The sequence below is a fragment of the Mesobacillus harenae genome (genome assembly GCF_013343715.1).
Taxonomy (GTDB): domain Bacteria; phylum Bacillota; class Bacilli; order Bacillales; family Cytobacillaceae; genus Mesobacillus_A; species Mesobacillus_A harenae.
This window is the reverse complement of record NZ_JABUNR010000009.1, coordinates 1-225,813: the sequence shown is the minus strand read 5'-3', so window position 1 is coordinate 225,813 and position 225,813 is coordinate 1. Positions and strand designations below refer to the sequence as shown.

At 38.1% G+C, this 225,813-nt stretch carries 224 protein-coding genes, 6 pseudogenes, 1 riboswitch and 1 other annotated feature; of the genes and pseudogenes, 180 read left to right on the top strand and 50 right to left on the bottom strand.

What is annotated here, in order from left to right; translation table 11 throughout:
• Positions 1-358: 358 nt before the first annotated feature.
• Genes HRJ06_RS13045 through HRJ06_RS13035 form a run of 3 tightly spaced genes read left to right on the top strand, consistent with a single transcriptional unit; the run spans position 359 to position 2,916 of the window.
• The gene (locus tag HRJ06_RS13045) at positions 359-1,144 is read left to right on the top strand and encodes an ABC transporter ATP-binding protein (protein ID WP_174733363.1); all 786 of its coding nucleotides are present in this window, start codon (positions 359-361) and stop codon (positions 1,142-1,144) included.
• Between the two features lie 28 nt (positions 1,145-1,172).
• Positions 1,173-2,147: an ABC transporter substrate-binding protein gene (locus HRJ06_RS13040; protein WP_174733362.1), complete on the top strand. Its 975-nt coding sequence runs from the start codon at positions 1,173-1,175 to the stop codon at positions 2,145-2,147.
• 4 nt (positions 2,148-2,151) lie between these two features.
• Positions 2,152-2,916 (top strand): ABC transporter permease, encoded by a 765-nt coding sequence (locus HRJ06_RS13035; protein WP_174733361.1) that lies wholly within the window; start codon positions 2,152-2,154, stop codon positions 2,914-2,916.
• A gap of 221 nt (positions 2,917-3,137) precedes the next feature.
• Here HRJ06_RS13035 and HRJ06_RS13030 read toward each other — a convergent pair whose 3' ends face one another.
• Positions 3,138-3,593 carry a winged helix-turn-helix transcriptional regulator gene (locus HRJ06_RS13030; RefSeq protein WP_174733360.1) on the bottom strand — a complete coding sequence of 152 codons (456 nt, stop codon included), beginning with the start codon at positions 3,591-3,593 and terminating at the stop codon, positions 3,138-3,140.
• Positions 3,594-3,747: 154 nt separating this feature from the next.
• On the opposite strand from HRJ06_RS13030, the gene HRJ06_RS13025 reads away from it, so the two are divergent.
• From HRJ06_RS13025 to HRJ06_RS13010, 4 genes are all read left to right on the top strand, one after another.
• Positions 3,748-4,281, top strand: coding sequence for a DUF4242 domain-containing protein (locus tag HRJ06_RS13025; RefSeq protein WP_174733359.1), 534 nt, complete (start codon positions 3,748-3,750; stop codon positions 4,279-4,281).
• 69 nt (positions 4,282-4,350) lie between these two features.
• Positions 4,351-5,397, top strand: coding sequence for an acyl-CoA dehydrogenase family protein (locus tag HRJ06_RS13020; protein WP_174733358.1), 1,047 nt, complete (start codon positions 4,351-4,353; stop codon positions 5,395-5,397).
• Positions 5,398-5,680: 283 nt separating this feature from the next.
• On the top strand, positions 5,681-5,920 hold the full coding sequence (locus HRJ06_RS13015) for a hypothetical protein (protein WP_174733357.1): 240 nt from the start codon (positions 5,681-5,683) through the stop codon (positions 5,918-5,920).
• Complete coding sequence (locus HRJ06_RS13010) at positions 5,871-6,758, top strand: MBL fold metallo-hydrolase (RefSeq protein WP_174733356.1); 888 nt, start codon at positions 5,871-5,873, stop codon at positions 6,756-6,758. The genes HRJ06_RS13015 and HRJ06_RS13010 overlap by 50 nt, the downstream gene beginning before the upstream one ends.
• Before the next feature lie 245 nt (positions 6,759-7,003).
• Here HRJ06_RS13010 and HRJ06_RS13005 read toward each other — a convergent pair whose 3' ends face one another.
• Both HRJ06_RS13005 and HRJ06_RS13000 read right to left on the bottom strand, forming a co-directional pair.
• On the bottom strand, positions 7,004-8,260 hold the full coding sequence (locus HRJ06_RS13005) for an ATP-binding protein (protein ID WP_174733355.1): 1,257 nt from the start codon (positions 8,258-8,260) through the stop codon (positions 7,004-7,006).
• A 185-nt stretch (positions 8,261-8,445) separates the two neighbouring features.
• Positions 8,446-8,829, bottom strand: coding sequence for an SET domain-containing protein (locus HRJ06_RS13000; protein WP_174733354.1), 384 nt, complete (start codon positions 8,827-8,829; stop codon positions 8,446-8,448).
• Positions 8,830-9,045: 216 nt separating this feature from the next.
• On the opposite strand from HRJ06_RS13000, the gene HRJ06_RS12995 reads away from it, so the two are divergent.
• The 42 genes from HRJ06_RS12995 (at position 9,046) to HRJ06_RS12785 (ending at position 56,012) form a co-directional block, all read left to right on the top strand.
• Complete coding sequence (locus tag HRJ06_RS12995; protein ID WP_174733353.1) at positions 9,046-9,681, top strand: HD domain-containing protein; 636 nt, start codon at positions 9,046-9,048, stop codon at positions 9,679-9,681.
• 301 nt (positions 9,682-9,982) lie between these two features.
• Complete coding sequence (gene trpB, locus HRJ06_RS12990) at positions 9,983-11,152, top strand: tryptophan synthase subunit beta (RefSeq protein ID WP_174733352.1); 1,170 nt, start codon at positions 9,983-9,985, stop codon at positions 11,150-11,152.
• A 720-nt stretch (positions 11,153-11,872) separates the two neighbouring features.
• Positions 11,873-13,066 (top strand): acyl-CoA dehydrogenase family protein, encoded by a 1,194-nt coding sequence (locus tag HRJ06_RS12985; protein WP_174733351.1) that lies wholly within the window; start codon positions 11,873-11,875, stop codon positions 13,064-13,066.
• Between the two features lie 44 nt (positions 13,067-13,110).
• Positions 13,111-14,250, top strand: coding sequence for an acyl-CoA dehydrogenase family protein (locus tag HRJ06_RS12980; protein ID WP_174733350.1), 1,140 nt, complete (start codon positions 13,111-13,113; stop codon positions 14,248-14,250).
• A gap of 53 nt (positions 14,251-14,303) precedes the next feature.
• On the top strand, positions 14,304-15,311 hold the full coding sequence (locus HRJ06_RS12975) for a quinone oxidoreductase family protein (RefSeq protein WP_174733349.1): 1,008 nt from the start codon (positions 14,304-14,306) through the stop codon (positions 15,309-15,311).
• Between the two features lie 176 nt (positions 15,312-15,487).
• A complete protein-coding gene (locus HRJ06_RS12970; RefSeq protein WP_174733348.1) occupies positions 15,488-16,426 on the top strand; it encodes an MBL fold metallo-hydrolase in 939 nt (312 codons plus the stop codon).
• 46 nt (positions 16,427-16,472) lie between these two features.
• Positions 16,473-18,071 (top strand): class I adenylate-forming enzyme family protein, encoded by a 1,599-nt coding sequence (locus tag HRJ06_RS12965; protein ID WP_174733347.1) that lies wholly within the window; start codon positions 16,473-16,475, stop codon positions 18,069-18,071.
• A gap of 113 nt (positions 18,072-18,184) precedes the next feature.
• Positions 18,185-19,270, top strand: a complete 1,086-nt coding sequence (locus HRJ06_RS12960; protein ID WP_174733346.1) for a phosphotransferase family protein — start codon at positions 18,185-18,187, stop codon at positions 19,268-19,270.
• A 311-nt stretch (positions 19,271-19,581) separates the two neighbouring features.
• Positions 19,582-20,715: a TRAP transporter substrate-binding protein gene (locus tag HRJ06_RS12955; protein ID WP_174733345.1), complete on the top strand. Its 1,134-nt coding sequence runs from the start codon at positions 19,582-19,584 to the stop codon at positions 20,713-20,715.
• A gap of 121 nt (positions 20,716-20,836) precedes the next feature.
• On the top strand, positions 20,837-21,370 hold the full coding sequence (locus HRJ06_RS12950; RefSeq protein ID WP_174733344.1) for a TRAP transporter small permease subunit: 534 nt from the start codon (positions 20,837-20,839) through the stop codon (positions 21,368-21,370).
• Positions 21,371-22,678, top strand: a complete 1,308-nt coding sequence (locus HRJ06_RS12945) for a TRAP transporter large permease (RefSeq protein ID WP_174733343.1) — start codon at positions 21,371-21,373, stop codon at positions 22,676-22,678.
• Between the two features lie 103 nt (positions 22,679-22,781).
• Positions 22,782-24,383, top strand: a complete 1,602-nt coding sequence (locus HRJ06_RS12940; RefSeq protein WP_174733342.1) for a long-chain-fatty-acid--CoA ligase — start codon at positions 22,782-22,784, stop codon at positions 24,381-24,383.
• A 287-nt stretch (positions 24,384-24,670) separates the two neighbouring features.
• Positions 24,671-25,825 carry an acyl-CoA dehydrogenase family protein gene (locus tag HRJ06_RS12935; protein WP_174733341.1) on the top strand — a complete coding sequence of 385 codons (1,155 nt, stop codon included), beginning with the start codon at positions 24,671-24,673 and terminating at the stop codon, positions 25,823-25,825.
• Positions 25,822-26,916, top strand: coding sequence for an acyl-CoA dehydrogenase family protein (locus HRJ06_RS12930; RefSeq protein WP_174733340.1), 1,095 nt, complete (start codon positions 25,822-25,824; stop codon positions 26,914-26,916). The genes HRJ06_RS12935 and HRJ06_RS12930 overlap by 4 nt, the downstream gene beginning before the upstream one ends.
• Complete coding sequence (locus HRJ06_RS12925) at positions 26,913-27,725, top strand: enoyl-CoA hydratase/isomerase family protein (protein ID WP_174733339.1); 813 nt, start codon at positions 26,913-26,915, stop codon at positions 27,723-27,725. Before HRJ06_RS12930 ends, HRJ06_RS12925 begins: the two co-directional genes overlap by 4 nt.
• A gap of 182 nt (positions 27,726-27,907) precedes the next feature.
• Positions 27,908-29,092 carry a CaiB/BaiF CoA transferase family protein gene (locus HRJ06_RS12920; RefSeq protein ID WP_174733338.1) on the top strand — a complete coding sequence of 395 codons (1,185 nt, stop codon included), beginning with the start codon at positions 27,908-27,910 and terminating at the stop codon, positions 29,090-29,092.
• A 79-nt stretch (positions 29,093-29,171) separates the two neighbouring features.
• Positions 29,172-29,954 carry an SDR family oxidoreductase gene (locus HRJ06_RS12915; RefSeq protein WP_174733337.1) on the top strand — a complete coding sequence of 261 codons (783 nt, stop codon included), beginning with the start codon at positions 29,172-29,174 and terminating at the stop codon, positions 29,952-29,954.
• A 71-nt stretch (positions 29,955-30,025) separates the two neighbouring features.
• On the top strand, positions 30,026-30,802 hold the full coding sequence (locus HRJ06_RS12910; protein WP_174733336.1) for an IclR family transcriptional regulator: 777 nt from the start codon (positions 30,026-30,028) through the stop codon (positions 30,800-30,802).
• A 186-nt stretch (positions 30,803-30,988) separates the two neighbouring features.
• Positions 30,989-31,402 carry a PaaI family thioesterase gene (locus HRJ06_RS12905; protein WP_174733335.1) on the top strand — a complete coding sequence of 138 codons (414 nt, stop codon included), beginning with the start codon at positions 30,989-30,991 and terminating at the stop codon, positions 31,400-31,402.
• A gap of 81 nt (positions 31,403-31,483) precedes the next feature.
• Positions 31,484-32,473: an MBL fold metallo-hydrolase gene (locus HRJ06_RS12900; RefSeq protein ID WP_174733334.1), complete on the top strand. Its 990-nt coding sequence runs from the start codon at positions 31,484-31,486 to the stop codon at positions 32,471-32,473.
• 44 nt (positions 32,474-32,517) lie between these two features.
• Positions 32,518-33,279 (top strand): SDR family oxidoreductase, encoded by a 762-nt coding sequence (locus tag HRJ06_RS12895; RefSeq protein ID WP_174733333.1) that lies wholly within the window; start codon positions 32,518-32,520, stop codon positions 33,277-33,279.
• A 35-nt stretch (positions 33,280-33,314) separates the two neighbouring features.
• Positions 33,315-34,514 (top strand): CaiB/BaiF CoA transferase family protein, encoded by a 1,200-nt coding sequence (locus HRJ06_RS12890; RefSeq protein WP_174733332.1) that lies wholly within the window; start codon positions 33,315-33,317, stop codon positions 34,512-34,514.
• A 29-nt stretch (positions 34,515-34,543) separates the two neighbouring features.
• Positions 34,544-35,335, top strand: coding sequence for an enoyl-CoA hydratase/isomerase family protein (locus tag HRJ06_RS12885; protein ID WP_242035233.1), 792 nt, complete (start codon positions 34,544-34,546; stop codon positions 35,333-35,335).
• Positions 35,336-35,394: 59 nt separating this feature from the next.
• Complete coding sequence (locus HRJ06_RS12880) at positions 35,395-36,564, top strand: acyl-CoA dehydrogenase family protein (protein WP_174733331.1); 1,170 nt, start codon at positions 35,395-35,397, stop codon at positions 36,562-36,564.
• A 74-nt stretch (positions 36,565-36,638) separates the two neighbouring features.
• Complete coding sequence (locus tag HRJ06_RS12875) at positions 36,639-37,928, top strand: acetyl-CoA hydrolase/transferase family protein (RefSeq protein WP_174733330.1); 1,290 nt, start codon at positions 36,639-36,641, stop codon at positions 37,926-37,928.
• Between the two features lie 82 nt (positions 37,929-38,010).
• Positions 38,011-39,189, top strand: coding sequence for an acyl-CoA dehydrogenase family protein (locus HRJ06_RS12870; RefSeq protein WP_174733329.1), 1,179 nt, complete (start codon positions 38,011-38,013; stop codon positions 39,187-39,189).
• A gap of 108 nt (positions 39,190-39,297) precedes the next feature.
• Entirely contained in the window at positions 39,298-40,212 is a 915-nt protein-coding gene (locus HRJ06_RS12865) for an SDR family NAD(P)-dependent oxidoreductase (RefSeq protein WP_174733328.1), read from the top strand.
• Between the two features lie 149 nt (positions 40,213-40,361).
• Positions 40,362-41,912 (top strand): long-chain-fatty-acid--CoA ligase, encoded by a 1,551-nt coding sequence (locus tag HRJ06_RS12860; protein WP_174733327.1) that lies wholly within the window; start codon positions 40,362-40,364, stop codon positions 41,910-41,912.
• An 88-nt stretch (positions 41,913-42,000) separates the two neighbouring features.
• Entirely contained in the window at positions 42,001-43,173 is a 1,173-nt protein-coding gene (locus HRJ06_RS12855; RefSeq protein WP_174733326.1) for an acyl-CoA dehydrogenase family protein, read from the top strand.
• Between the two features lie 46 nt (positions 43,174-43,219).
• Entirely contained in the window at positions 43,220-44,632 is a 1,413-nt protein-coding gene (locus HRJ06_RS12850) for an OB-fold domain-containing protein (RefSeq protein WP_174733325.1), read from the top strand.
• On the top strand, positions 44,633-45,817 hold the full coding sequence (locus HRJ06_RS12845) for an acetyl-CoA acetyltransferase (protein ID WP_174733324.1): 1,185 nt from the start codon (positions 44,633-44,635) through the stop codon (positions 45,815-45,817). It abuts the gene before it with no gap.
• Positions 45,818-45,850: 33 nt separating this feature from the next.
• Positions 45,851-46,258, top strand: coding sequence for an FAS1-like dehydratase domain-containing protein (locus tag HRJ06_RS12840; RefSeq protein ID WP_174733323.1), 408 nt, complete (start codon positions 45,851-45,853; stop codon positions 46,256-46,258).
• Between the two features lie 8 nt (positions 46,259-46,266).
• Positions 46,267-46,650: a MaoC/PaaZ C-terminal domain-containing protein gene (locus HRJ06_RS12835; protein WP_338421092.1), complete on the top strand. Its 384-nt coding sequence runs from the start codon at positions 46,267-46,269 to the stop codon at positions 46,648-46,650.
• 103 nt (positions 46,651-46,753) lie between these two features.
• Positions 46,754-47,527 (top strand): 2,4-dienoyl-CoA reductase, encoded by a 774-nt coding sequence (gene fadH / locus HRJ06_RS12830; protein ID WP_174733322.1) that lies wholly within the window; start codon positions 46,754-46,756, stop codon positions 47,525-47,527.
• 96 nt (positions 47,528-47,623) lie between these two features.
• Positions 47,624-48,400 (top strand): SDR family NAD(P)-dependent oxidoreductase, encoded by a 777-nt coding sequence (locus tag HRJ06_RS12825; RefSeq protein ID WP_174733321.1) that lies wholly within the window; start codon positions 47,624-47,626, stop codon positions 48,398-48,400.
• A gap of 247 nt (positions 48,401-48,647) precedes the next feature.
• Complete coding sequence (locus HRJ06_RS12820; protein ID WP_174733320.1) at positions 48,648-50,045, top strand: aldehyde dehydrogenase; 1,398 nt, start codon at positions 48,648-48,650, stop codon at positions 50,043-50,045.
• A 738-nt stretch (positions 50,046-50,783) separates the two neighbouring features.
• Positions 50,784-51,734 carry a mannose-6-phosphate isomerase, class I gene (gene manA, locus HRJ06_RS12815; RefSeq protein ID WP_174733319.1) on the top strand — a complete coding sequence of 317 codons (951 nt, stop codon included), beginning with the start codon at positions 50,784-50,786 and terminating at the stop codon, positions 51,732-51,734.
• Between the two features lie 463 nt (positions 51,735-52,197).
• Complete coding sequence (locus tag HRJ06_RS12810) at positions 52,198-52,629, top strand: hypothetical protein (protein ID WP_174733318.1); 432 nt, start codon at positions 52,198-52,200, stop codon at positions 52,627-52,629.
• 212 nt (positions 52,630-52,841) lie between these two features.
• Positions 52,842-53,303, top strand: coding sequence for a redoxin domain-containing protein (locus tag HRJ06_RS12800; RefSeq protein ID WP_338421091.1), 462 nt, complete (start codon positions 52,842-52,844; stop codon positions 53,301-53,303).
• Positions 53,304-53,469: 166 nt separating this feature from the next.
• Entirely contained in the window at positions 53,470-54,117 is a 648-nt protein-coding gene (locus HRJ06_RS12795) for a DsbA family protein (RefSeq protein ID WP_174733317.1), read from the top strand.
• Between the two features lie 51 nt (positions 54,118-54,168).
• Positions 54,169-55,302, top strand: a complete 1,134-nt coding sequence (locus HRJ06_RS12790; RefSeq protein WP_174733316.1) for an NADH:flavin oxidoreductase — start codon at positions 54,169-54,171, stop codon at positions 55,300-55,302.
• A gap of 509 nt (positions 55,303-55,811) precedes the next feature.
• Positions 55,812-56,012, top strand: a complete 201-nt coding sequence (locus HRJ06_RS12785) for a cold-shock protein (RefSeq protein WP_174733306.1) — start codon at positions 55,812-55,814, stop codon at positions 56,010-56,012.
• A 121-nt stretch (positions 56,013-56,133) separates the two neighbouring features.
• On the opposite strand, the gene HRJ06_RS12780 is transcribed toward HRJ06_RS12785, so the two are convergent.
• The 3 genes from HRJ06_RS12780 to HRJ06_RS12770 all read right to left on the bottom strand — a co-directional run bounded on the left by HRJ06_RS12780 (position 56,134) and on the right by HRJ06_RS12770 (position 59,961).
• Complete coding sequence (locus tag HRJ06_RS12780; protein ID WP_174733315.1) at positions 56,134-57,048, bottom strand: alpha/beta hydrolase; 915 nt, start codon at positions 57,046-57,048, stop codon at positions 56,134-56,136.
• A gap of 105 nt (positions 57,049-57,153) precedes the next feature.
• Complete coding sequence (locus HRJ06_RS12775) at positions 57,154-58,482, bottom strand: aspartate aminotransferase family protein (protein WP_174733314.1); 1,329 nt, start codon at positions 58,480-58,482, stop codon at positions 57,154-57,156.
• Between the two features lie 12 nt (positions 58,483-58,494).
• Positions 58,495-59,961: a sigma-54 interaction domain-containing protein gene (locus tag HRJ06_RS12770; protein WP_242035232.1), complete on the bottom strand. Its 1,467-nt coding sequence runs from the start codon at positions 59,959-59,961 to the stop codon at positions 58,495-58,497.
• 598 nt (positions 59,962-60,559) lie between these two features.
• Between HRJ06_RS12770 and HRJ06_RS12765 the strand changes: the two genes are divergently transcribed.
• The 5 genes from HRJ06_RS12765 to HRJ06_RS12745 are packed head-to-tail and all read left to right on the top strand — an operon-like array spanning position 60,560 to position 66,410.
• Positions 60,560-61,714, top strand: a complete 1,155-nt coding sequence (locus HRJ06_RS12765; protein ID WP_174733312.1) for an amidohydrolase family protein — start codon at positions 60,560-60,562, stop codon at positions 61,712-61,714.
• A 13-nt stretch (positions 61,715-61,727) separates the two neighbouring features.
• Positions 61,728-63,092: an APC family permease gene (locus HRJ06_RS12760; RefSeq protein WP_174733311.1), complete on the top strand. Its 1,365-nt coding sequence runs from the start codon at positions 61,728-61,730 to the stop codon at positions 63,090-63,092.
• Positions 63,093-63,127: 35 nt separating this feature from the next.
• Positions 63,128-64,342: a M20 metallopeptidase family protein gene (locus HRJ06_RS12755; protein WP_174733310.1), complete on the top strand. Its 1,215-nt coding sequence runs from the start codon at positions 63,128-63,130 to the stop codon at positions 64,340-64,342.
• Positions 64,326-65,672 (top strand): glutamine synthetase family protein, encoded by a 1,347-nt coding sequence (locus tag HRJ06_RS12750; protein ID WP_174733309.1) that lies wholly within the window; start codon positions 64,326-64,328, stop codon positions 65,670-65,672. Before HRJ06_RS12755 ends, HRJ06_RS12750 begins: the two co-directional genes overlap by 17 nt.
• Before the next feature lie 45 nt (positions 65,673-65,717).
• Positions 65,718-66,410 carry a type 1 glutamine amidotransferase gene (locus HRJ06_RS12745; protein ID WP_174733308.1) on the top strand — a complete coding sequence of 231 codons (693 nt, stop codon included), beginning with the start codon at positions 65,718-65,720 and terminating at the stop codon, positions 66,408-66,410.
• Between the two features lie 134 nt (positions 66,411-66,544).
• Here the strand turns inward: HRJ06_RS12745 and HRJ06_RS12740 are convergent, their stop codons facing one another.
• On the bottom strand, positions 66,545-67,543 hold the full coding sequence (locus HRJ06_RS12740) for a DUF3231 family protein (protein ID WP_174733307.1): 999 nt from the start codon (positions 67,541-67,543) through the stop codon (positions 66,545-66,547).
• 260 nt (positions 67,544-67,803) lie between these two features.
• Here HRJ06_RS12740 and HRJ06_RS12735 point away from each other — a divergent pair, with 260 nt between their 5' ends.
• Positions 67,804-68,004, top strand: a complete 201-nt coding sequence (locus tag HRJ06_RS12735; RefSeq protein WP_174733306.1) for a cold-shock protein — start codon at positions 67,804-67,806, stop codon at positions 68,002-68,004.
• A 283-nt stretch (positions 68,005-68,287) separates the two neighbouring features.
• Here HRJ06_RS12735 and HRJ06_RS12730 read toward each other — a convergent pair whose 3' ends face one another.
• Positions 68,288-69,361 carry a hypothetical protein gene (locus tag HRJ06_RS12730; RefSeq protein ID WP_174733305.1) on the bottom strand — a complete coding sequence of 358 codons (1,074 nt, stop codon included), beginning with the start codon at positions 69,359-69,361 and terminating at the stop codon, positions 68,288-68,290.
• A gap of 245 nt (positions 69,362-69,606) precedes the next feature.
• Here HRJ06_RS12730 and HRJ06_RS12725 point away from each other — a divergent pair, with 245 nt between their 5' ends.
• Positions 69,607-70,395 (top strand): PAS domain S-box protein, encoded by a 789-nt coding sequence (locus tag HRJ06_RS12725; RefSeq protein ID WP_338421090.1) that lies wholly within the window; start codon positions 69,607-69,609, stop codon positions 70,393-70,395.
• A 192-nt stretch (positions 70,396-70,587) separates the two neighbouring features.
• Here the strand turns inward: HRJ06_RS12725 and HRJ06_RS12720 are convergent, their stop codons facing one another.
• The gene (locus HRJ06_RS12720; RefSeq protein ID WP_242035238.1) at positions 70,588-71,310 is read right to left on the bottom strand and encodes a serine/threonine protein kinase; all 723 of its coding nucleotides are present in this window, start codon (positions 71,308-71,310) and stop codon (positions 70,588-70,590) included.
• Between the two features lie 592 nt (positions 71,311-71,902).
• Here HRJ06_RS12720 and HRJ06_RS12715 point away from each other — a divergent pair.
• The gene (locus HRJ06_RS12715) at positions 71,903-72,715 is read left to right on the top strand and encodes an alpha/beta fold hydrolase (protein ID WP_174733303.1); all 813 of its coding nucleotides are present in this window, start codon (positions 71,903-71,905) and stop codon (positions 72,713-72,715) included.
• Between the two features lie 53 nt (positions 72,716-72,768).
• Here the strand turns inward: HRJ06_RS12715 and HRJ06_RS12710 are convergent, their stop codons facing one another.
• Together HRJ06_RS12710 and yfkAB are read right to left on the bottom strand one after the other, a co-directional pair.
• On the bottom strand, positions 72,769-73,206 hold the full coding sequence (locus HRJ06_RS12710; RefSeq protein WP_174733302.1) for a S1 domain-containing RNA-binding protein: 438 nt from the start codon (positions 73,204-73,206) through the stop codon (positions 72,769-72,771).
• Positions 73,207-73,425: 219 nt separating this feature from the next.
• Positions 73,426-74,544: a radical SAM/CxCxxxxC motif protein YfkAB gene (gene yfkAB / locus HRJ06_RS12705; RefSeq protein ID WP_197969948.1), complete on the bottom strand. Its 1,119-nt coding sequence runs from the start codon at positions 74,542-74,544 to the stop codon at positions 73,426-73,428.
• Between the two features lie 377 nt (positions 74,545-74,921).
• On the opposite strand from yfkAB, the gene HRJ06_RS12700 reads away from it, so the two are divergent.
• Together HRJ06_RS12700 and HRJ06_RS12695 are read left to right on the top strand one after the other, a co-directional pair.
• Positions 74,922-75,278 (top strand): cupin domain-containing protein, encoded by a 357-nt coding sequence (locus HRJ06_RS12700; RefSeq protein ID WP_174733301.1) that lies wholly within the window; start codon positions 74,922-74,924, stop codon positions 75,276-75,278.
• Positions 75,279-75,370: 92 nt separating this feature from the next.
• Entirely contained in the window at positions 75,371-76,099 is a 729-nt protein-coding gene (locus tag HRJ06_RS12695; RefSeq protein ID WP_174733300.1) for a sulfite exporter TauE/SafE family protein, read from the top strand.
• A gap of 50 nt (positions 76,100-76,149) precedes the next feature.
• Here HRJ06_RS12695 and HRJ06_RS12690 read toward each other — a convergent pair whose 3' ends face one another.
• Both HRJ06_RS12690 and HRJ06_RS12685 read right to left on the bottom strand, forming a co-directional pair.
• Positions 76,150-76,413 (bottom strand): DUF3006 domain-containing protein, encoded by a 264-nt coding sequence (locus HRJ06_RS12690; protein WP_174733299.1) that lies wholly within the window; start codon positions 76,411-76,413, stop codon positions 76,150-76,152.
• Positions 76,414-76,417: 4 nt separating this feature from the next.
• Positions 76,418-77,674, bottom strand: coding sequence for an MBL fold metallo-hydrolase (locus tag HRJ06_RS12685; RefSeq protein WP_174733298.1), 1,257 nt, complete (start codon positions 77,672-77,674; stop codon positions 76,418-76,420).
• Positions 77,675-77,934: 260 nt separating this feature from the next.
• On the opposite strand from HRJ06_RS12685, the gene HRJ06_RS12680 reads away from it, so the two are divergent.
• From HRJ06_RS12680 to HRJ06_RS12660, 5 genes are all read left to right on the top strand, one after another.
• Positions 77,935-78,291: a nuclear transport factor 2 family protein gene (locus tag HRJ06_RS12680; RefSeq protein ID WP_242035231.1), complete on the top strand. Its 357-nt coding sequence runs from the start codon at positions 77,935-77,937 to the stop codon at positions 78,289-78,291.
• Positions 78,292-78,688: 397 nt separating this feature from the next.
• On the top strand, positions 78,689-79,798 hold the full coding sequence (locus HRJ06_RS12675) for an FtsZ/tubulin family protein (RefSeq protein WP_174733296.1): 1,110 nt from the start codon (positions 78,689-78,691) through the stop codon (positions 79,796-79,798).
• Between the two features lie 157 nt (positions 79,799-79,955).
• A complete protein-coding gene (locus HRJ06_RS12670) occupies positions 79,956-80,180 on the top strand; it encodes a hypothetical protein (RefSeq protein ID WP_174733295.1) in 225 nt (74 codons plus the stop codon).
• A gap of 195 nt (positions 80,181-80,375) precedes the next feature.
• A complete protein-coding gene (locus HRJ06_RS12665; RefSeq protein WP_174733294.1) occupies positions 80,376-80,579 on the top strand; it encodes a hypothetical protein in 204 nt (67 codons plus the stop codon).
• A gap of 142 nt (positions 80,580-80,721) precedes the next feature.
• The gene (locus tag HRJ06_RS12660; protein ID WP_174733293.1) at positions 80,722-81,069 is read left to right on the top strand and encodes a hypothetical protein; all 348 of its coding nucleotides are present in this window, start codon (positions 80,722-80,724) and stop codon (positions 81,067-81,069) included.
• A gap of 141 nt (positions 81,070-81,210) precedes the next feature.
• On the opposite strand, the gene HRJ06_RS12655 is transcribed toward HRJ06_RS12660, so the two are convergent.
• The 4 genes from HRJ06_RS12655 to HRJ06_RS12640 form a co-directional block, all read right to left on the bottom strand.
• Positions 81,211-81,366, bottom strand: a complete 156-nt coding sequence (locus tag HRJ06_RS12655; protein ID WP_174733292.1) for a YjcZ family sporulation protein — start codon at positions 81,364-81,366, stop codon at positions 81,211-81,213.
• A 38-nt stretch (positions 81,367-81,404) separates the two neighbouring features.
• Positions 81,405-81,500, bottom strand: a complete 96-nt coding sequence (locus HRJ06_RS12650) for a YjcZ family sporulation protein (protein WP_174733291.1) — start codon at positions 81,498-81,500, stop codon at positions 81,405-81,407.
• Positions 81,501-81,779: 279 nt separating this feature from the next.
• On the bottom strand, positions 81,780-82,016 hold the full coding sequence (locus HRJ06_RS12645; protein ID WP_174733290.1) for a hypothetical protein: 237 nt from the start codon (positions 82,014-82,016) through the stop codon (positions 81,780-81,782).
• Positions 82,017-82,099: 83 nt separating this feature from the next.
• Positions 82,100-82,639, bottom strand: a complete 540-nt coding sequence (locus tag HRJ06_RS12640) for a DUF2179 domain-containing protein (RefSeq protein WP_174733289.1) — start codon at positions 82,637-82,639, stop codon at positions 82,100-82,102.
• Positions 82,640-82,969: 330 nt separating this feature from the next.
• Here HRJ06_RS12640 and HRJ06_RS12635 point away from each other — a divergent pair, with 330 nt between their 5' ends.
• Positions 82,970-83,266, top strand: coding sequence for an antibiotic biosynthesis monooxygenase family protein (locus HRJ06_RS12635; protein ID WP_174733288.1), 297 nt, complete (start codon positions 82,970-82,972; stop codon positions 83,264-83,266).
• 109 nt (positions 83,267-83,375) lie between these two features.
• Here HRJ06_RS12635 and HRJ06_RS12630 read toward each other — a convergent pair whose 3' ends face one another.
• Positions 83,376-83,831 carry a hypothetical protein gene (locus HRJ06_RS12630; RefSeq protein ID WP_174733287.1) on the bottom strand — a complete coding sequence of 152 codons (456 nt, stop codon included), beginning with the start codon at positions 83,829-83,831 and terminating at the stop codon, positions 83,376-83,378.
• Positions 83,832-84,336: 505 nt separating this feature from the next.
• On the opposite strand from HRJ06_RS12630, the gene HRJ06_RS12625 reads away from it, so the two are divergent.
• The 5 genes from HRJ06_RS12625 to HRJ06_RS12605 all read left to right on the top strand — a co-directional run bounded on the left by HRJ06_RS12625 (position 84,337) and on the right by HRJ06_RS12605 (position 86,721).
• Positions 84,337-84,843, top strand: coding sequence for a GNAT family N-acetyltransferase (locus HRJ06_RS12625; protein WP_174733286.1), 507 nt, complete (start codon positions 84,337-84,339; stop codon positions 84,841-84,843).
• A 45-nt stretch (positions 84,844-84,888) separates the two neighbouring features.
• Positions 84,889-85,278, top strand: a complete 390-nt coding sequence (locus HRJ06_RS12620) for a group-specific protein (RefSeq protein ID WP_174733285.1) — start codon at positions 84,889-84,891, stop codon at positions 85,276-85,278.
• Between the two features lie 13 nt (positions 85,279-85,291).
• Positions 85,292-85,561 carry a hypothetical protein gene (locus tag HRJ06_RS12615; protein WP_174733284.1) on the top strand — a complete coding sequence of 90 codons (270 nt, stop codon included), beginning with the start codon at positions 85,292-85,294 and terminating at the stop codon, positions 85,559-85,561.
• Positions 85,562-85,692: 131 nt separating this feature from the next.
• Positions 85,693-86,145, top strand: a complete 453-nt coding sequence (locus HRJ06_RS12610; protein ID WP_174733283.1) for a hypothetical protein — start codon at positions 85,693-85,695, stop codon at positions 86,143-86,145.
• A 39-nt stretch (positions 86,146-86,184) separates the two neighbouring features.
• On the top strand, positions 86,185-86,721 hold the full coding sequence (locus HRJ06_RS12605) for a GNAT family N-acetyltransferase (RefSeq protein WP_174733282.1): 537 nt from the start codon (positions 86,185-86,187) through the stop codon (positions 86,719-86,721).
• A gap of 55 nt (positions 86,722-86,776) precedes the next feature.
• Here HRJ06_RS12605 and HRJ06_RS12600 read toward each other — a convergent pair whose 3' ends face one another.
• Together HRJ06_RS12600 and HRJ06_RS12595 are read right to left on the bottom strand one after the other, a co-directional pair.
• The gene (locus tag HRJ06_RS12600) at positions 86,777-86,962 is read right to left on the bottom strand and encodes an aspartyl-phosphate phosphatase Spo0E family protein (protein ID WP_174733281.1); all 186 of its coding nucleotides are present in this window, start codon (positions 86,960-86,962) and stop codon (positions 86,777-86,779) included.
• A gap of 253 nt (positions 86,963-87,215) precedes the next feature.
• On the bottom strand, positions 87,216-87,383 hold the full coding sequence (locus HRJ06_RS12595; RefSeq protein WP_174733280.1) for a hypothetical protein: 168 nt from the start codon (positions 87,381-87,383) through the stop codon (positions 87,216-87,218).
• A 710-nt stretch (positions 87,384-88,093) separates the two neighbouring features.
• Here HRJ06_RS12595 and HRJ06_RS23745 point away from each other — a divergent pair.
• Positions 88,094-88,201, top strand: a pseudogene (locus tag HRJ06_RS23745) (transposase); the annotation flags it as partial.
• Between the two features lie 263 nt (positions 88,202-88,464).
• Here HRJ06_RS23745 and HRJ06_RS12590 read toward each other — a convergent pair.
• On the bottom strand, positions 88,465-88,647 hold the full coding sequence (locus HRJ06_RS12590; protein WP_174733279.1) for a helix-turn-helix domain-containing protein: 183 nt from the start codon (positions 88,645-88,647) through the stop codon (positions 88,465-88,467).
• A 305-nt stretch (positions 88,648-88,952) separates the two neighbouring features.
• Between HRJ06_RS12590 and HRJ06_RS12585 the strand changes: the two genes are divergently transcribed.
• From HRJ06_RS12585 to HRJ06_RS12565, 5 genes are all read left to right on the top strand, one after another.
• Entirely contained in the window at positions 88,953-90,413 is a 1,461-nt protein-coding gene (locus HRJ06_RS12585) for a SulP family inorganic anion transporter (protein WP_174733278.1), read from the top strand.
• 57 nt (positions 90,414-90,470) lie between these two features.
• Positions 90,471-90,887, top strand: coding sequence for a universal stress protein (locus HRJ06_RS12580; RefSeq protein WP_174733277.1), 417 nt, complete (start codon positions 90,471-90,473; stop codon positions 90,885-90,887).
• A gap of 396 nt (positions 90,888-91,283) precedes the next feature.
• Entirely contained in the window at positions 91,284-91,622 is a 339-nt protein-coding gene (locus HRJ06_RS12575) for a LytS/YhcK type 5TM receptor domain-containing protein (RefSeq protein WP_174733276.1), read from the top strand.
• A gap of 10 nt (positions 91,623-91,632) precedes the next feature.
• Positions 91,633-92,532, top strand: a complete 900-nt coding sequence (locus tag HRJ06_RS12570) for a sensor histidine kinase (RefSeq protein WP_174733275.1) — start codon at positions 91,633-91,635, stop codon at positions 92,530-92,532.
• Between the two features lie 102 nt (positions 92,533-92,634).
• Complete coding sequence (locus HRJ06_RS12565; RefSeq protein WP_174733274.1) at positions 92,635-93,021, top strand: hypothetical protein; 387 nt, start codon at positions 92,635-92,637, stop codon at positions 93,019-93,021.
• Between the two features lie 153 nt (positions 93,022-93,174).
• Here the strand turns inward: HRJ06_RS12565 and HRJ06_RS12560 are convergent.
• Both HRJ06_RS12560 and HRJ06_RS12555 read right to left on the bottom strand, forming a co-directional pair.
• Positions 93,175-94,005 (bottom strand): annotated as a pseudogene (locus tag HRJ06_RS12560) (MBL fold metallo-hydrolase).
• 68 nt (positions 94,006-94,073) lie between these two features.
• Positions 94,074-94,613 (bottom strand): DUF4865 family protein, encoded by a 540-nt coding sequence (locus HRJ06_RS12555; protein ID WP_174733273.1) that lies wholly within the window; start codon positions 94,611-94,613, stop codon positions 94,074-94,076.
• Between the two features lie 266 nt (positions 94,614-94,879).
• Between HRJ06_RS12555 and HRJ06_RS12550 the strand changes: the two genes are divergently transcribed.
• Complete coding sequence (locus tag HRJ06_RS12550; RefSeq protein WP_174733272.1) at positions 94,880-95,326, top strand: hypothetical protein; 447 nt, start codon at positions 94,880-94,882, stop codon at positions 95,324-95,326.
• A 574-nt stretch (positions 95,327-95,900) separates the two neighbouring features.
• Here HRJ06_RS12550 and mscL read toward each other — a convergent pair.
• A pseudogene (mscL, locus tag HRJ06_RS12545) lies at positions 95,901-96,344 on the bottom strand (large conductance mechanosensitive channel protein MscL); the annotation flags it as partial.
• A 334-nt stretch (positions 96,345-96,678) separates the two neighbouring features.
• Between mscL and HRJ06_RS12540 the strand changes: the two are divergent.
• The 12 genes from HRJ06_RS12540 to HRJ06_RS12485 all read left to right on the top strand — a co-directional run bounded on the left by HRJ06_RS12540 (position 96,679) and on the right by HRJ06_RS12485 (position 107,177).
• Entirely contained in the window at positions 96,679-97,398 is a 720-nt protein-coding gene (locus HRJ06_RS12540; protein WP_174733270.1) for a GntR family transcriptional regulator, read from the top strand.
• Between the two features lie 209 nt (positions 97,399-97,607).
• Entirely contained in the window at positions 97,608-98,693 is a 1,086-nt protein-coding gene (locus tag HRJ06_RS12535; protein ID WP_174733269.1) for an ABC transporter substrate-binding protein, read from the top strand.
• Between the two features lie 15 nt (positions 98,694-98,708).
• The gene (locus HRJ06_RS12530; RefSeq protein WP_174733268.1) at positions 98,709-99,785 is read left to right on the top strand and encodes an ABC transporter ATP-binding protein; all 1,077 of its coding nucleotides are present in this window, start codon (positions 98,709-98,711) and stop codon (positions 99,783-99,785) included.
• A gap of 8 nt (positions 99,786-99,793) precedes the next feature.
• Entirely contained in the window at positions 99,794-100,711 is a 918-nt protein-coding gene (locus tag HRJ06_RS12525; RefSeq protein ID WP_174733267.1) for an ABC transporter permease, read from the top strand.
• The gene (locus HRJ06_RS12520; protein WP_174733266.1) at positions 100,708-101,508 is read left to right on the top strand and encodes an ABC transporter permease; all 801 of its coding nucleotides are present in this window, start codon (positions 100,708-100,710) and stop codon (positions 101,506-101,508) included. Before HRJ06_RS12525 ends, HRJ06_RS12520 begins: the two co-directional genes overlap by 4 nt.
• 15 nt (positions 101,509-101,523) lie before the next feature.
• Positions 101,524-101,847, top strand: a complete 324-nt coding sequence (locus tag HRJ06_RS12515) for a (2Fe-2S)-binding protein (protein WP_174733265.1) — start codon at positions 101,524-101,526, stop codon at positions 101,845-101,847.
• On the top strand, positions 101,837-102,916 hold the full coding sequence (locus tag HRJ06_RS12510; RefSeq protein WP_174733264.1) for an NAD(P)/FAD-dependent oxidoreductase: 1,080 nt from the start codon (positions 101,837-101,839) through the stop codon (positions 102,914-102,916). Before HRJ06_RS12515 ends, HRJ06_RS12510 begins: the two co-directional genes overlap by 11 nt.
• A gap of 33 nt (positions 102,917-102,949) precedes the next feature.
• Positions 102,950-103,279, top strand: coding sequence for a (2Fe-2S)-binding protein (locus HRJ06_RS12505; protein WP_174733375.1), 330 nt, complete (start codon positions 102,950-102,952; stop codon positions 103,277-103,279).
• A complete protein-coding gene (locus tag HRJ06_RS12500) occupies positions 103,280-104,353 on the top strand; it encodes an FAD-dependent oxidoreductase (protein WP_174733263.1) in 1,074 nt (357 codons plus the stop codon).
• 174 nt (positions 104,354-104,527) lie between these two features.
• Positions 104,528-104,863: a DUF1904 family protein gene (locus HRJ06_RS12495; RefSeq protein WP_174733262.1), complete on the top strand. Its 336-nt coding sequence runs from the start codon at positions 104,528-104,530 to the stop codon at positions 104,861-104,863.
• A gap of 594 nt (positions 104,864-105,457) precedes the next feature.
• Entirely contained in the window at positions 105,458-106,555 is a 1,098-nt protein-coding gene (locus HRJ06_RS12490; protein WP_174733374.1) for a threonine aldolase family protein, read from the top strand.
• Positions 106,556-106,613: 58 nt separating this feature from the next.
• Positions 106,614-107,177: a flavoprotein gene (locus HRJ06_RS12485; RefSeq protein ID WP_338421089.1), complete on the top strand. Its 564-nt coding sequence runs from the start codon at positions 106,614-106,616 to the stop codon at positions 107,175-107,177.
• 93 nt (positions 107,178-107,270) lie between these two features.
• On the opposite strand, the gene HRJ06_RS12480 is transcribed toward HRJ06_RS12485, so the two are convergent.
• Positions 107,271-107,963: a hypothetical protein gene (locus tag HRJ06_RS12480; protein WP_174733260.1), complete on the bottom strand. Its 693-nt coding sequence runs from the start codon at positions 107,961-107,963 to the stop codon at positions 107,271-107,273.
• A 105-nt stretch (positions 107,964-108,068) separates the two neighbouring features.
• Here HRJ06_RS12480 and HRJ06_RS12475 point away from each other — a divergent pair, with 105 nt between their 5' ends.
• A complete protein-coding gene (locus tag HRJ06_RS12475; RefSeq protein WP_174733259.1) occupies positions 108,069-108,839 on the top strand; it encodes a GNAT family N-acetyltransferase in 771 nt (256 codons plus the stop codon).
• Positions 108,840-108,859: 20 nt separating this feature from the next.
• A complete protein-coding gene (locus tag HRJ06_RS12470) occupies positions 108,860-109,408 on the top strand; it encodes a GNAT family N-acetyltransferase (protein ID WP_174733258.1) in 549 nt (182 codons plus the stop codon).
• A gap of 461 nt (positions 109,409-109,869) precedes the next feature.
• Here HRJ06_RS12470 and HRJ06_RS12465 read toward each other — a convergent pair whose 3' ends face one another.
• The 4 genes from HRJ06_RS12465 to HRJ06_RS12450 are packed head-to-tail and all read right to left on the bottom strand — an operon-like array spanning position 109,870 to position 113,219.
• The gene (locus tag HRJ06_RS12465; RefSeq protein WP_174733257.1) at positions 109,870-110,643 is read right to left on the bottom strand and encodes a HipA family kinase; all 774 of its coding nucleotides are present in this window, start codon (positions 110,641-110,643) and stop codon (positions 109,870-109,872) included.
• A gap of 16 nt (positions 110,644-110,659) precedes the next feature.
• Complete coding sequence (locus HRJ06_RS12460) at positions 110,660-111,487, bottom strand: HipA family kinase (RefSeq protein WP_174733256.1); 828 nt, start codon at positions 111,485-111,487, stop codon at positions 110,660-110,662.
• Between the two features lie 30 nt (positions 111,488-111,517).
• Complete coding sequence (locus tag HRJ06_RS12455) at positions 111,518-112,291, bottom strand: GT-D fold domain-containing glycosyltransferase (protein ID WP_174733255.1); 774 nt, start codon at positions 112,289-112,291, stop codon at positions 111,518-111,520.
• Complete coding sequence (locus tag HRJ06_RS12450; RefSeq protein ID WP_174733254.1) at positions 112,260-113,219, bottom strand: NAD-dependent epimerase/dehydratase family protein; 960 nt, start codon at positions 113,217-113,219, stop codon at positions 112,260-112,262. The genes HRJ06_RS12455 and HRJ06_RS12450 overlap by 32 nt, the downstream gene beginning before the upstream one ends.
• A gap of 801 nt (positions 113,220-114,020) precedes the next feature.
• Here HRJ06_RS12450 and HRJ06_RS12445 point away from each other — a divergent pair.
• The 4 genes from HRJ06_RS12445 (at position 114,021) to HRJ06_RS12430 (ending at position 116,484) form a co-directional block, all read left to right on the top strand.
• On the top strand, positions 114,021-114,266 hold the full coding sequence (locus HRJ06_RS12445; protein WP_174733253.1) for a YuzB family protein: 246 nt from the start codon (positions 114,021-114,023) through the stop codon (positions 114,264-114,266).
• A gap of 313 nt (positions 114,267-114,579) precedes the next feature.
• A complete protein-coding gene (locus tag HRJ06_RS12440) occupies positions 114,580-115,446 on the top strand; it encodes a pirin family protein (protein ID WP_174733252.1) in 867 nt (288 codons plus the stop codon).
• A gap of 33 nt (positions 115,447-115,479) precedes the next feature.
• Positions 115,480-116,034, top strand: a complete 555-nt coding sequence (locus HRJ06_RS12435) for a nitroreductase family protein (protein WP_174733251.1) — start codon at positions 115,480-115,482, stop codon at positions 116,032-116,034.
• Positions 116,035-116,139: 105 nt separating this feature from the next.
• On the top strand, positions 116,140-116,484 hold the full coding sequence (locus HRJ06_RS12430; RefSeq protein ID WP_174733250.1) for a hypothetical protein: 345 nt from the start codon (positions 116,140-116,142) through the stop codon (positions 116,482-116,484).
• A 42-nt stretch (positions 116,485-116,526) separates the two neighbouring features.
• Here the strand turns inward: HRJ06_RS12430 and HRJ06_RS12425 are convergent, their stop codons facing one another.
• Positions 116,527-117,159: a helix-turn-helix transcriptional regulator gene (locus HRJ06_RS12425; protein ID WP_174733249.1), complete on the bottom strand. Its 633-nt coding sequence runs from the start codon at positions 117,157-117,159 to the stop codon at positions 116,527-116,529.
• Between the two features lie 179 nt (positions 117,160-117,338).
• On the opposite strand from HRJ06_RS12425, the gene HRJ06_RS12420 reads away from it, so the two are divergent.
• On the top strand, positions 117,339-117,956 hold the full coding sequence (locus tag HRJ06_RS12420) for a superoxide dismutase (RefSeq protein ID WP_197969946.1): 618 nt from the start codon (positions 117,339-117,341) through the stop codon (positions 117,954-117,956).
• 59 nt (positions 117,957-118,015) lie between these two features.
• Complete coding sequence (locus HRJ06_RS12415) at positions 118,016-118,558, top strand: NADPH-dependent FMN reductase (RefSeq protein WP_174733248.1); 543 nt, start codon at positions 118,016-118,018, stop codon at positions 118,556-118,558.
• A gap of 298 nt (positions 118,559-118,856) precedes the next feature.
• Here the strand turns inward: HRJ06_RS12415 and HRJ06_RS12410 are convergent, their stop codons facing one another.
• The gene (locus tag HRJ06_RS12410) at positions 118,857-119,288 is read right to left on the bottom strand and encodes a MarR family winged helix-turn-helix transcriptional regulator (RefSeq protein ID WP_174733247.1); all 432 of its coding nucleotides are present in this window, start codon (positions 119,286-119,288) and stop codon (positions 118,857-118,859) included.
• 601 nt (positions 119,289-119,889) lie between these two features.
• On the opposite strand from HRJ06_RS12410, the gene HRJ06_RS12405 reads away from it, so the two are divergent.
• From HRJ06_RS12405 to HRJ06_RS12395, 3 genes are all read left to right on the top strand, one after another.
• Entirely contained in the window at positions 119,890-120,747 is an 858-nt protein-coding gene (locus HRJ06_RS12405) for a cupin domain-containing protein (protein WP_242035236.1), read from the top strand.
• 157 nt (positions 120,748-120,904) lie between these two features.
• Complete coding sequence (locus HRJ06_RS12400) at positions 120,905-121,174, top strand: hypothetical protein (RefSeq protein WP_174733246.1); 270 nt, start codon at positions 120,905-120,907, stop codon at positions 121,172-121,174.
• A 114-nt stretch (positions 121,175-121,288) separates the two neighbouring features.
• A complete protein-coding gene (locus HRJ06_RS12395; protein WP_174733245.1) occupies positions 121,289-121,579 on the top strand; it encodes a hypothetical protein in 291 nt (96 codons plus the stop codon).
• Between the two features lie 318 nt (positions 121,580-121,897).
• Here the strand turns inward: HRJ06_RS12395 and HRJ06_RS12390 are convergent, their stop codons facing one another.
• Both HRJ06_RS12390 and HRJ06_RS12385 read right to left on the bottom strand, forming a co-directional pair.
• Positions 121,898-122,071 (bottom strand): hypothetical protein, encoded by a 174-nt coding sequence (locus tag HRJ06_RS12390; RefSeq protein ID WP_174733244.1) that lies wholly within the window; start codon positions 122,069-122,071, stop codon positions 121,898-121,900.
• The gene (locus tag HRJ06_RS12385) at positions 122,059-122,319 is read right to left on the bottom strand and encodes an alanine:cation symporter family protein (protein ID WP_174733243.1); all 261 of its coding nucleotides are present in this window, start codon (positions 122,317-122,319) and stop codon (positions 122,059-122,061) included. The genes HRJ06_RS12390 and HRJ06_RS12385 overlap by 13 nt, the downstream gene beginning before the upstream one ends.
• Positions 122,320-122,425: 106 nt before the next feature.
• Between HRJ06_RS12385 and HRJ06_RS23085 the strand changes: the two genes are divergently transcribed.
• The 5 genes from HRJ06_RS23085 to HRJ06_RS12360 are packed head-to-tail and all read left to right on the top strand — an operon-like array spanning position 122,426 to position 131,351.
• The gene (locus HRJ06_RS23085; RefSeq protein WP_197969945.1) at positions 122,426-126,673 is read left to right on the top strand and encodes a sigma factor-like helix-turn-helix DNA-binding protein; all 4,248 of its coding nucleotides are present in this window, start codon (positions 122,426-122,428) and stop codon (positions 126,671-126,673) included.
• Positions 126,674-128,698 carry a DEAD/DEAH box helicase family protein gene (locus HRJ06_RS12375; protein ID WP_174733242.1) on the top strand — a complete coding sequence of 675 codons (2,025 nt, stop codon included), beginning with the start codon at positions 126,674-126,676 and terminating at the stop codon, positions 128,696-128,698.
• Positions 128,698-128,871 (top strand): hypothetical protein, encoded by a 174-nt coding sequence (locus HRJ06_RS12370; protein WP_174733241.1) that lies wholly within the window; start codon positions 128,698-128,700, stop codon positions 128,869-128,871. The genes HRJ06_RS12375 and HRJ06_RS12370 overlap by 1 nt, the downstream gene beginning before the upstream one ends.
• Entirely contained in the window at positions 128,868-130,895 is a 2,028-nt protein-coding gene (locus tag HRJ06_RS12365) for an AAA family ATPase (RefSeq protein ID WP_174733240.1), read from the top strand. The genes HRJ06_RS12370 and HRJ06_RS12365 overlap by 4 nt, the downstream gene beginning before the upstream one ends.
• Positions 130,896-130,898: 3 nt before the next feature.
• The gene (locus HRJ06_RS12360; protein WP_174733239.1) at positions 130,899-131,351 is read left to right on the top strand and encodes a hypothetical protein; all 453 of its coding nucleotides are present in this window, start codon (positions 130,899-130,901) and stop codon (positions 131,349-131,351) included.
• Between the two features lie 416 nt (positions 131,352-131,767).
• Here the strand turns inward: HRJ06_RS12360 and HRJ06_RS12355 are convergent, their stop codons facing one another.
• A complete protein-coding gene (locus HRJ06_RS12355) occupies positions 131,768-131,920 on the bottom strand; it encodes a hypothetical protein (protein WP_174733238.1) in 153 nt (50 codons plus the stop codon).
• 1,139 nt (positions 131,921-133,059) lie between these two features.
• Between HRJ06_RS12355 and HRJ06_RS12350 the strand changes: the two genes are divergently transcribed.
• The 9 genes from HRJ06_RS12350 (at position 133,060) to HRJ06_RS12315 (ending at position 140,503) form a co-directional block, all read left to right on the top strand.
• Positions 133,060-133,794 (top strand): urease accessory protein UreH domain-containing protein, encoded by a 735-nt coding sequence (locus tag HRJ06_RS12350; RefSeq protein WP_174733237.1) that lies wholly within the window; start codon positions 133,060-133,062, stop codon positions 133,792-133,794.
• A 37-nt stretch (positions 133,795-133,831) separates the two neighbouring features.
• Complete coding sequence (locus HRJ06_RS23500; RefSeq protein ID WP_277874678.1) at positions 133,832-133,966, top strand: hypothetical protein; 135 nt, start codon at positions 133,832-133,834, stop codon at positions 133,964-133,966.
• Between the two features lie 85 nt (positions 133,967-134,051).
• Complete coding sequence (locus HRJ06_RS12345) at positions 134,052-134,753, top strand: response regulator transcription factor (RefSeq protein ID WP_174733236.1); 702 nt, start codon at positions 134,052-134,054, stop codon at positions 134,751-134,753.
• Positions 134,750-136,165 carry a sensor histidine kinase gene (locus tag HRJ06_RS12340; RefSeq protein WP_174733235.1) on the top strand — a complete coding sequence of 472 codons (1,416 nt, stop codon included), beginning with the start codon at positions 134,750-134,752 and terminating at the stop codon, positions 136,163-136,165. Before HRJ06_RS12345 ends, HRJ06_RS12340 begins: the two co-directional genes overlap by 4 nt.
• Positions 136,152-136,349 (top strand): hypothetical protein, encoded by a 198-nt coding sequence (locus HRJ06_RS12335; RefSeq protein WP_174733234.1) that lies wholly within the window; start codon positions 136,152-136,154, stop codon positions 136,347-136,349. Before HRJ06_RS12340 ends, HRJ06_RS12335 begins: the two co-directional genes overlap by 14 nt.
• Positions 136,350-136,353: 4 nt before the next feature.
• A complete protein-coding gene (locus HRJ06_RS12330) occupies positions 136,354-137,574 on the top strand; it encodes a F510_1955 family glycosylhydrolase (protein WP_174733233.1) in 1,221 nt (406 codons plus the stop codon).
• Between the two features lie 44 nt (positions 137,575-137,618).
• Positions 137,619-137,819, top strand: a complete 201-nt coding sequence (locus tag HRJ06_RS12325) for an SHOCT domain-containing protein (protein ID WP_174733232.1) — start codon at positions 137,619-137,621, stop codon at positions 137,817-137,819.
• Positions 137,820-137,970: 151 nt separating this feature from the next.
• Positions 137,971-138,180, top strand: a complete 210-nt coding sequence (locus HRJ06_RS12320) for a hypothetical protein (RefSeq protein ID WP_174733231.1) — start codon at positions 137,971-137,973, stop codon at positions 138,178-138,180.
• Between the two features lie 430 nt (positions 138,181-138,610).
• Positions 138,611-140,503 carry a copper resistance CopC/CopD family protein gene (locus HRJ06_RS12315; RefSeq protein ID WP_174733230.1) on the top strand — a complete coding sequence of 631 codons (1,893 nt, stop codon included), beginning with the start codon at positions 138,611-138,613 and terminating at the stop codon, positions 140,501-140,503.
• Between the two features lie 300 nt (positions 140,504-140,803).
• Here the strand turns inward: HRJ06_RS12315 and HRJ06_RS12310 are convergent, their stop codons facing one another.
• Entirely contained in the window at positions 140,804-141,238 is a 435-nt protein-coding gene (locus tag HRJ06_RS12310; protein ID WP_174733229.1) for a hypothetical protein, read from the bottom strand.
• Positions 141,239-141,788: 550 nt separating this feature from the next.
• On the opposite strand from HRJ06_RS12310, the gene HRJ06_RS12305 reads away from it, so the two are divergent.
• The 15 genes from HRJ06_RS12305 (at position 141,789) to HRJ06_RS12235 (ending at position 156,085) form a co-directional block, all read left to right on the top strand.
• Complete coding sequence (locus HRJ06_RS12305) at positions 141,789-142,520, top strand: GntR family transcriptional regulator (RefSeq protein ID WP_174733228.1); 732 nt, start codon at positions 141,789-141,791, stop codon at positions 142,518-142,520.
• 51 nt (positions 142,521-142,571) lie between these two features.
• Positions 142,572-144,014 carry an FAD-binding oxidoreductase gene (locus tag HRJ06_RS12300; protein ID WP_174733227.1) on the top strand — a complete coding sequence of 481 codons (1,443 nt, stop codon included), beginning with the start codon at positions 142,572-142,574 and terminating at the stop codon, positions 144,012-144,014.
• 43 nt (positions 144,015-144,057) lie between these two features.
• Entirely contained in the window at positions 144,058-145,089 is a 1,032-nt protein-coding gene (locus HRJ06_RS12295; RefSeq protein ID WP_174733226.1) for a zinc-dependent alcohol dehydrogenase, read from the top strand.
• Positions 145,086-146,603, top strand: a complete 1,518-nt coding sequence (gene xylB, locus HRJ06_RS12290; RefSeq protein ID WP_174733225.1) for a xylulokinase — start codon at positions 145,086-145,088, stop codon at positions 146,601-146,603. The genes HRJ06_RS12295 and xylB overlap by 4 nt, the downstream gene beginning before the upstream one ends.
• A gap of 68 nt (positions 146,604-146,671) precedes the next feature.
• Positions 146,672-148,027, top strand: coding sequence for an ABC transporter substrate-binding protein (locus HRJ06_RS12285; RefSeq protein WP_174733224.1), 1,356 nt, complete (start codon positions 146,672-146,674; stop codon positions 148,025-148,027).
• A gap of 99 nt (positions 148,028-148,126) precedes the next feature.
• Entirely contained in the window at positions 148,127-148,978 is an 852-nt protein-coding gene (locus tag HRJ06_RS12280) for a carbohydrate ABC transporter permease (RefSeq protein WP_338421088.1), read from the top strand.
• Positions 148,979-149,018: 40 nt separating this feature from the next.
• Entirely contained in the window at positions 149,019-149,852 is an 834-nt protein-coding gene (locus tag HRJ06_RS12275; protein WP_242035229.1) for a carbohydrate ABC transporter permease, read from the top strand.
• A 68-nt stretch (positions 149,853-149,920) separates the two neighbouring features.
• Positions 149,921-150,715, top strand: a complete 795-nt coding sequence (locus tag HRJ06_RS12270) for an SDR family NAD(P)-dependent oxidoreductase (RefSeq protein WP_338421094.1) — start codon at positions 149,921-149,923, stop codon at positions 150,713-150,715.
• 949 nt (positions 150,716-151,664) lie between these two features.
• Positions 151,665-152,513 (top strand): VOC family protein, encoded by an 849-nt coding sequence (locus HRJ06_RS12265; RefSeq protein ID WP_174733222.1) that lies wholly within the window; start codon positions 151,665-151,667, stop codon positions 152,511-152,513.
• Between the two features lie 30 nt (positions 152,514-152,543).
• Entirely contained in the window at positions 152,544-152,732 is a 189-nt protein-coding gene (locus HRJ06_RS12260; protein ID WP_174733221.1) for a hypothetical protein, read from the top strand.
• A 55-nt stretch (positions 152,733-152,787) separates the two neighbouring features.
• Positions 152,788-153,387 (top strand): NADPH-dependent FMN reductase, encoded by a 600-nt coding sequence (locus HRJ06_RS12255; RefSeq protein WP_174733220.1) that lies wholly within the window; start codon positions 152,788-152,790, stop codon positions 153,385-153,387.
• Positions 153,388-153,436: 49 nt separating this feature from the next.
• Positions 153,437-153,865 (top strand): DoxX family protein, encoded by a 429-nt coding sequence (locus HRJ06_RS12250; RefSeq protein ID WP_174733368.1) that lies wholly within the window; start codon positions 153,437-153,439, stop codon positions 153,863-153,865.
• Positions 153,866-153,949: 84 nt separating this feature from the next.
• On the top strand, positions 153,950-154,813 hold the full coding sequence (locus HRJ06_RS12245) for an SDR family oxidoreductase (protein WP_174733219.1): 864 nt from the start codon (positions 153,950-153,952) through the stop codon (positions 154,811-154,813).
• Between the two features lie 319 nt (positions 154,814-155,132).
• A complete protein-coding gene (locus HRJ06_RS12240) occupies positions 155,133-155,621 on the top strand; it encodes a CBO0543 family protein (protein WP_174733218.1) in 489 nt (162 codons plus the stop codon).
• Positions 155,618-156,085: a CBO0543 family protein gene (locus HRJ06_RS12235; RefSeq protein WP_174733217.1), complete on the top strand. Its 468-nt coding sequence runs from the start codon at positions 155,618-155,620 to the stop codon at positions 156,083-156,085. The genes HRJ06_RS12240 and HRJ06_RS12235 overlap by 4 nt, the downstream gene beginning before the upstream one ends.
• Positions 156,086-156,661: 576 nt before the next feature.
• On the opposite strand, the gene HRJ06_RS12230 is transcribed toward HRJ06_RS12235, so the two are convergent.
• The 3 genes from HRJ06_RS12230 to HRJ06_RS12220 form a co-directional block, all read right to left on the bottom strand.
• Positions 156,662-157,255, bottom strand: coding sequence for an STAS domain-containing protein (locus HRJ06_RS12230; RefSeq protein ID WP_338421093.1), 594 nt, complete (start codon positions 157,253-157,255; stop codon positions 156,662-156,664).
• Positions 157,256-157,288: 33 nt separating this feature from the next.
• On the bottom strand, positions 157,289-157,492 hold the full coding sequence (locus tag HRJ06_RS12225; RefSeq protein WP_174733215.1) for a hypothetical protein: 204 nt from the start codon (positions 157,490-157,492) through the stop codon (positions 157,289-157,291).
• A 703-nt stretch (positions 157,493-158,195) separates the two neighbouring features.
• A complete protein-coding gene (locus HRJ06_RS12220) occupies positions 158,196-158,408 on the bottom strand; it encodes a hypothetical protein (protein WP_174733214.1) in 213 nt (70 codons plus the stop codon).
• Positions 158,409-158,573: 165 nt separating this feature from the next.
• Here HRJ06_RS12220 and HRJ06_RS12215 point away from each other — a divergent pair, with 165 nt between their 5' ends.
• The 4 genes from HRJ06_RS12215 to HRJ06_RS12200 all read left to right on the top strand — a co-directional run bounded on the left by HRJ06_RS12215 (position 158,574) and on the right by HRJ06_RS12200 (position 160,808).
• Entirely contained in the window at positions 158,574-158,807 is a 234-nt protein-coding gene (locus tag HRJ06_RS12215; protein WP_174733213.1) for a DUF3953 domain-containing protein, read from the top strand.
• A 507-nt stretch (positions 158,808-159,314) separates the two neighbouring features.
• Positions 159,315-159,710: a VOC family protein gene (locus HRJ06_RS12210; protein ID WP_174733212.1), complete on the top strand. Its 396-nt coding sequence runs from the start codon at positions 159,315-159,317 to the stop codon at positions 159,708-159,710.
• A gap of 104 nt (positions 159,711-159,814) precedes the next feature.
• Complete coding sequence (locus tag HRJ06_RS12205) at positions 159,815-160,363, top strand: GNAT family N-acetyltransferase (RefSeq protein WP_174733211.1); 549 nt, start codon at positions 159,815-159,817, stop codon at positions 160,361-160,363.
• Positions 160,364-160,463: 100 nt separating this feature from the next.
• Complete coding sequence (locus HRJ06_RS12200) at positions 160,464-160,808, top strand: hypothetical protein (protein ID WP_174733210.1); 345 nt, start codon at positions 160,464-160,466, stop codon at positions 160,806-160,808.
• Between the two features lie 68 nt (positions 160,809-160,876).
• Here the strand turns inward: HRJ06_RS12200 and HRJ06_RS12195 are convergent, their stop codons facing one another.
• Positions 160,877-161,317, bottom strand: a complete 441-nt coding sequence (locus HRJ06_RS12195; protein ID WP_174733209.1) for a cell wall hydrolase — start codon at positions 161,315-161,317, stop codon at positions 160,877-160,879.
• 398 nt (positions 161,318-161,715) lie between these two features.
• Between HRJ06_RS12195 and HRJ06_RS12190 the strand changes: the two genes are divergently transcribed.
• The 9 genes from HRJ06_RS12190 to tyrS all read left to right on the top strand — a co-directional run bounded on the left by HRJ06_RS12190 (position 161,716) and on the right by tyrS (position 169,039).
• Positions 161,716-162,504: an enoyl-CoA hydratase/isomerase family protein gene (locus HRJ06_RS12190; protein ID WP_197969944.1), complete on the top strand. Its 789-nt coding sequence runs from the start codon at positions 161,716-161,718 to the stop codon at positions 162,502-162,504.
• A gap of 360 nt (positions 162,505-162,864) precedes the next feature.
• The gene (locus tag HRJ06_RS12185; RefSeq protein ID WP_174733208.1) at positions 162,865-163,356 is read left to right on the top strand and encodes a DUF2975 domain-containing protein; all 492 of its coding nucleotides are present in this window, start codon (positions 162,865-162,867) and stop codon (positions 163,354-163,356) included.
• A 15-nt stretch (positions 163,357-163,371) separates the two neighbouring features.
• Entirely contained in the window at positions 163,372-163,596 is a 225-nt protein-coding gene (locus HRJ06_RS12180; protein WP_174733207.1) for a helix-turn-helix domain-containing protein, read from the top strand.
• Positions 163,597-163,776: 180 nt separating this feature from the next.
• A complete protein-coding gene (locus HRJ06_RS12175) occupies positions 163,777-164,358 on the top strand; it encodes a TetR/AcrR family transcriptional regulator (protein WP_174733206.1) in 582 nt (193 codons plus the stop codon).
• A gap of 20 nt (positions 164,359-164,378) precedes the next feature.
• On the top strand, positions 164,379-164,720 hold the full coding sequence (locus tag HRJ06_RS12170; RefSeq protein ID WP_174733205.1) for a DMT family transporter: 342 nt from the start codon (positions 164,379-164,381) through the stop codon (positions 164,718-164,720).
• Positions 164,721-165,035 (top strand): DMT family transporter, encoded by a 315-nt coding sequence (locus HRJ06_RS12165; RefSeq protein ID WP_174733204.1) that lies wholly within the window; start codon positions 164,721-164,723, stop codon positions 165,033-165,035.
• A 406-nt stretch (positions 165,036-165,441) separates the two neighbouring features.
• Positions 165,442-166,773 (top strand): MATE family efflux transporter, encoded by a 1,332-nt coding sequence (locus tag HRJ06_RS12160; RefSeq protein WP_174733203.1) that lies wholly within the window; start codon positions 165,442-165,444, stop codon positions 166,771-166,773.
• A 214-nt stretch (positions 166,774-166,987) separates the two neighbouring features.
• A complete protein-coding gene (locus HRJ06_RS12155; protein ID WP_174733366.1) occupies positions 166,988-167,500 on the top strand; it encodes a MarR family transcriptional regulator in 513 nt (170 codons plus the stop codon).
• A 16-nt stretch (positions 167,501-167,516) separates the two neighbouring features.
• Positions 167,517-167,738, top strand: a binding site (T-box leader).
• A 44-nt stretch (positions 167,739-167,782) separates the two neighbouring features.
• Positions 167,783-169,039 carry a tyrosine--tRNA ligase gene (gene tyrS / locus HRJ06_RS12150; RefSeq protein WP_174733202.1) on the top strand — a complete coding sequence of 419 codons (1,257 nt, stop codon included), beginning with the start codon at positions 167,783-167,785 and terminating at the stop codon, positions 169,037-169,039.
• 643 nt (positions 169,040-169,682) lie between these two features.
• On the opposite strand, the gene HRJ06_RS12145 is transcribed toward tyrS, so the two are convergent.
• Positions 169,683-169,865 (bottom strand): helix-turn-helix domain-containing protein, encoded by a 183-nt coding sequence (locus HRJ06_RS12145; RefSeq protein WP_174733201.1) that lies wholly within the window; start codon positions 169,863-169,865, stop codon positions 169,683-169,685.
• 628 nt (positions 169,866-170,493) lie between these two features.
• On the bottom strand, positions 170,494-171,045 hold the full coding sequence (locus HRJ06_RS12135) for a GbsR/MarR family transcriptional regulator (RefSeq protein ID WP_338421087.1): 552 nt from the start codon (positions 171,043-171,045) through the stop codon (positions 170,494-170,496).
• Between the two features lie 245 nt (positions 171,046-171,290).
• Between HRJ06_RS12135 and HRJ06_RS12130 the strand changes: the two genes are divergently transcribed.
• From HRJ06_RS12130 to HRJ06_RS12115, 4 genes are all read left to right on the top strand, one after another.
• Positions 171,291-172,532, top strand: coding sequence for a quaternary amine ABC transporter ATP-binding protein (locus HRJ06_RS12130; protein ID WP_174733200.1), 1,242 nt, complete (start codon positions 171,291-171,293; stop codon positions 172,530-172,532).
• A 1-nt stretch (position 172,533) separates the two neighbouring features.
• On the top strand, positions 172,534-173,382 hold the full coding sequence (locus HRJ06_RS12125) for an ABC transporter permease (RefSeq protein WP_174733199.1): 849 nt from the start codon (positions 172,534-172,536) through the stop codon (positions 173,380-173,382).
• Complete coding sequence (locus HRJ06_RS12120; protein WP_174733198.1) at positions 173,382-174,269, top strand: glycine betaine ABC transporter substrate-binding protein; 888 nt, start codon at positions 173,382-173,384, stop codon at positions 174,267-174,269. Before HRJ06_RS12125 ends, HRJ06_RS12120 begins: the two co-directional genes overlap by 1 nt.
• A 355-nt stretch (positions 174,270-174,624) precedes the next feature.
• Entirely contained in the window at positions 174,625-175,419 is a 795-nt protein-coding gene (locus tag HRJ06_RS12115; RefSeq protein ID WP_174733197.1) for a DUF2935 domain-containing protein, read from the top strand.
• A gap of 618 nt (positions 175,420-176,037) precedes the next feature.
• On the opposite strand, the gene HRJ06_RS12110 is transcribed toward HRJ06_RS12115, so the two are convergent.
• The gene (locus tag HRJ06_RS12110; protein WP_174733196.1) at positions 176,038-176,583 is read right to left on the bottom strand and encodes a CBO0543 family protein; all 546 of its coding nucleotides are present in this window, start codon (positions 176,581-176,583) and stop codon (positions 176,038-176,040) included.
• A 286-nt stretch (positions 176,584-176,869) separates the two neighbouring features.
• Here HRJ06_RS12110 and HRJ06_RS12105 point away from each other — a divergent pair, with 286 nt between their 5' ends.
• On the top strand, positions 176,870-177,595 hold the full coding sequence (locus HRJ06_RS12105) for an alpha/beta fold hydrolase (RefSeq protein WP_174733195.1): 726 nt from the start codon (positions 176,870-176,872) through the stop codon (positions 177,593-177,595).
• A 243-nt stretch (positions 177,596-177,838) separates the two neighbouring features.
• Here HRJ06_RS12105 and HRJ06_RS12100 read toward each other — a convergent pair whose 3' ends face one another.
• Complete coding sequence (locus HRJ06_RS12100; RefSeq protein ID WP_174733194.1) at positions 177,839-178,600, bottom strand: MBL fold metallo-hydrolase; 762 nt, start codon at positions 178,598-178,600, stop codon at positions 177,839-177,841.
• Between the two features lie 129 nt (positions 178,601-178,729).
• Between HRJ06_RS12100 and HRJ06_RS12095 the strand changes: the two genes are divergently transcribed.
• Positions 178,730-179,140: an Lrp/AsnC family transcriptional regulator gene (locus tag HRJ06_RS12095; protein ID WP_174733193.1), complete on the top strand. Its 411-nt coding sequence runs from the start codon at positions 178,730-178,732 to the stop codon at positions 179,138-179,140.
• A 166-nt stretch (positions 179,141-179,306) separates the two neighbouring features.
• On the opposite strand, the gene HRJ06_RS12090 is transcribed toward HRJ06_RS12095, so the two are convergent.
• Positions 179,307-179,504, bottom strand: coding sequence for a ChaB family protein (locus HRJ06_RS12090; protein ID WP_174733192.1), 198 nt, complete (start codon positions 179,502-179,504; stop codon positions 179,307-179,309).
• A 350-nt stretch (positions 179,505-179,854) separates the two neighbouring features.
• Positions 179,855-180,601, bottom strand: a complete 747-nt coding sequence (locus HRJ06_RS12085; protein ID WP_174733191.1) for an NADPH-dependent F420 reductase — start codon at positions 180,599-180,601, stop codon at positions 179,855-179,857.
• A gap of 222 nt (positions 180,602-180,823) precedes the next feature.
• Here HRJ06_RS12085 and HRJ06_RS12080 point away from each other — a divergent pair, with 222 nt between their 5' ends.
• The 4 genes from HRJ06_RS12080 (at position 180,824) to HRJ06_RS12065 (ending at position 185,055) form a co-directional block, all read left to right on the top strand.
• Positions 180,824-181,183 (top strand): winged helix-turn-helix transcriptional regulator, encoded by a 360-nt coding sequence (locus tag HRJ06_RS12080; RefSeq protein WP_174733190.1) that lies wholly within the window; start codon positions 180,824-180,826, stop codon positions 181,181-181,183.
• A 680-nt stretch (positions 181,184-181,863) separates the two neighbouring features.
• Complete coding sequence (locus tag HRJ06_RS23265) at positions 181,864-182,019, top strand: helix-turn-helix domain-containing protein (RefSeq protein WP_242035227.1); 156 nt, start codon at positions 181,864-181,866, stop codon at positions 182,017-182,019.
• A 196-nt stretch (positions 182,020-182,215) separates the two neighbouring features.
• Positions 182,216-183,529, top strand: coding sequence for an NtaA/DmoA family FMN-dependent monooxygenase (locus tag HRJ06_RS12070; protein WP_242035226.1), 1,314 nt, complete (start codon positions 182,216-182,218; stop codon positions 183,527-183,529).
• Positions 183,530-183,621: 92 nt separating this feature from the next.
• A complete protein-coding gene (locus HRJ06_RS12065; RefSeq protein WP_174733188.1) occupies positions 183,622-185,055 on the top strand; it encodes a DHA2 family efflux MFS transporter permease subunit in 1,434 nt (477 codons plus the stop codon).
• Positions 185,056-185,437: 382 nt separating this feature from the next.
• Here HRJ06_RS12065 and HRJ06_RS12060 read toward each other — a convergent pair whose 3' ends face one another.
• The 3 genes from HRJ06_RS12060 to HRJ06_RS12050 form a co-directional block, all read right to left on the bottom strand.
• Positions 185,438-185,902 carry a DMT family transporter gene (locus HRJ06_RS12060; RefSeq protein WP_174733187.1) on the bottom strand — a complete coding sequence of 155 codons (465 nt, stop codon included), beginning with the start codon at positions 185,900-185,902 and terminating at the stop codon, positions 185,438-185,440.
• 11 nt (positions 185,903-185,913) lie between these two features.
• Positions 185,914-186,342 carry a DMT family transporter gene (locus tag HRJ06_RS12055; RefSeq protein ID WP_174733186.1) on the bottom strand — a complete coding sequence of 143 codons (429 nt, stop codon included), beginning with the start codon at positions 186,340-186,342 and terminating at the stop codon, positions 185,914-185,916.
• Between the two features lie 88 nt (positions 186,343-186,430).
• Entirely contained in the window at positions 186,431-186,745 is a 315-nt protein-coding gene (locus HRJ06_RS12050; protein ID WP_174733185.1) for an ArsR/SmtB family transcription factor, read from the bottom strand.
• A gap of 260 nt (positions 186,746-187,005) precedes the next feature.
• Here HRJ06_RS12050 and HRJ06_RS12045 point away from each other — a divergent pair, with 260 nt between their 5' ends.
• The 16 genes and pseudogenes from HRJ06_RS12045 to HRJ06_RS11970 all read left to right on the top strand — a co-directional run.
• Positions 187,006-187,431: a MarR family winged helix-turn-helix transcriptional regulator gene (locus HRJ06_RS12045; protein WP_174733184.1), complete on the top strand. Its 426-nt coding sequence runs from the start codon at positions 187,006-187,008 to the stop codon at positions 187,429-187,431.
• Positions 187,432-187,743: 312 nt separating this feature from the next.
• Positions 187,744-188,037, top strand: coding sequence for an LLM class flavin-dependent oxidoreductase (locus HRJ06_RS12040; RefSeq protein ID WP_242035225.1), 294 nt, complete (start codon positions 187,744-187,746; stop codon positions 188,035-188,037).
• Between the two features lie 515 nt (positions 188,038-188,552).
• On the top strand, positions 188,553-189,680 hold the full coding sequence (locus tag HRJ06_RS12035; protein WP_174733183.1) for an NtaA/DmoA family FMN-dependent monooxygenase: 1,128 nt from the start codon (positions 188,553-188,555) through the stop codon (positions 189,678-189,680).
• A gap of 66 nt (positions 189,681-189,746) precedes the next feature.
• Entirely contained in the window at positions 189,747-189,968 is a 222-nt protein-coding gene (locus tag HRJ06_RS12030) for a hypothetical protein (protein ID WP_174733182.1), read from the top strand.
• 314 nt (positions 189,969-190,282) lie between these two features.
• Positions 190,283-191,293: an LLM class flavin-dependent oxidoreductase gene (locus HRJ06_RS12025; RefSeq protein WP_174733181.1), complete on the top strand. Its 1,011-nt coding sequence runs from the start codon at positions 190,283-190,285 to the stop codon at positions 191,291-191,293.
• 1,156 nt (positions 191,294-192,449) lie between these two features.
• Positions 192,450-193,400, top strand: coding sequence for a putative phage abortive infection protein (locus HRJ06_RS23490; protein ID WP_174733180.1), 951 nt, complete (start codon positions 192,450-192,452; stop codon positions 193,398-193,400).
• A gap of 447 nt (positions 193,401-193,847) precedes the next feature.
• A riboswitch (SAM riboswitch) is annotated at positions 193,848-193,950 on the top strand.
• 86 nt (positions 193,951-194,036) lie between these two features.
• A complete protein-coding gene (locus tag HRJ06_RS12015) occupies positions 194,037-194,789 on the top strand; it encodes a cyclase family protein (RefSeq protein ID WP_174733179.1) in 753 nt (250 codons plus the stop codon).
• A 56-nt stretch (positions 194,790-194,845) separates the two neighbouring features.
• On the top strand, positions 194,846-195,949 hold the full coding sequence (locus HRJ06_RS12010) for a 5-methyltetrahydropteroyltriglutamate--homocysteine S-methyltransferase (RefSeq protein ID WP_174733178.1): 1,104 nt from the start codon (positions 194,846-194,848) through the stop codon (positions 195,947-195,949).
• A 225-nt stretch (positions 195,950-196,174) separates the two neighbouring features.
• A complete protein-coding gene (locus tag HRJ06_RS12005) occupies positions 196,175-196,363 on the top strand; it encodes a hypothetical protein (RefSeq protein WP_174733177.1) in 189 nt (62 codons plus the stop codon).
• 308 nt (positions 196,364-196,671) lie between these two features.
• Positions 196,672-196,860: pseudogene (locus tag HRJ06_RS12000) on the top strand (helix-turn-helix domain-containing protein); the annotation flags it as partial.
• A gap of 248 nt (positions 196,861-197,108) precedes the next feature.
• Positions 197,109-197,345, top strand: coding sequence for a hypothetical protein (locus HRJ06_RS11995; protein ID WP_174733175.1), 237 nt, complete (start codon positions 197,109-197,111; stop codon positions 197,343-197,345).
• 417 nt (positions 197,346-197,762) lie between these two features.
• On the top strand, positions 197,763-199,619 hold the full coding sequence (locus HRJ06_RS11990; RefSeq protein WP_174733174.1) for an NERD domain-containing protein: 1,857 nt from the start codon (positions 197,763-197,765) through the stop codon (positions 199,617-199,619).
• 139 nt (positions 199,620-199,758) lie between these two features.
• Positions 199,759-200,919 (top strand): endonuclease NucS domain-containing protein, encoded by a 1,161-nt coding sequence (locus HRJ06_RS11985; RefSeq protein WP_174733173.1) that lies wholly within the window; start codon positions 199,759-199,761, stop codon positions 200,917-200,919.
• Between the two features lie 52 nt (positions 200,920-200,971).
• Positions 200,972-201,415 carry a hypothetical protein gene (locus tag HRJ06_RS11980; protein WP_174733172.1) on the top strand — a complete coding sequence of 148 codons (444 nt, stop codon included), beginning with the start codon at positions 200,972-200,974 and terminating at the stop codon, positions 201,413-201,415.
• Positions 201,416-202,127: 712 nt separating this feature from the next.
• Entirely contained in the window at positions 202,128-202,349 is a 222-nt protein-coding gene (locus HRJ06_RS11975; protein WP_174733171.1) for a hypothetical protein, read from the top strand.
• Positions 202,350-202,613: 264 nt separating this feature from the next.
• Positions 202,614-202,892 (top strand): annotated as a pseudogene (locus HRJ06_RS11970) (helix-turn-helix domain-containing protein); the annotation flags it as partial.
• 16 nt (positions 202,893-202,908) lie between these two features.
• Here HRJ06_RS11970 and HRJ06_RS23255 read toward each other — a convergent pair.
• Positions 202,909-203,091, bottom strand: coding sequence for a DUF6431 domain-containing protein (locus HRJ06_RS23255; protein ID WP_242035224.1), 183 nt, complete (start codon positions 203,089-203,091; stop codon positions 202,909-202,911).
• Between the two features lie 631 nt (positions 203,092-203,722).
• Between HRJ06_RS23255 and HRJ06_RS11960 the strand changes: the two genes are divergently transcribed.
• From HRJ06_RS11960 to HRJ06_RS23740, 12 genes and pseudogenes are all read left to right on the top strand, one after another.
• A complete protein-coding gene (locus HRJ06_RS11960; RefSeq protein ID WP_174733168.1) occupies positions 203,723-204,094 on the top strand; it encodes a hypothetical protein in 372 nt (123 codons plus the stop codon).
• A 160-nt stretch (positions 204,095-204,254) separates the two neighbouring features.
• On the top strand, positions 204,255-204,413 hold the full coding sequence (locus tag HRJ06_RS11955; protein ID WP_174733167.1) for a hypothetical protein: 159 nt from the start codon (positions 204,255-204,257) through the stop codon (positions 204,411-204,413).
• Positions 204,414-204,662: 249 nt separating this feature from the next.
• Complete coding sequence (locus HRJ06_RS11950; RefSeq protein ID WP_174733166.1) at positions 204,663-206,420, top strand: hypothetical protein; 1,758 nt, start codon at positions 204,663-204,665, stop codon at positions 206,418-206,420.
• Positions 206,421-206,433: 13 nt separating this feature from the next.
• A complete protein-coding gene (locus HRJ06_RS11945; RefSeq protein WP_174733165.1) occupies positions 206,434-207,936 on the top strand; it encodes a hypothetical protein in 1,503 nt (500 codons plus the stop codon).
• Between the two features lie 4 nt (positions 207,937-207,940).
• Complete coding sequence (locus tag HRJ06_RS11940; RefSeq protein WP_174733164.1) at positions 207,941-213,157, top strand: ATP-binding protein; 5,217 nt, start codon at positions 207,941-207,943, stop codon at positions 213,155-213,157.
• Positions 213,154-213,990, top strand: a complete 837-nt coding sequence (locus tag HRJ06_RS11935) for a DUF4007 family protein (RefSeq protein ID WP_174733163.1) — start codon at positions 213,154-213,156, stop codon at positions 213,988-213,990. The genes HRJ06_RS11940 and HRJ06_RS11935 overlap by 4 nt, the downstream gene beginning before the upstream one ends.
• Before the next feature lie 53 nt (positions 213,991-214,043).
• Positions 214,044-218,273 carry a hypothetical protein gene (locus tag HRJ06_RS11930; RefSeq protein WP_174733162.1) on the top strand — a complete coding sequence of 1,410 codons (4,230 nt, stop codon included), beginning with the start codon at positions 214,044-214,046 and terminating at the stop codon, positions 218,271-218,273.
• 174 nt (positions 218,274-218,447) lie between these two features.
• Positions 218,448-219,335 (top strand): DUF4007 family protein, encoded by an 888-nt coding sequence (locus HRJ06_RS11925; protein ID WP_174733161.1) that lies wholly within the window; start codon positions 218,448-218,450, stop codon positions 219,333-219,335.
• Positions 219,325-222,780 (top strand): DUF6079 family protein, encoded by a 3,456-nt coding sequence (locus HRJ06_RS11920; RefSeq protein WP_174733160.1) that lies wholly within the window; start codon positions 219,325-219,327, stop codon positions 222,778-222,780. Before HRJ06_RS11925 ends, HRJ06_RS11920 begins: the two co-directional genes overlap by 11 nt.
• Before the next feature lie 12 nt (positions 222,781-222,792).
• Entirely contained in the window at positions 222,793-224,268 is a 1,476-nt protein-coding gene (locus HRJ06_RS23250) for a hypothetical protein (RefSeq protein ID WP_242035223.1), read from the top strand.
• 240 nt (positions 224,269-224,508) lie between these two features.
• Complete coding sequence (locus HRJ06_RS11910) at positions 224,509-224,685, top strand: hypothetical protein (RefSeq protein WP_174733159.1); 177 nt, start codon at positions 224,509-224,511, stop codon at positions 224,683-224,685.
• Between the two features lie 232 nt (positions 224,686-224,917).
• Positions 224,918-225,584 (top strand): annotated as a pseudogene (locus HRJ06_RS23740) (ATP-binding protein).
• A gap of 132 nt (positions 225,585-225,716) precedes the next feature.
• Here the strand turns inward: HRJ06_RS23740 and HRJ06_RS11900 are convergent.
• Positions 225,717-225,806, bottom strand: a complete 90-nt coding sequence (locus HRJ06_RS11900) for an IS3 family transposase (RefSeq protein ID WP_338421047.1) — start codon at positions 225,804-225,806, stop codon at positions 225,717-225,719.
• Positions 225,807-225,813: the final 7 nt, after the last annotated feature.

Here is a 225,813-nt window from a genome sequence, read left to right as displayed (position 1 = left end):
GATGGCCAACTGGACGTGGAGAAGTCCAGTAATGGCCTAAAAGTATAGATAAGAGAGTCTATTTTCCATGAAAAATCCGCTAAAATCTAAAAAGGGGTTCGGAATGAGAACATTCCGAACCCCTTTTGTCGACAAACTGAGGCACCATCCAGTTTTCTGGATGGTGCCTGTCACCTTTTTAAGTCACCTTTTTCAAATTTTGCAAAATATTAAGTTGAAAATTTGAAGGAACTATAATAAAATAACTAACATTACAGTTAAAACATAGTATTTTTATAGGAATTAATGAATTAATGCAAATCCTGGCTGTGAACAGACATTGTTCAAATGTGAGGCATGGAAGGTGGGGCAGCTAGTCTTGAATAAAAGTAATATTGTTAAAGTAGAAAAGGTAAGTAAAAGTTTTTCTAATAAGAAACAGGAGATACCTGTGCTAAAGGATATCTCTCTCGAAATTAGCCGCGGAGAGATCATCTCAATCCTCGGAGAAAGCGGATGTGGGAAGAGTACACTTTTAAACATTATCGGAGGCTTTGAAAAAGCAGACGAAGGCAAGATCCTTTTAGAGGATAAAATCGTAAAGGAGCCGACTCGCAAATGTATTATGCTTTTTCAAAACTATGGGCTTTTTCCATGGAGGTCAGCTCTTAAGAATATCGAGCTTGGTCTTGAAGGGTTAAATCTAAATGTGAAGGATCGAAGGGACCGCGCCGTGCACTATTTAGAGTTAGTCGGACTTGGCGACAAGGGTGACTTGTTTCCACATGAAGTCTCAGGAGGGATGCAGCAAAGGATCGCGATCGCTAGGGCACTGGCGCTGCAGCCAGAAATGATTTTAATGGATGAACCTTTTGCAGCATTGGATACGTTTAATCGTTATTATTTACAGGATGAGCTATTGCGCATCCAATCTCAAGAAAAAACAACAATCGCCCTGGTTACCCACGATATTGACGAGGCGATTTACTTGTCTGACCGTGTTTTTATCATGCATGCAAACCCCGGCAAGATTCATAAGGAAATAAAAATTCAGCTTTCCAAACCTCGTGACCGCACTCATAGTGACTTTCAGTACTATCGTAAGCTGATCTTTGAGGAATTCCGGTTCAATCGTACAGCGACACCTATCGAGTTTAATATATAAAAAGAATCTTTTAAAAGGGAGAATTCAAATGAAAAATTCATTCAAGTCAGCTCTTTTGCTGATGATTACAGCAATGCTAATATTGGCTCTGGCAGCCTGCGGCACAGGCAATAGCGATAGCGGCCAATCATCAGGTGATGGGGAAAAGAAAACCGTCAAAATCGGCTATTTGCCAATTACTCACGCAGTTCCTTTATACATTGAAAAAGAAATGGAAGAATACGAGAATTTCAATCTTGAATTGATTAAATTCGGCTCATGGCCTGAGCTTATGGACGCACTTAACACGGGCCGCATAGACGGAGCGTCTGTCCTAGTAACCCTCGCAATGAAAGCAAAAGAACAGGGCATTGACTTGAAAGCAGTTGCATTAGGCCATAGAGATGGAAATGTTCTTGTAACAGCAAACGATATAAACAACGCTGAGGACTTAAAAGGGAAAACATTTGCGATACCACATAAATTTTCAACTCATAATATCCTTTTATATCAAATGCTTAAACAAAACGGCATGGAATATGAAGATGTAAAAGCAGTAGAAATGCCGCCAGCAGAGATGCCAGCAGCCCTTTCAGAAGGACGCGTTGCAGGATATGTAGTCGCTGAGCCATTCGGTGCTATCTCTGTAGCTATTGATAATGGAAAGGTTCTGTATCAGGACCAGGACATTTGGGCAGATTCGATCGACTGTACATTAGTTCTCAGGAACGACTTTATCCAAGAAAATAATGAAGTTGCCCAGGAGTTTGTCAATGAGTATGTTAAAGCAGGCGAAATGGCTGAGCTAAAAAATGAACACACACACGAAATGTCATCAAAGTATATGAAGGTCGAAAAGGATGTCCTTGACCTATCGTTTCAATGGATTTCGTATGATAATCTAAGAATCAAGGAAGAAGAATATGAAGAATTAAAAAATAATCTAACCGAGATGGGCTTAATGGAAAACCCGCCGGCCTACGATGAATTCGTTGATAATTCCTTGATGGATAAGGCGAAGTGAGCATATGTCGAGATTTAAACCGTTTATAAATGCCATCATTGGGTTTTCCATTCTAGTTGCAGTCTGGCAAACAATCATCATTTTCGGAGATTATGATACCGTACTATTCCCAACGCCATTAATGGTTGGGGAAGGCATTGTATCACTCATTCAGGATGGAACGCTATTTGTTCATTTCCAGGTGAGTATCTTGCGGTTTCTGGCTGGCTATTTATCGGCAGTTGTGGCAGCGATTATACTCGGGCTCATATTTGGCCGGCTTCCGCTGCTATGGGGGGTACTTGATCCAGTCGCACAGGTATTAAGGCCCGTTTCGCCGATAGCCTGGTCGCCGTTTATTGTCCTTTGGTTTGGAATCGGAGATATCCCTGCGATTGTGATCATTTTTATTGCAGCCTTTTTTCCTGTGCTGCTTTCCACAGTCTCAGCTGTACGGAAAGTTGATAAAAATTATTTAAAAATTGCCCAAAACCTTGAAATTAAGAAGTTTGAACTATTATGGAAAATCATTTTTCCGGCCGCCTTCCCATATATTGCGAATGGCCTTCATATCGCTGTCGGAACAGCCTGGATCTTCCTTGTCGCTGGGGAAATGGTTGGAGCGCAGTCAGGACTTGGTTACCTCATAGTAGATGCGAGGAACTCAATGAGACTAGACTTCGTAATGGCCGGTATCCTATTTATCGGAATATCAGGATTACTCCTAGACAAGGCCGTTGGCTTATTTGAAGCATGGATAAACCGTCAATGGGGAAGAACGAACGGATAGAAAGTTGTTCTTTGTAGCCAACAATAGAACACTTACATTTTTTATAGAAAGAACAAAGGAAATGAAGGAAACGGACTAAGTTACACGAAAAGCGGAAGCGACCCAGAGGGGCTAGGCCTCGGATGTAGACAACGGATTCGATTTCCGTAACTTGAAACTTTTATAGTTTCGCAACCAATTAAAAAACAGAGGGCTTTTCAGCTCTCTGTCTTTGAAAATAGTTATCTGTTAACTGGCTCGTCATCTGTGCTGCTCAATTCAATCACTTCGAGTTCATCAACATTTTTTTGGCAGTGATGACAATAATAGGCAAGCTCAATTTCATTCTGACAGGCCTTATGGATAATTTTCTTGTAGCATTTCTCTAGGTTGTTGCGGCCCCATAATATGATCGCATTGAATACTCCGTCAAGCTCTTTTCCGCTTTCTGTCAACTTGTACTCATATCTTGGCGGATGGCTGGAGTATAGGGATGAATGGATGAGACCTGTTTGTTCCAAGTGCTTAAGTCGGTCTGAGAGCAGATTGGAAGAAATACCATCAAGTCCTTTCTTCATTTCATTAAAAGTAGTCCGGCCCACCATGATTTCGTGGACAATCAGCAGGGTCCAGCGATCCCCGATAATATTAAGGGTTTGCGCAATATTACATGGTAAATTATATTTTGATTCTCTCATAGTCGAGTCCTCCCGTAATCATTGATATAAATATATCATAATTTTTTATGCTACTGAGTTGTTTTTTTGAAGTTAGTATAATAAAATAAGTAACAAGTAATATCTGAGTATTCTTATCGGATAATTTCATTATACCTGAAGGAGGAACATATAAATGTCACTATATTTAGTGGAGTCCATTTTTAATGGAGCGATAAAAGAAAAAGCGGTTTTTGAAAAAAAGGTTGTAGAAATTGGTGAAGAACTAGGCAAAAAAGAATCAAGTGTTATTGAAGTTCAGGTTGCGAAGGATTTATCTAGAGCGTTCTTCATTATTGAAGCTTCTGACCGCAATGCAATTAATGAGAGTTTAAGAGAATTAGGAATCCCGGTTACTTTGATCAAGCCTGTCCGTCTAGTCGGCAAGGATTTAGATGAGGTGAAAAAAGAAGCCAATACGGTTAATTACCTTGTTGAATGGAATCTTCCTGAAAATTTGACAATGGATGCTTACCTTGAAAGAAAAACAAAGAACTCTGTTCACTATGCAGAAGTTCCAGAGGTAACATTTTCAAGAACATATGTGTGTGAAGACATGACAAAATGCTTGTGCTTCTATGATTCTCCTGATGAATCAACCGTCAAAAAAGCACGTGAAGCAGTTAAGGCTCCAATTGACACAATTACAGAATTGTCATCAGATAAATAAATAGGACGGAACCTCCTTTATCGGGGGTTTTCTTTTTAGAGTAGACAGCTAAGAAAGGGGGGCCTATTGATGAAAATGAATCGGTTAGAGGAATTAATTCACCAAGACTTAAAACCATATGTTCGAAAAATTGATGCTGAAGCATTTTATGCTGAAGATTATTTAAAAGGCATCGGCGAAGCCGGTTATCTTCATTCTAGAAACGGTTTAGACGAAAGCATACTCCTTGCCCAGGAAGTTCGTGTTGTAGAAGAAACGGCAAAGGTATGCATGACGACTGCCTTTAATCTATGGTGTCACCTTGCATCCTTGACCTATATACGGCGGAGCGACAATGCCTATCTAAAAAATGAAATCTTACCGCTTCTTGAAGAGGGTAAAATCCTGGGCGGTACGGGCTTATCAAATCCAATGAAGTATTATGCTGGTCTTGAAGTTCTCCATTTGAAAGCGAAGAAAGTTGATGGCGGTTATGTAGTCAACGGTCAGCTGCCTTCTGTTTCCAATCTTGGGCCTGACCATTGGTTTGGCATCATTGCAGAGGTTGATGAGGATCAGCGTGTAATGGCCGTTGTACCTTGCAATGCTGAGGGACTTACCTTAAAAGCGAAACTCGAGTACATGGCGGTAAATGGTAGTGCGACATTTTCATGTGCGTTTAACGAAGTCAGAATTCCTGAAAAATGGATTGTTTCTCATGATGTTGATCGGTTTATCCAAAAAATCCGTCCTGCCTTTGTGTTGTATCAAATCCCACTAGGGCTAGGTGTGACCGAGGCTTCGATTACATCCGTACGGCAGGTTTGTAACAAGCAGGGCGGCTGCAACCAGTATCTTCCGATTCAGCCCGACGAATTGGAGGCGGAATTGCGGGCAATCAGAGAAGAAGTATATAAGATCGCCAAGGATCCAGCTCTTCCTGAACGCGTTCAGGAACTGCTAAAGCTAAGGCTGCGTATCGTTTACCTAACTTCAAAAGCGAGCCATGCCGCAATGCTTCACCAAGGCGGAGCCGGATACCTGCAAAACAGCGCACCATCCAGAAGACTAAGAGAATCCTATTTTCTCGTCAACCTCACACCAACCGTAAAACATCTAGAAAAAATGTTAAATTAAGAAAGGTGACAGGCACCATCCAGTAAACTGGATGGTGCCTGTCACCTTTTCGAATTAGCCTGTCGCGATAAATTGTGCGTTGTCTGCATCTTGTTCATGCTCCCAGCGACTATGTACTCCTCTAACCCACCAATGATAAGTCAGCATCGTTGGTTCAAATTTTCGTGTTTCCTACCTCAGTCCTTTCTCCCCAGTCTATAAGTCGCTAAACGGGGATGCCGTTATTGTACTTTCTTGTTTAAGATAATTGTTGTTAAAGTACACACTACACTAGGGGTCATTTTTGCCAGAAGCAATAATAGGTGTAATAAATTTAGATAAGCTTAGATCTTTTCCTTTTATAAGTTCAGGAATAAAGATGGAAAAATCAGGTCTGCTTTTTCCTTTTTTAAAAGAAAAATATGATATAATGAGTGAATATTCATTCATTTATAGAGATGAATCAGGGATAAATTTTATAAGAGGTGATGAAAGTGAATCGCATAGGTCCCCTAGTTATCGTCGAAGGCCCGAACAACAGTAAGGTACCTTTCTCAAGGAGTTTGTATATTGACTGTTCGGATAAAGTGTTAATTGACTCTGGAGCAGATCCAAAGTCTTTAATGGAGCTTAAAAAACAATATGGTGTGGAGTTAATTGTTAATACCCATTATCATCCAGACCATACTCAGCATAACCATCTGTTTCCTGATGCCGAAAAATTGATTAACCCGATTGAATATGAAACAGCCCGAACGATTGAAGGAATCGCAAAGGCAAATGGAATCTACCAAGAGTGGGGTGAAGCTGGAGTTGCTATGTGGAAGGAAAAGCTCCCTCACGAATGGGTAAAGAATTTAGGGGAAATATCCGGAAGGTATGAGTATGAGACTGAATATTCCTTCGGAGGTGTGAAGGTCATCTTTTTGCATACGCCAGGACATACAAGTGGTCATGCATCTCCTTATTTTCCAGAGCTTGGAGCTGTCTATGTCGGCGATTATGATATGACCTCATTTGGTCCTTGGTATCATGGTACAGACGGATCCATTGAGGATTTTATTAATTCAGGAAAGCGCCTGCTGAGCCTTAATGCTGATACCTTTATAACCGGACATCAAAAAGGAGTATTCAAAAGGCCAGAATTTGAGCAAGAGATGGAAAAGTATCTGGAAATTATTAATAAACGTGATGAGACGATTGAGGCATATGTTCGCCAGGGGCTTAATTTTGAAGAGCTAACAAACATAGGAATTTTTTATCCGAAAAATACGCTTGTTGTCCCTATTTTCAAAACATGGGAGCGGAGCGGGATGCGTAAGCACTTAAGCCGTTTGGGGCTTACAGTACCTAATACTGAAGAGGTATTTTTGACTGTATAATAGCTGAATGGAATTGATTCGGTCTATATACAAAGCTAAAAAGCCAGGAGCCTGCACAAAGGGCTCCTGGCTTTCTAAGTTTTGGATAAAATTAATAAGATACTGGCCGTTTTTATTGTCTGAATGTTCGGCGTTTAAGAATTAACTTAGAATTCCTTGGAATTATCTTTAAACCTGACGGAATTAAGTTAAGATTTCTTTGAATTCCTCTTAACTTCTCCTGAATTAATTTTAAAATCGAATACCTATATGCCAGTTTCTTTTATATGTTCAGGGAAGGTGAAAATAAATTCTGTGCCCTTGCCAAGCTCGCTGTTCACTTTTATCGAACCCTTTAGGTTACGGATAATGCTATAAGCAACCATGAGGCCCAGTCCAGTGCCATTCTTTCCTTTAGTAGAATAATAAGGTTCACCAAGACGCTTGAGCTGGGCTGCTGACATTCCAAAACCCGTATCTTGGACCGATACTTTGACAAATTGATGTGTATCCACTGTTTTAATCGTAAGGGTACCACCGTTCGGCATAGACTCAATACTATTCTTCAGGATATTGAGAAAAGATTGACGAAAATGGCCCTTGTCTCCAATAATGCAGTTTATGCTCGTATTTTCGGTTATGAACTTAACAGAATTCATGTTAGCTAATGGCTGAAGAGTTTGGATGACGCGGTTGAGCTCCTGGTCGACCCAAATTCTTTCTATATCCTTAACCTCAGGTTTGGCAAACGTCAAATAATCCTGAATGACTTGTTCTGCTGCTTTAAGTTCAGTGGAGGCTATTCCAATATATTGCTTTGTTTTATCCGTGAGGGTTACATCCTCAGAGACGAGTTTGAGAAAGCCTTGTGCTGCAGTCATCGGGTTTCTTACTTCATGAGATATTGCTGCACTCATATGGCTGGCCATTTCCATTTTCTGTGCTTTGACTATTTGTTCCCGCAAAAAATCATTTTGCATCAAGGCCTCGAGCAGATAAACAATCATGCCCAAGCCAATAACCTGCACAAGAAATACGATTAGCCAAATTGGTATTCCATTAAAAGGATGACCCATTAAAAATAAGCCCGAAATTGAGATCAAACTTGTAAAGGTAATGGTTCCCATCGAAAAATGGAATCGTTTTTTGGCAGACTGCCGTAGGAACCAAGGGTGAGTGAACCACAAAAAGACAGCCAAACTTATGTATATGGGCAAGCCTGTCCACCATCCGGTATCGAATCCGAAAAATAAACCTCGGATCAACATTGCCGAAACAGCCAGCCATGGCCCGAATCCAAAATATAATCCGCCTATCACGATCGGAATCTGTCTTAAGTCAACCATAATCCCTTGTTCGGGTATGGAAAACCAAATGCAGATCATGAGAGAAAGGAATAGCCCTGAAAAATTTAGAATCCGGGGAAATTGAGCGGGAAAATAACGATCGGCCCATAGTTTGAAAACAAAGAGAATAACTAAAAGGATTGATAGATTGAAAAGTAAATGTTTGATTAATTCCAATTAAAACACCATCCAAAGGCGATTTACTATATTTACAGTGTAATCCCAAAAGGAGAGTTTTCACAATCTTTTTTTAAATGGACTATTCTGAAACCTCTTAAAGAACTTTTTTATAAAAAAAGCAGCGGCTTCACTTGGAAGCCGACTGCTCTTTAGGGAATAAATGGATGGTGCATGTACCTTTGCTATTCTTCGTCTTTGTTAAACCATAGTGGATCATTGTCGTCAACGTCTCCGTTGTAGTTGATGAGAATTTCTTCGCCGGCTTTTATATCTGTGTAGGCATAAAAGTCGAAGGTATGTTCATCAAAGTTAATATCGTAGGTAGCGTTAGGAGTATAGGAGTGGTTAAAAAGCATACCGTATCCCAAAAGGATGGCTGAATGGTTTTTACCATATTCAAAAGCATAATCGTCCAGTGCTGTTTTTTCGATATGAACATGCTGCTCGTTTGGGTAAGACAGGACTGGTGCTTTATGGATCAGGTCACCTTTTTTGATATTCTCTGTTGCAAATACTCCTCTATTAAATTCCCCATCACTGAGAGTAGAAGTTTTTATTTCAATCATAACTATCACCTGCGCATTTCTTTTCATTTAGACTCATCTAACAAGCTTGCCATTCCTGAAGCATGAATGCAACCCTTTTGTTTAATTGGTAAATACCTGGGTGGTGCCTGTCACCTGGTAATAAATTAGGTGGTGCCTGTCACCTGGTAGTCTCTGGAATAAACTAGGGTGAAGGTGTAAAATGGGGGGCAGAGGTTATGAAATGGGGGAATGGTGATGAATGTTGTTGATATGGCGCTTGAGGTTGCCAGCGTAGCTCATGATAAGCAGTATCGGAAGCAGACGAATATACCTTATATTTCTCATCCTGCTGCGGTCGGAATGATGTTGATAAAAGCTGGCTACGGAGAGGATCTTGTGGCTGCGGGTATTTTACATGATACGGTTGAAGATACGGATCTTACATTGGAAGAAGTAGAAAAGGTATTTGGTCCCAAAATAGCAGGGATCGTAGAAGGCTGCTCCGAGCCGGATAAATCATTATCGTGGGAAGATCGCAAGGAACATACCATTCAGTTCATAAAAACGGCCTCAGAGGAAATTCGTGTTGTCTCCTGTGCAGATAAACTACATAACGTCAGATCCATTCTTATTGAGTTTGAACAAAATGGCGATCTGGTTTGGACGAGATTTAAACGGGGTCGGGAACAGCAGCAATGGTATTACGAAAATATTATTGAAAGTTTAGGCTATCAATCTGAATTCCCATTGCTTAACGAGTTTAAGTCAGCAGTGGAGAAATTATTCTCGAAACACATATCTGAGTCAGATTTCTCGATAACAGAGGATGCCGGGCTTGATAAGGATGATATCATTGACCGAATCCACCCTAACAAAAACAAGACGAATTAAAAAAACTTCTTTCTGTAGGCATAATAAATTGAATTAATGACTAAGGCTCTTTTCTACAAGATTGTTGTTGTCGTTGCGTGAGTTGTGAAAACTTAAGTTGATGGAGCAGGCATTGAAGCGGAAATCCACGACTGTATTTTTATTTGCAACAAAGTTTACGAAAACAGACTAAATGAAAGAGGGAAGAACTAACGGCATTTATAAAATCAAAATGTTTGGAAAATAGATGATATTTTCAGTATAATAGTTTCTAATCCTAAAGAGGGTTAAAATTTTTTAGTTAGAAGGAGTCGAGCTGAGTATGGCAAGTGTGAGCACAGAGAAAAAAGGTTATTTTGGTGAATTTGGCGGGAGCTTTGTACCTGAGGATCTTCAGAAAGCTATGGACTATTTAGAGGAACAGTTTATAAAGTACAAGGGCGACCCAGAATTTGAAGAGGAATTTAAATTTTACCTAAAAGAATATGTGGGCCGTGAAAATCCGCTTACGTTTGCTGCTAACTTAACAGAACAAGTAGGCGGGGCAAAAATCTATCTGAAAAGGGAAGACCTGAACCACACAGGCGCCCATAAAATCAATAATGTAATGGGTCAGATTTTATTAGCAAAACGAATGGGTGCTAAGCGTGTAATCGCCGAAACCGGAGCTGGACAGCACGGTGTTGCTACTGCCACGGTTTGTGCCATGTTCGGGATGGAATGTATCATTTATATGGGGAAACTCGATACGGAACGCCAGGCCCTAAATGTCTTTAGAATGGAGCTTCTGGGCGCTAAAGTTGTTCCAGTCGAGGCAGGCCAGGGACGATTAAAGGATGCTGTAGACGCAGCCTTAGGCGACCTCGTCGAAAACTATGAAAATACGTTTTATCTATTAGGTTCCGCAGTAGGACCTCATCCATTTCCAACGATGGTAAAACATTTTCAGTCGGTTATCAGTGAAGAGTCCAAGCGCCAAATCCTTGAAAAAGAAGGCAAGCTGCCAACTGCTGTTATCGCCTGTGCCGGGGGCGGAAGCAATGCTATCGGGGCATTCGCTCACTATATTAAAGAACTCGATGTTCGCTTAATTGGAGTTGAACCGAGTGAAGCGCCAACGCTTTCAGAAGGGGTTCCAGCCATTATTCATGGCTTTCGGTGCTTGACTCTGCTAGATGAGAATGGCCAGCCAAAACCAACGTACTCAATTGCAGCTGGGTTGGATTACCCAGGTGTTGGTCCAGAGCATAGCCATTTAAAAGTGAGTGGAAGAGCAGAATATGTGACGGCAACTGGCCAAGATGCCCTAGAGGCGTTCCAGCTCCTGTCAAAAACGGAAGGAATTATCCCAGCTCTCGAAAGTTCCCACGCTGTCGCCCATGCTGTAAAACTAGCGAAAGAACTGTCAAAGGATGATATTTTAATCGTCAACCTGTCAGGCCGTGGTGATAAGGATGTTGAGCAGGTTTTCAAAATGCTTAATGACAACTAAATAATAAACGTCAACTAGAAACAGTCTGGCTCCTGCCAGGCTGTTTTTTGGTCTGGTAAATATTAAGTAGATCAATGCTGAATGCGTGATAGACATTATTTAAAACATGGCTGCGTTAAGAAACAGGGCTCTCGGACTCGTACGGGGAAAACGGCATTTGCAGTGAAATCAGAGTTCAAATTGAACATAAAGATCCATTTGAAAGCTTACTAACCAAATATTTAATATTTTACTTTGTGTTTAATTAATAAATACGTTGTAAAATTTTTTAAATATTGTTATTATTTATTTATGAAAACGCTATCATGAATTGTCATTGCTCTCAGTGATTAAACTAGAGGAGGAATAAAGTTGACAATCATAAACTGAAAATCTATTTTTACAACCCTCAATATTACAATCGCAGCTAAGCCTCTTCCCATTGGTTTGCATGTTTCTACAAGTTAACGGCTTGTAGTTTATGCATTTTCGGCTCACTTAAATCCACTCCAGGAAATTTCTCCACACAACCAACCAGAGATCATTCTACTGTATAAGCAAACATAGATAAGATAAATATTTTATCGGTTTACAAAGAATTGAGAAGAAACATATCTTCGGAAAAGTAGACTGAATCTTATGAATGTTTACCGCTTTTATGACTGTTAGCATGCCATAATAATAAAATTCATAGATTAATAAAGTTAAACGGCGGAAATAACGAAATGGAGGATGAACAGGATGGACTTTTCATATACGGAAACAGAATTAGCCTTTCAGACAGAACTGAGAACATGGTTAGAAGAAAATTTACCTGAGGGATGGATAGATGGAAATCGTTATATCCCTGAGGATAACCAGCAAAAAGGGGAATTTTTAAGAGAATGGCAGCGGAAGTTGTCTGAAGGTGGATGGGCAGGTATTTCTTGGCCAAAACAATATGGCGGAAGAGGAGCCTCATTAATTGAAGAGGTTATCTATGAACAGGAAATGGCCAGAGTCAAGGCACCACCTGTTTTGAATATTATTGGTACCGCAATGGTAGGACCAACGATCTTGCAAATTGGAACCGAGCAACAAAAGGAACGGTATATTCCCAAAATTTTAAATGGCGAAGAAATTTGGTCTCAAGGATATTCAGAACCAAATGCTGGCTCTGATCTAGCAGCTGTTCAGACTAAGGCAGTTAAAAAGGGAGATAAATGGAGTATCAACGGCCAAAAGATCTGGACTAGTTATGCACATTTGTCCGATCGCTGTTTCTTACTTGTTCGAACTGATAATACAGGGAAAAAACATGAAGGAATGACAGCTTTTCTGATTGACATGCATCAGGAAGGAGTAGAAACGAGAACGATTCGTTCGATAAATGACCGCCGCGATTTTAATGAAGTGTTCTTTAATGATGCAGTCGCATATGATGCCGACGTTGTGGGCGAAGTTAATAATGGTTGGAAAGTGTCGTTAACTTTACTTAGCCATGAGCGGGTAGGGGTAGCCAGACAGACGTTCAGGCTTCAAAAACAATTTGATGAACTCGTTGACTTGGCGAAAACATTGACAAGTAATGGAAATTCACTAATTGAAGACCCGATTGTCCGTCAAGAACTTGCTAGTTTTCGCGCTAAAACAAAGGCATTGTTATTTAGTTACTATCGTCATTTAACCACAGCTATTCGGACTGGCCGCCCAGGACCTGAAGGGTCGATGGATAAGCTTGCCTCAAGTGAATTAGGGCAGAAAATGCTCGCATACGCCATGTCTCTCCACGGTTCATCCAATACGCTCTGGAAGGATGATGCATTGGTTGATCCAAGTTGGCAGCATGATTACCTCCGTTCTTTTGCCTACACAATTGAAGGCGGTACATCCGAAATTCAGAAAAACATTGTGGCTGAACGTATTCTTGGTTTGCCAAAGGATATAAAATATTAATCTTTGAGTTTAGTAAGGTGAAAATACAATTCAGGGGTGAGCTTATGGACTTTGCATTAAATGAAGAACAAATTATGTTTCAAGAGACAACTCGTCAATTTTTGGAATCAAAGGGGGATTTAGCAATTTCCCGCAGTTATATGGAGGGAAATGAACAAGTTTCTGAAGAACTTTGGGATGGATTAGGAAAATTGGGCTTCATGGGAATTAATGTACCAGAAAGTTACGGAGGTATCAGTCTAGGTGCTTTATCTCTGGTTCCTATTTTTGAGGAAATGGGGCGCGCAGTTGTTCCAGGTCCTTACCCAGAAACCCTCGCCTTTGCTGTCCCTTTATTAGAAACTTATGGCAGTGAAGCTCAGAAGAATGCTTATTTACCTCAGATTTCGCAAGGGAAACGCAAATTTACACTCGCAATGGAAGAAAGTGGAGATAAAAATTCTTCACCAGCAAATATTCAAACGAGGGCTGAGCGAAGAGGGGAAGAGTATTTAGTACAAGGCAGTAAAATCCTCGTTCCTCATGCAGACATTGCAGATACCCTGATAGTTCCTGTGCGTACAGGAGGTTCGCACAGTGAATATGGTATCTCTTTACTGCTAATCGACACAGATCAAGTGAGCTTGGAGCTAAAAACAACACAAAGTATGGATGAAACAAGGAAAATGTTTTCGGTAACCTTTCAAGAGGTGAAAGTGCCTAAGACACAATTGTTAGGACCTGAAAACGCAGGGTGGCCGATCCTGCAATTTGGTTTATATCATTTAAATGCGGCTCTCTGTTCGACAATGGTAGGGGGAATGGACCGAACCGTGGATATGGCAACTGAATATGCGAAAACTCGTGAACAATTCGGGCAGCCAATAGGCCGTTTCCAAGCCGTAAAGCATAAAATTGTTGATATGAAACTAGCTTTGGAAAACGCCAGGTCATTATCCTATTACGCTGCCTGGGCTGTAGAAAACAATTCTGAGGATATGGCAGAGGCAGTGTCAATGGCTCGTTCCTACACCAGTGAAGCCTATATTGACTCAGCGGGTTCCAATATACAAATCCATGGGGGAATGGGCTTTACCTGGGAATATAATTGCCACTTATTCCTAAAACGTGCTCGATTTTTAGAGAATTACCTTGGAAGCCCAAGGTACCACCGAGAAACTGTTGCCAGCGAACTAGGGTGGTAAATTCAATACAGAAAATTATATTTAACTATTTTACAAAATGAGGAGTAATAAAGATGAAAGCAATTGTGCTAAGAGAAGTGGGAGGCCCTGAAAGTCTCCGTTATGAAGAAGTTGAGACTCCAAAGCCTCAAGCAGGTGAAGTGTTGGTAAAGCTAAAGTATGCTGCTCTAAATCGCAGAGATGTTTTCATTTCTAAAGGGATGTACCCTGGAATGAAACTCCCTTCAATCTTGGGAGCAGATGGTGCAGGAGATATTGCTGCTATAGGAGAAAACGTTCAAGATATTCAAGTTGGCAGTGAAGTAGTAATCGATTCTGGTATCGGCTGGGGAGAGGATCAGCGAATATCCAACCCAAACTTTTATATTTTAGGCATGCCAGTTGATGGAACATATGCCCAATATATTAGCGTGCCTGCTATTAATATCTACCCAAAACCAAAGCATCTTACTTGGGAGGAGACCGCATCACTTCCTTTAGCAGGTGTGACAGCTTACCGGGCCCTTGTAGTAAGAGGTCAGTTGCAGGCAGGTGAAACCGTGCTGATTCCCGGCATCGGGAGTGGAGTTGCCCTCTTTGTCCTGCAAATGGCCGTAGCAAAGGGAGCAAAGGTTTTCGTCACATCTAGCAGTGAGGAAAAAATTGAACGAGCAAAAAGCATGGGTGCTGTTGGCGGAGTAAACTACAGGCTGCCGGACTGGTCCAAGCAGCTACGTAAATTAATGGGTGCTGCCGATTTGGTAGTAGACGGTGTTGGAGGCCCTGGATTTAACCAACTTTTAAACCTGACTAAGGAAGGCGGCCGGATTGTAAGTTACGGCGCAACGAATGGAGCGGTCCCAGAGTTCATGCTTCAATGGATATTTTTGAAAAACATTGATCTTCGAGGAACGAAAATGGGAAGTCCGCAGCAATTTGCAGAAATGCTTGATTTCATGTCACAGCAAAAGATCCGTCCAGTAATAGATTGCTCTTTCCCGCTGGAAAAGGCAGCAGAAGCTCAATTATATATGGATCAAGGGAAAAACTTCGGTAAAATCACCTTAGAAATCCCTCAGTAAAGACTAGTTTTGGTTAGATTTTCCTTTGCAGAGAGTCTGTGGGTGGTGTGAACAGTCAGGAAAATTAATAAGACTATTAGTTAAATAAGAAAGTAGGTTTCGCGGCTTGAACGAGCAATGTTTATGACTCGTTTATTAGCTTCAACAGATCCATTTATTAAAGGGGATGCAAATAAATGTTAGAAAGTTTAGGAGTTACATCATTAACAATAAAACTGCCCTTTAGGTTAAACCATGTTAATTGTTTTTTTGCAGAAGGAGAAGAAGGCTGGACTATCCTAGATACAGGTCTTCATGACGCTGAGGCATATAAAAGTTGGAAAGCCATTATCGAAGAAAAAGAAATAACAAACATCATTATATCCCATTATCATCCTGACCACTACGGATTTGCCGGAAGTCTTCAGGAACTGACTGGTGCAAAGGTTCTTATGACGAAAACAGATCATAATACTGCTTTAGAGTTCGCAAAAGAACAAAAGAAAGGAAAATTAATACAGAACTATTTAAATTGCGGTATACCAGACAAAATTGTAGAAGAAATGACTCAAAACGAATCTGGTTTTAACCACTTAGTTAGCCCGCATCCGCAAGTAACTGGTTATTTAAAAGCTGGCGATAAAATTCAGTTTGGTAAATTACAATATGAGGTTATGAATGCCCCTGGACATTCTGATGGACTGATTTGTTTTTATAATAAGGAAAACAGTGTATTATTTTCAACCGACCATATCCTCCCTAAAATCACACCTAATATTTCCTATCATTTTTATGGTGAACCAAATCCACTGGAAAACTATATGCAATCTCTTCAAAGCTATAAAAAGCTAGAAGCCGAACATGTCATACCTTCACATGGAAACCCCTTTACGAATGCAAATAAAAGGATTGACGAGATATTAAATCATCACGAAGAAAGATTCATGAAAATATTGGACATCGCTAAAGCCCCTTCAAGTATTTTTGATATATGCCTGAAATTGTTTGGAAGTAAGTTGACTTCCCATGAAATGAGATTTGCAATTGGCGAGACTATTTCACACCTGCAATATTTAAAACATAAAGGGGAACTTTCACAAGACACGTATAAAGGAATTTACCAATATCAACGATAACAGTCGATTCAGAAGTATATTAACGGAACAAAAGGGGGTGAAAGTGTTGATAAAAACAGACATTAATAAGATCTCACTTTTTGGTAGAAGTGAGATTAAGGTTTTTACAAATCGGCCATCAACGATAAAGGATTTTTTCAATGATACAGTTTCGAAATATGGGAATAGAACGGCCCTAATTTTAGATGATGAGGAAATGACCTATATCGAATTGGATAAGCAGTCCAATCAACTAGCGGCTTCGCTTGAAAGAATATATCGAGTGAAGAAAGGGGATCGGCTGGCTGTGCTTGTCAGTAATAGTTTTGAATTTGCTATTATTGTCCTCGCCTGTATAAAAACCGGGATTATTATGGTTCCAGTGAACACTAAATTAAAACCTCCTGAAATTGCGTTTATACTTGGCCACTCAAAGCCAAAGATTATCTTCTGTGACAATAGTCTAATTTCTCTGGTTGAAGAATGTAAAAATCAGTTTAATGAGATACAACTGTATTCAAAACATTTCGTTGCCATTAGTGAAGAAGCGGCTGATTATGTAAATTTCCCTAGCTTGCTGTCAGGGAGCGACAAATTAACAGAGGTAGACAATAAGGAAACAGATCCTGCTTTTATCCTGTATACTTCCGGAACAACGGGCCGTCCGAAGGGAGCTGTGTTAAGCCATATTAATGTGATTCATTCCGTCATGCACTATCAGCTGGTCTTTAAAGGGAACTCTGAAGTGAGAAGCACACTTGCCGTTCCCTTCTTCCATGTGACAGGTCTGGTCGCTCGTTTCCTCCATTCGGTTTTTATCGGCGGGTCTTTGCTTATTTTTAAAAAATATCAAAACGAACAATATATTAAACAATGCTACGAAAAGAAAGTAAATGTACATAGTAATGTACCGACGATTTATGCAATGATGGCAACTAGTCCGCTATTAAAGAAGTTTTCCTTTGATTTTGTCAAAAGGGTGAGCTTTGGAGGAGGCCCTATTTATCAGCATACATTAGAAATGTTGAGGGAGATCTTTCCTAATGCCACATACCACAATGTATATGGAGCGACAGAGACAACATCACCCTCAACTATTATGCCCGGCAGTTATCCCATGTCAAAAGCCAGTTCAGTTGGTAAACCCGTTGAAACAGCCGACATAAAAGTGATTGATTCTAATGAAAATGAACTCGGACCAAACAAAGTTGGAGAGTTGTTAATTAAGGGTCCAATGGTAATAGGGCAATATTGGGATGATCCTGTTGCAAATGAAAACTCATTTGTGGACGGATACTGGCGTTCAGGTGATCTTGCAAAGGTCGATGAAGACGGATACGTTTACATTCTTGACCGAAAGAAAGACATGATTAACAGAGGTGGAGAAAAAGTTTTTTCATTAGAAGTGGAAGATGTTTTAAAGAAACACCCTGATATTGATGAAGTTGCAGTTATTGCTGTCCCAGACAAAATCTTTGGAGAAAGGGTTAAAACCTTTATTATATCCGATACCTTAAATGAAAAAGCCATTCCAGAAATAAAATTATACTGTTCGCAATTTTTAGCTAACTTTAAGATACCCGAGATTTATGAATTTATCGAAGAGCTGCCTAAAACAGCATCTGGAAAAACATTAAAACACCAGCTTAGGAAACGAGATTCTTGAATAGGTAAAATTTTATTTGCTCTATTGGCAAGTAATATAGGTTTATTAGTCTGAATATTGAATTTTTATTTAGACACGCTGTTGAGTTAATTTCTGAGGGGGACATAATGTCAATGGATAAAAAAATAATTACAGATACAATTCCGATTCGCAAAGGCGAGGAATTAAATGAACGGTTGCTTGAAGAGCTTCTCAGAAGAAAACTTCCAGACTTAAGCAACGAGCAAATGATTATGGAACAATTTAGCGCAGGCAGCTCGAATCTGACTTACCTCATAAGAATCGGCAAATGGGAGGGAGTTCTAAGGAGAGCGCCACTCGGCCCAGTGAACACTAAGGCCCACGATATGAATCGTGAGTTCAGAGTTCTAAGAGCGATCAGCCCTGTTTTTAAGCTTGCACCAAAGCCATATTTCTTTGTTGAAGATGAAAAAGTTATTGGAGCTCCTTTTTATCTGATGGAACGTCTAAATGGAGTTTTACTGGAAGCAGCACTTCCTGATAAAAAAGATGGGACCGAAACCGTTTATAGAAAAATTTCAAATACAATGGTCGATACACTCGTTAAGCTTCACAAAATAGATTACAAGAATACCGAGCTTGTTAAGATTACTCGTCCGGAAGGATTTCTAGAAAGACAGGTAAAGGGATGGATTGGCCGGTATAAAAATGTCGAGACGAACCATGTACCTGGTATGGAACAATTAATAAAATGGATCACCATGAACATGCCAGTTTCCCAGGAGCCGACGTTCATTCATTACGATTTTCATTTAAAAAATATCTTGTTTTCTAATCAAGATATAAGTCGTATTTCAGCTGTATTGGACTGGGAGATGAGTACCGTCGGCGATCCGCTGACAGATTTAGCGTCAGCCTTGGTTTTATGGCATGAAAATGGCGACCCAGACTTTTTTAAATTTCAAAAGGGAACTAGCCCTATAACAACTAGAACTGGATTTATATCCAGACAGGAATTTATTGAAGCCTATTCTGTAAAGAGCGGCAGAGATGTATCAAAGATGAATTATTATATCGTTTTCGGCTACTTCAAACATATCGTTATTATGCAGCAAATGTACTACCGTTGGAAGAAGGGGCAAACAAAAGATATACGGTTTGAAAAACTTGATGTTTTTGTAAAAAACTTAACGGACTGGGCACTCGAGAATACAGTTTCTCATACTAGGGAGTCTTAATCAGCCAGAGAGTATGGTTGCGGAATTTTATTAAACAATAATGTCATTTTAAATTTGGTACTCTTTGCTTGTCTTAGTTCATCAATATTAAATCTTGTTAAGCAGAGTTGTTTTTAATGATGGCGTTATTTTTGCAATATATAGTAGGAATATCTTTTATAAAGGAGGGGGGAAATAGGTCCAGTCAGCTTTCATTAGGTTTATCTATAGTGCTTATCTGAAACATAAAATATTTGCGTTATCTTATTTCTGAATATTTAAAATTATTAAGAAGTTATTTGAAAATAAAAAATTAACTCAGGAGGAAATCAATGAAAATAAAAAGTGGGTTTTTAAAGTTACCATTCCTAACAATCATTGCATTTACAATTATATTTATTACAGCTTGCGGATCGGATTCGACCAAAACGAATTCCTCAAGCACAGGAGGAAATGAAGACGGTGAAGAGATTTTCACGTTAAGATACAACACCACCTATCCTCCATCAGTATGGGATTGGGAGCCGAAATATAAATCAACAGAAGAGCTGGCCAAATTGATAGAAGAGCGGACTGAAGGCCGTGTGAAAATTGAAATCTTTTACAGTAACCAGCTTGCAGGGCAAGCGGAATCACTTGATGCACTTTCCAGAGGTACGATTGATATTCAAAACATCACTCCTTCTGCCTGGAGCGATAAGGTTCCAGAGGGAAGTTTTTCATCCTTGCCATTTGGATGGATGGGTGAAGAGCATGCTTCCCATCTTCTCCGTGAAACAGATGTTGGAAAGCTGTATGAAGAGGCCCTTGATGAATATGGGGTTAAAGTATTGTCCTATTGGTATAGCGGAACGAGCGGCTATTTGTCTAAGAAGCCAATTACCGGACCTGATGATTTTAAGGGCTTGGTTATGAACCAAGTAGGAAGCAACTTAACAGCTGAGTTTTATTCTGAGATGGGAGCTGGCGTAGCGAATATCCCATTTGCTGAACAATATGAAGGGTTGCTGCGAGGAACGATAGATACAATCCTATTTCCTTATTATGCTTTAGAAACTTATAAATTAAGTGAAGTAGTAGAGAGTATCACAGTACCGGGACCTGTAGCCCCTTCTTATGGTTTAGTTGCGATTAGTAACAAAGCTTGGGATAAATTGCCTTCCGATCTTCAAAAGATTGTTATGGATACAGCGTTAGAGATGGAAGAGGCGGGGATAGAAGGTTCTAAAAAGCTCACCCAAATGGGGATTGATTATGCGGAAAAAGAAGGACTTGAAATTAACCGTATGACCGAAGAAAGCTATAACGAATTTTTTAATTTAAGTGAAAAATTGGTTTGGGATAAATATGCCGCTATTAACGACAGAACAAAGAAAATTGCAGAAACAATTAGCACGGAAAGGGAGAAATGGATCAAAGATAATCCTGAAGCTCAAGCATATTTTGATGAGTACTTAGCTAAATAAGCTAGGTAAGGCTGCCAGAACAAAAAGGATCTAGAGTTCGTGCTTATGTATGCTCTTGGCAATCTAGATCCTTTTCTGTACTGAAAATAATAATTTTGATCTTCAGGGAGGGTTTTCTAAGATGAAGGAAATTTTAATTCGAGTGATGGATGTGATCACAAAAATAAATAAATCAATGGTCTGGATTATTGGAACATTAGTATTTTTGATGTGTGTTATGTTGACGGTCGATGTTTTACTGAGATACCTCTTTAATTCACCCACAGCATGGGCTTTTGAATTGGCAACGTGGGGAACAGGCATCATTGGTTTTATGCTTGGAGGCTATGCACTTGCGATTGGACAGCATGTACGGGTTGATGTTTTTTTTGAAAGATTAACGATTAGGCAACAAAGTATGGTGGAAATGATAAGTTCCTTTTTTCTTTTCTTAATGGCTATTAGCCTGATTTGGTTGGGTTTTGATTATGTTACTCACTACTATAATATCGGAGCAATCGCTACTGGCGGAATGGAAATGCCATTATGGATAAAGTGGCTGATCGTTCCTCTTGGAGGACTGTTAATTGCCTTGCAAGGGATTGTTAAGCTGATAAATGATCTATATATCATTTTTACTGGAGAAAAAATCTATGAAACCGAGGAGGAGATGTAATTGGAGGTCGGATTGATTGGACTTATCCTTTTTGGTTCATTATTGGTGTTTCTTTTCCTCGGCGTTCCCGTTGGTTTTACGATGGGCGGTATCTCGATCATTCTAGGGTTTATTTTTTGGGATGGTTTGCCAAGCGTTGATGGATTTGTATTAGGTTCTTTCAGTAAAATCACTGAATCCGTTTTGACAGCTCTTCCCTTATATATCTTTATGGCAGCTGTTCTCATGTATAGTGATTTGGCGGATGATTTGTATGAAGTGGTATACCGGTGGTTCGGCGGAATTCGAGGAGGTTTGGCAGCAGGCACAACGCTTATTGCAGCAATTTTTGCAGCGATGGTGGGAATCACTTCTGTTGCAACTGCCACCCTGGGTATGGTTGCCCGGCCATCCATGTTAAAGCGGGATTATGACGATAAATTAACAATTGGTGTCATTATGGCAGGAGGAACACTGGGGATTCTAATTCCTCCAAGTATCGTTATGATTGTTTTCGCAGCTGAATCGGGGGTCTCTGCAGGCGCCTTATTTATGGCTGGGATCATGCCAGGGTTATTAGCAGCATTACTTTTCATAGCCTATTGCATGATTTTATGTTTTATAAAACCAGAAAAAGGTCCGAGCATTGATATTGGAGAACGATTTACATGGTCTGAGAAATTCAAATCATTAAAAAGCATTGTCATCCCTTTATTGGTGATATTAGTTGTTCTTGGGTCAATTTATATGGGAATTGCCACTCCAACAGAGGCGGGTGCAGTTGGTTCGGTTGGATCCATCATTGCAGCAGCAGTTCGGAGAAAAATCACTGTTGAAAATATTAGAAAAGTGTTTATGATGACTGTCCGTTTAAATGGAATGATTTTCTGGATTTTAATTGGTGCTGTCGCCTATGCCAGAATCGTATCCGTTACTGGAGTGGGCCAGCATTTTGCCAGCATTATAACAGAAGCAAATGTTAATCGTTGGCTTATTTTAATTATGATGTTAGTCCTATTTTTAATAGCTGGAATGTTCATTGATACGGTTGCAGCGCTTTTAATTACAGCTCCGTTATTTATCCCGGCTTTAACTGCCATGAGCTTCGACTTAACTTGGTTTGGAGTCATCTTTGTTATATGCTGCTGTATCGGCAGTTTAACACCGCCTTTCGGAATGAGTATATTTGTCCTTCGGGGAGTAGCCAAAGACTTAAGCATAAAAAAAATATACTCCGCTGTTTGGCCATTTGTTTTCCTGCTTTTCGCTACATTAATATTAGTAATGATTTTTCCAGATATCGCTCTCTGGTTGCCAAATCTAGAGTGATTCACAAATTGATAAACTATAGGACAGAAAAATCAACCCCGATTTCGTCAAAGAGCATGCCAATAAAGAAACTTGCTTTCTTTATGGAAGGAGAGGGATAGTTATGAAAAAACCATGGTTAGCTTTTTATCCGGAGGGAGTACCCTATGAGGTTACAGCCCCTTCTAGTTCAGTTTTTGACTTGTTAAAGGATTCCGCAGACCTCCACCCTAATAAAGTTGCAGTGTTAGAAGGAAACAATCCTACAACCTACCTGGAATTAAAATGTATGGCAGAAGGCTTAGCTGCTTCCTTATATGAAAATGGTTTTAGAAAGGGAGACTTGCTTGCTATTATGCTGCCAAATTGTTTTGAGTATATTCTTTCTTTCTATGCCGTTCAACGGTTAGGTGGAACAGTCGTACAGGTGAATCCAATGTATCAGCCCAGAGAGCTGGAAAATCTGCTAGAAGATTCAGGGGCAAAATGGTTCATAAGCCATCAGGCTCAGGTGCAAAAGATTGAAAAGATTGGTTATAAAGAGAAATTACATATCCTTATTGCCGATGGTGATAGAGGAGAAGACAGCAGCCTATATTTTTGGGTAGATAACGGCAAAAACGAGCCTCCCATCATCGGAATGGATGTTGATAACGATATAGCGATCCTTCAATACACTGGCGGGACAACAGGCAAGCCGAAGGGGGTTATGATTTCACATTATAATGTTGTGTGTAACTTGTACCAAAACAAAGTATCAAGTCCAGAAGAGGCGAACGGTAATGTTTGGGAACGTGTGATAGGAATGGCACCCATGTTCCACGCAATGGGTTTGACGATCATGATTACAACTATATTTAGGGGCGGAACCTATTACCCAATTCTAAAGTTCGATTTAAATATTGTCGTTGACACGATCAAGAAAATTCAGCCAACGGTTTTTAGCGGCTCACCTACCATGTATATTGCTTTGCTAAATCACCCTGGTTTAAAAGCGGAAGACTTATCAGCAATAAAATCATTCGGCAGCGGTTCGGCACCTCTGTCGGTTGAAGTAATGAAAGCGTTTGAAGAGAAAACATCTGTACCCATTACTGAATCATATGGTTTATCAGAGGCTACCACAATGACTCATAAGAATCCTAGTAATGGAGTAAGAAAGCCAGGCAGCATTGGCATCCCTGTTCCAAGCACCGATTGCCGTATCGTAGACATTGAAACAGGAACAAAAGACGTGCTGTTAGGCGAAAAAGGAGAACTTCTTATAAAAGGTCCTCAAATTATGAAAGGTTATTGGAAGAATAAAACCGAAACGGAAAAAACGTTAAAAAATGGCTGGCTATATACAGGTGATTTAGCGGTAATGGACCAAGATGGATATTTTTATATCGTAGGCAGGAAAAAGGACATGATTATTGCCGGGGGATATAATATTTATCCTCTTGAAATTGAGGAAGTCCTTTATAAACTTCCAGAGGTAAAAGAGGTATGCGTCTACGGAATACCAGATAAATACAGGGTAGAAACTGTTAAGGCTGCCATTGTGTTAAAAGAAAATACAACCATAACAGAAAAAGAAGTTGAAGAATGGTGCAATGAACATTTAGCGAGATATAAAGTTCCACGTTATATTGAATTTAGGGAAGAACTCCCTAAAACAGCAGTAGGAAAGATTCTTCGTACAAAACTAATTGAAATCGAGAAAGATAGATTGGTAAATAACTAGGTTTTAAGGAGAGAGAGCTAAGGATCTGATAACAAAAAATAAGACACCGGAAACAACGCTGGGATTTTGAATTCTCAGTGTTGTTTATACTTTGGTTCTGTTCCCTTTGTGTTAATTTCCACGAAAGCAAGCGGGTTGATGCCTACTTTTACACAAAGCCAGTTTAAAGAGTTAAGCATATTTATCTGATTATTTAGAATTGACTAAAAGGTTTATTTCCTTTAAAATTTTAATTATAGGTATGTCGTACCGTTTAACGGTAACAGAACGTAAAAAGGGGTGAAATTATGAAGGCGCTTCAAATTCCTGTTGTTGAGCTTCCTAGAGAAACTGAGAATTTAAGAAGAGAAATTAGATTGTTTATTCAACAGAAAATAGACAGTGGCTTAATTGAACCGAAATGTGATTCTTGGTTAAGCGGATATTCCGCTGAATTTTCAAAAGATATGGGCAGGCGTGGCTGGATTGGAATGACCTGGCCAAAAAAATATGGCGGTGGGGAACGTCCGTCGATAGAAAGATATGTTGTAACAGAAGAAATGCTGGCAGCAGGAGCTCCAGTTGCGGGGCACTGGATTGCAGACAGACAAACTGGGCCGCTTTTACTTAAATATGGAACAGAAAAGCAGAAGCATTTTTTCCTGCCGAGAATTGCAAAGGGTGAATGTTTCTTTGCTATAGGTTTAAGTGAACCAAATGCAGGTTCTGATTTAGCAAACATACAAACACGCGCAATGAAAGTTGATAAGGGCTGGATCCTGAATGGGAGTAAAACATGGACGAGTGGGGCTCATTTTTCGCATTATTCTATTGTTCTTTGCCGGACCTCTCCCCAAGACCCAGACAATCGCCATTCGGGAATGAGTCAATTGATTTTGGATTTAAAAGCTCCTGGGGTAACGATCAGGCCTATACATCTAATGACTGGTGAACACCATTTTAATGAAATCTTTTTTGATGATGTTTTTGTCCCGGATGATTTGGCTGTTGGTGAAATTGGGAACGGCTGGGCGCAGGGAATGGCTGAACTGGCTTATGAAAGAAGTGGTCCTGAACGGATTTTAAGTACATATCCTCTACTGAATGAACTTACCAACATTCTCATTGAGCAGGGAAATACAGAATCGTTAAATAAAGTGAGCAGACTGATTTCAAGATTGTGGACATTACGCAATATGTCATTGGGAATTGCCCAATTGCTCGAGGAAGGCGTACCTTCTAATATGATCGCTTCATTAGTAAAAGATATGGGGACAAAGTTCGAACAAGAAATTCCTGAAATAACTAGATTATTAGTTTCAGTTACTCCATCAGTCAACTCTGAATCTCTCATTGAAAAATATTTGGCACAGTCCATTTTACAGTCACCAGGATTCACGTTACGAGGGGGAACGAGTGAGATCCTTAGGGGAATCATTGCAAAGGGGGTTATCCAGCAATGAGCGAGATGAGTGAATTGATTATTGAATCAACCAGTAAGGTATTTGCAGCCTATTCAACAAAGGAAGTTGTAAATGAAGCTGAGAAAGGGATCTGGGCGAATGAACTCTGGAATAAACTGGCTCAGTATGGAATCGTAACGGTTGCTGTTCCTGAAGAGTTAGGAGGAAGCGGAGGGGATTATGAAGATGCTTTAAGTATCGTCCGCCTTGCAAGCAGGTTCTCAGCACCTGTTCCTTTAGCTGAAACCTTTATCGCAAATTGGTTGTTGGCTGAACATGGAGTAGCAGTGACTAATGAGGTACTTACCATTGCCACGGAAACTGATGGGCAGCCATTCAAGTTTTATCAAGAAGGTAACGGCTGGATTGTGACTGGCAGGGCAAAAAACGTTCCTTGGGGTAGATTTGCAAAGAAATTAGTTGTACTAGGTGAGGCATCAGAAGGAGGTGCCCTCTCTGTTCTGAACTTAGAAAAGGCTGAAATTATTCAAGGGAACAATATAGCTGGAGAGGCACGGGATCAAGTGGTTTTTAATCAAGTCTTTATACCAGAGTGTACAATCATCCCCGTAGACAAGATCAAGTACGAAGAGAGGATTCTTTATAGCTGCGCATTAACTAAAAGTGTCATGATGGCAGGTGCCTTAGATAATATCTTGGAGATTGCCATTAATTATTCAAAGGAAAGATCACAATTTGGAAGGCCAATACACCGTTTCCAAGCAATTCAGCACCACCTGGCATTACTTGCAGGAGAAGCGGCTGCAGCAGGAATTGCGGCCAGTTATGCTATTCATTCCTTTCAAAAGAATCCTGTTTCAAAAGAAATTGCTCTTGCTAAACTTCGTATAAATGAAGCGGCTGGAAAGGCAGCGCCGATTGCCCACCAAGTATTAGCAGCAATCGGTTTTACCTATGAACATATTTTACATCACAATACACGGAGACTGTGGGCATGGCGTGATGAATTTGGAAAAGAATCCGATTGGGAAAAAGTAATAACTAAACAACTGCAAAAGTTAGAAAAAAATGAACTTTGGCCACTGATTACTGGCGTAAAAAATAATCAAAAAAAGGTGGAAACGAGATGAGAGATTTAATTTTTACTGTTGAAAATAATGTGGCGAAAATTGTTCTGAATCGTCCTGACAGCTTGAACGCTTTTAGCCTTGAAATGATTGATCTTTGGATTGAAGCCCTGGAGACAGTCCGGGACTCTGATGATATCCGGGTCCTCGTTTTATCTGGAAATGGCCGGGGTTTCTGTTCGGGCGGTGACATCAAGTCAATGGCAAAGGGCGATGGATTTCTTCAAACGAACGGAACGGAAGACCTTTCATCAACAGCATTGGCAAGGAAAAACTCTTTGTGGAAAAAAGTTCAGCGAATCCCGCTTCTTGTCCAGGAAATTGATATCCCAGTTATAGCGGTTTTACATGGAGTTGCGTTTGGAGCTGGATTTGACATGACATTAGCTTGTGATATCCGTATTGCTTCAGAAAACACGAAAATATCGGAAAGTTATTTGAATGTAGGAATCGTTCCTGGAGACGGTGCCGCATGGTTTTTACCAAGATTAGTAGGGACTGATAAAGCTTTGGAGCTGCTTTGGAACAGAACCGTTCTCTCAGCCCACGAAGCAAAGGATATGGGATTAGTTACACATGTGGTCAAAGATGAGGAATTACAAGAGTTTGTTGACCAATACATAAATAAATTGGCCTCAGGGCCTCAGGCAGCTATGCGTTTTACTAAGAGAGCAGTATACCAGGGACTAACCATGGATTTGCGGACTTCCTATGATATGATCTCTTCCGCAATGGGAATCGTAACGGAACTTGAAGATTATCAAGAAGGTGTAAATGCAGTTGTTGAAAAGAGAAAACCAAACTTTAAATAAGCCCCATTTTTACAAGATTGTTGTTATTGCATGAATTGTAAAACTAAAAAGTTGATTGGAGCGGAAGGTGCCGGACTCCGGCGGGATCACCGTACGCTCCGCAGAAACCAAGCGGCTCAAGCGGAAATCAACAACTACGATCTTTACAAAACTGAGCCGAAAATTAAAGAGGTGAGCAGAATTTGCAGGCATTAGAGGGAATTAAAGTATTAGATTTATCTAGAACGTTAGCTGGTCCGTTTTCCACAATGATGCTTGGGGATATGGGTGCAGACATAATAAAAGTCGAACAGCCAGGCACAGGGGATGAAACGCGGCGTTTTACACCACCAACCTGGAATGATGAAAGTTGCTATTATCTCTCTTCAAATCGCAATAAACGGAGTATAACGATCGATATTAAATCAAGTGAGGGCCAAGAGATTATTTATAAATTAGCGAAAGAATCTGATATTTTCATTGAAAATTTCAGAACAGGCACAATGGAAAAACTGGGGTATGGATATGAAAAATTGAAAGAAATCAACCCAAGACTAATCTATGTTTCTGTTTCCGGCTTCGGTCGCACAGGTCCTGAAAAAGATCGGGCCGGTTATGATTTATTGCTGCAGGGCTACAGCGGCTTAATGAGTATAACAGGCGAGTCTGATGGACCTCCAGTAAAAACCGGGACCTCTATTGTTGACCTTACAACAGGAATGTTTGCTGCTTTTTCTATGGTTACGGCGCTATTGGCCAGAGAAAAAACGGGAAGAGGGCAGTTTATCGATGTCAGTTTACTAGATAGCCAAGTTGCCTTGCTGAATTACCATGGAACTAATTTTTTCGCAACTGGAAAACCCGCAAATCGATTCGGTTCCGGTCATCCAACGATTTGTCCTTATCAAGCATTTCAGGCTAAAGATATGGAAGTTATTTTAGCTGTAGCCAATGATGGATTATGGAGGAAATGCTGTACTGCTTTTGGGTGGAACGATTTAATGGAAGATGAAAGATTTATGATAAATGATGACAGAGTTGCTTATCGTGACATCCTGGTTGAAATCATCTCAGACCGTCTTTCCAAAATGGAAAGCCAAGAAATCTTTCGTTTAATGGATGAAGCGGGTGTACCATGTGGGCCTATCCATTCTGTTGAACAAGTATTAACTCACCCTCATGTTTTAGCAAGAGATATGATCCTTGAAATCGACCATCCTAATGTGAAGGATCTAAAGGTTCCCAATTTTCCTGTAAAGTTCTCTGAAACACCCGCAAAGCTGAGACAGCACCCTCCATTATTAGGAGAGCATACAGACCAAATCTTGTTAGAGCTTGGATATTCAGAACAAAAGATCAGTACAATGAAGGAGCAAAAAGTCCTTTGAACAACAATTGGCTGAATCATTTTGCCAATTTACTTTTAAAAGATAAAAATCTAATCAAAGGCCATAAGGAGGAAAGCAAGTGGATTTAAATTTACAAGATAAAGTTGCACTTATAACAGGTGGCAGTAAGGGAATCGGATTTGCGACTGCTCTTTTTTTAGCAAAAGAAGGTGCAAACGTAGCAATTTGCGGCAGGAGTCTCAATAAATTGACAGAAGCAGCTGCTGCAATTAAAGAGAAGACAGGTAAAGAGGTTTATTTCACATCCAAAGACGTTACTTTAAGACAGGATTGTGAAGATTTTGTTCGTGAAACAGCTGAACATTTTGGCGGAGTTGATATTTTAATTAATAATGCTGGACAATCAGCCGCAAAACCTTTCGAATCAATTAATGAAGAGGCATGGAGAAAGGATCTGGATTTGAAACTATTTGCTGCCATCCATTGTTCTAATGCTGCCCTTCCCTATATGAAGGAAAAAGGAAAGGGATCAATTATTAATGTCACAGCAACAATCGCTAAAACTGCACCTGCTTCGTCTATGCCAACCTCTGTAAGCAGAGCAGCAGGCATGACTCTTACAAATGCGATGAGCAAAGACCTTGGGAAATACAATATAAGGGTTAATACGGTTTGTATTGGCCTCATTAAAAGTGAACAAATTGAACGGCAATGGCAGGAGAATTATAGTCAATTAACTTGGGATGAGTTTTCACAGTCACCAGCTCACAAAGTTCCATTAGGCAGAATCGGAGAGGCAGAAGAAGCAGCTAATGTTATTGGTTTTTTAGTGTCTGATGCAGCGTCCTATATAACAGGGACATCCGTTAATATTGACGGTGGAAAAGGAGAGGCATTGTAATTAATCCGCTGAATAGAAAGTTTAACGATATTAACTGCAAATAGGAACCGATGGAAAGGAGGTACTTGTTGATGAGTGAAGATAATTCCATGCAGACGATTAATCGAACAATTCAAGTCTTAAAATCATTTACCAGTGAAGTCAGGGAACAATCATTATCTAGCCTTCATAAGGATTTGGGGCTGTCTAAGTCTAGTTTACAAAGAATATTAAACACATTAGTTCTTCATGGACTCCTAGAAAAGGATAATAATAGGAAAACCTACAAGCTAGGGATGGAGCTATATTATTTAGGAAAGTTAGTAGAAGAACATTCGCATTTAATATCTACTGTTAAACCACATTTGAAAAGTTTGCGAGATCGATTAGGTGAAAATGTTTATTTAAATGTTATTGAAAACAATCAACGAAAGTGTATTGCTTTTGAAGAGGCAAAACAGCTGCTTATGACCATTTCTCATGTTGGCCAAACTTCGCCTCTCCACGCAGGCGCCTCTGCCAAACTGCTGTTGGCATATCTAAGTCAGACAGAAATAGAAGAGTATATCATTGAAAAAAATTTAGAGGTAATTACAGAAAAAACCATTGCTGATAAATCAAAGTTACGAGATGAACTTAAAGAAATAAGAGCAAATGGCTATGCATCCAGTTTTGGAGAACGTGTACCAGGCGTATTTGCGGCGAGTGCACCGATCCTTAGTCGTGATGGTCAACTAATAGCAGGCATCGCGGTCTCAGCACCAATGGTTAGGGTTGATGATGAAGTAATAAATACTTTTATTATTGCTATAAAAGAAGTGGCAGCTCAAATCTCTAATGAAATAAGATTTCAAGATGCCTTAGTTTAATAGATAAAAAGCAATTTCAAAACGGACGAGATGTATCTTCCAATTTCATTTTTATAAGTTGTATCGCGTCACATTTTGAAAAATCCTTTAAATATAGTCTCCTACATATAAATTAGCTATTAAAATTTCTATTGATCAATAACTAAACCGGTTCACATATATGTTAAAACAAAAGAGGTGAATTTTATGTCTTTGGAATCGATTGATGATATGAGAAAAATTTATGAGAGCAGTCCCTTTAACAATTTTGTCGGGATAAAGTTAAAAAAGTTTGAAGAAGGTGCCGTCGTTTATTCCATAAAGATAAAACCTAACCATCTCAATGTAAATCAGGCAGTCCATGGAGGAGTTTACTTTACTATATTAGATTCTGTCATGGGTGCAACAATCCGCTCGGTAACGAAAGAGCCAATAACCACAATTAATACTACAATTAATTATTTTGCCTCTTTAAAGGACGGGGATGAAATGATCGCCTCTGCGAAAGTAGTACAAAGAGGAAGAAGTATTGTTACTGCAGAAGCTGAGGTAACCGACCGGAATGGGACTGTATTAGCTAAAACAGTGGGAACCTTTAAGATTTTAAAACAAAGGTATTAGAGAAATTCAGCAAAATTAACAATTAACCTAATCTGGCTAGAACATCATTAAACAGGTCATTTAAGGAAAGAAGGGGTAACCATGAGCATCATAAAAGTCGGTCCAGTTGAAATAATCATGGGGGAAAATGATAGCCGTGCTCCATTCTCTACATGTATGGTTATCAAGGGCAAGGACAATTCTGCACTTATAGAGTGTGGGGCAGGGATGGAAGCCTTATTATCCATCCGAAAACAACACAATATAAAAAGAATATACTTATCCCACCATCATTTTGATCATACATGGGGAGTATCCTTATTTCCAGATGCTGAGAAATTCATTAATCCGCTTGATTTAAACAAAGCCTTAAATACCGAAGAACTCGTGAAGGCTCAAGGGTTTCCAGCCGTTTTAGAAGAAGCTGAATTAAAAAGCCTGCTTGATGAACAGCACCATTTTTCCCCTCCTGGTTCTGATAGGGTGTTCGAGCGAAACTTGGATATAAGGGATAGTTATGCATATGATCAGGAATTTGAAGTGTCTGGTACAAGTGTGATGATGATTCATTCTCCTGGGCACACGGAAGGGTACTGCTGTCCATATCTGCCCGAACATGGAATTTTGTATGTGGGGGATTTTGATTTAACCTCTTTTGGCCCGTTCTATTGTGATGCAGACGGTAATATTGATTTGTTTATAAGGTCGGCACAAAAGACCCTCGAAATAGATGCGGAATATATTGTGACTGCCCATCAAAAGGGTGTAATGCGAAAGGCTGAATATAAAAGAAAACTTATAGATTACTTGGCGATTATCGAAAAGCGGGAACAAGTCATTAAAAGATTTATTAAGAATGGAAGACCTCCTCAGGAACTGACAAAACAAAGCATCTTCTACTACGAGGAACAAACGAAAAGAAATCCTTTTTACTTAAAGAGTGAAAAGTTAGGCATTGTTAAACATTTACAAAGGCTTATTCATCAAGGCGAACCATTTGACGAATTTTATCAGGAATTTCTTTTGGTCCAAAACATAAAAGAAAAGTACACGACCTATCAAAGCGGGTTGGGAAAAGTGAATAATCAGTAGAATTATAGTACAGCGAGGATCACAGAAAACAGGAGGGAAGTAATATGTCAAAAGGGTTGTTTGATTTAAGCGGGCGCACCGCGCTTATCACCGGAGGAGGAGTTGGTCTTGGACTAATCATTGCAGAAGCATTTGCTGAGTATGGGGCAAATGTTGCTATTTGTTCCAGAAAACTAGAGAACTGCAAAGAAAGTGCAGTGTATTTAAGAGAAACTTTTGGTGTCCGAACAGGAGCATATGCATGCAATGTAGCGAATGAAGAAGAAGTGTTAAAAACGGTAGAGGACATCCTAGATGATTTTGGCCAAATTGATATCCTAGTTAATAACAGTGGAACAACATGGGGGGAACATGTTGAAAATATGCCACTTGAAGCATGGAAAAAGGTAATCGATGTAAATCTGACAGGAACATTTTTAATGTCTAAGACAGTAGGAAGACATATGATTAGCCGATCCTATGGGAAAATCATTAATATCGGTTCGATCGCTGGATTGAGAGCAAAGCCAATAGAAGAGCTAAATGCAATTGGGTATAGTACGAGCAAAGCAGCTGTCCATCATTTTACCAAAGATCTTGCTCGCAAATGGGTAGAACATGGTATTTACGTAAATGGGATTGCTCCAGGGATTTTTGAAACGAATATGTCTAAGCATATGGATGAAGAAATGTTAACTAGCAGAAATCCAATGAAACGGACAGGAGATCCGGATTCATTGAAAGGGGCAGCCCTTTTACTCGCCAGTGGTGCAAGTAACTTTATTACAGGTCAAATTCTTACAGTTGACGGTGGGGGCTCATTATAGTTGCAAAAATATCACTCTATTAAAAGGAGTTTATTATGGGAGCTTTAAGTGGTGTGAAAGTTTTAGATTTATCCAGATTACTTCCAGGCCCTTATTGTACATTAATGATGGCTGATTATGGAGCTGAAGTCATTAAAATCGAGGAACCAGGAAAAGGTGATTACATTAGGTGGAGAAAGCCAGCAATTGAGGGGATCGGAGCTAGACACCTAACCATCAATCGTAACAAGAAAAGCGTTGAGCTAAATCTAAAAACAGAGGAAGGGAAAAGAATTTTTAAAAAAATGGCAGAGAGCGCGGATGTCATTTTAGAAAGTTTTCGTCCTGGTGTTATGGATCGATTAGGGCTCGGTTATGAAGAAATTTCAAAAGTGAATAAAGGCATTGTCTATTGCTCGCTGACGGGGTATGGACAAACGGGACCGTATCGCAACTTGCCTGGTCACGATATCAATTACATAGGATATAGCGGAATATTGGGCCTGATCGGAGAGAAGGATGGAAAACCGGTTGTTCCAGGGGTCCAAATAGCTGATATCGGAGGAGGGGCGCTAATGGCCTTATCAGGGATTTGTATGGCGCTTTTCCATAGAGTACGTTCAGGACAAGGGCAGTATATTGATGTTTCGATGATGGATGGGGCCGTATCTTGGCTATATGCTTCAGCATCAGACTATTTTGCTTCTGGCAAAACACCTGAGAGGGGAAACACTCGTTTGGATGGTCACTTTGCTTATTATCATGTCTACCAAACTAAGGATAAAAAATATCTGTCAGTTGGCGCTTCAGAATTTAAATTCTGGAAAAGAATATGTGAACTTATTGGAAAACCTGAATGGACCGAACTTCATGAAGGATCCGGTGAAGTCCAGAAACAGTTAAAACTCGACCTGTCAGAGTTATTCAGGCAAAAGAATCAACAGGAATGGCTGGACTTACTGGCAAACGAAGATACTTGTGTTGGCCCCGTAAACGATATCGATCAAATCTTTGAAGATCCACAAATCATTGATCGTGAGTTATTTTTAGAAATGAATCACCCTACTGCTGGCACCGTTAAGCAGATTGGATTCCCGATTAAGTTTTCAAAGACAAAAGGAAAAATCCTCTCTCACTCTCCACTCCTTGGGGAGCATACAGAGGAAGTCCTCGCTCAGCTGGATTATACGAATGAAGATATTGAAGAACTCAGAAAAAGTGGTGTAATAGGAGCAAGTCTGTCTGTTGAAAACTGAAAATTTAGAAAAAACAAAGTGAGGAAGGAATGAAACGGATGGCTTATGTAGAGTGGAAAAGAGTTGGGAGAGAAGCTGCCATCGCTGAAATCATTTTAAACCGGCCAGAAGCAAGAAATGCTTTCACGTCGGAAATGGCTGAACAAATTATAAGTATCTGCCAGGAAATAAGCAACAGTGATATTAGAGCAGTACTCATTACTTCATCAAATGAAAAGTCCTTTTGCTCAGGTGCTGATCTTAAAGAGCGCAACAATATGAAAGAAACAGAATGGAAAAACCAACATTTACTTTTTCAAAAAATGTTTAATACGATTCAGGAAATGAAGCAGCCTGTTATTTCGGTAGTAAATGGGTATGCCCTCGCAGGCGGTTTCGAAATTGTTTTAAATTGCGACATGATTGTTGCAGGTGAAACGGCAAAATTCGGGCTCCCTGAAGTCACAAGAGGGATTATGCCAGGAGGAGGCGGGACTAGGCTGCTTTCTAAACGAATTGGTGTCCACCGGGCAAAAGAATGGGTGTGTACCGGTAAGATTTATTCAGGCGAAGAGGCGGAACGAGTTGGCCTTTTGAATGTGCTGGCAAAATCCGCCGAAATTAACAAGGTTGCACTTGAAATGGCTGAACAAATAGCAAAAAACGCTCCTTTAGCTGTTCAAAACTGTAAAAAATCAGTTGACCAACTATTCAGCATGGGAAATGAAGATGCAAAAGAATTAGAAATATTGTTTTATAATCGCTGTCTTAACACTGAAGACCGATTAGAAGGGGTTCGTGCCTTTGTCGAAAAGCGAGAGCCTCATTTTGTCGGTAAATAATTAAGACAATAAAGGTTATCTGCGAACAGATATAAAGTAATTTTGAGGAGGATATACATATGAATGCGTCTGTTAAGGAAACCCAGTTTCATGAAGAGTTAAGGCAGAGTGTCCGTGCGGTTTGCAGTAAATATCCGGATGCTTACTGGAGAGAATTGGATGCGAATCTTACCTATCCAGAAGAATTTGTGAATGAGATTACCAGTAGTGGCTTTCTAGCTGCTCTTATTCCTGAAGAATATGGCGGATCAGGTCTTGGAATTACAGAAGCTTCTATCATATTAGAAGAAATAAACCGCTCTGGCGGAAATGCAGGAGCCTGTCACGCCCAAATGTATACAATGGGGACACTGCTGCGCCATGGAAGTCCTGAACAAAAAGAAAAATATTTACCTAAAATTGCAGAAGGTTCTTTAAGATTACAAGCGTTTGGCGTAACAGAGCCAAACACAGGATCTGATACAACTAAGTTGAGAACATTCGCAGAGCGCCGGGGCAATAAGTATATCGTAAACGGCCAAAAAGTGTTTATTTCACGAGCGGAGCATTCTGATTTAATGGTCCTACTAGTACGAACAACTCCGTTGGAACAAGTGAAAAAAAAGTCAGAAGGTCTCTCTGTGTTACTCGTTGACCTCCAAGCTGCCATTGGAAATGGATTAACCGTTAAACCGATTCGGACGATGATGAACCATGCGAGCACTGAGCTGTTTATAGAAGATTTAGAGGTGCCAGCTGAAAACCTCATTGGCGAAGAAGGAAAGGGATTTAAGTATATTTTGGACGGAATGAATGCAGAACGTATTCTTATAGCCGCAGAATGTATTGGTGATGGCCGCTGGTTTATTGAACGGGCATCCAATTATGCCAAAGACAGGGTTGTTTTCGGCCGGCCAATCGGGCAAAACCAAGGGGTTCAATTCCCGATCGCTCGGGCTCACATTAATATTGAAGCGGCTGATCTGATGCGTTTCAAGGCTGCATCCCTTTTTGATGCAGGCGAAAAGTGTGGGGCAGAAGCGAATATGGCGAAGCTTCTTGCCGCTGATTCATCCTGGGAGGCAGCAAATGCAGCAGTACAAACTCATGGCGGTTATGGTTTTGCCGAAGAATATGATGTTGAACGAAAATTCAAGGAAACCCGTTTATATCAGGTAGCTCCGATTTCAACAAATTTAATTTTATCCTTTGTGGCTGAACACGTGCTCGGATTGCCTAGATCCTACTAGTTATTCACGGGAGATTCAGCTGATATGTAAAATCAAGTAACTGTACTGGATCCATAAGACGGAGGTGAAGTCGCATGGTAAGAAAAGATTGGGAAAGCCTTTATAATTCTCGATTGAAAAGTGTAACAGAAGCCATTTCTACAATTAAGTCATCGCAAAAAATATTTCTTGCTCCATTTTGCAATGAACCGCAAACACTTGTTGAAGAGCTGGTCCAGCAAAAAGACCGTCTCGAGAATATTTACTTATATAACGCTGTGATTGGGAGTCCATGTTTATATGCGGACCCGGTATGTCACACTCATTTTAAAATCAGGACTTTTTTAGCTGCGGCTCCGCTAAAAAGTGCCTTTATAAATAACGTTTGTGATTATTTACCTGTTAACCTATCAGATATTCCGCGCTGGATAGAACAAGAAAAGGTAGATGCAGCACTCATTCAAGTATCACCGCCAAATAATCAAGGGTATTGCAATCTCGGTATTTCTGTCGATACCGTTCAGACCCTAATAAAAAACGCCAAGAATGTAATTGCACAAGTCAATAATGAGCTTCCATCCACTTCAGGAGATACCCTCGTACACGTATCAGAAATTGACCACTTCGTTGTTTCCGACCGTCCCTTGTTAACGCTTGCTAGCGGACTGCCCTCTGAGCTGGAAATGATGGTAGGGAGGAATGTTGCAAAACTTATCCCTGATTACGCTACTATTCAAATGGGTCTTGGCAAAATTGCGGATAGTGTCTTATTGGCTCTTAAAACAAAGAAGGGCTTAGGAGTCCATTCGGGATCGATTACCGATACAGTTGCCGAACTAATGGAGCTCGGAGTCATTACGAATGAGAAGAAAGAGATTAATCGTTATAAAACCGTATGTACTACTTTAACAGGCACTGATGAATTATATAAATATGCTGATCAGAATCAAGCTATCGAACTATACCCAACGACATACACACATAATGCTGTGGTGATCTCCCAAATAAGTAATTTTCATTCAATTAATTCAGCTCTAGAGGTCGATCTGACAGGACAAATCAATGCTGAACAAGTCGGCGCCTATCCGGTAGCTGGTGTCGGCGGCCAAATGGACTTTATTCATGCAGCCAGCCTTTCAAAAGGAGGGAAATCCATCATTGCACTGCCATCAACAGCGAAAAAAGGAACAGAATCGCGAATTAAGTTGAACGTACCTTTTGTGACATCCGTTAAGTCGGCAGTTGATTATGTTGTAACAGAATACGGAGTGGCTTCATTGTTTGGTAAATCTCTTCGAGAGCGGGCAGAAGCACTAATTTCCATTGCCCATCCCCATTTCCGAGAAGACCTTTCAGCAGGGTTGAAAACCAGCTTGAAAGTATGAACAAAAAGTATTTTTTCCGGACTTGAAATTAAAAGGTGAGAGCCTTCAAGTTCTTAAAAAAAAGTTGAAGGGAGGGAGAAGGATGGATAAGTCAATGATTGGTAAGAAACCAGATAGCAGTAATACATTTTATACAGATGAACACCAAATGTTCCGTCAATCATTACGCAGATTTTTGGATAAGGAGGCTGTCCCTTTTTTTGAAAAATGGGAAGAAGAACACATCATTCCTCGCTCATTTTGGACGAAACTAGGAGGGAAAGGCTTCATTTGTCCATGGGTTAATGAAGAATATGGCGGGATGAACACAGATTTTGGGTTTGCAGCGATTTTAAATGAAGAGTTAGCAAGAGTCGGTGCAGGCTTAAGTGGTATTGGCACCCATAGTAATATTATCGTCCCTTATATCGCTTCCTTTGGAACAGAAGAACAAAAAAAGAAGTATCTGCCTGGCTGTGTTACTGGCAACATGATCACGGCAATTGCCATGACAGAACCTGGAGCTGGTTCAGATTTAGCAAACATACGGACAACAGCCCTAAAAAATGGAGATTCTTACATGATTAATGGGCAAAAGACATTTATTACAAATGGAATTCATTCCGATTTAGTTATCGTTGCTTGTAAAACTGACCCGCATGTGACTCCAGCCCATCGAGGAATTAGTCTATTTCTCGTCGAACGGGACACCCCTGGATTTTCAAGAGGCCGAAAATTAAAGAAGGTGGGAATGCACAGCCAGGACACAGCCGAGCTAATATTCGAGGAGGTAAAAGTACCAGCCTCCAACCTTCTTGGAGAAGAAGGCAAAGGTTTCTATTATTTAATGACTAAGCTGCAACAGGAACGATTAGTAGCTGCTATTAATTCATTGGTTGCAGCTGAGGATATGCTTCAATTGACGCTAAGTTATGTGAAAGAACGCAACGCATTTGGAAAGCCAATCAGTAAATTTCAGAACACACAATTTAAACTAGCCGAAATGGCTACGGAAATTAAAATAGGGCGTACTTTTGTGGACCATTTAATTGGTAAGCATATCAACGGTGTAGATATTGTCACCGAAGTATCTATGGCAAAATGGTGGATAACCGATATGGCGAAAAGAGTTTCGGCCGAATGCATCCAGTTGCATGGCGGTTATGGCTATATGGAAGAATACAAGATTGCCAGACGGTACAGAGATATACCGATTACCTCCATATTTGCAGGTACAAATGAAATTATGAAAACCATCATCGCAAAGAAGTTAGGATTATAAAGAGCTGGCTTAAAGAGTTGTTCTCTGTAAACAGACGTTTTGACGGCGATTTATAAATAAAATGCTATAGAAGGAATCCTTAAAAAATAATACTTGGAAGGTTGGATGATGATGAAAAATTTAGAAAACAAAATTGCTATTGTTACAGGATCAGGGCGTGGAATTGGAAGGGAGATTGCTCTATTGTTAGCGAGAGAAGGAGCAAAAGTAGTAGTAAATGACCTGGGCGGCAGTCCAGATGGCCAGGGAAATGATACAAAGGTTGCTGATGAAGTAGTTCAGGAGATAAAAGAGTTCGGCGGAGAAGCGGTAGCAGACTATCATTCCGTTTCAGAATATGAAAGCGCTGACAAAATCGTGCGAACTGGCCTAGATACATATGGAAGGATCGATATTGTCGTTAATAATGCGGGTATTTTAAGGGACCGAATGGTGTTTAAAATGAGTGAGCAAGAATGGGATGCTGTGATTGCCGTTCATTTAAAAGGATCCTTTAATATGACTCGATCAGCAGCACCTTATTTTAAGGAACAAAAGAGTGGTCGTTTTATTAACTTCACCTCAACTTCTGGGTTAATAGGAAATGTCGGTCAAGCTAACTATGCTGCAGCTAAATTAGGAATTGCTGGCTTAACAAAGGTTACTGCACTAGACATGGAACGGTATAATGTAACCGCTAACACGATAGCGCCTTTTGCATGGAGCAGATTGATCGGGACGATCCCAACTGAAACGGATAGCGAGAAAGCCAGAGTTGACAAATTAAAACAAATGTCACCTGCTCATATTGCTCCACTTGTTGCTTACTTAAGTTCTGATCAAGCAAGCGATGTGACAGGACAAATTTTCGGGGTGAGAGGAAAGGAAATCATGGTATTCTCCCAGCCTCGTCCTGTTCGGTCTGTTTATAACGCAGAAGGGTGGTCAATTGAGAGTATTGATGCAATCAAAGGCTCATTACAATCAGCCTTTACACCGCTTGAAGTTAGTAAGGATGTTTTCCCTTACGAACCTTTAGTTTAATAGTTTACTGCTTTTCAGGAAAGTATTAAGAGCAAAAATCAAAGGCTGCTTATGGTGAAATGGATGTGCTTCCTGTTAGATTCTTCAAATTTTTCAAGGCTTCAAAAGAAATGATTAGAAAAAAAGTGTGCTCGACAGGAGGGGAAGGATTGGTCGACTTCGAACATCTATCCCGGTTTTCTATTTATCAAATGTTTGAACAAACTGCTAAAGAGTATCCAAATCATCTTGCGGTGATTGATGGGTCAATTCAATTGACCTATTCTCAACTTAAAGACTCAGTAGACGCTTTTGCAGCCTTTTTATTTCAACAAGGGTTTCAAAAGGGTGACCGTATTGGGTTAATGCTCCCAAATGGGATTCATTATGTAATCGCCTATTACGCAACACAGCGTTTAGGAGGTACAGTCGTCCAGGTTAATCCTTTATATCAAGCTGCCGAACTAGAGTATATCATTGAAGATTCAACTCCCACGTGGTTTGTTTGTAAACTAGAGCAAACTGAAAAACTTAAAAAAATAGAAAAATGTGAAAGCATAAAGATCATCAGTACGGTAAATAAATTAGGCAATGATCAATTACTGTTAAAAGCAAGTAGTTCCGAACTTCCTCCGCTACACATTCATTCTAAAGAAGATATAGCAGTCATACAGTATACAGGCGGAACTACAGGCAAGTCTAAAGGAGCCATGCTTACTCACTTCAATATTCTCGCTAATATACAGCAAGCTGGGTTAGTTTTTAAAGATGTAATCAATAAAGGGTCAGAACGGATTTTGGGTGTCGCACCACTGACTCACGCAATGGCCATGACCAATATGAATTATACCTTTATGAATGCAGCAACCTATATCATCCTTGAGAAATTCGATGCTGCAAAAGTGTTAGAGTTAGTTGAAATGTACAGACCCACCTATTTTTTGGGGTCACCGACTATGTATATTGCTATCTTGAATGATCCTGAACTAGGTAAATACGATTTATCTTGTTTTAAGATTTGCTTATCGGGTTCCTCACCGCTCCCTATTAAAGTTATCAAAGATCTTGAGGAAAAAACCGGAGCTCATATTTTCGAAGGCTATGGTTTATCTGAGGCAACAACATCTACTCATCGGACACCTTTGAATGGAAAAAGAAAAATTGGCAGTGTAGGCCTGCCTATTCCTTATACAGAATCAAAAATCGTCGATACAGACAACGGGATTGATGAGATGCCTGCCGGTGTAAGCGGAGAATTGATTTTAAAAGGCCCTCAAGTTATGAAAGGCTACTGGGGTAAACCTCAGGAAACTGCGGAAGCGATTCGGAATGGCTGGCTGTACACCGGAGACATCGCTACATGTGATGAAGATGGGTTTTATTATATTGTCGGCAGGAAAAAAGACATGGTTATTGCTGGAGGACTAAATATATATCCTGTTGAAGTGGAGGAAGTTCTCTACCAGCATCCGGCAATAGCTGAGACATGTGTTTTTGGAGTACCTGACGCCTATCTTGGAGAAAAACTTCTAGCGATTGTTGTGCTTAAACAAGGAGCATTTGTTAGTGAAAAAGAATTGCTTAGCTGGTGCGAAAATAGAATAGCTAGATACAAAGTGCCCCGAGGGATTGAATTTCGGACCGAGCTTCCTAAGACAATTGTTGGGAAGGTGTTGAGACGCAAGCTTGTCGAAGAGTATACAAACATGGAAAAGAGTTAATTTTTATACAAAATCAGCTATGGCCAGTTATATGTGATGATTTTCAAAAAACAAGTTTAATAGCACCATAAATAAAGGAGAGATAAAAATGGATTTTAATTTATCACCAGAACTACTAGAAATGAAAAAATCGATTAGGGACTTTGTTGACAACACTGTGGATCCTCTTGCTGATCAAATTGAAAAAGAGGATAAAATACCCGACCATATTATGCAAATGAGCAAAGATATTGGCTTATTTGGGTTAAGTATTCCAGAGGAGTATGGCGGTTTGGGTATTGATATGGTTGCAAAATGTGCAATATACGAAGAAATCGGCCGTACTTCTAACGGATATACAACTGTTATTGGGGGACATACGGGCATTGGCTCTGTTGGCATAGTAGAAATGGGAAATGAGCAGCAAAAAAGAAAGTATTTGCCTGGGATGGCAACTGGAGAATTACTAGGTGCATTCGCTTTAACGGAACCAAGTGCTGGTTCAAATGCAGTGGCGATTAAGACGAAGGCAGTCCGTAAAGGAGATAAGTACATTCTAAATGGTTCAAAACACTATATTACCAATGGGCCGAGTGCAGCTGTTTTTACAGTTATGGCCGTCACGGATCCTAGTAAAGGAGCTAAAGGGATTACTTCATTTATCGTAGAGAGTGATTTTAAAGGCTTCATAGTCGGAAAAACGGAAGAAAAGATGGGACTTCGCGGTTCACATTCTTCAGAAATCTTCTTTGATGATTGTGAAGTCCCAGCAGAAAATGTTTTAGGTGAAGAAGGATTAGGATATGTTAATGCTTTGAAAATCCTGGCCAATGGCCGCGCAGGTCTTGCAGCACGCAACCTTGGTTCCTGTCAGAAATTATTGGAATTATCAGTCAAATATGCACACGAAAGAGAACAATTTGGAAAACCGATTTTTGAACAGCAGATTATTCAGCACTATTTAGCAGAGATAGCGCTGGATGTGGAAACGCTGCGTTCTGTAACTTACCGTGTTGCATGGATGGTTGATCAAGGGATGAATGTAATCAAAGAGGCAGCAATGGCCAAACTGCTCGGATCAGAGATCTACAATCGAATAGCAGACAAAGCTGTGCAAATTCATGGGGGGATAGGCTATATTAAAGATTTCCCAATTGAAAGATATTACCGTGATGCTAGAATCACCAAAATTTATGAGGGTACATCTGAAATTCAAAAAAATATCATTGCTGGGCAGCTTCATAAAGAATATTTAAAAAGTAACCCGACAGTAAATGTCTAATAACCGTTTAAAAGTCTTTTAAAAAGGTGAAGAGAGGAGCAGGAATATGAAAGGAATTATTTCTTATGGGGCCTATGTTCCCTATAATCGTCTTCAAAGAAAGAAAATCAGTGAATTTTTTGGGAAGCTGGGGCCAGCCGGGGAAAAAGCAGTTGCTGGTTATGATGAAGATAGCATTTCTATGGGTGTGGAGGCAGCACTTGATTGTTTAAATGGAATCAATCCACATGATGTCGATGCAGTTTACTTTGCTACAGTCAGCTCACCTTACAAAGAAAAAGGGTCGGTTGGGACAATAGCTACAGCTTTAAGCCTAAAAGAAACTGTCCGCGGAATTGAAACCGCTTCCTCTTTGAGAAGCGGAACTTCGTCGATGTTATCGGCACAGCCCGATGAAAAGACATTGGTGATTGCATCGGACTGCAGGACTGGTGCACCAACTGGACAAAACGAGCTTTGGTTTGGTGACGGTGCTGTCTCCTTTCTAATGGGCAGCGGGGATAATGTTATTGCAAGTATGGTCGACCAAGGAAGTCTCCAGGGAGAAATCATTAGTCAATGGCGCAGCCAAGAGGACAGGTTTACTCAAACCTGGGAAGAACGGCTCGGCTCCACTGTGTTTTTGAAACAAGTAAAAGAGACAATTACACCATTTTTAGAAAGAAATAGCCGTTCTGCAGATTCACTTTCAAAGGTCATCATTTCTGGTCCAGGGATACGGGCACATTCACAGGCAGCCAGTGCTCTTGGATTTAAAAAAGAGCAACTAGAAAATCCCTTGTTTGATTCAGTGGGAGACACTGGGAACGCCCATGCTCCAATGATGCTGGTATCTGCTTTGGAAACTGCCAAACCCGGTGATCAGCTGCTTGTTATTGCCTTTGCAGAAGGCCTGGACTATATGCTGTTTGAAGTAACAGATGCCATTAAAGAGCTAAAGGATCGTAAAGGCGTAAATGGCTGTTTAGCTTTTAAAAATGATCAAATTTTATACAGTGACTATCTTAAGTGGAGAGACCTCATTGAAACCGAGCCGGCGAGAAGGCCGGCGACGGATCGGCCCTCTGCACCTGCTTTATATAGAAAGCATCGGCAAAATCTATCGTTTACGGGATCAAAATGTCGAAGGTGTGGTACCGCACGATTCCCGCACCAGCGTGTTTGTATACAATGCCAGGCAAAGGATGAGATGGAGGATTATTGTTTTGTTGGGCAATCTGCAAAAGTAATGACGTATACACTCGATCATCTGGCAGCATCGCCTGCACCGCCGATGATAGTGGCTGTGATCGATTTTGTTCATGGCGGCCGGATTATTTGTGAGGTGACGGACTGCAGCCCTGCAGAAATTGAAATAGGCATGAATATGGAGATGACGTTCAGGCGTTTGTATGAAGCAGGAGGAATCAGTAACTATTTCTGGAAAGCAAGGCCGATTAGGCAAAAGGAGAGTGTCTAGATGAGCAGAAAGGGAATTAGCGACAAGGTAGCCGTTATTGGAATGGGCTGTACAAGGTTTGCAGAACATTGGGATAAAAGTGTTGAGGATTTGTTAGTAGAGGCAGCTTATGAAGCTTTTAATGATGCTGGAATTGAACCAAAGGACATTGAAGCAGCTTGGTTGGGGACAATGATTTCCGGATATGCAGGAATAACCCTTTCTGGAGCTTTAAAGACTCAATATATTCCTGTTACAAGAGTGGAAAATATGTGTGCGACAGGTTCGGAAGCATTTCGTAATGCCTGTTATGCCGTTGCTTCTGGAGCTTATGATATGGTTCTTGCAATTGGAGTAGAAAAATTAAAGGATTCCGGTTTGAGTGGCCTTAACACGCCTAAACCGCCGAGTGACGGAACGGCGCCAAATTTTTCAGCACCGGCCTCCTTCTCATTCCTTGCACCGGCTTATTTTAAAAAGTATGGCCTGACAAAAGAACAAGGAAGAGAAGTATTATCACGAATTGCTTATAAAAATCACTACAATGGCTCCCTCAATCCTAAAGCTCAATACCGCAGTGAAGTTCCTATGGATAAAATATCCAACTCACCCTTGGTTGCCGCACCACTCGGAATAATGGATTGTTCGGGTGTAGCTGATGGAGCTGCCGCAGCCATTATTGTTCGGTCAGAAGATGCCCATAAATATAGTAAAGAGCCGATGTATGTAAAAGCGCTTTCGATCGCTGCAGGCCCTGGGGATGGGCGCCTGCGTCAGGATTTTGATTTTACATCGATAAAAGAAAATGTTGTAGCCTCTCAGGCAGCCTATCGGGAAGCGGGAATTAAAGATCCCAGGAAAGAAATTAGCATGGCTGAAGTTCATGATTGCTTTACCCCGACAGAGCTGGTGATCTATGAAGATTTGGGATTAAGTGAACGAGGCCAAGGCTGGAAAGATGTCTTAAATGGGGTGTTTGAGCTAGACGGAGAATTGCCTGTTAATCCAGACGGCGGATTAAAATCATTTGGACACCCAATTGGTGCGAGCGGGCTAAGGATGCTCTACGAAATGTATTTGCAATTCCAGGGAAAAGCAGGAAAGCGTCAGCTGGATAATCCTAAACTCGGTCTGACCCATAATCTCGGCGGTTCGCCGATGCAATGTGTGTCGTTTGTTTCTGTAGTAGGCAAAGAATTATCTTAATATACAGAATTTCAAAAAAGGAGAGTGCTAGAAATGAACACAGCCTTGCAAGAGAAAATTGGCGCAAAATTAGAATCCTATACTTTTAAAGTTGAAGCAGGAAAAGTTAAGGAGCTCGCATTGGCGATCGGTGACTTGAAAGAAGAATATTTAATTGGGGAAAAACTCTTGCCAACCTTCCCTACGGTTATTGATTTTTGGGGTGGTGGGCAATCCATAGGAGAGTTGCTGGGCTTAAATGGAAAAAAGGTTCTACATGGAGAGCAGGAATATGAATATTTCGGTGAAATGAAGGTCGGGGACATTTTGACGGTTAAGGGTGTAGTCGAAAATATATATACGAAAGCTGCCATGAACTTTGTGGTTATTAAAAAAGAATATTTTAATGAACAGGATGAACTTGTCCTAATCTCACGTTCAACCGTGATTGAAAGGCATTAGGAGGGAAAATGATGAATGATGGATATCAATTGAAACCAATTCAAAAAGAAGAAATTACCCATACTCAGCTTGTTAAATACGCTGGCGCATCTGGAGATTTTAATCCGATCCATACGGTTGTCCCGTTTGCTGAAGAAGCCGGGCTTGGGGGAGTGATCGCACACGGCATGATGATTATGGGTTTTATCGGCCAAGCAATAGGCGAATGGTTTTCAGCAGAGGATTTAGTTAAATTTTCTGTCCGATTCAAGGCAATGACAAAGCCAGGTGAAAAAATAACAGTTAGAGGCAACATTGTCGATGAAAAAGACGATCGCTGGATTTGTGAGGCCGAGGCAGTCAATGAGGCTGGGGAAGTAAAAGTTAAAGGTTTTTTTGAAATAAAGAGATAACAGGACTTGTCCTGCTGCTCAGCTTTGGATTCGGTTAAATTTCGATAACATTCTATTTGGGATGCATTTCAGCTTAGATAGAAGGATTAAGGAGGGGAAGAGCATGGAAGGTAAAACTATCATAATCACAGGCGGAGGCAGCGGCATAGGGAAAGCAATGGCTAAGAAATTTGCTTCTAAAGGTGCCAATGTTGTGATCACGGGAAGAACGGCTGATAAATTAAAAACCGCCAAAAGTGAAATTGAAACCTTTGAAGGTCAGATTTTGGATTTTCAAATGGATGTCAGAATTCCTGAAAATGTCAATGAAATGGTCCGGGTTACTAAGCAAACATTTGGAAAGATAGATGGACTTGTCAATAATGCAGCCGGAAACTTTGTCTGTGCAGCCGAGGACCTTTCAATCAACGGTTGGAACGCGGTTATTAATATTGATTTAAACGGCACCTGGTATTGTTCTCAAGCGGTAGGCAAGGAATGGATAGCAAACAAGCAGCAAGGGAGCATTCTCAATATCATAGCGACAATGGCCTGGGCAGGAGCTGCAGGGAATGTGCACGCTGCAAGTGCCAAGGCAGGAATTCTGGCTATGACAAGAACGCTTGCGGTAGAGTGGGGAAGCAAATATGGAATTAGAGCCAACTGTATAGCTCCAGGTCCTATTGAAGATACAGAGGGGGTTGCGAGACTAATAGACTCTAGCGATGGTTACAAAGAAGCGATGAATGGGATCCCCCTCAAAAGATTTGGCAGAGCAGAAGAAATTGCGAATCTCGCTTACTTTTTATTAGCACCTGAATCGGAATATATCAATGGAGAATGTGTAACAATGGACGGCGGAAGTTGGCTGAATAATCAAGGATTTAAAAAAGGATAAAGGTGCAGCCCTGGTAAAGCATGGAGTTAATAACTAATCAATAGATTGCAGTCTAGGAGAGCTCGCGAGCGATTAAAATTTAAGGGGAGGGTTAACATGCGTTTTATCGACAATATATCATTAATTACAGGAGCAGGAAGCGGAATCGGAAGGGCAACGGCGATCCGTCTTGCAAACGAAGGTGCAAAGGTTATCCTAGTAGGCCGAACTAAAGCTAAATTGGAAGCTGTTGCAAACGAAATAAACAAAACAAAGAGAATTCCAATGGCAGAAATTTTTCAGGCAGATGTCACAGATTCCGATGATGTCCAGGAGCTGGCCGATTATGTTAAAGAACAATTTGGCGATCTGCATGTCCTAATTAATAATGCTGGAGGCTCTGCAAATGGGAAAGTGTTGGAAGCAAGTGAAGAAACTTGGGATTATGCTCAAAATTTAAATTTAAAAAGTGTATTTATTCTTTCTCAAAAACTGGGACGCATTATGGCAAAAGGAGCCGAACGTGATCTGGTTCCTGAGAATCGATCGATTGTTAATGTTGCTTCCCTTTCAGGGCATAAGGCAGGTGCCCAATTCGTTCCTTACAGCACAGCTAAGGCAGGTGTCATTAGTTTTACAAAAGCGCTGGCTCTAGAGCTTGCTCCACTTGGAATCAGGGCCAATTCCGTCTCACCTGGGTTTGTTGAAACACCTCTTACAGAAGGTGGACTTCAAAATGAAAAATTTTTAAATAGTGTTAAGAGAAAGACAGCCTTAGGACGGATTGCGGCACCAGAGGAAATCGCAAATGTTATCGCTTTTCTAGCCTCTAAAGAAGCCTCTTATATGACTGGAACCGATTCACTCGTAGATGGAGGCTGGTTAATTAAATAAGAAGGGTATCTCCATAAAATGGATGGTGCCTGTCACCTTTTAAGGAGAGAGACCTTTACAAACGGGTCTCTCTCTTATTTTTTGTTTATTAGGTACACTTAAGTCTATAATACATATGAAGTTTGGCAGATAACCTTTTGGCTGCGGCATATAGTTTGCTGGAGTTATCCTAATGTAAAGCTAAAATCTGCAAATATCTTATGAATACAATGTTTGATATACACTAAAAGGGAGGACTAGATATCTGATGGAAAGCGAAGAACTGCAGCCTCAAGATGTAAAAAATATCCTGCATCAGCATAATCAATATTTCAAGTCCAAAAAAACATTGGATTTGGATTTTCGTTTAGGACAGCTAGAAAAACTCAGAGCAGGCATCATTGCCTACGAATCTAAAATCAATGAGGCGCTTCATAAAGATCTTGGGAAACATCCGTTTGAAACTTATACTTCCGAAATTGGCTTTGTATTAAATAGCATTACCCATACCAAGAAACGTCTAAAAAAATGGGCAAAGCCAAAAAAAGTGAAGACACCTCTAGTGCTTTTTCCTTCGAAAAGCACAATTATGTATGAACCGTATGGGACGGCCTTAATTATTGGACCTTTCAATTATCCGTTCCAGCTTTTGATAGAACCTTTAATAGGGGCAATTGCAGCCGGTAACTGTGTTGTTCTTAAGCCATCAGAAGTGGTGCCAAACGTGTCTGCTGTGATAACGGAAATGATAGGGTCTACATTTGACCAATCCTATATACGTTCTGTTGAAGGTGGGATCGAAACAAACACTTCTTTAATCAATGCCCAATTTGACTATATTTTTTTTACAGGGAGTGTACCAGTCGGAAAAATCGTTATGGAGGCAGCCGCAAAGAACCTTGTGCCGGTGACGCTTGAATTGGGAGGCAAAAGTCCTGTAATTGTCGATGAAAGCGCAAATATTAAGGTCGCTGCACACCGAATCATTTGGGGGAAAACCCTGAATTCTGGGCAAACCTGTGTGGCACCTGATTATCTTTTGGTACATGAATCTGTAAAAGATAATCTAGTTGCTGAAATGAAAAGGACGCTAAAAACTTTCTATGGCGAAGAAACTGAACACAGCAAGGATTTTGGCCGGATTGTAAACGACCGGCATTTTGACCGTTTAAGAACTATCATCGAGAAAGATAAAAACCGGGTCATTTTTGGCGGTGCGACCAACCCTGAATCCCGTTTTATCGAACCAACTTTAATAGAAGCCACCTGGGATTCAGCCTCAATGGGAGACGAGATATTTGGTCCGATTCTTCCAATTTTGACCTATCAGGATTTGGATGTTGCGCTCGATTCGATTAAAAAATTGCCGAAGCCGTTAGCACTTTACTTGTTCTCCTCAAAAAAAGACGTCGAAGAAAAGGTGCTGACTGAAACCTCTTCTGGAGGAGTAAGCCTGAATGATACCCTCACCCATTTAGCTAACCCAGAATTGCCATTTGGCGGCGTAGGCAATTCTGGAATTGGAGCTTATCATGGCCATTACAGCTTCACCACTTTTTCACACGCAAAAAGCATCCTTAAAAAGAGCAGCAGAATTAATCTTACAACATTATTCCCGCCGTATAATGATAAAAAACTGAGCCTTGTACGCAAATTGTTAAAATAACCACAGAAAAGCTGTCCAAATGGGCAGCTTTATCTGATGGATAGTTGGGGATAGTGTCTTCTGTGCTGCTATAGTGCTGATTTTAAGTGTATACCTGACCTCAGATTTCTTTTTTCCTATCATATGGAATGAAAGTAGTCATATTACTAGCTTAATGCTTCAGGAGGATCACTCTTTTGTTTTTGCTTGGTCTTACTGCATTGGCACACCTTGGATTTCTGTTTTTTTATCTCTCCTAGCATACGACTCATATTTAAATGATGAAATATAGTCAAACCAATCACTGCTAAGCTAAACAAACTGGAAAGTACCGTACTCCCTAACAATAAGCGAAAAATTCTGCGGTTAACCATTATAGCCACCCTTTTTATCCTTATCTTTGCTTATATTGCGAGATATTATTTATGACTCGAAAAGTTGGTGCTCAAAAAACGGCAAGAAAACTTCTAAGACGCAGGCTAGAACACTCATAAAACTCCTGTGAGCGAAGATAAAGTGAGTATGAACACAAGTGAAGTACCATCGAACCTACGTAGAAATGCTGTGGGATTTTTAATCTGGGCCTTTTTTCTATTTGGCGGGTGCAGAGGACCTAATAATGCACTTTTAGAAGCAGCCGTAAAAGGGTATTTGAATCTGAGACTAGCTTATCTTCGTTCATCCGAATCTTGCAGGTTACAGTGATGATATAGGAGTGCTATGTAAAAATAATGATTTTTTAAGGAGTGATTTGTTGGTATGGTAAAAGAACCGTTATTTTTCGAACCAGTCTTTAAAGAAAGAATTTGGGGAGGGGAGTCCCTAAAGCAATTCGGGTATGAGCTGCCCTCAAGTCAGACAGGAGAATGCTGGGCGTTCGCAGACCATCATGATGGACAAAGCGTTGTGAAAAATGGGGAGCTAAAAGGAAAAACTTTAGGAGAGCTTTGGGAAACAAATCGAGAACTGTTCGGCTCCATTGAAAGCGATCGCTTTCCGCTGCTAACGAAGATTCTCGACGTAGAAACAGATCTATCTGTACAAGTTCACCCTGATGATGAGTACGCTAAAAACCATGAAAATGGCGAATTAGGCAAAACAGAGTGCTGGTATATTGTCGAAGCAGAAGAAGGTGCAGAAATCGTTTATGGGCACCATGCGAAAACAAAGGAAGAGCTTGAGAGTATGATCAATGATGGAAACTGGGACGAACTGCTGCGCAAAGTACCAGTCCGGGCCGGTGATTTCTTTTATGTGCCAAGCGGAACTGTTCATTCAATCGGAAAAGGTACTGTCACTTTAGTAACCCAGCAAAACTCTGATACAGCTTACCGTTTTTTTGACTATGGCCGTCGGAATAAAGAAGGAAATCTTAGCGAGCTTCATATTAAAAGATCCCTTGATGTGATAACTGTCCCAACAGAAGAATTCCCGGTCGATGAGATCACAATTCAACATGGAGATATGGACATTACTACATTTGTAAAAGCAGCCCATTTCTCTGTTTTTAAATGGGATCTTAAGGGAAAATCAGGAGAGATTAACGAGGATGTGCCGTTCCAGCTCATTAGTGTCATCGACGGGGAGGGGACTCTTTTCAAAGGGGAAGAAAGTTTTTCTTTTAAAAAAGGGGATCATTTCCTCCTGCCAGCTGAATTTGGGAAATTTTCATTGGAAGGCAACGCATCAATCATTGCCTCACATGTTTAAAAGGAAGCAGTCCCTATGAATCGGGGCTGTTTTTTAAAAGACAAGAAGTTCTAAGATTGATTACTGTCAAGCTCCAGGCCTAGCCCTTGGAGTCGCTTCGGTCCAGCTGATGAAATATAGTGTTTAATAATATAATTATGTAAACTAATTTCTAATAGTATGTTTTATATTAACCTGAGGGGGTTTCTTTTTGCATTTTATGGTTAGGATCGGACGCGGAGTATAGTATTAAAAGAATTAAAAGCCACCTTCTAAGGGAGTGGGATTCCTTATTGAGAGGCTAGTGAATAAAATATCATTAAAAATGACGCGCTAGTAAAAAAACGCGTCATTTTTTTTATTTACAAGATTGTCTTCAACTTTCGCAAGCATTGTTTGGTAAAGCCTAATGCTTTTACATAGTTTGCTTATACCTGTTACAGTAAGTTAGAGTTTGTTAAAATACGTCAAAAAGGTGGATCAGATGAGAAAATTATCACTCGTATTATTAGTTTACTTTTCATCAATAATAGTTCTTAATTTGTTATCATACTTTGCTGATGCTCACCCATATGGTTTTAACTTTGAAGAGACCAAAAGCGGGCTGGAAGTTAAAATTGGAATCTTTGATCAGGAAAGCTATTTGATTTCATCCGAGGAAAGTGACCTCCAATCAGAACTGCTGAAATGGTACATAAATGATCATATTAATATGTGGATTGCTTATATTAATGTCCTCTCAATCTTCGTCGCTGGTTTGCTTGGATTTTTTAAAGAAGAGTTTCGAGCCAAAATAAATTTAAAACTATATGCAGTCGGATATTTAGTCTTATTGGCTGCCGTCATTCTGGTAGGCATCAGAATCTTCACAAACCAAGGAGCAGAAATCACAAAACTGATAAATGCACTTACATAAGATTAGGTGACAGGCACCATCCATTTTTTAGGGTATTATCCCAAAGGAAACACAAACTATATTAGAATCTCTTGCTGAAACCCATTGAATGTATTGGGGTTATGCCTCTTAAAATGATAAATGGAAATTAAATGGAGGGTGCCTGTCACCGGATTAAATTCTTGGTTTTGTGGAAAGAAGAGGGTATACGAGTTTGAAAGGAGTTGAGATTTGTGGGTCTTGTGATTGGAGAAAGGGTTCCTGATTTTTCTTTGCCTTCTACTAATCGGAGGGATGTTAGTCTTTCTGATTACGAGGGAGAGAAGAACGTTTTGCTGGTTTTTTTTCCACTAGCCTTCACACCTGGCTGAATTAAAGAATTAACCTCTTGGAAAGAGGAATATGAAACTTTTAAGAAAAATGATACAGAGGTATTAGCGATAAGTGTGGACCACATATTTGCCCAAAATGTGTTTGAAACTTCACTTGGTACGCTTCCATATCCTCTTATATCCGACTGGCATAAAAAAACAGTGAAAAAGTATCATGTTTTTAAAGAAAAAGACGAGGTAGCCCAGCGTTCTTGTTTTTTAATCAATAAAAAAGGAGAACTAGTTTATAAGAACGAAGAATTTGAGGCAGGTAATCAAGAGCATTATGATCGTGTATATGAAGAATGCAACCTATTAGGCTAACACAACAATACGGCTGTTGGAGCAAGTTCTCCAATGGCCTTTTTTAATAAAGGTTGACCAGCTATTTAAAAAAATTTTTTATAAAATTCGATTGTAAAAGCAAGCTAATAATAGTTTTTGAATGAGAAAAATCTGAACGTGAAGTTTGGATCAGGAGGGAATACTAGTGACAGTAAAGATAAAGGTATATTCAGACTATGTATGCCCATTTTGTTTCTTAGCGGAAAAACCTCTTAAGGAAGCAATGGAAGGGAAGGATGCAGAGGTTGAATGGATGCCATACGAACTCCGCCCTTATCCAAATGAAACACTGAAACCAGAAGGAGATTACCTGCAAAATACGTGGAAGCAAGCAGTTTATCCGATGGCTAATCAAATGGGAATTGAAATAGTTCTGCCAAAGGTATCACCTCAGCCATACACTCATTTAGCCTTTGAAGGGTATCAATTTGCAAAGGAATATGGAAAAGCTAACGAATACAATGATCGGATATTACGTGCCTTTTTTCAAGAGGAGCAGGACATTGGCAGCATCAAAGTGTTAACTAAATTGGCAGAGGAAGTAGGTCTTGAGCCAGAAGGCTACCGGGAAGCACTTGAAACTAGAAAATACAAAGAAGCCCATCAAAAAGCATTAAACCATTCCTATTCAGAAGCCAATATAACGGCCGTTCCTACCTTTGTAATAGGAGAAACTGTGGTAGCAGGAGCTCGTTCGAAGGAAACTCTTGAAAAAATTATTGAAGAGGAGGCCAATAAACAAGTATCCGTTATTTCGATAGATGGGATGTCCTGTGGGATTAATGGCTGTTAAAGAATTGTTCGTATGTTTATTTTAAATAATATTTGAGAGAAGGTCTTAAAAATGGCTAATAAGAATTTGCTATTCGAAAAAGTAAAATTAGGAAATACCTTATTAGAAAATAGGGTAGGGGTTGCCCCAATGACAAGGACAAGCGCTACGCCAGAAGGGTTAGCAACAGATCGAATGGTGTCTTATTATAATTCATTTGCAAAAGGCGGTTTCGGGCTCATAATTACAGAAGGAGTTTATCCTGATAAGGCGTATAGCCAAGGGTATTTTGATCAGCCTGGCATTGTTTTTGATGACCAAATAGTAGCATGGAGAAAAGTAGTTGATGCTGTTCATCAACATGGCGCTAAAATATTTGCACAACTCATGCATGCTGGTGCATTGTCACAAGGGAATCGGTTTGTGGAAGACACCATTGGCCCTTCTTCTGTTCAGCCAAAGGGTGAGCAAATGGAGTTCTACGGAGGCAAGGGACCTTTTTCAAGGCCTAAAGAAGCCACTCTAGATGAAATAACAGAGGTGGTAAAAGGGTTTGTTGAAGCCGCTAATAATGCTAAAAAGGCTGGATTCGACGGAATCGAAATCCATGGAGCCAATGGATATATAATTGACCAGTTTTTAACAAGTTATACAAACAAGCGTTCTGATAATTATGGCGGCTCCATCCAAAATAGAGTTCGTTTGCTTGTGGAAGTAACAAAGGCGGTCCGTGAAGCAGTAGGGAATGACTTTACCGTGGGAATAAGAATATCCCAAGGTAAAGTAAATGATTATACACATAAATGGGAAGGAAAAGAGAAAGATGCCGAAGTAATCTTTAGTCAGGCAGTTTCAGCTGGTGTTGATTATATTCATGTAACGGAATATGAAGCATGGCAGCCTGCATTCCCTCAAGGAGAAGGCACTGCAGCAACGGATTCTGCTTTTGGCGATGGCGGTCTTTCACTAGCTGCCTTAGCAAGAAAATACGGCAAGGTTCCAGTAATAGCGAATGGGCATCTCGAAAATCCGATCGAGGCTAGCAAAATAATTGAAAAAGGGGAAGCCGATATCGTCACAATAGGTAAAGGAGCTCTTGCTAATCATGATTGGGTTAATAAAATAAAGAATGGCGAAGCGCTTGAAGATTTTAATCCAGAAAAAATATTAAGTCCAACTGCAAAAATTAAAGAGTTCGAAGCATAAAATATCAGAGGATTCTGCTGACTAAAGAATTTAAAAATGAACGCCAATGAACTATGATATTTTGGTTCCTAACTTTTAAATGATTAGAACCCTACCTGGTTACAAAGGAGGGTTCTTTAACTCGATAAATGAAAGAAGTATTATTTAAATATAAAATATTCTGTTGATCTCAAAGTCATGACGTTGAAATTATAAAATTTGCTGAAAAAATAGGCTGAAGCCAGCATAGACTTTTTCTGTTGAATACGTGAGCATTTAAGTAACCTGTTAAAACATAGACATTAAGGCATTTTATTATTTAATAATAGGCAGAAAATTAAATGGATGGTGGCTTATTGTTCATATAGGACAAAAGACCTATTGCGTTAATGAATTTGTTCTGTTATTCTAAAGAAGAATTATTTTTGTTTGTTCGGCAAGGTTGTAAAAGTGGTTAAAACTTTCTGACTTGAAGATGTAAGCAAGGATAGTAACACAATGTGTGCATAGCACACGAGGAGGAAACACACATGGAACAAGGTAAAGTAAAATGGTTTAACGCAGAAAAAGGATTCGGATTCATCGAGCGCGAAGGCGGAGACGACGTATTCGTTCACTTCTCAGCTATCCAAAGCGAAGGCTTCAAGTCATTAGACGAAGGTCAAGAAGTAACTTTTGAAGTAGAACAAGGCCAACGTGGACCCCAAGCTACTAACGTTCAAAAAGCATAATTAAACCTAAACTTACAAAAAGGCTCTCTCTGAGAGCCTTTTTTTTGTGTTCTAAAAATAAAACCCTGTTCCAGATTTAGGATCAGGGCTTAAACGTTTTAACGATTACAGGTAATCTTTATTATTTTGCCGGTGAAGCAGAATTTGCAGCAAGTCTTTGCTGAACAAATTGGCCAATTTCCTCAAGTGAATTGGCTGATTCAGGTGTTCCGAATTGTTGGAATACATGCCACATGCCTTCCCAAACTTTTAAAGTTGCATCAACACCAGCATCTCTGGCCCTAGTCACAAGGCGAACTGAATCATCTAATAGAATTTCATCATTGCCAACATGGACAATCATCGGTGGTAGGCCCGATAAGTCTGCGTGAATGGGAGAGACCAAAGCATTGCGAGGGTCAGTTTCTCCTAAATAGAGTACAGGTGCTCCGCGGGTTTCTAATGGGTTGAGCCAAGGATCAGCGGCTGCACGTGATTCCATTGATTCTCCCGTTCCTTCCATGTCTGTCCATGGTGAAAGCAGAACTGTTAAGGCAGGTAAACTTTCACCAGCTTCCCTTAAGGATTGAAGCAAAGCAAGAGTTAGACCTCCGCCAGCTGAGTCTCCGCCTACAATAATTTTCTCGGCTGAGACACCCGCAGAAATTAACCAGCGATAAGCAGTAACGGCATCTTCTATTCCAGCAGGGAAGGGATGCTCTGGAGCGAGGCGATATTCAACTACTAATACATGAGAAGCTGTCGCACGGGATAGTTTCGAAGCCAAGTCCCTGTGTGTATTGCAATTCCCCATAATGTAGGCGCCTCCGTGAAGATAAAGAAATACTCGATCTTCAACAGCATTCGGAGCAACAACCCACTCAGCAGGCATTCCCTCAACTAAAAGATTTTCCACTTTAATGTCTTGCGCAACAGGAAAAGTGCTCATTAGTGTCTCGAGACCCTGTCGTGCATCTTCTAGAGTCCCACCAGGTTTCTGTGAAGCAACATGTTCTATCAAACGTTTCCGAGCTATCAAACTCTCTTCACTAGCCAATCTGCATTACCTCCTAATATATAGTGAAAGCGATTACATTATATATTCAAGAAGGAAGGCAAACATACCTGCTTTCTATGAAAAAATAGGAATTGTATAGTTCTGTTACCACCCAGCATATTTATCAACGAGGTCCATATTTATCTTTTTATCTTGAAGATCTGAAAAAGCTTGGTCAAGGATCGAAATTGCCAAATCAATTTCTTGTTTAGTAATAATAAGCGGGGGTGTAATCTCTATAACGTTGCTGTGAATACCAACATAAAAGACCAGCAGGCCCAGCTCAAAACAGCGATAACAGACAGCCGCAGTCTGTCTGGCAGCAGGGGTTTTAGAAATCCTATCTGTTACAAGTTCTACTCCTATAGCTAAACCTTTGCCCCTTACGTCACCAATCAGCTCATATTTTTTTTGCAGTTCCTTTAAAAGAGAAATGAAATAATCTCCATTTACTTTTGAATTCTCTATTAGATTTTCTTCTTCAATAATATTAAGAGTTTCCAACGATGCTGAAGCGCTAACTGGATTTCCACTTGCAGTAAACATATGAATACCTGTTCCAACATCAAGAATCTCTTGTCTGGCTACAACAGCACTTATCGGTAATCCGCCTCCAAGTGACTTACTTAATACAACCGCGTCAGGCACAACATTATAGTGGTCAAACGAAAACCATTCACCAGTCCTTCCCAAGCCAACTTTAACTTCATCGAATATTAGGCTAATATTATTTTGTTTGCATGTTTTTTGAAGACGTGGAAAAAAATCATCAGGGGGAACAATGAGCCCCCCATCACTTTGTATTCCCTCGACCAAAATGCCTGCAGTATCCTCCGCTGGGCATATAGTTTTAAAAACTTCTTGTTCTAAAAATTGAATGACCTGATCAGTTAGATTTGTTGTTTCTCCAAAAGGGGGACGATATGGATTAGGATAAGGAATTTTGATCACGTTACCACTGCCAATAAATTTGGATTGGGCAGGGTGACCTGATAAAGAAAGCGATCCCATTGTCTGACCATGATAGGAACCCATAAAAGAAATCATTCTGGCCCGATTCTTTTCAAGTGGAACTAGTTTAGCAATACAGTCATTTGCATCCGAACCTGAATGACCGAACCATACCTTTTTCTGAAATTGACCAGGGGTTACCTCAATAAGTTTCTTCGCAAGGGACACTAATGTTGGCTCAGGGGCAGATAACTGTGAAGTAAATGATAAAGAATCATACTGCTCCTTAATCCTATTACTAACCTTTGGATGGCCATAACCAATTCCCGCCACAGCCCATCCTGCTGTTAAATCTAGATAATCCTTTCCATTCTCATCCTTAATTTGTGTTCCATAAGCAGATTTAACTGAAATAGGATAAAACCGAATCTTTAAAGCATTGGCAATTACTTCATCTTCTGTTTGCAGAAATTTTGATGACAAATCATTTCCCCCTTAATAGATTTGGAGTTTTTTGATTTTATAATTGAGATTCTGTCTAGAGATCCCAAGCTCCTCACCGGCTTTAGTAATATTACCAAAAGTATTCTTTAATGTTTGGGTGATCATCTTGCGCTCGAGTTTCTCTAATTCCTCGGGTAAGGTACCTGTTTGCTTCGTTGATCGTAAGTCATCCGCTATCAATTCCTGTTGTACTATATTATTTTTCAGCATTGAAGGGAGGTGATCATAGCTAATCTCTTCTTCCTCATAAACAAGGTTTAAGCATCCTTCTATAATATGTTCCAGTTGACGGACATTTCCAGGCCAATGATAGTTCATAAAAAATTGATAAACATCCTTTTCTAGTCCGTGTACATTTACATCCAAGGCTTTAGCATGTTTGGCAATAAAATGGTCGACCAATACGCGAATATCATCTTTACGATATCTAAGTGGAGGGATCACCAAGTTTACGACGCCTAAGCGATAAAATAAATCTTCCCGAAGTCGACCATTGGAAATTGCGTTAAGAGGTTCCTCGTTTGTTGTAGCAATTACTCTGACATCATTCTCTATTAGTTTTGATGAACCAAGTCTTTGAATAGTCCTTTCTTGCAGTACACGTAATAATTTTGCCTGAAGGTTTGTGCTCATTGAATTAATTTCATCGAGCAAAAGCGTTCCCCCATGTGCCTGCTCAAACAGCCCCGGTCGATCAACGGCCCCTGTGAAGCTCCCCGAAGTAGTTCCAAATAGGAGACTTTCCAGTAATGATTCAGGAAGAGCAGCACAATTTTGGGCGATAAACGGTTTATTTTTTCTAGGACTTTCATTATGAATGCTTTGAGCAAATAACTCCTTACCTGTTCCAGTCTCACCTGAAATTAAAATGTTCGAACTAGACCTCGCTGAACGGCGGGCTTGTTCAACGGTATGGCCCATTTCTCTGCTAGAAAAAATGATATTTTCAAACCGGAACCTCGTATTATTTTTTACCGAGGAAATGGCAGAGGTAGGAAGGGAGTCGTTTTTACTTTGCTTTTGAAGATCCATAATGGTTTCTGTCAGCTTCTTTTCCTTGCTGATATTCCTAGAAATTTCTATAGCGCCAGCTTTATGTCCCCCTAGGAATAAAGGAGTGGTTCGAGCCAAAACAGTAATAGCCTGACCATTTGATGAGAAGTGGGTTTCCCGGTGATTAAGTGTGCGCCCTGTTTTTAAGGAGGTCAGCAGTGTACTAGTATTCTCTTCTAAGTTCCAAATGTCTTGTGCTCTCTTGTTTTTAACAGCATCTGGTTCCAATGTGTCTAATTCACCGGCGGTCCGATTATAAAAAAGGATAAATCCATGTTCATCGATAACACATATTCCATCATTAACCTGATCAAGGATTACGTCATATAATTGCCTAGTTTTATTCATTTCTTGAATTTGTAGATTCAGCTGCTGGGTTTGTGTGATGTCTTTAAGTATGAGCAAGTAATATCCCTTAAAGTTTTCGGTTTCAAAAAAAGAAATATTTCCGATAAGCTGCTTTGTTCCTATTGAAATGGATATCCCTGTTATATCCTTTTTCTGAAGGCTTTTATTAAAGTCCTCCGAAGGAATGAATTCATAAATGGGGGAACCTATTAGTCCTTGAGGGCTTCCTAAAAATAGTCGAGTGGCAGGGCGGTTAAGCGAGAGAATAGCTCCTCCCTCATCTATAAGAATCATAGAGTCAAAGGAGTAGTTCCATATTTTTATTAAGGGAAGTTCTGATAGCGTTTGAATAACAATCACCGCCTAAAATTAATTTATATGAAGCAAATATTTTTTCAGTACCGATTCATAATATTCAAAAAGTTTTATTTATATTAAGAATAATAGTTTTTCTTTTCCAAAACTACAAGTAATATGACAAATTTAATACGAAAAAAAATTTGCTAGCGAAAAATTTTTGTCTAAGATGTGATGTTCACAACCATATTTTCATCCCTAAATTGTTAGAAATGAAGGGTTTTTTTAACAGTGGGCAAATTCTGAATACTTGGCACGTTTTTTGCATCTTGTAAAAAAAACAAAAAGGAGGGGTAAAATGAAGGTTTCATTACAAGACTGCCAAGCTATTGATGTCCATGCTCATCCATACGTAGCTAATCCTGAACCATACACCCAGGAAGAGTTCGTGAAAAAACTATCTCTCGCAGTGATTCCAAATAAAATTCCCGCCAACTACAGGCTGGTAAACAACCAACCCTATCCAGGGAGCAATATGTGGGTCCAAATCCTAATTCAGCGTTTAGCAAAGTATTTATCATGCAAACCAAGCCTTGAAGCTGTAGTTGAACATCGAAACGAGAGAGCTAAGGATTTTCAAAAGTACACAAAAAACCTTTTTCAGGATGCAAATTTAACAGGAGTAGTGGCTGATTTTGGTTATCCAACACCCATGCTGAAAAAACAGGAATATGCGGAATTATGTGGTGCGAGGATTTGGGAGATTTATCGTATCGAGCCAGTAATGATTCGTTTGGCCAAAGAATCCGAAAACTTTGGTGAGTTCATAGATCAATACCGATTAGATCTCAAGCTTGCTCTAAAAAGAGAAGGAGTGGTAGGGCTAAAATCCATTATTGCCTATCGAAGCGGGCTGGATATTATGCCAATGGATAACCAAGGTGCTTCTATGCAGTACGAGGAATTTAAAGTGGATGATAGATCAAAAGTGAAGATGCTGAGAGATTATTGTCTGCATATAGCGATGGAGGAATGCACAACAGCAAACAAAGTGATGCATATTCATACTGGTATTGGAGATGGGGAAGTGGTCCTTCCGAAAGCTAGTCCTAGTTTCTTGTTGGATATGCTTCGGGATAAAAAATACCAAGACACTAAGGTTCACCTTGTACATGGAGGATATCCGTGGGTGGAAGAAGCAGCCTTCATAGTCAGCATACTGCCAAATGTATATATGGATATTTCATTACAAAACCCTTTTAGTGGGCATGGGGTCAAGCGAATCTTGTCTCAAGTCTACGAATTTGCGCCATTTGATAAGGTAATGTATGGATCAGATGCTTTTACTATGCCAGAAATGAACTGGCTTGGTGTGCACTTATTCAAGGAATGTTTTGAAGATGTTCTAAGTTCCTGGGTTAAATCAGAATATATGGATTTAGAGATGGCACGTGCTATTGGAGAAATGGCACTTTATCGCAATTTTGAAAATGTTTATCAGGAACATTTATAGAGGGGGAGAAGGTATGAGTAAAGTTAACCAGTTAGGGCTTGAGCCTCAGAGAAAGCTAGGTTATTGGCACATTTGGGCATTAGGAGTTGGAGCTGTTATTGGAGATGGGATCTTCCTGCTAATGGGACAGGGAATTGCTATCGCTGGACCTGGTGCGATTTTGGCCTATGGAGTAGCAGGGCTTTCTCAGTTATTTTTAATGGTTGCACTCGCGGAGTTAGCCGTAGGTATGCCTAGTGCTGGGGCAATGTCTTTATGGGTGGAACGTTTCATGGGTAGATGGTGGGGCTTCTTGGCCGGTTTCACTTTTGCTGCAGGATGGGTAATCGCAGGCGGGAGTGTTGGTCTTGCATTGGGATCAATAACGATGTGGTTCTTTCCAGGTCTAGAGGGAGATTTTTGGCCAGTATTGTTTGCAGTAATCTTCATTTCTATTTTTGCCTTATTAAATATACTTGGAGCAGAAATAACAGCTAAAACTCAGCTATTATTGGTTGTTATCATGACTCTTGTGATGGCACTTTTCTCAATAATCGGATTTAAAGATATTGACTTTAATAATTTTACACCTTTTTTACCACACGGGATTGATGGGTTTTGGGCTGCTGTCCCACTGGGCACTTATGCTTATTTAGGAGCAGTTACATTAGCAACTGCCGGAGGTGAAGTTAAAAATCCAAAGGACTTGCCAAAGGCGTTGATTTGGTCAAGTGTAACATTTTTAATTTTATATTCAGCTGCACAAATTGTTTTGCAAGGTCTCATTCCATGGGATCAAATTACGATGGATAGTTCACCTTTCACTGAGGCAGCTGGAATAATCTTTGGAATTGCTGGAGCTTATGTAATGAATATGACAGCTTGGATAGCGGCCGCTACTTGTATTCTAATGGGAACATTATATGCTGCTTCCCGTATTCTTTATGCTCAAGCCAGAAGTGGTTATTTGCCTGCCTTCTTGGGATATATCCATCCTAAAACTGGTACTCCAGTGTACGGAATTATCACTGTTTGGGCTATCTCAGTTGGATTAGTGATCTTGGGATCAGTAAATCCTGATTTCTTATATGTAGAGCTTTCTACACAACTTGTGCTTGCTTGGCTAGTATCCTGGACTTTAGCATTGATTGCTGGGATTCTCTATCGAAAAAACAATCTTCAGGAAGTCCTAAGCCTGCCATGGAATCAGCCTCTTTATCCGCTTTTTCCAATATTAGGATTAATTGGTATTGGAATAGTATTCTATGGTACTTTTGTAGGCTCTCCAATGACTCTTGTTAGAGGTGCAATATGGATGATCGGTCTTTACGTTCTATTCAGAATATTTAATAGGAATAAGGAAATTTCGCAGTCATCCGGTAAAGATACACAACTGTAATATAATTCATTACTTTAAAAAGGAGGCATTGTTCTTTGAGTTTAATCAACCCAATAGAAATCCAAGTAAAGAGTGAGCTGAAAGCAAAACTCCTTGAGATACGAAAACATCTTCATAAATATCCTGAACTTTCTTTTGAGGAATTCAAAACGTCAGAATATATTGGTAAATGTTTGAGTGAATGGGGGATTCCTTTTAATCGAATTTGTGAGACAGGAATTGTCGTAGATATTATAGGAGAAATGGGGAGTGGACCTCATATAGGGATTAGAGCAGACATCGATGCACTGCCGATCCAAGAAAAAACTGGGCTCCCATTTGCTTCTTGCCATCCAGGAATTATGCATGGGTGCGGCCATGATGGACATACGGCAATATTACTCGGAACAGTGTACCAGCTTTATAATCAAAGAAAAAATTTGAATGGGCGAGTGCGGTGTATTTTCCAGCCGGGGGAAGAAGCAGACGGTGCAGCTGCGAAACTGATCGAGCAAGGAGTTTTAGATAATCCCAATTTAGACGCGATGTTGGCCCTTCATTTATGGCCCCATCTGCCACACGGAACAATCGGGATTAGATACGGGGCCATAACTGCCTCCTGTGATGATTTTATAATTGAAATTGAGGGAATGGGTGGGCATAGTGCCAGACCGCATCAGGCAATTGACGCTATTGCAATAAGTGCTCAAGTTCTTCAAGCGATTCCAGCGATAGTAACGAAATTTAACAACCCTGTTGAACCTGTCGTTATTCATATAGGGAAGATAGCTGGGGGAACAGCCAACAATGTTGTGGCAGAACGTGTAACGCTTGAGGGAACAACCCGGGCTGTTACATATGAAACTAGAGAACGGATTAAGGCTCAATTGATAAATATCGTTCAAAATATAACACAGTCATTCGGAGGGAAAGCGCAAGTCCATTATAAAGAGAGTCATTCGCCTGTAATTAATTCTGAGTGGGTAACCAAGGCTATTGAAAAGAGTTCAGTGGAGCTTTTCGGAAGGGAATCTGTTGTTCAGCTAAAGGAACCTTCTATGGGAGCAGATGATTTCGGTGCCTTTGCAGAAAAAGTTCCAAGCACCTATTTCAGGCTTGGAACTGCCCAGGGAGAGCAAACAACGTATGACCTACACCACCCACAATTTAATTTTGATGACTCTATTATTCCCATAGGGGTTAACTTACTAACTTATACTGTTTTAAACCGACTGCAGAAGGAGTGTCACAACCATGTTTACAAAATCTAGTGTGCTTAAAACTGTGGATGAAGAGAAAGTGGAATTTATTAGGATGGAATTTCTCGATTATGCAGGCGTTACACGTGGAAGGACAATTCGTCCTTCACAATTACCAGCCGCTATGGAAAAAGGGATTAATTTCAGTACAGCTATTATGAGTTTTGATGTTTTTGACGAATATATACCAAATCCATCATATGGACCGAACGACGGTGATTTTTTCGCTGTTCCTGACCCAGCAACATTTGCCATCCTCCCGTATAGGAAAAATACCGCTAGAATGTTATGTGACTTAGTAGACATTAATGGAGAACCATGGCATGGATGTCCGCGAAATGCTCTTAAACGGCTACTCGAGGAAGTAGAAAGCCTTCTTGGAGGCAAAATGAATATGGCATTTGAGCAGGAGGCGTACTTACTTAAGGATGTAGATGGAAATTTAGTTCCTGCTGATAAAAGCCATTGCTTTTCAATTGATGGCACAGATATTCAAGAAGATTTTGTTCAAGAATTTGTTTATTCATTAGAGGCAATGGGCGTCAGTACTGAGCAAATATCCAGTGAATATGGACCAGGACAGCTTGAAATCAATTTGAAATATACCAATGCCCTTAAGGCAGCAGATGATCAGGTAACTTTTATGCATTTATTTAAGCAGATCTCTCGGGATAAAGGTCTGGTAGGTACACTTATGCCGAAACCTTTTCAAAACCTTTCAGGAAGTGGCCTCCATGTTCATATAAGTTTGTACGATGAGGCTGGAGAGAATTTATTTGAGGATACCACTGATCAACGAGGGCTTGATATGTCAGAGAAGGCTTACCATTTTATCGGAGGGCTTTTAAAGCATGGATCTTCACTCATTGCAATTGGAGCTCCAAGTATAAACTCATATAAAAGACTTCAACCGGGGTCTTGGGCTCCTGCTCACGTCTGTTACGGTTCTGGAAATCGGTCCGTTTTAATAAGAATTCCTGAGAAAAGAAGGGCAAGGAGATTTGAGTACAGGGGGGCGGATGGTACATGTAACCCATATTTACTTGCAGCATGCTTGGTAGCAGCGGGTCTTAGGGGTATTCAGAACCATATTGAACCAGGTGAGCCTGTCGATTTTGACGTTAGCACTGCAAGTGAGTTAAAACTTAACGAACGTTCTATTAGTTTAATTCCAAGAAGTTTAGATGAAGCAATTGATTGTCTTTCAACAGATTCGGTTCTTGCACAAACGATTGGCAGGAGTATCTGGGAAGAATTCATTAAAATTAAAAGGAACGAATGGGATAAGTATTCACGTTATGTAAGCGAATGGGAGAGAAATCTCTTTTCATCCAGGTTTTAGTCAATATCCAAAACGAAAGCAGTTTATCGGTGGGAGATAGGACGAATGAAAATACACTATATTCAAAATGATCCACTTGCAGAGTTAGGTTTAATCGGAAAATGGGCCTCTAAAAAGAGTCACTCGATTTCACTGACCCGGGCCTATGGAAACGAAATGTTTCCTCATCTAAATGAATTTGATCTTTTAATAATATTAGGCGGAAGAATGGGATCTTATGAGGAAAATGAATTCTCGTGGCTGGTTGCTGAGAAGAAATTTGTAAAAGAGGCAATAGACCATAATAAATGGGTGTTAGGAATTTGTTTAGGAGCACAGCTATTAGCGGATGTATTAGGAAGTAAGGTGTACCCCCACAGTCACCAGGAAATTGGCTGGTGGCCGATAGAATTGACGAAGGAGGCCAGAAATTCACCTTTTTTTAATGGTATTCCTAACACTTTTTTTTCTTTTATTTTCCACGGAGACACCTTTGATCTGCCTAAAGGTGCTCTCCGACTAGCTTCAACAAAAGGATGCCTAAACCAAGCGTTTTCTTTTGGAGAACGAGTTATTGGAGTTCAATTCCATCCGGAGTTTACTGAAGATAGCATAAATAAGCTTTCAGAAATGTTTGGACCTGAAATTGCCCCGGGCAGCTATGTTCAAAATCCAAATGATTGGGTTAACCAAAATAAAAATATTAAAGAAATAGAATCTGTCCTCTTTAAACTACTTAATAACCTTAGCAACAGGTGACAGGCACCATCCTTTTCCTGGAAAACAGGCCGTGAATACAGAGAATCCTACTGCGGCTTGATTGGCTAAAAGCCCGTGAATACAATCACGGGCTTTAAAAAAAACGCTAATGGAAATTAAATGGAACGTGCCTGTCACCTTTTTGTTAGGTATTCTCGGTCGATGGCTTGGGGCGGGCGTTCGAACCAGTTGTTTTTTATTAGCAGATTGGCTCCGTCTTCGGCGTAGAGTCCGATGTCTTTTATCATTTTGATGTATTTAGCTGATAGATCACGCCTCATGCTTAACGCGAGTGAGCCTCCTATATTGCCTATGCCAATCGCATTTAACTCAACAGTGTAAAAGAGCATCAGCTTATCTGAAAAAGGAGCTGTTGTCGACTCACTGATCCCAGCATCCCATGACTCTGGAGAAGGAAGTGAACATTCTTCCAAAATGCGGTGAAAGGAGTCCATGATAGTACGTGATAGTTCAATTCCTCTTACAAAATAGTTCCGCAGTTCTTCTGACTTTGCTGTCTGAGCAAACCCAGTCAATAAGGCCTTCCCAAAGGAATTATTAGTAAAATTCAAGAAGATATGAGTAATCTCAGCAGCAGTTAGAGGCCTTCTTTCCCCAAACCATCCCCTCAAGAACCCTGCATTCTCCACAATATCTGCATGATAAGAATCCATATAAGGCGGACGGATGTAAACACCCTTTGAAAGCATGATCTCCGTGGTTTCATTTTCGATTCTTACAGATTCATTTAAAAAATGGTTATATAAATCTTTAATATCTTTTCTTGCTGACATGGATAAGGCCATCCCGTTGGCAGAGATTCCGTTTTTACCTAAGTTTCGCAGGAAATAGAGCATATAAGTATCGGAGTATAGCCTAGGTGCTTTTATATCAACATCTTCATCAGAAAAACCGATCGGTGTATCAAATTTTTCATCTGAAAAAACACCGGAAAGTGTTGTTAAGTGTTCAGCAGATTTATCTAATGCGTATTCTACTATAGATTTAATTTCAAGATCTTTGACAATACGGTTAAAATATTTGAGGAGCGGAAGCGCGGCACTTTCGGCCATATAGGATGCCCATAAACTTCCCAATTCTGCTGATGTTAATTTTATATTGTGTTCCTTCATTAGGTCTACCTCCTGAACAATTAATACTATGATTAGTATTTACCTTTCTAAAAAAAATATTTGAAATATAAGGGAATGAAGAAATTCTGTCACCAATTTCCATTTACGGCTTGCATTTATTTAATTTGTCTGTTATTCTTAAAAAGAATTATTTTTGTTTGTTCGGCAAGGATTGGTAAAGTGATCAAAAACTTTCGACTTGAAGATTTAACAAGGATAGTACCAAAATGTGTGCATAGCACACGAGGAGGATAACACAAATGGAACAAGGTAAAGTGAAATGGTTTAACGCAGAAAAAGGATTCGGATTCATCGAGCGCGAAGGCGGAGACGATGTATTCGTTCACTTCTCAGCTATCCAAAGCGAAGGCTTCAAGTCATTAGACGAAGGTCAAGAAGTAACGTTTGAAGTAGAACAAGGTCAACGCGGACCCCAAGCTACTAACGTTCAAAAAGCATAATTAACCTAAACACACCAAAAAAGACTCTCTTGCAGAGTCTTTTTTTTTATGACTTTTTTCGGCTCTATAAGAAGGCAATAAAAAACCCCGCTCTGCGTAAGAACGGGGAAAATGAATCAATAAAGAAAATGGTAACCACAGTATAGCACACCTTTATCATTATCCCTAATTTTTTAAAAGTTCTGCATATGAAGGTGACAGGCACCAACCAATAAATTACCAATTTCTGTTCCTCCTACCAAAGCCAGCACCTAGCAACCGCCTATCTCAACATGTTCTTAACCTATAAGCCATGTCTCTCCGTAAGTTTTTCTTGCAGACCTGAAGCGAATCTCTGTGGATCATCCGGCCGGAGTTGTACCTTCATCACTTGTTTTTTAAATCCATAAATCAAATTAGCCTGCTGGGGTCTAAAAAACTCTATTTCAATAGCCGGCTTTTCTTTTACAAAATCAGCAAGGACTGCATCAAGGACATGTTTTTGTTCTTCCTTAGATAAAGTTTCGGGACCTTGATATGAATGGACAGTTTTTATTACGTTAAGAGGAACGACCAGCCTTTTTGTAATACCTATCTGCAAGTATAAGTGTTTGTCGGTGATGATAAAAGGACAAAGACGTATCGCTTGTATTTCAGCTAACAAAAAGAGAAGGGAGTAAATATTTAAAAACAGGGCGATAAAGGCAGCAACAGGGTTCCAGGAATGCAGCAGAAAGTGAAATCCGATGGACTCCAATACGAGCGCGTGAACAATCATCACGTAAAAAGCGATTGCTCCCGATCTTTTATGAAAACTATATACCTGAGAGCCATTCAACGAAGTGAAAGGTTTCTTTCTCCAAGAGAATAAACTGTAGTGAAACATCGTGATATCTGATGAAAGTATCTCCAATAAACGTGAAGGTTTTAAGAAATTAGAAAAAGCATTTTCTAAACGGTAGGGAAAGGCTTGGATATCCGTTACGCTTGTGTGGAAGGTTTTTATTATGGCGGGTAGCTTTGTAACCAGTTTATAAACGATAAACAGCTCAAGCAATAAAAACGCACCCTCGCCGGCAAACAGGATGTATTTTAAGTAGGAATAGGAAGAAAGCAAGCCTTCAGGAATAATCAGTATAGCCGCTCCATAACCTGCAATCATGACAGCTAGTAAATATTTCACTGAATAGCGATTTTTAATAATGAAAAAGTAGGTAATAAGGGGAATGACGATAATAAAATCAAACAGGGAGCCAAAAACCATTTCCTTTGGATAAGGCTGAACGATGTCTAGATGGTAAACGAGATAATTAGAAAAAATCACTAAAGTAACAAATAAACTAAACCACGTCCATTTGGGTTTAATGCAGGATTGCATAAAAGTTCCTCCTTAATTAAGAATAACTTTATAGTTAAATTTTACCATGAGAGACCGTTTTCTTCTATATTAATTGTGAATAACATATTAACTCTCATAGAGTTTATCGGATCGTAAAGTCCTCTTAGGAATTTCATGAAGTTAAGTAAACAGCAACTATCCTCTGATACCAATAACTGTATCGTTTGATATTGTTTATTCATAGGAGTAACATAGGGTTTATCAAGAAAAGGGGGAGAGCGAAAGTGGAACATAGGCCTGGTGACTCATTAACTGAATTTGAAAAAGAGAACATGTATCGGCAAATTGTGGAATACTCATTCCAGACTACTGTCATTCACTCCGACCATAAGGTTTTATATATAAATCAAGCAGGGGCAGATTTTTTAAAAGGATCCAAAAGTGAAATTATCGGTGCTAATATTGTAGAGGTTTTTACTGAAGAATACAGAGAATACATTATAGAAAGAATCCGTAGAGGAACAGAAGAAAATTTGGCTGGAGAGATGGTTGAAACGATTGTCCATAGGCTCGACGGTACCGTTTGTGATGTAGAGTTATACTGTCATCCAGTAATCTATGGAAATAAAAAGGCGATACAGTCAATCCTATTGGATATAACTGCACAGAAAACTGCCGAAAGAGAACTGAAAAGGGTCATGAATGAAGTAGGGACTCCCGTGGTACCTGTTAGTGAGGGCGTAGCTGTTTTACCCTTGATTGGAGAAATTGATGAAGATCGGGCAAGGCAGCTGTTAGAGGTGATGCCGCAAAAAGTAATTGGAAAGAATCTTAACTACTTAATCGTGGATTTCTCCGGAATTTACAATATTGATGAGGTTGTTATTGAATTTCTCTTTAAAATTAATTCGGTAATGAAACTGCTCGGCATTTCTCCTATTTGTACTGGAATTAGACCTGAGATGGCGCAGAAAGCAGTAGAGACACATAAGGATTTAACTTCAATCGTAACCATCAGCGATGTGCAGCAAGCTTTAACGAAGCTCGCGGACTTAAATAAAACCCAGTTATAAGCTTAGAAGGAAGCAGCTCTGAGCAGTCGTGTAGGCGCTTTATGTTATATGCCTTGGTCCTACTAGTTTGGTATAGCTTGTGAATATAGTAAAACCATAAGAAGCACTTTCTTAGCAGAAGGTGTTTTTTATTTTATACGAGAATAGTTCCGGTGGTCAGTTATTCGTTTTTTGATGTTCAGATTAGCTGGACTAGACAGTCACCCTCATAAAATCCTTTTGTATATCTCTCCAGTCATCATACGGTTCATCTATTTGGAGGAGTTTTCTAATGATTCTCCGGGCATCTAATGTAAGAGTCAGCTCCTCCTCCCAGGTTTGTTCTTGGTCGGTTTCGGGCTCATAGGAAGAGTAAAGCAAAAACAAAAGAAAATGACCGAGTCCATAAAAATCACTTCGGACAGACTGTTCTCTAAATGGATTCTTAACTTTCTTATTAGATTTATTGCTGCCAAGCCTTCTGGCCAGTCCAAAATCAATCAGCTTTAATTCAGGTCCTTCAACCATGACGTTCGGAATTCTAATATCTCTATGGACGAGATTTTTGCTGTGAAGATAGCCAATAATATCGTTTAACTTGATTGCGGTTTTAAAAGCTGTTTTCTCAGAGAAAACCATTCCCTCCTCAAAGATAAGCTGCTCAAAGGTTTTTCCATTTACATATTCCATCGTAAAAAAGGGTGCTTTTTTAAAAGTTCCTCTTTCATAAAAGCAGGGAAGGGCGGGGTGATCCAATTCGGTCAGCCAGTAAGATTCCTGCCTGAAATGCTCGGTGCTCTTCCTTGATAGACGCTTATGAAGCCGCAGCATTTTAAGAACAGCCCTGCGACCTTTAACTTGATCAAAAACGAGGTAGCTTCTCCCATAACTGCCGCAGCCAAGATACTCTTCGATCAGGTAACGACCATCTATCATATCTGCTTTAGTTAACTTCAGATCAAAAGCATCAGAAACGCCAAGCATTAACGATTTCATTATTGAATCCCCTCCCTTCCGCACAAGAATGGATTTAGCTGCTGAAAAAGCTGCTTCTGCTGCGGCGTTTTCCTTTATAGTGTTTATGGCCATATCCTTTGTGTTTACTGGAATAGCGTCTGTCGCTTGAGCTGTAGCGTCTTTTTTTTGTCGTTTCATTTAAAAGCTTCTTAATGATCTTTTTGAACATCTCATTTCCTCCTAATAAGTAATAGTTTATATACGTACTGACAACCTAAGAGTTTCACTGTGCAGGTTTATATTAAAAATAATACTTGGGAAGTGGGAACTTCAGTGTGGTGTTTGTCACCTGGCAATGAATTATATGAATCGATAAATATGGACCTCATAAAAATAATTGGAATTCGTTTTTGCAACAATGAATGTTAAGAAAGGAAGAATTAAGGCAGTAGTTCGGTTTAATAGTTGGAATGTTCAGACTATTATTTGACTTACGATCAATTTAGTTTTTATAATGAGTATTGAATAGAAAACGTTTCCAAAATAAGAATCTAGTAAAGGAGGTAATTTTTTGCCAACGATTGAGGTAAACGGTACCCAGATTTATTATGAGGATTACGGTCCCAAGGACGCTCCAGCTATTGTGTTCAGTCATTCGCTCTTTTTTACTTCTCGGATGTTCTTTAATCAGATAAAACATTTTGCAGGAGAATTTAGAGTCATTTGTTATGACCAGAGAGGCCAAGGTCAGAGTGCTAGAGACTCTCTTGAAAACTTGGATATGGATACGTTAACTGAGGATGCTGCAGCTTTAATTGAAGCCCTTGAGTTAGGCCGCTGTCACTTCGCTGGTAATTCAATGGGCGGTTTTATAGCTTTGCGGCTTGCAGCACGGCGTCCAGACTTGCTGATTTCCTGCACAGTTTTAGGTAGCTCGGCGGAAGAAGAGTACAAAAAAGCAGAATTTCAGCCAGTTGTCGAACAGCTGCAGCAGTACGGTGGTAAACCTATTCTTGATACTATGATGTATATCATGTTTGGTGATACGTCACTTACTGATCCTAATTTTGCAGAAGAGAGAACCTTCTGGCAGGAACACATGGCAGGACTGGATCAGACGATTGGCGATGCTGCCTACCAAGTGGTACATCGAAAAAGTGTACTTGAAGAACTAAATGGTGTGGAAATTCCGGTTATGGCAATTGCCGGAGCTGAGGATCACGCTTATACAATTCAGCAATCTGAAAACATTGCAAAGACGGTAAAAAACGGTGTTTGCGAAGTAGTTAACGGAGCAGGCCACTCTGTAGCCTTAGAAAAGCCATCAGAAGTGAACAGGCTGTTAGCTGAGCATTTAACAAAGGCAGCTAACATTCACTCATAAAAATGTAATAAAAAAAGGCAAGTCCATTTTTATGGACTTGCCTTTTTGGGATATTATCCGCGTCTTCCGCCTCTTCCGCCCCGTTTTGTTTCGGTGTTGCGTTTAAGGGAAGTTAAGTTCTCTTCACTGGATTTTAAAAACTTCAGCATTTTATCTTCGAAGTTTTCCTTCGGTTTGAAATTACCGCCTTTTGAACGGAAGTCATCTCGTCCTTGGCGTGGCGGGCGTTTAGTATATGTCGAGGTTTGCCCTTCAGGTTTATCGATAGCTTTCTTGATGGACAATGCAATCTTTCCATCTTTTTCGTTGATTACTTTTACTTCTATTTCGTCGCCTACTTTAAGATGGTCATTAACATCTTTGACGTAGCTATCCGCTACCTCACTAATATGCACAAGCCCAGTTGCTCCACCGGGTAATTGTACGAACGCTCCGAAATTTGTGATGCCTGTTACTTTACCTTGTACTTTGCTGCCTACTTCGATTGACAAAAAAAGTTCCCCCTCGATATTGTTGAAAACGACTTATTATAACAAATTATATAGGATAACGCAATTTAACTCAATAGCTGATTTCTTCCAAACGCAATAAATATAAACTTTCTTAAGCAACTGGTATTCCATATTATGGATGGTGCCTGTCACCTGGTATAATTTAGGTGTTTATGTGCTTTATTCTATATAATATTGTAAGCGGGATTTCCTGCTGTTTTAATATTTGCTAATATTGTTTTTGCGTTTACTAAAATCAATATTTTGATAATAACTGTCTTTAACTAAAATATTGGGGCCTAGGCAAGAAACTGCTGGGCAATGACAGTTTAATTCTTTGGCTATCTCTGAAGCTTGCCACTTTTGGTAGGCATCTTGCAGATTTGAAGTTTGAATATTCCCAAGCGGCGGGGTATCCCCAAAATCGGTCACAATTATTTCGCCGTTAAATATATTAACATTTAACCGGGAACGGCCATCAGGATCATTTCGAACAGTTACATTTTTGCTATTATAAATGCGTTTTAAAAGATCTAACTCCTCAGGGGAACTACTGCATGCATAGAAAGGCAGGGTACCAAATAACATCCAGACATTTTCATTGCGAATAGTAAGTAAATAGTTAATGGCTTGCCTGATTTCTTCGAGGGATAATACCTCAAGATTGCTTGCGAAGTCACTTGGATACATAGGATGGATCTCATGCCGCTGACAAAGCATTTCATTTATAATCTGCTTATGAATTTTATCTAAGTAAGGCAACGTCCGTTTGTTAAGCATGGTTTCCGCAGATACCATTACTCCGGACTTAACTAGTTCACGGCTGTTTTCTATCATTTTGTCAAAATACTTCGCCCGCTGCTTATAATCTGGCTTTTTGTCCATACGGGCAAATCCGCCCTCAACAAAGTCATCAATTGTTCCCCAGTTGTGTGAGATATGCAAGACATCTAAGTAAGGCATTATCATCTCATAACGACCAAGATCGAGTGTTAAATTCGAATTAATTTGAGTTCGGACACCGCGTTCATGAGCATACCTTAAAATCGGGACCAAATAATTTTTTACAGATGATAGAGAAAGCATTGGTTCTCCGCCGGTGATGCTTAGTGAACGAAGCGTCGGAATTTCTTCAAGCCTATGTAACAGCAACTCTAGTGGAAGTGCTTCAGGATCCTTTGGTCGAAGAGTGTATCCTACTGCACAATGCTCACAGCGCATATTACAAAGCGTGGTGGTGGTTAATTCGATATTCGTAAGCTGAGGCTTATTATATTGTTCAATATCGAGATAGGCTTCCCATGGGTCATATTGGGTGGTAATTTGTTTTAAAGACAAGATGTATTACTCCTTAAGATCATTTTAAAAAAACATACTTAATTATAGCTGAGTTCAGCATGATAAGTGAATTTATTTTAAAGATCAATGTTGGTTCTACATTGTTCTCTTTAGAGCGTAAGGGTGAGAGACTCCTCAAAAATTTTTCTCGTGCGTGCGTTACTTGAGGTTGGCAAATCAATGTCCTGTTGTGAAAGTGATTGAAGGGAGAGACCATGGAGGAGCAAGCGACGAAGGGAACTCGAACCGCTCGCTTGAAAGTCGGTCTACTTTAATGAATATCAACAACCAAGTCCAACAGTGCAAGGATAAATAATAAAGGAAAATTCATGATTCTATAGAAACATAATATAGATCAAAATGCTTTGGAGGTAGTAATGGAGTTATATCAATTCAATGAAAAACTTGGGAAAAAGATTACAAGATATAATTCGAATTTTAGCATGTCTCGGATTATGCAAACGGAAAAGAAAACACATATAGGGTACATGTATTTAGAAGAAAGCAGTTTGATCGGATACCACCAGGCTCCGATACCTCAACTTCTATTAATAACTACTGGAGAAGGGTATGATCGAGGTGAAGGGGAAGAGTGCTTTAAGGTTAAGGCAGGTGATGCGGTATTCTGGGGAAAAGACCAATGGCATGAAACGAAAACAGACTCAGGCTTAACGGCTCTTGTGATCGAAAGTGAAGAATTAAATCCAGAATCATTCATGCCATTAAAGAAATAATGTTTCAAAGGAGAGAACTATTGGAAGGTGTTTCAGCTGGCGATTGGGATCTCATAGAGAGAATACCAGTTTTATAAAAAGGAGATTCCGTATTGGAGACTGAGTTAATTTTTATAGGCATTATATTAGTGGCTTCGGTCCTGCAAACTAGTACTGGATTTGGATTTTCAATTATGGCAACACCTTTTCTGCTGCTGTTATTTGAGGCGTATGATGCTATTCAAATAAATATCATTTTATCTCTAGTGATCTCAGCATCACTCATTTTAAAGATAAAAAAGGATATTGATTTTATATTGTTAAAAAGATTTACTATCGGAAGTTTAGTTGGTGTGCCTTTTGGCATTTTAATCTTTATTACTATTAATATTGACATGTTTAAATTTGCTGTAAGTATTCTTCTGTTATTGTTAACGGGTTTGCTGCTATTCAATGTAAAGTTAAAGCCGACACCTTTCAGGGACATTACAGCTGGAGGAATTTCCGGACTTTTAACCACAAGCATTGGCATGCCAGGACCTCCGTTACTGCTCTATTTTACAGGGACAGATACGGAGAAAGGACGACTGCGAGCAACCACTTTAGCATTTTATTTGTTTATTTATTTTATTAGTTTATTAACTCAAATCATTTTTACTGGAACAAACAAATTAGTGTGGGAATCAAGTTTTTATGCTATTCCCACTTTATTTCTCGGATTATTCATTGGTCAAATTTTGTTTAAACAGCTTAATCAGAAAATCTTTAAAATTATGATATATATCCTTTTGAGTTTCACAGGAATCTATCTTCTTCTTGAGAGTTTAGGATGGCTAGAGTGAAAAAAGGCAGTTGTATTCGTCGAGAGAATCCAACTGCTTTTTTTCAGGATTTATTTCTTCTTAAATTTGCTTCCATTGCTCTTAGAACGAAGCTTTGACATCAACTTATCTGTTTTGTTCTGTTCAGTACCAGTCGCGTGTTCATCTAATTTAATAAAGGTAATCTGATCATTCTGGATAGTGAGGTTAAAGTATGACTTTTCGGCACTTCCTTCAGGCAATTCTTCTTTTGGTATTATAAACTCTTTTTTTATGTCTTCGACTAGTATCACTGCAAATTTATTATCTTCAATTCTGTCTAGATAACCTTTCATGTGTTTAGCCTCCAATGCAAGCGAGTCCTTGCGATTTAATATCTTCAATTCTTGCTGGACCAATTCCGTTTATTTTTGACAGATCATCAACTGAATTATAAGGTCTTAAGTTTATTAAATCTTCAGCTCGTGCCGGACCAATATGGACGATTTCTTGCACTTGCTTGAAGGTGGAAGAATTAACGTCAATGCAGTTTCCGGTAGGCATGACGGGTGGGCTGCTTGTAGCTTCCTTACTGGCAGTTGGTTCATTGCTGCTAGAAGGAGAGATGGTCCCGTCCTTATTAGTTAGTAAGGTATAGTCTTTGCCATTTGTTGAAACGATCACAGTGCCATGTACATCGGTTCCGTAAAGCTGAACACCAGCTGCTTGAACAAGATCGACAACTTCCTCATGAGGGTGGCCATAACTGTTTTCTGAACCAGCACTGTAAATCGCAGTGGATGGATTTACTTCACTTAGAAATCTTGTATGAGTTGATGTAGAGGAGCCGTGATGTCCCAGTTGAAGGATGTCCGCCTGTATATCAATTCCGTTCTGGAGCATGTTCAGTTCGTCAGTCTTGCTTGCATCACCAGTAAATAGGAATCTTGTATCTCCATAGGTTAATTTTAAAGAAATTGACTCTCCATTATCATTTTCCGATATAGTTTGTGGGTACAAAATTTCAATTGCCAGTGGGCCAACTTCGAACTCATCTCCCATTCTAGGTTCATAATAATCTGCTCCACTAGAATCGATTGCAGCTAAAAGTCTTTGAAATGTTTGCGAGTTGCTCGTATTACCTGACAGCCACACTTCACCAACGTCAAATGTGTTTAGCACTTTATCAAGCTGCCCAATGTGGTCTGCATCAGGGTGGGTGCCTATGACAATATCAATTTGTGAAACATTTTGCGCGTTAAGATAATTCACAACATCGTTTCTGTTCCAGTTACCTGCATCGATAAGAATGGTAAAGTCATCACCATCATGAGAATATTGGAGGAGGGTGGAATCGGCTTGCCCGACATCGATGAAATGTACGTTAAGTTCAGATAAGCTGCCAGAAACTTCATTAGAAGCACTAGCTTGATCCTCGTCTTTATTGGCTGGAGAATCGGCTTTTTTTGGTTCTTCAGATTTGGAGATGGTGTTTGCCTCTTCTATTTCAGTTGATTCAATTTTTTTATTTGTAGGTTCGGCAGACTCCTGTGCACATCCTGCCAAAAGGAAAAGCGTCAGGATCGTAAAAAGAGCTACAAAGTTACGTTTATTCATCAAATTCCCCATTTCTATTATAATTTTATCACAAACAACATTAGAAACATGGCAAAATTGTTATTCTTGTGTAGGGAATTGCCAATTTCCTGGGTGGTGCCTGTCACCTGGAATTGTCACCTGGAATTAACTGGAAGTAACTGAAAGTAACCTGGCAGATAGCTTTATGATAATGGAAGTTTCAGATAGGTGTGGGAAGAAGGATACCAGCGAGTTTTGAAGAATAAGGTGATAGAGGATATATGGGGGGAGAGAGTCTGTTGGAGCATTCAGCACTTGAGGCACATATTTTTAATCTTGAAATGAGATTGATGAGATACGTATACGAGGAAATGGAAGAGCTGCTTACGGAGGATTTCTTAGAATTCGGAAGCTCTGGCAGATCCTTCGATAAACAAATGGAGCTTAATGCAGTCAAAGCAATGAAGTCTGCTAATCATTCCATACAATACACGGTAACGGATTTTAAGATAAAAGTGTTATCAGCAGATATTGTTTTAGCAACTTATCAAACACTAAGACATATTGATGGGAACCGGTCGCTGCGAAGTTCGATATGGAAATTAAACCATGGCAGCTGGCAAATGACCTTCCATCAAGGAACTCCGAAAACATAAGGAGGTTAAGCTGGCTAACAAAAAGAGTTCACTGGAATATATAAGAATTAAAATGTGAAAAAATCAAACTAATTTGAGATTTGCTTTAACAAGGCATATTACAAGGATAAACGGGCCGAATTGATTATCCCAAGTGTAGGTTTGGAAAAGATTAGTTATGTGAGCGATGAGGGGATCTACTTCCAATCAGGCCGAATCCGAGTTCTATTTAGATCCAAACTTCCCACCAGAAATGACAAATAGCGTATAAATAACACTCGTCCATAGGACGGGTGTTTATTTGGTAATTCTCTGGGTGGTGCCTGTCACCTGGAGTGTCACCCTTGTCCTTTTTAGGGGGATTACGTCTAATTCTGGATTTGGTGAGTATTATTTAATAAGATAAGGAGGGATTTAGGTGAAACCGATCGGAATCTTGGGCGTGGGTCAGGCAGGTGGCAATATAGCGGAGATTGCGTCAACGCTGGGCTTTCAAACTGCACTTATCAATACGAACCAGCGTGATGGATTAGTCAATACAAAGGTGGATAAAAGATATTTTGTTCCTGGATACAATGGGGCGGGCCAGGACCGGAAAATAGGATTAAGAGCGGTACATGAAAATTACCGTGAAATTGTCGACTTTGTAAAGCAGTCCTTTAAAAATATTAGGCTGCTGTTGGTGGCTTTCTCAACGGATGGAGGAACTGGGTCAGGCATGAGCCCATTATTAATTGAGATTTTAATCGATCAGCTTCCTGGGCTGAATATAGGAGCCATTGCAATTGTACCAGAGCGGAATGTATTGGCAGGTAACAGGATTAACACGGCAGAGTGCGTTGAAGAGATATCTAAAATAGAGGCTATTTCTTCTGTTTTTTTAGTGGACAATGATCAGATGCGCAAGCTTAACCCTCAATCCAGCAAACAGCAGATCTATCTGGCGTCAAATCACAAAGTTATGGAAGCGATTAACAAAGTTTTGCAAGTAACACAAAAAAGCTCTTTGTATGGTAACTTTGATGAGATGGATCTTATGAATATCCTTAACACCCGAGGAGTCACAATTATTTCATCTGCAACAGTCACAGATGCAAAAACGACAGCAGATGTCTCAGCGAAAATCCATCAGTCATGGTCCAACTCGATCTTTTGTCCTGTTGAATCAACTGGAGTAATCCGAGCCGGCCAAATTTATCAAGGACCAGAAAATGTGACAAAGCTGATTAATGTACCATCCATTTTTGAACGTGTTGGAGAGCCTGTAGAATTATTTGAAGGAACTTACATCACAGAATCTGATCCTACTATAACCACGATCCTTGCTGGCCTATCTTTTCCATCCAGACGGCTGCAAACTCTTGAAGACACTCTTATTAAAAACAGAGACCGTTTACAAATGCTAGTCAACAAGGAACATACTCAAAAGTACGAGTCAAAAGTTTCCTGGGCATCCAGCCTAAAAGCCAAAGGACCCGTGAAGCAGACCCAATCAGTTGCATCGAAACTGTCCAAATATCAGAAATGAATGAGGGCTATTTCTGCAAACAGATCTATTAGATGGGCCGAACGAGGCCTTTTTTTTATGTAATTAATCCAGAACTTTAGCATTTTCCTTTGAAAATGTTCAATCTTCAAGCTAATCAATTTAATTTTCTGCTAAAATTGATATAAGAGGTGATCAGATGAAAATGATAATTGGAACAACAGTGGGCTTCTATATCCTTAACTTTTGGATTTTACCAGTAGTTTACCAAATTTTATTCCCGTGGGGTGGAGCAGCTGAAACTCACTTACATCCGATTTATATGGGCATGATTTTACTTAGTGGACTCATGGTTTACTGCACCAAGCTTATTCTGGCTGAAGTAAAAGAATTAAAGGAACAGAAGGAAACAAAGGATAGTTAATCCTGAAGGTGTGTTATAGGTTAATTCTTGTATTTATCAAGTAAAAGAATAGTTTACTAGACACATGTCAGATTTCCTATATAGAATGGGTACTTCTATAAACAAGAAAACTTGAACTCGCCCCCACTGAAATTAGCAATTGGACGTGCTTTTTAACAATTTTCTAAGGAGTTAACTAAAAAAAGGGGAATAGACATGATTATACAATCAAATATGTCACCAGAAGGTATTGTTAAAGTTTGGAAAGCTACGGCATATATTTTCATAAAGTTTAAAATCCCAATAAATAAACAATCATTAGAAAAATTGGTTAAAGACCAAACTCTTTTAAGTTTACTTTTAATTGAATTAAACTCTAGGGTTGGCAGTTCAGCAAAAACCTGTATAGACGGCGGATGACAATGGTCAAATAAACAGGGGTAGGTTACTCCTGCAAAAATAATCTTAAATAAATAGCTGTCATCAGTTTAAATAGTGGCTGTTTATAATGAGTAAAAATAAAATTATTTGCAAAACGAATGAATGACCAAGGGGACCATAAATGAAAAAGATAATGTGTATTACGTTTCTAGCGATTTCGTTATTTCTTATCGGGTGCTCAGCTGAGGACGATTCAGAGAGCGAACCTGCTCAGGAAGAGATTGAAACGAAAATAGTGGGATACGGTGACGAAGAATATGAGCAAATGAAGGTCGGCATGTCGATCGAAGAAATCGATCAAATTATTGGATTTGAAGGAGATCTTCTTGGAGAAACAACAGAGAACGGAGTCACATATGAGACCTATCAATGGAAACTTAATAAAGATGCAACCATTGGCGCTGATTTTGAAAATGGAAAATTGGTACTGAAAGGGGGCTGGAACCCAAGAGATAAGTGGAGGCAATAAGGGGGCAGAGACTGATACAACAAATTTTATAAGATATTTTAAAAGAAACAATATCTTTGTATTAGCAGTTTAAAATTCATGGCAATAATCTTTGAAAAGATATGCCCCAAAAGAATTGGGACATATCTATTTTTTTATCCTTTAGCAAATTGCTGCTCCAACGATGATGAGAAGGATAAATAAAACGACGATTAGCACAAAAGGGCTTACTCCTACTGGTGCAGCTGCAACTGGTGCTGTATATCCACAGCCGCCGCCGCATATGCCGCCACCGAATCCACCGAATCCGTAACCCATAATAACACCTCCTTCTTACTAATCGTTTCAAAAGGTGTTTAGTATCCTGGTGTTGCAAATCCTCCAGCACCAGCTACGATGAGAAGGATAAATAACACGACAATCAAGGCAAAGCCTCCGGCAAATCCACCCATTACACAAACACCTCCAATAAAACGATGTAATGTAGTATATGAGTGCAGGAATAATGTGTAAGGGACAATTGCACATTTCTTTTTTGAGAAAGTTCTGTGCACGCATCCCATCAGGTGCATTTTTATTAGTAAAGGGTACCAATTAGAAGTTGGAAAAATTAAAAGGAGGGGAGTACTTAACAAATCAAGGAAACCCTAAGTGATAGTGACAGGGGTTTCAAAGTAAGTGGAAATTCACTCTGCAAGGGGATAAATGGGGTTGGGGTACCATTGTGTTTGTCATGTGTATCTTTTTTTAGCAATAGTATAAATAAGCGCCGAAAAGATCCCGATAGCAGTTAGAATCAATAGTGTCAGTAATGTATTGTTTGCAATTTTTATTGAAACCTCCTGACCTCTGTTGAGTGTTCGCCACACAATTTTGTTATCATCATTTCTATTTACTTGCATGCCAACAAGCAATCCAATTAAAAGATCAGGTATAAAAATTATGTAAATTAAAGTTGTACTTTCCATAAAACACCTCCGTTAATTATTTTGTTAAAGAATAATCATTTATATACCAAGATTCAGAACAAAAAAGAGTGTCCCATAGATTACTAGACCTTTGGGACACTCTTTTTATTTTTCTTCATAGCTTTCGTAATGTATCCGCCTTTAAAGTTACGAGGTTCATAGGATACGATAAAAGCACTAGGTTCATAGTTACTAACAATTTGAATAAATTCAGGTTCACGATCACGTCTAGCCGTACAGTCTAGGCGATACCTGCGTGCGTTATTCATTCCTTCGACTTCGGATGTGGAAACACTGAACCCTTCATTCCTCAAGTGAGTAATCAATTCTTCGTTCTTATTCATAATATTTACTTCGATCGACACAAAGCCAATTGCCAGCTTTTGTTCAATAATTTGACCTATATATACCCCTACACCAAAACCAAGCGCATAGGCAGCCATATTTAAGTAATTCGATAAATCACTAAAGACAATCCCAAGGGCTACAACGTAAATGACTCCTTCGAGCATTCCCATAGCAGCAGCTTTTTCCTTCATTCCCTTGACCATCATTATTGTCCTCATAGTTAAAACTGGAACAAATAAAAGTTGGGCAATGAAAATGATAAGTGCTTGTAGCATCTTCTCACCTTCTTCCTAAAATGTTTAACTTATCAAGTGTAACAGGATTTTAATTTGCATGCCAGTTATTTATTGTTTTCAACCTATTCCATGGTTCCAGATGATATTTGTATGGAGAAACAATTGAATCTATTGAAAAAAAGAAACGACGGTAAATTGGTCTATATGCTCCAATAAACCAATGGTAAAATTACAGAAGTATTTAAAAGAAGGAATCTGTTTCAAGAAGGAGAATAATGAAGGTATTATAGGTAGAGGTGAGTAATGAGAAACAGACGTACCAACAAGAAGATCGGGATGAATAAACATTAAAAGAAGGGGGGAGATCCGATGATTTTGGAGGCGGTTATGCTTCAGGTAAAGCAAGGTAAAGAAAAGGACTATGAGGAAGCATTTAGAGGGGCTTCCTATATTATTGCTTCAAGGAAAGGGTACATCTCGCATGAACTTCAACGATGTATGGAAGTGGAGGGAAAATACCTTTTATTGGTGAGGTGGGAAACGTTACAAGATCATACAGTTGGTTTTAGGCAATCAAAAGAGTATCAAGAATGGAAAAAGCTTTTACATCACTTTTATGATCCATTCCCAATTGTTGAGCATTTTGAGAGTATTAATTTTTCATAATTATTAAGACTTTAAAACTAAGATTCATTGTTAAGCAGAAAGCCAAAAGGATGCGATTTGAAAGGCTTTAGAAGTTTAAGCTCATTATTTACAGTCAGACAGTCGTGTTTTAATACTGTCTGCCTTTTTCTTGCCTTGCAGCGGAGGTTGGTTCATTTCTAGTTTTGAAAATATCTTGAATAATTTCGATATGAACTGCTGCCCACGCTTTTTCTCGAAAATGAATTATGACACTAATGAAAAGGGTGAGTATATATAAAATACTAAAGAAAATCCAAAGTGAACGTCCTTCCTGAAAAAGAAATTCTTGCAATTGTTTTGAAAATAGAAAGAAAAACCAAGGTACCGTGGTAACGAAAATTGGTACGATTCCTGAACCGTTTTTTTCCTTTACCATTCGATAATAAATTAACCTTAATGTGTTTGTTTCAATGGATTTGTAAAAGGATTGAATTTTTGCTATCTCGCTCAATTCCTTAGTCTGTTTTAATGAATCGTCCTTGTTTTCCATACGTTTAAGTTTGAGATAGAACTTATGGGCATCCCCGCGAAACGACACTAACATCACCTGTTCTTTAAAATTTTCAACGAAACATTTTAGCGTCTACTAAAAAGTAGTACAGCCAGCATATTATTCCCAGTAACCAGGATCTAATTCTAATTAACTAACATATAAACGTCATCAATAAAAAAAGGCTGGTACGGAGACCAACCTCATTAAATAATTCACTGCTCTGCTGTTGATCTGAACCAGAAAGCGAAATTCCCATGGTGCGTAAAGATTTTTTTACTAAATTTAAATAGGATTCTGTCTGTGTTTGTCATTGGATTTTCGCTATAATAAACCGTTTCAGCTCGGCACTTGCGTTTCGTACCCCTACAATGGATTGACATTGCTCACTACTTACAGTCTCTGGGCTGACCATACTGCTGTTACGCGATGATCAAACAGTTAGTTCTTTTAAGCTGGCCTGTTAGGGTAGTTCCTTTAATGAGGAAAAATATGTTAATATGGTCAAGAAATCTAAATATTTGTTAATTTAATGAGTCTAAATTTGGGGTGACATTTGATGGATGCTGTAAAAATTGAACAGATATTTTCTATTGAGGAAAAGCTTGATGGACTCTCGGAACTTTTAAAGCTGGTAGTCGAAGAAGGTGCGTCAGTCGGATTTTTGCCGCCCATTTCACAAGCAGATGCAGCAGACTATTGGCAAACCGTACTTACTCCTGAAGTGGTTTTATTAGTGGCTAATATAAATAACCAAATAACTGGAACAGTACAGTTACAGCTATCTGGCAAACAGAATGGAAGCCATAGAGCTGAGATTGCAAAATTAATGACACATCAAAATTACCGCCGTAATGGAATCGGCCGTTTACTTATTCAAAAGGCTGAGGAAATAGCAAAACAAAAGAATCGGACATTAATCGTTTTGGATACAAGAGAAGGGGACCCATCTAATAAGCTGTATACCTCATTAGGATATATACAAGCAGGGCTAATTCCTAACTATGCAAAGTCAGCGGATGGCGAATTGGCTGCAACGATCTTTTATTATAAAAAGTTGGATTAGAGCGATCCAACTCTTGAAGTCTACAAAAATAGCAGGAGTGGTAAAATGAAGTTTTATATAGCTTCGAGCTTTCAAAACAAAGAAGAAGTTAGATATGTAAGTGGAAAGCTAGTGAATAAAGGCTTTATTCATACATACGATTGGACCCAAAACGACAGAGCATCGACAATGGAAGAATTAGAAACCACAGGGCTTGAAGAAAAAAACGCTGTAATGGAAGCTGACTTTATCATCATTCTCCTGCCAGCAGGGAAGGGCAGTCACATAGAGCTAGGAATTGCACTCGGTCAAAGCAAAAAGGTCTTTCTGTATTCACCAAACGAGGAAGTGTATAATTTCAAAACCACAAGCACTTTTTATCATTTACCTGAAGTTGAAATATCCATCGGTTCACTTGATGAGTTAGTAGAAGTTATAACTAAAAATTGTTTGTGAGGAGGTTACTACAGTGAAAGAGAAAACGGCCAAATTATCATTAACAGGCGCGATGATTATTTTGAGCTTAGCGATCCTTTTTTCCGCCTTTCAGATTTCTAATGCAATAAGGGACACCGCACCTAACAGATCTGATGGCGAGCAGAACAGGTATGAATTTATCTCACCGAACGATAGTAATATAATTATCTTTGACAAACAAACCGGAGAGATTTGGAGAAAGTTTGTTGAGACGAATGAAGGGCCCACAGACTGGGAGAAACAACCGAGTCCTATCAATTAAGCTGGATTTGAAGTTTGGCTGCTTTTTTGGCAGCTTTTTACAGTTGCATCGCTAGTCGAGTTAAATCCAAATAATTTAGATTTGAAACTTATTCCGTTTAAAACCGTCTAGTCTAAAAAGGAGGAGATTATATGATAAAGCTTATACGCACGGCTTTAATCTTATTTGTTTTTGGACTTATCGCGTTTGGGGTATTTGGCCTTTTTAATTCGTCCAAACCACCTTCTCCGACTATAACGGTTGGGGCAACACATATACCTTCAGCTCAGGGTACCTACTGTTGGAGTGGTTTTATCAACTCAATATGTGAAGATATGATTTCTCCGCCTGGGATTATTGCTCATCATGATCTTAAGCCTGTTGTCGTTTCTCCTGAAGCACAATTAAAAATTGATTATAAGAACAAACCTAAAAAAGACACATTGGGAGCAAATATTTGGTTGAGTAATGAGAAAGCAGAGCCCGTAAAGCTATCCGGAAATACGTTGGCAGCCCCCCGCAAAAAAGGTGTTTATATATACGATATTCATGCCATTTGGGAAAAAGGGGATTCAAGTCACGCCTTTATAATCGAAGTTAGGTAGGGACTTAAAATGTCGAACTTCAACATAAAGGAGAAAAACATGATTGAATTAAGAAATTTTGAACAAGCAGATTTCCAGCAACTAATCAATTGGGTTGATTCTCCAGAATTCCTGCTTCAATGGGCAGGGCCTAGTTTTCGTTTCCCTTTGAATGAGCAGCAATTAGAGAAATACCTGCTAGAGGCAAATCAGGAACACTCTAGAACTCTAGCTTTCAGCGTAATTCTTGAAGCAACTGGGGAATTAATCGGGCATATCTCATTAGGCAGTATTGAAAGAGAAAACAAATCGGCAAGAGTCGGACGTGTACTAATCGGCGATAAAAATGTCAGGGGAAAAGGAATAGGTCAACAAATGATGACAGAAATACTCAAAATTGCATTTAATGATCTCAAGCTACATAGAGTCAGTCTTGGTGTATTTGATTTTAACCATTCAGCAATTGCCTGCTATGAAAAAATAGGATTCAAAAAAGAAGGATTACTCAGGGAATCCCGAAAAATCGGCGACCAATATTGGAGCTTATGGGAAATGAGTATTTTAGACTATGAATGGGAAGCAATTCATAATAAATAGTTGCCTTAATCAATTCATTTACTAGCCAGCCTGTTCCATGACCATTCATAAGTACTTAGAGTTGAATACAAAAGGTATTTTCTGTTTTTTGAAGTTTGAAAATTAACTTATCGAGTTCCTCGCTATATCTAATTGTTTCTGGATGACATAACCCCTTCTGTTTACCTGTATAAATCATTTTCTTTCTTAATTTATCAATTTTTAGAGTTAATTCACTAGTATGATTAGAATTTGGTTTCATATCTGTAACGACTCCTGTTCTGGACTTAATTAGTAAAAATTACTTTTCTTATTTACCAAAAGCTGAGAGGTAATAAACCGATTCGACAATAGTTCTGAAAACTAGATCGAATTCGACAATGAAAGAAAAGTTTAAGAAGACTCTGCTTACCAGGAGTGGGGGACAGGCAAAAGCTAAACACAAAAACACCCAACAAAAAAGCGTCAGGTGTTTTTTGCGGATTATTAGCATTTTCTGGTGTAAGTTTAAAGTATTATTTATCCCATAACCTCTGGGGATTAAGCGGAACAATATCAAGTCCATTTATTTGTTTATGAATGATTGGGTTTTGGAAGGGATCGTCATTTCTAATATCGTCATTATAATAGCGTGCTCGGACATCAACGCCTAAAATACTTTTAATTTTGTTGGGGTAGCTCATAATTACCATCTCCTTTATTAATTACTTTAGATTATTATCTTTCTCAGACATTAAAAAAATTCAATAAAATTTTGTTGAGAAGCGTATCGGTGATCAGGAGGTAGAAGAAGTACCGCTATGGCTGTTTTTAGAGGTGTTTTTAGATTGGAAGTATTATATTTCTACTCTTTTTATAAAAAACGATAAGTTCCGCGTTAAACGTGCATACCAACTATTCAGACTAGCTTTAATAATGATAAACAAAAAGCCTTATGGTGATTCATAAGGCTTCAGACTGCAGACAAACTCAAAGTATTTGAAGTTGCCTACGGTCTTTTTTATTTTAAAATTGGCTAGATAACCAGTGTGGTTAGATTTCCACTCCGGGTGGACGCTTTCCGCGGGCGGGGCCGAGCCGCTTCCCTCGCTACGCTCAGTCCAGGGTCTCGACTTTCCCGTTTTTCCCGCAGGAGTCGCCCCCCTCCGCTCCAAACCACTTTATTAGACTTAATCACTAATAACTTCCTAGAGATGACCAAAAATCAGCTTAATGAACATGAACAATTAGAAATGCTCGCTGTTGATCAATACTTCCACACGAGCACTTAGTTTGTAAGTGAGTCCAGTGTGTTCTAAGACATCTTCTACCATATTGATCGAATTATGGATAAGGGTTTGTTGGCTGCTGACCCATGTAAATGTAAGTGCATATGAAAATTGATGGTATGTGATGGACAACCTTACGAGGTCTTAAAAAATTTGTCCATGCAGACGATGCTTACTTTTTTGCTGCAATGAATTTGAAGAAACTAGCAACTTGTACATGGCAAGGTGCTTGACGGGCACTCTAAATAGCTTATAGCACAGGTGTGGAGTCAAAACATTAAGAGCAAACCTGCTTTTTGGAGCAAAGCGTGCTTGACTCCTGGGCACTCACCGCTCCCCGGAAAGCAAGCGCCAAGAGCGGAAAGCGGTCTTTTTTCCACCATTCCAACAAAAAATGACAAAGGCAGCGAGAAGCTTTTTCTCGCTGCCTTTGTCGACAATTTTAAAGCATTATGGTGATTCATAAGGCTTCTTGATCGTCTAATTCCGAGGTAATTTAAATTCTTTCTCCTTTTTTTAACTTTTCAATGAATTCACTTAAATCCTCTTTTTTCACACGCCAGTGCCGTCCTATTTTAAAAGCAGGAATTTTCCCTTCCTGAACCAATTTATATGTGCTCATCTCACTTAGCTGGAGATATTCAGCAACCTGGGAAACGGTCATTATTTCTTTTTCCATTTTCAGCCCTCCAAAAGCAAAGTTTAACATACCTTTTATCATACTATAACTAGGACATAAATACTCGGTTATTATAAATAGATATACTCAGTTATGAATGGTTATATTGAAATTTAAAGTATTTATAAAAAGTAGAAAACGGAAGCATGAGATAGAAATCTGGAGATTTGGTATAGTTGTTTGCGTTTTCATTGGGTTTTCGTGATCAGACGATCTATGGTATGATTCGTCTTGTTAAATATCGGACCTGGCTTTCGTGAGAGTCGAAAGTCGATATAAAAAATGAAGGATAAAGAGGTGCTACATTGAATTTACAATCAATTAAGCAAGAGTGGTTTGGAAATGTGAGGGGGGATGTCCTAGCAGGAATAGTTGTAGCACTTGCTCTTATTCCTGAGGCCATTGCGTTCTCTATTATTGCAGGGGTGGACCCTATGGTAGGGCTATATGCCTCTTTTTGTATGTCAGTCGTAATCGCATTTGTTGGGGGGCGGCCTGGTATGATCTCGGCTGCAACTGGTGCGATGGCTTTATTAATGATCACGCTAATTGCGGATCACGGCTTGCAATATTTATTGGCAGCAACCGTGTTAACAGGGATTTTACAAATATTATTTGGTGTATTTAAATTAGCTAGAGTAATGAAGTTTATTCCTAGGTCAGTAATGGTAGGTTTCGTTAATGCGTTAGCGATTCTGATTTTCACGTCACAGTTTCAGCATTTTGTTGGAGCAACGTGGGTGATGTATGCTTTAGTGGCATTAACGTTAGCGATCATTTACTTGCTTCCAAAAGTGTCAACGGCCGTTCCATCGACGCTGGTTGCGATTATAGTCGTTACTGCAATTGTTATATTCGGGAAAATAGGTGTAAACACAGTTGGAGATCTTGGTTCTCTTACCCAAAGTCTGCCCGTATTCTTAATCCCATCAATTCCATTAACCTTTGAAACGTTAATGATCATTTTTCCTTATTCCTTGGCACTAGCGATTGTCGGTTTGTTGGAATCACTACTTACAGCCAACATTGTAGATGATATGACAGATACAGAGAGTGACAAGAACAAGGAGAGCCGTGGACAAGGATATGCGAATGTTGTAACAGGTTTCTTCGGCGGAATGGCTGGCTGTGCCATGATTGGTCAATCAGTAATTAACGTAAAATCAGGCGGCTCTGGGCGTTTATCATCTCTGGTAGCCGGTACATTCCTTATGTTTTTAATTATCGTGTTAGGCGGGATTGTTGTCCAAATTCCAATGGCAGCTTTAGCAGGTGTCATGATCATGGTATCCATTGGTACATTTGATTGGGGATCGATTAAAACCATTCACTTGATCCCAAGAACAGATGCAATTGTTATGGTTGTTACAGTTGCGACAGTGGTATTTACCCATGACTTATCAAAAGGCGTATTAGCTGGTGTTACATTAAGTGCCATTTTCTTTGCATCGAAAATCTCGAAGATCCATGTTGAAGAAAGTTTGGCTAAAAATGGACTCCAGAAGATTTATAAACTACAAGGTCAAATTTTCTTTGCTTCAGTTAGTGATCTTCCGCAGAAATTTAACTTTAAAGAAGATATTCGTGAAGTAGTGATTGACCTAACAGATGCACATTTGTGGGATGATTCAGCAGTTGGCGCTTTAGATAAAATAGAAACAAAATTTGAACAGAACAATATAGAGGTCTCATATAGAGGCTTAAACAATGCCAGTCAGCAGCTAAAAAAACGAATTGGCGGTTTATCGAAGGCTTCAGGACATTAACGCCGACTCTTTTATAAAATTATTTTAGAATTAAATATGATTATTAGGGGTGTTGGGTTGTATAAAAAGGTTCTTCTAGCAGCAGACGGTTCTGAGCATTCATTGCGTGCAGCAGAACAAGCAAAAACACTTATAAGCGGAAATAAAGGATTCATAGATATCATTTTTGTTGTCAGTGGCGCGGCATCAAAAGAGGATGTTCTTCATCATGCGAGTAAGGAAGAAATTAACGCAAGCAGAAAAGAAAGTTTGAAAGAGATTGAAATGAACTTTCAAAACAGTGATACGGATTATCAGATTCATATTTTACACGGTGAGCCAGGGCCAACCATCGTTGATTTTGCTAATAAAAATGACTACGATTGCGTTGTACTTGGAAGTCGCGGGCTTAATCAAGTTCAGAGCCTCGTACTTGGAAGTGTAAGTCATAAAGTGGCAAAACGAGTTGAATCTCCTGTGATGATCGTAAAGTAAAGTCTATTAATATAACAGTAGAGTTAATCTCAAGAAGTGGTCTAATTCACTAATGAATTGGGCTGCTTCTTTTTTTATGGCGGAATCTCTTGTTCTATCTTTTACAAAAGCTCTTTGCTAAAGATTGTTGTTTTTACATGAGTTATGAAAACTAAATTTGATTGGAGCGGAAGATGCGAGACTCCTCAAAATTCCAAATTAAGCTATAGCATAATTTCGTGCGATGTGAATTTACGGTTGCTTTCCTTGTGCTTAAATGTTTTATTTACTGGTACTACACTAACGCGATTTCCTAGTTTTTCATTTACTTGCAGGAATGCTAAAGATTTTTGTCGAATTACATTAGGCGGTAAAGAGATCCTTTAATGAATCATGATGACAAGGAGGGAAGAGAGGATGCATGATTATATAGAAACATTATTATTGAATATGCTTTTTCTGGTTATTTTTTTATTATTTATTCCACATTTAACAGAGATCCATTTAAAGAACTTACCCAGCAGCCGAAAAGTGATAATCAAATTTACTTCTGTATTAGCCGGAATGGTAGCTTGCATGTCTTTTCCTTTCGCACTTGGTGATGAGATCATTATGGATTTACGAACAGTTGCAATAATGGTTGGCGGGTTGTATCTTGGCAGAAAAGCTAGTGTGCTCCTAATTGCTATTTTTATAATCATTCGTATAAATTTAGGGGGAAATAGGAAGTGGGGCGTATGCCTCAGTTATCGCTAGTGGAGTTATTTTGATTGTATTACTTTCGCTTGCAGACATTTTTGATAAGGCGACGAAACAAAACAGAATTATCATAGCGTGTAGCTTTTCATTGTTTATAAGTACGCTAGTTTTTTTAATTCGAGCTATTCTTTTTGATCATCTTATCGGTTCTGATTTTATGGTGGTAACAGCTTTTTTCTTAATTCATTTCCTCAGTACTTTTTTCATTGTTTATTTTTATGAAATGTTAAACGAAGCCCTTACTATTAATAAGCAAATCATAAAAGCTGAAAAATTAGAGGTAGTTTGTCATCTTGCCTCAAGTATTTCCCATGAAGTAAGGAACCCTTTGACTGTTGTAAAAGGTTTTTTACAAATGTTAAATGAAAAGGAATTTGAAGAGGATAAGAGAAAGAAATTTATCGATTTATCTCTTCAGGAAATAGATAGAGCAAATGATATTATTGGGAGTTATTTAACATTTGCAAAGCCAGTCCAACAAGAACCTGCAATAATAGATTTAAAACAAGAATTAGATCGGTCTATTACTGTTATAACCCCGTTGGCCAACATGAACAGCGTCGAAATTCAAACTAGAATAGAACATTGTTACATAAAAGGAGACCCCCTGCTTTTACAGCAATGTTTCCTGAATATTATCAAGAACTCTATAGAGGCAATGCCTAATGGCGGAACCCTTTGCATTAATACAGAGAATATAAATGGTCAAGTATTAATTGAAATAACTGATGATGGGGAGGGAATGATGGATGAACAGCTGAGACGGTTAGGAGAACCTTTTTTTACTACTAAAGGACGAGAAGGAACGGGCCTTGGTATGATGGCAGTTATAAAAATCATTGATATGATGAACGGAAAGCTCGATGTTAGCAGTAATAAAAAGGAAGGTACACAGTTCCGTATCTAGCTTCCCTGTTCAAAAGAGCATCATATCCTTCAACCAGAAGAATTGCTCTTAAAGTAAAGAGAGAATTCACAGATTTCCTTATCAAATTAAGGTGGAGAAGTTTTGAAAAAATTAAATCTTTTACTTTTATGTGGGATTCTTTTGGTACTAGTAGCTGGCTGTGTTGCAGATGGAGATAAAATGACTGCCACAGACGTCTTGAAACAAAATAAAGATGCAGACATTATACAGTATGATGGCTTTATTTTTAGCAATGTGACAAGCTTAAAATGGTTTGAGGATAGCAAGGAGAACGATTTATTTTCTAAAAAGTACTTTTTAGGTAATATAAAAAAACAGACAACTAACAGCTGGCTGTTTAGTGACCTGAGCGCAAGCAAGTTACCAGAAGGAACTAAGGTTTATGCTGCAGATGACAAAGGCAGAGGGATGTTATTTGTGGAATACGAAGGGGAGGAATTATATTATCTGCAGCTTCTTGAAGGTTAGCATAGCTGAATTCCTTCATATGCACGAATTAAAGTAAGCTTGAATAGAAGAAGGGTGATAGCCGAGTTTGAATAATAAAAGTCGATATAGTTTAAACCATTGTTAAAATACCATCTTAGTCAGCAAATCGGCAGTTTAGATTAATTTATTGTTTTAAACCGACAATGATTTTTTTATATGTTCTTGAATAATCGACTTTATAATGTGCAAAGAGTCCCATTCGCCTGATGAAAAAAAGGTGATGGGATATTTTTTGGGGAAAAGGGTGTTACTAATTTGACTTGGTTGCAATCCATCATCGTAGAGCCTGATAACTTTCCCTTGGAGTTCTAGCAAATTATCTAGCTTTCTTAGTAAAGCAGCACGCCCGTCCTCTATTTAGCCAGCATGGCAGCAAAACACATCCTCAAAATCATAGGTTAATACCTTCTTTAAGGATTCAATAATGGTTGGAATACTCTCTTCACGTAAAACGACCTTTATCCTTTCCTGGCAATACAAATCACCTGTGAAAAGTTGACCGGTTTCGCGATTTAAAAATGACAAATGATCGATAGCATGACCAGGTGTTTCAATAACATCCCATGTTGCATGGCGGGATGAAAAAGTCGTCCCAATTGGCTCCGCATGAAAAGGGCTGCGTTTCCCCCAAAATAATTTTCGATACAACGGATAATCTGGCTTCTTTTTACAATAATCAAGCATAATATCATTCATATAAATAGGTAGCTGAAGCTCTTTATGTACAAAGCTTGCACAGCCTGTATGATCTTCGTGATAATGCGTAATGACCACTTGATCGATATCATGGTATTTAAAAAATGATTTAAATTCCTTTTCTAATGATTTTGCCCCCGTATCAATTAAAACGCCATCCACGACGAAACAATGAACATTTAATTTTACCCCTTGAAATGCTACTGTACCTTTTCCCATTTGAACTGAATTTATTGTCTTCTCTTTGAAACTCTTCTTTAATAACATAAAATGAAACCTCCTTATAACCTTCCCTATGTAAAATTTTAGCACAAAGTGAATGGCTATTCATTCTTTTAATGTGATACATGTAATATGGTATAGATGCTTCCATTCATATCGTTTAGATTGCTTAAATCGTTTAGAAAGTAAAATACATCGTACACCCATTTGTCTGGGTTATAAATAAGTATATATTCTGTGTTTTCAATAGTTGGAATAACTTCTTTTAGTTGATCTCTCAAGTTATTTAGACTTTGTTGTGGTTGAATTTCTCCTGTCATTTGATATAGATATTTACTCTTTATAATTTGAGATGTAGTTGTATCAATAAGTGGAATTCCTACATTTACTCGCTGCCATCCAAATGAGTGGATTATATTGTCGTAAAACCCATTAAATAAAAACTCATTAAGACCGTTGCTATCTTTCCACAAATATAGCGGGCAATAAGAATTTTGGAAATTGTAGTCTATTCCCTTTTCTGTTACTAAATAGAATTTAAACTTTAGATCTTCAAATCCATCTGTTTTATAACCATTCTCTCTTACTCTTTCTTTGATTATATTCATATCATAATCGCCTGGTAAGATAATCTTATATTGAGCAGCTATCATATAATTTTGCCCTCCTTAACATGAATGTGGAAAATTAAGCATTTACCTAATTAATACACTGATAGGGATTAATCGAAAGGTCATATAGAAATAGGTAAGCTATCAAGAAATTAAAGATTTTATATAAAAAGAAGGATAACTCAAGATCCTGTGTATAAATGGACCGGACAAGGTTATTTTAAACATAATAACCCAAATAGGTTTTTGTCGAATTTTTTTCATCCTTTAAAGTTTGAAGAAAAATTCGGAAAGGGAGTATATCCTTTATGTGGTTTCCATATGCAAGTATAGGGATTTCCCTATTGATATTGTTTTTTATGCCAAAAAAACTGTCATTTAAAGAGATGTATTTTAGTGCCGGGATTATTGGTTTTGGTACCTGGTATGGCGATACGTTAGTTGGAGATGTTTTTAAAGCGTTTCAAATCGGGCCAACTCCTCATACTACATTGATTGACCATATTTTTGTTACAATAGTACCTCTAGCAATTGGACTAATATACCTCAATTTTTTGACTGGAAATAAGTCTTTTCTATACAAGTATTTATGGGTTGTAGCTGCTTTTATATGTGAATGGGGAGCTGTCGCATCGGGTTACATGACAAACAAGGGTTGGAAAACGTGGTATTCGATACCTGTATTTATTTCCGTATTTATTTTCTTTTTACCTTGGCATCTTAAACTTATGAGAAAAGAACATGGGAAAACTTAGCGAGTTTTCAAAACAATTATTTTACAAAGAAAAAGGCAGTTTCTGATAAAAATAATATTACAATTATTTATTTTCTTTCAGGTAGAGTATTTACTTGCCTCAAGTCAAAGGGAAAGACAATGGTTGACTTGGGAAGTCCTTTATCTCTTAGGTTCGCTCCTAAAGAGTAGGACAGAGCTTGAGGGCATTGTTAATCATTGGTTTATACAGCGTCGCAAAGTACAGCAGCCTTACCACGAACCATTTTTATGAGGCACATCCTGTGGTCGGCTTCTTTTGTCAGTTTACTTATTACCCATATGATTAGAAAGCACATACAATCCAACAATATTGGTGGGTACAGGAATCAGGATCTCATCATCAGTATGGGCAAAGATAGGCATGATATGAGTCTTCTTCTTCTGGAAACAAATGGATGGTGCCTGTCACCATCTAAGTATTCCCTTTCCTATTTGAAGTTGATTCTTACTCCCGAAACATGTTTATTTTCCAGCAAGGCTGGCTTTTCGGGCGTTTCTTCGACTGGTTCTTTTTGTTTTTTCATTTTTTCTTCCTCAGTTCCTTCTTCTTTAGATTCGGTAACTAGGACGGAGGTGCATTTTGGACATCTTAAAGCTCTCGTAGGGATACTAATAAAGCAATAAGGGCATTCTTTCGATGAAATAGCTTCTACTGGAGCCTTTTTAATCCGGTTAATTTGCAAAATGGTAAAATACGCAGCAAACGTCACGATCGCAAAATGAATAATCGAATCGATGAACATTCCATAGTTAACCGTTACTGCACCTGCTTCTTTCGCTTCAATCAAGGAGCGATAGTGAGTCCCGGATAAAGTAATATATAAATTCGAAAAATCAACCCTTCCGAGGACTAGTCCAACTGGTGGCATGACAATATCCGTTACGAGAGATTCCACTACTTTGAGAAAAGCAGTACCAACAATTACCCCGATAGCCATGTCAACAACCGTACCGCGGACAGCAAACTCCCTAAAGTTCTTCAGGAAAAACTTAAACATCTTCCTCACCTCTTAGACAACCTATATACCTTAGCCTATTACAAGCTCTATTAAAATATTAATAAAATAATTCAATCACAATACCGTTAGTGAGACTTTCATTTGGCTAGTTGGGTTCGAGGGGAAAATGATGTGTGACAAATAAGAAGAATTGGAAACCGCTGTCTGTCTAACTCTAGTAAATTACTTCTCCTTTCAGAGACTAAAAAGAAATGATAAGTTATTTTATATGTCTCTTTAAATATTATAAATTTTCTAAACATATTGACAATTCGGATTTATAAAGTTAAATTATTAATTATAAAGTTATAACATTACATTGAGGGAGATACAAATGTATATAGATAAAAGATTAGATATTCCTCTTTATCGACAAGTAGAAAAGACTTTGGAAGAAAAAATTATTTCCGGCCTTTGGGAAGTGGGTAGCCAGCTGCCAACCGAACAAGAATTATCCGATCTATTTGGAGTAAGCACCATAACAGTAAAAAGAGCTGTGATTGAACTAGTAAATAAAGGATATTTATTTCGCCAAAGAGGAAAGGGAACGTTTGTTTCGGGGGCGGCAAAAGAGCATGATATCAATTCTGTTATTTCTTTAACAACTGACTCGGATGAAATGCACCCTCACAAATTGATTCACTTTTCATATGCGGTGGCTGGAAGAGATATTGCAGAAAAGATGAGGATCCAGCCTGAAGCTGAGATAATTAGGCTAGAACGGCTAAAAATAGAAAATAATGAACCTCTAGCGCTTGAATATACATATCTGCCTGCCGAAAAATGTCCAGGGCTTGTACCAAACGATATCAATAATGAACTTATCTATAATATTCTTAAAAACAAATTTCTTATTTCTTTAGGGAGAGCAAAAGCATTTATTAAACCGTATATTGTCTTAGATGAACAAGCAGAATTGCTTCAAATTGCAAAAGGAACCCCTGTTTTTGAATGGGAAAGATTTACTTATACAAAACAAGAAGACATCATAGAATATTCTAAGTTTTATATTCGGCAAGATAAAGAGACTTATTATACCGAAGTCCATTTTTAAATCCAATATTCGAAAACGGACTCTTAATTTTTATTAATATTATAAAGTTATAATATTATATTTTATAAATAATTAACTGAATATTGTTAATTATTTAATAAAAATAGATAAATCTTAAATGAAGGGGGGGGGTATGACTGCTATTCTTTCACCTAGACTTGCTTTTTATGGCCAGGTTTGAAACTTAAATTGACGAGGGGGAAAAGAGAATGAAAAGAAAATTATCTCTTATTGCATTAATCTGTTTATTACTTGGAATAGCGTCAGGATGCAGCAGTCAGAGTGGAAGTTCCGCAGATGAAGGATCAGATAAAGAAAATGGAAAAACCTTAGTATTAGCGGCTTATGGTGGTAGTTATGAACAAAAAATGAAGGATGTACTAATACCAAAATTTGAGAAAGAACACGGGGTTAAGGTTAAGTATATTACTGGAAGTTCAGTGGATACTTTGTCAAAACTTCAAGCACAAAAAGACAATCCTCAAATTGATGTTGCCTTTTTAGATGATGGGCCACAAGCACAGGCAAAAGCCTTTGGGTTACTTGCACCATTAGATGAGAATATTGTTACGAACTTGGACAATGTTTATGATATCGCTAAGGATAAAGATAATATCGGAGTTGGCTTCGGTATCATATCAACAGGATTAGCCTATAACAAAGAGACTTTCGAACAAAATGGTTGGGATCCTATCAATTCTTGGAACGACTTAGCAGACCCTAAATTTAAAGGAAAACTTGTATTACCTTCAATTGCAAATACGTATGGAGTACACTTGTTACTTATGACAGCAATTGCCAACGGAGGAAGTGAAGAAAATATTGAACCTGGTTTTGAGAAATTAAAGGAAATCGCGCAAAATGCGGTTACGTTTGATAAAACAGCAGACGTTTCCAACTATTTTCTTCAAGGCCAAACTGTAGCGAGCGCGTGGGGCAGCAGCAGAGTATTTACGCTGCAGGATACAGGTTTTCCAATTGAGTATGTAATACCTAAAGAAGGTGTTCCAGCACTAATGCCAACTGTGAGTGTAATAAAAGATGCACCCAATGCGGAACTTGCACAGGAATTTGTTAATTTTGTACTAGATGAAGAAGCGCAGAACCTATTTGCGAATTCCTTGTTTGACGGACCGGTAAATAAAAATGTCGAACTAGAAGGAGATATTGTAAATAAGGTCGTTTACGGTGAAGAAGAGATCGCTAAGCTTATAAAAGTAGATTGGGAAGTTGTTAACGCAAAAAGAGCTGAGTGGACAGAACGGGCAAATAAAGAAATTGAAGTAGCCCATTAAAGAAGAGGTGATAGGATGAGTTATTTAAGCCTTGAAAATGTGGTTAAGACATTTAACAAAACAGAAGTCGTAAAAAAACTAAGCCTTGAAATTCATAAGGGTGAGCTTGTTTCTTTCTTAGGCCCATCCGGCTGTGGAAAGACAACAACTTTAAATATGATTGCGGGATTTTTAGAAGTAGATGGCGGAAAAATCGAGGTGGACGGCAAACCCGTCCACCTGCTTCCTCCAAATAAAAGAGAAATGGGAATGGTCTTCCAGAACTATGCATTGTTTCCACATATGACGGTTTATGAAAATGTTGCATACGGGCTTAAATTGCGTAAAGTCGCCAAAAGCGAAATAAAGATTCGGGTGCAGGAAGCACTGGAAATGGTTAGATTATCTGGATATGAAAAACGTTATCCAAAAGAACTTTCAGGGGGGCAGCAACAGCGTGTTTCTTTGGCGAGAGCATTAGTTATTAAACCGAAGGTGCTTCTCCTTGATGAACCCTTAAGTAACCTGGACGCAAAACTACGACAAGAAATGCGTGAAGAAATCGTGGATATCCAGAAAAAAGTTGGGATTACAACGATTTTTGTTACTCATGACCAAGAGGAGGCACTTGCGATATCAGACCGGATTGCAGTTATGTACGAGGGCCGGATAGAACAGGTAGATACTCCAGCTGCAATATATAACTATCCCAAGACAGATTTTGTATCCCAATTTATCGGTGAGGTCAATCATATTCAAGGGAAGGTGCTTGAAGCCTATAGTGATAAAAGATGTAAAATGCACTTTTTTGGGAATGAACAAATAGTAGCAATCCAGTCAGTGAAGGATTCTGAAGTACACTTTTTTATAAGACCTGAAAAAGTTCAAATCTCCTTGGGTAAATCAAACGAAAGCAAGGAGGCCTTTCTATCAAAAGTTGAAAGGAAAATGTTTCTTGGGGCAAAGACAAGGTATATCCTAAGAGCTAATGATCAACATCTTGTCGCTGATATATCAAATACTGTGTTGAACCCTAATCAAATACAAGAGGGAAACAATGTTTACACATTTTGGAATCCAGAGGATTTATTGCCTTCTAGAATGGTGAGGTGAATGTAAGAATGCAAGTCGGAATCGGAACAGAAAATGATTTATTACTTAAACAGAAGAAAAAGAATTTAAAGAGGAAACGGATTGATACTTGGCTATTATTACTTCCAACTCTTGCTATCTTTATTTTTTTCTTCTTGCTTCCTTTGTTTTTCCTTTTTATTACAAGTTTTAAGACGTTTGATCCAAGCAGTGGTATTGGAAACGAGTGGACCCTTCAGAATTACATTAAGTTCATGTCAGATCCTTTTTACCTTGGAGTTGTTTGGAGAACAGTTAAGATCGCTCTCATAACCACATTAATAACTATCTTTATTTCTTATCCGGTTGCTTTTCAAATTTCAAAATCACGTGGAAGAGCGAGGAATTATTTCACCTTGCTTGTATTATCCCCTTTGCTAATAAGTATGGTTATCCGCTGTTATGGATGGGTTATCTTACTGTCAAATAACGGTGTTGTAAATAACACGCTCTTAAGCCTAGGTTGGATAGACGAGCCATTGACTTTACTTTATACAGAATTAAGTGTAGTCATTGGTATGGTACATGTTCTTTTTCCATACATGGTATTAAGCATTATGGGATCCCTAGAGAAGATTGATCCTTCTGTTATCAGAGCTTCACAAAATCTTGGAGCAAGCTCTTTTAGAACCTTTTTTTCTATCATGCTGCCGTTAACGTTACCTGGAGTCTTTGCTGGGTCTGTAATGGTATTTAGCTTAAGTGTAAGTTCTTTTGTTACACCAGCAATACTTGGCGGGCCACAAGTAAAAGTAATGTCCTATTTAACATATGAACAGGTGGCTGTAATGCTAAACTGGCCTTATGGAGGAGCAATTGGGTTCCTGTTAATCCTGATTGCAAGTATAACTATCATCGCATATAGCAAAATTCTTGCTAGGTCAGAAAAGGGGGTGGCAATTCAATGAAAAAGAAGCTGCCCAAATTATTATTTAATTCTGTTTGTCTATTAGTCTATACCTTTTTGTTGGCACCTATTGTTGTTGTATTGCTATCTTCGTTAACAACTACTGAATACATCGTTTTTCCGCCCAAAGGGCTGACACTTAGATGGTATACAGAGCTTGTTGATCATCCGGAATTTATGCAATCTTTCACTCTCAGCATTCTTGTAGCTTTTGGAACTGCATTTATTGCAACAGCAATCGGAACGTTGGCTTCCCTTGCAGTAGTTAGGCGTGAATTCAGAGGGAAAACAGCAATAGTCCAATTGGTCGGTTCACCATTATTAATACCTTCTGTTGTATTCGGAGTAGCTCTTTTACAGTTCTATTCATGGATAGGTTTAGCTGCTAGTCCTCTTGCTTTAGTACTGGGACATATTATTTTAACAGTGCCTTTTGTAATGCGCCTAGTGGTTGCCAGTTTAGTAGGATTTGATCGTTCAATAGAGCAAGCTGCCATGAATTTAGGGGCAGGGTCATGGAAGGTATTCTTTCAAATTACCCTTCCTATTATCAAATCAGGGGTTATAGCTGGTGCGATTTTTGCATTTATTACGTCATTCGATGACTTAACAGTGGCGTTATTTATTGTAAGCACCGACGTTGTCACACTTCCAGTAAGAATCTATACCTACATGCAGTACCAATACGATCCTATTATTACTTCGGTGTCAAGTATCATGATCCTCTTTACGGTTGCTCTTATGCTTGTCATCGAAAGAGTATTAGGTGTAGGAAAAGTGTTTTCTTCGAAAAACTAATAAGAGGTGTTTTTGATGCATATAGAGGACCACCCTGTTCTGGGAAAACAGCTCCAGGCACCTGTGAAATTTTACTTCAACGGTCAGGAATATAAAGCATATAAGCAGCAAACGGTTGCAGCAGCGTTAATTGCTAATGGTATAAAAAAATTTGGACTTAGCAGAAAGTTAGTCCAATCAAGAGGGCTTTTCTGCTCCCGTGGAAGGTGTTGCAGCTGCTATATGACTGTAAATGGAGAAGATCATGTACGCACCTGTATGACAAGGATAGATGAAGGAATGATCGTCTCTCCAAATTTAGAAGATCCAGTAATAAGGAGTGACCGGGATGGAGACTGAGGTTCTTATTATTGGAGGAGGACCGGCAGGGCTTACAGCCGCATTTGAAATGGCATCGAGAGGCTTAGAGGTAACGATTATCGATGAATCCTTTTCCCTGGGCGGCCAGCTTTGCCAGCAAACGCAGTTAATCAGAGCACTGCCTTCTGCTTATCAGCCTATGGCAGGATTTAAGTTGGCAAATAAATTAACAGAGCAGTTAAAAGACTTTTCCGTAAGATATTTGCTTGGCCACCGAGTCATTGGCTTATATGCAGATGGAAGTATTGGTGTTACTGATGAAAAAGATGTCTTTCCGGTAAAAGCAAAAAAAATTCTCGTTGCAACCGGTGCAGCTGAAAATGCAATTTCCTTTCCAAAATGGACGCTTCCAGGTGTCATAACAATTGGCGCAGCTCAAACACTAGTAAACCGTGATTTTGTGATGCCCGGTAAGGAAGCACTAATTGTGGGTTCAAGTGATTTTGCGTTGGATGTTGCTTACCAGCTTATGGAAGTTGGCGTGAATATTAAAGGGATAATTGAGAAAAGTGCTGTGGTTAATGCTAGGGATAAAGAAAAAGTGAACCAAGTAGAAAAAAAAGGCATACCTTTTTATTTTAATTCCTATGTAAAAGAAGCCAAAGGAAATGGCGAGGTGGAGGCTATTGATATTCAACTTCAGAATGGCATCCTAACGGAAACAGTTGATCTCGTCTGTATAGATGGAAGCAGGTCACCAATACTAGACTCGTTCTATCAGTTAGGGTGTTCCTTTGGTTATCAGGAAGTGCTTGGAGGCTGGATCCCACAATATAATAAGCATTTTCAAACAGACCAGAAGAATGTTTTTTTAGCCGGAAATGCTGCAGGGATAAGTAATCACGCTGCTTTGCTTTTGACAGGTATGATTTCAGGAATAAGTATATGTGAAGAATTAAAGGTGCTCAACAGGGATGCCTTTAAGGAATTAACACTTTCTTATTGGAGAGAACTAGAGAATTTAGAAAATAAGGATGCATGGCAAGCAAGAATTAGACATATAGAAAAATTTTCAGCTCCTTTGCTAAAAGATCAATTTATCTCTTAGGCTAAATAGATTAAAGACTAGAAGGTGAATATGTTGGATAAAACAACAATCATTTGTCGTTGTGAAGAAATCAGCTATGAGGAAATTGAAGAAGTCATCGATCAGGGGGCCAGAACCTTCGATGACGTGAAAAGATTGACACGCTGCGGGATGGGCCCATGCCAGGCGAAAATTTGCACGAATCTTGTGGCAAATATTATCCATGAACAAACTGGCAGACCCCTTCATAAGATACCCCTACCCCGGATGAGAATGCCATTATCCCCTATAAAGCTTGAAACGCTTACAACCGACAGCACATCTTTTTCTGCGGTGAAATCTGTTTTGGATGAGGTGGAATTAGAAGATGGGAAGGTGAGATAAGTGGAAACAAGCTATGAAACAATTGTAATCGGAGGGGGCGTAGTGGGTAACGGGATTGCCTATCACCTATCCGAAAGATACAAAGAAGGCGTGCTAGTGCTAGATAAAAAATATCCAATGTCGGGAACTTCCGGATCTACTCAGGCATGGGTGTGGGTACATAATAAAACTCCTTCCTGGTATGCTGAATTCAATATGTATAGTGCTGAACTTTATCCTTATTTATCAAAAAAGATCGGGGATGTTGAATACAAGCGGACTGGGGGGCTATCTCCTTTTTTTAATGAGAGTGATCGTGAGAAAGCAAAACAGCTTGCTGAATCATACCGAAAAATCGGTATAAAGATAAAGGTTTTATCAAGGGATGAAGTATTGAAAAAGGAACCATCCATCAACCCTGAAGTAGCAGGGGCAACCTATAGTTCTATCGATGGAAATGTTAATCCTTTCCGATTAATCGATATGTATATGAGAGCTGCGAAAAAAAACAGTGTACATTATTCTACCTACAATAAAGTCACAGCGATCCAAAAATATGAAGGAAAATATATTGTTGTTTCAGACATGGAAACATATGTGTGTAAGAACCTTATACTAGCTGGTGGAACCTGGACAAGAGAATTAGGGGGAATGTTGGGGATTAATATTCCGGTAAACCAATTAAGAGGGCAAATTCTTGTTTCGGAGCCATTAAAGCCATTCTTAAATTATACGATTAGCGGGCTAAGGCAGGCTAATAATGGCGAGGTTTTAATGGGATATTCGATGGAAAAAGCGGGTTTTAACCGCGCCACAACCCTCGATGTCATTCAGGAAACAGCCAACATGGCTGTCCACTATGTACCTTCATTAAGGAAGGCTAAAGTTGTCCGCGCTTTCTCAGGTATTCGCGCAATGCCTGAAGACGGATTTCCGATTCTTGGGAAGATACCGGGTTTTGAAAACCTCTTTGTTGCAGCTACACATAGTGGTGTAACCCTGTCTCCCCTAATTGGCACACTTATGACAGAACTTTTGGTAGATGGTGAAACGTCAATTCCAATAGACCGGTACTCTATTAGCAGATTCAATTAAATGGAACATTAACTTAGATTAAAATCTAATTAAAACCTACTTAGTTGGGTGTGACTAATTTAATACAGTATGTATGTTAGAGGACAAAAGTTACATTTTTTATAATCTGCTAAAGAAATTACATGTTTAGTTAATAGAACCGTGTAGAATTTTTAATTTTTCGGGGGTATTTGAATGCCGCATCTAGTTATCAGAGGTATTTCGGTTGAGCAGACCAAAACAATTTCTAATGCTTTAGTACAAAAACTATCTGACCTATGTGACTGTGAATTGGATAATTTCACTCTAGAGGTATTACAATCTACTTTTGTTTTTGACCAAAAGGAAGTCCCTGGATATCCATTTATAGAAGTAAAATGGTTTGATCGAGGTAAGGCTATTCAGGATCGATTTGCACAAATAATAACAATGCAAGTTCATTTACTGGGAATACCAGAAGTGGAAGTCGCTTTTACTGCCTATTCAGAGTCGAAATATTATTTAAATGAAAAGAGTTTTGCAGACTTTTAACAAACATTCAATAAATTCTTACCTACTAGCCTTTTTACGGGCTAGTTTTTTTATAAGTTCTCTCATGGGAATTATCGAATTCCAAATTAAAACTCTTATTTTCTAATATATTAAGTATTATTCTTAATTTACTGCTGAAACGATGCATGATTTGGTGGTTTGGGTATGAACGCATAACCACCAGAGGGGTCATTATTTATATCCGCATTTTTCTCAAGACTTACTCGATAGCTATACAGGTATAAGTTACAGATTAACAGGATTAAAAGGCTACTGGAGTGAGGGAAGATAGTCCTTTAGGAACTCAATGACATTGGAAAGTTCATCTGTGGTGTCTCTGGTACGAGAGACTTAAGCAGAAGTAATTGTGAATATAAGTTAGGTTGAGCTATTTCAAAATGTGCGGATGAAATAAAAGTGGTAATATTGATAGTGAACGAAGAAAATCTAGTACCTGAGAGCATCTATTTGTTTAAATAGCTTCAAGACTGAAGCAATATACGTAATTCCCGTAACGTAAAATTAGGTTGGTTAGATAAACAAGTAATAGAGTTTCACAATTACAAAGAAATTTGTGATAGGAGCCTGCGTGTGATGACCGAATCCAGTACATTAAGCAATACATATAACGAAACGAAATACCAATTGACTACCCATGGCAAGCGAAATATCCAAGTATTAAAAGAAGCCTTTCGGAAAATGGAAGGTGATTTAGATAGTGATATTTATGGAAAAGGGAAGGTTATTGAAGAATTCCAAGAAAAAATGGCTGCGTTGCTTGGAAAAGACCAAGCTGTATTTTTTCCTAGTGGGACGATGGCTGAACAGATTGCTTTGCGGATTTGGTGCGATGACAAAGGACTGCAAAAAGTTGCTTACCACCCGTTAAGCCATCTGGAGATTCATGAAGAAGACGGTCTGAAAGAATTACATAAGATTGAAACCGTATTGCTTGCTGACAAAAGCCGTGTAATAGAATTGGAAGATGTCGAGGGGATGGGAGAAGATATCGCTTGTCTTTTACTGGAATTGCCTCAGCGGGAAATAGGAGGGCAATTGCCAAGCTATGAAACGCTTGAACGGATTTCAAAATACTGCTCCGATAAAGGAATTAAGCTGCACCTTGAGGGAGCGCGGCTATTAGAGGTACTGCCTTATTACCAGAAGTCAGCTGCAGAAATATGCACGCTTTTTGATAGTGTCTATATCTCGTTATATAAAGGAATTGGCGGAATTGCTGGAGCGATCCTTGCCGGAGACCGACATTTCACCGAGAAATCTAAAGTTTGGAAAAGGCGGTACGGTGGAGACTTGATAAGTTTGTATCCATATATCCTCTCGGCGGATTATTATTATGAAATGAGATCTCACAAAATGCAACAGTATTACGAAGACGCACAAGAGCTCGCGAGCCACTTTAATGCGGTTCATACTATCACAACCGTACCATCGATTCCGGTATCTAATATGTTTCATGTCCATTTCCCTTATTCTTTAGTTCAAATGGAAAAGGTTCTAATTGAAGTCCATCTACAAACAGGAATAGGCATAACAGGAAATTTAAAAGAAATCGATTCAAACAGTTGTTACTTTGAAGCAAGCTTGGGCGATCTTTATAGAAAGATACCCAAAGATTCTTTAGCAAACGCTTTTGAATATCTTGATGATCGGATGAAAAGCCTTCTAAATTAATTAATAAAATTTTCAGCTTGGTTATTATCGTTAAATTAGCTGCTTTTAAAAACATGAGGTGAATGAATTGTCACGTCCTAAGAATATATTACTCGGTTTAACTGGTTCGATAAACTTGTTAAATATAAGTCCGTATATAACTTCCATACAGAACCATTTTGGATGTCGCATGCATATCATGATGACACCTTCTGCACAAACCTTTATTCCTGCTAGTACATTAATACATAGTATAGATGGTAGTGTATTTGTTGATCTAACTGAAAAATCGGGCTTTAAGATGCCACATGTTGAACTGACTCATTGGGCGGACGCTATTGTGATTTTACCTGCTTCCGCTAATACTATTGCGAAAACCGCACAAGGATTTGCCCAAGATATTGTTTCAGCGACATTGCTCGCGGCGGATACACCTACGATCTTTTTCCCAAGTATGTATGCAGGTATGTGGAGAAAGCCTAGTGTACAGCGAAATGTAGAAATGCTTCGAAAAGATGGAATCATGGTATATCCTTCTCAAAATCCATCACCAGAAATAATCCGAAGTGAGGCCTCAATCATCCAGGGAGGTTCTTTGCCGTCTCCCAATGAAGCATGTCGCTTTATAGCTGGTTATGTTTGATTTTTTAACCCGTAAAATTAGTTCTGGTAAGAGAAGATTTGTAGATGTTAAGGATTGTCTTTTCAGGATAATCCTTAATAGATTTACTTACAATTAATGAAGTTTACCTTTATTCTGAGGATCTTCGAACATACCGGCCACTTTTTCAATAGCATGTTCTGCCATTTCATTTGTTATCATAACGATGTCCGTATCATACTTTGCTTCTGTTGAAACCTCAAATTGAAGTTTCTCTGCGTAAGGAGCAGACTGATTCATCATAAAAGCAGAGGTGACTTCACAATAAACATCTCTAGCTTTTTCGGCTGTTAGTTTCCCTTTGACAATGTCATTCATTAAGTTTAGAGCAAGGATATTTGCTGCTTCCATATCACATCGTGAGGAGACTTCAGCTCTTGTCCTTTCAACGATTACACTTCCATCAAATTTTGCAAGTTCACTGAACATGTCTAGTGGTACGGAATAGTTAATAAAGTTCTCAATCACATCGGTATGTGGTTGTGGAAAATCATGTGGAATTTCGTCACGATAAACAATTGTTCTTTTCCACGGCCCATTGTTATACCAGATTAACCTGCTTTGAGTGGCTTCGTTTGGAGGGCCGTATTGTTCGATTGTATGCTTCGCTGCCTTTTTAGACATAGCATTCCAATCGTCAATAAAAGTCTGAGCTGTATTAATATTAACAACAGTTTTCGTCGTTTTTTCAGCTCCTCCAAAAGTCTGTGCCTTTAAATCACTCGCCATTGCAGTTACAGCAGTTTTTAATTTTTCTTCTTGTTCCATATTTGTCACACCTTTTGTTTTTTTCTTTTTAATGTTTGTAAAACTCTTCTAAACAATACAGTTGGACAAAAAAGAAGTGAGTGAATGAGAGGAGGTGATGAAAAAATGAAGCGTTTTTCCAAAGCAACCAGCCTGGTGGAAGAGGCCGAAAGTGAAACTTATCCCACTTTTACATACTCAGTCCTAGACGGTTATATCCCAGGCCGGGTTTATATGGATGAGTCTAAGCGGTCAGCTTTAATTGGAACTGAGACCGGAATTTTTGTTGTGGCTGGAGAACAAAACAACAGGGATTTTCATCATTCAGTTTTAGAAATTTATAAGGATAGGAAAAGGGAGAACAAGCGGTTTACTTTGTTCTCGCCATCTAAAGAATGGGATAAAATGATCCATAAAGTATTTGGTAACGAATTAAAGCAATTAAATCGTTTTCGTTTTCGTTTTAACCAGCTGAAATTTTCAGCACAAATAGGAGGAGGAGCCTCAAGCGAATCTAAAATACAACCTATAGATGAAAAGGTAATTTCTCAAAGCCAGGAATTTAACGAGCTTTATCTTAATGAGTATTGGGGTTCTGTATCCAATTTTATCGAGAATGGTTTTGGATTTTGTTTGCTTCATAATGAAACTATTGCTAGTGAGTGTATATCAATCTTTTCTTCAACTGAGTATGCAGAAATTGATATTGCAACTCTAACTAGATTCAGAGGTATGGGTTTCGGCCATATTGTAGCCAGAAAGTTCATTGAACATTGTATCGTCCGAAATGTAACACCTAAATGGGATTGTGATGTTAACAATTTTTCCTCGATAAAACTAGGTGAAGGATTAGGGTTTGAAAACCCAGTTAAATACTCAGTTTTTGTGATGAGCTAAAGGATTGAGAGGGTGTCCCTGTGAAAGTGAATGAAAAAGAATTTTACATAAATGATTTAAGGTATTGGATTCGGTCGGCAACCGAGCTAGATGCTAAAAACCTATCAGAGGTAAGATTGGAAATAGATGGAGAAACAGAAAATCTTGACCGGGAAAAGAGCGAGGCTTATATAGATGAAACCGGTTTTAAACAAATTATAAAAACTGACACACAAAGTAAGAATAACCTGTTTCTAGTTGCCGTAATAATTAATGGAAGAATTGTCGGGTTTTCTAGGTGTGAAGGGAATAACTTGAAAAGAACCTCTCATAGAGTAGAATTTGGAGTCTGCGTACTTAAAGACTTTTGGGGGTTCAGTATCGGAAAAAACCTTTTAAAAGAATCAATCGAATGGGCTGATGCTAACAACATTAAGAAAATAACCCTGAGTGTCCTCGAAACCAACCATAACGCAAAGAAACTCTATGAAAAATATGGCTTTCAAGTAGAAGGCATCTTAAAAAATGACAAAGTTCTATCTGATGGAAATTACTATAATACGATTTTAATGGGAAGGTTTAATGAATAAGATTTAACAATGTGCTTATAAAGATACAGCTGTGTATAAAATAAAAAAAATCATCCTCTACGGGATGACAGGTGGAGTTAAATTAAAAGCTCTTTCATTAAGAACCTTACTTGGATTTTCGGTAATTCAACTTTACAGTGTTTTGTTGTTCTTGCTGTTTTTTGCGCTCAGCATCTTTCTCGAACGCTTCCATAGCCTTACTGTATAGCCAAGTCATCGTGTTCACCTCCCTTTAACCTGTAGTTATTCATGTTATTCCCGCTGTGTTATTAGTAAAACCTGAATTATAAAACTTAATTATTTTCAGGGTAGATTTTTGAAAGCTAGGAAGGGAAGATTAATAGCTTATATAATAGTCTTGTTGGTCATTATTCAGTAATAGCCTGGAAGATTATCCAATTAATTAAGAAATTAAAAAAACAGGGAAACTCTATTCCCTGTTTGTGTGAGGGGGTATATAGCTATATCCCCCAATGGTTACTTAGCAGCTTTTTAATTGGCTCTTTCAAGTTGTTTTTTCGTTCAATTAAATAGGCTGCCAACCCGTCCAATTCTGTTGTATCACTTTCCCATTCAGGAGGGGTGGAGAGGACAATTCTTTCGATTTCATCATCAGGAAACTGCTCAATGGCGCTTATATAACGGTAAAATAGTTTCTTATCTGATAAAAAGGGTTGAAATTCTTTGTACAAATCTCCCCAAAATACATCCATATAATAGGCGGTTGCCTTTAACCTTTTGCTGCTTCTGATTGAACTGTGGAAACAGCCTGCATGGTCAATCATATAAAGTTTATTGTGTACTGCACCCTCATCAATAATCAAATTGAAATAATTGGAGCAGCGATCCCGATTGCGAACCCAGTGGTCAAAGACGATGACACCCGCCATTTGGTGAAGGTTTTGGCATTTAATGATTCGTTTCTCAGTTGTGGGGCGTACTGCATTTTTGTAGTAAAGGCAGCCAAAGTGGGGACCGGGCTCCATGTTGAACTTTTGGATTTCTGGTGTTCGATCGATTAAGTCTCTGGAAAGGTAAATCACTTTTCCTTCCGCAACTGGAAGACCAAGGTATTTGGCCAGGCCATTTGCAATATGTTCGTGAACAAGAATCATTTTTCCTACAGGATTGGACATGAGCTTGACGACATATAAATTTCCATCCTCACACTCAAACAAATGAGGCTTTGTTTCCCCACGCTTTAATGCTCCCATATATTTAACAGCTTTTATCATTGATTTCACCTCCAATCTAAGGGAACAGGTCCTTAAGAAAGTTCTTAAGGAAAGTTGAACTGCGGATTTTAAGTTTATCTTCCATTAGTTTCTCAGTGATTTCTCTTATAAATGATTTACGAGTAGTTAAATATTCATAGATGCCCTCAAGTTCATTGGGATCAGGCTCCCATTCGGTAGGGGTTGAAAAGACAATTTCTCTGATTTCTGAATCCGCTAGCTGTTCAATTTTCTTCACATACTTCATGAACGGCAGTTTATCCGTTAAAAATGGCCTAAATTGATCATAATTTTTGCCCCAGTGGATACGAATAGAATCGGCCCCGCTCCTAAGTTTTTTTCTGCTTCTTCTCGTACTGTAAAAGCAGCCCGCATGGTCGATCATATAAAGCTTATTTTCGTGTTCTCCTTCGTCAATGATTAAATTCCAAAGATTATTCGATCGGTCTCGATTGTGTACCCAATGATCAAATACCATCACACCGGCCATTTCTTGAAGGTTACTGCATTTTTTTATACGCTCTTTCTTGGTAGGCCGAGTTTTATTTTTATAAAAAATGGTTCCGAAATGGGGGCCTGGCTTGACCTGAAATTCATTTATCTCTGGTGTGTTTTCAATAATTTCTTTCGAGAAATAAATGATTTGACCTTTAGCAGCGGGAAGGCCAAGAAGCTGAGCGAGGCGGTTAGCGATGATTTCATGGACGAGGTGCTTGTCAGCATTGGGACTAATCGGATTTGACATAAATTTCACAACATACTGATTTCCATCATCACATTCAAACAGCTGTGGTCTGGTTTTTCCCTTGCTCATTGCTCCAATATATTTAATAGCTTTCAGCATATTTTCACCTCCAATATGGAATCTTTTTTATCACATTTCCATCAGCCGGTCGAGCCCTATGATGTCAGTCAGCCATTCGTCGGTTACAACTTCTCCTGTATACAGGCTGTTCATTCCAGAGCCAATATCAATTGCCACTTTGCCATGTTTTTCAGCAATATGGGTGGCTAATATTAAGGCATTTGTCCCAGCGGCAATAAGGCATAGGTCAAAATCGTAATTAGCAATTTCTTCTTTTACCCGTGGAATCTCTTCATATTCAAAGATACTGATGGTTCCTACAATGTCAAAATCCAATTTATCTTTTAAGGTGGTTTCCATTCCCTCCTTAGCTTTATCAGCGATAGAGCTGATCAGCAGGATTTTCTTGTCTTTCAGCATCTTTTCAAATTTCTCCTTTTGAGAGAACATGAGTACACGGCGGAGGTTAGCTTCAAAGATATACCTTGGCTTGATTTTATACGCCTCAAAAACCTTTTCAGTTAATTGGCCTCCATTCATCGTTTGGACGATCGTATTATAGCCAATGATATCTGCCTTCTGGACAGCTTCTACTACTTCATCGCGAGTTTGTATATTAGGAAATCGAATTCCCCTGTGCTCAAACCCACTTTTCATCCCTTGGTTAGCGATATAGGCTTCCGGATGATTCATAAATTCTTCTTCTGACATGACCGTATATTGTGCCATGACAAATGATTCAGTCGCACCAACAGAAATGACAGAAAGCGGTTTTTTATGTTTTAAAGCTCGTAAAATCTTATCCATCAGTTTACGGCTGTTGATCATTTTGGTTCTTGCCATCCTTATTCCCTCCTAATTCTAATTGATAGAATCTGAAAGTCTCCGCCAATCCTTGTTGCAAACTCCATGCGGGCTTCCAATTCAATTCGTGTATTGTTTCCTTGATATCAAGGCAGCTAAAACGGATGTCACCATCTTTGGCTGGAGCATATTCAGCTGGAAAGTTGTCAGGAGCCAGCTCGTTTAAAAATTCTGCAAGTTCCTTGATCGACGTTTTCTGATTCGTGCCGATATTAAGAACCTGGTTCGTTCCATTCTCTAGAGAAGCCACATTTGCTAGAGCCACATCTTTTACATAAATGAAATCTCTGGTCTGTCCGCCATCACCAAAAATAAAGGGTCTCTTTCCAGCAAGCAAGCTTTTGCAGAAGATAGAGACAACTCCGCCTTCACCTTGAGAGCTTTGCCTCGGACCATAAACATTTGCATACCTTAAAATAGTGTATGGAAGCTGGTGGAAATTGCAGTAAAGCTGAATATACAGTTCAGATGCAAATTTACTAGCTCCATAGAAGGACAGGGGCTCTACCTTGTAGTCTCTGGGGATACTAATGTCTCCAGTTTCGCCGTATACTGCACACGTAGAAGAAAAAATGATTTTCTTTATGCTGTATTTTTTTGCATAATCTAGTAGTCTCAGCGTGCCGATAATATTGATATTCGCATCGTTTAATGGTGAGTCTATTGAATTGGCTACACTGACTTGTGCTGCAGCATGGATTAAATAATCCGGCTTTTCTGTTCTTATGATATTCTCAGTTTCTGAAGAATTAATGTCTGCTTGGTGGAAGGTAACTTTTCCTGGAATGTTATTCAAGCTGCCTGAAGTTAAATTATCGATGACCACTACATCATATCCTTGTTCAAGAAGGAGTTCTGTAATGTGGGAACCGATAAATCCTGCACCGCCTGTGACTAAAACTTTCACTCTTTTGTTCCCCCCTTTGTAATAGGACTTGTACATAATATGTCTTAAATAACTTAAGGTCACGGCGTATATAAGAGAAGAGTAAAAGTTGACAAAGGAGCACAACTTGGAAAATGCATGTACCAAGTTAATGACTTTATACATGGCAGGTTGGAGCTTGTTACCTTCAAGGATGAATTGGGATATAAGCATGTCATAAATATCAAGCTTTTGGGGATGAACTAGATGTTGGATATTCAACATAACACCAACATTCATCTCTCGATTGGTTGTCAATTAGTTGATAGCCAAATCATATTCATTTTTTTATTAGATCTAGCACCAAACTTCTAAGATTGCATTTCTTCTGTGAATATGGTCTAATATAGACATGTTTTTATACTTTTTAGTATAAAAACTAAAATGGTTGCTATGACAACATATTTTAACAAAAGGAAGGCTTATGTTAAAAACTGTTCAGAAAAACAGGCTCAGAAGACCTATTAATTAACGGGGAACCGTTTGCAAGGATTTTAAGCATGATGAATGGAAGCTGCGTAGCTTTTCAGATTGATAGTAACAATGGGGTTTCCTAGACATTCAAAGGAGAGGCTGAGGTATTTTACTTGGAAGGAAAACAGAAACACCACGCGGGAATTAAATATGTAAATGGATTTTTTAGCGATATAGATATAATTGAACTTCTTGAAGATACCATGGAGAGATACTTTGCTTGAGGCTTCAATGCCTGATTAATTTTTGTTCATTTTTTACACCACTTAGTTTGGAAAGCAATAATACACAAGGATAGGAGGAAAGTACATGGGTATAGTTGTAGTGGAAATTTGTGATGGCAGTTTGATTACGGAAATTCAGCTGGAAGAGATTTTGGAATCAGAATACCCAGAAGTTGCTGTGATCGAAAGCAGCTGCCTTTCATTCTGTGGGATGTGTGCCAAAAGGCCGTATGCGATTGTGAATGGCAAGCGAATTTTTGCAAAAACAAACGAAGAATGCCTTGAGCTGATTAAACAGCAGGTTGAAGCTGAACTGGCTGTATTTGCTTAAATAAAGGTCGATGAGATGAACCCTATTGCGTATTTAAAGTTGGTTAATTTTCCCGAATAAAGCAGCCGTACTAAGGCTTTAAATATGAAAGGTACAATTCTTTATTTTGCATATTACTAACCATGTTGCTGTTACCAGTTGAACTGGATATGCTTTTTCAGATAAATGAAGTGCCGGAAGAAGAAGTTTGATTCGTTAATAAGCAAGAGACTATTTCAAGTCCTGCCCACTACGTCTAGTTCCTACTACAAGATGTGGCTTAATTTAGGCATAAAAGTAAATAAAAAGCATTAATAAAAAGGAGTGACGGTATATGAAGCAACAGTTTTTCGTAAGAAATGTTAAAGATCATTGGTATGTGAAATATGAGGAGGCCGGCTTCCCATCCATCCAAAAGGGGTGGATCCTCCCTGTTAATCGATGGAAGGATTTTGACCCGTTTATCTTAATGGCCGAGGATTGGTTCAAGCGCGGAACGTTTTCCGATCACCCGCACAGGGGCTTCCAAACGGTAACATATGTGGTGGATGGAAGGCTTGAGCACATTGACAATGCAGGGGGGAGAGACATTCTTGAACCTGGTGATATTCAGTATATGAATGCTGGATGGGCGGCAAGGCATGCAGAAGAGGGAGTTGATCAGGATATCGCTCACACACTGCAATTATGGCTGAACTTGCCGAAGCACCTGAAGAATACAGAAACGAAGTACCAGAATATTTATAGTGAGGATGCTCCTTCTGTTCAATTTGAAGGGGGATCTGTAAAAGTATTTTCTGGAGACGTCGCCGGTGTGAAAGGGCCGCTTGATTCCCTTGTCCCAATCACACTATCCGAAATCACCATGAATGAAGGTTCCAAATATATCCATAAACTTCCTGAAAACCACAATGCCTTCGTTTATGTGCTATCTGGAGATATGGATTTTGGGGCGGATAAGGTAAATTTGAAAAAACATGGGGTCGGCACGTTAACCTTTAATGATGGAGGGAATGAGAATATTACGAGTGAGCTTGTCATAAAGGCGAACAGCCGTCGATCAAAGGTACTAGTTTATTCTGGTGTTCCGATTAAGGAAGAGATTGTTCCCTACGGACCATTTGTGATGAATACAATGGGGGAAATACAGCAGGCCTACCGTGATTTCCAACTTGGAAAGTTTGGACCTCCGGCAGTATAACCCACTAATTTATATTCTTAGGAGGTGTTTTAGATGGATGTATTGACAGCTATTAAAACACGGCGAAGCTTTGGACTTGTGAAGGATGAATTGGTCCCTGAAGAGGTGATTGAGCAGATCTTGGAAGTTGGAACATGGGCGCCCAGTCACTTCCAAACAGAACCCTGGAGGTTTGCTGTTCTAACTGGGGATGGGAGGAAAAAGCTGGGGAATGTTCTGTACAGGATTGCTATAAAGAACGGTGAAAATGACCAGAAAAAGCTCGAAAAGATCCTCGAAAAACCATTCCGGGCTCCGGTAATTATTACTGTTGCTGTCGAACCAAGTACAAATCCTAAGGCGATTGAAATTGAAGAGTATGGTGCAGTATACGCTTGTATTCAAAATATGCTGCTGGCAGCTCACAGCATGGGGCTTGCATCGTTTTGGAGAACTGGAAAACCGATGTATGACCCGTTAATGAAGGAATTTTTCGGTATCTCTGAAAAAGGAGAAGTGCTAGGTTTCCTTTATATCGGCTACCCGAAAAGGGAGCTGCCCGATGGTAAGCGGAAACCGTTCGGGCCAGTAACGAAGTGGATTAAATAGTCTATCTTTGACGGCAATTCTATTAAACTTTTACGGGCGGTATTCCCATCTCAGCTTTTTTAAGCGATTCAACAGTGATATTAAACATAAAGGAGGAGCCGCCCGATGGTTGACGTGGTTATTCTGTCAGAAAACCAGCATGTTCAAAAAAGCTTAACCATTTTGCTTGAGACTGAAGAAAAAATCAGGATTTTCAGCAGGGACATGGATCATGATGGGGCACTAAAAGCGTTGGAACACCTCGACAGAATGGTAGTGCTTTTAGATACTGGGCTTGTAACAAGCGAGAAACTGCTGGACGAATTTTCGGACAAGCACAAGTTTATCCTCTACAGCCGCTCTAAGGAAGAGCAGGATATTAACAACTGGATCAGTAGATATAGGGTAAACTATTTTAACGTGTATACAAACCCAGAATGTATTATAGATTTAATTAAAAAGGACAGGTAGTTGACAAGCCCATAAAAAAGGGGAGCATACCCGGTATGCTCCTCATTTTATTTTAAATAAAAACTTGCAGTGGGTATCTCCATCGGTTTGGCAGAAGGTTCTATTGATTTGCTCGGTGCCAAGGATGTTTTTAAAAAGCTCCGTCTCACAATGACAGGCAACTTTGAAATCCTTAGCAACTGAGAAGATCGGGCAGTTATACTCCGTCAATTCGTAGGTGTTTTCATCCACCTGTGACAACTCTGCCATATAACCTTTTTCGTTCTGGATATTTGTCAGCTCGGAAAGCTTTTCAGCTTGGGTAGACTTTTTAGCCAACCTGGTGCTGTATTCATGAGTGAGGCGTTCTTCTCTGTTTTTAAATAGAACTTCCACCGACTTTTCTCCGTGGAGCTCCTTTATATCATGGAGAAATTCTACAGAGATTGCTTCATAATTTTTAGGGAAATGCTCTTGTGCTTTCCCCGCAAGCGAGTATCTTTGAAGAGGCCTTCCCATTGGCTGTTTGATGGACTTTGACAGAATTAGGCCATCTTTTTCAAGACGGATCAAGTGTTTCCTAACCGCCATATGGGTAATTTCGAGACGATCGGTTAAATCATTGACTGTCAGGGATCCTTCTTTTTTTAAAAGCTTCATAATCCGGTCTTTAGTGTTCTTTTGAAGTGCCTTCATATTAAAACCTCCAATCTGGTGGAGAAAATCTTAAAAATAATATATTAATTATACCATAAAGTATAAATTCTTAACATGGCAAGCAAATCATTTGATTTTAGAGAAAGGAACTTATATTATTTACTTATACTTATTATACCAAAAAGTATAAAAAGATAAAATTTTAGGGGGATTACATAATGACTTATTCACTTCCAACTTTAAAGTATGGTTTTAACGCACTAGAGCCACACATTGACCAAACAACAATGGAGATCCATCACGGCAAGCACCATCAAACATACGTAAACAACCTGAATGCAGCACTTGAAGGCAAGGCTGATCTTCAGGAAAAAACTCTTGAAGAACTGCTTGGAAACCTGGACGCTGTTCCTGAAGCAATCAGAACTGCTGTCAGAAATAATGGCGGCGGCCACTTAAATCACAGCTTGTTCTGGGAAGTCATCGCTCCTGGTAAAGAAAACAATGCGCCTGCAGGCAAACTAGAAGCAGCAATCAATGATGCATTTGGCAGCTTTGACAGCTTTAAAAAAGAATTCTCAGCAGCTGCAACCACTCGTTTTGGTTCTGGCTGGGCCTGGCTGATTGCAGGTGAAGACGGCAAGGTTGAAATTACAAGTACGCCAAACCAGGATAACCCAATCATGGAAGGCAAGACTGCCATCCTGGGACTGGATGTTTGGGAGCACGCTTACTACCTGAACTACCAAAACAGACGTCCTGATTATATTGCAAGCTTCTTCAATATCATTAACTGGGATTCTGTAGCAGAAAAATTCGAAAACGCACAAAAATAAATTGTTGTGAATGAATAAGGTGCCCTTTGTGGCACCTTATTTAATGAGGAGGAAGTAAAATGAAACTTGTAGGTGTTGCAGGATCGCTGCTTGGCGCCAAAACTGCCAATGCGGTCGAGGAAGTATTAAATGCGGCCAAATCTGTGGATCCGGAAATTGAGACAGAGCTGGTTGATTTACGTAATTACGAGGTGGAATTCGTAAAAGGGAAGCCATTAAGCGAGTACAATGAAGATACAGTAAAAGTGATCTCAACAATCTTGTCGGCAGATTTACTTTTATTTGGAACTCCTGTTTATCAGGCTTCAATTCCGGGCCCCCTAAAAAATCTTTTTGACCACATTCCGATGGGCTCGTTTAAATCAAAGGTAACAGGCATGATTACTACCGCTGGGAGTGAAAAACACTATCTTGTTCCTGAATATGCACTAAAGCCAATCCTTACCTATCTTAAAGGTACAGTGCCGCTTGGAAACGTCTTTATCCATAACTCCGATTTTGATGAGCAAAATGAAATCGCCACTCCAGTAGTTAAAACGCGGATCGGAAACCTTGCCGAGGAAATGATTTTACTGCAAAAAAGCCTTTCCAGCAGATACTAGGGTAGTGAGCTCGTTTTGTATAGAGAAGCACATAACTGGCACACGACGGAGTATGGATAAATAACCAGTAAAAAGACCAAATCAAATATGATTTGGTCTTAAAGTTTTATGTTTTGTATAAGTAAGGTGTTGGAAAAGTAGTGGGGCTTCCAGCTAGAGCTAACTAAGGTAAGCTTTAGATTTGGACACCTGAGGGAACTCCCGAGCTAAAGGTGAGTCGGACTCGCATTCGGACACCAAGGAAGCAAAACCCGCTCGAGCTGTCCGAATAGCTATTAGATCTAGAAAAAAGCGACTGTTACCTTTTTGTTAGATTATTTTTCATCTTGATTAGGATCCTTTTGACCTCAGCCATTTCTTTTTCCGAAATATCCTCCAGAATCAGGCTGTTAAATTCCTCGGATATAGGAATAATCTTATCACCCAGTGCTCTTCCTTCAACGGTAAGATATAAATGAAGCGCACGCCGGTCCTGCTCGTTTACAACTCTTCTAATAAAACCTTTTCTTTCAAGGCTGGAAACCATTCGTGCAATATTTGTTTTATCTTTCATAAGCTTTTCGGATAGTTCATTCTGGGTAATTCCATCCTTCTCAAAAAGGATCATCATTACTAGATTCTGCTCCGGAGCCAAATTGTACGGAGCAAGCTTGTTTTTTACATAATTGGTAAAAGTTAAATCAGTCTGATGAATAAATACACCAATATAGTCCGCCAGAGATAATTTCATTCATATCCCCCTATCATGCTAATGTTCGAATTATATTGAAAATATCCCAGATTTGTCAATTTGGAAAGATATACGCAAATCATAGGTGTATAAATGGATTGTTTGGTTTGTACCTGACTTACCGTTCATTCAATAGTGTTGCGCCAAAATTTCCGGGTGCATGATTCACAAACATTCATCGGTGAGAATATATACGATTTTTAATAGAAGACTTATCTAATAACGAACAGGGATGTTTAATTAACCATGGTTGGCGTCTGTCACTGGTAATTAATTGGATGGTGCCTGTCACCTGGAAGTGTAGAATCACACATAGGCAGGAAAAAGGGAGGCTATTATTTCTCAAAGAACCTGTTAACAAATTTTTTCGAATTATAAAAATGAAGGTCCCTCTTTAAACCAATTAATAGCAGATATGATAATAGGCTATGAGCTCTAGGGGTATTATTTTAACCAACCTAGGTGGTTTTCAAAAATCCGAAGTACATTCCCTGATACAAAGGCATATGATGTTTTTGTAAATTAGATGAGGGGAATGACCTAATTGAACGATTTTTCAACGATGTATCCATATCCTTATTATGCCAATGTTAGTACACCAATGTATCACCCAGGCTACATGGCCAATTACCGTCAAGAAAGCAATCCGGAAGTAACTGAAGCTGTCCTATCCGGAGTAAAAAGAGAAGCTTCTGCAATTGATCTTTATAATCGCTTAGCACGTTTAGCACCAAATCACCAGCATAAAAACGCCATACTTCAAGGCCTGGAAAATAAAAAAGTTCAGGTAAATCAATTGACGAACTTATATTCTTTACTTACAGGGCAACAGCCTGTATACCATATCAGTAAAACTCCTATCAACAGTTATAGAGGCGGCTTACAAAAAGCATATGAAGCTGAAATAGAGGGTTATCAAGAATACCAAAAGAGCTATTTGCTTACACAGCTTCCACAGGTTCGAAATGCTTTTTTGTGGGCTTTGACAGGCGAACAAGAAAATGCAGCACGTTTTAGTTATTTAAAAGAAGATTATTCGAGTCGAATAACAGATTATGGCGCTGAGCCATTTGTGGTTGATATTGAGAAGGTTACCACGCAAAACAATACGTTCCGAACAGCATTATGGACCGGGGATCATTTGCAATTGACCCTCATGAGTATCGGTGTTGGAGAAAGCATCGGTTTGGAAATCCACCCAGACCTGGATCAATTCTTGCGTATTGAAGAAGGAGAAGGACTTGTTCAAATGGGGGACAGCAAAGATCGATTAGATTTTCAGCAAAAAGCCTTTGCTGACTATGCAATTGTGATACCTGCTGGCAAGTGGCATAACTTAATCAATACCGGCAACAAGCCAATAAAGCTTTATTCAATCTATGCGCCTCCGCAGCACCCATATGGAACTATTCATGAAACGAAAGCAATTGCTATGGCGGCTGAAGAAAACCATCATTGATATAAGGTGCTGCCATTTAAGGCAGCATTTTTTGACCTTAAAAACAAGAAATTTTAACAACAATAAAGGAAATTATGTTAAATTATGTTAAAGAGGAGAAGAAAAACAGTATTTTCTTGCTTCAAAAAAATTATAAGACCGTAAAGAGGTTATTTTTATGTCGATTAGTTTCTCACAAACTGTCATTCTGCTTATTATTTTAATCGGGCCACTGCTTTATCCGTTACTCAGCAAGAAACGGACGTGGTTAACGACTATCACCATTGGATACGGCGCTTATATCCTGTGGGGAATCTATCTATACGTTACTTCGGATATAACCGACTTCGGTACAGGTTATGGATTATTCTGTGTTCCTTACATAATTGGACTATCAATACTAGGTGCTATCTTGGAACGAAACCAAATCAAAGCCCAAAAAGCTTGATAAACATGATGGGTATTTAGCCTGGCATCTGGCTGTGTCTCTAATAGAAAGATAGCAACACCACGTGAATTTAATAGCCGATTCCAGCAAGAGCCTTTTCTCATGGAGGATGGATTGGTAAAAGAATGGAGGGATTTAGTGACAAAAGATAAATTAATGGGATTAATTGCTCTAGGTTCTGTATTAAGTGCTGTTGGATTTATTTTACTATTTTTCAGTGTGAATTTCGGGACATCTCTTGCTGAGAGTTGGTTAGTCAAACAAGGTGGGGCAGATACTTCAATATACCTAAAAGTAATAGAAGGTTATACCAATAATTTCTTGTTTGCCGGTAGCATCCTTTTCGGGATTGGCCTATTTGCCCTTTTATTATCTTACTATAAGCTACTTTCTATCGAAGAGTAAAAGCATCCAATAGTGTGATTGGCTAGAGTAACTTTGCATAAAAGTAAATGTATCCTAGTAAATACAAAGAGAGGGTGCTTTTTTGAAAAGAAGTACCTCAGTAGATAATTTAATTAGTTATGATTAGCTAGATCAGCTAGTTCATAAATAAATGACCTTTACTAAAAGGTTGTTGTTTTTGCGTGAGATAGGAATTCAACGAGATCAGTATTAACATGAAAAGGCCGAAACGTTTACTGTTGGTAACGTTTCGGCCTTTTAATTTGTAGAGTTTTCAGTGATCGGCAACAGCCGGTTTTTTTTACTTGAACAGTCACTTTAGAATGATGTGGCTTTTCTTTCCTTTTTAAGGTCATGATTCTTAGTCACTTTATAGTGTTCCTTCCAAAAATCAGCCCCTTCAATGCCTAATTTCTGCTGTACATAGTCTTTTAAAGTACGTAGTGCCGGCTTGGTAAGAAGAAAAATAAAAGTAAGGTTTACCCATGCCATTGTTCCCATCCTAAATCACCCAATGCCCAAACAGCAGTTGCTGATCTAACACATCCATAAAACACAGCAACTAATAAGACCACCTTTAATAGGTGAATTGGCCAATTATACTTCATTTTCTGGTGTCCTGTAAGAAAAGCTAGATTTGTCTCTGCTTTATAATAATAGGACAAAAGAGTTGTGAAACAGAAAAAGTATAAGGAAATAGACAAAAACGAACATCCGATTTTATTAAAAAAAACGACCATCCAAATGTCTTCCAATTTGTCAGACTGTGTCGACTCACGAAGGTTTTTTGTAGTATGATAGAGATAGATAATAAAAGTTCAGTGTTGCTTCTTGGGGGTCAGCAAATTGAAGGATTACATACTTTTACCGATTATTTTAAATTCAATTGATGGATTGATGGAAGGGCGTCTGAAAAGCTTTCTTTCTCAATGTAAAAAAGTAGACAGCCACAGGTACGCTTTGGATAGCTTAAGAGAGATGTATCTTAAAAATAAAACTGAGTTTATCCTTATGGTGGATGAGCTTTCTTTACGTGGCTTTTCGTTTTACACAGAGAAGCCAAACAATATCCTGCCGTCTGGGACAGTGTCTGTTGCCAGGCATATTTGGGCTGCAGAAGATCAAGGGCGTTTCCGAAAGCTTGATTATCAGTATCTCGGAATGTCTGGGTTTATCCAGCGTTTCCACGTTGAGTCGGATCATTTTTTCCATAACGTTCCGCTGCCAGGCTTTAAACGGATTAATAGTCACCTTGATACCAATCTGCTTGAAGCAGAATTGCTTAAGGCAGGCTTTGCTATTAAGGATTTGGAGACTGGACAAATAATAGAAGCAAAATCAGCTTATATAAGCAAACCGAACAATGATACCGGCCAAACGGAACGACATGATCCAGAAATCGGTCAGACAGTTCTTGTACATCCTGATGGCAAAGATCCAGTAAGAGGTACAGCCCAGCTGAAGGAAACTGGTAAACCCAGCCATTCAACTGAATTTAATCAACAAAAGACTGAAACAGGCACCACCTCTATCTCTCTTAAGGAAAACAAGAAAGAGCCTTCTGGGCAAAGCACAACCAATTCCCTTCCTGCTGGGAACAGTACATCCTCCGACCAGGTTGGACACAGCAGCCAAAACCACGTTAGCCCGCCATCTGAAAGCGAGTATGAGCCGGTAAAGATCTCTATTAAAGAGGCTTTTCCTGAAGGTTCATTCTGGCAATTTCACGCGTTTTGCAGCCGGAAGGGAATTAAGGATATTTCTGAACTGACAACCGAGCTGCTTGAGGAGCACAGCATGCGAAGAGGCGTAAGCCCGGCAAAAGTAAAGGTCATAAAGCTACGGTTCCATAAGCTTCTTAACCCTAACGAAGAAAACCAGATAGAGCCTGAAGACTACAAGGAAACAGTATTATCTGGTGATTCAATTGAGGTTGTATTTGCTGACAATATTTTCAGAACGTTTCGTGAGTTCTGTAAGGAGCATGAAATCCAATCAATCTATCAGGTGAACGAAAAGCTAATCGAAAAATATTCCTATTTACCCGGCGTAGGTGTGGGGAAAATTTTAACAGTTAAAAGAAAGGTCGATGATGTGCTTCTAGCAAAGAGTCCATCCGAAGCCGTAGAGCATGAAGAACGACCAGCGTCGGATACAGATGTTCAGAACTTGGTAGATGATGTTTTCCATGAGTTCAGGTTTTGGACTTTCCGCAATTATTGTGAAAAGAAAGGAATCAAAACCATTCAAGAACTGAATGCGAGGCACTTTCACGAATATAGTGCGGAAAAAGGTGTAGGGGTAGGAAAGGTTAGAGCAGTAAAAGAACTGGCTAATCAGTATATCCGGATTGGACGAGTTTCAGTTTCCGAAACTAAGGCTCAATCACTAAAGGTTACAATTGATGAGGTATTCTCGGATAACCTGTTCCGATCATTTCGGAGATTTTGTGAGCTTAATAGCATCGTAACCGTCTATGATGTTACCGGTGAGCATTTAGCCGAGTATGGGAAGGGCAGAGGAGTCGGCGTTGGCAGGGTTGAGATGGTCCAAAAGCGCTTAAATCATATTCGAACTCTTCAGGAAAAGCCTCCAGTATCCTTGCAGGCTGGGGGAGAACAGCTTGCTGTCAGTTTAAATGCTGCACACCTTGAAATTAAAACCCTTTTTGCAGAAGGAAAGTATCAGTTATTTAGAAGTTTCTGCGAGAAAAAAGGGATTGAAACCATTGGCGATATAAAAACGCTTGACCTTGATGAATTTGCCAAACAGCCGATGGTTGGCAGGAAAAAGGTTGAAGAGGTTCGGCATACTCTTAGCTTTTACTCTGATTCAGTAGAATCTGCTCCGCAGGTATTTGAATCAGGTGAAGTCTTTGATTCTATTAAAGAACTCGAAGTCCAGGCATTGCTTTATCTATACAGCTTCCAAAGCCATTCACAAAGCAAGCTTAAAGTTATGGACATCGAGGGCAAGGACTTGGCCAGTTTGAAGGATGAATTTGAGCCCCACCTGCTGCAAAGCCTATCAGGTCTTTTAATTAAGCAAAAATCACCTAAAGGAATTGCTGACAGCCTGAAAACTGTTGTTTCAGAACGAGATTACGAAATTCTATTTCATCGGTTCGGCAAGGGTGAAACACTTGAAGAGGTCGGCTCGCAATTTGGCGTAACTAGGGAAAGAATCAGGCAAGTGGCCAAAAAGACTGTTAAAAAGGTCGCCGGCCATATACGGAGGCAGCACTTTTCCAAAATTGTCAGGGTCTTGTCTTCAAGTGAAGCATTCATTAGCGGTGAGGAACTTCTTAAGCTTCTAGGCGAAGAGAATCAATTTCTTATTTCTCTATTAAAGCAAGAAAACCTTATTTTTAACTATTATAAAAATCTTGATCTGTTTTTCTTCGATGAAGCCGGCAAGGTGAATTTAAAGCCTGTCGAAGAGTTGATCGAGGACCTGCCTGAGGTATTTAATTTTAATGAATATCAGCAGTCCTTGGAGGAAGCATTTGAGTCAGTTGGAATCGAGAATCCGGCAACAGAATTTATTCAGCAGATTATTGAGAACAAACGCTATATCAAGTATGGCGAGGTTTATTCCCGCTACCGGCTTCCAATCAATGAGGTTTTGACCTATTTATTTAAACAGTACGTTGATAAACCGCTTCGTATTGATGAGGATGGGGTTGCCTATTTACAAAAACTGGCGAAAGAGCACCTTGAGTATGACCTTGGGAGCACGGTTCGTTCTGTCGATGCCCGGATCAGGGATGCGGAGAACATCCTCCTTGTCGACAGGTCAACGTTTGCCCACTTTGATAGTGAATCTTTTGATAGCACGATTATTTCCGAAATTGAAATGTATATCAATGAACAATTTCTTATTAAAGATGTCATCAATGTAGAGGATGTATTTTCCCAGTTCCGAAATAAACTGGAATCTATGAATATCCATAATAAGCTCCATCTCTACTCGCTAATCAGGTACTATCTCGATGAAAAGTATACGATTGGCCAAGGCAACACCTTGAATATCTTTAAAAATGAAACATCCAAGCTAAGCCTGGAAGATCGGCTGGTAGCTTATATGAAGAGTAAGGGCGGCCTATGTTCAAAGGAGCAGCTGCTTGATGTGATCAGGCCTCAGTATAAGGTGGATCTTGCGATATCTCATTCAGACAAAATTATTCCATGGGGGAACAACCATGCGATCCTCATCGATAATTTAAAGCTACAGTCAGCAGAAAAATCGCAGCTGATCGGTTACTTCAAGCAAGCTTTTAAAAACGGCTTTTCAACGGCACAGTTTATGTTTAAAGAAATGATGTTTGACCGCAAGCTATCAAGCTTACTGCGGAATAAAGGCATTGATGAGGCGACGAAGCTCCCAGCCCTCGTCAAATTATTCCTTCCGAATATAAAAGGGCATACCAACTTTCTTTACTTAGAAGATGGAGAAATTGACTCGTTCGAGCAAGTCATCGAGGCTCAATTCCCTGGTGAAACCTCCCGCCAGGAAATTAAGGACTTCACCCTAGAGTATGGTTACAAAGAAATGATGGCCGCTACGTTCCTGAAAAGGCTGCTCGATCAGGCAACATATGTCGAGGTTGATGTGGATCAGCTTTACCCGGGCAAACGACTGAAGATCAGTGATGATTCACTCACACAGATAAAGGCTTTTGCAGAAGAGGCACAGGGAGATCAGGCGTTCCTGTCTGTCAGCAGTTTGAAGGGCTACCGCCGCAAGCTGCCGCCAATTGGCTTTCGCTGGAATCCATATTTGCTCAACAGTATCCTGCATCGCTGCGGCTACCGCCAGATCAAAAAGTTTGTGAACGACTATCGCTACGATATGATTATCGTCGTCAAAGAAAACAGCCCGATTCAAACCTTTGAGGATTTAGTGGTTCATTTACTTGAGACTGAGTATGAAGGGAACATGCATGAATACGGAATCTATGATTTTCTGACAGAAAAGGGAATTCTCAGGGAGCAGGAATATATCTACAAAAAGATTCTGCCGAAAGAACTGAAAACGTCAGAGAAACTTAGCTTTGACGAACTTGGCTATGCAGCCTTAAGGCAGGGGACGTAAATGTCATTTACCGAGCTTGAACTAAAATTTAAATACAGGTCAGACAATGATCAAATTCATTCAGACTTTTACAGTAAAGTGATCGAAAAATCGATCCAATATGACCGGGCTGTCGGTTACTTTACGAGCGGCAGCCTGAGTGTCATTGCCAGAGGGCTTGAGACCTTCCTTCATGAAGACGGCCAGATCCGTTTAATTGCCAACCCTCATCTGACGGCGGAGGACATTGACGCGATTCGGCTCGGCTACCGGGCAAAGAGTGATGTGATTGCCAGCAGCCTGCTCAGACAAATCGAACCAAATGAAGAAAATATTCGCGATGATACGCTCAACATATTAGCCTGGCTCATTTATGAGGATAAGCTCGATGTTAAGATCGCATTTACAGATAACAACAGTCTTTATCATGAAAAGTTTGGCATCTTTTATGATAAAGAGGGGCATCGCATTGCATTTTCTGGCTCAGCTAATGAAACGCTTGGCGGGATGCGAGATAACTTTGAAAAAATTGATGTATTTTGGAAAGAGCATGATCGAAACCGGATTGACGACATGGCACAAGATTTTGATAATCTCTGGAGCAATACAACCAACGGACTGACGGTCATCGAGATGCCGGACATTTTAAAAGAAAAAATTGCAGGCTATAAAAAGGAGAGGAAGCCAATCAAACGTCCAGATATTAAGCCGCGTCCATACCAGCAGGAAGCGATTGATGCGGTAAAAAACAACAACTGGAACGGGATATTGGAAATGGCAACTGGGACAGGAAAAACGATTACGAGCCTAATAATCGCCAATGAGTTTTTAAAAGAAAAAGGGCGAATCTTCCTGACAGTCATTGTCCCTTTTACCCATCTGGTTGAGCAGTGGGAGGAAAATTGCCGGCAGCTTGGCTTTACAAGCTTTACGACCTGCTTTGGCAGCAAAAAGTCTTGGACCGGAAAGCTGCAGACAGATGTGCGAGACTTTAATCTAGGCATCATCCGAAAGCATGTTGCGATTACAACTTACCGTAGCGCAGCATCAGAGGAATTTAACAGTCTAATAGAAAAAATCAAAGGCAAAAGCTTTTTGATTGCAGATGAATGCCACTATTTTGGCGTCAGCAGCCTAAGAAACAATAGACTCGGCGGTATGGAAGCAAAGCTCGGATTGTCCGCAACCCCTGATCGCTGGTGGGATGAGGACGGTACAAGCTATATAAATGACTTTTTTGGCGATACCGTTTATGAATATGATATGAAAACCGCGATTGATAACGGTGCGCTGACAGAATATACGTATAAACCTTTTATAATTGACTTGACAGAGGATGAGCTTGAAAGGTATGAGAGATATACAAGGCGATTGATTACCTTATATGGCCAGGACAGACCAGACCCTGAAGAAATTAGCGACTTAAACCGGAAACGGGCACTCATCTTAAGCAAGGCCGAAAACAAAAAGGATAAGCTGTTTTCGATTTTTCGTGAAAAGAACCGGGATGAAGTTTCACATACGCTTGTTTACTGTGCACCCGGCGAGGTTGAAATCATTACAGGTGAACTATCAAGGCTTGGCTATCGGGTACACCGGTTTGATTCAAAGGTTAATAATCAAGACCGTATGAGAATTTTAAAATCATTTGATGATGGTTCGATTCAGATACTCGTCGCGATTAAATGCCTAGATGAAGGTGTGGACGTGCCTAGCACAAGGACTGCTTATTTTATGGCAAGTACCTCCAATCCTCGGGAATTTGTGCAGCGGCGCGGCCGGATTTTACGGACCTATCCTGGTAAAAACATCGCGGAGATTTTTGATTTCATTGTCTTGCCATCTGATGCTAGCGACCAGCTCTACAAGTCAGTCGCATCGAAGGAAATCCCGCGGTTTGCTGAGTTTTCCCAGTATGCCATCAACAGCTACAATGCAAGGGAAATCGTCGGCAGACAGCTGCAGGCTTATTCACTCGAATATTTAATGGATAAGCTGCCATGGGAAGTATATAGAGAATTTAAAACAACAATGGGGGCCATTTAATGAAAATCAATAAAGATTTAGATAAAAAAATCAGCGACTTTCCGGGAGAGCTGTCTTATATAGCCAAGCTTCTTTTGCAGGAGCTTGAGGCAGGCCGGAAATCTAATGCCAGCATTGAAGAGATGATCAGAGAAGAAATCAGGGAGCTGGTCCTCGAGGAGGAAGGCAAATGAAGTTAATCGAAATTTCACTCAATAACTTCCGTCAATTTTACGGGAAGCAGAAAATTGAATTTGCTGGCGGAGACGAAAACATTACGATCGTATTCGGGGAAAACGGAAAAGGGAAAACCGGAATTTTCCGTGCATTAATGTTTGGCTTATACGGCAGCACACACATCCAGCAGGATAACCCAAAAGAAAAAATTCACCTTGTCAACTTTCTGGCGATGGATCGTAACCCAAACATGCCGATTGATACGACCGTCAAGCTCGTTTTTGAACACAAAGGCCGTAAATATGAGATTAACCGACTTGCCCGAGGCTATAAAACTGGTTCGGAAATTACCGAAAAAATCATGGATGCTGAGCTGAACATTACCGACGAACAAGGCAACTATTCAGCAGAGCCAATTACAGATGAAAATGAAATTAAAAACATTCTAAATGGCATCCTTGATGAAAGCATCAAAGACTTCTTCCTATTTGATGCCGAAAAAATTGAAACACTCGCCAAAACGGATGCTCAAGTAAAAGCAGAAGTTAAAAACGGGATTGTTAAGCTGCTGCAGATCGATAAGCTTGAAGGTGCAATCAATCTATTAAAAAGGCTGCATTCTTCCGAGAAACGCAGAATTACATCTTCTTCCCATAACCTTGATCTAACACGTAAGCAAAATGATATCGATACTTTAACTGAAGATATCGCAAATATCCAAGAAAAAATGAGCCTTAAGGAAGAGAATAAGGTTTCCTGCGCACTTGAAATCGAACGGATTGAAGCGCAGCTCGCCGAAAATGAAGACGTGAAGCGAATTCAGGAAAAACTGAATGCTGAAAAGGATAAGAAAAACCTCCATGTCAGGCTCGCAAAAGACAAGAAAAATGAGATTAAGGGAGAACTGATCGCGAACGGTCCCCATTTGATCATGAAGGATACCTATTATTCTGTTAAAAATTATCTCGATCAAATTCTCGTTGACCAGAAGGATTTAATTCCGATTGAAGTGATCGAAAAGTCACTGAAGGATCTAGTGTGTGCCTGCTGTGGAAATGATCTGCATGAAAACAAAGATCATTTAAACCATATTGAGTTGTTGAAGAATAACTTTAAACGATCAGAGCTAACACCGTTAATCACGCAAATCACTTCAAGTATCCATGATTATGGGCTGGAGGAAGACGAGATTCTTTCTTCAATTGATTCAAAGCTTCGTGAATTTCGGGAAATTAAAGACGGAATTGAAGAAATCGAACGCGAGATTGATCGATACAGCGTCGATGTTCAGCAAAAGGCACAGGAGCAAGAAAACCTGAAGAACCTAGAAGTCACACTGAATGATAAAAAAGCTTATCTCCGGGAACTTGAGGTTGAAGTGGAAACACTCAAAATCCAGATGAGTGAAAAAGAGAAAAGTCTCGATGCGCTTGAGAAGGAATTCACCCGCTTGCTTCGTGACAATGAAAGCTTGCGGATCGACAGTAAAATTCTGCAATACATCGAAACTTTAAAGGAACGCTTTGAAGCAGTGTTCAAGGAATACAGCGATGAAATGCGCTCGAAGCTAACAGCAGAAACAACCGAGATCTTTAAGACACTAATCGACCGCAAGGATAAAGATCTCGTTAAACGTATTGATATCAATGAAAAGTACGAGATTGATATTATGGGCTGGGATAATATCAACATTACCCAGGATATTTCACAGGGACAGCGCCAGGTTGTCGCATTATCATTTATCACATCGCTTGCTAAAGTCGCGGCAGGCGGATCAGAGGATATCAACTTCCCATTGTTCATGGATACGCCATTCGGCCGGATATCAGGAAACAACCGCGATCATCTGATCGACAACATTCCAAACCTGACCTCACAGTGGGTGCTGCTGTTAACCGATACCGAGTTGTCCAGAACCGAAGAAATGCGCTTTAAGAGCACAGGCAAGCTCGGCAAATGGTATAAGCTCGACCAAATCGAACCAGGCCACTCCGATATCGTCGAGATCCAAGTCAATGAAACCATGTCAACCAGGGGGTAAACAATGGACTTTTTAGCAGATCAAGCACTGCTCTACACGAGCAAACAATACGAAGAAATCTACTTCCATTTTAATATCAAATTCGAAGTCAAATACCAAGACCTGTTCCTGCTATGCGCGAGCCTTGGCTTTAAGAAAGACCGTAAAAAACCAATCGGAGAACGCGGCCGTGAATTCCGGACCAACTATTTAAACACAAGGCAAAAATCTACCGCGTACTCGATCATATTAAGTGATGGAGAACTGGGGAAAAACATTGAAGCCTTCGGAGAAAACGAATTTCCTAGAAAATCCAGAAAACGTCTCGAAGAATACGCCCAGGGCGGCATGGAAATCTTAATAGAAGATGTCTTTGGCAGACGCTGGGACGGAAATCAGCTAGATAAAAGCTATAGCGAGTACGAAGTAGACTTACTAAGCTATCTTTACAGCGACTCACAGGAAGTGCCGTTTTAGCAGAATACCCGAATTTACTGAACCCTAAAAGTTAGACGAACCAATTCTAACTTTTGGGGTGTTTAAACGAACAAAAACGCTAGCTCCCGTTTAGCGACGTACTGAGTGGAGCCAAAACGAAGAGTAGAAGCAATTCGATATTGACTTATTGCAGAGAGATCGGCGAACTAGTCGCTGGCCATAGAACTGGATAAGAAACAGCTTGCGATTATCTATACTTGGAAATTTAATAGTTTTCAAACAAAAAAAGCGTTAATCCAAAAGGTTTAACGCCTTTTTGATTTCTTCTAGGCTAAAAAATGCTCCTTTGGTTACCTCATTTTGTTAAGAGGAGTTAAACCAACTTTTTTATGAAATTTTACTGCTCAGAAACCCGAAACACTTCCCAAGTTTAAAAGTCCGCTTTTTTGTTAGTGTTATTGATTATTTTCCCTATTTGTCTGCTGGATAGATACATGTTCTGGACGGTTCGGATGGGATCGCTTTTCTGCATCTTCAGGACCAGTGAGATCATTTCTTCTATCCACGTTTTTCCCAGTAAACTTAACAGGATTATTATCTGCCATCATTTTCACCTCCCAAATAAAAACATTGACTTAACCGTTAATTCTCTCGTCTCCAAGTGATCGAGTTCCTGAACAAAAGGCCTCTAAGAGCTAATGGGTTGAGAAAGAACAGTTTAGTATATCACTCCAGGAAATTAACTATACAGTTTGAAGTTTAGCTATAAATTATCAGAATTTGTACTTCTGTTTTTAAAAAATGCCTATTAATGAACATTGTGAATTTTTAGTAATGGTGATTGGAGTAAAGGCGATTTTATATGACTTTTTCCAGCTGACAAGAGAGATTAGTTGAACAATTTTAGTGGATTTTAGTGTAAGGAATGATAGCTGATATTTGAGTGATGAACATTGGCAACTAATATTTCAAAATTGTAATTGATAGGTTAAAAACGTAAAATGTCTCGGAGACACATACTGAGGTTTTCATATCTCCAAAAAAGTACCTTAAGTGAAAAGGGTTATAAAAACTATTTTTATTAAGAATTGATGACATAAATAAGCCCCTCTCTATTGAGAGGGGTTTACTTTTTAGGGGGGGAGGAGCCTGGTTAACAGGTTTGTAAAGGGTTGGTTAAAAGTAATAACCATGCTCTTACGCCAATGATACCCAAATCTAAAAAGTTGTAAACACACCTTTCATTATTGGCGGATGGGCTTTTTAACATGGTTAATATAAAGAAAGACTTGTTAGGCTGTCTCAAACCTTCCCTTTCCGTAAATTTATTCAACATTTCTTTACCTTGGCAAGTCGTTAAGGGAAAATAAAAAACTCTATGTTTTTTTAGAAAAAAGATGGACTCCAAAGCTTAGAAAAACAAACCTGACCATATTTTAAAGCTCTTCCTAAAAAAAGATTGAGGTTTATGCATGAGTTGTGTAAACGGAGATGAAGGTGTGCGAGGCTCCAACGGTATCGCTGCCCTTCCCCGGGGAAAGCGAGCATCTGAAGCGTAAATCAACGATTGATTCTAAAATAGCAACAAATTTTTACAAAAAGTCTATTTTAATAAACAAGATCCCTTTTCTTAAGATATAGAGGGGAATAATCTCTTCTATTTCAAAAAACTTATCATATCTCCATATTTTCTACAAAGTTATCCATTACAATATGTAAATGTATTTGGATAGAAAAGGGGATTGGTATGTATACGTTCTTTAATCAAATTAGTAACATATTAATGCAGCCAATTATAAGTATCGCTCGTACCTTTGAAACCATACCAATGCTATTTGCTTTGTTACTCGGTATAGTAGGTGCAATGGCTCCCTGCCAGTTTACCGGAAATATTGGAGCAATTACCTTTTATGGAAATAAGTCTTTGCAAAAAGGGATCGCGTGGACCGAGGTCATCTTTTTTACTGTGGGGAAAATTGCCGTTTTTTCTGGACTTGGGCTTTTGGTATGGTTTTTAGGAAAGGAGTTTCAGAGGGAACTGGTTTTGTTCTTTCCCTGGTTTAGAAAAGTTATCGGACCAATGTTTATCCTTGTGGGTATCTTTATGCTAGGGTTTATTAAATTAAAAGGTACATGGACCATAATGGCCATTCCCGAAAGGTTTTTTAAAAATGGGAAACTAGGTTCCTTTTTGATGGGAGTTAGTTTTTCTTTAGGGTTTTGCCCTACAATGTTCGTACTGTTTTTTATATCTTTAATGCCTGTTGTTCTATCCACTTCTTATGGTGCCGTTCTCCCAAGTCTATTTGCAGTTGGAACATCCCTGCCACTTTTCATTGCCATCTTTTTAATTTGGTATTATGGTGCCGGAGGATCAGTTCTAAAAAAGGGGAGAAAAATTGGGTCGTTTACGCAAAAAACTGCTGGAGCTATCATGGTTCTTATAGGTTTATTTGATACATTGACATATTGGACTATTTAAAAAATTTATTTCGGGGTAACAAGATGGAGAAACTAATATGAACTGTTTATATATAGTGACCACTTTAATCCCAGCAGAAAGAGCAGCTGCCCATAATGACGTGGCAGACCAAATGAGTGTTAACTTTTATCAACAATGGAACATGCCTCTAGCAGCGTATATGGTTCCATGATCGGATACATCTTTCTGAGTTGATAAAAAAGGAAATAGTGATGGACACTTACACTAAAGTACTAATACCTAGGGGTGAAACCTTGATGGATAAAGACACAGTATTAATTGTTGATGATGAAAGGAATATGAGGCAGTTGCTGAAAATCCACTTATCTTCCTACTTTCATATTAAACAGGCAGGAAGCGGGAAAGAGGCTCTATCTTGTTTGGAAAAGGAAAAAGTCGATTTAGTCATTCTTGATATCATGATGCCTGACATGAATGGCTGGGAAGTGTGTAAAAAAGTAAGAGAAACAAGCCAGGTTCCAATCCTGATGTTAACGGCACGGGGTGATGTAAAAGATAAGGTCCAAGGCTTTGACATTGGAGCAGATGATTACCTAGTTAAACCATATATTCGGGAGGAACTGGTAGCGAGGTCAAAAGCCTTAATAAGACGTTCTTCTCCGCCGTCCGTTAACATAGGAGAGGAGACAATTGAAATATCTGACCTTAAAATAAATCGAAGTGAAAGACAAATCTTTGTGTGCAATATGGAGGTTGAAGTAACACCAAAAGAGTTCGATTTATTGGAGCTCCTCGCGTTAAATCCCAGAACGATATTTACACGAGATATTTTACTGGACCAAATTTGGGGAATCAACGGAATTCGGGATATTCGCACAATTGATACCCATGTAAAAAACCTCAGGGAAAAATTGCGGAAACAAGGACTTTCCTATAATCCCATTAGAACAGTTTGGGGAAGGGGCTATAAGTTCCAGGCTCCTAGCGAAATTAAATGAAATGGAATAGCATCGTTGTCAAACTAGGGTTTAGCATTTTACTTATTGTATTAGCGGTACTCCTGCCATTAAGTTTTATCATGAATCAAATATTTACAGGGTTTTACTTCAATAACACACAAGAACGTATAAATAACTTGTCCGAAAGATATGCAACGTCAATTTCGTCATTAGATAAGGAAGAATTTCTAGGTATGTTTGAAACTTTAGGGATTTTGACTGGCCAACAAATATTGATTGTGGATGACCAGGGGACAATTGTAGCAAATTCAGGCCTGCCCAGCCTTCCAGAAGGACAAAGGATCGCCGAACCATCTGTTGCCCTTTTGAAAAAGGGTTCCACAGTACAGGAGATGTACACTGATAGTAAAATAGATAAACGGTTTCTTAGTGTCGGTAAGCCGATTTTTTCAGGGGAAGAATTTATTGGCGGAATCTTTGTGCTTGAACCGGTCGAGGAAATGTATCAATCGGTTGATATGATTGAAAAAGCAATGATATTGGCTGGAATCGGTGCTCTATTTCTTGCCATTGGTTTTATTTTTATTGTTTCTAGGAAATTGTCCAACCCTTTGCTGGAAATGGAAAAAGCAACCAGGAAAATCGGTAAAGGAGATTTACAGATTCGGGTAGAGGCTTCATCAAAGGACGAAATTGGTTCCTTGGCTGCAGCCATTAACGATCTGGCAATAGAGCTAGATCGGTTCCGGTCGAACCGGAGAGAATTTTTTGCCGATATTTCACATGAACTTCGTACTCCGATTACGTATTTAGAGGGGTACGCAAATGTTCTTGAAAATGAACTCTACCAAAACGAAGAAGAGAAAAAGCAGTACCTTAAGATTATCCAACAAGAGGCAAACCGGATGTCTAAACTTGTAGAAGATTTATTTGAACTGTCAAAGTTGGAAGAAGGAAGGCTGCCACTAAATTTTGAAGAAGTGGATGTATTAGAGGTCACAGAGAACGTTGTATTTAAAATGAAAATCAAAGCAGAGGAAAAAGGAATAAAATTAGAGCTTGATAGGACGATTGAACTGCCAAACATTTATGCTGACGGTTTCAGAATGGAACAAATTTTAATAAATTTGGTTGACAATGCAATCCGATATACTGAAACCGGAAAAATCAGAGTCCATTTAACTAAGGAGCATAAAGCAATTAGGATATCTGTTACCGATACAGGCGGAGGAATTCCTGTAGAGGACCTCCAATATGTATTTGATCGTTTTTACCGTGTGGAAAAGTCTAGATCCAGGGAGCTGGGAGGAACAGGTCTTGGTCTAGCCATTGTTAAACAGTTGGTTGAATTGCAAAACGGAAGTATAGAAGTAAATAGTAAGGTTGGAGAGGGAACTGCCTTCCACCTTACTTTCCCGGTAGAAAAGAGGGACGAAAATGAAAAAGGTTGAAGTCATATTATCTGTTCTATTAATCATTATTGGTCTTATCTGCCTGACAATGTCAGGAACGATGATGATTCAGCAGGATTTTACGGCGATTTTCAAAACATTTGTAACCATCTGTGCCTGGATGGGAGTTCCCATTATTCTGGCGGGAATTGTTTATTTGATTATAGTTAAGAAAAGGGGATAACAAGGTGAAACAAAAAGGTTTATTGGCATTTTTAATGTACTTTTATTTAAGTCCGATCGGGGTTTTGGCTCACGGATCGGAAGAAGAACATCAGCAGGAGGTGGCATCCAATACATTTGCTACTTATGGATTCGTAATATCCGCAGCTATCTTTTTGGCGGGAATTATTATGATTTTTGTAATTAGAAGGCGGATGAAAACCCTTAATGTTAAAAAGCACGAAGGGAGAAAACAACGGGACAACCTCCAAAAGGGAGTCAAAATAGGTCAATGGATCTCTATTTTATCTTTGGTTGCGGTCATCTCATTTGGAATTTTATCTTTTTTAAATCCTATAGCCAACGATGAGAATAGCTCCATCAATGATAGCTCTGTTGAATTTATGCATGTTCATGGCCTGGGCATCACGAATGATGGCGAAGAAATCTACGTTCCTGCGCACGATGGTTTGAAAGTTTTCCAAGGTGGAACGTGGACGAATGCAACGGGGGACAAACACGACTATATGGGATTCTCTATGGTCGATAATGGTTTTTACAGCAGTGGGCATCCAGGGACTGGTTCTTCAATGAAAAACCCATTTGGAGTGATTAGAAGCAACGATATGGGAGAAAATTTAGAGATATTAGACTTGTATGGGGAAATTGATTTTCATGGGATGTCAGTCGGCTATTATTCCTATGCAATATACGTTTACAACCCCCAAGCAAATTCACGTATGAGTGAAGCAGGACTGCACTACTCTGTTGATGATACGAAAACATGGGTAAAAGCTGAACTAACAGGGCTTTCTGGCAAACTTTCTGGGATTGCTGCTCATCCTACTGAGAAAAAAACGGTAGCTTTGGGAACAACAGAAGGAGCATTTGTATCCTATGATGGCGGAGAAACAGTAGAACAGGTTTCTGCCGCACCTGTCACCGGACTAGCCTTTTCCCCGCAGGGAGACTTATTTGCAGGGTCTGCCTCAGGTGAAATAACTTTAACGAAAATTAATTTGGAGACAAAGGAAGAAACATCGTATGAAATACCGTCCTTTGAGAAAGAAAATGCCATTAGCTATATAGCAGTTAATCCACAGGATGAAAATGAGATTACCTTTGCGACCTTTGAAAAGGATATTTATCTATCCTTCAATAATGGTGAACACTGGGAGAAAATTGCAGACAATGGAACGGGAAAAACAATCCCATCTTCAGCAGACGAACATGAGGAATCACACTGAATGACGGTAAAGAATTTGATTGAACAAAGGAAAGGGTGGGTACGATGATGGGACTTGGGATGATGTTAAATATGCTTTTCTGGATTATTGTTATCGGATTTGCGATTTATGGGTTCATTATGCTTGTTATGAAGCCCTTCGAAAATAGGACAACTAAACCGGAATCAATATTGAAAGAACGTTTTGCTCGCGGGGAAATAACGGAAGTAGAATACAAGGAAAAAAGAGATTTATTAAGGGTATAGACATTATAAAAGAAGTGTTTTTGAGTGAGAAGCCCTTTTTGTTTTTTATGAAAAAATTTTGGTAATTTGAAACAGGAAGATGTATAAAGTCCATATTTCCTTCAAATTTAAGCTTTATAATTAGATTAAGAAAAGAAGGAGGGATAAGGAAATGAAAAAGAAAATTTTGGTGGTTTCATCTTTTGCTCTTTCATCTTTACTGGTTGTCGGACAATTCGCCTTTGCAGATAAGCCTGATAGTATCATGAATGGGACCGGAATGATGGAAATGATGGAAGCCATGAATTCTCCTGAAGGCCAAAAAATGATGAAGGCTTGCGGGGATTTTATGGATTCTAACGAAGAAAAGGATCTTAAATAAGTCTTCAATGATACTTATTTAAGTAGGGGATTTCGTTTTGGAATGGTTTTTATACCTGCGTCCACTTTATGATGCTGTTTTGCATAAAATGGATGTTTTCAGAGGGAAAACAGATGTGCCATACAAAGGATTCAACTGAACTTGTTGATGCGAAATCCTAACAACTTCAAATCCAAGCGTTACAGAAACAAAACGAAAAGCTTATGGAGGACATGTATCAGGACAAAACACTGAGTTATCCGTTGTACCTTTTCCAAACGTTCCGAAAAAAAAAGTTTCCACTTGAAGGACAGCCTTTAATGGTTGTCTTTTTTGTGGATTGTAGGAATTTTATTGTAGATTGGACAAAATCTAAAAAGTGGACTAGAATGAATTTTTTGTTCAATGTTGATTGTTACTTAAAAATACCTTAAAACGGGGGGGCATTCGTTTGTTACGCCGCTATATATTTTCCATTTTATTTTTTATTATTGCTCTGCAATTTATGATTTTAGGCAGTGTAACTTTTGCTCATTCTAATTTGGAACAAACTTATCCCAAACAAGGGGAGAAGATACCACAAAGTCCAAAAACCTTTGAGATTTGGTTTCAAGATCCTGTGGTAACTCATCCTGATTCTATCCGTATTTTCAATGAGTCTGGAGAGGTTCAGGAGACGGATGAAGTCTCTGTTGACCCAAATAGTAAAAACCATATCCTGACGACGATTAAAAATCCGTTGCCCAATGGAAATTATTTGGCGAAAATTAAGGTCATTGCTTTAGATGGGGATGTTTTGAATGAGGAAGTACGATTTACTGTTAGCCATCAAGAGACTGCCATAACGAATAATGCTTTAGAAATCATAGACTTTTCCCCAGCAGATGGGGAAATTATAGATGGCTCTCCTCAAAGAATCGAATTATGGTTTAACCAGCCGGTTGAAATTACCGCAATTGGATTATTTGATGATCGTCAACATGCCGTTGAATTAAAGAAACCTTATACTGACCCAAGTGACCCTGAGCATATTATTGTGGAGCTGGAAGAGAAGCTGTCATCTGGCACGTATCAGGTGACATGGTATGCACGTCAATTGGAAGCAAGATCACAGCCTGACCGATTGGATGTCTTTTATTTTGCTGTAGATAAGTTTACCCCGATTACACAGGAGGATGTTGGAAACCCAACTACTTTTTCATGGTTCACCAATTTGGGGTTAAAACAAGTGGGATATTGGCTATTATTTATCGGGATTACCACCCTGTTTGGAGGGGCTTTCTTTCACACGTTCATATTGAAAAGAGCGAGTGATAACAGATGGAACAGGATATCTCTCTTCCTGCTAATGTTGGTCCTGGTTGGTTGGGCATTTGTAATCACCAATCAGCAAAAAGAATTACAAACTCTTAATATAGAGCAATTTCTCTCAATAAAATTCGTGTGGATACCAATAGTTCAGGTGATTTTGCTTGTTACAGGATTTTTCTTCCACAAAATAAAACTTCTTTTCTATTTTACTGCACTTATCCTGTCTATCTTTATTATCGGACATGCACCGTATCCTAGGTATGGCGGTTATATAACAATGGCGATTAATGCGATTCACTTGACGGCTGCTTCCGTGTGGATCGGCGGGTTGCTCGCGCTCATTATGATTCCTCAAAAAGAAAGAATCAAAGAATGGCTTAAAGAGATTCTCCCGGAGTTTTCTAAATGGGCTTTGATTAGTTTGATCGCGATTATCACTACTGGTTTGGTGATGGTAACACAATACGTTCCTTCATTTACATTGGAGAGCTTCATGAGAAGTGAATGGGGAAAATCTATTTTATTTAAAATTGGATTAACATTTATCGTGCTGCTTATTGGCATTTTTCAGTGGAATACCATTAAACAAATAGCAACAAAGTCTGTTAATGTGGTGATGAGTAGGGCGAAAGTAGAAGTCATCTATGGTGTCCTGATTATGTTGTTTGCGTCTCTTCTTGTAGTTTCTACACCCAGCTCAGCTGAACAGGGGATTTATCCAACTTCAATAGAAAAAAAGGATGTTGGACTAAGAGTTGATCTTACCCCTTTGTATCCAGGGTTAAATGAACTTTCTTTAAATTTTGATAACGAAAATATTAAAAAGGTAGAAGTAACGCTAAGTATGCCGCCAAATTATGAGGTCACATACAATGCATTTAACATAGGAAATGGCGAATTTAAGTTAACCGGAAATTTACTTCATGCCGCTGGCACTATGACGATGAAGGTAAAGGCAACTACGGAAAAAGGAGAGCTAGTTGAGTTTCCTTTTAAAATTGTTGTGCCTGGGGAAATGAGATTCAACGAATAAGTTTTAATGAGGCGGATAAAGGACTTTCATCATAATGGAGGTCCTTTTGTCATTAGGAGCGGTCCGGATGATAAACATGACTTGTTAAAGTAGAGGAAATATAAAACTAGAAATAAAGGTTAGTCTAAGATTAAAAAAGATATTTATCTAGGCTAGGAATATAGTTTATTATTTTTTTCTATATTTTCAATACCCCTCACACCGTCCCCAAGCCATTTTATTAACCCTCTAATTACACCCTCTGATGGATCTTTAGGGTATAGGAACCTCCACAAATAAATGTTCAGATAGTTTTATTAATTATAATTTTTTAACCACCTTTTTGAAAAACCAATGTAATACAAAATAGGCTGCAAAATAAACAGGAATCGAATACCATATCTTCCATTCATCATGTTTCATGTATCCGACTTTTGATAATATGAATTCAAGTAAAAAAGACAAAGCCGTCCAAATAATTATATACAGTAAGTACTTATTTTCTCTTTCAAAATTTAAGTATAAAACTGCCAACAGTGACGGAACTAATGAAACAAGAGCCCAATCAGTATATTCTACTTGCTTAGTAGGACCAAAGTCTAAAAAGTCTAACTTTATTCCAATTAAGATATGTGAAATCCAAGCAAAATAACCTACAGTTGGAACAATAATTATATTTTCTCTAATAGTTAATGTTTTTGGCATAAAAACAATCATGATTATTAGTAAAACGATAATGCCCCATACAAAGTACATTTTATTACCCCCCTTTAAAGTGTATTTTTTAATATATTTTCTTCATAATATCTAAAGTTATCCTGAATTTATTAAATAAAACCAATGAAATACTGAGTTGCGATGTATTCGTTAATTTTTTAACAAACAACCAATTCTTTCAAATTAGAAGCATCTTCGTCAAGTTTTACTCCTTTTAAAGCGGATTCATTAACTTTTAATTGCCTTTTATGAATTGTGTTCTCTAAAATCTTTTAATTAGAAAGAACACCCAGCTATTAGTTTTAAAAATATTCAACTTTTACTTCGTTCGCTAACGAAATTGCCCCATTAGCTATCTATCACAAGCCCTTTAATAAATTATTTGCAACAATCCTTTATAAACAAGCTTATTCTTTAAAAAATCACTTTAAATGTAGACATAAAATATCACTTTGCATGATAAGTATAGTTGTATAGATAACTATATGAAAGGAGCAGGTGACGCTGCCACGCTATAACTGAATTGCACCAATTGCTATCTGGGGTCTGATCCGCAGAATTGATTAAGAAAATGAAAGGGCTTATAAAAATGGAGAAAATCAATACCACTAGTAAAACTCAGCCACCAATCTATATTCAAATATCTCAGGATTTACGTAATTTAATTATTAAAGGCCACTTTCAGCAAGGGGATCAAATCCCAACTGAAGACGAGCTTGTTATGAAATATGGAGTTTCACGGATGACAGCTAGAAATGCTGTTACCGAATTGGTCAATGAAGGGCTGGTTTTCAGGGTTCATGGAAAAGGAGCATTTGTTGCAAGGGCGAAACTCCAGCGAAGTTTAAATAAAATAACCGGTTTTCATCAGGATATGCTCGAGATGGGGTTAAATCCAAAGGCAAGAGTCCTTGATTTTGAAAAGCGACTTCCCACCGAAAAAGAATGCCACAGACTGAACCTCCGTAAATATAACAAAGTTTTTTCGATAAAAAGGATACGGTATATAGATGAGATTCCCTTTGGTTATCAAGAATTAATCGTACCCGAATTCCAGGCTCCTAAATTAGACTCTCTTAATCTTGAAACAGAGTCTTTATATTCATATCTGAAGGATATAGACAAACCGATTAAAAACGCGGAACAAAGAATGGAAGCTGTAATGGATGCACATATAGCAGAAGTGCTTGGCACGCCCGTGGAGATTCCTTTCTTCTTTTTTGACCGGACATCCTATTTGGTGGATGGAACACCAGTTGAACTTTTACATTCATATTTCCGGGGGGACAAATTTTCTTATACAGTCAGCCTGTCCAATTAGAAAAATCGCAACTATAGCTTTAAAAGAATAACAACAGAAAGGGGAATCGATTTGAATTTAACAGGTTATTCGCTTCAGATGTTTCGGTTTGAGCTGGAAGATGCAGTTGGACCAGAAAACGTCATCACAGTAGAAACAGATGCACAAAAAGACATGGCAATTGACCAATACTGGCTAACGTATATGTGGAAACAGAAAAACGAAGAATTGCAGCTTCCTTGTTTTATAGTTAGGCCCGCCACAACGAAAGAAGTTGCAAAGATTATGAAAATATGTAACACATACAAAGTTCCGGTTGTGCCAAGAGGAGGAGGATCAGGTACCCAAGGCGGAGCAGCAACGATGTATGGCGGAATTGTACTGGACGTAACAAGAATGGATAAAATCATTGAAATTGATGAAAAGTCGCTCGTTTTAACGGCCCAGCCGGGTATTAATGGACGTGTACTTGAAAACAAGCTGAATAAACATGGGTTAATGCTGGCTCATTACCCATCCTCTGTTGATATAGCGACACTAGGCGGCTATTTGGCTGCCAGGGGTTCTGGAGTGATGTCCACGAAATATGGCAAAGCGGAAGATATGGTTCTGTCTGTGGAAGTGGTGTTGCCTACAGGTAAGGTAGTTGAGACGTTACCTGTCCCAAATCATGCGAGCGGGCCAGGCCTGCTTCAATTATTCATAGGATCGGAAGGAACCTTGGGAGTGATCACGAAGATCCGCATCCGTGTTGACCCGCTTCCGGAAAAGCGATTGTTCAGAATGGTTCGATTTAACGATATTCACGATGGAGTTGAAGCAGGCAGAAACATCATGTTAAACCGTCTGAACCCTGCAGTAATTCGCCTGTACGATCCTGGTTCAACAAAAAAATCACTAAAAGGAACAGGAATGGATGCAGAGGGAGTCAATATGGTTTTGATGGTGGACGGGTTTGCTGATATTGCTGAACTGCAAATGAAAAAAGTCTTAGAAATCTGTATGGAAAATGGCGGGAACGATTTAGGGGAAGAACCAGGCTTATACTGGTGGAACACTCGGTACGATTTCTATCGACCGCCCCTTCAGCCCGCATATCCGCTCCTGTATGGCACAGTGGAAACGATCACCACGTATGACAAAGTTCATAAGCTTTACGATGAGAAAAAGAAATTGGTAGAAGAGAAATACAAGGAATGGAATGCAGAGTATATGGCCCATTTCTCGCATTGGTATCCTTGGGGCACGATGATTTATGACCGGTTTTATATTGCCAATCCTCCTAAAGATTCGCAAGAACTGTTCAGGCTTCATAATCAGATATGGGCTGACTGTTCAAGGGTCAACTTAGAAAATGGCGCGCTGTTAAATGAACACCATGGAATCGGCTTTAAGCTTGGCTGGCTCATGCCCGAACTGTATGGAGACATGTTTGACGTCCTGCTTGATATAAAAAAAACCATCGATCCAAAAGGAATTATGAATCCGGGAAAATTGGGATTTGGTTACTGGTAAGTCGACATGAAATAAGTTTTAAAGATGAAAAGGAGCGAAGTAAATGAAAGCGCTATCTTACACCGGCCCTAATCAGCTTGCCGTAAAAGAACGGAATATTCCAGAAATACAGGCTGGCGAAGTGCTTATTAAAGTCGCGTATGCAGGAATCTGTGGTACAGATATGCTTGCCTTTCATGGCGGCATGGACAATCGGGTAAAGCCGCCGGTTATTTTTGGTCATGAATTTTCAGGAACCATCGAACAGGCGCACGAAGGCAGTCTATTGCTGAAAGGCGACAGAGTAACCGTTGAACCATTAATAACATGTGGAGAATGCCACGGCTGCCAAACTGGTGAATACAATCTGTGCACTTCATTAAATTTAATTGGAATTGATAGCGATGGAGCCATGGCAGATTTTATAAAAGTTCCAGAATTAAATGTGTATAAGCTTGGCGAGCAGATGTCGATGGAAGCAGGTGCTTTAATTGAGCCGCTTGCTGTATGCGTCCATTTAATAAAAAAGGGTAATATAACAACCGGTCAAACTGTCTTAATTGTTGGTGGCGGGCCGATCGGGCTGATTACCGCATTAGCTGCCAAGTTAAAAGGCGCTCATGTGATCATTTCGGAGATTAACCCATTCAGAATCGGAGTCGCTCAAAAGTATGGGTTTGATGTGATCAAAGGTGATCAAAATTTCCTTGAACAAATTAACGAGAAAACAAATCGGCGGGGGGCGGATGTTTCAATTGAAGCAACTGGGACCAACATCGGGCTTGTTTCTTGTATTGAAGGAACAGGGATAAAAGGAACAGTCGTCATCGCAGGGTTGCCTAAAAAGAAAGCTGACTTTGATATCTATCGGATTATTGCCAAAGAGCTGACTCTCGTCGGAACGAGGGTTTACAATCGGGATGATTATCTCGAGGCAATTGAAATGATCAACGCCGAAAAAATTGATTTGGAGCCACTCATCAGCAGAGTTGTGTCATTGGGGAAGGCCATAGAACAGGGATTTGCAGCGATTGACGAGGGTGAAGACATAATAAAAGTGCTGATTTCCCTAAATCAAAAGGATGAAGAGAAATGAAGCATGAATATGTGTTAGGAATCGATCACGGATCAGGTGGTTGTAAGGTAACCTGTCTTCGGAAAGATGGCATGATCGTTTCTGAAGCTTATGTTCCTTATCCTTCCCTTTACCCATTCCCAAGGTGGGTTGAACAGGATCCTGAAATGTGGATAACAGCAGCAGTCGAAGCTGTTACTGCGGCGATTGCTGGTTTTTCTGAGCAGGAGCGGAAAGGGATTTTGGCCCTCAGTTTTACGGCTCCACATCATGTTGCGGTTTTTCTGGATAAACAGCAAAAGATCATTCGCCCAGCGATTATGTGGAATGACCAAAGAACTGGCGAGCAAACTAAACAGCTGAATGAAGAATACGGCGAACAAATCTATGAAACTTGTTATAATGCGCCAAATCCAACTTGGACTTTATGCCATCTATTATGGCTGAAGCAAAATGAACCGAACAAATATGAAAAGGTCGATAAGATTCTTTTCATGAAGGACTATGTTCGCTATCGGTTTTCAGGCCTGATGGCGACCGATTATATTGAGGCAGAAGGCTCCTTATTATTTGATATCAAAAATCAGGAGTGGTCTGACTTTTTGATATCGCTTGTAGACCTCGATAAAAAGGTTCTTCCTGACATACTGTCACCAACAGATCAATGTGGCACCATCACTGTAAAAATGGCCTCAGCACTAGGGCTATCAAATGATGTGAAAATTATTGTGGGAACCGCCGATACAGCTGCAGAAGTTTATGGATGCGGCACGGTAAAAGCAGGAGACGGTGTAGTGAAATTGGCGACAGCCGGCAACTTTACGATCGTTTCCGACACTGTAACGAAAAATAATAAGCTGACCACCTATCATCATCTTGTTGGAGATTTATTCTATCAAAATAGCGCGACGAACTTTGCAGCCGCATCTTTCCGCTGGTTCAAAGAAAGCTTTTACAAAGAATTTGAAGAGAGCCGGCAGGTTAGGTCGATTTACCCTGAAATAATGAAGCAAGTGGAGTCGATAAAGCCGGGATCTGAAGGGTTAATTTTTCAGCCTTATTTAAATGGTGAACGCTCTCCGCACTGGGATCCTAATTTAAGAGCATCCTTTTTTGGCTGTACAGCACGTCATTCTAGACCCCACTTTACTAGGGCTGTGCTCGAGGGAGTCGGATATTCACTTAGGGATTGCAGTCTCCAATTTTCAGAACGAAAAATGGAAAAAATGCGCGTGATTGGGGGTGGAAGTAAAGGACGCGAGTGGGTTCAAATTTTAGCTGATATTTTACATGTTGAACTTGAAATCCCATCATCAAGTGATGCTTCGTTCGGTGCAGCCCTTATTGCTGCAACAGGAATTGGCTGGTTTTCTAATTTAACAGAGGGGGTCTTATCGGCCCAGAAAGTTATTGACCGTGTGGAGCCAATTACAGAAAACAAACAGGTTTATGATGAATTATTTGATATTTATCAGGAATTACATTTACGAACTTATGACCTGTCGCACCGTCTTTCAGCACTGAGTGGAAATTAGATCTGCTAGCTAAAGCTGTTGCCGCCTTCGAAACTATTTTTAAAAACATAAAAGAAAAGGGGTAAAACATGAGAGCCAAATGGATTCTTCAATGCCTTGTTAGTGTCCTGGTTATAGGTCTGCTTGCAGGATGCCTTGGGTCACCTGCACCATCACCTTCAGATGAGGGGAAAAAAGATGATGAAGAGAAGGCCGAAACCACCGTCATCCGGGTCGCTTCAACTGAAACCGGACCTGAAACAATGGAAGTGCTCCAAACTGCTGGCAAAGAATATGAAGAGGAATTCGGTGTCAAAGTGGAAGTGGAAGCTGTTCCGCTGGCAGATGTATTTACGAAAATTAATGCAACCTATGGGACTTCAGCTCAGTATGACGCTTTTCTCTCTGGTTACATTGGCCATATTGCTTTATTAGAAAAGGAAGGAAAAGTCGCACCCGTAGACGACATTATTGAAAATATTGGCGGCAAGAGCGATTTCTATGATGGCCATATTTTGTTCCCGATCAAAGGGAAAACATATTGGATTCCTTATGATTATAACCTTGCATACGGCTATATCCGAACAGACTGGCTAGAAGAAAAAGGATTATCTGTACCGAAAACATGGGATGAATTCGTGAATGTTGCGAAAGCGTTTACGGATAAAGAAAATAATAAATATGGATTAATGATGCCATTAAAATCTGATGGCGCGACAAACTGGGTTACAAGTAACCTGTTATGGGCGAATAATGTCAGGATTTTTGATGATAACTGGAAAGTGATTCTGGATTCACCAGAAATGAAACCAAACGTAGTTGAATCTCTTAATCTGTTAAAAGAGCTTCATCAATATATGCCTGCAGAAGCGTCGAATGCATCGTATGCAGAATTGACCGAAGCATTTATTTCCGAGCAAGTCGGGATGACATTCTACTCAGGAAGACTGGTCGATATTCTCGAACAGAAGAATCCAGCCTTGGGAGAGAAGTTTCAAGTATTCGGAATTCCGATGAAAGACGGTAGTGGAGTGTCTGCGTCTCTTGGCTATGACTCAATTGCTGTCCTGAATTCAGAGCACACGGACGAAACAAAGAAGTTTGTTGAATGGTTCTATAAGGAAAAGCTTAATGACTTCCTGCACACATTTGGTGTTCATTACTTCCCAGCTCAAGAATCAATTTATAACAGTGAAGAGTGGCGTTCAGACGAAGTTATCAAGAAATATTGGGAAACTGGTGTTGTCCCTCAATATGATTTATTGAAAAACGCTGAACTTCATTCAATCGACTCGGATGGGCCTGAAACAGACGCACGGCCTGGCGAAGTGTTTGAGGCATACCTCATTCCTAAGCTGTTCCAAAAAGTAACCTTGAACAATGAGGATCCAGAACAGGCAGTCGAAGACATTGCCGATGAAATCAGACAGCTGGTAGGCGAGTAACTAAAGAAAACCGGGCATACAGAGATGTATGCCTGGCTTCTAATAGATTAGGCGGTGGTTCCCATCGAAAGAAAGGTGACAAGAAAAGATTTACCTTTAGTGTTATTGTTCTTAATCCCTGGGCTGCTCATATTTGGCCTGGTAATCGTAATTCCTTCTGGCTTTGCGGTAAGTTACAGCTTTTATGAAGCAAGAAGCTTTGTTGGGCAGCCAACCTTTGTTGGATTGAATAATTATCTGGTGTTATTGCAGGATTCCCGGTTCTGGCGTGATGTTTGGCAAACATTTGTCTATGCTTTTGGTTCAGTCTCATTGCAGATTATTGTTGGAATCGTGATTGCTCTAGTTCTAAACCAACAGTTTAAAGGGCGAGACTTTCTACGGGGAATCTCGGTCGTTCCTTATATCATTCCGGTTATCGTTGTAACGATTGGCTGGGAATGGATTCTTGATACGAACTTCGGCGTAGTTAATCAGTTTATCAGTTCGATAGGTTTAGAGAAAATTCAATTTGTCTCCATTGATTTGGCGATGTTCACAGCGATCATGCTGTCAGTATGGACATGGACTCCATTTGTCACACTCGTTTTCCTTTCAGGATTGCAAACGATTTCGCATGATTTATATGAAAGTGCAACATTAGACGGCGGAAATAGCTGGCAGCAATTTTGGTATATTACCATGCCAATGTTAAAAGACCTGCTAATTACAATCGTACTTTTGCGGGGAATCTGGATGTTCAACAAGTTTGACCTCATGTGGCTGCTGACAGGCGGAGGTCCGCTCGAAAGGACCGAAACATTGCCAATCTACATTTATATAAAAACTTTTAAACTTAATCAAGTTGGATATGGAGCCACAGTGGCGATTTCTTCTGCCATTATCATGATGATCGTGATGTTTATCTACTTGAAAGTCACCAGTCCAACAAAGGTGAAAGAGAATGGATAATCGATGGCCTGATAAGGAATTTCTATGTAAGGAGATGTAAATGTTGAGAAAAAGCCTTCGTGGAAAAATTACCCTGTACATTCTCGCAATTACTGTTTTCATTTATTCATTTTTTCCGATTTATTGGATTACGATCTCACCTTTACGGGGTGGAGATGGATTTTTTACACATAGCACAGCATTGTGGCCAACTGCTTTCGACTTGACCTATTTTATTAACATATGGAATGAAACGAATTTCCCTTTGTATTATAAAAATAGCTTTATTGTTGCTGGTGCTACAACAATCGTTACGATCATCTTTTCAAGTTTAATTGCCTATGTCCTGACCCGGTTTCGGTTTAGGGGTAAGAGTTTACTGTTAAATAGTATGTTAATTGGATACATGCTCCCGCAAATGTTATTGGCCATTCCTTTGTTAGGTATTTTCATTTCGTTTGGGATAGAAGATTCATTGACAGGTCTAACTATAGCGCATATTGCACTTACTTTACCCTTTGGAGTCTGGATGCTAAATAGTTTCTTTAAAACGATCCCCTTTGAATTAGAAGAGAGCGCTTGGATGGATGGAGCTAGCCGGTTTCAAGCATTATACCGGGTCATCGTTCCATTGATTATCCCTGGAATTATTAGTGTAGGCGTGTTTTCCTTTATCGTCTCCTTCACTGATTATACATTTGGCTTAATGCTTGTTTCTTCTGAAACGAATAAAACGATTCCCATCGGGCTTGCTGGTATAAAGGAGTCGACTTCCCTGCAGCGGGGCGAACTGCTGGCAGGAGCTGCGATGATCATCGTTCCAATGGTCATCCTATTTTCCTTCGTGACCAAATATTTTGTAAAGGGCTTAACCTCCGGTGCGGTAAAAGGATAGGCTTGCAGCTAATAATTAAAAGAAAGAACGCAGCTTAGAGGGAGGGGATTTCTACGTTTGAATTGGATGTGAAGGACCTTACAGTTGTAATAACCGGTGGCAGCAGCGGAATTGGCATGGCAATCAGTAAAGCGTTTCTTGCCAATGGAGCCAATGTAATCAATTGGGACGTACAAGAATCCGAGGAAGCCCATCTCATTTCGGTGGCCAATCCAAGCCAGTATCTATTTTGTAAAACAGATATCTCAGCAGAAGACTCAATCCTGCAAGCTTTAAAGCATATTCCTGAAAAGGTAGATGTGCTCGTGAACAATGCAGGGATCATCATTAAAAGCCAGTTAAAGGATGTCCAACTAGAGGACTGGGATCGGATCTACGATATTAATGTAAAGGGAACCATGCTGGCCAGTAAACACTTGCTGCCGAAAATAAAAAGGTCAACAAGAGGCAGAATTATAAATCTATCATCAATGACTGCAAAAATCGGACTGGAAACGTATAGCCTTTATTCCTCAACTAAAGCGGCCGTTTCTAATTTAACAAAAGTATGGGCGTTGGAACTTGCTTCAGAAGGTATAACTGTTAATGCACTATGCCCTGGATGGGTGGATACACCAATGAAAGAAGGGTTAATCCAGACGATAGCTGAACTTCACAATTTGCCGGCAGAGAAAGCAGAGAAAACGATATTGGAACATGTCCCACAGAAAAGGTTCATCCAACCAGACGAAATCGCCTTCACCTGCCTGTTCTTAGCCAGTACACTCGCAAAAGGAATAAGCGGACAAGAGCTTTCTATAGATTCCGGGTTAACCCAAATGTTAAAACCTGGATTACATGTAAATAATAGGGAAGAGTTGTAAAGAGGTTGATTGAGCTCTGTTCGGGGGTTACATCATTAGAATTATTGTAAATGGGAGCCACTCTATTGCGTAGTCACTGGAGTGGTTATCTGTCACATTCGTTTACTTAATGAATTTTTTTAACTGGCTGAATACTCTCTCTAGGGGTAATTATAACCCCCCTCCTTAATTTACAGGGGGGAAGGGTTATTTCTTTAGTCCTATTATAGAGACTGCTCTTCTTGTTAAAAAGGTATTAAAAATTGAAAGTTAAAACAAATACCAAAAAAGAAGCAAAATAGTGAGAGTGAAGTCCGATATTTATCTAGTTTAGAATGTGCCTTTCATTTAAAAAAACTTGTGAAATTATTCACTTAATCTATTCAAAAGGTTTTGTTTAATAGAAGGACGATTTTCAAATACATACAACAAATTATCACTTCTAATAGATTAATGCACCGTGTAACGCGTACTTTCTGTATCAAAAAATATTGATGTTATGTCCAAGTTTTTAATCTTTGATTTAACCAAACTTATTTCGTTATCAGCTTTTAATTTCAAACAGACTTCCTCTATCATAAATTCAATGAATTAATTTTTAATGTAATATAACTTTTCTCCCTTTCACCAACTAATATTGCTCCTCTGTTGGTTATACATCCCGTTTTTCAATTCCTTCGCTCTCCAAATCCTTTAACCGTTCGGGTAGAAATCTACCACTTTTATTCAATCTCACAAAAACGTTGAGATCCAGACAGAAGCGGGTAACTGATGAAACCCGTCCACCTTTGACATTTTCAAATTTAGAGCAAATCGACTTACCGAATGAAATCAATTCCTTACTTGTATTAACATTAATTTATTTTTTGTATGTTAGTTACTTGACTATCGTTATACACGATAATATACTAACTTACATAAAGTAACTAACTTATATTTATTTTATAAGATCGATTGGAGGTGACGAAAAATGAATTTGCATCGTGAACCTATTACATTTGTAGGTCAAGTAAACCTAAAAGTACAAAACATCGAACGTTCTATCGCATTCTATAAAGAAGTCATCGGCTTTAAGGTGTTGGAACAATCGGAAAGAACCGCTAACTTAACTGCGGATGGAAAAACTACTTTGCTATCAATGGAACAACCAGATGATGTTGTTCCAAAGAAAGGAAGAACGACGGGGTTATATCACTTTGCACTACTACTACCTAGAAGATCTGATTTAGCTAAAATAGTGCAGCACTTTGTGGAAATTGGAGTGCAATTAGGTTCTTCCGATCATCTAGTCAGTGAGGCTCTTTATTTATCAGATCCAGATGGAAATGGAATTGAAATCTATGTGGACCGTGATCCTTCCGAGTGGAATTGGAATAAGGGTGAGGTTGAAATGACAGTTGATCCCTTAAACTTCGCTGACCTCCTATCTTACGGGAAACAGCAGTCTTGGAAAGGTCTACCATCTGAAACGGTCATGGGGCATATCCATTTACATGTATCGGAACTGAAAAAAACTGAAGAGTTTTATATCAAGGGACTTGGATTTGAAATTGTTAACCGATATGGCACACAGGCACTTTTTATTTCCGATGGTAAATACCATCATCATATTGGCTTAAATACTTGGAATGGCGTCGGTACAGCTTCACCGCCTCCTAATAGTGCAGGGTTGGAATCATTTACCCTAATGCTTTTAAGTGAGGACAAGAAAAATAAAATTATTGCACAGTTGAAGGCAATTGGGGCATTCATTTCAGAAGAAAATGGTTTTGTCTTTACTACAGATCCATCAGGAAATCGTATTCGTTTAATAGTCTAAAATAGCTAGGGGATAAATATTACGAGGCGTATGAAAGAGAGTATTAAAAAGTCAGGGATTGAACTTGGTATTTATACACTTGGAGATTTAGGATTGTATACGGTTACAGGGGAAAAACATGTGAGGAGAAAGAATGAAGGAAATGATTGGGCAGCCAAACTTACAGATGAAACAGGACTAGACGTGAGGATTGCCAATTGTAAAGAAACAGCTAAGTGAAGTATTTAATCTATTAATATATTACTTATTCAACAATAAACAAGGTGGGGGAAAAATGGGCTTTTTTGATAAATTTTTTCGGAATTTAGATAAGGAGGAAGTAACAATGACAAATGAAAAGCTAAATATAGGCATTATCTTAGGAAGCACACGCCAAGGGAGAGTGAGTCCACAAGTAGGAGAATGGGTAAAAGAAATTGCTAATCAACGTGGAGATGCAAATTATGAAATAGTGGATATTGTTGATTTTGACTTACCGTTTTTAGGAACAACTGACGGGTCAGAATCTGGAATTGCAGCTTGGAATGAAAAACTTGCTAACTTTGATGGATTTGTGTTCATCGTACAAGAGTACAATCACAGCATTACTGGTGCATTGAAAAATGCCATTGATTCAGCACGTGAAGTTTGGTACGACAAAGCGGCTGGTATTGTAAGTTATGGATCAACTGGTGGAGCTCGTGCCGCTGAACATCTTCGAGGAATACTTGCCGAACTAAAAGTGGCGGATGTTCGAACACACCCAACCTTAAGTTTATTTACAGACTTTAAAAATGGAACGGAGTTTAGTCCACAAGATTTACATCTAAATAATGTTAATTCCATGCTTGAGGAAGTTGTTGCATGGAGCAGTGCATTAAAAACCTTAAGATAAAGAACAAACTAGTAAGAATAAAATTTTTAATCATAAAGGAGAATGAATGATGGTACAAAAATATGAAGTGAGCTTATTAATTATTCGCGTATTTTTAGGAGTAACGTTTTTATTCCATGGTATGGCTAAATTCCAGATGGGACTTGGTAATGTAGCAGGATGGTTTGAAAGTATTGGTATTATCGGCTTCTTAGGTTATGTTGTTGCCTTTATTGAACTTTTTGGTGGAATTGCCTTGATATTAGGAATTGGCACTAGAATTATTTCAACATTAATTGGCTTGGTTTTGTTAGGTGCCATTTTTACTGTTAAATTCCCCATCGGATTCATAGGTGCTGAAGCAGCAGGTTATGAATTAGACCTAGCTTTATTGGCAATGGCTGCTGTCCTAGTTATTAGCGGTAGTCAACTACTTGCATTGGATAATAAACTGTTTGGAAATAAAAACGAGAAATCTAGTACAAGAATTAATGCTTAACAAATACGTTATTTAATAGGTATGGCAATTCCTGAAAGTTCAGCAATAGGGAGGCTTTTAAAATATTATATCGGGGGAATAGATATGAAAATGTTAGTTACAGGAGCAACAGGAAAATTAGGTTCTAAAATTATGGAAACTTTATTAAAAATGGTACCAGTAAACCAATTAGCTGTTAGTGTTCGTAACCCTGAAAAAGCAGATGGATTACGGGCTCGAGGTGTAGATGTACGATATGGTGATTTTGATCATCCGGAAACACTTGATGCCGCTTTTTCTGGTGTTGATCGCTTGCTAATCATTTCCACTGATGGAGATGATGAAACAAGAATTCGTCAGCATACAAATGCAATTTCAGCAGCCGAACGAGCAGGTGTAAATTTTATTGTTTATACTAGTATTACAAACGCAAAGGAAAGTAAATTATTCCTTGCTCCTACTCATAAGGCCACAGAAGAAGCAATCTTAAAAACAGGCATTCCTTATTCTTTCCTACGAAACAATTGGTACTTGGAAAATGAAATACCCAGTATTCAAGGTGTTCTCGCTGGAGCTCCTTGGGTGACATCAGCAGGAAATGGAAGAGTAGGATGGGCACTACAACAAGATTATGCAGATGCTGTTGCTGCAGTATTATCTGGCGAAGGGCATAAAAACACAGTCTACGAACTTTCTGGAAAAGTATTAACTCAAGAAGAATTTGCAGCTGTACTTGGCACAGTTCTTGGCAAAGAAGTACCTGTGAAACAAGTTAATGACGAAACGTATGCTGACATTATGAGAGGTGCAGGTGTACCAGATAGTCTTATTCCTTTTCTTGTTGAAATTCAAGATGGTATTAGACAAGGTGCACTTGAAATCGAAAGAAGTGATTTTGAAAAACTTCTTGGTCGTCCAGCTACACCAATTAGTGACGGGCTTACTCAAATTGTTAAAGGGATCTCTTAAAATAAACTTAGTTTAAACCGACCTTTTTTTATTAGAGGTCGGTTTCTATTTTATCCCGATAAAATTCCTGTCCCGGTAACAATTAGAGATATGAGAACTGTACTTAAGCTAAAGGGAGGAGTTTAAGGTTAGTGGCTGCTTTGACAGCCGCTCTTGCTGGTTCCACTAAAAGTGTAGATTTATTACAAGTGATAAATAGCTCCATTAGGCCGCTTTTGGCATTATCATGTCAACGGAAACCAATAATTCTTGAATTCTACGGAAGGAAGTGGTTAATAATAACCTTTAGCTTACTATTAAATAAGAGGGTAGATGATTCATGAATCTTGAGAGATGGATTTTAATTGGAGTTATCCTTATTTCTATCATAGCCGTTTTTACATTAATACCAAGAAACAAAGCAAGGGAAGCCTGGGTCCTATGTTTATTTCTTCAGGTTATTACTCGGCCAGCTGGTTTGTTTGTAGTAGAGAAGGGATGGATTGAATATCCTATTCAATTGCTAAAAGGTGTTAATCAATATAATCGAACAAGCTTGACTTTCGAATTTTTTCTTTTTCCTATTGTAGCGATTATTTTTAGTTTGTATTTTCCAAATGTTAAAAGGTATGGGGCACTTATTTATTATGTATGTTTTGCAGGTTTATTTACAATCATGGAGGTGATACTTGAAAGGTCAACAAGGCTTGTTGAATATCACGGGTGGACATGGTATTGGACATTAATCACCGTCATGATGTCTTTATTTTTGAATCACAAATATTATCTGTGGTATAAACAAAAGCTGATTAAGGTGGATACCAGATGAGTAAAGAATTTTTTATTTTAGCTTTCTCATGGGTTATTTCCATTGTCATATTGCTAAGCGTTTCAAGAGGAAGGATAAGGTTGACTCAAATAACTTTCTTATTTTCTCAAGCATTAGCATGGCTTTTTGAATTTATCCTCGTCTTTTTTGACCTCGTAGAATTCCCTTATAGTGAATTCCAGAATGCAACAAAAATGAATTTTTCACTATATTACTTAATATTTCCAACAGTTGGTGTTTTGTTTATCCGGTTTTATCCTAAACAACCCACTAGGTTAAAGGTGCTATTCCATTATTTGTTTCTCTCCATGGTGATTCCAACGTATTCGTCCTTAGCTGACAAGTATAGTAACCTTTTTCATTCTATCAACTGGAACTGGGGCATCCATGTAGTAGCAGATTTAATTATTTTCTATATTTTAAAGAATATTATATTCTGGTTTCAAAAAGGAATAAATCGTTAGGGGCTTTATTGATTACTTGGTTCGATGTTAAAAAAGTGCAGCCACTTCTTATGATAAATTCGTCATGATAATTATCTATTATGGGGCCAACACCTATATCGACAGTTTTAGCCCATTTCAAATCGCATATCCAATTTTTCTTCTTTAAGTAATAGAACCTCTTTATAAAATTACGCCCTCATTTAGGGCCACTATGATAGACAAGCTTGGATTAAGCGCAAATTTTTGTTTTTCAAAAAGGAACATATGTGTATATGCATTTAATTATAACGGTGAAATAAGAGTTAAAATCAACTTCAGTGAAGAAAAAGAGTCTTAAATTTTGCTGAAAATGGTAGACCTTCTTCAACGAAGACTATTCCGAGTACCATGTCTGTCTATAATTTGTTTGCGAGTTACATCAACTTCTGCTAAAAGTGATTTAATCTTACGACAAAGCCTATAGCTTTTATGCAAGGTGGGCCTTATGTAAAGAATAAAGGGAACGTCCCAATTAAATTGGAACATTCCCTTATTTTCCTCCGAAAATCACAAGCATAGAATATCTTTAAAAAGATTTTGGCGGTTCCACCAGACTTAGTTGAATTTTATGGATTTTATAGCTTGTTTAAGAGTGGATTCAACTTTGATGTCTGAGAAGTCGCTTCGGTATTGAATTGCTTTTTTTGCCAGGTCAGGCCGAATACCTGTAAAAATCATACTTACACCGACTAACTTAAGTGAATCAGCAATTTTCATTAGATTCTCAACACTTTGTGAATCAATGAGGGCAAGGCCGGATAAGTCGAAGATAATATAATCCAATTCTCCTTTTGCTGCTTCGCTCAATGTATGTTCGATTATTCTTGAAGTTCGTTCAGAATCTACCTCGCCAATAAGAGGTAGAATAGCTGTATCATCATAGATCGGCACTAGAGGAACTGATAACATCTGAACCTGCAAGCTTTTCTTTTCTAAATCCAGCACGTTCCCAAGCAAACTGGCCATAGTTATAAATAAGTCCTTATGTTTCTGTGTGAAATGATATGGACGCAAATCCATTCCGCAAAGGGTACCGTAATTTTCTCCATTCTTATAATTAATTGGAACTCCGATGAGAGATCCTCCACCAAGACTTCTTGTAACTTCCATGTCTTTAGTTAAGTCTGAAGAGTTCAAGTTTTCGATGATGAGTGGTTCACGACCACCTTCTACTATAAACTGTCAGAACGAATCGCGGTACAAAGTTTCAAAGCCCGAGGGTAATACAACATCATTTCGATTGAAGGCACTGAGGATGTTTACATCTTTTTTGTCATTTTTAGCAATGAAAAAGGTGTTAACATCTACAAACTTACTTATGAGTGCTAAAACTTCATCAGCAGCTTCTTCAATTGTTTCATATGTTGGGTAAAGTGTATTCGTCATCTTGATCACCTGCTTTCCTTGTTCATTTAATACTAACGCAGATAAAGTAAGAAATAAATCATAACGGGAATCGAAACAATTCATCGTTAAATAATATTGGATTTATAGCCCACTTTTATCCAAAATTAAGTGGAATAATAAATTCATGGATTTTTTAAAACTGGCGGACAGGTGATCGGGAGAAGGTTTAAAGCGTAAAGTGAACCTAAAGGGTCTCAAAAAGGAAGGAGGGACAGCAGCTGTGATCATCTGCCCATTCTCTAATGGGCTAGGTTAACTTAGGAATCGGATTAGCTAATTTTTAGGTTTATACAGCTGCCAATTCACTTTGTATAATGGATATTTATGTTAAAATCATGATGAAGATCGGCTGCAGTGCCAAATTTGATTTACAAGGGATAAAAGTGAATGGTAAAAGAAATGGTCTAACGGAGAATGATGCGAATTATATAATCGTGTTTTAACCTCCATTGTTGTGATTGTGTCATCTTTTTACCTTATTCATGATACATATTCAGACTGTTAGCAGGTTTTTAATAGGGCAAATAAACATTTGGTTCACTTTTCTACCATTAACCTTGGATTGCTTTAAGTGATTGTTGACAACTTGTTATTCTCCCCATCCTTATGACTATAATTTACTAGGGTAAGCGTTAATTGTATCGTAATAAAGCTTTTTTATAATTGAGCAGATTGGTGGAGACTAGTTGAAATTTAGATAATTTGATATTTTCCTATACAAAGATATAACTTCTGGATTTTCCTTTTCGCATTCTTCCCATTGTTTATCGTTTATTTTATAATCCCTAACTATTTCAGATAACAGTTTCATTAATTTTAGGTTCTTAACGCGATCGGGCATATCAGAATTAATTATTTTTTCAAAAACGGCGTTTAACTGCCTAAAAGTTCTCACTTTTTAACCTCCAAGTTGTAAATACTGTTTTGCAAAATATTCACACTAAGTATAACATTTATACACACTCTTCTTTAAGTGGGAAAGTCTAGGATACTTTGTTCAATTTTTAGTCGTTAACCTTCTTGAGCAGGTTTGAATGGTAAGGATAAAAGAGGTGATCGTTTGTTGAAGATTTCACGGTATGTTTTATCAGTAACGGTTCTATTGTTTGCTGCTTATGGTCTAATTACTAAAAATTTTAATTATAACTCTATAATGATATTTTTATTGGGTTTAACGATGTTGGTGATGGGGTTTGAAGAATTTCGAAAGGGTAAAAAAGCAAATGGTTGGCTCTTTGTTGGTGTTTTTCTATTTTCATTTTTTGTATCAATTCAAGGGTTTTTATTAGGCTAGGGCGGATTAGCTGCCTTGTTCAACGGTTACGAAACCAGATAACTCTAACAATCAAAATCATATAAAGTGAGGGACGGTACCTTGAAAAACGATAGTCAAACGGTTCAAAGTGTTAAAGCTGTAACTGAAAAAGAAGTGAGTTTGAGGAAAATATTAAATTTGTTAGGTATATTCATTTTTATTGGATCGGGGTTAACAAGTGTAACACACCCAGTTCCTGAGAAAGAAATAGACGATTTTCTCCTTTTTATTATTGGAAGTGCTACTCTCTATTACTTTTTAGTAAATATATTTCACATAGGACAAATTGGGAGAAAAATATGCTTTATAACTCTTATTCTATTGTTATGTTCAAGTTTATATATGGTTTTTTATCTCTTAGCCAATACAATTCCACACTAAAGAATAGTATTTTAAATGTTTATTCTGATATTAAAGTTAGGGAAATGAGTAGGGTATAGTTTGTGCGAACTAAAGTAAAATCAAAAATGAAAGAAGTGATTTATTATGATTAAATATAAAAGCCTTCATCACGTAAGCCTGTCTGTTTCAGATTTGGGAAAAGCAAAAGATTTCTATGAGAAAATTTTATGCTTAAAAGAAATACCCCGTCCTGATTTTGGTTTTGAAGGTGCTTGGTATCAAATAGAGGAGCAACAGCTCCACTTAATACTCGATCCCTATTCACAGACGATTCGCGAGGATAAGAAACTATCCAGCAGAGAAGGTCACTTCGCCCTTAGAGTGGAGAACTATTATGAAACTGTTAAATGGTTACAAGAGAAGCAAATTGAAATTCTCGAGAAACCCTACAGCAAAAGTGGATTCGCTCAAATTTTCTGCACGGACCCAGACGGGAATTTGATTGAACTGAATGTTGAGCAAAATGATCTTAAAAGATGAAGGCTTAGGAGATAGTGATCTCTAAGTTATTCTTAATTAACAAAGTGGCAGGTTAGTCTGATGAAAAAATAATAGATGTATGAAAATTTACAGGGGGAACCTAAATGTTTATACATAAAATTGATGAAACTATTTCTTTGAAATTGATAGATTTTAATGACGCTGAAAGAATTTTTGAACTTACAGATAAATCAAGAAATTACTTAAGAGAATGGCTGCCTTGGCTTGATTTCACAACAAAGGTCGAGGATACAAAAGAGTTTATCCAAAACAGTTTAAAAGGTTATGCTGAGAATAAAAGTTTAACCACGGTTGTTTTATTCAATGGAGAAATCATTGGCGTTGCGGGCTTTAACACTATAAACTGGTCAAATAAAACAGCATATATTGGGTATTGGATTGGTGAAGAATTTCAAGGTAATAGAATTATCACTAAAGTTGCTAAGGGATTAGCTGATTATGCGTTTAGTCAACTAAACTTAAATAAGGTCGAAATTAGGGCAGCTGTAGAGAATAAAAAAAGTAGAAGCATCCCCGAAAGATTGGGTTTTGTAAATGAAGGAAGGATCAGGCAGGCAGAATGGTTATATGACCACTTTGTTGATCATATTGTTTATGGATTGTTAGCAGATGAATGGAATAAAAATAGATAACCTCTTCTTAAGCGACGTTACGTTAATTCAGGTTTTGTTGAACCTATTGTACAAGCAAGGCAATAAAATAAAACGCTTATCCTGGAGGTGAGACGGTTATATGCATTGTTTTTGTGAGCAAAAAGAAACCTATGAATTAAAAGTCGAGGGGGATGTAGGGGCAGATCCAATATGGTGCAATCAATGTGGGTGTAATATAGATATAGAAGACATACCTATTTCAAATGAGTTAAAAACCGAATTGATGGAATGGGTAACAAAGTACGGAGAATGGATTGATTGGGATATAGATTGGTTAATTCCAAATGGTATTGAACTGGAAGAAAACCATAATATACAAGGTGCTAAATTAACGGCAAAAGTAAAGAAAGAGCTTAGAGGAAAATACAGAATAAAATTTTTCTCATCCACAATGGCACGAAGTTATGCAAATAGAAAATTCTAATTCCTGAGCTGTTCGAAAAAGGGTTAACAAAAAAAACCCCACACAATTTGTAATGTGTGGGGGATTTATTAAAATCTATAAGCACCTTCGCATGTATTAGCTATTGGTTCATAATAACAATGTTGTTTATACTGTCCTGTTAATGGCTGGTTGTACCATGTGGTTGGACATGCAGCATACGGATTAAAATACCAAAGAGCATGCTTGGAAGGGTGTTCCCTCCAATAGTCCAAGGTTTGTTTAGCTAATCTTTTCTCTACACTTCTTGCTCTGTTATAAAAAACATTTCCTTTTTGTACTGCCTCAAAAGAATAATTTCCTCCTTGTACTTGAAAAATGACGTCCCTAATGTTTCGTAACTCTTTAAAGTCTAAACAATCTGCTTTTTCCCGATTAACAATTACATTTCCCACCATTAACATACCCTGTTTTCCTTCACCTTCGGCTTCTGCCCTCATCATCCTTGCCACTAAATCAACGTCACTGTCTGTATATTTTACTCTTACCATTTTCATCACCTCTTAAAAAATTGTATGAAAATAGCCTATAAAGATGTGGGCTTTTTACAAAATTTAATCCTAATGGTCATGAACCCTAACCATGTGCTTTGAAATATCTATAGAGATTCAGAGCAGGCAATATCCATTGAAACTTTAATAACGTAATAATTTATTGGTACAACCAGAAGCTTTTATTAAGGATTTATAGAGGAATTCTTGCTAGGGTTATAGAATTTATCACTTAACTTGGAATAGCTCAACTCACTTACTTTTTTCAGGATTTAATGAGGTGATGTCTGTTAAAACCAGAATATTAGGAACAAAACAGGTCACGCCATGATCAAAAGTCTGTTGAGATCAATGTTTAAGTGAACTGAAAGAAAGAACAAATTTGAGGAGGAATACATATGGAGCATATTATGGTGAATACAGAGAATGGGGTTCGCACACTAACGCTAAACAGGCCTGAGCGTCTTAATGCCGTTAATGATAAACTTAGTGGTGAAATCATCCAGGCCATTTCGGAAGCATCTGCTGACGATGAGGTCCGTGTTATTGTGATAACCGGGAGCGGAAGAGGTTTTTGTGCAGGCCTTGACCTGTCTGATTTTTCGAAGAGAGATCAATCCACAGCATCCCGTCATAAACAAATGGATGAATTGGGCTGGGTGGGGCATCAAGCATTAGGCATCGTTCATTGTGATAAACCGGTTATTGCAGCAATTAATGGGATAGCTGCAGGAGCAGGACTAGCCTTAGCCCTTGCCTGCGATATGCGATTTATGTCTGCTGGTGCAAGGGTAACAGCCGGATACATTCGCCGTGGTCTTAGTCCAGATGCGGGAATGACCTACTTTCTGCCACGTTTGGTAGGAAGCGCAAAGGCTGCAGAATTAATATTTACTGGTCGGGACATTCATCCCGAAGAAGCCGAACGGATTGGTTTGATCAATGGGATCATTCCCGATGAAGAGTTTCATGCTCAGGTTATGAATTTTGCCAAGGAGTTAGCTGAAGGACCACCGGTTGCGTTGACACTTTCCAAAAGATTGCTTGCAGCAAGCCCTGATATGGATCTTACAACGATTTTAAAGCAGGAGTACGCTTCAATTAAAACCTGTTTTGGAACGAAGGACGTCCAGGAAGGGATTATTGCTTTTGCTGAAAAAAGAAAACCCGTATTCCGGGGAGAGTAATTATAGATCAAAAAGGCAATGAATCATTAAGGGAAATGGTTACAATGTAAAACTCATGCTCAATGGAGTGCGTTAATCACTTAAGATTAACGCACTTTTCAGGTTAATGAACAAACTTATTAATCTTCAACTAGATAATCCTTGGATTTTAGAATAAATGAAACCAGCTATCGAGGAATAGGTGAACAAACTAAAAATGAATAGTTCATAGCTAAAGAGTATTTCTTGAGAAATGCTTTTTATTTCGCTCGAATATTTACATAACAACAATAATATATTAAAAAATAATATTAATTTATTGTAAAACAATAAACTTACTGTTAAAATCAAATTAACAACAAATTATGTGAGGTGCTTTTTATGAAACGTGGTTCAACACTCTTTTTAAAGGTAGCTGTCATTTTCATTGGCATTCCGGTTCTTGCTTTGTGTCTATTTCTGTTGCCACAGATAGCGGGTGAAGCAAATGAAGCAGCAGAAAGAGGCTCTGATATCGCTTATGTGGTATACGGCATTTTAATGGTTATGTATGTTTCGGCGGTACCATTTTACTTCGCTTTGTATCAATCCTTTAACCTCTTAAACTACATTGACAAGAACCAAGCTTTCTCTGAATTATCTGTAACAGCTCTAAAGAAAATCAAAAACTCTGCCCTCGTAATCAGTGGCTTATATGTGGTAGCAATCCCATTCGTCTATATCCTAGCGGAGGTAGATGACGCACCAGGTCTCATACTCATCGGAATGGTGATGATTTTTGCTCCCATGGTTATCGCAGTCTTTGCTGCCGTTCTCCAAAGACTTTTACAAGATGCAATCGATATAAAATCGGAAAATGATTTAATAGTCTAATCTGAGGTGAATAGTATGGCAATTATAATTAATATTGATGTGATGCTTGCTAAAAGGAAAATGAGCGTTACAGAACTTTCTGAAAGAGTTGGGATCACCATGGCTAATCTTTCTATATTAAAAAATGGAAAGGCAAAAGCAATCCGGCTATCTACGTTAGAAGCAATTTGTAAGGCATTAGAATGTCAGCCTGGGGATATTTTAGAATACAAAAATGACGAAGGTACTACTGTGGAATAAAGAAATTTGGTTACGGATAATAAGAGTTATAAACCATGCTGCCATTTCGGTAGTTTTTTTGTTTTTTTATCAAACGGGGCTGCTACGCCTGTTTAGTGTTCGATAATAACCTAAAATTGATTTGACTTAAAAATGAAGAAGTGTTAATTTTACCTTACGACCGTTCGGAAGGATGATAATATGAGCTCAGCTCAAATTAAAGAGGTTTCTTTGAGGCATTTCGCAGTTAGTGGATACGAAGGGACATCTATGGCACAAATTGCGGATGAAGTAGGAATTAAAAAACAGTCCATTTACACTCATTTCAAAGGAAAAGATGAGCTTTTTCTTCAGTTATGTACGGACGCTTTTGAGAATGAAATAAAATTCGTTATAACTTTTATAGAAAGTAACAGGGCTAGACCTATTAAGGAGTTCTTATTAAATTTTCTTCTAGAGTGTAAAGACAGATATGGGAAACTAGACTCGACTCAATTTTGGGTTCGTACGGCGTTTTTTCCGCCTATGCATCTCAATAATCAGGTGATGAAATATGTGTATGAATACCTGGATAAGCTAGAAGAACTTTTGCTGCCGATTATCGAGAACGCGATAAAAGAAGGAGAAGTTAGTTCAACACTGGATGAACATCAAGCCACTGCCGCATTTTTGGGGGTATTAGATGGGATCTTCGTTGAAATGTTATATGGGGGTCCCGAACGCTTGCAGAAAAGATTAGATGCCTCTTGGTATCTGTATTGGCGTGGACTTTCGAAAGATTAAGTGTTTTGGAGGAATCTTAAATGAATCGAAATTGGGCATATGTTGCTATCGCGGGTATTCTTGAAATCTTTTGGGCCATGGGGCTTAAATATTCAGATAACATACTTGCTTGGGCAGCCACTTTGTTTCTAATCTATTTATCCTTTGTCGTGCTGATTAGAGCTACAAAAGAAGTACCTGTTGCTACCGCTTATGCTGTCTTTACGGGTATAGGAACAGCAGGAACTGTTGTAATTGATATGATCGTGTTTGGAGAGCCTTTCAGTTGGACAAAAATATTTTTCATCCTATTACTGCTGATTGGCGTATTGGGCCTAAAACTTGTCACCACAGAATCAGCAAATAAGGAAGGTGCTGTATAAATGGGTTGGTTTTTTCTAATAATCGCTGGAGCCTTTGAAATAGTTGGTGTAATTGGTATGAATCTTATAAATAAATATGGGAATTTAAAATCCTATATCATATTATTTATTGGTTTCTTTCTTAGTTTCGGTTCTTTAGCATTAGCTATGAAAACTCTTCCTATGGGACTGTCCTATGCAGTTTGGACAGGGATAGGGACAGTAGGAGGAACAATCGTAGGGATGTTGTTTTATAAAGAACCTAAAGATTGGAAACGAATTTCTTTTATAGGAATTATCCTAGCATCTGTAATTGGCTTAAAATTGACATCGTAAATTTGTAAAAAAACAGCTGCGGGTCAACAGGTTTTTTCTTGTTAAGTGTTAGGGAAGTGGGCAAACTGTTCCAGTTGTCCGCATGCCCCCCCCCGGAAAGCGAGCAAACAAGTATAAAAGACCATTATGAAAAAAGACTTCAGACATCTTATCTGGACGGGGATGTATCCATGCTACCCTTGCGCGGATTGTATAAAATGACCAACGCACCATTTCTAAACAAATACAAAAAGACGGCTATCACCGGTCTGGGCCTCCGATCGAATTAGGAGTGCTCGATAAGTCCGTCATTCAAGACGAAACAGGTAGTTACTTGGATTCAAAATCAGGTCTAAAGAAAAGATTGACCTTCAAGCAACTTTAAGGTTTATGCTTTCTCTTGTAATACCTGCAGGAGGAATAACAGATGAATGAATCACATGAAGGCTTGAAACATCAACCTGTTAAAAAAGTATTTTTTCAATATTTTTTTCCATCGTTATTAGGAATGATGTTGATGTCAGTGAATATCCTCATCGATGGAGTGTTTGTCGGTAACGGGGTTGGATCGGAGGGGCTTGCTGGTGTAAACCTAGCTATGCCGGTCTTCTCACTGATATTTTCGGTCGCGTTGTGGATCGGCATCGGAGGGGGGACCCTGTATTCAATCCATATCGGAGGAGATGATCTGGTTAAGGCGAGGAGCGTATTTTCACTGGCCGTTTCCAGCACCCTTGTGCTTTTATTCGTTATCGGAGTCATCGGTTACTTTAACGTAGAGGTTATTGCGAATTTGCTCGGTGCTAATGCTGATACTCTTCCCCATACGGTTAAATACTTGACGATTCTGTTCCTGCTCGGCTGGCTGATAGCTATCCAGCAGCTGCTCAGTATCTTCGTCCGAAATGATGGCAGTCCTACGTTGTCGATGGTCGCCCTCGGCGTGACTGCAATCGTGAATATCTTGCTGAACTACTATATGATCTTTATCTTAGAGCTAGGTGTATTTGGGGCGGCCCTTGCGACTGTCCTTGCAAGTTTCGTTGGTTTACTTGTTCTTTTTCTCCACTTTTTCAAAATGCATACGAATTTACGCCAGTTTTCGTTCCAATGGTCATGGCGGAAGCTCGGAAGCATTTTCTCAATTGGATTTCCAAGCTTCCTTGCCGAAGCGGGGTTCCTTGTGTTTATCATCGGCTACAACTTAACGATTGTCGGCTTGCTTGGGACGGAAGGAGTCGCAGCTTTCTCAGTCGTCAACTATTTGCATGGCTTCATGTTCTTATCATTTTTCGGAATTGAGGCAGCACTTCAACCGATGATTAGTTACTATCATGGTGCAAAGGAAAAAGGACGCATTAAAGAGAGTCTGAAGATTGGTGAGAAAGCATCATTCTTTTTGGGGGGAACTCTGCTTATCATTGGGTTGATTGCTGCTCCTTTGCTTGTCTCACTCTTTGGCCTAGAATCAGAGGAAGTCCGTAATTTGGCAACTCAAGGAATCCGATTGTTTTTCATTGGTTATTTGTTCCTAGGTTTCAATTTCGTCTACATGACTTATTTTCAGTCCATCGGTGACATTCGTTCATCGACCATCATTATCATTTTGCGAAGCTTCGTTTTCTTATTGCTTCTGTTGTTGGTGCTGCCCAAATTTATCGGCATCGCTGGAGTCTGGCTTGCGCTTCCGCTTGCCGAAATGCTTGTTGCAACGCTGATCTTCTTTATCGCAAAACAAGTGATGACGCAAACAGGATAAAAATTGGTTCTCGCTAGCCGAGGACCATTTTTATGGAGAAGATCAACAGCTAAGGTTAGAAAAGCTTTAAAATTAAAAGTGGAAAGCAACACATTAACAAATTTTAAATCATTTTGGAAATATTTTTAACGATAGCTGTCTTGCAATGGCTATTATTTTTTGGTAATATCGTTTCATAGCTAATGATTATGAAAATTCACAGAGGTGATGCCATATTCACTCATTTAATAATGATGGAGAACTGCTTCCTGAAGAACTAGATACAATCAATCGTTTAACTAAGGCTCCTATTCATTTGCTTAGTCTAGATGCTATCGCAGTTGCAACCAATATATATAGGATTGCCCAAGGATTGAGAAACAAAATGGAACGGGAAGTCCTATCTAAATATGGACTATCCTGGACCGCATTTTCAATTGTTTACGATTTGTGGATATGGGAATCAATGGAGACAAGAAAACTAGCCGAGTCAGCTGGCGTCTCAAAGGCAACAGTAAGTAATATAACGAAAACGCTTGAACAAAAAGGCCTATGCTATAGAAGAAGTGATAACAGAGACAGAAGAATTACTTATGTTGTGTTAACAGACGAGGGAAGACAAGTAATGGAAGACCTTTATCCACGCTTCCATAAAGGGGAAGTCGAAATTGTATCTGGTTTATCAGAAGAGGAACAAAAAGGGATGACCAAATTACTTAGAAAAGTAATTAGGGATAATCATTTTTAAAAAACAATAGAATATAGAAAAAGCTATGACTGGAAATCCAGTAGTAGTTATCTACCTGTATACAGAGAGTCGATGGGTGGTGCAAATCGATACAAAGATAACACGAATTACATTCCGTGAGCTTTCTTTGCGAAACAAAATGCAGCAAAGAACGGGCGAGCCGTTAATCGTTGAGTGGAAGGGCTCTGTCCTTCAATAAGGGTGGTACCGCGTGCAAAAGTAAAACCACGTCCCTTTTTTTAGGGGATGTGGTTTTTTATATTTATTTTAGGAGGCAAAAAGATGAATCAGTTTATTCAACAATTAACCGAAGAACAACAACAAAAGGTAAAAAGACAAATGGCTATCTATAGTCATGGGGTCCAAGAAATAATTCCAACAGAAGAGTTAGAAAATAAAGTCGCAAAGTCCATCTTAGAAAACAAACCACTGAAAATAAAATTAGGCTTAGATCCTTCTGCTCCAGATGTCCATTTAGGACACACGGTAGTCCTTAATAAAATTAGGCAGTTTCAAGAGAATGGTCATATTGTTCAACTAATTATCGGTGACTTTACTGGAAAAATTGGAGACCCTACAGGTAAGTCTGTTGCTAGAAAACAATTAACGGATGAAGAAGTTAAGCATAATGCCAAAACATACTTCGAACAATTTGCAAAAATTATCGATATGGAAAAGGTCGAATTACACTATAACTCTAAATGGTTATCAAAATTAAACTTTGAAGATGTTATTCAGCTAGCTGGAAAAATAACTGTAGCAAGACTTTTAGAAAGAGATGATTTTGAAGAAAGAATTGCTCTTGGAAAGCCAATATCCCTGCACGAATTCTTTTACCCTCTTATGCAAGGATATGATTCGGTCATATTAGAGTGTGATATTGAAATGGGTGGAACAGATCAGCATTTTAACATTTTGATGGGTCGGCATTTCCAAGAAAAGTTTGGAAAAGAAAAGCAAATAGCTTTGTTAATGCCATTATTAGAGGGACTTGATGGTGTCGAGAAGATGTCAAAATCGAAGAAAAACTACATCGGGATCGATGAAAGTCCACAAGAAATGTACGGAAAAGCGATGTCTATTCCAGATGAGTTAATGAATAAATATTTCGAATTAATAACTGATTTTCCACCGAAAAAAATTCAGCTTATTAAAGAGCAATTGGACACAGGTGAGTTACATCCGAGAGATGCGAAAATGTTACTTGGGAAAACAATCGTAAGAATGTACCACGGTCAGGATGCAGCAGAACGAGCAGAACAGCATTTTATCTCGGTCTTTCAAAAAGGATCAATACCAGATGAGATTCCTGAACTCGAGTGGCAAGGAAATAGGGAAGCTTCCATCATTGAACTTTTAGTAGGATTGCAAATGTTAACCTCAAAGAGTGAGGCCAGGAGAATGATTGACAATAGAGGAGTTAAAGTAAATGGAAATCAGATAGACGACCCACAATTGCAGTTGGAAATCACAGACGGCTTAATCGTTCAGGTAGGGAAACGCAAATTTGTAAAAGTGAAGATAAAAGCAAATAGTTAACTGTTGAGTAATATATTTAAGGGTCTGCCTATTTTCATTGATGTACCACAAAGGAGAGCAAGCGACGTTAGCAGTTTAGTGGGAAAGCACATGTAAGCCCTATGAGTAATCATAAAAGCTGCTTTTTTAAAAATCAGTGTGGAAATGACAGGCGTATTGGCATTGTTATTGGTAAATAAAAAAGTAAAACTCGCCATAGTATTTGGCGAGTTACTTTATTATGAATATATTTATGTAAAAGCTCACTGGTTCACCGTAATGCTTCAAAATCAGTCTTCCTTTTTTGAGATAAAACTTACTCCCTTTTAAATGGGATGTCTTGTCCTAAATTGAGTAACTAGCAAAAGTAAAATAAACGGAGATTTTCCCGTTATATGAAGAATGGCGCTTCTGTTGGGGTAAATAGAGGGAGTTTTTCCACCTATTCATTGCAAAATTACCTATTTCTCTTTTTTGAGTAAAATAAGAGGAATTTCTCCTTCTATTTAATCTATTTTCATAGCTATTGACTAGTTAAGGGGAATTTTTCCGTTTATTTATAAGATCGGGAGCTTAACCTGATCACCCAGCCGATAAGTTCAGTCCCTATTGATCATGGATGATGGAATCAGCAGCTATTTATATTTTCTTATTAAGCAAGCAATTATAGTCTTTCTCCTCTTTTTAACTTCTCAATGAACTCAGTTATATCTTCTTTTTTTACCCGCCAGTGCCGTCCTATTTTAAAGGCAGGAATCTTTCCTTCCTGAACCAATTTATATGTACTCATTTCGCTTAGCTGCAGATATTCAGCAACCTGGGAAACGGTCATGATTTCTTTTTCCATGGTATCCCTCCACAAGCAAAGATTTAACATACCTTTTATCATACTATAATTACAACCGAATTACCGGTTTATATAGTCAGGTATACTCAACTATAAATCGTTATATTTGAAAAAGCATTATTGGATTCAGAGTTAGATAGTGATTTAATGGGATTAAGCAGACAAAACCGGTTTTTCTGTTTGGAAAAGGTTGAATTATAATTAGAGGATAGATAAGAAGGGAGCAGGTAGGATGGAAAAAGTATAAAATGGCAAGTCAGAAGAAGCGATGGAGTACTACACATCGCTTAATACATAGATTGAGAATGAATGTGTAAAGGGAAAATGATGTACTTGTGAAGAAGAATTTGATCATGCCTTTATAGGATTACAGCTTCAGAAAAAAGTTCGGCTGGTTAGATGATCGCTTCGGAGTGTCATGGCCTTTGTAATATAAAATAATGTTGTCCCGATTGATACTAATTATAAAAAAACCAACCTGCTAAATAGAGGCTAGTCCTAAATTCAAGAATACGTGGTGAGGTAAAAATAAGGCATTCCCTTTATTTATTATATCGGTTCAGGGTTTTAAAATAATCGACCTACTTGACTAAGATGTCAGGAAGGTAACATATCGACTCGTTTCCTCTTAATCCTTTTTCTTTTCAATCGGAATAAAGTTTAGTATTTCCTTTGTCTCAAAGCTGTCGATGAGTCTGTTTTGCCAATCGTAATATTCTAGCCTTTCTTCAAGCTTTTTAATATCGATTAGGGCCTGCTCACGGATTTTATCCGAAGTCTGTGGGTCATCAATAAGTTGTTGTAATTTGGCAATGGATTTTTCCATCGCACTGTTATTCATCGTAATGGCTATACGCCATTTGATTGTGAAGAAGTCAAAAAAGCACTCATACCAATCTTCTTTAATTGAATATAAATCCTTCCTTTCCCCCTTCACCCAAACTTTCTCCACCATATTTAAATCAAGTAAGCTTCTTACCGAAACACTCATACTTGTTTTACTCATGCCGAGTTCTTCTTTCATTTCATCAAGTGTTAGCGGTTTATTTGAATAAAACAGGAGGCCGTATAACCGTCCAGCGGAAGGAGTAAGTCCATAAAGGTCTATATTTTGAGCAATTGCATCTATAACCATAGTTCTAGACCTTTCTAAGGTTTCAATATCATTCAAACATTTCACATCCTAACTATTTTTTAATATGTAAATCCAAGATTACATATTCATGAAAGAAATGTAAAGGTTCCCCTTGCTATCAGATAAGGAGTAATAAGGAGGATATGTAAGCATTTAATCTGTATAATGCGTACGGTTATTTCTGTACGTATTATACAATCAATAAAGACCGAATACGCTGTTTGAACAAAAATAGGTAATAAGTCTATAATTAGGAAAGTCCTAAGCGACAAATTAAATGGGGTGAAAGAATGGAAGAAAATCAAATAAAGATAAAAGTCAGTGATGTTACCAAGATCTTTGGAAAATCATCCAAGAAGGCTTTACAGTTAATAAAGGAAGGGAAATCCAAGGACCAAATATTAAAGGAAACGGGCTCAACGGTCGGGGTAAACCGAGCATCCTTTGAAGTGAAAACCGGTGAAATATTCGTCATTATGGGGTTATCCGGGAGTGGCAAGTCTACGTTAGTTAGATTGCTAAATCGTCTTATTGAACCAACATTAGGTCAAGTTCTTATTGATGGTAAAGATGTTGTGAAGTTGAATAAGGAAGAACTAAGGGAAGTAAGAAGAAAGAAAATTAGTATGGTCTTTCAAAAGTTTGCATTGTTTCCTCACAGGACTGTGCTTGAGAACGTTGAGTATGGTTTAGAGATTCAGGGTGTGGAAAAGGCCGATAGAAGTAAAAAGGCAACAGAAGCCTTAGAATTAGTAGGACTTAAAGGGTACGAAAATCAATACCCAAGCCAATTAAGTGGCGGAATGCAGCAGCGTGTGGGACTAGCGAGAGCACTGGCAAATGATCCTGATGTTCTTTTAATGGACGAAGCTTTTAGCGCATTGGATCCGTTAATTCGAAAAGATATGCAGGATGAGTTGCTAGAATTACAGTCCACTATGGAGAAAACGATCGTCTTTATTACCCATGATTTGGATGAAGCACTTCGTATTGGTGACAGAATTGCCCTTATGAAGGATGGTAACATCGTACAAATTGGGACACCTGAGGAAATATTAATGAACCCTTCCAATGATTATGTTGAGAGATTCGTAGAGGACGTTGATCTTTCGAAGGTACTAACTGCACAACATGTAATGAAACGTGCTGAAACCGTTCAAGTTGATAAGGGTCCACGTGTGGCACTTAAATTAATGAAGGATTTAGGAATTTCATCGATATATGTTGTGGGCAAACAGCAAAATCTTCTCGGTGCAATTACCGCAAAAGATGCCTCAAAAGCAGCTGAAAATAATGAGTCAATAAATGCCTTCTTACACACGGATATAAATGTGGTTGGAACAGAAACCTTATTAATCGATTTATTTGATAAAGTGTCATCATCGATCATTCCTGTTGCGGTGACAGATGAAAAAAACCGGTTAAAAGGAATCCTAATTAGAGGTGCTGTTATCGGTGCTCTTACGGGTAACGGGCAATATATAAATCAGGTTGCTGAACCTGATGCAACAATCGTTAAGGAGGTAATGTAAAATGGAAGGAATTTTACCGAGGCTTCCTTTAGGAGAATGGATAGATAGCTTAGTTGATTGGATGACTGCCACGTTTGGCGGAGTGTTTGATGGCATATCTGATGGTGTTGAATTTTTTGTTGAAGGTATCGTATCAGGTTTAGGCTTTATCCCATCTATTATATTAATTATTCTTGTAAGTTTACTAGCTTGGAAGGTTTGTAATTGGAAAATTGCTTTATTTGCTATATTAGGTTTATTTCTCATTGATAATTTAGGTTACTGGGAAGAAATGTTAGAAACGCTGTCTTTAGTTTTAACAGCAGTGTTGATTTCCATCGTAATCGGGGTTCCAGTTGGAATTTGGGCATCACAAAGTGAAAAAGTAAGGCATGTAGTAACACCTATACTTGATTTTATGCAAACCATGCCAGCTTTCGTTTATTTACTGCCAGCCATCTTTTTCTTTAGTATTGGGGTGGTGCCAGGGGTTATTGCATCTGTCATTTTTGCAATGCCACCGACCATTCGATTAACTGTACTAGGAATTAAGCAGGTTCCAGCAGATTTAATAGAAGCATCAGAAGCATTTGGATCAACAACCAAGCAAAAGCTGTTAAAGGTTGAATTACCCCTAGCTATGCCAACGATTATGGCTGGGATTAATCAAAGTATCATGCTTGCGTTATCAATGGTGGTAATCGCATCCATGGTTGGGGCGCCTGGACTCGGTACAGAGGTTTACCGTGCCGTTACGCAGATTAAAACTGGAGTCGGGTTTGAAGCTGGTTTGGCAATCGTTGTTATTGCTATTTTGCTAGACCGGATTACACAAAATATAGGTAAGAAAAAACAAGGGGGAAATGCTTAATGTTAAAAAAATTAGTAGGATTTACATCAGCACTAGCTCTAACATTTGGATTAGCAGCCTGCGGGGGAAATGAAGAAGGAAGTTCATCTGAATCAGTTGGTGAACAGGTTGATTACAAAATTGTCGGAATTGACCCAGGTGCAGGGTTAATGAAATTAACGATTGATGAGGTATTACCAGAATACGGACTTGATGAGTGGGAAGTTGTGGAGAGTTCAAGTGCTGCAATGGCAGCAGCTTTGAAAAAAGCGTATGACAAAGAGGAGCCAATCATTGTAACAGGCTGGAGCCCACACTGGAAGTTTGCAAGCTACGATTTGAAATATCTAGAAGATCCAAAGGGTATCTATGGTGGAGCAGAAGATGTTAACACGATTGTACGTCAGGGATTAAAGGAAGATCACCCTGATGCTTATAAACTTCTTGATCAATTTAACTGGGAGCCGGAACATATAGAAACAGTAATGAATTTAATTCAAGAAGGCAATGAACCAGCTGATGCAGCAGCACAATGGGTAAGCGAAAATGAAGAGTTAGTTAGCACCTGGACGGAAGGGGTTAACGAGGTTGACGGTGCAGAAATAAAGATGCTTTATGTCGCATGGGATGATGTAATCGCAGGCACACATGTTGTAGAAAATGTACTTGAAAGTGTTGGATATGAAGTAGATTTAGTTCAAATTGATGCAGGTCCAATGTGGGCTGGTATAGCAGACGGCAGCGGTGATGCAATGGTAGGTGCATGGCTGCCAACGACTCACGCTGACTACTACGCTGAATACGAAGGAAAGTTTGAAGACCTAGGTCCAAACCTTACCGGAACAAAGCTAGGATTAGTCGTTCCAGCATACATGGATATTGACTCAATTGAAGATCTAAAAGAATAAATATAACTAAAGAAAAGATAGCTGAAACTCATTAGCTATCTTTTCTTTTTGTATATTTTTCAACTGTACAATGAGAGACTGTTATCACAAGGAGTAATAATTGATGATAAACAGTTGTGACCGAGTCGCTAACTGATGATTTTGGAATAGTACGAAGACAGAATTCTATAAATTAAATACGTGATTATTAATCTTAAATCTACAAGTATATTAAAACTTGCTTTTAAACTAAATAGGGCAAGTTTGAGCAATTATAATGGAATGGAAGTAGTACAAGTTGTGAGGTTGAAGACAAGAATAAGGACAAATACACAGACATATTATGGGGGTGAAGTCTGTATAAGGGGTGAGTATAATGGCGAATCCAATTGTGGTTAGGTCGTTGGATGAAATACAGTTTTGGTCAAGGATCATGAAGGAACATGCTTTATTTTTAAGTCTAGGATTTACTTACGAACAGCACCAATTGATATCAGAAGCTCAACAATTTATTACTCTCTTTGAACGAATTGAGGAAAAGTTGGCAAGGTTTTCTGTAAACACGGATGTACGTCAAATTCAAGCTTTTAATAATGAGGTTTATCAGGCTGCAGTTGCCATTTGGGCTTATAAAAGAAAAGTATTAGGGTTAACTTTACGCTGTGAAATTAGGTCAAATAACTTCCCATTATTGGTTGACCATGTTAGTAGAGAAGCTGCTTATTTTGCAAACAGACTTAAAGAGCTTAACCAAGGAAAACTTGCTCCCCGACCTGATACGATTATCCAAGAGAATTTATTCTTTTTAAAAATTATGGCTGACCATGCCAAATTTATCGGACATCTCTTAGATCCTTCCGAAAGAAAACTAGTAGAACAGGCTAATGAGTTTAGCCATGATTTTGATCAATTGGTATTCCAGGCTATTGATTTAGACTCAATGAGACCACAATCTGAAACGGTACCAATCTTGGACCAATTTTTGGATCAAAATAAAGTTTCGGTCGCTTCATTAAGTGACTTTAAGAAAACCGCTAGAGAGTTAATAGAGGCTTGCCGAATTAAAAGCAATATTCATCCGCTCTTAGCAGATCATACATTTAGAGAAGCGGAAAGGTTCTTAGAAATTATAGACTTATTTGAGGCTCATCTTACAAAACCTAAGCTGTAAAAATACATCTTGTTCAGCTACAAGAAAGAGCAGCTTTTTTTATGAAGTTTTATTGCATTAGCCTCCCAATATACTATTTAAACTATATGGATAAGAAAAGTACTTTAATTATAGGGTGCGTTAATCCAAGAAGGATTAAGGCCCTTTTTGTTAACTTTTATTAAGCGAAAGATGCAGTTTAATAACCACCTTTGTCAATCGGGGCATTCCTCAGAAGGAGAGTGCTTTTTATTTGGCATAAATCTAATAAGAGAAATCTCTCAGTGTTGGTAGATATACCAGAATTAGGTTAATGTAAATATCCAGCAAATCAATTTTTTATTGTTAAATAAAAGTAATACTGAAATAATTGAAATTAACAAAGAATTAGTGAGTCGCTAAATTAACGATGGTGTGACGAGTATAAAAAATTAATAAAAGAAGAAAGATCCATATGCATAGGTTTTGTTAAAGTCTAGAAAATCCTGAAATCGCGAAATGGATCGGTACATAAGCGACCACTTTTCCAAGTAGCCGCCCTATGTTTTACCATGTCATTTAAATTGAACAAAGTGTCCAAAATGAACTAGTACTTAACTGGAAATCTTAGAAACAGTCTCATCAATGGAGAATATTAAATCACCAGTACGAATCAAAATTTCTTCGTTTACTTGCCCAAAATCCAAATAAATAAATCAAAAAATATATAGGGAACGAGTAGTAGATTTCCCAGTCGATTCTTTTGTAAAAATGAAAGTATTCAAAAATAGGGCTGCCTATAAAAGCCGTTACAAAAGCAAAAACAAACCCTTTTATGTAAGGAGATGCTTTAGGTTTATATTCTATCAATGAAATGATGATTACCGGAATTAGCGTCCAATCATAGGGAACGAAAGAAGGAATAAATGGAATCACTTCATAGTAATAACGCCATAAGCCAAGTTGAACTCCTACAAGATCAAAAAATGATGAAATTATAATTAATAAAAATGCTGTATACAAGAATCTGTTCTTACTCTCCTTTTTACTGAGAATAATCCAAATAATCCAGGGGATTACGGTTAAGAAAAGCCCCGTCCACCATTGAAATGAAAATATTACTTCATCTAACCATACTTGGGTTTTAAGGGAATGAGCTTTATCAGCTAGTTCGTACGCTTTATCGAGATCGGTAATTATTTTCATATTTTTAGTCACACCACTTTGGAGTTATTAATGATTAGTATGACCAATGGATAGAAAAAAACCAAGAATGTCTGAATTCAGGGGGAAATGTGCAGCTGAAGAGGTCTGTTAACTAATGATCGAGCTGCCAAACAAGGTTACATCTTCTTACTCGACAAACAGGGCAGGATTGTGGAACAAGGTACATACAAGTAGTGATAAAATAAACTTTGAAGAAATTGATTTAAAGAACACCAAATTTAAACTTGACTACGAATGAGTTAGTAGCAAGAGAGGAACGGACTAAATGACAAAAGAAATGATGGTACAAATAAAGGATTGTAAACTATTTGTAAAATTGGCTGGAGAAAATAATGGTAAACCAACAATCGTTATGGACGCTGGATATGGAGATTATTCAAAGGCTTGGGATTCAGTAATATCTGAAATCTCAAAGATGTCAAATGTTCTAATTTATGATAGAGCAGGACTTGGGAAGAGTGGTTCAAGCTCTAGCCCTAGAACAAGCCGTGAGATGATAAGAGAATTGAACCAACTTATTAATGCTACTCAAATAAAACCCCCATACATATTAGTAGGTCATTCATATGGTGGAGTTAATGCACGGTTGTATGCAACTGAATATCCTAGTGAAGTTTGTGGACTTATCTTGGTTGATTCTACTCCCGAAGATTATAGAGAAAGGTTTCTTCCAACGATGCCAGAAGAATTTCATCAGGCATACAACAAACAATTTGTTTACGAAGGTAATTTTGATGAATTTATGGAAAGTTTAAAACAGGTAAAAGAATCAAGAAGAAATTTAAATATACCTTTATTAGTCATTGCAGCAGGAAAAAAAGACCATTATTCAAAAGAATCACAAGAGTTATGGAATGAAATGCAGAGAGAGCTTCTCCAGATATCCTCAAATAGTGAATTCATTATTGCTGAAAATAGCGCTCATTATATCCAAAATGATGAACCAGAAGTAATAGTTAATGCGATAAAGAGGTTAATAGACAGTGTTTAAGATTAAATTGTGAAAGCTTTTACTTAAACTAACTGTACAACATTCCTATAATGGAAAATGGAGTTCCTCGAGCTAGAATGAGAGAGTCCTGAGCAGGCCAGTGAAAAGGAAAAACCAACTATAATAACGATATTTACGTCTGAAATACTTCAAATCAAATACTGAGAAAATCAGAGAAATTACGTGTTTAGTTGAAAACTAATTAAAAACAGACAGAAATCCTGTTTCTGTCTGTTTGAATTCTTAATATGAGTATGATTCTCCGTCTTCTGGTACTAAAACATTGGAGGAGATTCCTTTTTCATTAATAAAACTCTTCAATTCTTCCCTAGATAATGTCCAATGATTTAAAACTTCCATGTGTACCGCAATAATTTTTGCAGTAGGGGCTGCCTTATAGACTTCATAAACATCGTCTTTACCCATTACGAGAGAACCGCCTTCTAGGAATTGATTGTCCCCTGCATTGACAACAATTATTTCAGGTTGGTGTGTTTCGATTACTTCTTGAACAGAATCATACCAAACTGTATCCCCAGCAACATATAATGTTTTTTCTGTTTCGTTTTTGAAGATAACGCCGCACACCAGTCCAGCAAGCTTGAGGATTTTGCCTCTTCCATGCTCGCCCTTAGTCTTGATTAATTGGATGCCTTCAAAGACTGTATTTTCTTGTAAAACCTCTACATTTTTGAAACCAGCATTTCGAATTTCTGCTGCATCATCTTCGTTTTGGGAAAATATTTTTATTTCTTTTGGCAGTGCTTCTTTAGCAGCGTCATCCCAGTGGTCAGCATGCAGGTGAGTAACGATGACTGCATCAATATTTTGAATGATATTGTCAATGGATGTTGGCAAGCTTACCAAAGGATTGTTTTGATCTTGTCTTGGTGCATTTGGGAAAGGCGGGTAAGTCCCTTTTTCCGCTAACATTGGATCAATTAAAAACCTTTTCCCTGCGTATTCTACAACCATAGTTGCATTTCGAATTTGATGTATATTCATATTCATTAACTCCTTTTTGTTGAGATTTCCTTTGAACAATGTATATTCTATACTATACCTATTAACCGATACATAGATTAAATAAAGTCTTTTGTCCTTTTTACTTTATTAATGAAAGGAGTTAAAGAAATGTTAGATCGAACGGATATTCTTATCTTAGATGAACTATCGAAGAACAGCCGGCTCACGATGAAAGAATTAGGTGAAAAAGTCCATTTGACTGGGCCAGCTGTTTCAGCTAGAGTGCTGAAATTAGAGGATAGTGGAGTTATCGAGGGATATACCATTAAAATTAACCAGGTCAAATTGGGATTTTATATACATGCTTTTCTAACGATCATTACACAAGGCACTAACCACCAGCCATATTTATCGTTCATAAAAACGAAGGAACAATTTCTTGTGCGTAACTATAAAATCAGTGGAGATGGCTGTTATCTTCTTGAATGTAAATTCCCATCTAATGAAATAATGAATCAATATTTGGAAGAGTTAAACGAGCATGCTAACTATAAGTTAACGATAGTTATTAATAAATAGTCATCAATAGACAAACGGCTGCAAATGTTTTATAGCCAATTTATTGAAAAGCTTGAAGTATAGTAAACTCCAAGCTTTTTCATGTTCCTTCTAAGTTTCGATTCTCCTAATACAATTTAGTTACGATCCCAATTGTTCTGCAATAACTTTATAGTAATAACTAGGTCTATTTCTTAACCCAGTCGCCGTCATCATCTTTTTTATAGTCATTTTTCACAGCACTCCATGCCACTTTATAGGCAGTTTCTTCTTCATCATATTCCTCGGAAGCAGAATTGAAAGCCTCTTTAAAAATCTCTTGGGCATGGTGAGGCAGATTATCTTTTACTGAATCAGGCAGATCACTTAGAGAATCATAAGGCATATGAACTCCTCCTTTTAAATAAATAGGTTATACCTTACCTTTCCCAAAAAGGAATGCTTGAAAACAATAGAAATGCAATGCGAGGGTAATTGGTGACCGATTACAGCCTTTGAAATGGACCACCTCTGTAGGACCAAAGAATGACAGACCGTTTACCACTGCAATCCTTCTAGTGAAAATGATATAACTATATTTTGAGAATTAAATTGATTGATTTTCAATAAGAGCATTCTTCTGCAAACGGTCTAGATTCCCTTTTTATTACGTAGTAGATGCTTTTTGAAAGAAAATATTTTTAACAAATCGGGGTGTTATACAAAAAGGTACGCTTTATGAGCGCACCATTGTTTTTACGAATTGTATATTTCTCTGTTAATATTCACAATATCCTTATGTGATAATTCCCCTTCCTTTTTTTCTGCAACGAGCTCTGTAAACCGTTCCATCACCTTGTCTCGTAGTAATGGTGCTTTATCTTTATTTGCCTTTTTCAACGCTTCCTTAAGATCATTTTTTGTTAGCTCTGTGCAGTAAGCAGGAGTTCCTGGCTGTTGTCTCCAAGAGTCACTTAAAGAACCACCATCTACTGGGTCGAAGCCTAGATCGGATACTATGTCCATGACTACTTGTTTTTGTGATTGGTTATTACCAGCAACTGCCATAGCGAATCGTCCACTAGAATCCCCGGATTTTTCTTCATGTTCTAAAGTGTAGGCTAATAAGTTGTTGAAAGCTTTTATGATAGGTCTGCCTAATTGATTTGAAACCCAAACACTTTCAACCATCCCGTTCTCTATTTCTTCAATTTTACCGTCTCTAAAAAGATAATAATTTGAAGTATCTACAATAATTACTTCCTTCCCGACTTGATCGATAATGTTCCGAATGCTTGGCAGTGCCTTTATAGGGAGAGATATGATAAGAACTTCAATATTTTTAATTGCATCCTCTACAAGTACAACTGTTCCAGCAAGCTCTTTTCCTTCTAAACGTTCAATTCCTCGTGCATCTGCAATTTTGACATCATGTCCATTCTTAACTAATTTTTTCGAAATAATTGACCCAATTGGTCCAGCACCTATAATTCCAAATCTCATGATTGTTCCTCCTAAAGTATTTGTTTATAAAAGAATTATTGAGCTTAAAGTTACACAATCATATGTTTATCAAACGGTAAACACATATTAGATAATAAAAACGTATTGAGTATTTCTGTTACATATACTAGAATAAAATCATTTCTCATCTTTTTGAAGTAGGCAATAAAAAATGACGTAGTACATTTTTTTGTACTTAACAGTAGAAGGCAGGTGAAGACGGTGTCTAGGATATGTAAGGATGGATTTGATAAAGAGTGTATAAAGGAGCAAAGAGAATTTTACGGCATTGCTTATACCCAAAATATCCTCTCCGGACGTTGGAAATATGTAATTCTATGGTATTTAAAGAGCAAAGAGCGTCGCTATAGTGAAATTAAAGCCTTTCTATGGGATATTTCACAAGGGTCTCTTACAAAGCAACTTCGAGAACTGGAAACAGATGGTTTAATTAATCGCAAAGTTTTTCCAGAGGTTCCTCCTCGTGTTGAGTATTCACTAACCACAAAAGGGGAAGAATTAATCCCTATTATTGATTTGATGGAAGAGTTCGGGAAGAAGTTTGGGGAGCAGGCAGACTAACCAAAGCTCCCACATTCATTGGTTACAAGTTACCACTAATTCAAAACTAAATGGTTTAAGGTCGAGGCTGTCATTGTGGCAGCTTTTTTGTAATAACCAAGCTATTAGGTACAAAAAAATGTACTATGGCAACTTTTATTGCCCTCTTTTAAAAATGGAGAATTCGTTTTATTCTAGTGTCTGTAACAAAATTACTCCATACAACAAGTTGATAGGCAAAACGTGTTATATACAGATTCCGGACATATCAGTGTTTAACAGATGATTGGATGCATGGATCCATCCTTTTGTCGTCCGTTCTAGATAAATTCAGCCGGATAAAATGAGAGTAGGTCTCTTAAGTTAGATGGACAACTAAATAATGTGATATAGTTAGCTTGCTAAGTATATTTCAGTAGTGGAGGCACATCTATGAACGATAAGGTTAGATGCGATATTCGTGAGTCACTAGATAAAGTATCATCCAAAATGCGCAGAGACTATAGCGGAAATTTAAGAGAACTTAATCTTCATGTAGGGCAGGATAGATTACTAGCTCGTTTGTGGTTAGGTGATGGAATAACACAAATGCAACCATGTGAACATTTAAAGTGCGAACCCCTACGGTAACAAATATGGTTAAATCACTGGAGCTAAATGGATTCATATATCGGAAACGTGATATACAAGATGCAAGGATAATGCGAATTTATCTAACGGACAAAGGCAAAAAATTAGAGGAACCAGTTGATTTCATATGGAAACAGCAGCAAGCAAAATTACTTCATTCAATCTCACCGGAAGAACTCTTAATCTTAAGAGAACTAAAGAAGCGCATGGAGAGAAACTTGTTTTAAGTTTTCTCTATGTTGATAGTTAGCATACTAAATATAAATAGTTGCTATATCGTAAAAAGGTTATAAAATCCACTAAATTAGTTGCAAGCTAAATACTTTCTGGCTTTCAAATATACTGTAATATACTACGGCTCATTTGTTATTTGGGAGCTCTTTTAAAATAAAGGAGAAGAGATACATGGAGAAAAGAAAAGAGATGCAACTAGCATTACAAATGGTTTCTGGATATGGAGCTGAATTCAGCGCTTGGAGAATGCCTGGTACAGATCCAGCAGCCTATACAAGTATGGATAGGTATGTGGAGGGGGCTAAATTGGCTGAACAAGGAAAATTTCAAATGATCTTTATCGCGGATACTCCTGCATTAACGGTTGATTTGGGTCCTCATACTCCTAGTTTTCCTATGGATCCTATGTTAGCACTAATGGCTATAGCTAGAGAAACGAAACATATTGGTCTTGTTGCTACACTATCAACGACATTTAATTATCCATACAACATAGCACGTCAATTCAAAGCACTCGATGTTATAAGTAATGGACGTGTAGGATGGAATGCTGTCACCACATCCGAGCCATTAGCGGCAGCAAATTTTGGTAATCAGGTTGCCAATCGCAAAGAAAGATATGACATGGCTCATGAATCCATACAAGTTGTTCAAGCATTGTGGGGGAGCTGGGAATCAGACGCCTGGACGTTAGATGTAGAAGGTGGAAAATTTGCCGACATGGACAAAATTCAGCCTATCAATCTTAAAGGGCGGTATTATGCATCTCGTGGTCCTTTGCCAATCCCCCCTTCTGAGCAAGGTCAGCCAGTTATTTTTCAAGCAGGCGGAGGAAATGAAGGATTGGAATTGGCGGGTATGTACGCATCTGGTGTCTATGCAAATCCTTATGATATAGAATCTGCTCGTGAACATAGGCAAGCGCTTCGACAAAGTGCAGCTCGTTTTGGGCGGGATCCTGATGACATCAAGATGTATGCAGGTTTTATGTTTTCCATAGGTTCAACTGAAGAAGAAGGTTTAGAACGACGAAGACAGCTTATGAGTTTTAATCCTGAAGAGATTCCAAGTAGGGTAAGGTACCTTGGTTCAATGGTTGGATTACCACTATCGGTGAATTCGTTAGATATTGATCAACCTTTAGCAACTGACATGTTGAAAAATGCATACGCCAACCCTATGGATCCACGTTCCCACAGAGCCTTAGAACTGCTGCAAAAAGGTCTATCCATTCGAGATGTTCTTTCGCATGGGGTCATTAACTATCATCCAGTAGTTGCAGGCACCCCCGTACAAGTTGCCGCTTTCTTGGAAGAATGGTTTTTGGCTGGTGCATGTGATGGCTTCTCGGTTGTTCCGGATATAGCCTATGATGGAGTCGCTGATTTTGTGGAAAAGGTTGTCCCGATTTTACAGGAGCGCGGTTTGTTTCACAAGGATTATGAAGGAAAAACATTGCGCGAGAACATGGGAGTTCCTTATCAATACGGAAGGTTGATATAAAGAGAATTAAAACTTGAGTATCTACGCCACAATGGTTTGTGAAAATTATTCTATTAATTATTAATTTAGTTTATTTACAAGGAGATAAAAAAATGAAGAATAAATTTAATACGCGTGCCATTATGGCATCGTTGCTTATCTGCGGTTTCGTTGGTATGTTCAGCGAAACTGCCCTTAATATAGCAATGACTAATTTAATGGAAGTATTCCAAATTACGCCCGCAACTGCCCAGTGGTTAACAACTGGATTCTTGTTGACTCTAGGCATTTTAATGCCAATAAGTGGGTTGTTGTTACAGATGTTTACTACAAGACAGCTCTTCACAGGTTCGCTCATCAGCTTGATCGTCGGGACATTGATCGCAGCGATGGCTATCAATTTTGGAATGTTAATGTTCGCCCGAGTTTTACAGGCAGTAGGTATGAGCTTGTTGCTCCCACTCTTGTTCAATACAATTCTCGTCATATATCCGCTTGAAAAGCGGGGGGCGGCAATGGGGTTTGTCGGACTTGTTATCATGTTTGCGCCAGCAACCGGTCCGACCATAGGCGGTCTATTAATTGAGTATTTTTCATGGCATTATATCTTCTGGTTCTCGCTTCCGTTCCTGATTATAGGGATGTTGATAGGACTGAAGTATTTGGAAAATGTCACCGATGTCACGAAGCCTCGGATAGATCTGCTGTCTGTCGCATTGTCAACAATTGGCTTTGGAGGAGTTGTCTTTGGTTTCAGTAAAGCAGGCGAAGGATCTGAAGGATGGGGCAGTGTAGTTGTGCTTACTTCAATCATTGTTGGGCTTGTCGCGCTGGTGCTGTTCGTACTGCGTCAAATCTTAATGAATGATCCGATGATGAACCTGAGCGTTTTCAAGTATCCGATGTATGTCGTTGGGCTGCTTCTGGTACTGTCATGTATGATGATTATTATGTCGAGTATGATTATTCTGCCGATGTTTCTACAGACAGGTGCAGGGTTGTCTGTGTTTACTGCGGGACTCATGCTTTTGCCGGGTAGCGCTTTGAACGGTATCCTCTCCCCGCGAATGGGGCATTTGTTCGATAAATATGGACCAAAATGGCTAGTTATTCCCGGATTCGTGATTGTTTCAGTCATGTTATGGTTCTTCACTACACTTTCTCCTGCTTCTTCAGTGGCATTTATCGTGGCATTGCATATCGGTCTCATGGTTGGGGTAGGCATGGTATGGATGCCAGCTCAAACGAACGGGCTAAATCAATTGCCGCCGGAGTTATACCCGCACGGCACGGCAGTCTTAAACACACTGCAGCAGGTGGCAGGCGCAATTGGAATTGCTGTAGCAGTCAGCATCCTTACGGGTGGTATGGAGAAATACTTGCACGGCTCCTCAGATCCGACTAGGCTGAACGAAATAGCAAAAGCGATGACAGCAGGATCACAAAACGTGTTTTGGTTCACGATGATCATAGCATTAATTGGCTTGATTTTAGCATTTTTCATTCGCCGCGTAGTCAATCACGAGGAGAGATATTCGGCTCATTGATGTTTTCATAAATAACACCAGGGTTACTGAGAAAAATAATATATAAGTTGACCCTGTGTATTTAATTACTAAATCTTAGTGACATTGATGTTGTCACTAAGATTTTTCTAATAATAGTATTTTTAATGGAAAGCAGCGCTATTACACAGTACAAAGGTACTGGTAACTTATTAATAACTTTTTAACGGTCACTTCAAGGTGATCGTTTTTCCTATTTGACACATACTGCGTAGCAAAGGTATTCATTTTTTAGCCGACCGACTCTGTGTGATAATCCACTTAAATTAACGAACATTTAAGTTCAATTGGGTCATTTTAGCTAATAAAAAAACGCTGTAATCATCTTTTTAACGATTGCAGCGTTTCAAATTATTTAGTTATATTAGGCAGTGGTTTCTTCGCTGGCACGTTTATTTCCTCTGTAGATAAAATAAAGAGCAATGATCATAAATAGTAATGCAAAATAACGTTTCATATCTAAAGGAATGACTAAACTATTGAACCAGCCGAAATTGTCAATAACAATACCGATTACAAGCTGACCTATGATAACGGTAATATTGGTTGCAATAACCCCAATTTTAGGAACAGCAGCGATAATAAATAGTAAAAACAATACTCCTAAAAATACGGCGCTTAACTGCCATTTAGGTACTTCTAAAATAGCAAACACATTTCCATTACCAAAAAAGAGAATAAAAATAGCTAGAAACATTGTTCCAGTTAGAAAAGTTAAAAGTGTCGTTTCGATTGTTCCTGCTTTACGACTGAACGTACCATTTATAGCTGACTGTGCGCTTAATGTGATTCCACCTAAAAAGGTGAATAGAATCATTAATATTCCCATTCTTAGACCTCCTAGTATACTAAAACTAGTGCTATAACCATTGAGATAATGGCTAATATTTTTTCTTTATTGATTCTAGATTTCTTGCTTCCAAGCCAACCATAATGTTCAACTATCATACTCATTGCTAATTGGCCAATAATTACTGCAACCATAGTGATTCCGACACCGACAAATGGAACACTAATTACGATAGATGTTAAATAAACAACCCCCAAGACACCACCAAGTAGTGTCCATTTAGGTGCTTCAACTGCATAAGACAGTTTACCTTTCCCAAAGAAAAGCCATAATAATCCGAGGATGATTGAACCAACAAAGAAGTTATAAAAACTTGTTTCTAGCTTTCCTATCGTTTTCCCTAATTCACCGTAAATAGCTCCTTCAAAACTAAGCGCTGCCCCTGCTAATAGCGCTAATATATATGAGATGTAACGCATGGAATAAATTCCTCCTCCTGAGATCTTTATTTTTAGATATCTAGAATAATCGATATAACGTGTTATAAAAAAACAGAAATCAACCAACTCAGATTTCTGTTTTAAGATATTCAGCAAACTGACGAATGGCTTCTTCGTTTCTTCGGTAGTACGTCCATTGACCGTAACGAACAGATTCAAGAAGACCGGCTTTCTGCATCATATTTAAGTAGTGAGATACGGTAGATTGAGAAGCTTCGGCTTTTTCTTGAATGTCCCCTACACATACTCCCCCTTTATAACTTACCTCCTTTGGCAGGTGAGCGCCTTGTTTAGGAAAATGCTTCTCAGGATCCTTCAGCCACAGTAAAATGTTAAGTCTAGTTTTGTTTGATAACGCCTTAAAAACATCGATTGGTTCCATAGTCCATATTATATATCGAATTTTTTCGATAAGTCAATTAGCAGAAATAAGGTGCATTACCCAGGTAGTCTGGTCATTTCAGTGTGAAACAGCTGATGGGATCAAGGGTTACCTCTTATTGTTGGATCAATACTTTAGAATCTGGATTTAAATAATCTAGCCCGATAAATGTGAGGAGGTCTGTTTAATAAATTGACAACTAAATTTTAACCGTGATATAGTTAGCTTGCTAAATACCTTTTAGTGGTGGAGGAATATCTATGAATGATAACGTTGATTGCGATATTCGTCAGTCGTTAGATAAAATTTCATTCCAAATGCGTAGAGATTATAGTGAAAGTCTTAGAGCACTTAATCTTTATGTAGGTCAAGATAATTTGCTCTCTCGTCTTTGGTTAGGTGATGGGGTAACACAAATGCAGCTATGTGAACACTTAAAATGTGAACCGCCTACGGTCACAAATATGGTTAAATCATTGGAGCAAAACGGATTTATTTACCGTCAACGTGATAAACAAGATGCAAGGGTTATGCGCATTTATCTAACGGATAAAGGAAAAGAATTAGAGAAACCAGTTGAGTCCATATGGAAACAACAGCGAGAAAAACTACTTCATTCAATCTTACCGGAAGAACGTTTATTTTTAAGGGATCTTATGAAGCGTATGGAGAGAAACTTACTCTAAGTTTTCTCTGTGTCGATGTTTAGTATGCTAAATAATTATTTAGCAACCTAAATATATTAAATAGTACAATGCGCTTGTTATACGCGGCAAGTTAGGAAATCAAAAGAAGAACTGTCCAGATGATTAACCTTTAGCAAATTAGTTAGTAAGCTAAATATCAATTACTTTGCCTTATTTGCTTAGAGGGATTTATCTTAGTTTCTTTTAGTACTAGTAGAAATAAAGGAGAAGAGATACATGAAAAAAAGAAAAGAAATGCAACTAGCACTACAAATGGTTTCTGGATACGGAGCTGAATTCAGCGCTTGAAGAATGCCTGGGACCGACCCAGCAGCCTACACAAATACGGATAGTTATGTGGATGGGGCTAAATTAGCTGAAAAAGGAAAATTTCAAATGATCTTCATCGCCGATACCCCTGGATTATACAATGACTTAGGCCCTCAGACTCCTATGTTCCCTATGGATCCTATGTTAGCTCTAATGGCTGTTGCCAGAGAAACGAAACATATTGGGCTTGTTGCTACCCTCTCAACGACATTTAATTATCCATATAATTTAGCACGTCAGTTCGAAGCACTAGATGTTATAAGTCATGGTGCGTGAATATTCCGAAAGTCGTTCTGTTAAAGCGCCTTTCACAGTGAAGAAAGTAAAGGGATGGAAAGATCATATTGAGGATCATCTTGAAAGAAGCAAGTTGCCCTTCATGTTCGAGTATTTAAACAAACAAGGATTTGCAAAAGGTTAGCTATTCCAATGCTTCGTTTCTAATTTCAAGCCATCTATTTATATGAACAAGCCAAAAAGCATGTTAGCAATTGGAGTTATTACTGCAGAAACAGAGGAAGAGGCAAACTATTTGGCAGGTCCAGTGGAGTTAATGTGGGCAAGAATGGAAACAGGTTAACGGGATCTTTCAATTCTAACAACGGAAGAAGCAAATACGTATGTTTATACACCACAGGAAGAGGAAGCGCGTATTCATCTACTAGGGCTACTTTTGCCAATCTCTTTAACTTTTCAGCAACATTGGCTACACTTCCAATAACTACTAGCAGAAGCGTTTGATCTTAAATCTAACTAGCTAACAAGAATAGAATGAAAAGAAGGTGTTATTAATGACAGAGAAAAAACAACTTAAAATTGGTGGAATTATAGATGGATTAGGCTGGAATTACATGGGTTGGCGTCACCCAGATATGCCAGTTAATGCCAGTGAGAGCATTGATTACTATGTACAAAAAGCGAAAAGATTAGAAGATGGAAAGTTTGACATGATCTTTTTAGCTGACGTCAGCCATATTGGACCTGGGATGATCCCTCATTATCTTAGTATGTTTGAAGGTGTAAGTATTCTATCTGCCTTAAGCATGGTGACACATTCCATTGGGCTTACTGCCACAATAGCAACTTCCTATGCGGATCCATTCACGGTTGCCCGTCAAATGGCTTCTCTTGATAAAATTAGCAACGGCAGAGCAGGTTGGAATGCCGTCACATCCAATCCAGGAGGACTAGCGAATTATAGCCGCACTCATCTTTCTAAAGCAGATTTGTATCCAATGAAAGAAGAATTTCTAGAAATTGTCGAAGGTCTTTGGGACTCCTATGAGGATGATGCATTTATACGAGATAAAAAAAGCGGAGTGTTCTTGGATCCACAAAAAATGCATGCTCTAAATTATAGAGGAAACTATTTTTCAGTGGATGGTCCGTTAAATATTAGCCGTTCCAGACAAGGAAGACCGGTTATTTTTCAAGCCGGCACTTCTCCGGATTTCATGAATATTGCTTCGAAGCATGCCGAGGGTTCATTGGTTAATGGGGACGATTTTGAGTATGCGAAAGCATTCAGTCAGGAACTAAAGAGAAGGGTGAAATTAGAAGGTCGTTCACCTAATGACTTTTTAATCATGCCTACCCAAAATCCTATTGTCGGACGGACAGAAAAAGAAGCAGAGGAAAAATTTCAAGAGCTGCAGTCACTAATGCCTATCTATCGAATACCAAAACCGAAATTTTTTGGTTCGGCAGAAAAAGTAGCAGATCAAATTCAACACTGGTACGAGGCAGGGGCGATGGATCTATTACTTATAAGACAGGAGCTTCCTTCAGGATTTGATGACTTTATTGATTTAGTCGTCCCTATCCTACAAGAAAAAGGAATTTTCCGTAAAGAATATGAATCAAACACGTTACGCGGGAATTTAGGATTACCATATCCAGAAAATAGATATTCTATCTGATTAGGAAGAGCCTGGAACTGAAGTGAATAGATTACACTTTGATTAAACAGAAGAGAGGTGTGACCAATGAAAATGGAGGACTTTATCCTCACTTGTATAAAAGAACACCCTGGAATAAGCGCAAAGAAGATTGTTTCATGTTTGGATTCAAAAACAAACAATTTATCAGGAACGGAAGAAACGAGTTCGCAAGCTTTTATTTTTAAACAATTACGCACCCTGAAGAAAAAAGGGAATCTTCATAACAGTGGTGATCGCTGGTACTTTATGAATCGCAATATAGGGTAATTGGCATTTGATCGTTTTTCATTCATTTGAATTAAGTAACTATTTAGCATACTAAATGTATTTATTTACTTAGTAACCTAAGTATTGAATGTTTCTATATAAACTATCTGTGATAAATCGAATGATCTATTCCAAAAAATAGTGTACGAATGCATGCCTTCTAAGTCATCTCAATTTAAATCATTGATTCTTCCTGTTATGATAAAAAAAATTATTATGTAATAACCTTTTGTATGAGGTCGCATAACTATACTAGTCAAACACATCCAAGCTTCATCCAACTAGTAAATTAAGAAGAAAGAAGTGGTTATTCCATGCCAATAAATAGACCGACAAAATCCATCAAAGATATATGCTTTTCCGTCCTTGACCTTGCATCCATTGTGCAAGGGGGGACGCCTAGCCAATCCTTCCAACATTCGATAGAGTTAGCACAGTTAACGGAAAAACTAGGCTATAAACGGTACTGGTTAGCGGAGCATCATAATATGCCTGGCATAGCAAGCTCTGCAACATCTGTCGTCATCGGCCATGTAGCGGCGCATACTTCTACTATTCGTGTAGGATCTGGTGGAATCATGCTTCCAAACCATTCCCCACTGGTGATCGCGGAGCAATTCGGTACCCTCGAAGCGATGTTTCCAGGCCGAATTGATTTAGGATTAGGGCGTGCACCGGGAACGGACCAACGAACAGCCCATGCCCTTCGTGGGGCAAACTACACCAATGGCGATGATTTCCCAGAACAATTAGAGCAACTGCAAGCCTATTTTCAAGGTTCTGGACCAGTACGAGCCATCCCTGGTGAAAGAGCAAATATCCCTATTTGGTTGTTAGGTTCTAGTGGGTTTAGTGCAAGATTATCGGCACAACTCGGGATGCCGTTTGCTTTCGCCAGTCATTTTTCACTTGAAAACACACTACCAGCCCTGAAATTGTATTACGAGAACTTCCAACCGTCTGAGGATTATAAGGAGCCTTACGTAATGGTAGCAGTAAACGTTATCGTGGCAGAAACAGATGAGGAAGCAGAATTGCTCGCCACTTCCATCAAACAAAGCTTCCTCAACATGATGAGGAATACGCCAACACAGTTGCAACCACCAGTAAAGAATTTGGATGAGCTCATGAGCCCATATGAAAAGGCCGTTTTAGAAAAACAATTAGGTTCCACGATCATCGGAAGTCCTATCAACGTAAAGAGAAAGCTGGAATCCTTCTTAGATGAGACAAAGGCAGATGAGATCATGGTGAGCACAATGGTCTATGACCACAAGGCCCGACTCTACTCCCACCAACTACTGGCTGAAATAATTGGGTTATAGGTGGGGAATAGTTTTAGGTTGCGAAATCTAAACACATTTGCGACCTGGACTGCTCAACAAACTGGAACTATTGTTGAAGACATCTTCTCCGTTTATTAGTAAATGCGCATAATTTACAGAAACATTTGCTACACAGTACAATTTAGATTTCACCTAACTAAGAGACGTTCATATTAGACTTTATACTGCGTAACACCGATTGTTAATATTGTGGAAAAAAGTAACAACAAATACTTATCTTCTGGTATGATTTTAGTATAAAGAATTATGATATGTGAACGTTTTCACTTTATGAAGTAGGTTAAATATAGGCAGGAGATAAAAATGAAACGAGGAACCACAGTTTTGAAATCCCAAATAGATACGGAAGTTTTCTTTGGAAGGTATTTAAGCCATTTTAATTAGTTTTCTAGAAACAGCACACCAGTCATGTTGAGTGTGTGGTGTTGTTGGAGCGAGTTTGATAATCATGAAACTGAGCGGAAAAGCGAAATTGTATAAGCAATAACAGATGTTAAATATTACCATGCCATTTTAGAAGAACAGATCTGTTTAGCTAAATACACAAAGCTGCCTCTATCCCGAGTTACAACCCTAGGGACTGCCTTTGAGCCTTTGACAGCGGCGTTTCAAAATATCATAAATGGTGGTGGAGCTACAAGCGGATTATATCAAGTAACAATTCCAAAAGGTGGACACCTAGCAGAATTTAAAATGAATCTGGATACTTAGGAAGTGTTTTGAAGGAAAACGGTGCAGTAGGTGGTGGACAGGCCGTGTTTGAATCCTCTTGTCTGCAATCCAGGAATGCTGTTTATGGTTGCAACTCTAGCGACCATTGATAAAAACTGTTAAAGGGATTGAAAAGCGCTAGCAGAGATGTAGGCGATAATTTAGCAAAGGAACGAGACTTCAAATTATTATTGGGCGAGCTCTTAATTATAAACAGAAAAGAAAGTTTCAAAGAGAACAGAGCAGACTATGAAACAATTTATTGAAAAGCAGAGCGATTACATCCGACCTTTCGTTGAAAACAATACAGTTAACAAACAAACTATATAATTCAGCCAATAGAACTCATTTTTGATAAAGAGAACATATACATTGGACCGACAGAAGTGCAATAACAATTGCTTTATGTTTGATATGACAAGAGGTGTTTAATATAGAGTCTTTCATAGATTTATTTAAAAATCGATATTTTATTACTTTACTTTTATTTACAATAGCCACACCACTTTTGGGTAGTTGGTTTATCAGTTCAGAAACTTTTGTATGGTTTGAAATAACCACTTCAAACGATTGGATTAGTTTTTCTGGTAGTTATCTAGGAGGGATTATAGGAGGATTATTTACTTTACTAGGTGTTCTATTAACTCTAAAGAGACAAAATGAACAATACATAAAGACACAAGAAAACCAATTAGAACAAGATAAAAAGGTAAGTACCTACCAATTTGAAAATACTTTATTTAGACTTATTGATTTACAAAACGAAAGCATAAATCATCTAAAGCTAGAGAACCATGTTGGTGAATGGGTTGTTGGTAAACAAGCTTTTGATTGGCTGACTTCTGAGGTAGAACAGATTAAAGATGAGATATTAATTGAAGATTTTAAAGAATATGGTATAAAAATTGACGAACAAATTGGTTATCATTTAATTAAAAAAGCTTATGGTGAGATATATAGTAAATACGGATACTCACTCGATCATTATATTCGAAACATAATTTTTATATTGAAATCTATAAAAACAGTTGAAAGCCATCATTTGAAAGAAAATTACTTGTCTATACTCAAAGCCCAATTGACACAATCAGAACTACAAACGATTTTCTATATTTCTATTTCTATTGATGAAATGGAAGAGCTTCACTCTTTATTAAAATCAACATCGTTTTTTAGTGTATTATCAAAGTCATTAATCCATGAAGACTACCACCTTGAAATTTTTAACAATTTAGATAAATTTAAAAACAATCCGCTTGATGAAATTTCATTATTTCTAGATTATGACTTTCCCGAAGATGATAGCGAGGTAGAGGAATTCCTTAGAGGAATTGAAGAATTTCCTGATGGCGAAAATCAAAAAAAATATACTTAAAAACCTTTTTATTTTTGTATTGTAAAATACAGATCAGTACCTGATATTACTTAAAAACGAAATATCTTAGAAGAAAATCATACATAGTGAATAAATGTACTTAAATTATATGGTAGCTTATTTTTAATTGGAGCTATGAAAAAGAACAATGTGTGTACTGCTGCGTAGTACAAAGATACTATTCCACAATCAAGCGCCACTAAGACCCTAAGCCAAATTCCTCCTAAGGAGGATTAGGCTTTTTAGATGGTACATCCTTGTGGCCGTAATCAGGTGACCAGCCTATTGATTGAGTTGGCCCTAAGGTATGTTTTGGGGATCAGAGGGAACGACTTTTTAAATCCCTCGAAATATAGAAAGCTCGTTTATGAAAGAATTCCAATTACATGTTGACAGAGTAATCTCCAAAAGAGTATAGTATGTTCATAACTTAATATTACCAATTATTTCTTATCCAGAGAGGTGGAGGGACTGGCCCTTTGAAACCTCGGCAGCGGACTTTTTATAAGTACTGTGCCAATTCCAGTAGCATAATGCTACAAGATAAGAGGAGCGATTTTTAATTTGTTTATTATGCCCTCTTCTTATTTTGGAAGAGGGTTTTTGTGTTTTTACATTTATTAAGGGGTGATTTTATTGTCAACGGTAAAAGCAAATAATGAGTTATTGAAGGCTATTGAAGTGTTGCAAAGCAAAACATGGGTGGATCTTACACATACTTTCGGTCCAGACTCGCCACATTTTTCGGCCTTTGAGGATGCTGAGTTTAAAACACTATTCACACATGATGATGGCTTTTTCGCACAGCGGTTTAATTTTCCCGGACAATATGGAACCCATATTGATGCACCGATTCATTTTGTTCGCGACAGGCGTTATCTGGAGGAACTGGACTTAAAGGAGCTCGTTCTGCCTCTTGAAGTGATTGATAAATCGAAGGAAGCGGAAGAAGATAATGACTTTGTCTTATCCGTTGACGATATCCTAACGTTTGAAGCAACGTATGGAAAAATAGAGGCGGGTTCATTTGTGGCTTTGCGTACGGACTGGAGTAATCGCTGGCCTGACAAGGAAGCATTCGAAAATAAAGATGAAGAGGGAAATAGCCACAGTCCTGGCTGGGGAATAGATGCCTTAAAGTTCTTATTTGAAGAAAGAAAGATTAAGGCCGTTGGACACGAGACATTTGATACGGATGCAGCGATCGATGTACGCAAAAACGGTTCACTAATTGGAGAATATTTTGTCCTTGACCAGGATACCTACCAAGTTGAACTTTTAACGAACCTTGATAAGCTGCCAGCTAAAGGGGCTGTCATTTTCAATATTAGCCCTAAGCCTGAAAAAGCAACTGGATTTCCTGTACGTTCGTTCGCTATTCTGCCATAAACATAGCTAGTTTAGCTGCAGCTTTTAAACTATTAAAATTTAAGGGAGAGATTACAATGACAAAGACATTAATTAAAGCACCATTCAGAGCAGACCATGTGGGAAGTTTATTACGGCCAGAGCGAATTCATAACGCTCGAAAAGAATATCAGGAAGGCAGCATTACGGCAATTGAGCTACATAAAATTGAAACTGAAGAGATCAAAAAAATCGTCGACAAGCAAATTGAAGTTGGCCTACAAGCTGTGACAGATGGAGAATTCCGTCGCAGATTCTGGCATACAGACTTTTTAGAGCATTTGAATGGGGTAGAGGGTTATATTCCGGAGCATGGGTTTAAATTCAATGGCGAGGAAACCGAAAGATACGATATACGTGTTATTGGAAAAATCGCCTTTAACCAGGACCATCCACATATAAAAGACTTTATCGAATTCAAAGAAATTGTTGGGGACCGGGCTGTTGCAAAGCAAACGATCCCTAGTCCAAACCAGTTGTTTAATGCAGGAATCCGCAACCAAGACATCTACCCGGACATTGAAGAATATACAAAGGATATTATTCAAGCATACCGCGATGCCATCAAAGCCTTTTATGATGCAGGCTGCCGTTACTTACAGCTAGATGATGTATACATCGCTGGCCTAAATGCACCGCAAATTCCTTTTAATGATAGCGGCTATTCCCGTGAAGAATTAATAGACTTAGCTTTACGTGTAATCAACGGCGTATTAGAGGATAAACCAGAAGATTTAACTGTAACCACTCATCTTTGCCGCGGTAACTACCGATCTACCTGGGCATTTGAAGGCAGCTACGCCAAAATTGCTCCAACCTTATTTGCAAAAGAAAAAGTAAACGCGTTTTTCCTAGAATACGATGATGACCGTTCCGGAGACTTCGAACCACTGGATTACATTCCAAATGGCGGTCCAAGAGTGGTGCTGGGTGTATTCACCTCAAAACATGGCCAATTAGAAGAGAAGGAAAACATCAAAGCTCGTGTAGAAGAAGCAACAAAATATGTACCATTAGAGCAATTATGCATCAGCCCGCAATGCGGCTTTGCTTCCACCCACCATGGAAACATCCTAACCGAAGAAGAGCAATGGGCGAAACTAAAATATATTGTCGATATCTCTAAAGAGATTTGGGGATAAAGGTTTGAAGCGGACACCACGAAATGGGTGTTCGCTTTTTTATGTTGGGACGGTCGGTGTGGCGGGATTGTTACTAATCGATTTAGATTAAAGTTAAACAACTTGGCCCCATTCCAATAAGAGATTCTTATTGGAAGTGTTATGGGTATGCTCATTTGCACCTTTTAATTTATTTCTATAAATGATAAGTTGTAAAAAAGATTATGGGAGTTGCCAGGCGGGATCATGAAGAGATATATGCTAAAGAATAACTTTAGAGGGTTAAAAAAAGGTACACAATTCTTTTTGATAGTCGAATCTGAATTTATAGGAGTCAAAGAGTTTGTCCTGGGAACAACAGATTTATCAACCAGAATATCAATCAATGAAGCTGAACTATATAAAAACTTTATTCAATTGAATAGAATCGAATGAAGAGAAGCAATGTGAGTGTGCTGTATTGTTTTGATAGAGACAAGGGACCGGTTACTATGCTGAATAAATACCAATTCTACAGTATAGCAGGCTATTTTAGCCAGGGCTCAATATTTAGATAAAAACTAGTGCGGCAGTCAAACAACTGCCGCAATTTTAATGTATTTTAAAGTGTTTCGCTATGTCAACAAATGGGCATCCTGCTGCGTGTTCCTTTTAATCCAAAAGGTTTCTAATGGTATTAAAAAGGAGTCTTTACCTTTGGAAAAGAAGAAGACCATTACTATGGGAAAACATTAGAAAAGCTACGCAGAAGTCAGTTGCTCAGCCAGGAAGATCTAGCTGAATACAGCAAACTAGACCGAAAAACCATCAGCAATTTAGAAAGAGATACTTCCACCCCTTCTTTAGATACGATCTTCAACCTGGCCGTTGCCTTGGGGAAAAAGCCATCAGAAATGATAAAGGAAATAGAAGAAATACAAGAAAATGCATAATATTTAATAAAGGCTCAAAAGAAGTCGAGGAGTTAATGGAATTACATAAGAAGATTAGATTAAATCAAAAAAACGTCTAATCCTTATTGGAGGATTCTATGTATTCAACAGAATATATAAATTGTATCCAAGAAATAAAAAGAAACAGACCGAACGGATTTATTTGGTGGATGGTACGGTAATATGCGGCTAGGTATAATTGTAGCCAAGTGTATCTAATCTATCCAAAGTTCAAAGGCCATCATACAATGGAAAATCCATTTGCCGAATATCAGATACCAGTGATGGGAGATTTGGAAGTCAAAATTACAGTCGTTCAAATGTATATCCATGAAGAAGGACTTGGAGCAGACGAGCTCGGGAAAATAGTAAGAGAGAGAGGGTGGGGCTTGGGGACAGGAATGATTTCCCTGAATCTCTTGATAGGACTGGACAGGTTTGTCCCTGAATCTCTTCCTCTTAAGCTAAGCGAAACTAGTGATTAATATGATATTGCCTCAGGTTCAAAGTGACAGGCACTTCAAAAGTACATTTGTCCACAGGTGGTGCCTGTCACTTTTATTAAGTAAAAACGAGTTTAATTAAGAAACGATAGAACACTCACAAATGTTGATTTACCAATGTTTGTGGGTGTTTTTTGTTTTGTGGGGAGAAGGATGAAAAAGGTGGGTTTTGAAATCATTTTACACATTTTTTACACAAAGAATTTTCATAAATAATCTTATTTTTCTTTGTTATAGTATGAAGATATATAAATGTATTTTGAAATTTTCATTTATTTAAATGAGTTAATATAATTTAAATGGTAAACTGGAAATAAGTAGGTAATTTATACTAATGAGATATAAGTGAAATGAATGAACTACTATTGAATTGTTGAAGTGAAGTTTGGAGGTATTATATTGATTATTGGGAATCGCAAAGGTGTAGAAGTAATTGAAAACCCAAACACACGAGAACCTTTAGAAGAAGGAGAAAAGTATTTTAAAGAAATAATCTGTTCTTCAAATATTTTTGACGGTTGGACACTTTACGAACAACCTATTATTAATTCAATGCACCCTGATTTTATTCTATTACATCCTGAAAAAGGAGTAATAATAGTTGAGGTAAAAGACTGGCATTTACAATCACCTGCATATAGTAATGATGGAAAGGTACTTGGAACTAATGGGAAATATATAAACAAAAACCCAATATCCCAAGTGCGCGCATATAAGGATATGATTCTTAAGTATGAATTAGATGAGTTCTTAAATGCTAATGAAAAATATCCTGATATTTCAGCAGCAATGGTATCTACTGTAATTTACTTTCATATAGCTTCAAGAGAAAGGGCTATAGAGTTTTGTGGCAATCCAAACCATAAGTATTGCTTGGTTTGGACAAGAAATGAATTAGATTATTTATGTGAAACTCCTTATCCAAGAAAAGATGATTATATTTATCCAAAATTTTTATTCTATGAAAGATCTTTATTCGCTAAAGATAATGAACAAACGCTACAAAAGCTAGTAAAGAACCTAGAAAACGTTCTGAGACCCAGTGATTATGCAATAGAAAGAAAACTACCAATAACTCTGTCTACTGAGCAAAAGCGGTTGGTTGAATTAAAAAGTGGAAGTATCAGAAGATGGAGTGGGGTTGCTGGCTCAGGAAAGACATTGATACTAGCTACCAAAGCAACGGAAGCAATAAAGAAAGGACAACGAGTACTCATTTTAACATTTAATATCACACTAAGACACTATATTAGAGATTTATGTAGTCAGCAGCATGGTCATGAAAATAGAAGGTTATTAAAAGCAAATATAACCATAGCACATTTTCATGGTTTTCTAAAAATCTTATTAGCTGAACTAAAGCTCTCAGCTCCAAAAGATGATGTTGAAAATTATACTATTAATGTAATGAATGCGATTAGTGATGAAATAAATGTTAATTTTCCAGGCCATTTAAAGTATGATTCTATATTTATTGATGAAGGACAAGATTTTAATGGTGATTGGATCCGTTTTTTAAAACAGTTCTATACAAATAATGGTGAGTTACTTGTTTTCTATGATCAAGCACAAGATTTATATAAACAGAGTTTATGGATAACGGACCCTATTCAGATAGAAGGAATCGGTTTTAAAGGACAACCTGGCAATTTAAAAATATCCCATCGGCTTCCACAGAGTATTGTTTCACAAATTGATATACTTAGAAATCTACTTGACATGGAAAATCAAGAAAAAATCTTAACGATGAATTCTCAACAAGATTTATTTACTCGAATAAATTGGCAAAATATATCTGCTGACAAGAACAGAGCTCAGGTAGTAGAGAAAAACATAAGAACGATATTATCAGAGGGTATCAGTACGATAGAAGATATAACTGTTATTACAATGAAAGAGGATACGGGAATTGAGCTGGTAAATTATTTTGAAAGCTTACATGTAAAGACTTCTCATGTATATGATTTATCTGGGCAAAAAGATTATAACGAGAGAAGGAATGAAAAATGGAGATTTCAACCTGGTAAGGGACGTTTGAAGGTTTGTAGTTATCATAGCTATAAAGGTTGGGAAAGTTCACATATTTTTTTACTTTTAGAGGGCATTGGAGATGATTTAAAAAGGAAAGAAGAACTACAAAATGCTTTGTTCATAGCGATTACACGAGTGAATGCTTTTTCTGATTCAAGAAGTTTCCTATGTATTAATAATTGTCCGGACTTTAATTGGTTAGCTCCTCATTTTAATGGTGAATAGTAAAAAATTATGCAATATCTTCTGATACCCGAAGAAACATCTATAACATATCACCTGAATTATTGTATCTTTCAGGAACATTCTATTTGGATAAAGGTTTTGATATTTTCAAAAATTACAAAGTAAGGAGGAACCCAATGTGTATATCCTTTCTGAAAAGGAGTTTGAAGATATATTAGTTATACACCCTGAATTAATTGAAGATGGGCTAGTTCTTCTGGAAAGACAGGGACAATTGGAAAATAGACGTACTGATTTAATCTTCGCTGACAAAGACAGCAACCTCTTATTAACCGAGTTAAAAAGGGATATTATTACAATGGAGAGCGTGGAACAGATATTAGATTATAGAGGTAGGTTGAAGAAACAGGTTGATAAAAACATTAGAGCTATGTTGATTGGGCAAGAAGTTCCTGGTGACATACAAGACATTTGTTTGTCTAATAACATAGAGTGGAAAGAGATTAGAACGGAAGAGTTATTCAATTATTTGATGGAAAATGACCCCAACTTGTATCAATCTATTTTTATTGAAGGAAAATTATATAAAGAGGCAGTAGGAGTTCCTAGATTGAGTTTTCAAGATTACTTGAATGCAACATCATCTCCACTTGGTGGCCCATACACATCTTATCAATTCTTTGCACCAATAGATGCAAGCCCTGGATTAAGTAATAATAACAAAGAAAATCAATTAGTAGCTAATGAGTTTATGAACCTAATCAAGAACCATCATTTTAATAGAAGATTGTTCCAAGGTATAGTTCATATAAAAAGATTGGACGAACCGCCTGAATGGAGTGTAACAGCTAAAGGGGCGTGGCAAGGGTATGTAGTTCATTACAAATTAACAAGCAATCAACGTTCTATCCCTTGTGAAATTTATTTAGGAACAATAGGGTATCGCGGAAACAAATCAACATTTGCTGATGAAAAATCCAGATTTCTAGTTACTAGAATTGGAAAGGGTAAGAAACAAATAACAACACAATACGGTTTTCATAAATATTTGAACACCAATAAAAAAGAACTCCTTCCCTATTATGAACTAAAGTTTAATGCAAAAGGATTACCAAAAAAATATTGGGATGATGTATATCGGTTATTAAATGATAACGGTTACCAAGTTGAAGACCTCAATGGCAAAAATAATAAAATACTTTGGCTAGGAAAAATAGGATTATCTGAAGATAGTGATCAGCAGGTGGGAAATTTACTAAAGGGATTGTTTGCTATTACTATATTAAAAGCCCATTATAAAGGAAAGGAAAAAGGATATGTGTTTGATTTTCTACAATAATATACTCAAGCCTTACATATAAAGAAATGAAAAGAGAAAGGGCGTGTTTTCCTTGTTATTTGAATTAGATGTCATTGATGCCGTATGCCAAGATTTAGAAGAAAGGGGTTATGTGATCATAAATCGAAAGAAAGAAATTAAACATTCAGGAAAGGATGTAATAGCTAAGAAAACTAACTCTAACAAGGACTTAAGACTTTTTATAGAGGCCATAGGGGAAACCAGTTCCGATTCTACTTCAAAAAGATACGGTAAACCATTTGATAGAAGTCAAATAAAGGTTCATATATCGGAACTGCTATTTGCCACAGCTGAAACACTCTCTATGCCCAAGTTAGATGAATACATATACAAGACAGCCATTGCAATTCCAGATAATAAAGATCATCGAGAATTTATAAACAAAATTAAACCCTTTCTTGATTCTTTAGACATTGCAGTATTTTATGTAAAAGGAGAAAGAGTGTCTGAGATTATAAGTAATAGGGAAGTTTAAATTCAACAACAGAGAGCATTTTTTAAAATTAACTAAGCATCCATAAGCAATACTCATTAAACAAAAAGTAACTCACCCTGCCCGCTAAGTAGTGTGAGTTATTTTTTTCTTAAACGTATTTAATTAGCCACCACATACTGCGGATAATTAAGACTGATGCCAGTGTTCCCGCACCGACACCTTTCATATATCATAAACCAAATCAATTTCGATTTAAACTGAGCCTACTATTCTCAAAAGTTTCAACCGTCTGTTTCTCTTCTCCTCCCGCAGTTCCCTAAGCACGTGAGAATAATGCTTATAAGTCGTTTCGATAGTGCTATGTCCCAAACGCTCACTTACATAATTAATGTCAACTAGTTTAGTACTTGAAGCAAGATCAATCGGTTCTCAAGAGTTGTTTGACGAAGTGGACTATCCACATTATGTTCATTTCACGATGTTAGAAAAAGACGGTCAATGGTAATTTTGACGACATGTAAAAATATTACATTATTAAAACTTTTTATACTTATTTACATTAGCGGCAGCGTAATCAACTGCCGCTTTTTATTATGGATTTCAAAAATGTTGCACTGGTGGTAGCAGAGGGACCCATTCTAATAAGAGAATCTTTTATTGGAAGTGTTATGAAGCAAGGGTATGCTCATTTGCACCTTTTAATTTATTACTATAAATGATAAGTTATAAATGGGAGTTGCCAGGCGGGATCATGAAAAGATATATGCTAAAGAATAACTTTAGAGGGTTAAAAAAAGGTACACAATTCTATTTGGTAGTCGAATCTGAATTTATAGGAGTCAAAGAGTTTGTCCTGCGAACAACTGATTTATCAACCAGAATACCAATCAATGAAGCGGAACTATATAAGAACTTTATTCTATTGAATGGATGTAATGAAGAGAAGCAATGGGAGTGTGCTGTATTGTTTTGATAGAGACAGTGGCTCGGTTACTATGCTGAATAAATGCTAATTCTATAGTATAGCAAGCTATTTTAGCCAAGACTCAATATTTAGATAAAAACTATTGCGGCAGTCGACATCTGCCGCATTTTTTATGTATTTTAAAGGGTTTCCTTATGTCAACAAATGGTCAGCCTGTTGCGTGTTCTATTTAGTCCGAAAGGTTTCTAATGGTATTAAAAAGGAGTCTTTACCTTTGGAAAAGAAGAAGACCATTACTATGGGAAAACATTAGAAAAGCTACGCAGAAGTCAGTTGCTCAGCCAGGAAGATCTAGCTGAATACAGCAAACTAGACCGAAAAACCATCAGCAATTTAGAAAGAGATAATTCCACCCCTTCTTTAGATACGATCTTCAACTTGGCCGTTGCCTTGGGAAAAAAGCCATCAGAATTAATGAAAGAAATAGAAGAAATACAAGAAAATGCACAATATTTAATAAAGGCTTCAAAAGAAATCGAGGAGTCTATGGCATTACATAAGAAGAATAGATTAAATCCAAAAAACTTCTAATCATTATTGGAGGATTCTATGTATTCAACAGAATATATAAATCGAAATGTATCCAAGAAATTAAAAGAAATAGAAAAGAGAGGCCTAACGGACTTATTTGGTGGATGGTACGGCAATGAGGGCACTGTAACCTCCGGATGTTATATATCTTACTCTGTCCCTGATGATCCTTGGCTTTCTTAGTTCCTATAACCAACATGTTTTTACCACAACATGGAGAAGGGATCCTTCCCGCACCCTAACTAAAGACCCAAGTAAGAATGTTTTCAATCAGCTGATATGCCGATACAATAACCATATACTTTTTGGTGGGACGTCTCCCGTATAAACTGTTGGCGCAGTTATACATTATGGGAGGCGTCTTTTCGATTCCCCGGAATTATAGATGTCGAAACGCTTCGAATCATATATGGAAATTATAATCGACTAATTCTGGACAGCAATAGTCTCAACTTTCACTAATTTAAGAATCTCAAAAACACTACATACTATATTGATAAGGTAACTACTGCCTAGATTAAAGTTATTAACCATCATTCAACATTCCCCAGACCAACACATAACACACCTCAAGACAACAAACATACCCCGTCCCGTGAACCATCTCTGTGAAACAAGATTCTTCGAGGCATCACTGTGACCAGGAGTTAGGTTTGTAGCGGACACCAATAAAAGGGTGTTCGCTATTTTATGTTGAAAGGATATTGTTACTGATCGATTTGATTAAAAGTTAACCAACTTGTTTCCTTGTTAGAACAGTTACTTACATTTTTTATGATAATATTAAAGTACTGGTTTTTTCAATACAAGTTGAAATAGAGGAGGAAGAATTGAAGTCTAATATAAACATAGTGTTTGTATTATTGTTATTTCTTTTGTCGACATGTGGTTCTAATAATGAGGATGCAGTAGAATCAGGCGCAAAGAAACCAGAGGTTAATGGAACAGCTGTCAATGCTTCCAATGAAGGGGATTCTGATGGTAGTAGAATGAAACTAGATCCACAAGTACTTGGAAATTGGGAAGAAGAAACAATCGGTGATGCAAGCTTGGAGCTGAAAGAAACAGGCGAAGTTTTTATGGATGTAGCTGGCAGCAAGCTATCGGGAGAGTTTACAGCTGAAGGTGCTCAGCTAGTCATTCTTATCAATAATAAAGACAAGTCTTTACATACACAGTTACTAGTGACAAACTCGTGCTGACCAATAGCGAGATAGAAATGGTATATAAAAAAATAGATTCAGACACCGAGAAAAAGCCTGATCGTAACATAGAAAATAATCCCGCCACCATTGCCCAGCAATATATTAATTTTCTAAGAGATGAGAACTAGAAGGCAGCACACTCTCTAGAGTTTCCGGAATGATTGAGAAGGAATCAGCGAGCGAGTATATAATAGAAACAATTTTGCCGCATCAAGGAGGATTCTACATAGAAAATATTGGTGAAGATGCAGTGTTAGAAGTATTCATAGATTGGGAGACAGGAGAAGTATCAGATCGCTTCTTTGTACTTCACTAATTTTTAAAATGTTTTTTAGTTTCCATATTCCTTTTCTGTTAGAGGGAAAATAGAAGAACTAGGTGAAAAACTTTTGTTTAACAATGAGTCGCTGGCCTATTTTTAATTGAATGAATTTAACACTATTTTTTAATGAGAATTAACAAAATAATGAAATACATATTCAAATTATATTGTTTACTGAAAACTCGTAATTTATTTTACATATAATGTTAAAATAGTTATAACAAGATAAATAGAGGTGTTAATATGCATATACAATATATTAGATATTTACAATCCATGAATAATGCTAATAGTTCAAATGACAATGCAATTGCAGAATCTCAGTTTTCTAGTCCTTACTATGAAAGAATCCGTGTGGAGAGAAAGATTGGCAGTTACCTAATACACCAAATTAAAGAAAAGCCATCATTTATTATATTAACCGGCCATGCTGGTGATGGAAAAACTAGCTTATTACATCAAATCTTACGTCAAGTTGATGCAATTCAAGCTGAAGAAAAGCTAAAAGAAGAAGATACTGTTCAAAATAGGTTGACTGGACAGCTATTATATTACGTAAAAGATATGAGTGAATTGGTGAGTGATAAACAAAAAGAGTGTATCCAAGAAGGGCTAGACACAGTTAACAATGAGGGTTCAAGTATAATTGTTTCAAATACAGGCCCATTAATTGAAGCTTTTAAAAATTATTATGCAGATACATCATTTTGTAAAAATAAAATAGAGATGGATATCCTTAAATTAATGGATGAAAACTCATTTAAAGAAGGTTTGATAGGTCAAGTTTCTGTCTTAGTAATAAACCTAGCCTTACTAGATAATACTGACATTGTGCCATTTTTAATAGATAACCTATTAAATGAGGAACTTTGGAAAGGCTCTGAAACATGTGAATTAGGCTTATCATGCCCAATACATAATAATTATTTGACATTGAAAAAACATCAAGAACAATTTAAGGGGTTTGCCATAAATTATTATCGTTGGTTAGCTGATAATGACATGAGATTAACAATACGCCAAATTCTCTCACATCTTTCATATGCGATTACAGGCAATTTACAATGTCATAAATTAAGTGTGATTAACCGTCAAACTATTTTATTTGATTATCATATTAGTAACTTGTTTTTTGGATATGTAGGTTTTACTGAAAACACAGATGCGTTGAAAATTAAATCAATCGTTGAAATTCAAAAGATGAAGTTAGATGAAAAAAGGCTAAAATTTGATCAAGATCTTTTTGTGAAAGAGAACTTCGATGTATTGGCTGAAGAAGTTCGAACTATTACAAAAAATATATGGGATTATTTTATGCGTCGGCGACTTTACACTACTGAACAATTACTTTATGGAAAAGAACCATTTTTAATACGTAAAGCTATGCGTCGTATGGCGATTTTATTTGCCGAGATGGATGAACAGCAAGCTGCTCAGTTATTTGGTATTTTATATTCTCCAATATATCCAAAATATTTATCGTATCGTAAAAACGGTATTCGCTCCCGCTCAAAGCGCCAATTGAAAGAAATTGTTTTCAAGGCATTACAAGTCCTTATTATGGGAGAGAGTAGTGATGTTAATTCTGATAGTGTATTGTATTTGCCATTAAAACGTAATGGCCTTACTAATCAAAATGTCTATCTTTTAGTAGGTAAGATTGATTTTGATAGCTTAGTAGTAGATTCGAAGCAAATGGAAAATACAGTTTCGGATGAACCTATTTATAATGTATATATTAAGTTCAATCGGTTACCACAAACCTATTTATTACCATTGCCTATACTAGATTATTTCTATCAAATTGCGAATGGGTCCCTTTCTACAAAATTAAATCCAGTTTTATCGCATGGGATTCATCGGCTGAAAGCGCAGTTATATAAAGAATATCAATTTGCTGATGGTGAGGAAGTAATCAAGTTGTTAATTCAAACACTACAAGGACCAAAAATTATAGATATTGAGTTAGATATAGACAATAAAAAACTATATTTTGATTAGGAGATAGACTACGATGACACTAGAATTTTTTCCTAAATATGAAGGATATGATCTTCAATCACAAAACCCTCAAATTCAGATTTATGGTCACCGTATTTATAAAGACCAAACGTTATACGAATATTTATTGGAATTTTTATTAGTATTTATATCACCTAAAAGTGAGGGCCAGAAGGACTACGTGGAAATTAAATCTGATGGATTTTATTTCAAAAAAATTGAAGATGAGACAAAAAGGCTGCATTATTATCCAGCTCCTAAAATGGGATTAAAACGTTTTATTTTCTTTAACCGTAGTGACCAGGAGAAACGATTTGAAATTGACCGCTATGCATTAGAACATCATCGCGAACATTTAAAACAAACGATTCAAATAGAAGGATCCAATTATGATAAAGATTTCGCTTTAGACATATTACAAGATTTATTTTACGGTTACACCGCTATTAGCGGAAAACGTTCTTGGTTTGCTCAATCATTATTGCCATTAACACCAGAAATAATTTTTAGCGAATCAATTGGCAATAAGAAAACACGAACAGAAAATCTATCCAAGGAAGATACTTTCTTAAGTATTGATCGTGAATTCAATTTTTCTCAACACATGTTTATGGCTCGAGGTGGGGAGGTCTATTACTTACACGTACTACAAGGGTTAAATAAAGTAGACAATGAATGCAGGGATAATTTATCTAAAAAGCTAAAAGAGATGATAATTTCCATTCCGCAATTAAGTGCACTCGCTAACTACATTCAAGATGAATGGGAGGAAGTTGTAGATGCGTCTGTAACCCAGCGATTTCATTATATAGATAAAAAAATTGAAGTTATCCCAAAAGACTATGAAAATATAGCTCATTATACTGTCGAAGAACTGCAAAATTTATTATCTAGTGAATTGGATGCTTTTGAAAAAGTAGAACTAGTAGGGAATTTGATAGCTCTTCAAATTATTCGAATGATGACTTACCGCTCTACAACCGTTTTGAACCTAAAAGATAGACAATCGTGGATAATTGATTTAACGAAAAACACCCAAGGATCTATTCGAAAACAGGCTGTTCAGGGTTATCAGCAACTAGAAGAAAATGTTTTTAGAGCAATTTATCGAGTTTATGATGAAGAGATGGCTGAAACAAAAAAGAATATATTGCAAGATGCTGCTAAAGATACAAGCCTGCTGATCCGTAAGTTAGGCAAGGATATTGGCCTAATCATTCCTCCTACCGGAGGTTCAATGCGCATGTCTTTAAATGAAAACCTAGTGAAAATCCTGGTGTTAACATTAATTAAACCGGGGGAACGCCTATTATTCACGACATTTTTAAGGTTATGCTATGAACATTACAATATTGTGATTGGTCCTAAAGAGGCTGAAAAACACTTTGAAGAAATTTCATTTTTAAATGATTTTAATGAAAATGAGTATATTTTCTTAGAAATATTACGAAACAGTGGTTTCTTACGTAACTTATCGGACGCTACATCTATTGTAGAAAATCCATTTAAAGGGTGATTAGATGAAAGCCTATATTGAAAAGTTAAGTGCATATATTGGGGATAAAATTAATAATACAGACGAAGCAACATTTATTCGGCTAGATTATTTTAATCATCCAACGATTTATTTAGAAGTAGCAAAATACTTAACTTCTCGTTTTGATAGCTTAGAGGTTCAGCTTTCTGAAGAGAAGTACATTAAATGGAAGGATGAATTTCAAACAGAAATAGAGGAAATGCGGAAATTAGGATTTGTCAGTATAGATCAGCGATTTACAAAGCTTCGTAATGAGTTTGGCGAAACTAAAAAATCTGTAGTTTTATTAGCTACAGAAAGTGTACAGGATAAGGGGGGCTTGGCAGACTTCTATTCCATTACACCGGCTGATATTAATACCATATATAAAGGGAGTTTTGCACAGTTTTTTGGTACTTTAGACATTGATGATCAACGAGCTATTGCAATCATCGATCACCTTTTTGCAAGTATTTTTAAACATGTTCCATTAGATCTTTTCAAAGTGAGCGAGATTGCGGACAGCACATCAGAACAAAATTTGTACCAAGTCGATGAAATTGTTGAATATGTTTTAAAAAACTTGTGGGTCAAGTTTGGATTACCTAATATTCTTACCGTAAATAATAAATTACTTAGCGAATTGCATAAGGGCAAAACGTTTAAATTGTTGGAAAGCGGCGAAAAGTTTATTAAGCGGGATGCATATAAAAGTGGATTCAGTAACAGTGCTGAAAAGAAATTGCGTGATAAATTCAGCAAGTTTAAGGAACAAAATGAAAACTTTATAGAGTATGAAGCAACCATTAAAGAAACATTTGGATCTTATGAAAAATATTGCGAAGATATTATAGACTTTGCTAAGGGGGGGGATTTAGAAAAGTTACGTCCAAAACTAGCACAATTCGACCAAGCGATAACAACGGAAATTTTAGGCATCAAGACTGGAGGCATAACTCCAATCAAAGATCGAGTGATCAAATTAAAAGGCGAACCAATACACACATATTCACAGATGATCTTGGAAGTACTAACGCAATTGCCAGAGCCTATACAATATTTAGATAAAGTAGTAATTAATGTATCTGCTGCAAAGTTAGCAGAAGGGATTCTAGAGGAGGACCGCACAAATCGGTGGAATGAAATATGTCTTTCTTTAGGTGGTCTCGTCGATTATTTGAATGTAAGTTTACAAAATGTTGTGACAGTTGAATATTTTAACAACGAAGATCCATTTGCCTTAAAAAATAAAGCAGCAGTAAATTTAGACTTTATAAAAACACCTAACGCACTTTCGAAAATTTATTTTGAAGTTAAATTGGCTAGTGATGAAAACTCTAAGTGGTTGTTCGAATGGTCATTTAGCCCTTTTGAATATTGGCTTCAGTCATTTAATTTAATACCGTATATTGAACAGCAGCTTGCATTAAATAATGAAGATAAGCTGCCGATCTTTACCTGCAAGCAGTTAGGAAATTTGTTAACTAGTACTGATATTACGTCATTCCATTACCAGTTAACCAATTATGAAATCGTCTTGCATAATACCTTAAAGATTTTTAAAGAATTTAACACGAATGGTAACTTGGATGATAGGAAAGTGGTAAACAAACTTTATCGTTTAATTGACCCATTTATGAAGTTTGTAATGGAAATCAATAATAACGGTTTTTACAATGCAATTAACGTTCAAAAAACCTTGGTAACTGCAGAGTTAATTAATACTTATGTAACAATCTACAATGATTTATGGACATCCTATAGCTCTTACCCTAACTTTGAAAAAGAACATTTTTATTTAATTTCAAATCTCTTTGCAATTATAGAAGAAAGAGATTTTAAAGAGCGACATAATGTTGTGCAAGGAGCTATTATTCCGCCCATTCATCCTTCTATGTTAGAAAAAATAGAGGCTCAGCAAGCTTTTATTCGCCAAGGTTTAGTAGATGTAATAACGAATTTGATAGAAAACTTTGGATCTGTTAAACTGTCAGATTGCCTACAAAGATTATCTAAAGTAGAAAATCAATCTGCTATTTTATCTGGTGTCGATTGTTTAATTACTCAAAATGAAGTGAACCGCGCACCGACACATGTATTAGGATATTATGCGTTGCATGGCGAGTCGAACCGTACACAAATTATTGATAGTTCTTATCTAAACGAAATGGATTACGAGGATGATTTAGATGAAAATAATGAATTTAAAACGAGTTCTTCGAAAGCATATATAATCCAATCTCATATTGCGGAATATATTAAAACATTCCCATCCAATGTAGATGCACTGTCGCTATGTTTCATTAATTTTGACCATCTATATCCGATTATTGAAGGAATTAAAAACTTCATCAAAGTACAGCAAAAACAAGCAGGAAAATTTAGTTTAGAACTGGATATTTTGACGTCCAAAGTAAATTATAAAGCGCAAAATTATGTAAAGCTGTGGTTAGATCAAACGTTTAATGTAGATGACGATATTGAGTTGAACATTCATTTCAATACTTACAAAAATACAGAGATAACTAAGTTAAATGAGTTTTTAGAATATAAAGCTTACGATTTAGCATTTATTGATAATTTATTATACACAAGTGATATTAAATACAAAACGAATGTAGGGAAGAAAATTGCACCAAGTGAAACAAAATTTCCAATGGTATTCAACCCTATACCGGCCCCTGAAAATAAAGAAGAACGTAGTGTTTCAATCAGTCAAATGCAATTTGAAGCATCTTTTGCTCATTCACAATTAGTGTTCTGGACGCAAAATTCATATGCGAAAGAAAATGAGTTTTATCGTGTAGAAAGAGTCCTATCCATCCAAAAAGGTATTAAGGATCTTTTAGACATTTTCCATGAAAAAGCTCGTTGGGTTGTTAGTATTGATACTGGGCTTGATAAGCAAATTTTTGATTCTGAAAATATCATCAGTTTTTCAACAGGAGAAGGTGTTTACGGGGAATTAAACGTTGCGATTTCAGCTTCTGTAGAAATGAAAAAAGATATTCAAGCACGATTAGAAATGCGATTACGAAAGCTATTTCCATCATGGCTACCCGAAATGTATATGCGAGCTGCAGAATATTGCTTAGGAGACTCAGTCATTTTAGACGGTATTAAAATTTTAAGAGCTTTAAACCCATATGATTACGAAATCCATAGTTATTTATCAAGTCTATTAGCCGTTCATTCATTAAATGTTACAAAAATAAATGAAGACACACTACTGAAGAGCTTTATTTCATTAGACTCATATGACCATTGGTTTAACGATGAACCAAACCGTCCAGATTTATTAGAATTGGAAATCGTACGAAGTGAAGATGACAATTTACTATATATTAAAGCGAACTTAGTAGAATGCAAAATGGGTAAAGAAAATCCAATACACATTGAAAAGGGAATGACACAACTAGAGAACAGTTATAAATTCCTTTCAAGCGTTTTTTCACCAGACTCAAAAGCGCATGATCGCCGCTATTGGTTTGCTCAATTGTATCGCCTTCTAGCATTTTCTCCAATATACTTGACGATCGATGAATTCGAGCGAGAGCGTCTAAACAGTGACTTGATGAAAATTTTAAATGGTGAATTTACAATTGATTGGAAAGCAACACTCTTAACCTATTGGCTAGATTATAATGCTGAAGAGCTAGAGATTATAACCCATAGCCTTTTAGATCAGGCAGATATTCAAGTACATCATCAGCCCTATGGACAATTATATATACAAAAACAGTTGTTGCCAGAAGCTGAGCGTACAGCTGTACAGTTTGAAGATGTGTCAAATGTGGAGTACGAGCATTTTGCAGATGATGAAAAAACTTTTAAAGAAATTGCCAAAGAATTAAATCGTCAGATTGAAGAAGATAATGCTTATGATCCAGTTGTTAAACTGATAAATACGCAAGTGGTAGCTGAGAAAAAACCACCAATTGGTTTTACTGTTTCAAAAACATCAAGTGATAAACCAATTAATGAAAAAAATGATACTGAGACAAAACCTACTACAGTAATTAATTCGGAACCAGATTCTCCGCCGGTTACAGAACCAGTGGAAGATGGGGAGCAAACAAAGTTGCAAGATGTACGGATTTTATTAGGACGAGAACAGCGTACTAATAAAGATATTTATTGGGAGTATGGACATCATAAATTAGAAAACCGTCACCTTCTAATTACAGGTACATCGGGAGTCGGTAAAACATATTTTATGCAATGTCTATTGTTGGAGCTAGCAAATAATAATGTTTCCACACTAATTTTTGACTATACGGACGGTTTCAAGAAAAGTCAATTAAATGATGACTTTAAAGAAGCAATGGATGGCAAGATCATTCAATTTAATGTTCAACGTGAAGGATTCCCAATCAACCCATTTAAAAGAAACTTAAAAGAGTATGATGAAGATGAATACGATTTAGAGTCTGATATTGACGTGGCAGAACGTATTGCAGGGATTTTTTATTCTGTGTATAAAAAGAATGGTATTGGGGATCAACAGAAAAACGCGATTTACAAAGCAACTGTTAATGGTTTGCAAAAATATGGCGATAAGATGAGCTTAGATTATTTACGTAGTGAGCTTGAGAGCTTAGATAAAGGTAGTGCAAAAACTGTATTATCTAAAATCGATCCGTTAATTGATCGTAAGCCATTTGCTACAGAAAATCTGTTCGATTGGGAAGAATTGCGTCGTGCAGCCGGAAAGGTCTTTATCGTCCAATTAACGGGCTTTAACCGCGATACACAAGTGCTATTAACTGAATTTATCTTATGGGACATTTGGAGCTACAATTTATCGCATGGTTCAGTGGAAGCGCCGTTCCCAGTAATCCTTGATGAGGCGCAAAATTTAGATCAGTCAGAAACATCACCGAGTGCGCGTATTTTAACTGAAGGCCGCAAGTTTGGTTGGTCAGGTTTATTCGCTACGCAAACATTACAGCACCCAATTACAAAAGATGCTATTACACGTTTTCAAAATGCTAGTCAAAAAGTACACTTCTTGCCACCAGAAGGTGATAATAAAAATATAGCTAGCTTCTTAAGCCCGGAAAGTGATGAGCAGAAAACATGGGCAACAAAACTTTCTAAGTTGTCAAAAGGACAATGCATAGTAGTTGGTTCGGATCGATTATCAGATGACAGTTTAGGTCCAAAATTAAAACACGTCATTGATGTAACCCCCTTGAACGAAAGGAAAAGGTACAAATGAATAAAGAAGAGTTGATGACTTATCATCTTAACTTTCATCAAAGTTTTGCACCTGAAATAGAGGCCATCTCACGTATCGTGAGCTTGGCCGATTCAGATACAGGTTTCTTAACGAAAGAAGAGATTTCTGAGAAGACAATGATATCTACGGGCAAGAGATCTGGGAAAGTAGAGCCTAATATCTATTATGCAACAGCAATGAGATTAATTACTTTTGAGAAATTAGATCAGAAGTATGAATGCAAATTAACACCTTTAGGAAGGGTGGTATTTTTAGAGGATCCTTATTTAGTTGAGAATATTTCTAAATTATTACTTCATGCTTTTTTAGCTGATAGCTATTCAGCTGCTAAGTTGTGGTCATACTTATTTAATGAATTTATTCCTAAAGTAATGCCGAGTTTTAACAATGAACTAATTGTAAATGCTATAGAACGACATTTCTCTTCTAATGTTAATCTCACGCCTTTTAGAACTTGTTATAGCAGCGATCTTTCATTAGGAGATCTAGGGTTAATTCGATTAGTGGATAAAGGTTACGAATTAGAGCCACATCGTATATCTAGGGAAAATGTGTATGTGTATGGATATGTATTATTAGAAAAATGGGAAGAAGTCTTAGCAGATCGGTCAGAAATTACATTTAATGAGATTACAGATGTTTTATGCTTTGGTAAGCCTTTCTTATGGGGAGAGCGACAGATGCGTGATGCATTTGATTTGATGCAAGATGCTGGATTGATTAAAGTTAATGCTCAATTGTCACCAATTACAATTATTAAAAATCAGAACTCCTACTTCTGTTTAGATAAGATGTATTCACTTTTAATTTGATTCCTAACAGATTTATATTAAAACCAACAATGGTTGAAGGTGAGCTGAAAGGTATGTATAAATTCCAAGATATTATTCGATTTAAAAAAGAGTTGTACTTTAATGGAGCGGTACAGGTTGATTGGTTTTACAATAAAGAGAAGCAGTATGACGTAGCGAGCAGCTTCGTATTTCACGGTCCGGAATACTTTGGTGTAGCTAAGAATGAAATTACTTTTAAGAGTCATCGTTTACTAGATACCGCTTCATTTACAAACGTGTTAGTAGATAAAGTATATGGGGAAAGCCCCTTATCGAATTTCTTCTTAACGATTGCACCATACGGTACAGGTAAATCGCATTTATCTGTTGCACTAGCAAGCTTTTTAAGTGGAAATTTAAAAGTTCAACAAGCAATTTTAAGGAATTTAAAATCGATTGATACAAATATTGAGCAACAAGTTTTAAAATATGACTTAAAGCCAAACTTAGTATTGGTTTTAAATGGCATGCGCGATTTTAACTTGAATTATGAAATTTTAAATGCAACCCAAAAAACATTAACAGCCCATAATATCGATGCAGAGTTTTTGAAAGAATTAACTAAGTCCTATGATATTGCTCGAGTTTTCGTAGAGAACACTTTTGATAACTATAAAGAATTATATAAAACAAATAGTAATATGTTAAGCAACACAGGTGCTAAGACTAATTTGAAGCAATATTTAATTGATAATATTTTAAAGGATGCGGATGTATTTGAAGTAATCAATAAAGTATATAAGGAAATTAATGGTACATATATTCGTTGGGATGAAGGTGTATCAGCTGGTGATGTGTTGGAAAAAATTGCAGATAAGCTTTGTGGCGAACGAGAACCATTTTATAAAGTAGTCTTGTTCTTTGATGAATTTGGTCGCTATATTGAATTTGCTTCAAATAATCCGACAAAAGCATCCGACGCAGCATTACAACAAATATATGAAGCAGTACAAAATGCTGACGATAAAATTGTTTTCCTTGGATTTATCCAATCAGATTTAAAATCCTATTTAACGCGAGTCGATCGTACTGCGAATATTAATCGATATGTTGGACGTTACGAATCAAGTGAAAAAATCCACCTATCTTCAAACTTAGAAACAATTTTTGCGAATTTAGTTGAACGTAAAGATGTGAAAGCTTTCAAAGATTTAATCACTACTAAAATTGAAAAGAATGATAGTGAGTGGGAACAGTTTCACCATAAATTTATGAAGTGGGCGCTAGAAGCGGATAACTCAAGTGTTTGGAGTAACTATGAACATTTTAAAAAAGTGATTTTGGAAGGAATTTATCCACTACATCCGCTTACTTCTTGGATTTTGTCAAATTTATCTTCTTGGTTACAACAACGATCGTCTCTAACATTTTTAGAAACGCAAATTAATAATTTAGCAGATCAGCAAGTTAATGAATTTGGGGACTTATTGTTAGTACCAGCGACACGTATTATTCGAACTGAATTCTTCAATGAATTATTAGCTGCCGAACAAGAGGGCCGTAAACAAAGTGAGTATTGCATTTTGTACAATCAAATTTTAACTAAATATGGTGATAAATTAGATGAGCGTTCAAAAGAAACGTTAGCAGCTATTTTAATTAGTCGTATTGGTCGCTTTAAAACACAAAATAGACATGAATCAGTTGAACTAGTAGCATACGCTGCTGGTCTCTCTTTGAAAGAAGTAGAGTTAGCAATTAGCCAGCTAGAAGATCAATTTGGTATTTTAAGTTACGATGAAGTTGCTAATGTCTTTGATTTTGTTGCAGATGCGATTGGTGTGAACGATTTTAAGTTATTGTTGAGAAAGAAAAAACGTAACCTCGATATCGACATGTCAGTTATCTTCGATATGGGATTAGGTAACGAACTTCAACTAGGCGACATTGAACCTGCATTTGGTAAGCGACATTTTATTAAAACACGCGAATGGAAATTCACTCAAACTATTTTACATGTAAATGATTTAACACTACGTAAATTAGTTAAAATTAAAATGGATCATTTAGAAGCGCTAGAACCAGATAAAGCAAAAGGGCAAATTATTTGGTTGTATGTACCAAGTGATTACGATCCGGAAAAATTCAAAGTAATACAGCAATTACTAAAAAATGAAAAATGTGATGATTTACCAATAGCATTTATCATTTTAGATGATAAGGAAGATAAATTTTATGAAGCTATTGCGGATCATAGGGTATCCCAAAACTTTACACAGCAAGAATTTGAAAAATACCGACGTTTTATTACGGATTTTCGAGAAAAAACTCATTCAGTGCTGTTAGATGTATATCGCGACTTAGCAGCAAAACGATTGTTAATAACAAGTACTAAAATTGAAAAAGTTTCAAGTCGGTTAATCATGTTTACAAATGAAATATTTGAACGACTATATACTAGAGTAATACCGTTCTCTTATACTGAGTTCGGTCACACTACTTTAGGTAAAGCGAAAAAAGGTCTATCACGTATTAGCCGTATTGTACTGTCTAATGTAATCTATCAAACATTACATTCTGAGAGTGCTGATATCAAGGGACGTATTGAATCGATTTTATACCAAAGGTCAATAGAGTCTTGGGCTGTCTTAAACGAGGAATATAACTTAATTGCTCCAAAAAATCCAAAAGTCCAGTCTATTTTTAGCGAGTGGGATCGCTTACTAGAGGAAAATGGTGAATTTGAAATTCAAACATTGTTTGATAAATATCAAAAAGTACCATACGGAATTAACGACTATGCACTTTCTTTATTAGTAGCAGTATACTTGGCTTCACGCCGAGAGGAAACGAAAACTCAACTAGACAATCAACGTATTCGTTTAGAAAAGTGGTCTACAAGGGTCTATACTGACACAAATATCAACTTAAAAGCAATGTTTGCCACTAAAGTGGTTCAAGTAAAGCCTGAAGAATCAGCAAATAAATATTTAAATTTATATAAAAAAGTAGTTCAGAACAGTGATGTTAATATTGCTAAAGATTTGTATAACCATTTTCAAGATCTGAAGTTAGAAGAAGACATTCCAGTAGAGTTAGAAGATAAAGTAACGAATATGGAAATCCTTTTAAAAGAGGGTGTTAGATTATACGATGAAACGGTAAAATTATTCGGCACTTTAAAACAAAAATTGTCGGAAGCTAAGCGTAAAACAGACGATTTACGTGGTGTGTTTGAGATTTTAGATACTACTAAAATTATTCAAAGCGTAGTTGGTAGCTCAGATAAATACATTTATAGTGATAGACACTTAATTGAAGCTCGTAGAATTGAAGAGGCAGCTCATAAACATTTTGAAGAAACGTTCTCTATATTTCTAAGTACATTAAAATGTCAATCTAGGAGCCAAGCTACTGCTTTTGAGAAGTGGTGTAGGAAGTTAATTGATTCAATGAATCGATATGGATATAAAGCAGAAGCTAAAGCGCTAATTACTAAAGTTGAAGAAATCTTAGATAATCTAGATCCAATTCAAGATAAAGTGAATGAATATGTAACAAAGTCAACACCTAAACCAACTCTTGGTTATTCTAAGCTTATTCAACTCAAGGAAAATGGCGAGAAACTATTACCATTCATTGGCAGAAGTAAATTGAATGAAAAAGATAGAATAGTTAGTGAAAATCAAATAAATCAAGTTTTAGAAGAAACTAAAGCATCATTAAAAGTTTTAACAGATGAAGTAATGGAAATTTACGATGCGATTTATGATATTAAGACGCTAACTGATTGCCAAAATTTCTTTATGAGAGTAAAGATGATTTTAGCTAAGGATATTAAAGAAAATGATCGTGAAGGTATCGAGGAAGCAGCTAACCATGTGCAAAACTTCTTAAATGATATGCCAGCAATCAAAGCAAAGCAGGATGATCGGTTTGAAGTAGGGCAAGAACTCCATTTATTAAAAAATAAGTGGACAGAAATAGAATCTGAGGTTGATTTCATTCAAATCATAGAGAATTATGAAAAAGAAATCCAAGAACGTTTAGATCAAAAAGAACAGGAATGGTTAAGAGAGTTCACTGTTGATAGCAGTGTATTAGAAATATGGTCTGCGCAACAATGTACAACATGGTTAAACAATTTGAAAAACACCCCAAACTATTTAACTAACAAAAACCTACAAGTTTTATCGGATTTGAAAGAGCCTGTTCAAAACCGCATGAAAGAATTGAATATAGAAGCAGTAATTAGTTTGTTCAGCGATTTATCAGCTGAAGAAAAAGTTGAAGCAATAGAAAAGATGAAAACGTTAATATAATTTTTCACTGCACTTTGTAAAAAGTGCTTTTTTTTGCGAATATATATTCGCTAAATGCATCGTCTATTGCTATAATAATTGTTGGAGAGTATCACCAGACAAGGAATATAAAACAGTAATAGTCAGGATATTTCTTCTGGCTAAGTGAACCAGAAGTGAAAACGGGGGATATAATTGGCTTACGGTAGACATGAAAGTTTTTATTTGAGAAATAAATGGATCAGCAAAGGGCTTAGACATGTTAGAACTAACAATAACTTCTTTTATGATAAAGATAATTTTGAAAAAATCGGTCTAGGTAAAAATATGGTCCGGTCACTACGTTTTTGGTTAACAGCCTTAAACTTAGTAGAGGAAAATCATAAAAAACACAAATTAACTCCATTAGGTGAAATTATATTTAATAAAGATCGTTTGCTTGAAAGACCATCTACTGTAGCTATTTTGCATGCAGAGCTATTGGTAAATAAAGGAGATACAGCAACAGTATTTAATTGGTTTTTTACTCAATATAATGAAACAATATCGACAAAAGCAGAATTAAAAGCAGCCTTTAAAGAATGGGTTGATAAAAAAGAGTCAAAAGGTGTTTCGGAAAGATCACTTAATCGAGATATCGATGTTTTAGTGCAACTGTATTCAAAAGAAGCGAATGAAAGCGACCCAGAAGATACTATTTTTAGTCCATTCACAGCGCTATATCTAATGAAGGAGGAACGTTCGGGAGAGAAGAGTGACACAATTCGTAAAAGTTCAATGCACTATGAAAATGAAGACTTAACAGCTTTTTATTACACATTGATCCGTTACGCGCAACAAGAAAAAGTAGAATATGTTCAATTAGATGAAATTATGTCACATGAGAGATTGTGGGGCAAAGTATTTAATTTATCAAAAACAGAGGCGATTGATATATTAAATAACTTAACCTCACATGAAAGATACCCAATTGAGTATGTTCGTACAAATAACTTAGATAACGTTAAGATACCACAAATTACAGAATTACAATTCTTAGATTCACAATTACCAGATGAATTAGGTGGAAAGCATGACATTTAAAACGAGTGTAAATATTAGATTTGATATCGGCAAAGAAGAATTTATTAGTCGTTATATACCGACACCCTCACATACAGAAGCTTTAAATGGTTTATTAGATGGTTTTGTGGGAACAGGAAATCGTTCCCATATTATAATCGGGGCATATGGTACAGGGAAGTCATTGTTAGCGACTGTTGTCAGTACTCTAATGTCCAAACAAGCAACGGGTATTGAAAAGTTAAGCAATAAATTTCGTCATTTTAATGATGAAATTGCGGATAAAATTCAGCAGGCGAATGTAACGGAAAAGAAGTATTTACCCATCGCTTTAAGTGGTAACGAAGGACGCTTTCGTAAATCAATTATTAAAGCGTTACAGCAAGCATTACGTAATGAAGGGGTCGACATCGTTTTACCTGGTGTAGCAGCGAAAATTATACAGTCAATTACAGTGTGGCAAGAGTCATTCCCACAAACATTAGGGCAATTCGAAGCGTTAGCGGAAGAAGCGAACTTTGAATTAGAAGGCTTAATAGAGAAGATTTTGGAAGAAGATGAATCAACTATTGTATGGTTTCATGAAATTTATCCTAAATTAACTTCTGGTGCACAATTTGAAATAGATTATAGTGATAATTTTCTGCTGAAAATAGAATCTTTATTAAAAGCAGCAAATGAGCATAATATAGGTTTTATTATTATTTATGATGAATTTGGCCGATTCTTACAAGGATTGCCAAATGATTTAATGAATGAAACCATGCAAGACATTCAAGATTTAGCAGAAGTAGCTGATCGTGAAGCGGCGTTACATTTTATGTTAATTACACATAAGAATTTACGTCAATACTTTGCTGGCTTAAATGACGAAATAGCTAGAGAATTCCAACGTGTTGAAAAACGTCTACGCTTATATAATATCTCAAGTGACCAAGCGACATTCTTGAAAATTGCACAAGTGATATTAACAGAAAACTTAGAACATAAACCAAGTATCGATCCAAAGCTTATACCAGGGATGACAAAAGGAATTCAAACATTCCCGTTGTTCCCAATTTTAAATGTAGAGGATCGACAACGGGTTATTGTTGAATCGTTGTATCCAGTGCATCCAGCAACAGTATATTTATTACCCAAGCTTTCTAGCGTATTTGGACAGAACGAACGAACTTTATTCACGTTTTTAGAAAGTAATGAAACAGGTGGACTGCAAAACCATATCTCTAAAACAAATGACTACTATTTATCTTATAGATTATTCGATTATTTCTTCACTAGTTTAGAAGATACAGAAATGACAGGAGCAGTCGCCGAGCAATTTGTACTATACCGCAAAGCACTATCTCGCGTAAACACGAAGGAAGTAGAATTAGGCGTAGCGGAAGCTATTTTAAAATTAATTTCGTTATGGCAAATTTGTAACTTATCTATTCATCAAAAATTAACTACTGAGTTTTTACAGTTTGCATTGATATTAGAAGATGATGTACTCGAAAACGCATTGGAGAAATTAACAGATGCTAAAGCAATTCGGTTTAATCCACTAACCTATGTTTGGGAGATTCATGCTGGTAGTATTGTAGATATACAAAAAAAAATCGATAAGCAGAAAAAATCATACGTATTAAATCCAGAAGTAGTATGTAACGTATTATTATCGGATTTTAAAGCGAAATACTTCTTCCCGAACTATTTTAATGATGTAAATGAAATGACTCGTTTTGCAAAGGTAACACTTGTTTTAGAGTCGCAATTAAAGTATTTAAATCAGTATCGTCTGAAAAATAGTCATTATGATTTGAGTATATACTATATTATTGCAGAAAATTCTAGTCCAAAAAAAATACTAGACTATATTTCTAATAAGCAAAGTTTTAGCAAAGAAATTTATGTTGTCCATCCTGAATCTGTAAAGGAAATTAAAACACACGTATTAGATGCTGCCATTCTAAAAGAATTAACTATAGATAAGCACTTATTAGCAGAAGATAAAGGGACTTTAGAAGAAATTAATATTTTACAAAGTGAAACTGCTTATACAATAGCTAAGTTTATTAATAAGTTGCAGCGTTTAGATAGAGATTTATTATGGTATCACGTGGATAGTACTCAAAACCCACAGTCTGAAAAGGAAATGTCAACATGGCTTTCAATGATTTGCGCCAGGTTATATCCACAAACACCGAAGATTGTAAATGACTCATTTAACCGTATGAACTTATCTTCTCAACAAAAAGCTGGTTCAAAGCAAGTCATTGATGCCATTTTAGAAAATCCAAAAGAAGAACAATTTGGTATTTCTGGTACAGGTCCAGCCTATGCAATTTATGCAGCCGTCTTTAAAAATAATGAGCATTTTGAACAAAATATTAATGAAATGAACTATGAAAATATTATATATCAACCTTACGCGATGTTACGAAAGGAAATTTTAATACTATTAGAACGCAAACCAACAGGAAGCTTTGCAGATTTAGTACGTATCTTTACTGCTTCGCCATATGGTATCCGTCGACCAGTTGTTCCGTTGCTATTAGTTGCATTGCTGAGAGATCGTTGGAGCGAATTTATGTTATATCGTAATGATATTTTCGTGCCCGGACTAAACGGGGAAAAATTATATGAGATTTTAGAAGAAGAAGGCGCTGAAAACTATCGTTATGCTTATGAAAAAATTGCTGACAATCACCTGAAGTTTTATAACCAACTTAATACAGTATTTGCTGACTTTACAGAAGGTCGTTTAGAAGGGCAAAATGTTTCTCGATTAATTCAAACGTGTGGCACTTTAGTTAAGTGGTTACGATCATTACCACGGTATATACAAATTACACAGCAAGTATCATCTGGGTTTGAAACACTGCGGACATTAATAAAGCAAACAGAAGTAAAACCACAACAAAGTCTAAATAATTTATATGATACTTTTGGCCATAATATTGAAACACTTCAATCAGTTAAAGACTACGCAGAAACTTTAATTGAAACAAAACGACAACAAGCATATGAAGAATTCATTCGTGTTACATCTTTAGCATCAAAAGGACAGTTAACAACGTGGCTAAAGGAGCATGAATCATTTAAGAAAACAAATGACTTAGTAAAAGCACTAAATTCTTCTCAAGAAAGTAATGTGTGGATTAACGAGTTTTTAGAATTATTTACAGGTGTACGTTTAGAAGACTGGTCAGATAAAACGTTTGAGAAATTTGTTAGTGAACTAGAGAGTAGCATTCGAGAATTAACAGAAAATACGTTAGATGAAGATGTTGCTAATCAAACCAATCTAGTATCTATTATGATTGGTGATCAAACCAAGACAATATCGAAAACGGAATTCTCAGTTAAATCTAAAACGGTTTATTCCAATATTGATCGTATTTTAAAAAATGCAGGACGTAATATCCCCAAAAACGAAATCGAGTATATGATTTTTCTATTAATGCAAGATTACGTTGAATAATGAGGTGAAAATATGGAACAGCACATTGTGGTGGGTTTTGGTGGTATATATAGTGCCTACACAGTTCACGAGCTAAAAAAAACAATCGCACCAGAAGCAATCAAATTATTTTTTGTAGATCTATTTAGTGATATATCGGAAGAGCCATTGTATATAAATAATGCTCAATTTATGGTTGATGTTGCAACGAAGTTAGAAGTGGAATTAGTAAACGTAGATCTATCGAAAAGCTTAGAGAGAAAGCTAGATACGAATTTAGCGGAAAATATTGCATTTAAATTATCTAGCTTTGCGGAACAAGTTACCGGAAGGTATGACAATTTATCAAAGGTTACAATCCATTTCCCAGCGACACCACACTATCTTAAAGGTCAAAATAAGATTAGTGTGGAAAGTGTTGAATATGAATGGGCAGATACGTATGAAGTAAGGGAGTTATTTGATAAACTTTTACCTCAGGTAAATGTCGTATTTTCTCTTGAAGATTTTGCTGAAGAAATAAACATTAAAGCGACAATACAAGAGAAATGGGAACTTGAGTTGCCACGTTCAGAACGTAAACGTGTTCATATTGCAATGTTCTCTGGTGGTGCTGGTAGTGCTTATGTTTCTTATTATATGGTTCAGGCATATGGCAAAGAAAACTGTAAGCTATTCTTTACTAATACATTATGGGAAGACGAAGATAACTTGCGTTTCATGGATGAAGTATCTGAATATATTGGATTAGAAATCACTGAAATTTTAGATGGTCGTACACCTGAAGAAGTATTCTATGATATGAGATACTTAGGTAACTCACGTTTAGCGAAATGTTCAGAAGAATTAAAAGTTCGTCAAACATTAATCTATTTAGAGGAATTGCGTGACAATGAAAAAGTAGAACCCATTCTTTATTTTGGCATCGCACCACATGAAAAGCATCGGCGAGATGATAGTCACGTTAAACGTCGTGAAAATAATGTGGAAGAAAATAGTGCAGATATGAATATTCGTAAAGCTGCGGGTATTCGTTCCTTTTATTCCCACTTCCCAATAGAGCCAATTGAAACTCGCTTCCCACTAATCGAAACGTTACGTGAAGACATTGACGCAAAAGGAATCATTAAATACGAATGGGGTATCTCGTTACCCCGTATGTACACAGCAGCAGTAGAAGCTGCTAAGATTGAAGATAATGTTTTAGCGCAAAAACTTGTGGAGAAAGGTATTAATGGCTTCTCACATGCGAATTGCGGCGGTCGGTGTGTACGTGGTGGTTTCCAACACTATGCAACGCTATATGCTATTTGGCCAGATCAGTATAAAGAGCAAGAAGAAATGGAAAATCGATTCCGTGAGCATTTTGAAAAGAATGTATCGATCTTGAAAAAAAATGGTGGTTCATATACATTGAAGCAGTATCGCGAAGATATGGAAGCGGATGGTGTAGAAAAGTATCTATTCCAGGCAGATGATACGATTCCATGCGTATGTTCGTTCTCATAAAAATATTTTATAAATATGAGACAATAATAGTATGTAGAAATCTTTAATAAATTTAAAAACTGCATTACTTTACTGTTTCTCGCCAAGCCTTTATGAGTTTCCACATACACTCTAAACGCCAAGGGTATGTGGAAACTCAATTCAAGATGAATAAACTATACCCTGGATAGCGGATAGTGAAAAAAGTTCCTCCTATCCGTTTTTTTCAACAGATTTAATGAATATGGGCGGAGCATTATAATGAGTAAGAATATTTATAATGACTTCCAAATTAGAGAGCTTGAGAAGAATACTAATGTTTTGAGCACTTCTGAAAGGTCAATCTACTATAGTCCGAAATTTAATCTAAAAGCAGTTACGATTAATAAAGTGGAAAAACACCATCGCAAATCCCTATTGAACAGGGCTTTGACCTAGACATGATCGGTAAGGATCAACCCAACCGTTGTCTTAAGCGTTGGGTGAATTTGTATATGAAAAGTTTGGAGAGGAAGGTTTCCTTTCGGAACGGAGACAAAGGAGGTACAGGGCAACCTTCTACAAACATCTGTCATCACAACGTTCTACGTGGAGTTTCATAATACAGGGGAACAGATAAATGGTGAATGAACAAACACTTACCAAATTAGTCTAAATAAAGTTGAGCTGTATGGCTAAGCCTATAAGGATCATGCACTGAATAAGGAATTTAAAAAGAAGAGTTTTGAAGAATCGATATAGTTTACTAGTCGATTTAGAAAACATTTGCCGTGTTAGAAAAAGCTTAAATGGTTGAAAAACAGCGATTTTTCTAAACTCCAATGTATGTATCGAAGACTTGGAATATCACGATGCTAGAAGACTAGATAAAGAGTGGATTTTGAAACTGGCTAGTGGTACCTATATCCATGATAGTGACATTATCATTTTAATGGGACCTACTAGTTCAGGAAAATCATTCTTAGCTACTTCTTCCGGAGTATTTGCTTAGGCAATTTTATATGGTTAAATACATCCGTTTACCGCAATTACTAGATGAACTAATACTAGCAATACTGGCAGCAGACGGAAGCCTATCGCAAAATCATAAAAAGTTATCCAAGGGTGGAACTACGTATACTTGATGAATGGCTATTAACAGATTCAATGGATGAAGCAGCAATTCTCCTGGAAATCACAGAAGCTCGTCATAAATTTAGTTCCATTATTTTCTTTTAGCAGATCAATCCTAGTGGATGGTATATAAAGCTAGGGAATGTAACGTTATTCATGACTCCTCTCAGATTCTACTAGACGGAGAAGTTTTTATGCATAAGCATTATCGTTTAGGCAGGTAATCATATTATGACCACATTGACGAGAAAAGAAATTCAGAAAGTCGAGAATCTATTAAACCTTATATTAGATAGAAAAAGGATGGGACTATAGTGAACTAGGCCCCATATTTCGGACACTTTAATAAAAAGTGCCTATGCTGCTAATAAATGATCCCGGTATTGTACCGGGGTCATTTTCTTTAATCCCCATTGATACCGTTGACAGTTATAATCTTCAATCACACGGTCT

Bases quoted from the DNA above. Each gene is read 5' to 3' on its own strand.
- HRJ06_RS12465 (WP_174733257.1), bottom strand. From the start codon at position 110,643: ATGATAAAAGCTGTTAAATATATGGGAGCATTAAAGCGTGGGGAAACA.
- HRJ06_RS12060 (WP_174733187.1), bottom strand. From the start codon at position 185,902: ATGGGAATATTAATGATTCTATTCACCTTTTTAGGTGGAATCACATTA.
- HRJ06_RS12645 (WP_174733290.1), bottom strand. From the start codon at position 82,016: ATGGAAAGTACAACTTTAATTTACATAATTTTTATACCTGATCTTTTA.
- HRJ06_RS12630 (WP_174733287.1), bottom strand. From the start codon at position 83,831: ATGTTAGTGTCGTTTCGCGGGGATGCCCATAAGTTCTATCTCAAACTT.
- HRJ06_RS12785 (WP_174733306.1), top strand. From the start codon at position 55,812: ATGGAACAAGGTAAAGTAAAATGGTTTAACGCAGAAAAAGGATTCGGA.
- HRJ06_RS12460 (WP_174733256.1), bottom strand. From the start codon at position 111,487: ATGCTGAAAGCTATTAAATATATTGGAGCAATGAGCAAGGGAAAAACC.
- HRJ06_RS12455 (WP_174733255.1), bottom strand. From the start codon at position 112,291: ATGGCAAGAACCAAAATGATCAACAGCCGTAAACTGATGGATAAGATT.
- HRJ06_RS12105 (WP_174733195.1), top strand. From the start codon at position 176,870: ATGACAAAAGAAATGATGGTACAAATAAAGGATTGTAAACTATTTGTA.
- HRJ06_RS12825 (WP_174733321.1), top strand. From the start codon at position 47,624: ATGCGTTTTATCGACAATATATCATTAATTACAGGAGCAGGAAGCGGA.
- HRJ06_RS12995 (WP_174733353.1), top strand. From the start codon at position 9,046: ATGAATGTTGTTGATATGGCGCTTGAGGTTGCCAGCGTAGCTCATGAT.
- HRJ06_RS12670 (WP_174733295.1), top strand. From the start codon at position 79,956: ATGAAAATGATAATTGGAACAACAGTGGGCTTCTATATCCTTAACTTT.
- HRJ06_RS12225 (WP_174733215.1), bottom strand. From the start codon at position 157,492: ATGACGAATACACTTTACCCAACATATGAAACAATTGAAGAAGCTGCT.
- HRJ06_RS12435 (WP_174733251.1), top strand. From the start codon at position 115,480: ATGGATGTATTGACAGCTATTAAAACACGGCGAAGCTTTGGACTTGTG.
- HRJ06_RS12970 (WP_174733348.1), top strand. From the start codon at position 15,488: ATGTTAGAAAGTTTAGGAGTTACATCATTAACAATAAAACTGCCCTTT.
- HRJ06_RS12885 (WP_242035233.1), top strand. From the start codon at position 34,544: ATGAAACGGATGGCTTATGTAGAGTGGAAAAGAGTTGGGAGAGAAGCT.
- HRJ06_RS12620 (WP_174733285.1), top strand. From the start codon at position 84,889: ATGAAGTTTTATATAGCTTCGAGCTTTCAAAACAAAGAAGAAGTTAGA.
- HRJ06_RS12065 (WP_174733188.1), top strand. From the start codon at position 183,622: ATGAAGAATAAATTTAATACGCGTGCCATTATGGCATCGTTGCTTATC.
- HRJ06_RS12320 (WP_174733231.1), top strand. From the start codon at position 137,971: ATGAAAAAGAAAATTTTGGTGGTTTCATCTTTTGCTCTTTCATCTTTA.
- HRJ06_RS12405 (WP_242035236.1), top strand. From the start codon at position 119,890: ATGTATCACCCAGGCTACATGGCCAATTACCGTCAAGAAAGCAATCCG.
- HRJ06_RS13020 (WP_174733358.1), top strand. From the start codon at position 4,351: ATGAAAATGAATCGGTTAGAGGAATTAATTCACCAAGACTTAAAACCA.
- HRJ06_RS12865 (WP_174733328.1), top strand. From the start codon at position 39,298: ATGATGAAAAATTTAGAAAACAAAATTGCTATTGTTACAGGATCAGGG.
- HRJ06_RS11935 (WP_174733163.1), top strand. From the start codon at position 213,154: ATGAATAAAGAAGAGTTGATGACTTATCATCTTAACTTTCATCAAAGT.
- HRJ06_RS12255 (WP_174733220.1), top strand. From the start codon at position 152,788: ATGGGCTTTTTTGATAAATTTTTTCGGAATTTAGATAAGGAGGAAGTA.
- HRJ06_RS12085 (WP_174733191.1), bottom strand. From the start codon at position 180,601: ATGAGATTTGGAATTATAGGTGCTGGACCAATTGGGTCAATTATTTCG.
- HRJ06_RS12635 (WP_174733288.1), top strand. From the start codon at position 82,970: ATGATTTTGGAGGCGGTTATGCTTCAGGTAAAGCAAGGTAAAGAAAAG.
- HRJ06_RS12475 (WP_174733259.1), top strand. From the start codon at position 108,069: ATGAAGCGTTTTTCCAAAGCAACCAGCCTGGTGGAAGAGGCCGAAAGT.
- HRJ06_RS12400 (WP_174733246.1), top strand. From the start codon at position 120,905: ATGTCGATTAGTTTCTCACAAACTGTCATTCTGCTTATTATTTTAATC.
- HRJ06_RS12530 (WP_174733268.1), top strand. From the start codon at position 98,709: ATGAGTTATTTAAGCCTTGAAAATGTGGTTAAGACATTTAACAAAACA.
- HRJ06_RS11975 (WP_174733171.1), top strand. From the start codon at position 202,128: ATGAAAAGATATATGCTAAAGAATAACTTTAGAGGGTTAAAAAAAGGT.
- HRJ06_RS12910 (WP_174733336.1), top strand. From the start codon at position 30,026: ATGAGTGAAGATAATTCCATGCAGACGATTAATCGAACAATTCAAGTC.
- HRJ06_RS12510 (WP_174733264.1), top strand. From the start codon at position 101,837: ATGGAGACTGAGGTTCTTATTATTGGAGGAGGACCGGCAGGGCTTACA.
- HRJ06_RS12070 (WP_242035226.1), top strand. From the start codon at position 182,216: ATGCAACTAGCATTACAAATGGTTTCTGGATATGGAGCTGAATTCAGC.
- HRJ06_RS12810 (WP_174733318.1), top strand. From the start codon at position 52,198: ATGAGAAAATTATCACTCGTATTATTAGTTTACTTTTCATCAATAATA.
- HRJ06_RS12240 (WP_174733218.1), top strand. From the start codon at position 155,133: ATGAATCTTGAGAGATGGATTTTAATTGGAGTTATCCTTATTTCTATC.
- HRJ06_RS12190 (WP_197969944.1), top strand. From the start codon at position 161,716: ATGGAGCATATTATGGTGAATACAGAGAATGGGGTTCGCACACTAACG.
- HRJ06_RS12480 (WP_174733260.1), bottom strand. From the start codon at position 107,963: ATGGAACAAGAAGAAAAATTAAAAACTGCTGTAACTGCAATGGCGAGT.
- HRJ06_RS12900 (WP_174733334.1), top strand. From the start codon at position 31,484: ATGAGCATCATAAAAGTCGGTCCAGTTGAAATAATCATGGGGGAAAAT.
- HRJ06_RS12350 (WP_174733237.1), top strand. From the start codon at position 133,060: ATGTATACGTTCTTTAATCAAATTAGTAACATATTAATGCAGCCAATT.
- HRJ06_RS12055 (WP_174733186.1), bottom strand. From the start codon at position 186,342: ATGCGTTACATCTCATATATATTAGCGCTATTAGCAGGGGCAGCGCTT.
- HRJ06_RS12535 (WP_174733269.1), top strand. From the start codon at position 97,608: ATGAAAAGAAAATTATCTCTTATTGCATTAATCTGTTTATTACTTGGA.
- HRJ06_RS12340 (WP_174733235.1), top strand. From the start codon at position 134,750: ATGAAATGGAATAGCATCGTTGTCAAACTAGGGTTTAGCATTTTACTT.
- HRJ06_RS12100 (WP_174733194.1), bottom strand. From the start codon at position 178,600: ATGAATATACATCAAATTCGAAATGCAACTATGGTTGTAGAATACGCA.
- HRJ06_RS12550 (WP_174733272.1), top strand. From the start codon at position 94,880: ATGTGGTTTCCATATGCAAGTATAGGGATTTCCCTATTGATATTGTTT.
- HRJ06_RS12490 (WP_174733374.1), top strand. From the start codon at position 105,458: ATGACCGAATCCAGTACATTAAGCAATACATATAACGAAACGAAATAC.
- HRJ06_RS12420 (WP_197969946.1), top strand. From the start codon at position 117,339: ATGACTTATTCACTTCCAACTTTAAAGTATGGTTTTAACGCACTAGAG.
- HRJ06_RS12305 (WP_174733228.1), top strand. From the start codon at position 141,789: ATGGAGAAAATCAATACCACTAGTAAAACTCAGCCACCAATCTATATT.
- HRJ06_RS13040 (WP_174733362.1), top strand. From the start codon at position 1,173: ATGAAAAATTCATTCAAGTCAGCTCTTTTGCTGATGATTACAGCAATG.
- fadH (WP_174733322.1), top strand. From the start codon at position 46,754: ATGGAAGGTAAAACTATCATAATCACAGGCGGAGGCAGCGGCATAGGG.
- HRJ06_RS13000 (WP_174733354.1), bottom strand. From the start codon at position 8,829: ATGATTGAAATAAAAACTTCTACTCTCAGTGATGGGGAATTTAATAGA.
- HRJ06_RS11930 (WP_174733162.1), top strand. From the start codon at position 214,044: ATGTATAAATTCCAAGATATTATTCGATTTAAAAAAGAGTTGTACTTT.
- HRJ06_RS12275 (WP_242035229.1), top strand. From the start codon at position 149,019: ATGTTGAGAAAAAGCCTTCGTGGAAAAATTACCCTGTACATTCTCGCA.
- HRJ06_RS12125 (WP_174733199.1), top strand. From the start codon at position 172,534: ATGGAAGGAATTTTACCGAGGCTTCCTTTAGGAGAATGGATAGATAGC.
- HRJ06_RS12205 (WP_174733211.1), top strand. From the start codon at position 159,815: ATGTTTATACATAAAATTGATGAAACTATTTCTTTGAAATTGATAGAT.
- HRJ06_RS12980 (WP_174733350.1), top strand. From the start codon at position 13,111: ATGGACTTTGCATTAAATGAAGAACAAATTATGTTTCAAGAGACAACT.
- HRJ06_RS12605 (WP_174733282.1), top strand. From the start codon at position 86,185: ATGATTGAATTAAGAAATTTTGAACAAGCAGATTTCCAGCAACTAATC.
- HRJ06_RS12415 (WP_174733248.1), top strand. From the start codon at position 118,016: ATGAAACTTGTAGGTGTTGCAGGATCGCTGCTTGGCGCCAAAACTGCC.
- HRJ06_RS11920 (WP_174733160.1), top strand. From the start codon at position 219,325: ATGACATTTAAAACGAGTGTAAATATTAGATTTGATATCGGCAAAGAA.
- HRJ06_RS12325 (WP_174733232.1), top strand. From the start codon at position 137,619: ATGATGGGACTTGGGATGATGTTAAATATGCTTTTCTGGATTATTGTT.
- HRJ06_RS12110 (WP_174733196.1), bottom strand. From the start codon at position 176,583: ATGAAAATAATTACCGATCTCGATAAAGCGTACGAACTAGCTGATAAA.
- HRJ06_RS12855 (WP_174733326.1), top strand. From the start codon at position 42,001: ATGGATTTTAATTTATCACCAGAACTACTAGAAATGAAAAAATCGATT.
- manA (WP_174733319.1), top strand. From the start codon at position 50,784: ATGGTAAAAGAACCGTTATTTTTCGAACCAGTCTTTAAAGAAAGAATT.
- HRJ06_RS12115 (WP_174733197.1), top strand. From the start codon at position 174,625: ATGGCGAATCCAATTGTGGTTAGGTCGTTGGATGAAATACAGTTTTGG.
- HRJ06_RS12045 (WP_174733184.1), top strand. From the start codon at position 187,006: ATGAATGATAACGTTGATTGCGATATTCGTCAGTCGTTAGATAAAATT.
- HRJ06_RS12050 (WP_174733185.1), bottom strand. From the start codon at position 186,745: ATGGAACCAATCGATGTTTTTAAGGCGTTATCAAACAAAACTAGACTT.
- HRJ06_RS12210 (WP_174733212.1), top strand. From the start codon at position 159,315: ATGATTAAATATAAAAGCCTTCATCACGTAAGCCTGTCTGTTTCAGAT.
- HRJ06_RS12975 (WP_174733349.1), top strand. From the start codon at position 14,304: ATGAAAGCAATTGTGCTAAGAGAAGTGGGAGGCCCTGAAAGTCTCCGT.
- HRJ06_RS12540 (WP_174733270.1), top strand. From the start codon at position 96,679: ATGTATATAGATAAAAGATTAGATATTCCTCTTTATCGACAAGTAGAA.
- HRJ06_RS12575 (WP_174733276.1), top strand. From the start codon at position 91,284: ATGCATGATTATATAGAAACATTATTATTGAATATGCTTTTTCTGGTT.
- HRJ06_RS12310 (WP_174733229.1), bottom strand. From the start codon at position 141,238: ATGTACTTTGTATGGGGCATTATCGTTTTACTAATAATCATGATTGTT.
- HRJ06_RS12985 (WP_174733351.1), top strand. From the start codon at position 11,873: ATGGACTTTTCATATACGGAAACAGAATTAGCCTTTCAGACAGAACTG.
- HRJ06_RS12195 (WP_174733209.1), bottom strand. From the start codon at position 161,317: ATGGTAAGAGTAAAATATACAGACAGTGACGTTGATTTAGTGGCAAGG.
- HRJ06_RS12700 (WP_174733301.1), top strand. From the start codon at position 74,922: ATGGAGTTATATCAATTCAATGAAAAACTTGGGAAAAAGATTACAAGA.
- HRJ06_RS11950 (WP_174733166.1), top strand. From the start codon at position 204,663: ATGCATATACAATATATTAGATATTTACAATCCATGAATAATGCTAAT.
- HRJ06_RS12180 (WP_174733207.1), top strand. From the start codon at position 163,372: ATGGCAATTATAATTAATATTGATGTGATGCTTGCTAAAAGGAAAATG.
- HRJ06_RS12360 (WP_174733239.1), top strand. From the start codon at position 130,899: ATGGACTTTTTAGCAGATCAAGCACTGCTCTACACGAGCAAACAATAC.
- HRJ06_RS12010 (WP_174733178.1), top strand. From the start codon at position 194,846: ATGACAAAGACATTAATTAAAGCACCATTCAGAGCAGACCATGTGGGA.
- HRJ06_RS12875 (WP_174733330.1), top strand. From the start codon at position 36,639: ATGGTAAGAAAAGATTGGGAAAGCCTTTATAATTCTCGATTGAAAAGT.
- HRJ06_RS12850 (WP_174733325.1), top strand. From the start codon at position 43,220: ATGAAAGGAATTATTTCTTATGGGGCCTATGTTCCCTATAATCGTCTT.
- HRJ06_RS12730 (WP_174733305.1), bottom strand. From the start codon at position 69,361: ATGCAATCCTGCATTAAACCCAAATGGACGTGGTTTAGTTTATTTGTT.
- HRJ06_RS23255 (WP_242035224.1), bottom strand. From the start codon at position 203,091: ATGTTGGTTATAGGAACTAAGAAAGCCAAGGATCATCAGGGACAGAGT.
- HRJ06_RS12445 (WP_174733253.1), top strand. From the start codon at position 114,021: ATGGGTATAGTTGTAGTGGAAATTTGTGATGGCAGTTTGATTACGGAA.
- HRJ06_RS12790 (WP_174733316.1), top strand. From the start codon at position 54,169: ATGGCTAATAAGAATTTGCTATTCGAAAAAGTAAAATTAGGAAATACC.
- HRJ06_RS12660 (WP_174733293.1), top strand. From the start codon at position 80,722: ATGAAAAAGATAATGTGTATTACGTTTCTAGCGATTTCGTTATTTCTT.
- HRJ06_RS12600 (WP_174733281.1), bottom strand. From the start codon at position 86,962: ATGAAACCAAATTCTAATCATACTAGTGAATTAACTCTAAAAATTGAT.
- tyrS (WP_174733202.1), top strand. From the start codon at position 167,783: ATGAATCAGTTTATTCAACAATTAACCGAAGAACAACAACAAAAGGTA.
- HRJ06_RS12095 (WP_174733193.1), top strand. From the start codon at position 178,730: ATGTTAGATCGAACGGATATTCTTATCTTAGATGAACTATCGAAGAAC.
- HRJ06_RS13025 (WP_174733359.1), top strand. From the start codon at position 3,748: ATGTCACTATATTTAGTGGAGTCCATTTTTAATGGAGCGATAAAAGAA.
- HRJ06_RS12040 (WP_242035225.1), top strand. From the start codon at position 187,744: ATGCCTGGGACCGACCCAGCAGCCTACACAAATACGGATAGTTATGTG.
- HRJ06_RS12870 (WP_174733329.1), top strand. From the start codon at position 38,011: ATGGATAAGTCAATGATTGGTAAGAAACCAGATAGCAGTAATACATTT.
- HRJ06_RS12515 (WP_174733265.1), top strand. From the start codon at position 101,524: ATGCATATAGAGGACCACCCTGTTCTGGGAAAACAGCTCCAGGCACCT.
- HRJ06_RS13030 (WP_174733360.1), bottom strand. From the start codon at position 3,593: ATGAGAGAATCAAAATATAATTTACCATGTAATATTGCGCAAACCCTT.
- HRJ06_RS12285 (WP_174733224.1), top strand. From the start codon at position 146,672: ATGAGAGCCAAATGGATTCTTCAATGCCTTGTTAGTGTCCTGGTTATA.
- HRJ06_RS12345 (WP_174733236.1), top strand. From the start codon at position 134,052: ATGGATAAAGACACAGTATTAATTGTTGATGATGAAAGGAATATGAGG.
- HRJ06_RS13035 (WP_174733361.1), top strand. From the start codon at position 2,152: ATGTCGAGATTTAAACCGTTTATAAATGCCATCATTGGGTTTTCCATT.
- HRJ06_RS12840 (WP_174733323.1), top strand. From the start codon at position 45,851: ATGAACACAGCCTTGCAAGAGAAAATTGGCGCAAAATTAGAATCCTAT.
- HRJ06_RS12165 (WP_174733204.1), top strand. From the start codon at position 164,721: ATGGGTTGGTTTTTTCTAATAATCGCTGGAGCCTTTGAAATAGTTGGT.
- HRJ06_RS12200 (WP_174733210.1), top strand. From the start codon at position 160,464: ATGCATTGTTTTTGTGAGCAAAAAGAAACCTATGAATTAAAAGTCGAG.
- HRJ06_RS12665 (WP_174733294.1), top strand. From the start codon at position 80,376: ATGATTATACAATCAAATATGTCACCAGAAGGTATTGTTAAAGTTTGG.
- HRJ06_RS12960 (WP_174733346.1), top strand. From the start codon at position 18,185: ATGGATAAAAAAATAATTACAGATACAATTCCGATTCGCAAAGGCGAG.
- xylB (WP_174733225.1), top strand. From the start codon at position 145,086: ATGAAGCATGAATATGTGTTAGGAATCGATCACGGATCAGGTGGTTGT.
- HRJ06_RS12610 (WP_174733283.1), top strand. From the start codon at position 85,693: ATGATAAAGCTTATACGCACGGCTTTAATCTTATTTGTTTTTGGACTT.
- HRJ06_RS12950 (WP_174733344.1), top strand. From the start codon at position 20,837: ATGAAGGAAATTTTAATTCGAGTGATGGATGTGATCACAAAAATAAAT.
- HRJ06_RS11945 (WP_174733165.1), top strand. From the start codon at position 206,434: ATGACACTAGAATTTTTTCCTAAATATGAAGGATATGATCTTCAATCA.
- HRJ06_RS12720 (WP_242035238.1), bottom strand. From the start codon at position 71,310: ATGATAGATGGTCGTTACCTGATCGAAGAGTATCTTGGCTGCGGCAGT.
- HRJ06_RS11910 (WP_174733159.1), top strand. From the start codon at position 224,509: ATGAGTAAGAATATTTATAATGACTTCCAAATTAGAGAGCTTGAGAAG.
- HRJ06_RS12430 (WP_174733250.1), top strand. From the start codon at position 116,140: ATGGTTGACGTGGTTATTCTGTCAGAAAACCAGCATGTTCAAAAAAGC.
- HRJ06_RS12250 (WP_174733368.1), top strand. From the start codon at position 153,437: ATGGTACAAAAATATGAAGTGAGCTTATTAATTATTCGCGTATTTTTA.
- HRJ06_RS12765 (WP_174733312.1), top strand. From the start codon at position 60,560: ATGAAGGTTTCATTACAAGACTGCCAAGCTATTGATGTCCATGCTCAT.
- HRJ06_RS12495 (WP_174733262.1), top strand. From the start codon at position 104,528: ATGCCGCATCTAGTTATCAGAGGTATTTCGGTTGAGCAGACCAAAACA.
- HRJ06_RS12745 (WP_174733308.1), top strand. From the start codon at position 65,718: ATGAAAATACACTATATTCAAAATGATCCACTTGCAGAGTTAGGTTTA.
- HRJ06_RS23265 (WP_242035227.1), top strand. From the start codon at position 181,864: ATGCGAATTTATCTAACGGACAAAGGCAAAAAATTAGAGGAACCAGTT.
- HRJ06_RS23500 (WP_277874678.1), top strand. From the start codon at position 133,832: ATGAACTGTTTATATATAGTGACCACTTTAATCCCAGCAGAAAGAGCA.
- HRJ06_RS12890 (WP_174733332.1), top strand. From the start codon at position 33,315: ATGGGAGCTTTAAGTGGTGTGAAAGTTTTAGATTTATCCAGATTACTT.
- HRJ06_RS12390 (WP_174733244.1), bottom strand. From the start codon at position 122,071: ATGGCATGGGTAAACCTTACTTTTATTTTTCTTCTTACCAAGCCGGCA.
- HRJ06_RS12145 (WP_174733201.1), bottom strand. From the start codon at position 169,865: ATGGAAAAAGAAATCATGACCGTTTCCCAGGTTGCTGAATATCTGCAG.
- HRJ06_RS12370 (WP_174733241.1), top strand. From the start codon at position 128,698: ATGAAAATCAATAAAGATTTAGATAAAAAAATCAGCGACTTTCCGGGA.
- HRJ06_RS12335 (WP_174733234.1), top strand. From the start codon at position 136,152: ATGAAAAAGGTTGAAGTCATATTATCTGTTCTATTAATCATTATTGGT.
- HRJ06_RS23250 (WP_242035223.1), top strand. From the start codon at position 222,793: ATGGAACAGCACATTGTGGTGGGTTTTGGTGGTATATATAGTGCCTAC.
- HRJ06_RS12590 (WP_174733279.1), bottom strand. From the start codon at position 88,647: ATGGAAAAAGAAATAATGACCGTTTCCCAGGTTGCTGAATATCTCCAG.
- HRJ06_RS12655 (WP_174733292.1), bottom strand. From the start codon at position 81,366: ATGGGTTACGGATTCGGTGGATTCGGTGGCGGCATATGCGGCGGCGGC.
- HRJ06_RS12005 (WP_174733177.1), top strand. From the start codon at position 196,175: ATGAAGAGATATATGCTAAAGAATAACTTTAGAGGGTTAAAAAAAGGT.
- HRJ06_RS12650 (WP_174733291.1), bottom strand. From the start codon at position 81,500: ATGGGTGGATTTGCCGGAGGCTTTGCCTTGATTGTCGTGTTATTTATC.
- HRJ06_RS12740 (WP_174733307.1), bottom strand. From the start codon at position 67,543: ATGAAGGAACACAATATAAAATTAACATCAGCAGAATTGGGAAGTTTA.
- HRJ06_RS12735 (WP_174733306.1), top strand. From the start codon at position 67,804: ATGGAACAAGGTAAAGTGAAATGGTTTAACGCAGAAAAAGGATTCGGA.
- HRJ06_RS12905 (WP_174733335.1), top strand. From the start codon at position 30,989: ATGTCTTTGGAATCGATTGATGATATGAGAAAAATTTATGAGAGCAGT.
- HRJ06_RS12185 (WP_174733208.1), top strand. From the start codon at position 162,865: ATGAAACGTGGTTCAACACTCTTTTTAAAGGTAGCTGTCATTTTCATT.
- HRJ06_RS12625 (WP_174733286.1), top strand. From the start codon at position 84,337: ATGGATGCTGTAAAAATTGAACAGATATTTTCTATTGAGGAAAAGCTT.
- HRJ06_RS12160 (WP_174733203.1), top strand. From the start codon at position 165,442: ATGAATGAATCACATGAAGGCTTGAAACATCAACCTGTTAAAAAAGTA.
- HRJ06_RS12750 (WP_174733309.1), top strand. From the start codon at position 64,326: ATGTTTACAAAATCTAGTGTGCTTAAAACTGTGGATGAAGAGAAAGTG.
- HRJ06_RS12410 (WP_174733247.1), bottom strand. From the start codon at position 119,288: ATGAAATTATCTCTGGCGGACTATATTGGTGTATTTATTCATCAGACT.
- HRJ06_RS12520 (WP_174733266.1), top strand. From the start codon at position 100,708: ATGAAAAAGAAGCTGCCCAAATTATTATTTAATTCTGTTTGTCTATTA.
- HRJ06_RS12090 (WP_174733192.1), bottom strand. From the start codon at position 179,504: ATGCCTTATGATTCTCTAAGTGATCTGCCTGATTCAGTAAAAGATAAT.
- HRJ06_RS12955 (WP_174733345.1), top strand. From the start codon at position 19,582: ATGAAAATAAAAAGTGGGTTTTTAAAGTTACCATTCCTAACAATCATT.
- HRJ06_RS12235 (WP_174733217.1), top strand. From the start codon at position 155,618: ATGAGTAAAGAATTTTTTATTTTAGCTTTCTCATGGGTTATTTCCATT.
- HRJ06_RS12895 (WP_174733333.1), top strand. From the start codon at position 32,518: ATGTCAAAAGGGTTGTTTGATTTAAGCGGGCGCACCGCGCTTATCACC.
- HRJ06_RS12030 (WP_174733182.1), top strand. From the start codon at position 189,747: ATGAAAATGGAGGACTTTATCCTCACTTGTATAAAAGAACACCCTGGA.
- HRJ06_RS12640 (WP_174733289.1), bottom strand. From the start codon at position 82,639: ATGCTACAAGCACTTATCATTTTCATTGCCCAACTTTTATTTGTTCCA.
- HRJ06_RS12760 (WP_174733311.1), top strand. From the start codon at position 61,728: ATGAGTAAAGTTAACCAGTTAGGGCTTGAGCCTCAGAGAAAGCTAGGT.
- HRJ06_RS12130 (WP_174733200.1), top strand. From the start codon at position 171,291: ATGGAAGAAAATCAAATAAAGATAAAAGTCAGTGATGTTACCAAGATC.
- HRJ06_RS12355 (WP_174733238.1), bottom strand. From the start codon at position 131,920: ATGATGGCAGATAATAATCCTGTTAAGTTTACTGGGAAAAACGTGGAT.
- HRJ06_RS12265 (WP_174733222.1), top strand. From the start codon at position 151,665: ATGAATTTGCATCGTGAACCTATTACATTTGTAGGTCAAGTAAACCTA.
- HRJ06_RS11995 (WP_174733175.1), top strand. From the start codon at position 197,109: ATGGAAAATCCATTTGCCGAATATCAGATACCAGTGATGGGAGATTTG.
- HRJ06_RS12175 (WP_174733206.1), top strand. From the start codon at position 163,777: ATGAGCTCAGCTCAAATTAAAGAGGTTTCTTTGAGGCATTTCGCAGTT.
- HRJ06_RS11940 (WP_174733164.1), top strand. From the start codon at position 207,941: ATGAAAGCCTATATTGAAAAGTTAAGTGCATATATTGGGGATAAAATT.
- HRJ06_RS11955 (WP_174733167.1), top strand. From the start codon at position 204,255: ATGATTGAGAAGGAATCAGCGAGCGAGTATATAATAGAAACAATTTTG.
- HRJ06_RS12035 (WP_174733183.1), top strand. From the start codon at position 188,553: ATGACAGAGAAAAAACAACTTAAAATTGGTGGAATTATAGATGGATTA.
- HRJ06_RS12525 (WP_174733267.1), top strand. From the start codon at position 99,794: ATGCAAGTCGGAATCGGAACAGAAAATGATTTATTACTTAAACAGAAG.
- HRJ06_RS12260 (WP_174733221.1), top strand. From the start codon at position 152,544: ATGAAAGAGAGTATTAAAAAGTCAGGGATTGAACTTGGTATTTATACA.
- HRJ06_RS12440 (WP_174733252.1), top strand. From the start codon at position 114,580: ATGAAGCAACAGTTTTTCGTAAGAAATGTTAAAGATCATTGGTATGTG.
- HRJ06_RS12120 (WP_174733198.1), top strand. From the start codon at position 173,382: ATGTTAAAAAAATTAGTAGGATTTACATCAGCACTAGCTCTAACATTT.
- HRJ06_RS12880 (WP_174733331.1), top strand. From the start codon at position 35,395: ATGAATGCGTCTGTTAAGGAAACCCAGTTTCATGAAGAGTTAAGGCAG.
- HRJ06_RS12595 (WP_174733280.1), bottom strand. From the start codon at position 87,383: ATGAGCTACCCCAACAAAATTAAAAGTATTTTAGGCGTTGATGTCCGA.
- trpB (WP_174733352.1), top strand. From the start codon at position 9,983: ATGGCAAGTGTGAGCACAGAGAAAAAAGGTTATTTTGGTGAATTTGGC.
- HRJ06_RS12245 (WP_174733219.1), top strand. From the start codon at position 153,950: ATGAAAATGTTAGTTACAGGAGCAACAGGAAAATTAGGTTCTAAAATT.
- HRJ06_RS12935 (WP_174733341.1), top strand. From the start codon at position 24,671: ATGAAGGCGCTTCAAATTCCTGTTGTTGAGCTTCCTAGAGAAACTGAG.
- HRJ06_RS12845 (WP_174733324.1), top strand. From the start codon at position 44,633: ATGAGCAGAAAGGGAATTAGCGACAAGGTAGCCGTTATTGGAATGGGC.
- HRJ06_RS12690 (WP_174733299.1), bottom strand. From the start codon at position 76,413: ATGAAAGGTTATCTAGACAGAATTGAAGATAATAAATTTGCAGTGATA.
- HRJ06_RS12685 (WP_174733298.1), bottom strand. From the start codon at position 77,674: ATGAATAAACGTAACTTTGTAGCTCTTTTTACGATCCTGACGCTTTTC.
- HRJ06_RS12925 (WP_174733339.1), top strand. From the start codon at position 26,913: ATGAGAGATTTAATTTTTACTGTTGAAAATAATGTGGCGAAAATTGTT.
- HRJ06_RS12375 (WP_174733242.1), top strand. From the start codon at position 126,674: ATGTCATTTACCGAGCTTGAACTAAAATTTAAATACAGGTCAGACAAT.
- HRJ06_RS12385 (WP_174733243.1), bottom strand. From the start codon at position 122,319: ATGGTCGTTTTTTTTAATAAAATCGGATGTTCGTTTTTGTCTATTTCC.
- HRJ06_RS12930 (WP_174733340.1), top strand. From the start codon at position 25,822: ATGAGCGAGATGAGTGAATTGATTATTGAATCAACCAGTAAGGTATTT.
- HRJ06_RS12555 (WP_174733273.1), bottom strand. From the start codon at position 94,613: ATGATAGCTGCTCAATATAAGATTATCTTACCAGGCGATTATGATATG.
- HRJ06_RS12835 (WP_338421092.1), top strand. From the start codon at position 46,267: ATGATGAATGATGGATATCAATTGAAACCAATTCAAAAAGAAGAAATT.
- HRJ06_RS12940 (WP_174733342.1), top strand. From the start codon at position 22,782: ATGAAAAAACCATGGTTAGCTTTTTATCCGGAGGGAGTACCCTATGAG.
- HRJ06_RS12365 (WP_174733240.1), top strand. From the start codon at position 128,868: ATGAAGTTAATCGAAATTTCACTCAATAACTTCCGTCAATTTTACGGG.
- HRJ06_RS12025 (WP_174733181.1), top strand. From the start codon at position 190,283: ATGCCAATAAATAGACCGACAAAATCCATCAAAGATATATGCTTTTCC.
- HRJ06_RS12295 (WP_174733226.1), top strand. From the start codon at position 144,058: ATGAAAGCGCTATCTTACACCGGCCCTAATCAGCTTGCCGTAAAAGAA.
- HRJ06_RS12170 (WP_174733205.1), top strand. From the start codon at position 164,379: ATGAATCGAAATTGGGCATATGTTGCTATCGCGGGTATTCTTGAAATC.
- HRJ06_RS12425 (WP_174733249.1), bottom strand. From the start codon at position 117,159: ATGAAGGCACTTCAAAAGAACACTAAAGACCGGATTATGAAGCTTTTA.
- HRJ06_RS12820 (WP_174733320.1), top strand. From the start codon at position 48,648: ATGGAAAGCGAAGAACTGCAGCCTCAAGATGTAAAAAATATCCTGCAT.